Source organism: Paenibacillus sp. V4I3 (genome assembly GCF_030817215.1).
Taxonomy (GTDB): domain Bacteria; phylum Bacillota; class Bacilli; order Paenibacillales; family NBRC-103111; genus Paenibacillus_E.
Map to the genome: position 1 here is coordinate 260,172 of NZ_JAUSZA010000001.1, position 230,686 is coordinate 490,857.

The following is a 230,686-nucleotide window of genomic DNA, read 5'->3' on the forward strand; positions in this document are numbered from 1 at the left end:
TGATTAACCGTCCAAAATGGGGTATTTACCGTAAGGCAGATAAATCGAATCCGAACGTCAAGGATGCAAAAATTTACCTTGCAGATATGACACTTTATAAGTCAGCGGTAGGTGTTTCACCCGTTAACCTTGCTTATGGTAAAAAAGCTTACAATTCTGGCCCTATATCCGGCAATGCGTTCCAAACCGCTAACGCAAAGGCGGAGCGATTAACGGATGGCGTACAGAAAGACCCTGTTAAGTACACGAACTTGATCGTACCGCAGAACAATTTCTCTGCCCTTGGTGATTTGAGTTGGGTAGGTACGGAGAGTTCAAAAAAAGGTAGTGTCATTATCGATCTAGGGAAGGTAATGGATTTTAATCAAGTTAAGTTCTTTGCTAAAACGCTAAGATTGAAATATGTTAACCTCTCAGTCTCCGCGGAGTCTGCTTCGTATTCAGATGCTGCGGATTTAGACAAAATGGTATTTACACCTGTCGATCCTCTGTACAGTGATGGCGGTAAAAATTGGACATACTTTAATGCGGCTAACGGCGGAGGAGATGATGCAGCAGATAAAGAGTACCTCATAGATCTTGGGAAGACGTATTCATCCAGATATGTAAAGCTTTATTTTGAAAATGGTTCCGGTGCCAATACGACTACGGGTACTTCCACTTTTACAATGACGGGCCCGCCACGCCTATCTGAACTCGAGATTTATAACGCGCCTCAAACACCAAAAAATATTTCCATTAATTACTCTGGCGGTTCAGGAGCAACCATTTCCTGGGATAATGTTCCTGCTGATTATTTTGTTATTTATGATAACGGAAAGGTATTGGTAGATCATGCTGCTTCAAATACCTATAACCTAACGGATTTAGACCCTGGCGCCATTTACAATCTTTCATTGAGGACTGCATACACAGATCCCTATTCTTTCAAACCGATGCTTTCAGCAGAAAGTGCAGCTACGGTATTGCATACCGATGGAGATCCCATTATTCCAAATCCTCCCTCTTCAGTGACTGCGACAGCAGCATCAGATAAATCTATAAGCGTTAACTGGAACGCCGTACCTGATGCTCAGAGTTACAGGGTTGCATTGGTTACCGATGCTTTTGAAAGAATAGTCGCAGATGATTATAAGGATACATCCTATACGATCAAAGATCTTTCTCCTGGAACGTCCTATCGAGTAAAGGTCTACGCTATAAGAAGAGGTACTTTGTCTGCTGCTGCTGCAGAAGACCAAGTTCTAACTACAGGTGTAAAGAACGCTTCCGATAATCTTTTACATAATAAAGAAGTTCAGTATACAAGAGTTTGGAATGATGATACTAGCAGCTATGGCGCTAACAAGGCGCTTGACAATGATGCGGATGGTTCCAGATGGGTGGCTCTAAAAGGTTCCCAATCAGCGTGGATGATGGTTGATATCGGGGAAACAACGCCAGTAAGTACGCTTGAATACTATAGCTATCAGAATAAGTTGAAAAAAGTTTCTTTCTATTATGCAACGGATGGTGAAGCTTTTACGAATCCAAATAGTGATAAATGGATAAAGATACTTACCGACGACCGTGTGGCTCAGGGCAAATATGGAAATGCGAGTATTACTAAAATTGCAGAGAGGATTCCACTTGCTGCGCCTGTAAATGCAAGATTTATCAAATTTACGGTCGATGCAGTTGATGGTGATATTAACGTCAATGAAGTTAAGGCTTTTGGACCTATGTCCTTTGTTGGAAATTCTGCCTTAACCGCTAGTGATAAAACAGACAGCAGTATTGATCTTAGCTGGGCTGGTTCCAATACGACCCTACCGGGTTTCAAGCTATGATGTTTATAGTGGAAATACCAAACTTACAACCGTGGCAGCTAACGTCCATAACTATAAGGTTACAGGTCTTACGCCAAATACTGCGTATACCTTCAGAGTCAAGGCTGTTAGTGAGTCCTTAAACGATTCAGCCTACTCAACACTAGGTGGATTGATACTTAACGTAACAACTTTGGCGGATACGACACCTCCAACGGCAACCGTTGCATACAACACCGCTTCGCCGACAAATGGGAACGTGATTGCCACGATTACGCCGAGCGAGCCGGTCACAGTCACAAATAACGGTGGTTCGCTCAGCCACACGTTCAGCGACAATGGAAGCTTTACGTTCGAGTTCGTCGACGCAGCTGGCAACACAGGTACGGCAACGGCGACGGTCGCGAACATCGACAAGATCGCTCCGACGCTCACGCTATCGGTCGATAAGCCGGTGCTTAACCCTCCGAACCACAAAATGGTGACGGTCACCGCGAGCGTATATGCGGATGGGACCGGCTCCGATATCGCATCTATTGTGTTGACGTCGATCGTCTCGAACGAGCCGGATAACGAACTCGGCGACGGAAATACCGTTAACGACATCCAAGACGCGGCGATCGGAACCTACGACACATCGTTCAGCCTCCGCGCAGAACGTTCCGGTAAAGGATACGACCGTGTCTACACCATTACGTACACAATCACTGATACGGCTGGCAATATAGCAAATGCTTCGACTCAGGTGGTTGTCCCACATTAATGGCATTGATAAAACGGCGGTCCTCTAGATGAGGGCTGCCGTTTTGATAATATGTTTGCGGAAGCTCTGAATATCAAAGATATTCGGGCGATTATTGATCTTGTTGAGGATGATAATGAGGATGATGAGTCTAGTGGGAGCTATTACACCTACACCAAATCGCATGCCTCAGCAGGCATCCAGTGTGCATCCTTGCCGTCCCACTTGATGTTGCAGCCGATCGGATTCGTAAGTGGCACCGTAATCTCTTGGCCAGCCGTAAGCTCGGCTAATGCATTTTCCAGATCGTTCACTGTAACTCTACTGGCATCCCTGGGGCTGTCCACTACGCGTCCTGTATAAACCAGCTTCCGATTTTCATCGAATATATAGAAATGAGGCGTCCGTAAAGCGCCATAAGCGAGCGCAGTCTCTTGGGAATCATCTCTGAGGTATACCCATGGAAATTGATGCTCCTCCATATGCGTTACCATGTGGTCAAAGGAATCCTCCGGCTTCGTGTTCGCACTATTAGCGTTAATGCCAACGAATCGCACACCCTGCTCTTTGAACCGATTGGCCGTTTCCCGAGTGATTTCATTTGAACCAATGACATAAGGGCAATGATTACATGTAAAAAAGATGACAAGCGCCTTGGCGCCGCTAAAATCGTTCAGCGAATATACTCCCCCGTCCGTTGCCGGTAAAGAGAAGTCAGGCGCTTGATCCCCGAGCGATAAAGTAAAGGTAAAAGCCATGTCATGTACCCCTTTCATTATTGAAAAGTTACAACTGGTTTTCTCCTGTGCTATGGAAAAACTCGATAATTTCACCGTTCAACCCTTTGACAAATGCGATCCTAACTGGCGTCGGCGGATTGTTGCCTAAGATAACATCTTTGGGTTCTACCGTCACCACGGCTCCAGCTGCAACAGCCGCTTCAACGGCTGCATCCACATTGTTGCTACGAAAAGCAACGTGAAAATAGTAGCCTTCCGGTTTCGGTTCACCAGATCCACCTGCAAAAACCTCCATGTAATTACCATCGCCGGAATCCAGTAGGACAATTCGCTTATCGCCTTCGCCCCAGCCATGCTTTTCCTTGAAGCCTAATCCCTCCGTGTAAAACTTGACCGTCGCTTCAAAGTCGTTCGCTCTAAGCGCAACGTGATGAAAGCCACCGCCGCCTATTTTCTCATTGGTACCCACTTTCTTAGCCTCCTTTGATACTGCAATCACTACTACTCCAGTATAACTTACTTCCATGATTTAGAAAATTTATACGATGTAAAATTTATTTCAACACGATAAGAATCAACCTCTATAGAATTCCCGAATCCAGCGATGCGGCTTCAGCTTCTTCCCCAAACGCATGCATTTTTTGTTTCCAAATGAAGGAATTTGTCAAAATATGTAGAAATATTGAATGGCATTGTACTACTTGAAATCGAAAGGATGAACAACAAGTGAATCAAGCGCTCAAATCTTGGTTATCCCCAATTACTAGACTACACCTATCCGTCATGTTTGGTTGGTTAGTCGTCCTCTTTTATTTAGTGGTCCCTGCCCTTTCCGGCAACGAGGTCGATCTTTTAACGCCTATCATTCTCCTCTCTTTGCGATACAGCGTTTTTAAACCGATTGATATGATTGGCAGTGCTCTATCCGGCTGGCTTCTTTTCTCTTTTTGGGACTACATATTTAATAATGCCCGGAATAGGGATGCAACTGGGGGAGCTTTATTTGTTATTATTATATTCGGGTTATTTTTTGTTTTCATAAAAGGAGCAGTTCTTTCTGCTTATTTTCTCATAAGAGAGACTTATATGATTACAAAGTACTATAGGACGAGAAGCACACATACTCAGTCTGGACAAGTATTCTCACAAGTTGCCGCAACCACGGAAACTCCTGAAGTAACACCTGAAAGGAAAGTCTTGCTGCAATCCTCCGATTCAGACATCATCCAGCAACCCATATTGGACAATCCTATTGAAGGAGAGATCCCTCAGTCACACTTCGACCGTTATTTTGCCCACTTGGGTCATTCAAGTGTAGCAACCGCATATCACGACCCTACAGGAGATACGCATTTCTTATGGAATTTCTATCAGAAAGATGTAGATATTAGTAAGTCTGGTAATAGTCTTTTGCTTATTAGTGGAAAAGAAAAAGGACGGGATCTTTTTATAGACCAATTTTGCAAAACTCACTCCCAAGTCGATCCATATGCTGTTTATAAAATCGTCTTTGGAGACCCTTCGCCAGGAATTCAATCAAAGTGGCTGGGTGGTGCGATGAAAGATATCGATTTATCGTCTGACTCACAGTACGATGACATCATTGGTACAGATTTGGATGAATTTCGAAATATGACACTGGAAGCGAGAATTTTTTTTACAGAAACCTATTTTAAAATGTTAGCGGCGATGCGCAATGTTACTTTAAAAGACCTCTTTCCGAATGGAGTAGATTATGATCCCAATACGGAAAGTCCTCTTAAGGGATATGCTAATAAGATTGAAAATAGCCCTCACAAAGATTTCTTGGAGAGCTATACCCATAATTTCGGCATGAAATCCTGGCATGAAACAGAGAGCGGGTACTGTCGGTTTATACCAAGCTATTTAACACCTGCTGAGAAAGCTTTACTATTATTCGAGACGATCTGGGAAATGTACAGTATACCAGCCCTATTTAGTTTCCTAAACTCGCCACACTATCATATTCTCCATATCGAAATACCAAACGAGGTAATTCTCGAAGGTGAATATGGCGAATGGTTCCAGAAAGCAATGAAATATTTGCACTGGCGTACACAGTTTAAAAACTATGATATGACTTATATATTAGCAATTGATGAACCGAATCCTTTGATAACCCTGCCTATTAACCATCATGTACTTTTTGAAAAAAGGCATACAGAGCTATACAAGGCGAATTCCAACATCAGCATTCCCGCCGAACATACACAAGTTATTCAAAGTATTACAGAAGGCTGCTGCCTGTGGATCGATTATACATCCGATCAATTCCACTCGTTAAAACTTAAGACACAAGAAGAAATTTCTTTCATAAAAAAGCTTAACTAGACCGACATCTGATGATTAAGTTAGACCGCTGAGTATATCGGCGGTTTTTGTCTTTATACTGTTCAATATAGTTATCTCTTTAATCTGACAAAACCTCCAACCCAATCCCCAAAACCTTACTACCCAAATCCAAATGCTCCCGATCCAGCGTCACCTTTACCTTACCCACACGCCGTTTCTCTCGCCAATCCCGCAATTCCTCTTCCGTCTCCAAACGCAGTTCGGGAACTTCCTTTGCCCTATTAAGCATATAATCCGTCGTATACAAAATCCGATAAATCCCATGCCCCGCGGGAATTATCGCCGTCTCCCTTTTAACACACTCCTCCACCTCAAACACAACATAAAGCTCATCCGTCGCACCTCTACTAGAGGGAATGGCCGTTATCTCAGAGCGCGGAACAACCTTCCACTCTCTCACTCTTCCATACCACGAGATGCCCGCATCATCCGCACCAAACAAACGAATCGACTGATACAACGCGACGTATTCCAATCTAGTCAGCACCTTATGATCCGTAATATTCCGAAGTGGCGTATGGTAAAAGCCATGCTCAAGCGCAGCATCCAATTGCGGCTTCTTACTCAGTGCCCCAACCAATACATTTTTCCCAGACAATTTATTCCCGTAATACTCCTTCGTCCCGCGCGGCCTCGTCGTCCGCTCATAGGCTTTCTCCGGGCTATCCATGATAATCTCGTCCAGGAACTTCTCCATCAAGCTCGTCGAATTCGGCAAAAATGGAAAAGCCCCAATATTAATGAGCTCCACACTTTTATAGAACTTATGCTGCTGGAACCGCTCCTCATCATGATAGGGAAACAATACATACGCCCCAAACATGCTCCGCTCGTACTCTTTCCCCTGCCCCTCCGAATACACAATCGCATCCCGATAGCGGTGCATCGTATTAATATCATCCTCTTCCGGCCCCGGCATCCGGTACCTCTCGAAGTAAGGCGTCCCCTCATAAGCAGGATTAATGCGATATTTGGCATCAAAAATGTATTTGTACTCCGCCGCGGCGTCGTTCTTTTTCAAAGTCAGAACATTATCTGGCCGCTGGGACAGAGTTGGACTCCGATCCCCTTTGGGCAGCGCATTATAAAACAGCGTAAAAATCTCCCCGTTCAACGGGTTTTTATACACCATCTTCGCCTGCTGGGACTTATCCAATGTGACGAACAGTCCACTCCGATTGATTTTGATAATATCTTGTTTGAGCAGCTCATACTTTTTGCTTAAAAGATGGTGAATCTTCAAGAAACACCAGTATTCATAGAGCTGAGCCAAATCTTTCATCGATAGACGGAAAAAATCATTCTGAATCGACAAACCTTTTAACAACATTAAATAATAGCGGTATACCCCTCGGTAACCTGATGCCATTTGCAAAACCAGTGAAATAGACAGCTGCCTCATCTCGCCAACATCCAAAAAATCATGCTGCAACAGCCGCTGCACCTGACTCTGCATAAGATTAAGCTTCTTCGTAAGATTAGGATCTTCTACACGACTTTTTTGAGCTAAACGCGTTTTTACATCCTTAAGCTTCTGCCCAATGCGTACAAGCACCCATTTTACGGTAAAAGGATAAGTGGATATCCGCCTTCTTTTCAATAACCAGTTCATAGGCGGCCTGTGTTTCATAAAAAGTTGGCATACACATATCGCCAGAACTCCAACTCGTTATAGTCCATATTTTCAAAAGAGACCACCAATTAAGGCAGTCTCATATTTGTTACATATAACTGATTGATCTAGATGAATAAGCACATACATGCACCGTATGCGGGTCAAAAAACGAGTTTTATAGAGACTGTTATAGTCGGCTGGATCCTTGATTTTACTAGGTTTTTGACGTTCCCATTATGTTCACTTAGGCTCGTTTTGTTAGTTTAAGAGAGGTTTTTTCACCAAATTTACACCAATTTATCACCAGTTTTACACCAATTTTTTTACACCAATATTTATACCGGGATTTACACCATATTTAACACCAATAGTACCAAAAAAGGCTCAATACTGGACACATGTTCTCAGAGAAATATGTATGGGTTCATGTGAAGGAGACATGAATATCATTTAGGGTGCATGTAGGTTTACACCATGATTATACATGCACAAAGTGATACATGTGGTTAAAAACACGGAAATTCTAACCCTTAAAGGTGATTCGTGTTAATTTCGGAGGAAATTTCAAAAATTTTAACACCAATTATACAGGCATGCCCCCAAATTATTTATTTCTCTCAAAGCTGCTAATCGTTGATATGGCAAGGCTCGAACGAAGTATATCCCCCAGTTCAACACCAATTTGAATTGGTGATACATGGGTGCATGTTATTCCAAATCGACGGGAGCTCCTGTAGATTCGTTCCATGCAGATCGAAACGCTACCTATCCGAATCTTTTCATACTTTCACATCTTTATATGGAAGGATCTTATATACAACATCACATAAACGTAAATCAGACGCCATTACAGTAAAAAAGGAGTGGAGCGGGTCTATAATTAACCCGCTCCACTGGTTTAAATATGTTGTACCGCTTTTATTTGATCCAAAATATGCGGATCTTTGATCTTCGTATCTTGTGCAAGCATCACTATTTTGGACAAAATCTCCGAAGTTTTCGGGTCTTCGTCCATAAACGGCAGGAACAATTTGCCGCGATGTTGAGAGTGGACCGGTAGGATATTTTCAAAGAAGATAATGCCAGGAATGCTGCTTAATAATCCCACCTTTTTTGTACCAACCTGATGCACGTCTCCGAAACGTCAAGGCCGTCTTGTTCAAATATACTAACTACATTGAAGTATGAGCCAAGTCTTATCAAAATCGAAGTTCTTTAAATCTTGTTCTCTTATCCAAAAATATATTCTCCCAACGTTAGATGGTGTCTAACAAATGGGGTGCAGTTCACATAAACATTGTTATTTTGCTCGGACAAGGGCTCAGGAAATCGAACCGTGGCTAGGCAGAACCATCTCAATTGAAAAGGAATACTCTCCTTAAGAATCTAAAGAAATTAACGTCCTTAAAAGAATCCATTTGCTTGCTCAGATGGTGAAGCTCCCATTGTTTCCCTGCAAGGTGCTTATTTATTTCAGCTATCTCCTTATCGAATTGGTTGAGTTCGTTATTCAGGTTGATTCTGGCGGTATCTTCTTCCCTCTTTAAGAAATCATACTCCGGACTATAGGTTTGCCTTATGTTAGATATCATGTCCTGCGACCTGGTTTGATAAGTTTGTTCTAAGTTATTCAATATTGATTTCCTGTCCTTAAATTTTGATTTTATGGCTGTGATTTCACTACGAGGAACGGATTGGGGGATTTTAGTCCTATACTTGCGTTCTATCTTTTTTTTCCACTCTACCAGCGCTTTCGCTTGGGATGGACTCATTCCTACATGAACCGAGCCCCCGTTTTTTAATATCATATACACCTTTTCAATTTTTTTGCGGCCATAGGACTGAAAGATATTAATGTCCAAAAAATCAACCGGCGTACGAATTCCGCTCGATCTTAAACGCCGTTTGATTTCATCGTCTATATCCGGTATTTTTTCTTGGCTAATCCTATGCTTCATTAATTGATCTTCCAGCCAAGTTTTTTGGAAAGAGGCCAATGCGCCGGCAAGCTCGGTTTTTTCCTCCTGATCTATGGTTTGTCTTTCACCCACGATTTCGCTTATATGACTCCGGAGTTCCTTCTGCAATTTTTCCGTTTCATTCTTTTCTCGTTCCGATACTTCCCCTTGCCTTCGTAATATAACGTATATCTTGTCTTCCTCCATTTGTTGGAACTTATGCTTTATATCGTTGACTTCGTTCAATTCGCTTGTCAGATCGGAAACAACATATTCAAGCTCCTTTATTTTTTCAGACGTGGTTCTCTTTACTTTAACAGTGGGAAGTTTCACATAACACCAGCTTAAAAAGGCCATCTCCACACCTAATCCCAAAGTCGTGCAGGATACTAAAGCTGTAACCGGAGCGTTTCCATACATAACAGTTGCAGCCGATGCTGCGGTAGTTAATACCAATAATGAAATGGTTCTTTCCAACACGAACCTATCTTTTGACAGAGGCTTGCAAGGTATTGCTTCCGTTGTGAGATAATCCAGTACCCACGACGAACCAACAGGATACGATGTTTCTGGTTGTGATTGGACAGCGGCTGACCGCATCTTCCTAGCGAGCCATTCAGAGAAGGCTGCTAGATGAGTCATTAATTTCGTTGCAGAGGCGACTATAGGATGCACGGCATCAACCCGTGATTCGGGATCAGGGGGCCGAGGCACCTTCTGCATTTCTATTGCCGTAACATCACGAAAGGAGTTTACCAAAAAACGTAACGTTTCATCATCAACAAGTTCCAGAAATTCAAAAGCGCGAGATGCGTCTGGCGAGACAAAGTCTTTCTGTCGAAAGAGGAGACTTTCTTCACCCTCTCCCGCACCAAGCGAATTCCATAATGAAGCATCCATAGAAACGGCTGCTATTGAAATCAAAATGACCCACGCTGAAAAGTTATCGATATACGGCCCAAAATGTCCTTCGTTTCTTCCGGGGTGTTGATAATTTCTGTGACCGAGCTCGTTGCTTTTCATGCCGTTTAAGCCTGGTACATACATACCATCATAATCGATCAGAATTATTTCATCATTGTGAATCAATATGTTGCCATGCTGCAGGTCCCCATGCGCAATATTTGCCATGTGCAGCTCAGTGATCATTTTTAGCCATTTATTCGCTAGTCCTTTCAATAATTCAACGTTATGCAAATTTCTTTGGATATAATGAAGCAGCGATTCCCCCTCAACCCACTGCATTTTAACGACTGGAAACCAATTGCCGTTTATTTTTATGCCTTCAGAGAGGTACTCAAAAGGGACGATATAAGGGAGATTAACGGAGCTTAAATGCAAGCTGATGGCATCGTAACGGACCTTTTGATCCTTCACGTTATTGGTAAAGCACCTGACCGCCCATTCCGTCTTTCCGCACTTTATTTTGTAAACACTAGCGAAACCTCCCGAAATAGGACGAGGCAGTCCAAACTTATCCAATTCAGGGAGTCCGGATTGAAGCTCCGGGTCCTTGAAACAAATTTGCGGATTTTGTATCGCTTCCCTATAATCCTGTGGAGTGGGCCATAACATCACCTCACATCCCCTTACAATAGATTTACCCGTATTAATGTAACATCATCATTTCTTAGATAAAAGCCGCCGTCGCGGCAAATTAACTTCCTTTCGGACTGAACTAAATTTATGAAGTCATGTTCACCGGCTAACCCTTGTATTTTCTTTATTACGCTTGCGTCTTCCTCGTAACGAGTTAATGTCCAGCATGCCAGGGCATCGGTCATTAACAAAAAGGTGTCTCCCGTTTGGGCAGTACCGGTCCATTTTTTAACGAACATTTTAAGGTGAATGTTATTGACTGTGTTACTCGATATAAGAACCGGCCTATTATGAAAATCATCGATGGAGCTCAAAGGAAAAAAGGCGATAATTTTATCACCCCGAACTTGAAATATACAGCTGTCACCGATCGCTACTGCATCAAACCCCGCGGATGAAGCATCCGTCAAACGAAAAGTGATTCCGGCTAAAGTAGAGAACGCACCGCTTTTTAGCTTCTCCTCAGCGTACCAGGGAAGGTTTTTGGCATTTAGTTTTCTCTTCCAAGCCTTTGACAATTTGGAAACGGATTTATCGATATGTTTACTTTCAAATTTGCCATTGCAATAACCGCTTGCGAGCAAATTAGCCCATATATCGGAAAACGAAGATTCACTAGCCCCATCGGCTATGGCGAATCTATAATACGCAGTATCCTTATTAACAAAAATGCTGCTGCCAACGGCATCTTCATATTCATCTTTGCGGTTTCCCGCCTTTGGCAATGAAAAACATGTGTTTTCTATTTGCACCATATCCCCCCCTACCTAAGATTGGCGGGACGCGTTCCAATGTCAAGCGCCTGGATCACAAGGGTTAGATCGGCATTTAATACAAATCCCCTTGATCCATCCGAAAGATTCAATTCATGTTCCTGATTGGCCACCTTGATCATAAATGGTGTCAGCATGCTTGAGCCTTCGTAGAGCATCCTGGAATATTGGTCAGGCAGTCCATCCGAGGTTTCCGGAAAACGCAGCTCAACCGCACTCGGACTGCCCGATATATGCAAGTTGAACAGCAATACATTTCCATCGTCCGTAGCCAGTGCTCTTATTTGTTCCATTGCAGCAGTCGGATCACCGTCGGTGGATTCTCCGTCCGTAATATGAATGACCACCGGCGGAAAACAATGAGAGTATTCACTGATCCATTGACTCAAGATGAGATGGGCTGTATTCAACGCCTGGCACATTGGAGTACCGCCGTTCGCGACAGGATCAAACCAGAGAGGAAACTTAACAAGCTGATCTACAAGCCCGCCTGCCCCATCCGGAACCTTCTTCAGACGTTTTTCCAATCTTGACGGATTATCTGCTATTTCACTAATCGGCACTAATTCCTTTCCGGCTAATAAACCGCCGAATGCCGGCCCAACGCTGGCGCCATAGCCTATCACACCAACATGATAGTAGTCGCGTATACCTTCCGACTTTGCACACTTTATAATAAGATTTTGTAATAAACGATTTATTGCATCGGAAACACTTCCGGCTTTTGAGCTAGCCCCGAACGGGTCGGACATCGATCCGGACTGGTCAATAATAAACAGAAAACAAGACGGATCTGAACGGCTGATTTCTGCTGAATACATGATTTTTCCTCCTCAAAAATGTACATATTCCCATCATATTCCGGCAGGAACGGAGATTTGTACTTTTGAAGAAAAAAAATATTGGATGGTTCTTTAACCCGAGATTAACGGCAAGCAGTGCCCCATCTTCGACACAAAAAAATATCCCTACATCACTATTACGGTGATGTAGGGATACTATTTTTCAAAGTCTATTTCGTTGCGTCGATTTGTTTATGCATTAGAAATTAAGGAATTGTCCACGACTACTCTCATTGATTAAATATTTGATAATTCGTTTCACTACATAATTTGCAGCTTCTTCGATTGAAAACTTGGTTATATCGATTTCGATTTCCGGGTTCCCAGGTGTATCATTTGTGCTCGAGCTGCCTGCAAGCGGTCTGTTTACATAAACTTCAATATATTCTTTACCAATGATGTCTCGCGCGGTTTCTCGGTCGCTAACGTTCGGGGAATCACTCGATACCAATGCAATAAGTCCAGCATCGTTCATCAATTTTGCAACTTTTGCTAATCGCTGCAACGATTCTCCTTGGCCATTCCCCAGTAACATGGTATGGTGGCCTGTCGATACCAAACGTTTTTCGACTTCCTTCGCAAGGGCCGATTGATCTGAAAGCGAACCAGTGAACCAAAGGGTCAAAGGATTCTGACCTTTTTGCTGAGCACGAACATCTCTGGTGATTTCCGTATCTAGCCGTACAGAATTGTCGGAGCTTTGAAGGGTTTGCTCAATCACTCCGCAAGCAGATGTCATATTGGTGACACGATCGATCAGAATAAATCCGCCAATGCTTTTATTTTGTTCAAAAGAATCAATAACGATATTGTCAGATAAAGAAAACTCACATGTTGCCAATTCATTTTTTACAATATGATCAGTTGGAACCGTTTTTCCAGTATTAATTTCGATTTTATGTTTAATGGCCGTTACGGTACCTGGCAGGACTTTCGTTCCTACTTTGACCAGATAGTTTTTGCCTGGCGTCAGCACAGAATCATCCATCCAAAGAATCGTAGCTGAGAAACTATCCGCCTCTTGGATTTGACTATCCTTCGTGAATACACAGCCCCGCGAAACGTCGACTTCCCGATCCAATTGAATGGTTACGGGCTGTCCAGCATAGGCATAATCGCGATCTTGGTCAGTCACGAGGATCCGTTTGACTTTCGCCTTCTCATGACTAGGCAACGTTGTCAGCTCATCGCCAACCGCGATACGCCCAGCCTCAATTTGGCCTTGGAAACCACGGAATGTATGATCCGGACGGCTTACACGCTGAATCGGCATCATAAATGGCTTCGTACTATCGCTCTGATGAACGTCCACATTTTCCAAATATGGCAGCAAGGCAAGGCCTTCGTACCAAGGGGAATTTGGCGATTTTTTCGTAATGTTATCCCCTTCTGTGGCAGAAACAGGGATCACCTGAATGCTTTCAAAGTGAAACTCAGCGGTCAATTGCAAGAATTCTTGTTTGATCGCATCAAATATCTTAGGATCAAAACCCACTAAATCCATTTTATTCACGGCTAAAACAAGATGTTTAATGCCCATAAGTGCGCAAATTCGAGTGTGTCGCTTAGTTTGGGTAATAACCCCTTTCTTTGCGTCCACAAGAATGATAGCCAGATCCGCAAAAGATGCGCCTACGGCCATGTTACGGGTATATTCTTCGTGTCCAGGTGTGTCTGCTACGATGAACGAACGGTGGTCCGTCGTGAAATACCGATAAGCCACATCAATCGTAATCCCTTGTTCGCGCTCCGCCAGTAGCCCATCTAGAAGCAAGGAATAGTCAATTTTGCCGCCGCGGCTGCCCAGTCTGCTATCCAGCTCTAACGCTCTTTCCTGGTCGGCGAATAATAGCTTGGCCTCATAGAGCATATGTCCAATTAAGGTGGATTTTCCGTCGTCTACACTTCCGCAAGTAATAAATTTAAGCAGACTTTTCATTTTAGAAATAACCCTCCCGTTTACGTCTTTCCATACTTCCCGCCGCTTCTTGGTCAATTACCCGCGTTGTCCGTTCGGATGAGACCGCACCAAGCGTTTCTTCAATAATGGCATCTATCGTATCCGCCTCTGACTCAGCTCCCCCTGTAAGCGGATAGCAGCCTAATGTGCGAAAGCGCATCTTCTTCATTTCAATTTTCTCATGAGGCTCGAGCTTCATGCGATCATCGTCCACCATGATGAGATGTCCGTCGCGTTCGAGTACAGGTCTTTCTTTGGCAAAATAGAGAGGCACAATATCAATGTTTTCTCTGCGAATGTATTGCCAGATGTCTTTTTCCGTCCAGTTGGATATTGGGAAAACGCGGATGCTTTCTCCCTTATTGATTCTTGTGTTGAAAAGTTTCCACATTTCCGGCCGTTGGTTTTTCGGATCCCAGGCATGATTCTTATTCCGGAAAGAGAAAATCCGCTCCTTCGCACGCGACTTCTCCTCGTCACGTCTTCCGCCGCCGAACGCAGCCGTAAATCCGTATTTGTCCAATCCTTCTTTCAAAGCTTGGGTTTTCATAATATCCGTATACGCGGAACCATGATCGAACGGGTTGATCCCTTGATCAATCCCTTCCTGATTGGAGTGAACAATCATCTTGATTCCGAATTCTTTTACCTTACGATCGCGGAATTCAATCATTTCTTTAAACTTCCACGTTGTATCAATATGCATGAAAGGAAACGGCGGCTTCTCCGGATAGAAAGCTTTCAGCGCCAAATGCAGCATCACGGAACTATCCTTCCCGATAGAATACAGCATCACGGGATTTTCACATTCCGCCGCTACTTCTCGAATAATATAAATCGCTTCAGCCTCAAGTTGATCCAGATGCGTCATTTCATCTATAGAATCAAGCATCATTTTTTCCATGGAAAAGGTGCCTCCTTTTAATTCTTACTAAAACTATCGTCTTTCTTTATATCCTATCAGATTCTGGCTTTAATGCAAAGTGGAAGAAAGTGAAAAACTTAAGATTTCTGTCATTTCGGTCGAATTCTGTCGGACTTTTTCCGAGATTGTCACTTTTTTTGTCGCAATAATCACTCTGTGACATTAAAGTTCACTTTGTCTCGCCTGAACAGTGGGTTCTTTACGTTTGAAAAAGGATTGGGTCGATAAGGATTACTTTGAAGAGCTCGTAATGTAACAAAAGCATGGAGTCGAACCCCAGTTCATTTTTCCATGCGAACCTTAAACATTCTACTCGAAATAAATTAAAGTTTCTTTACAATAAAAACCCCTCTATTTGATAGAGACTGTTATAACTCGCAATACGACAGCTGATATAATAAGTAAGAAAAGGAGTGTGTAATAGATGAATCGAGTCATCGATCAATATATCCGTAGCGAGGAAGAGCGGGCTTGGGCGAGAAAAGCAGAGGAGCTGGCTGCCCATTTTGCAGGGAGGGCCACGCGGCACGACCAAGAGGGATCGTTTCCATTTGAGAATTTCGCAGACCTGCGCGAGGCCGGGTACTTAAAGCTAACCGTCCCTCAAGAATTCGGCGGGAATGGACTCTCGCTTTACGCCCTCGTCATGCTGCAGGAGAGGCTAGCTTATGGGGACGGATCGACCGCATTGGCCGTTGGCTGGCATGTCGGTCAGATCCTTCATCTCCGGACAACCCGGAAATGGCCGGAGGCTATTTTTGCCGATTTGTGCCGTTCCGTCGTGAGCGACGGGACAATGATCAACACCTTCGCTAGCGAAGCAGCATCCGGCAGTCCCAGCCGAGGCGGAAAGCCCGAAACGACCGCGGTCCCTACGGAAGGCGGATGGCGGATTACGGGACGCAAAACGTTTAGTACGCTTTCACCGATCCTCGATCGTTTTGTGGTATCGGCGTATATCCCGGATGAAGACTGTACGGCCGACTTCCTGATTCACCGGACGGACCGGGTGACCTTGGTGGAAAACTGGGATACACTCGGGATGCGCGCGACCGGAAGCCACGATGTGGTGCTGGATGGCGTTTTTGTGGACAAAGACATGAGGCTCTCCGGAAATGGCATGGATGACGGGGGCGGCTGGCTTCTGCATATTCCGGCATGTTACATGGGCATTGCCTTGGCGGCACGTGATTACGCTCTTGAATTTGCCCGCTCCTATCGACCCAACCATATGAACGAACCGATCGCCGCACTCCCTTCCGTCCAGCAGTCGATCGGAGAGATGGAAATCGAATTACGAACCGCACGCTCGCTCCTTTATGCGGCGGCGGATCGCTGGGATCGTGAGAAGGAAGACCGACCCGCTTTGAAACCTGAGCTCGGCTTGGCCAAGTATGTAGCCACCAACAACGCCATCAAAATCGTGGACTTGGCGATGAGAATTGTCGGTGCCGCGAGTTTGTCCCGCAATCGGCCTTTGGAACGGTATTACCGGGATGTTCGTGCAGGCCTGCATAATCCGCCAATGGATAGTACAGTGCTTCATACCTTGGCTAAAGCCGCTTTAGCCGAGACACCCTTGTGATCCGAGAGAGACGCTAAAACAAATCATTGAGAACCCGCGTCGGAGCCTCCCTATCCGCCTTCAAAAAGTATTCATATCTGCCGAATCTCGTCAGCGCCTCTTGGGTGGGCAGCCATACCCATTCGTCGATTTCGGTCTGGCAGCGGTGGGCCCGAAACGCGGCGAGCTTTGCTTCCAGATGAACATGCACGTCGACTTTGATGACATCCTTACGGGAATACCCGTACCGCTCCGGACGCTCCATTGCGTCACCGAACGTAATGAAATATAAAGCACCCCTATGTCCTGTTCGCCCAAAAGCGTTCGTCGTCGCTTTTCCAATTGCGCAATGATCTGGATGTCCACCCAGCGTTTCGTGAAACGTAAGCACAACATCTGGATCCACTTCGTTAATGAGAGCCGCAATCCGTGCTGTCAGGCTATCCTCATCGGCAAACTCAACTGTTTTGTCGCGGATATCCAAAAATAGGAGCTGCCGGATGCCCAGGCTTTCGCAGGCTTGCCGCAGTTCCATTTCGCGGGCAGCCGCCATCGATTCCCGGTTGAGATAAGGTGGATTGCCCATGCGTCGTCCCATTTCACCCCGCGTGGCGCTCACCAGCGTAATGTCCACCCCCTCACTGGCATATTTGGCGAGAGTACCTCCACAAATAAACGACTCGTCGTCAGGATGGGCAAACACCGCGAGCAGCTTTTTGGCTTTATCGATATTGTTCATTCTGGAAACGGCTCCTTTCCCAAGTGCAGAGCAACATTCATCCGACCTCTGTCATCATAGCCAGCCAGCAAAAGACGACCATTCCCATCTACCTCATAATGCGTCAGCGCCTCCATTCGCAGCCAGCCATGCCCATCAAATCGTAGAGCGGCACGAAAAGGGCCTTCCCCCGCTATAAAGACATGGGTAACCTTGACCTTGAAATTGCGAACGAAGGCAAATGAAGTCGCTTCGCTGTGGATATAAGCGTCAGTCCCGACGAAGGTCTGAAGCTCGGCTTCTACTTTCGACCTGATTATTTTGATCATCGCCATTAGCTCTCTTTTCTGAAAGGATTTAAATTGCTACATAATCGTAATCACAAAATAGCATCTTTTAGACCATTATTCAAACGAAACAACCCTATCCTAAAGACAGGGTCTAATCATATTCAATATTCATTTAAAACAAATCGACTGGGTAGTGGCTGCAAATTTCAGACCATTTCATATCACATCAACTTTACTTAAATGGTTTATAATCGTTAAATCTTTAGTCGGGTTTTCGTAAATACTCAGAATTTTTAAATCCGGCATATTTTTCAGCACACTTAAATCATTGAAATGCCGAATAGAAAATCTCAAAATAGATTAACTTAACCTATGTTTGCAGCCAAATAACCCCATCCTAAAATAAAGACAGGGTTAACAGAAGTTATTTTACAGCTCCAATATATCTTTGCAAACTTTCCTCTACACATCCGGCAATTAGTTCTATGAATGGTCCTAGATCTTTGTCTATACTTGCAGTTTCTAGAGTCTCATAATATTTCAGTCGTGCATCGTTTGCAGCTTTTACAATTGCAGGCGGAAATCCGTATGTCATTAAAATTAAATTCATTAATAGTCGTGCTGTACGCCCATTTCCATCTGAAAAAGGATGAATGTATACGAAGCGGAAGTGGAACTGCGCGGCTAGTTCAACTGGATGCATGTTGTCTTTATGTTCATCATACCACTTCATTAACTGCTCCATTTTTTCGAAGAGTACTGTAAAGTGTGGGGGAGTATGCTGTGAGCCTGATATCATAACATTAATCGTCCGATATCGCCCTGCGTTTTCATCGTCAATGTTTTTAAGAACGAGGTGATGAAGTGACTTTATTACATATTCTGTAAGTTCAGTTTTCCGAGTTACAACATCCTGAACGTAGCTGATAGCTTCCGAATGATTGATAACTTCGAAGTGTTCACGTAGCTTTTTGCCACCTATGGTTAGTCCTTCTTCTAAGACTAATTTGGTTTCTAGTAGAGTTAACGTATTACCCTCAATCGCATTTGAGTTGTATGTCCACTCAATGCGATAAACCTCATCTAAGTTCCTTACGGCAGCGGATGGTAAAGGTCTGAGATCATCCAGCTCTCTTTTTAAATGATCTATTTTAACAAAGTTCATTTTACCCCTCCCCATCTCGTTATTACCATTATATCACAGAGAATAGAAACCAATACGCGATAATATTGCTCTAAAACAACCTACAACCGAGGATCGATTTCCCTCTCCCCAGCAACCTCAAACAGCAAATTCGCAACAACTTCGATTCAACTCTTCACGATTAAATTATACAAGTGTCTGTTTGATCACTAGCTATTGTGTCCCTCTCAATGAGGCACCGTTACGAGAAAAGCCCATTCCGTTGTTAATCTTTTCCCATCTCAATCCCAAACATCCCTGCAACATCCGCATCTTCCAAAAATCGCTGATACAACTCCTCCTGAAATTGAAGGCAATTTCCATCGATCTTGTCATCCGTTGCTTGCCAATCCAGATCAAATGAACCCTTCGGTCGAATAATGACCATCAATTCTTTATGTGAAATTGGAATCACCAACCTTTTTTTCTTTATGTGAGTAAAGCTATCCTACGACTATGGCTGTTTCCTTGGTCAGCTCACTGCCGAATTCAAACTGATATAGCTGCTCTCTAGCGGGTTTCCCATTTAGTGACCAAAAAATCTCCCACAGCGTAGGGAGATCTAAGTAAGTGTCATTCTCAGTTTATCATAGAATGCCAAGAACGTATTTTCTATCCTGGCAACCTTTTATACTTACCCAATGAACGTTATCACAATGTATTTCATTTGGGAGAGGATTATAGCGGTATGCTGCTTTTCCTTAAAAGTGACAATACAGAGAATTGGGAGGTGCTTAAAATACAGGAACCTGAACTCGGCAAAGCTATGACAATGCTGGAATTCCTTAGCCAAGATGCAGAATCTCGTCGGCAACATGAAATGAGACAAAAGGCATTGCATGATGAGTCTTCATTAAGGGAAGGCGCAAGAGAAGAAGGCGAAATGAAAGGTGATACGATAACAGTAAACCATTTGTTGGTACATGAGATCTTTTAAAACTTCCAATAATTTGCAAAATAAAAAACCTCCGCCGCATGATTAGGGGAGGTTGCTAGTTGAAATTTTGCCATTCACTTCTTCCAATAGACGTTTTCACGCTTATGCTTAATTCCATCTATCCAAATGACAGATTTATCTTCATCTACCTCAAACACAAGAATGACTTGGTAGAGACCAAGTCTTGCCCAATAACCTTCCAATTTACCAAAACGTATTCGTTTGGCGGTAAGGGTTGGTGTAAGATAGTCGTTTAAAAGACTCTAAATAAATTCTTTCCTTCACTTCAGGAGGATAAGCCAGTATACCAGCTAGGTCATCAAGAGCTGTTTGCGACCAATATACATTATAAACTTTGTCCACGCTCAAATTCCTCCACCTTTACACGGAGATAATCGAGCCCTTCTTGTTGGCCATAAACGCGTCCAGAGTTTCTATCTTCGCGGCTTTTTTGAACCTGTCGTATAAGATCCGCATCTTCAGAAAGAGCCTCGATATCCAATTGCTGAGCAGCTTCACGTTCTCGCTTCATGTTCAAGTAACCAATAAAGTCAAGAACTTCAGCCGCATCTTGTTCAGGAATATGGTCGATCAAAAGTTTCAACTCTTCACGATTCACGCTCATGGACAACCCCGCCTTTCGATTACTATTACCATTATACTACAACGGCAATAGCATCTAATCATTCGCTTCCCATTCCTTTTTCGCATCGTGCTCCTTATTTATCTCAGTCTGAAGAGGCTACCCCAATCCCTAAAACCGCACTACCCAAATCCAAATGCTCCCGATCCAGCGTCACCTTCACCTTACCCACACGCCGCTTCTCACGCCAATCCCGCAATTCCTCTTCCGTCTCCAAACGCAGTTCGGAGATCTCCTTCGCCCTGCTAAGCATATAATCCGTCGTATACAAAATCCGATAAATCCCATGCCCCGCGGGAACTATCGCTTTCTCCCTTTTCACCCACTCCTCCACCTCAAACACAACATAAAGCTCATCCGTCGCGCCTCGACTAGAGGGGATGGCCGTTATCGCCGAGCGTGGAACAACCTTCCAATCTTTCACTCTTCCATACCACGAGATGCCCGCATCATCCGCACCAAACAAACGAATCGACTGATATAACGCGACGTATTCCAATCTAGTCAGCACCTTATGATCCGTAATATTCCGAAGAGGTGTATGGTAAAATCCATGCTCCAACGCAGCATCCAATTGAGGCTTCTTACTCAAAGCCCCCACCAAGACATTCTTCCCAGACAATTTATTCCCGTAATACTCCTTCGTCCCTCGCGGCCTCGTCGTCCGCTCATAGGCCTTCTCCGGACTATCCATGATAATCTCGTCCAAAAACTTCTCCATCAAGCTCGTCGAATTCGGCAAAAATGGAAAAGCCCCAATATTAATGAGCTCCACACTTTTGTAGAACTTATGCTGCTGGAACCGCTCCTCATCATGATAGGGAAACAACACATACGCCCCAAACATACTCCGCTCGTACTCTTTCCCCTGCCCCTCCGAATACACAATCGCATCCCGATAGCGGTGCATCGTATTAATATCATCCTCTTCCGGCCCCGGCATCCGGTACCTCTCGAAGTAAGGCGTGCCCTCATAAGCAGGATTAATGCGATATTTGGCATCGAAAATATATTTATACTCCGCCGCGGCGTCGTTCTTTTTCAAAGTTAGGACATTATCCGGCCGCTGAGACAGAGTTGGACTCCGATCCCCTTTGGGCAGCGCATTATAAAACAACGTAAAAATCTCCCCGTTCAACGGGTTTTTATACACCATCTTCGCCTGCTGGGACTTATCCAGTGTGACGAACAGTCCACTCCGATTGATTTTGATAATATCTTGTTTGAGCAGCTCATACTTTTTGCTTAAAAGATGGTGAATCTTCAAGAAACACCAGTATTCATAGAGTTGAGCCAAATCTTTCATCGATAATCGGAAAAGATCATTCTGAATCGACAAACCTTTTAACAACATTAAATAATAACGGTATACCTCTCGGTACCCCGATGCCATTTGCAAAACCAATGAAATAGACAGCTGCCTCATCTCGCCAACATCCAAAAAATCATGCTGTAACAGCCGCTGAACCTGACTCTGCATAAGATTAAGCTTCTTCGTAAGATTAGTATCTTCCACACGACTTTTTTGAGCTAAACGCGTTTTAACATCCTTAAGCTTCTGCCCAATGCGTACAAGCACCCATTTCACGAAGCGATTCTCAGCCGTATCATAATGAACATGGCGTCTAGTCTCAAGCAAATGAGTCGGCGTATATCGCTTGCCCACTACCTGAATGACCCCGTTCACCGGATCATTGGCTAATAGATGTGGGCGTTTGGCTAGGAAGGCAATGTTCTCTTTTCCGGCTCTTTTCACACGTGCAGCGTCTACAAGACGATTCTCGCTTTGAAGCTTAGAATGTGGCGATAGCTTGATTCTCTCAACTGCCTGCACAAGCTGCGTAAATACATGCTGCAAAATCGTAAAATACTCCGTCAAACTCTGATGATTCGTTTCTTTTAACCCAGTCAGGTTGTACGTTTTTCGTAGAAAATCGAAGGAAAGATTATAAATCTGTTCATTAACATCGTTAAGGATCATCTGATAGTCATTCTTATAATCTATTTTTGATGGAAAAATCTCTAACTGAAGACGAAATATAGCCTCACCATTCAATCGAAGCTCAAGTTCAGAGAGTCCCACTTCATTTTGAAAATTAAGAATCCCTGATAAAATCATCTTCCCCAGCGGCTTAATCGCCTGTCTCACATGGATATTGTCGTGGTGAAAGGTTAAGGGGATATCCGCCTTCTTTTCAATGACCAGTTCATAGCCCTGCGTTTCATAAAAAGTCGGCGTACACACATCGCCCGAACTCCAACTTGTCATCGCCATATGTTCATGAGAGAAAACAGAAATAGAATCTGTGACCAACGAATCCACCATCGCCGCAGCGTGAAAATGGGCATCTACCCACTCCTCATCCACATTACGATGGAGATTCAAAGTTTCAACCGTGCGATGGAACGGCTTGCCCTGAATATAGAGATTGAACAGATTCGTCTCGATTCGCAGTAATTCCGTACTTTGATTAAGAGAGCCAGTATGAGGTAAAGCCATCTTCTTCTAACCTCCGCAGCATGAAGGCGATTTTCCTTGCGCTTTGTGGATATTTGGACGCTGCTAACGCTTCCTGCGAGAGATAAAGCTTAGAGGCATCCTCCATATACTCCGTAATAGGTAAGCTACGATCCTGAGCCACCTGCATCAATTGAAGCAAAGCTTTTTTCACAGACGAATTACTCCCTTGAATACGAGGCAAAATCTTCTGCAACAACTGCATATCGAATGCCGCTTCCTTACTGAGCAAAGCAAACCGATCATTATAAATCATGTAAAAACAGACCGCATCCCGATCCGAAACCCTACGTGCGAATGAATCTGCTCCAAAATCCCATTGATCTTCACCAATAACTCAGCCGTCTCTTCCGTTAACTGCTTATAATCACGATACACATCAACCAATTGCAAATATTCGCTTCGCAATAATGAATTAGGAGGAACAGCAGCCGCTTCACTAGCCGGCATCCCTTCACCCGTTGGATATTGACCAAGATCAATGTAATTAAACTCGATCGTGTTGGCGCGGTCTAATACCTTTTTGCTAAAAGGATGCGTCGTCTCATCCATATTCACCGTTCCAACGATGTACACATTATCTGGCAGATGAAGGTTGCCGTACACTTGCTTATCTGACTCATTTTGCAAGGAGTCTCTATGTATGAGCGGCGTTGTTACAATCCGATGGTTATCCCACTCTTGCGTCTCAAGCACACTCAGTAAATCACTGAAAATAATGCTCAACCCTAGCCAAATTCATTTCATCCAAGCATATAAAATAGGGCTTATACTGATTGCTCGGCTTTGAAGCCTCAACCAACACCTCCGTTAACTTCCCCGGTCGAAAAACACCTGATAAATCTTTGTAACCCAATAGATCAGAAGGATCGCTCCAATCCGGGCGAACTGGAATTAATGAGAACTGGCCGTTACTCGCCGTTGCTCCTACTGCCTCAGCGAATAGCTTGACTAGCTTTGTTTTGCCTGTGCCTGAAACTCCTGCCAGAATGACGAAAGGCTTTGTTTTTAGGGATAAAAAGAAGTTCTCGATCCAATGGTCGGGATACATGAACCCTTTGCTAGCAATGAAATTCTTGATTGTGGCTACTCGCTCACTTACCGTTAGTGGATCCAAAAGAGGTGTCTCCTCCCACTCCGTATACGTATATTGCTGACCTGATTTGGAAACAAACTTCAATATCTCTAGCCAGTTGAGCATAAAAATAGACCGTTGTTTTCTGGTAACTTCTCCCCAAGTCTGGAGCATTCCTAAAGCATTGATAAACATTGACGCAAATTTATCTAAAGTGAAAGATCCTAGCTCCTTACAGATCTTGATAGCTTTATTAATGCTTCTAATAAGAGGGGTTTGACCTTCGGCGTTATTTAGCTGATCTCGAATTAGTTTGATTTGTGTATCGCTTAAGCCCCATTTATTTTCGTTAAAATGGTTTCCATACTCCTGACCTAGATCAGTTAATGAGAACTGGTTCTCATTTATAGATAATAAGCCTAAATCTTGCAGGGCTCGTCCCAGATGCCTGACTCTCTCCTTGGGATGCTTCACGTCGTCTCCAGAGAGAAGAATGGTACCTTGATTTGTGATCAATTCATCTAAAGGGCTAGAATCAGGTCCGTGATCATGTAGGTATTTTAAAATGCCTTGCCCAGCATACAAATGGCTGATCGTGTAGTTGAAACTGATGGACGGCTCGGGCTCATTATTAGGGTTGAGCACTTTTTTCACATATCCATTGTAGTTAGTAACTGCATTGTTTAAGTCAGCAATGAGCTGCTTGTCATCCGGAAGATGTTCCAGATCATAACGGTAATAGGCTACTGTAGACACCTGATAGTCTTGGCCTAAACCGCCAGATGTTAAGTAGATGGCATCGTCTTTGATCATTCCCTCAAGTGGGAGCAGGTCACGTATTTCTTGAACTTTTTGTTTGAAATATTGGTAGGCTGCTGCTCTGCCTTTTGTTTCGTTAGGGATAGTTACCCCTTGATTAAAGGTGAGGTAAACAGATTTCATATCTTCTGAGAAAAGGTATACCAGATACTCTCCTTGGCGTGTTGTCTCCGTGATTCGTTTATCCATGATGGCAATCCAAGGAATGGTTGCCCAATTCCCTTGTCCAACAGACCCTTGGATCTTTAATTCTGGGTGAATGAATGAAAGCTTCTTTAGCTCGGTGGGGATGACTTGACGCACAAGATTACCAAGCCTGTGTCCAGCAAAGGTTTCCCTTTTAGCTTGCAAGTATATGGATAGAATATCTGACAGTGCTTCTTTTAGGGAGAAGCCCTCCATGAAGTGCTGATTATAATAGTTTTCTAGCTCAGTTTGAGCGTAATTATACAAATCATTTAGTACATCTTCAGACAATTTCTCATCTAGTTCTTTTTTGAATCCTATAGTTTGCTGCTCGTTATTTTGAATTAAAATTGAGGAAAGTGCTGCTATTGGTGTAGCAATTACAGATTGTATATTGCTAACGGCCATGTCATTCCATTGTGTTCCCGCTTTACCCGGAGGCTGATCGACATTTAAGTCATTTGATTCTCTCTCTTGAAGCTGAACGAGGAAGCGTTGCTTTACATTCAGCAGGGATACTACTCTTTGCCCCGCATTCTGCATCTCATATAATAGTGCTAGTATAAGCAGCATTTTATATGACTTTTCTTTGTTGGAAAATATGTTGGATAGCTCTGAAGGTAGAGTCATATAGATCACCTGTTATATGTAATAGAATGTTAAATGATTAATAAAGAAACTATTAAAAATTTACGACAAAAACGGTAATAAGCCCCTTCTTTTCAAAGGGTTGTACAAGCGTTAACATGACTAAGAGACTACCTGATCAGGTAGCTTCTTAGTTAGAATATCTATTTTATCGTCAATTGAATCACACACTCCACATGCATTGTATGCGGGAACATATCCACCGGCGTCACCTCCGCGACGCCGTAGCCGCCATCGACGAGCACGCGCAAGTCGCGCGCCAGTGTCGATGCGCTGCACGACACGTAGACGACGCGCCGCGGCTGCAGCTCGAGGATCGTCGCGAGCAGCGCCGGATCGCAGCCCTTGCGGGGCGGGTCCACCACGATCACGTCGGGCCGAACGCCCTGACGTGTCCACTCGGGGAGGACCACTTCCGCTGGGCCTGCCTCGAAGTGCACGTTCGTCATGCCGTTTAACTCGGCATTCTTCCGTGCATCCGCGATCGCCTCCTCGACGATCTCAACCCCGTACACCTGTCCCGCCTTCTGGGCGAGGAACAGGGAGATCGTTCCGATGCCGCAGTAGGCATCGACCACAGTCTCGCCGCCAGTTAGCGCCGCGTACTCAAGTGCCTTCCCGTACAGCACTTCCGTTTGTACGGGGTTCACTTGATAAAACGATCGCGCGGAAATTGCAAATTTCACATCGCCGATATAGTCATAGATGACCTCGTTGCCCCACAGGACGCGAGTCTCATCCCCAAAAATAACATTCGTCTGTTTCACATTAATGTTATGGCAAATGCTCTTCACGCCAGGCAACGCGGCACGAATGCCAGCAACCCACTCGGCGACACGAGGAATCTCGGTGCCGTTGGTCACAAGCACGACCATGATCTCTCCCGTGCGGAAGCCGACTTTGACGACGACGTGGCGAAGCAGTCCGTCATTACGCTCTTCATTATAAGCGCGAATACCAAGACGCGCGCCGATCTCTTTCACACGAGCAACGACTTCGTCGTTCGACTCATGTTGAATCAAACACTCATCCATATTGATGATGCGATGGCTTCCTTGCGCATAGAATCCGCCGATGAGTCCGCCCTGCTCTTCCCCAAAAGGAACCTGCGCCTTGTTCCGATACCGCCACGGATCGGTCATCCCCCTTGTGGGATGGACAACAATTCCTTCCGCAGAAGAAGTTGGGGAAGAGTTTATTGTTGGCTCACCCGCAACCTGCAGCTTCCCAATCCGCTGCAAATTATCCACCACCTGCTGGCGCTTCACGCGAAGCTGCGCCTCATAGCTCAAATGCTGCAGCTGACAGCCGCCACATTCTTCATATATCCCACAATCCGGCTTAACCCGGTCCGGACTCACTTCCAGCACTTCCACAAGCGCAGCATACCCATATTGCTTCTTCAAATGCTCCACCCGCACAAGTGCACGCTCACCAGGCAGCGCACCAGCGACAAAAAGGGTAAAGCCGTTCACACGGCCTACCCCTTCGCCATCATGGCTGATCCCAATGATCTCAGCCTCATATTGCTGCCCAATCTGCACCGGCAGATCAGCCATCCAAGCCGGAGCCGCCTTCGTTACGGAATTCCCTATCTTTCCAGAATTCCCTGTCTTCCCAGTCCTTCCGGAATTCCCCGTCTTCGCTGTCTTCCCAAAATTCCCAGTTCCTCTATGTTTACCTGACACTGAGCCAGAACTACCTTTTGCTTTCATATGACCCTCACTTTACTAAATCCCTGTTTCTTAATCTATCTGGGCCGGGCGCAGCACGCAGGGTGTAACGTCTTATCCCTACTCTAGCTTCTCCTGCTCCTCATCCCCATGACCATGCCCATTCCCCTTCAAATGAAACGGCGTGGTCAACGTCTCTAAAAACGTCTTCTTATAAATCGACTGCCCCGACTCATCCACAATAATCTGCAAATGACTCTTCAGATTCGTCATCACACAAGGCAGTGTGCCCCCGAACTCCCCATCCAGATTCAACTGGACGTAGTCCGGCGAATTAATCTCAATGTGATTCGTTTGAAAATAGATCAGATTCGGATCGCTCAAATGCTCGCCGCGCAGTGCGAGCGTAACCACTCTTATGAACTCAGCAAGATTACACTTGCGCAGAATTAGCACATCGAACAAGCCATCATTCATACTCGCTTCCGGAGCCAGCTTCTCGAAGCCGCCGACGGAGTTGGAGTTGCCGACTAGGAACATCATGACTTCCTCATGAAATTCCAGTTCGCCTGCCTTAACGTACAGCTCAATCGGCTTCAGCCTAGGCAGTTTCTCCAGTCCCTTCATATAATAGGCCAACTGACCGATCATGGTCTTGAGCTTGCTTGGGACTTCGTACGTCAGCTCGGTCATCGAGCCGCCACCGGCGATATTAATGAAGTAGCGGTTGTTGATTTTGCCTACATCGATGTCGGTTGTGTACTGCTGCACAATCAGGTCGCAGGCGTACTCCAAATTCTTAGGAATGCCGAGCGCCCGGGCAAAATCGTTGGTCGTTCCCAGCGGCAAAATGCCAAGCGGGGGCCTGCCCTCTCTCTCGGCCATGCCGTTGACGACTTCGCACAGGGTGCCGTCTCCGCCTGCGGCGATAATCAAATCAAAGCCTCGGCTAACAGCATGTGCTGCTGCGAGTGTTGCGTCGCCTTCACCGATGGTAGCGTGAGTGGATGTTTCGAAACCACCGCGCTCCAGGCGCTGAAGTATCTCTGGCAAACGCTTTTTCATTTCTTCCCGGCCAGAAGTCGGATTATAGATCAGTCTTGCTCTTTTGACCATTGTGTCTCATCACCTGTTTCGCCTTCTGCGATTTCTGAAGCAATCTGCTTCTCGATCCATTTGGAAATTAGCGGACTAGGCAGCAGCGCCCGTCCATTATAACGATATTCGAACCCTTCCATGCGGGAAGGGATGACTTGCGTCGTGAAATAGCCTTCACTTAGAAAAAGTGGCGCAACGACGACTGCATGGTCAGGCTTCTTCTGAGCCCACCCTGTCATCTTCCGTTTCACTTGATCTGGCAAAAGCATAGCGACATCCGCCTCGTCGTAGCCGCCTAACGCTTTCAACCGCTCTGCGAGCAGCTCTAAGCCTTGGCGCCACTTGAGATGGAAGCCCTTCTCTTTACTTCCGTGACCGATGAGCATGACGATTTCCTGACTCGGCGATTCGGAAAGCTCTTTAATTTTCGCATAAATAATCTCAGCAATAACGGGGTCGTCATCAATTGGTGATGTGAAATGAATGCGCGCCTTGATATCAAAAGGTTCCATATCGGTCTCGAGCAGTGGCTGTTCAATCACACCTAGTGCGTAGCTGATTTCATCAATATGTGTACTCCCAGAGGACACGAACAGTGGAACGACGATAATATCCGTCACGCCTTGCGCCTCTAAACTGTAAATACCATCTTGAATTAATCGGCCCTCCACCAACTCTAAATAAGAAGCGAAGATCGGAACATTCTTCGGCATCCTGACCGCAAACACGGCATCATCGACCAGCTGAACCCAGCCCTCATCCCGAGATCCATGGCTTATGACTAGCACACCATACTCACTCATTATGTTTTCCCCACCCGTTCTAACCATGCCTATAAATCCTATGCTAACGAATGTGTTCACACATGTCAATTGACCTGCAAATAAACAGGAAAAATCCCGCATTACGCAAGGTAACGCAGGATTTGAATTCTTTTTGGAACAAACGACTTCATTAACGACCTAAACGATCCAGCGTCAGCACATAGCCGTCGTTTCCGTAGTTCAGGCATCTTTTGACACGAGAAATGGTTGCTGTTGACGCGCCCGTTTCGGCTTCGATCTGGTTATACGTACAGCCCTTGCGCAGCATGCGAGCAACCTCAAGGCGTTGGGAAAGCGATTGAATCTCGTTCACTGTGCATAAGTCATCAAAAAAGACATAGCACTCTTCAATATCTTTGAGCGTCAGCACGGCTTCAAAAAGCTGGTCTATTGCTTTATCATTTAATTTTTTTAATTGCATAGGTTGTCAACTCCCAGTAGAAAAGCATGTTAGCTTATAAGATCTGTTTAAGCTCCTGTGTATCATTCGACACGTCATGTATAAATCCTTCCTTTAGGATTGCGAAACGTTAAAATTTCTATGCGTTAATGAGGTGAATTGTGACATTTAACTAGACCCGTGACATTCGTCCATACCAACGGTAGGCAAGTGACATATCCTGTAGGAGACAAATCTGATATAAAGGATCGTGAATCCTAGTGAGCAACCAAAGACAAATCATTGGCAATGGCGGTAATCGTCCTGAGGTGCATACAAGAAGCTTCACTTTACCTACCCAACTCGGGGATGGCGGCTTCGGGCAATATCCGGGCTTAGGCGGCGGTGGCGGCAATCCGTTCGCACAAGGCGGTGGAGGATTTCCTACTCCTTTCGATGGAGGCGGTAATCTCTTCGGCGGCCCAAGCGGCGGTAATGCGGGTGGCGGATTTTTTGGTGGTGGTGGAAATCCTAGCGGCGCAGGTGGTGGTGGAGGCGGTAATTTCCTTAGCAACCTCTTAGGCGGTGGCGGTGGTGGAGCTGCAGGTGGTGCCTCGTCTAACCCACTGAGCGGCTTGAATTTGAAGCAAATCTCCGGCTTCGTTGAACGTATGGGTGGTATTGACGGCATCCTCGGCACAATGGGCAAGGTCCAGAAGTTCATGAGTACCTTTCAACAAATGGCACCTATGGTGAAAACCATTTTGAGTTCGATTGGCAAAGGAAAAGTGAATTCATCCGCTGACTTGGAAGAAATAATTAAACCCAAACGCAAACGCCGTAAGAAATCAAGCTCAGGCCCTAGAAGAAAAGGCGCTTCTAAAACCTCCTTAACCAAACGCAAACGCCGATAAGATTATCCTACACAGATCACTCTCAGGTCAACCTCTAGTCATACGCAGGTCAAAATAATTCCAAAAAAGCGCACGAGAAAAGCCGTCTCGTCTTGGTTCTAAACCCAAGCCGGGCGGCTTCTCTGCGCCTATCTATTGCTATTCCATTTTCACCGCTGTCCCCTCCGGTACGATCTGAACCCAGGTGTTGCCCGGCAGCAATGGCACTTCCTTGCCATCGTCCGCATAGGCGCGAAGCATGCCACTTTTACGTTCCCAAGTGATCTGCTGTGATTTGCCTTCTTGCAGAATGAGACCTTTACCAGGTCCAAAAACATCCACCGTCCGGCGCCCCTCTTTGTCCACAATCTTATGCTTGCTTTCGAGTACGAGCAGATTTTTGGTTTGCAGCTGTTTGCCGGTCTCCTTGTCGAGATGCGGCTTGCCCTCCATGCTGCGCTTGTACACACCTTCAGCCGCATTGTATTCATAGGAAGCGAAATATCCTTGAATATAAGGAATTTGAATATAATTCACGGCTGCGCCGGTAAGCTTACTTTGACCATCCTTGGCAAAAGTGAGCAGCGGCCCGTTCCATTCGGAGCGGAATTTGCGCGCCTCGGCGCCCTGCTTCATTTTATCCACAGAGGTATAAAGATTGTGCGGTGCTTTACGATCCGTCGCGCGCCAGTAGTAGGCGCCATCGCCGTACACCTCATCGAGATGGGACAGCTTACGGCCTGCCATCATATCCATCGCCTCCTGACTCCAGCCGGCATGGACGATAACCGCATCGAGCGCGTCGCCGATCTCTACGAAATAAGGGCGTATGCTGCGCACGGGACCAATGGTCTTCGCTGCTTGGCTCTGGAACACGGAGACGAATCTCGTAATCTCGCCCTCTGCGAGAATCTCATAGACGATGTCCGCTTGATCTAGGCCGGTTTGGGGCCTGGCTTGCGGGGCATTTTCGACCATGACCATGAAGGGTCGGCTCTTTACTTCTTTATCGGTAGGCAAACCCGTTAGCGGGAATTTGTAAGGCAGCTCCGTTTCCACAACTGTAGCAGCAGGTTTGGAAGGTGGTGATGCGGCGGCGGACGTGGCTTCAGCGACATTCGGGCTGGCGGGTGGTAAGGAGGCAGGCGTATCGCTGCAACCGACAATAGCTATGACAGAGCATCCCAGGACGAGCCAGGCGCTAAGGTTTTTTTTACGGAATAAAGGCAATGATTTCAACAGGACTGCACCTCTTCTCTTAATCGTTCTAGTAAATATATATGCTAGTGATGCGATAGGTAGAAGACTTTTTGTGCTAGTGGGTCAAAAGGTAGTTGGACCCGCGACTGTGATTAGGTATAGTAGGGAGAGATGGATTATGTGTTTGTTACTAGGTAAGTGTGGTACTGAATCGTGTTGTGAGGAGCCTAGACCGGCTAGCTTCTGTTTGTGTGATAGATATGTTTACCGGCTTTCTTCCGGTTTCTTGATTGGCTTATTTATTAGATTACTTCTTTATGCCTGATGGAATTGGTTACTGGAATGCTAATGGCCATTTTTGCTGCACTTTTTGCAGCTTCTACCTTTATAGACGGTCTGACCACCGGAATTACATGCACTTTTTGCATGATTATTTGAATGACTTAACAACCAGATCAAACCAAAGCATGATAAACACTAATTATCTTTTTTACTCGCCAAAAAGGAGGCTATTCCATGACCAAGCTCACCGATGACCAAGCCATCGTATTGTTCGACGGGGTCTGCAATCTATGCAATGGTGCTGTTCAGTTCATCCTGCGGAACGACCCGAAGGGGATTTTCCACTTTGCTTCCTTACAATCGGAAAGCGGCCAAAAGCTGCTCGAGCAGCACAACCTGCCTACGGATATCATCAGCACGATCGTCCTGATCGAGGGCCGCCGCTCCTATATCCGTTCGACCGCTGCGCTGCGCATTGCCCGCCGTTTGCGTGGCGCTTGGCCCTTAGCGTATGCGGCCATCATCATTCCGGCTCCGCTCAGGAATCTGGTCTATGCTTTCGTGGCGCGAAACCGCTATCGTTGGTTCGGTAAAGCCGAGCACTGCAAGCTGCCGAAGCCTGAGTTCAAAGCGCGATTCCTGGATTAGCGATCAGTATGATTTTTCGCAGTCCGACTACGACTTCCTCATCCCGCCAAACATCCAACAACACAAACTCAGCGTGCCCATCTGAAAGCTATGATGCAGCAGCTTCGCCCTGCGTGTAGTGTCTGCCGTACCTAGCGCAAGCAGCAAAGGTGCAAAATGATCCGGCGTCGGAACCGCCTCACGCGCGTTAGGCGCTCTTTCATCATATCGAACGAGCGCATCCAAATTCCAAGTCTCCAGCTGCTCCGCCAACCACTCATCGAACTCCACCGCCCACACCTGCGGCACAGGATTATTCCGATCCAGTCTGCGCAAGTTGTGAACCGTCCCTCCGCTGCCGAGGATGAGAACATCCTCTTCCCGCAAGGGGCCCAGTGCTGCACCAATGCGATAATGCTCCTCCGCCGTCAAACGCGGATTCACAGAGAGCGCCACCACCGGTATCTGCGCATCTGGATACATAATATGCAGCGGTGCCCATGCCCCGTGATCCAAGCCTCGCTCATCATCGAGCTCACAACGAATGCCTTCTTCCTGAAACAATCGCTGTATATGTAAGCTTAGCGTCAAATCCCCTTTAGCTGGGTACTTAATGTCATAAAGCTTTTCTGAAAAGCCCGAGAAATCATAGATCGTTTCTAGATGAATCGCCGAGCTAATCTTCTGCACGGGACCTTCCCAATGTGCGCTGAACAGTACAATGGCTTTGGGCGCAGGAATGCTCTTGGCTAGCTTCTGCAAAAACTCGGTGTAAGCATGCTGCTCGATCGCCAAACTCGGTGCTCCATGGGCAATGAAAAAAGATGGCAGCATGGCAGATCCCCCTTCTTCCTAAATGGTAACTTTTTACCAATATATTATACATTATACGCCGTTGGGCACAAATAAAACCTGGCCGATGGCCAGGGTCTTGTCTAAAGCCTACGTTCGAACATGGGGAACGAACTTCTCTTTGCTAGCACACGCTCGTTTAGATATCAATCCGCCATCTTCTCGTCTGTAAAGATGAAATATATGGTTACAGACACGATTCCACATCCCCTCGCATCTGTAACGATGAAAAATATCTTTGCAGCTCGTGCACTGGCTGTAGGTTATTGTTTATAAGGGCAGCTCATCGGCTTTTCAAAAACTGCTCAATCCCATCTGCGATACCTTGGGCCAGCTTCTTCTGATATTCCGCTTCGGACATCAGCTCATCTTCTTCCGGATTCGTCATGAAGCCAAGCTCGACCAGCACGACTGGCACTTTGGACCAGTTGAAGCCTGATAAGTCGCTGCGTGCTGATAGTCCTCTCCCAGCTGTGCCAGTAGCTGTCTTCAGATGCTCTAGAATAAAGCCAGCTGCTTCATGGCTTCCTGCTGCGATGGGCTTCACCGCCGCTGAGGAAGCCGACGGGTACAACACCGAAAACCCTTTGGTCTTCGGTGAACTATCGCCATCCGCATGAATGCGCACAGCCAGCGCTGCTCCTGCTTCGTTCGCCATATCCGCGCGCTGCTTGTTGCTGATATCGACCTCATGCGACTCGCGGGTCATCGCAACCTCTATGCCGCGGCGGACCAGCTCGTCTTTGATCAGCAGGGAAACTTCCAGATTGAGCACATATTCCGGTTTTTTCGTTCGTACGCCAACCGTGCCAGAGCTGACCTTTGGCTTGGTTTCCCGTGTATCCGGACCTACAGACTCAAGAGCATTATTACCATAACGCTGATGTCCGGGGTCCAGCATGACGAGCCTTCTTTGTTTAGACGTTGCAGCGGTTTTGGAAGCCGCGGGTTCTGCTGCAGCCTTTGTTGAAGGTTCTGGTATAGCCTCTGCTGCAGGCAACTGCAATGCTTTCTCAGCGGCGGAACTTTCCGCTTGCGGCTGCATCGTCGCGCTACTCGTGACCGCAGGCGTTTCCTTGCTTACTATAGGCGACTCCTGCGGTATAGCCGGTCTATCCAAAACTTGTGACGCACAACCAGCCACGACCAGTACAAAGACCATCCCTACGGCAACACTCATGAAAGCCATCCACGGCTTCCGGTTTTTTGCTGTATTCACATGCATGAAACCAACATCTCCTGCCAAAACTATCCTTAATATAAAAAAATTAGAGGAGGCACTCACATGAATACCCTCTGGAGCTACATTTCTCACCACTGGTTATCGATTGCTTTAATCGTTGGTGTACTCGTTGCCTTTTGGTATGTTTACAAAAACAAGGACAAGTATATCAGGGGAACCGATGACAAATAACTCCGGACTGTCTATACTTATTATACCTTAAATACTTTGACGACCTCTTGGAGCTCGTCAGCCATTTTAGACAACGATTGGGAAGCTGCGCTAACTTCTTCCATGGAAGCAAGCTGCTGTTCAGCAGCTGCGGCTATGCTGTGTGTGCTTTCTAGCGATTTACTGGAAATGGCACAAATTTGCTCGACAACCTCAACCATATGTTTCGAGTCGGATTGAATGAGGACAGCCGATTGAGACACTTCTTTCACATGTCCAAAAACATCCTCCACCGCTTGGAGAATAGCCAGAAATGCCGCCTTCGCACTTTCGCTCATTAAGGTTCCATCATTGACCGCCTGAGTTCCCTTATTCATGGAATCTACCGCACTGTTGATTTCAGATTGGATGTCACCGATCAAACTGCGAATACGGTCCGCTGCTGTTGCTGATTGTTCGGCCAGCTTGCGTACTTCGGTTGCAACAACGGCGAAGCCCTTACCGTGCTCGCCAGCTCGCGCTGCTTCAATCGAGGCATTGAGCGCTAACAAGTTCGTCTGACTGGATAACGATGTAATCAACGTGATCGTTTCCCCGATTTGCAGCGATTTCCCGCTGAGCTCATCTACAATCATGGACGATTGCTCCATATTGCGATGAATGAGCTTCATTTGCTCCGTTACCTCGCCTACGGCTCTGTTCCCTTTTTCAGCTGTCTCAGCCGTTTTTTCTGTTGAATCATTTACCTTCTTAACGCCATCCACAATCGATACAAGCCGCTTGGCGATATCGGTGACCGTCTTTTTCGACGTATCATTCATATGACTTTGTTCATCTGCGCTTGAAGCGACTTGCTGGATGGAATCTGCAATTTGCTCTGTCGCTCTCGAAGTTTCCTCTGCGCTAGCCGATAATTGCTCGGACATAGAGGCAACTGTGTGCGTGTGCATCGAAATAGATCCAAGCATCGTACGAAGCCTCTGAATCATTTCATTGAAGGAATGCCCCATTTGTCCTAGTTCGTCACTTGTTTTCACTTCCATATGCTGCGTTAAATCACCTTCCGCAATGCGACCCGCCATCACTTTAGCTCTTCGTATTTGGTTAATAAGGTATCGACTGAATAAAATAATCACAAGCACCATGATAACCAGCGCGATCAGACCTCCTATGCTCAAAGAAACGACAAGCTTCTTCATAGGCTCTAGCAGCTCTTTCTCTGGCATAACGAGCGCAATCGTCCAGCCGGTTTCCGGTATTTTTTGATAATAAATACGATTAATTCCCTTGTCATCTGTCATGGTGGACTGGCCATTTGGCTGGGAAAGCAGCGTTGGCGCCAGCGCACTTATCGACGGGTTCGGGTCCTTATCCATACTGACCTTCATCACCTTGGACTTATCCGGCAGATCTAGATAGTTCCCTTTGGCATCGACCATGAACGCCCAGCCTGTGCGGCCTACCTTCGTTTCTTCAACAAGCTTTTGCAAGCGAGCTAAGTTAAAATCGCCGGTGACAACAGCGAGAAACTGCTTTTTTTGATCATAGACTGGCACGCTCGCTGTCACCATGGTGACTTTCGTCGGTTCGTCATAGTAAGGATCAGAGTACGCAAACGACTGCTTGGTATCCTGAGCCACTTTGTACCAATCCCAGTGCGGATAATCGTAATCGGCTGCGTTATAGTCTTGGGTTAAGCTAATTTTGTCACCTTCGCGGAATGCGTAAGTCGAAAAATATTTCGTTTTGGCATTGTACTTGAACGGTTCAAAGAAAATTCCTAAACCAAATGTATCTTCACTCGTGGACAAATCACTACTTAGTATTTTATTATAGTTGTCCAAAGTCAACTGGTTAGGTGCAAACTCAACCGTCCTGGCAACCACTTCTCCCACTTTACGATGCGCAACAAGCTTTCCATTAATGCTGCTGGTCACACTTTCTAGCTGCTGCTGCATCTTGAGCCCAATCTCGTTATTAATCAACCCTTTGCTCTTAACGTATGCGAACGCGACGATGCCAAACAGAGTAACAACAATTAGAGGAACAAGCAGCAGCATAAATTTACTTTGAATACTTTTTAGCTTCATTATCTTCATCGCCCCCACTTATCTCTAGGATTATAGATTATCACTAGAAAATTCTGTGTTTTTTCGACAAAAACCTCTTATTTTCGACATTAAAAAACACAGCCTTTTAACATACAAAAGGTTGTGTTTCTGCTTCCAAACTATTTACTGTCAAAATAAATTGGATTCGTTAACGCAGCCATAAGCGTCATGTTGACCACATCGAAATGCCGCCACACTTCAACACGTACAAACGTTGTTCCCTGTGCGTCAAAATGGATGGTAAGCCCCCCGTCTAAGGACACTAGTACTTCCTTTTCCAATCTGATGTTGCTGAACAGTTTGATCTTATCTCCGGCCTTCAAATCCTCGGCTTGCAAACTAACTTCTCTGCTCCTCTCTCCTGCTGGAACAATGTCGCCAACCCGATAAGAGCCGCAGTTCAGCTCCACAAAAGGCCCGTTTGGCGCATAAGTAATCACCACATGCCCCAGCCCTATGGCGCTCAAAATGCCATCCACGGTTTTTTCAGAAGCGTACACCCATGTACATGGCATCGCATGCTTGACGTACGGATCCGGTCGATGGGTATCGCTGCCGCCAACAGCAACAAGCCTTCTGCCAGAGACGAGTTGACTGTGCCACCAATTCAACGTTCTAACATTCCGCTCCGTAAAGGGGCCATTCCATACTTCTACCCAGTCGTGATCTACACCCAAATCCCAGTCCCACGGGCAATACTCGCAGTGCGGATGATTGATCACGATTTTGGCTCCGTTAGCACGGGCTTCGGCAATCTTGGCGTTGACGTCTTCCTGACTCTTCACCCGAAAATCTCGGATCGGATCGGTAACGCCCAGGAAATTACTGTGTCCGAAATTCGTTGTAAACTCCATCCCCGGAATCATGACAACGTTTGTATGGCGCGGATAGGTCATATTTTGGCTGACTGTATTGTGATCCGTCATGGCGATGAAATCGCAGCCGAGTTCCTCCATCCTTGCTGCATTCTCTTCCAGTGTAAAAGTGCCGTCGCTGTTCACGCTGTGCGTATGTAGATCGCCTTTAAGCCAGCGAGGTGTCTTATAAAGAAATTCGATGGTAATGGTAACGGAACAACCTTTGCTCGGTACCTTGTAGGCGTTATGCAGAACCGCCCAGTTTCCCGGCGTTAAATCACCCGATAAATAGCCGGGAGTTGATTGTTCCTTTCCGAGTCGAAATGCTTTGCGCGCTCCTCCGCTCCAGCCTCTCACTCTGCCAGTGTCCCTCAGGCCCAAGTCGATCACAGCCTTCTGTTCACCATGTGATTCGATCACGTAGTTGACCACAATCTCCTCAACGTGCTCGGGCATTTCAAAAGGCACTTCGATATAGGTGCTTTGCTCCGAATGAGCAATTTTCTTCGTAATTGTCGTAACTGAACGTAATCTTTCCACATGTTTCATCTGTCGCTCTCCTTGATCTGCTATGTTTTAAGAAAAGCGCAAAGAAGCAACAATCGGATAATGATCCGACGGGTAGCCCCCTTCAATTTGCCTTCTATCGACTATCGTTTCCAGCAGTTCCACCTCGGGAGATACGAAAATATAATCAATTGGCGCCTCGTCTGCTCCACCTTTGAAGTCGTGCGCAGTTCGGCCCACATTTCCTTCCATAGCGGTATAAGCGTCTTTCAGCCAGCCGTTCGGACCTTCTCCACCAAATTCCCCTCTCAAATAACGGATAGGCGGATAGCTTGGATGGCTGTTCATGTCACCCATTAAAATAACGGGTAAAGAAAGCTCGGACTTGTGCGAACGAATATAATCCCAAATCACTTTAACGCCATTTTCTCTAGCTTCTTTACTGTGATGATCCAAATGGGTGTTGTACACGATAAATGCTTTCTGACTGTGTTTGTCCAGGAATCGAACCCACGTACACATTCTAGGGAACATGCTGTCCCAGCTTTTGGATGCCGTTTCTTCTGGTGTTTCCGAAAGCCAAAAATGACCTTCCTCCAGCACCTCAAGCTCATCCTTCTTATAAAAAATAGCGCAATGCTCATTATCGTGTTCGCCAAATCGGCCCATGCCGATCCAATTGTACGCTTCCAGCTCCCCATGAAGCTCTGTCAGCATGTCATAGTAGCCTTCCTGGGTGCCAACAAGAATCGGGTCGTGCTCTTGGATTATATGGGAAATGCGCCTCACACGATGCGGCCATGCGTTGTCCCCATCCTTCGGCTCATTGTATCGCAAATTGAAAGTCATGACCTTCCACTCCATCGTATATGCACCTCTTCTTTGACTATTCTTTTACAGAACCGAGCATGATGCCATGTATAAAATACTTTTGCAGAAACGGATAAACGATAAGAATCGGCACCATCGAAACTACGATTTTGGCAGCGTTGAGTGTCTTATCCGATACTTTCATTAGTAATTCAAGCTTCGTCGAATCAAGCTCCAACAACGCGTTCTGATTGACGACGAGCTGCTGAATATACGTTTGCAGCGGATAATTTTCCGCACTGCGCATAAAGATCATGCCGTCAAAGAACGAATTCCAGTGACCGACAATACTGAATAAAGTGACAGTAGCCATCGCTGGCAGCGAAAGCGGCAGATAGACTTTGATCATCATATACCAAGGTCCTGCACCGTCCATGTAACCCGCGTCGCTCAGCTCCTTCGGCAAGTTCCGGAAGAAGTTCATTAACAAAATAACGTTAAAAACCGGTACCGCCCCCGGCAGCACAAGAGCCCACATGGTGTTAAACATCCCTAATGCCTTGACGGTCAAATATAACGGAATAATTCCGCCACTGAACAGCATCGTAAACAGCATGAACCACATATACACGTTCCGGTATGGGAATTCCTTGCTGCTTCTCGACAACGGGTAAGCCATCATAACGGTCAATACAAAATTGATTCCCCCGCCCAGCAAAACCCGTTTGACGGAAACTAAAAACGCATTGAAAAAATGCGGTTCTTCCATAATTTTGCGATACGATTCCAAAGAAAAGCCAACTGGCCAAAACTTAACGAATCCCCCTGCCGCTGCCGCGTTGTCGCTAAAAGAGACAGAGAACACGTGCACAACAGGCGCAAGCGACATGGCTGAGATGACTAGCATCACCAAGATTAGAGCTGCTTCGGCTATACGAGCCGAAATTGTTTTATTGCGTACCACTGGCATTCACCTGCTTCATTAGAAAATTCTGTAATTCGCATACGTATAGGCAACTCTGTACGAAATAAAGATGAGAATGAAACCGATCGCTGATTTCAACAAACCGACGGCCGTGGCTAAACCATACTGAGCCTGCACAAGTCCTACCCGGTACACATACGTATCGATAATATCACCTGATTCGTAGACAAGAGGATTATACAAATTGAAAATTTGATCAAAACCTGCATTCAAAATATTGCCTATGCTCAGAGTAGCCAGCAAAACAACAGTAGGAACCAAGCTCGGCAGCGTAATATAATACAATTGTTTCAATCTAGCAGCTCCGTCCATTTCGGCCGCTTCATAGAGGGAAGGATTAATGCCAGCAAGTGCGGCTAAATAAATAATGGCAGCAAATCCGAATTCCTTCCAAATGTCCGTACTAACGACAATGCCAGGAAACAAGCTGTTTTTGGCCATAAACATAATCGGCTCAAAACCTAACGCTTTCAACATATTGTTGATAATACCGTCTAACGACAGCATATCCATCACAACACCAGCCAAGATAACCCATGAAATAAAATGAGGCAGGTATACAACCGTCTGCACCCATCTTTTGAATATCCTAAATCTAATTTCATTGAGCAAAATGGCAAATGTAAGCGGAATGATGAGATGCGCAATAATTTTACACACGGCAATAAATACCGTATTAAAGAAAATCACTTTACTATCTCTCAGTTGAAACATGTACGTAAAATTTTCGAAGCCGATCCATGGAGAGTCCCATATTCCCAATCCGATTTTGAAATCTTGGAACGCAATCGCGATTCCGAACATCGGCACGAGATGAAAAATAATGAGAAGCACGATACCCGGCAGGATCATCAAATGGTAGTGTTTATAGAACGATTTTATGTTCATGAACGATACACCTCTGTTCAAACTTATCCGTTTTTGATGGTAGAAAGAGCGCACCACCATTCGGTTAGGTGATGCGCTCTTTTCATTAACACGTTACTTTTTGGACTTGCTGATTTCATCCGTTACTTCTTTCGTGATTTCGTCGCCGCCTTGTGCTTTCCAATCGGTAACGAACTTATCAAACGAATCAAGGGGCTTCTCGCCCATTACGATGCCGAAGAAAGTTTCATTCTCCAATTTTTGTAGATTAACCCATTTTCTTTCCATCGTTTTCGTATTTGCTGTAAATTCGCTGTACACCTTATTCATGTTCATCTTCAGCAAATCTGCTGGAACGGTATACCCGAAATATCCTGACCAATCTTTCAGATCTGCTTTCGGATTGGCTTTATCGCGAGTTGCCTTTGCATGCAATTCTTTCATTTCAGGATTCAGCTCTTCAGGCTTGATTTGTCCGCTCATCGCCTTTTTCAATGTATCGGACTTTCTCTCCACAGCATCCGCATAATCGTAGGTGGAATTTCCGATCGGCCAGTACTCTGCGCTTACCGTGAAGTCTAATTTCAATGCGTCAGGATCTACTTTACGCTGAGCATTGATAAACGTGTTCGCGTAAATCATAGCCGCTTCAGGATTCTTCATCCCTTTCTTCACAACAATAAACTGTGTACTTACTGGCACCATCATCGTGTTCACAGTCCCTTTGGCATCAGGGATCAAATAAGGCACGAAATCAGCCTTCGGATTGAGCTTCATAGCATCAGCAGCCAACCCGCCGGACCACCAGGGTCCGAAGAACATACCCGCTTTGCCGGATACGATATTCTCGTTCGGATCTTTGCGCAAAGCAAATTCCTTATCAATTGCACCTGCTGCATACATGTCACGCAGCTTGCCGAGTGCTTGCTTCGTTTCAGGAAGTATCGAAGCATAAGCAATCTTGCCGGAGCTATCCTTGACCCAGTTGGAAGGATAAGCGCCGAACGCCTGGAAAATACCTTTAAAGTCACCTCGTTGCGCTTTACCGCTTACCGTTAAAGCTTTCTCGAAACCGGCGATTCCAATTGTATCCGCTTTGCCACTACCGTCTGGATCTTTCTCTACGAAAGCTTTGGCGATCGCAGCGACATCGTCAATCGACTTTGGCGGCTGAAGTCCCAATTTATCCATCCAGTCCTTGCGTACCCACGCCATACTTGCAGCATCCGCTTGCACGCTAATATTCGGAATACCCATCAATTTACCTTTATAAGTTGCTTTCTCAATCGCTTTGTTGTTCGTTGATGCATACAATTCCTTAGCTAATGGGGAAGCATATTTGTCATACACTTTGCTTAAGTCCTCAATCTGTCCGGCTTCGGCGAGGGCAAGGAAGATTTGCTCATTTACAAGCATAACATCCGGCAGATCGTTGCTCGCGATGGCCAGTTTCATCTTTTGATCATAGTCCTGTGAAGCTGCATACCATAAGATTTTAAAGTTGATATTTGTTTTTTCCGAGATATATTTCATGTACTGATTGCTTTCTACTGTATCGCCGGCAGGTAACTTTGCGCCTGGGCTCAAGCTTTTGAAGGTGGTCACTTCAATCTGATTCGGCATTTTAAACGGGTCCACCTTAACGCTCGGATCTGCAGCTTGCCCGCCGCCGTCCTTGCTGGTCCCTCCGCTGTTGCTTGAACATGCCGACATGAGAACAACCAATGCAATCATAGAAATTAGAGCTTTTTTCTTTTTCATATTGCCCCTCCTCATTAATTACCCTTCACTTACATCTTAAAGAAAATGAGAGGCATTCGGGTCAGTTAATGTCTTACGTTTAGGAGCAAATCGTCCCCTAATTGGCATCCTGGGAACGTTTAGGAGACGAAAGTGTACTTCATTGGAGACGATTTGTGTCACTGTCGTTTTGTAAAAGCCCGAATTTATCTCTGGCTCTTGCGAAACTCACCAGGCAGCATCCCCGTCAACTCCCGGAATACTTTGCCAAAATATTTTTCATTCGGATACCCAGCCTGCGTGGCGATCCAACCAATCGTTTTCCCTGTTTGACTAAGCAGTATTTTCGCGTGATTCACTCGCACTTCCCGGATATAATCGTTAAATGTTTTCCCGGCAATATCCCGAAAACAGCGGCTGAAATAGCTGCGACTCATATTCACCCTTTTTGCGATGTCTGGCAGAAGAAGCTCATTTTGAAATTCTTGATGAATAATGTCTACTGCCTTCCAAATACTTGCTTTCACTTCCTGAGAATACGGCCCATCATCCTCCTCGGCAAACGCAGGAGTGCCCTGGATCTCTACTTTCGTTTCCCTTGTTCGTACATGCTGCTCCTGCATTTTACCTACAATTCTTCTTAAAATTTCGTCCATCTGCTCATGTTCAAGCTCGACCTTGGTCATATAATCCAGCGCCCCTAGGCGAAGCGCTTCCTGAATCAGTTCAAAATCCTGATGAAACGTTAATACGACCATGCTAATATCCCGATACCGCTCTTTCACACACCTCATCAAATCTATACCTGACATAACAGGCATCGCTAAGTCGGTAATGAGCAAGTCCACTTGATTATTCTCCAGAAACTCCAACGCTTTTTTGCCGTTACCGGCTTCTCCTACAACCTCTAGATTATGCTCACGCCAAGGCATCATCGCGATGAAGCCTTTACGCACCAAGTGATCATCGTCCACAACCATAACTTTTATCATCCGAGTACACCTCCTATTGGAAGACGAAGTATGATCGTCGTCCCTGAGCCGATTGTGCTTTTAATATGAAAACTCGCGGCTTCTCCGAATTGGAACTTCACCATACGGTTTACATATTGCAGCCCGATTCCCATACCTACCTTCTTTTTCTCTAACGTGTTCTCGCTCATTAATTGAACGATTTCTTCCTCTGTCATCCCGTCTCCATTGTCTCTAACTTCAATAATGACATGCGAGTCACCGTCTTCTATGACACTGACCTCGATAATGCCTTTATCCTCCAAGCCGTGATACAACGCATTTTCAACAAGCGGCTGTAGAATGAACCTTGGAACTGGCAGCTCAAGCGCCTCAGAATCGGCATGGATTTTCACATCAAATTGAAAGTTATAACGGATGCCCTGCAGCTCAACATAATTTTTCAAAGCCTCAATCTCATCTTTAATTCGAGCAGGCCCGCCTTTACCGAGATTATAATAGAGCACTTTATTCAACGTAGAAACCAAGCGGTCAATATCCTTCTGCCCATTGGCACGAGCCAGCCAGCGAATAGTATCGAGCGTATTGTGAATGAAGTGTGGATTGATTTGCGTCATTAATTTCTCGACTTCGAGATATGCCTTGCTTTGCTCCTTCTGCTCCACCTCGCCGATTAATTCGAAGATTCGGCTTCTCATTTCTGCGAACTCTTTATAAATAACCGCAAACTCCAAGATCTGAGATTGTCTTCTCGGGAAAACCTCGTTGTTACTTTTTACATTGCGAATATCCGTACTCAGCAGCTTGAGCGGACGGTATACCGTTCGCCAAATCAACCAGGCAATGAAGAAACTTGCTATAAGCGTTAAGATGGCAAAAAAGGTGAACTGCTTTATCCACCTATTTACTTCGAGGTTGTATACCGATTTGGGGACAGCGGCCAACACCTTCCAAGATTGATTGCTGGTCTCCTCAAACATCATATATTTGCCCGAAATGTCTTTATTCGATTGGTTATTGGCATTATGCAGCATGCCCACAGGAAAATCAGTGGAATTCTCGCTATAAACAATTTGGCCAAGATTATCAACGATAAGATGTACCAAGTTGCCGCCGAATTGTTCGTTATCTTTGAGTATGCTTTCGGCCAATTTAAAGTTAGTTTCGATATAGACATATACATCGTCACGATCCGGCAGCTCGACTTTGCGCAGGATGGACAGCACTTCATTGCCGTCGATCGGGTTTAAAGAAAGATGCGGTCCCATATAAGTAAGTTTATCGAATTTAATAAGTACAGGTAGCTGCTTAAGGTCGTAATCGTCCCGAACGTTAAAATTCTCAAATAATAGCTGCTTGTCTTTCTCAAAGTAATAAAACATTAATCCAAGGGTCGGGTTCGTAAAATGAATCAAGCCTAACTCGCTTCTGATCTCGTCGTTCAATCTTTTCTTCTCATATAGATCAGCTGATAAATAGTTCTCTAGACTTTTGCCAACCCTCCCGTCAAAGGCGAGCTGCTGAGAAGTGTGATTTAACTGTCCGAGCGTATCTTCAAGCAATAGCCTTACTTGATGCAAATTACTTTGGACCCCGCCCTCTGCTTTATTTTGTAAAATCGCATACATAGAGAAATAAGAAATACTCCCAATAAGAATTAAGGGTGCGAGTGAGCTGATAAACAGGATCAGGATTAGACGATATTTCAACGAATGCGGCTTCGGATGTAAACCCCTAATTTTAAGTATTGTCATGATTCAGCCTCACTTTGCTAACTTCCTAACATTGCCTAGTATACCTAACATATAAAACGCTTACAACGGTCAATTAATTGAGAAAAATGAAAAAGCACAACCCTTTGATGAACAAAAGGCTGTGCTTTATAAGTTTAAGCTATTTCAAAGCTTTCATAGCGATATCCGTACGGTAATGCTTCCCGTCAAAATGAATCCGATCCGCATCCGCATATGCTTTCTGGCGAGCTTCAATGATATCTTTGCCAAGACCTGTGATTCCAAGAACGCGTCCGCCATTGGTGACAATTTGGCCGTTCTCGATGGCTGTCCCCGCGTGGAACACTAGCGAGTCTTGCACTTGATCAAGCCCAGTGATCGGCAACCCTTTCGGGTAAGGACCTGGGTAGCCTGGTGAAGCTACAATCACACAAACTGCCGCTTCCTCGCTCCACTCGATCGGCTGTTCAGCCAAAGTTCCGTTGTTGATAGCTAAGAAAATATCAAGAAGGTCAGTCTTGAGGCGAGGCAAAATAACCTGCGTCTCTGGATCACCGAAACGTGCGTTAAACTCAATGGTTTTCACGCCATTCGGGGTCAAAATCAAACCGGCATAAAGTACGCCCTTGAATGGACGGCCTTCTTTTACCATCGCATCAGCTGTAGGTTGAACGATGTTCACAAGCGCTTCCTGTACAATCGACTCTGGGATATGCGGCAGCGGGGAGTACGTACCCATTCCGCCAGTATTTGGCCCTTTATCGTTATCAAAAACAGGTTTATGATCCTGTGATGGCACCATGAGGCGAACCGTAGACCCATCAACAAAGGCTAACAGTGACATTTCTTGTCCTGTTAGGAACTCCTCAATGACCACACTCGCGCCGGATTTGCCAAACACTTGATCCACCATAATATCGCGAAGCGCGGCTTCCGCTTCCTCCATCGTTTGCGCGACAGTAACACCTTTGCCTGCGGCCAAGCCATCTGCTTTAATCACGATTGGCGCCGACTGACTGCGCAAGTAAGCAAGCGCTGGCTCATAAGCGTCGAAAGACTCGTAAGCTGCAGTAGGAATGCTATATTTCTTCAAAAGCTCCTTCATAAACACCTTGCTGCCCTCAATAATCGCCGCATTCGCGCGCGGACCGAAAGCCTCGATACCTTTGGACTCCAAATGATCAACCAAGCCAGCGGCAAGCGGATCATCAGGAGCTACCATCACCAGATCAATCGCCTGCTCCTTCGCAAAAGTACTGATCTCCTCGAATTGCAGTTCCGTAATCGGCACACATTCCGCTAAGCTGGCAATCCCGCCGTTCCCCGGTGCGCAGAACAATTTGCTGATCTTCGGGCTTTTGCTGAGTGCCCATACAATCGCGTGCTCACGCCCGCCTCGTCCAATAACTAATACACGCATCCTAGGTAACCCCTCTCATGGGGAATGCCCACGGTCCTGTTAATGATCGTGAGCATTCTCAATTGTTTTAGTGTTTAAAGTGACGAACGCCTGTCATGACCATCGCAATGCCATTTTCGTTCGCTACGCGGATGGATTCTTCGTCTTTAATGGAGCCGCCCGGTTGAATCACCGCTGTGATTCCCGCTTTTGCTGCCATTTCAAGCGTGTCACCCATTGGGAAGAACGCATCGGAAGAAAGGACGGAGCCTTTCGCCTTGTCGCCAGCTTGCTCAATGGCGATTTTGGCCGCGCCAACGCGGTTCATTTGACCAGCGCCCACGCCAACCGTCATATCGTCTGCAACGAGTACGATTGCGTTAGATTTAACGTGCTTAACTACTTTCCATGCGAAAAGTAATTGTTTCATCTCTTCAGCCGTCGGTTGACGTTCGGAAACGACTTTCAAGTCAGCTTCGGTTAGCTGGTAAGCATCGCTAGCTTGTACGAGCATGCCGCCTTCAACCGTTGTAATCACTGGCTCCGCTTTGCGACCAGCTACTGTATCTAAGCCGCTTACTTTGAGTAGGCGAATGTTTTTCTTTTTAGAAAGGATCTCGAGCGCTTCCGGTGTAAAATCAGGCGCAATGACGATTTCCAGGAAAATCTCATGCAGCAGCTGAGCTGTTGCTTCGTCAACCGCACGGTTCGCAGCAACGATTCCACCGAAGATGGAAGTCGGGTCTGCATTGTACGCTTTCGTGTAAGCCTCTAGTACGTTTGTACCGATACCTACGCCGCAAGGATTCATGTGCTTAACGGCTACAACCGCAGGCTCGCTGAATTCTTTGACAATCTGAAGCGCAGTATTAGCGTCGTTAATATTATTGTACGATAGTTCTTTACCGTGTAACTGTTCAGCTGTTGTAATGTTGCCAGCAGCCGCATTCGGCTTGCGATAGAAAGCCGCGCTTTGATGCGGGTTCTCTCCGTAGCGAAGCTCCTGCATTTTCTCATAAGTTACTGTATAGCGCTCTGGGTAAGGCTCGCCTTGCAGGCCAGTCAAGTAGTCACCAATCAACGCATCGTAAGCTCCAGTGTGACGGAACACTTTGGCAGCTAGACGTTTGCGCGTTTCCAGCGTTGTATCGCCAGTCTCTTGCACTTCTTCCAGCACCTTCGCATAGTCGGTTGTATCCACGATAACGGAGACAAAAGCATGATTCTTAGCTGCGGAACGAAGCATCGTCGGCCCACCGATATCGATGTTCTCAATCGCATCCTCGTAAGTCACATCAGGCTTCGCAATCGTTTCAGCAAAAGGATACAAATTCACGACAACCAGATCAATATACTCCAAACCGAGCTTCTTCATGCTCTCTTGGTGCTCCACGTTGTCACGAACTGCTAGTAGTCCGCCGTGAACATTCGGATGAAGCGTTTTGACGCGGCCATCCATGATCTCCGGAAACCCTGTAACCTCGGAAATACCGATCACCGGCACCCCTTTATCCTTCAACAAACTAAGCGTACCGCCCGTAGAAATGATCTCAACGCCCAGCTTCGACAGCTCGCTCGCGAATTCAACAATTCCCGTCTTATCGAAAACGCTGATTAGTGCTCTTTTGATTGCCACTATGCTTCCTCCCAGAAAATTGATTTTGTATGTTAGATGATTACTTTAAAAGCTAGTTGTTACCGCAGAAGCGCCAGCCCGCCGCGGCTGAAAGTGCGTTTTTGGTCGTCTCACGACCAAGTTGGTCCATTGCTGCTGCTGAGAAGGCCTTTTCGGACTTCTCGGCGAGATCGCAAAGCTGATCAGCCACTTTCCGTCGGCTGAGAAGGCTAATTTGTTTTAAAATCCTCGCGCACACAGATGAGTTATCCACAGGGGACCTTGATCAGGATTTACGTACCAACAGACATGGAGCAAGCTCCTATAGCAATTAGCAGATTCTACGGCCCCGTCTGTTTTCCCGTTTATCAAAACGCAGTCACAAAGCGGGTACCCAGATCCTACGACCGCACGCTAACCCTGCGGCCATCCAAGCTCAAGCGGTCCTCGCGCAGCCAGCGAATCACCTGCGGCAGCAGCACGTGCTCAGCCGCATGGATGCGCTCCGCCAGCGAGTCCGCAGTCTCGTGCTCGTGGATCTCCACGGCGCGCTGGGCGATAATCGGTCCGGAGTCCAGCCCGCCATCCACGAAGTGAACGGTCACGCCGGTTTGCTTCACGCCATACTCGACGGCTTGCTCGATCGCACGCACGCCGGGAAAAGACGGCAGCAGCGAAGGATGAATGTTGATCATGCGCCCGAAATACGGCTCAACAAGCACATTCGTAATAATCCGCATGTAGCCGGCCATTACGATCAGATCAACCTGACGATCTTGCAGTTCCTTAAGAATAAGAGCCTCATAAGCCTCACGACTCCCATATTCCTTCGGAACAAACGTGAAAACAGGCACCTTCGCCTCTACAGCACGCTCCACCACATACGCTTGCGGGCGGTCACAGACAAGAAGCTCGATGCTGACATCAAGCTTCCCCTTCTGTACCTGATCTACGATGGCCTGGAAATTCGAGCCGCTGCCCGAAGCAAAAACCGCAATACGGTAAGGCTGCATTAAACCTCAGCTCCTTGGAACGTCACTACACGCTCGCCTTCTGTAACAACACCAAGACGGTAGGCTTTCTCGCCTTGTGCTTCTGCTGCTGAAATAGCCTTCTCCGCGTCGTCTGCGCCCACGATAACAACCATCCCGATGCCCATGTTGAACGTGCGGAACATATCGTTGTTCGTAATGCCGCCCTCACGCTGCATCAACCCAAAAATCGGCAGAATCGGCCACGATCCATATTGGATTTCGACGTTCACACCATCAGGCAGAACGCGCGGAATATTCTCGATAAAGCCGCCGCCTGTAATGTGTGCCATCCCTTTGATTGCAACATCTTCAAGCATCGCAAGAACTGGCTTCACATAAAGCTTCGTTGGCTCAAGCAGCACATTACCAAGCTTATCGCCCAGTTCATCCACATGCCCTTGAAGCGTATAACCGCCATCTTCCAGCAAAAGCTTGCGCACAAGAGAGAACCCGTTACTGTGCACACCGCTCGATGCCAGACCTAGAACCACGTCTCCAGGACGGATCGTTGTACCATCGATGATCTTTTTCTTGTCGACGATTCCAACCGTAAACCCGGCAATGTCATACTCCCCTGACGCATACATGCCCGGCATTTCCGCCGTTTCGCCACCGATAAGTGAGCAGCCAGACTGCGCACAACCGTCAGCGATCCCTTTAACGATAGCTTCGATTTTCTCTGGAATTACTTTGTCACAAGCGAGATAGTCGAGGAAAAAAAGCGGCTCCGCGCCTTGAACGATAATATCATTCACGCACATCGCAACAGCATCGATCCCAATCGTATCATGCTTATCCATTGCAAAAGCGATCTTCAGCTTCGTGCCCACGCCGTCCGTACCAGATACGAGCACAGGCTCCTCGTACTTGTCTTTGTTCAAGCTGAACAGCCCGCCGAAGCCACCGAGGTCAGTTAACACTTCAGGACGGAATGTCCGTTTAACGTGCTTTTTCATCCGTTCTACTGCTTCGTTCCCCGCCGCGATATCGACTCCAGCCTTTTTGTAAGCATCCGACACTTAGCAATCACTCCTTAGTTTGTCTATGTATCGGGAGGTCCTAAGACCATCCCGTTATTTCAAATCATTTTAATCGCAAGCACAACCAACCTTTGTAACATCTACAATTTCCGTTGGATAGGTATTATCGAAGCAAGCCGTACAGTAGCCGCTTTCTGCCCCTGCCGAACCTTGGCCGATCGAATCTAACAATCCTTCTTTAGTCAGAAAATGCAAGGAATCCGCATTGATCGCTTTACGAATCTCTTCGATAGAATTCATCGCAGCGATCAGCTCTTTCCGATCCGGAGTATCAATTCCGTAGTAGCATGGGTTCATAAAAGGCGGCGAAGAGATTCGCACGTGCACTTCTGTTGCCCCAGCTTCTCTTAATAGATTGACGATTCTCAAAGACGTTGTCCCGCGAACGATGGAGTCATCAATCATGACAACACGCTTGCCTTCGACGACTTTGCGAACGGCGCTCAGCTTCATTTTAACACCTTGCTCACGAAGCTCTTGGCTTGGAATAATGAACGTCCTGCCTGTGTAGCGGTTCTTGATCAGACCCAGCTCATAAGGGATACCCGTTTGTTCCGCATAACCGATCGCAGCCGAAATACTCGAATCCGGCACCCCGGTCACAATATCAGCGTCAACGAAAGCTTCCATCGCCAGTTTCTTACCCATCCGCTTACGTGCGGAGTGAATATTCACCGTATCAATGTCACTATCTGGACGAGCAAAGTAGATATACTCCATCGCACAAATCGCACGTCGACCGCTTTCCGTGAACCGCTCCGAGCGGAAGCCGTCGCGGTCAATCACGATGATTTCCCCCGGCTGCACATCACGGAAATACGTAGCTCCCACCGCATCGAAGGCGCAGGACTCGGAAGCGAACAAGTATGCATCTCCCAGACGGCCGATCATGAAGGGACGAAGTCCGTTCGGATCGAGCGCAGCAATCATTTTATCTTTGGTAGTGATCAGGAAGGCAAAGCCGCCGATAACTTGATTCATCGCATCTTTAACCGCATCTACAATATCGTCGTGCTCCGAACGGGCAATCAAATGCGCCATAACCTCGGTGTCGCTCGTCGTTTGGAAGATCGAACCCTTCTTCTCAAGCTCGCGCTTGATAATGTTGGCATTATCGAGGTTACCGTTTGTCGCAATCGCAAGGTCGCCCTCCCGATATTTGAAAACTAGAGGCTGCGCGTTCGCCAGCTTGCTCTCGCCTGCTGTGGAATAACGCACATGCGCAATCGCTGTGGAACCTGTCAGAGGCGATAAATTCTCGTTAGTGAACACCTCTTTGGCAAGTCCCATCCCGCGATAGTAGTTAAACTTTTCATCTTCTACTGTACAGATACCAGCGCTTTCCTGTCCGCGGTGCTGCAGGGCATGCAGCCCGTAATAGCACAGAGAGGAAGCGTCGGGATGACCATACACCCCGAACACCCCGCACTCCTCATTCAGCTTATCAAACAATCCGCCTTGGCCGCCTACACCTTCGTTGAAATACTCTCCTGTCCAAAGCTCATGCTGCCCGTCGCCCACTTGGACAACAGGAGCAGCAGGAAGCTTTAGGGCCTCTGATTGTTTCACGCCATTAGACATGGAATCGCATCCTTCCAGACTTTCGCCAGCTCGTTTACCGGAGACTGGAGACGCTGTTCGTTATTGATTTTAACGGTCAGATCTGAACCTGTTACTGTTCCAATTTCTTGATAAGGTACGCCTTGTGAAGCAACCCAGTGTTTCAAAGCGTCCGCTTTATCAGGGGAAGCACTCAGCAAAATACGGGATTGTGATTCACTGAACAGCGTGAAGTCAGGACGAAGGTCAGACGCTACATTAACAGCTGCGCCTACTTTACCACCGATACAGCTTTCAGCCAAAGCAACGGCCAAGCCGCCTTCGGATAAGTCATGCGCAGAAGCTACAAGACCTTCTTGAATTGCTTTTAGTACAGCATTTTGCAGGCGTTTCTCTGTAGCCAAATCCAATTCAGGAGGACGGCCTTCAGTTACACCGTGAATCACATATTGGAATTCACTGCCGCCAAGCTCCGCTTTCGTCTCGCCTAGCAGGATGATGATGTCGCCTTCTTTTTTGAAGCTTTGCGTTGTGATGTGATCGATGTCATGAACAAGACCAACCATCCCGATGACCGGAGTTGGGTAGATCGCACCTTTGGCGTTCTCGTTGTAAAGCGAGACGTTACCGCCGATAACCGGCGTATCCAAGAAGCGGCAAGCTTCTGCCATACCGTCAGTGGATTTCTCCAGCTGCCAGAAAATTTCTGGCTTGTCTGGGCTGCCGAAGTTCAGGTTATCCGTAACCGCGAGCGGCTCAGCGCCGGAGCAGACAACGTTACGTGCTGCTTCAGAAACGGCGATCCGTCCGCCAACTTCCGGATCCAGGTACACATAGCGTCCGTTGCAGTCGGTTGTCATCGCGAGGCCCTTGCGGGTACCGCGAATGGTCACAACCGCTGCGTCCGAACCCGGACGCACTGCCGTATCTGTACGAACCATGTGGTCATACTGGTTGTAAACCCACTCTTTGCTTGCTACCGTCGGAGACGCGAGGACAGCCTTAAGCGCATCCGTCAATTTCGTTACCTCTGGGTAACGAGTCGTGTCGATCGATGCGCTAGCTTCGTAATAAGCCGGCACTTTGCTCGGCTTATTGTACACCGGGCACTCGTCGACGAGTGCGCCGACAGGCATGTTCCCCACGACTTCACCGTGGTGGATCAACTTCAGGTAACCGTCATCGGTTACCTTGCCGACTTTGGCGCAGTGGAGACCCCAGCGCTCAAAAATGCCCTTAGCTTGCGCCTCATGCTTCGGCTCAACAACGAAAAGCATACGCTCTTGAGACTCAGACAGCATCATTTCATAGGCGGTCATGCCTTCTTCGCGCTGCGGAACTTCATCAAGGTAAAGCTCCATGCCGTTACCTGCTTTACTAGCCATCTCTGCGCTGGAGCAAGTAAGCCCCGCAGCGCCCATATCTTGAATTCCGAGCACGATGCCGGAATTAATTAACTCTAAGCACGCTTCCAGCACGAGCTTCTCCATGAACGGATCGCCCACTTGTACCGCTGGGCGCTTCGCTTCGGACTCAGCCGTAAGCTCCTCGGATGCGAAAGTCGCACCGTGGATACCGTCGCGGCCAGTCGCTGGTCCAACGTAGAACACTGGGTTGCCAACACCTTTGGCAACACCGCGTTGAATCATGTTGTGGTCGATAAGACCCACGCACATCGCATTAACGAGCGGGTTCCCCTCGTAGCTCTCGTCGAACATCACTTCGCCGCCGACTGTCGGAATCCCGATACAGTTCCCGTATCCAGCGATTCCGGATACAACGTGCTCGAACAAGTACTTCACGCGGTCGTTTTCCAGCTTGCCGAAACGCAAGGAATTCAGAATCGCTACCGGGCGCGCGCCCATGGAGAAAATATCACGAATAATACCGCCCACACCTGTCGCCGCGCCTTGATAAGGCTCGATCGCTGAAGGGTGGTTATGACTTTCTATTTTGAAAACAACCGCTTGGTTGTCTCCGATATCTACAATCCCTGCGCCTTCGCCAGGTCCCATCAGGACGCGAGGTCCTGTAACTGGGAATTTGCGAAGAACAGGTTTGGAGTTTTTATAAGAACAATGCTCGGACCACATAACGCTGAATACACCGATTTCTACATAGTTCGGATTGCGTCCAAGGAAGCCGCAAATTTTGGCAAACTCTTCGTCCGTTACGCCCATTTGCTTGTAAATTTTCTGCTCCGCGATTTGCTCGGCTGTTGGTTCATTAACGGATAGCTGCTGCGTCATGTTTCTCCCTCCAAGCGCTTAGAATTGATGTAAACATTTTCTTACCATCTGCGGAGCCAAGAATCTCATGAACGGCACGCTCTGGATGAGGCATCATACCAACTACATTACCAGCTTTATTACTGATTCCAGCGATATCATCAAGTGATCCGTTCGGATTGTTCCCTGCTTCATAACGGAATACGATTTGATTGTTTTCTTGTAATTCTTTTAGCGTAGCTTCGTCACAATAGTAGTTACCTTCGCCGTGAGCGATTGGAATTTCAATCAGCTCACCTTCCGCGTAATCACGCGTGAAAGCCGTTGTGTTGTTCTCCACTTTGAGAATCGTTTGGTGGCAGCGGAATTTCATTCCGTTGTTGCGCAGCAAAGCGCCTGGCAGCAATCTTGCTTCCGTTAACACTTGGAATCCGTTACAAATACCTAGAATGTACTTGCCTTCTTCCGCCGCCTTAACCACAGCTTTCATGACGTTCGTAAATTGTGCAATCGCTCCACAACGCAGGTAATCCCCATAAGAGAATCCACCCGGCACGAGGATGCAGTCGTATTTGGACAAGTCGCCATCTGTATGCCAAACATACTCAACCGGCTGACCAATGGTATCTTCGATTGCTTTGTACATATCGATGTCGCAGTTCGATCCCGGAAATACAAGAACCGCAAAATTCATGACGTATTCCTCCTCTAGCGTTTTGCCTTGGCAAAACTTTTTTCGTAAAAATCTGGTATGTTACGCCAACTCGTAGCGGTAGTCTTCGATAACCGTGTTCGCAAGCAGCTTCTCGCACATTGCTTTTACGCGCGCTTCCGCTTCTGCTTTATCCGTTGTATCCAGTTCTAACTCCAAGTATTTCCCGATGCGCACTTTGCCAACTTCGTCAAAACCCATGGAATGAAGCGCTCCTTGCACCGCAGTTCCTTGAACATCCAGTACGTTCTGCTTGATCGTTACATAGACCGTTGCTTTCATTTCTAATCTCTCCTTAGAGTTAATTTAATCCACCAAACGGTGTAAAATTTCTTTATAACGGTTCGAAGTTTCTTCTACAACGGAAGCTGGAAGCTCATCCGGCTCACTATTTTTATCCCAACCCGATCCCGCTAAATAAGTGCGAACGGGCTCTTTGTCCATCGAATCAATCTCGATATCCAGGGCGTATTTATCTTCGGACCAGTAACGCGAGGAATCCGGCGTGAAAATTTCATCAATAATAATAAGTTCACCCGCATAAAAGCCGAATTCAAACTTCGTATCTGCTAAAATAATGCCCTTTTGCTCACAAATCGCATGAGCCAATGTGTAAAGCATAATGCTTCGCTCTTGCAGCTCATAAGTCAGCTTCTCGCCGACTAATTCAATCATTTGTTCCACGGAAATGTCTTCGTCATGACCGACATCATTTTTAGCTGCAGGTGTGAAAATAGGATCTTGCAAGCGCTCGTTTTTGCGCAGGCCTTCAGGCAGCTTACGACCGTTAATCTCGCCTGTTTTCTCGTACTGTCTCCAACCGTTGCCTGTGATATACCCGCGAACTACGCATTCAATGGAGATGCGCTCCGCTTTTTTCGCTACAATAATACGTTCCTTTAGAAGCTCTCTATCTTCCGCACTCGGAATAATCGCGTGGAGCTTTTCCACGTCCGTATGCACAATGTGATTGCTCATATAACCGCTCGTCACGCCGAACCAGTATTTACTTAGCGCGTTCAGTACGTACCCCTTATCAGGAATACCAGGCTTCAACATGTAATCAAAAGCTGAAATCCGATCCGTCACCACGATAAGGAAATGTTCGCCTAGATCATAAAGTTCACGTACTTTACCCTTATGAACCAGGGGAGCGTTAATCATTTCAGTGGCTGAATCCACGATAATGCTTGCCACGAACCACACATCCTTTCCTGCTAAAAATGTTGTTTTCTATTTCAAACCTAAGCGGTTAAAGATCGTATCAACATGTTTCAAATGCCAGCTTGGATCGAAGCAATTTGCAATTTCTTCTGGGCTTAATACTTCTGTAATCACGGAAGCATTCTCCACGATTTCGCGGAACGAACGCTGCTCTTCCCATGCCTGCATCGCTCTAGGCTGGACTGTATCGTAAGCTTGCTCACGAGCAAAGCCTTTATCGATCAGCTTCGTCATCACGCGGCCAGAGAAAGGAACGTCATAGGTGCTGCGCATGTTGCGTTTCATATTTTCAGGGAACACAGTCAAGTTCTTGATGATATTGCCTAGACGGTTCAGCATGTAGTTCAGCAATTGCGTCGCATCCGGCAGGATAATACGCTCAACGGAGGAGTGCGAGATGTCGCGCTCATGCCAAAGCGTTACGTTCTCATAAGCGGAAACCATGTGCCCGCGAATCACACGGGACAGACCGGAAATGCTCTCGCAACCAATCGGGTTACGCTTATGCGGCATTGCGGAGGAACCTTTTTGACCTTTAGCAAACGGCTCTTCAACCTCGCGGAACTCACTCTTCTGAAGGGCGCGAATTTCAGTCGCGAATTTATCAAGGGATGTTGCAACCAGCGCCAACGTCGCCATGTATTCAGCGTGACGATCACGCTGTAAGGTTTGTGTGGAGATCGGAGCCGCTTTCGTGCCCAGCTTGCCGCACACATACTCTTCAACAAAAGGATCGATGTTGGCGTAAGTACCTACTGCACCTGAGATTTTACCGAATTGTACGCCATCAGCGGCAAAGCGGAAACGCTCCAGGTTACGCTTCATTTCCTCGTACCAAAGCGCCATTTTCAAACCAAATGTCGTCGGCTCTGCATGCACACCATGCGTTCTGCCCATCATGGCAGTATCTTTATGTTCGATCGCTTTATTGCGAAGAATTTCAATGAAATTCTGAATGTCTTTGTCCAAAATCTCGTTTGCTTGTCTCAGCAAGTAACCTAGTGCCGTATCGACAACGTCTGTCGAAGTCAAACCGTAGTGAACCCATTTGCGCTCAGGTCCCAGCGTTTCGGATACTGCTCTAGTGAAGGCGATCACGTCATGACGCGTCTCTTGCTCGATTTCATAAATGCGGTCAATGTTGAAGCTTGCGTTCTCGCGCAGTACTTTCACATCTTCCTTAGGAATAACTCCGAGCTCTGACCATGCTTCGCAAGAAAGAATCTCGACTTCAAGCCAAGCTTGGAATTTATTTTCCTCTGTCCAAATGCGTGCCATCTCTGGCGCGTGTATAACGTTCAATCATCTCAGCCGCTCCTCCAATAAGTTCATTTACTTACTTTCCCCAAATGCTTGTCTGTTCTATCCAAGTCAGTGCTTTCGCTACATCGCTTGTAAGAAGATTGATGTGTCCCATCTTGCGTTTTTCTTTCGCTTCTTTCTTGCCATATAGATGAACCTTCGCGGAAACGCCTAATTCACTCTGTTCCAGGAAATCGGGTCGGTCGATCAGCTCTTGCAGCGGTTCGATATGCTCACCAAGCAAATTGACCATTACAACAGGTGATAGCAGCTCAGTAGAACCTAGCGGCAGGTTGCAAATCGCCCGAACATGCTGCTCGAACTGTGAAGTCCGGCAGGCTTCCATCGTATAATGACCTGAATTATGCGGGCGTGGCGCAAGCTCATTAACATATAGCTGGCCATCCTTCGTCAGGAATAACTCCACTGCGATCAAACCAATCACACCAAGCGATTCTGCGATGCGTACAGCAAGCTCTTCAGCTTCCTTTTGCACCTCTACAGGAATTCGCGCTGGGACGATCGATTGATGCAGGATGTTATGTACATGTATATTTTCAGCAGCGGGAAAAGCCTTTACCTCGCCGCGTGGACTTCTTGCCGCAATCACGGATAATTCTTTGTCAAAATGAATGAATTGTTCGAGAACCAGCTCTGTTTTGGCACGGCTGAGCGTTTCGTAAGCTTCCTCCACCTCGTCCAGCGAGCGAAGAACCCATTGCCCTTTGCCATCGTAGCCGCCAGTTGCTGTTTTGAGCACGCACGGCGTCCCGAAGCGTTCAGCCGCTTCACGCAAATCAGCTGTGCTGGTGATTTCAGCATATGGAGCCACAGGTACGCCCGCTGCTTCAATCGCTCTCTTTTCACGCAGTCGATGCTGGGTCGTGTATAAAAGCTCACTTCCTTGAGGAACATAGGATTCATTCATTAATATGCTGGTCACATGTGCATCGACATTCTCGAATTCATAGGTGATGACGTCCGACCGGGCTGCGAGCTTTCTTGCCGCTTCAACATCGTCAAAGTCCGCCTGAATTTGCTCATCTGCAACTTGACCGCAAGGCGCGTCATCCGTGGGGTCGAGCGTCACGAAGCGATACCCCATGTTGCGTCCGGCCAAGGCCAGCATTCGGCCTAGCTGCCCACCGCCCAAGATGCCGATGGTGCCGCCTGGCTTGATGACCTTGCCGCTTGAGTTTGAAGCTTCGCTCATAACAGGTCACTGCTTTCAATTACGGTCTGTGCGATTCGCTCGCGGCGTGCTCTGACCTTCGCTTGCAGTTCTGGCTCGAATGCGCCGAGAATTTGCGCTGCCAAGAGGCCTGCATTCGTTGCACCTGCATGTCCGATTGCCACCGTTGCGACGGGAATGCCGCCTGGCATTTGCACGATCGAAAGCAAGGAATCAAGTCCGTTCAGCGTGGATGTTTTGACTGGAACACCAATAACCGGAAGCTCCGTTTTGGCTGCTACCATCCCTGGTAGGTGCGCCGCTCCTCCTGCTCCGGCAATAATTACTTGAATGCCGCGGCCTGCCGCCGAAGCTGCATATTCGAACATAAGGTCCGGCGTTCTATGCGCAGAAACCACCTTTTTCTCATAAGGCACTCCCAGCTCTTCCAACATGTCGCATGCGTGCTTCATCGTTTCCCAATCCGACTGGCTTCCCATAATGACACCTACACGTACAGTCATCATAAACCTACTCTCATATTGTAATTTTAAAAATCAACTTTGATAACGAAGATTATGCGATGATGTATCTCGACATCGAATCTTGAACGAAACCTGGGAAGTCCGGTACTCACGTAGCCAGTACCACAGCGAATGCTTCCGAAGCCAGTTTTCCTACGGAAAACTCTTAGCTCCGTTCCTCCTTCTCCACCTTTCGTCCAACCCTTCTCGGTTCTGAAAGCTAACTTTTAAAACTTTCATTTTAAATAATTACTATCCTATCATGCCCTTAAACCCAAAAAACGCCCAGAGCTAGAATACATGATTCTATCCGCTGGACAGCAAAAGAACCGAATGCAAAAAGACCATCGTCTTCCTATGGTTTCCCTCATTCGCTTCCTCGTAGTCCAAAAATTCATGGTTTTTGGGTAGAAACTTTCAGGCCTTATCCCTGATTTTATACGAGTTGATTCGACATTTTCAATTAGTGCGGCTTCATTTCCCGCTTCCCTAGTTTACTACCAACTAACGTGCGATGTCAATTTCAAAAAACGAACAATTTTCGGACAATTCTTTTGAATAGTTCGCTTTTTGGCGTATTTTCTATCTTTTAAACGGTTTGCGACCTCAGATGAGATTCTCATCTTCCCTGAGACCCGATATGTCTGTCCTACAGCTGTTCTTTAGTGGCTTGCCTAACCCTAATATTTTTCGACAATTCCTTTATATATGATATAGCTCATTCATCCAATCTTTCTCTAGAATCCATATTAGCGGTTGAATGGTGTTGTAAAAAGTGCAACAATTTGGTCCTATACAGGCCAATTCGCAACAAATGGACTCGAAATGTTGTACAAACTACAACTTCAAGTTGCAAAATAGCCTTTTGGCGTGTGAATTGTTGCAGTAAATACAACATTGATAACCACTATAGCCCATCTGCCCTCACGAAAGCTGAATGATACCGGGAACATATAGTCATTTCTGCATGAAAAAAAGGGCATTCCACTGAATGGAATAGCCCTCTATGCCCCATTATTTTTTAAGCAGCTTTATCAGCCATCCTCAAAAATTCACTCTACAAAGCTGGTACTTCTTGTGCAGAAGATTGAAGAGACTCATCTTGATCTTTAACTTCAGGATTTGGATTAAACTGATTTTCACTCTTCGCAATGACAATGGTTGCTACGCTATTACCAATAATGTTCGTAATTGCTCTCGCTTCCGACATGAATCGGTCCACCCCAATAAGAAGCGCCATGCCTTCAATGGGAATGACATTGTTCGGGATTGCGGCTATGGTAGCCGCCAGTGTGACGAAGCCTGATCCGGTAATGCCAGCAGCACCTTTCGAAGTTAGCATCAGTACGCCCATGAAGGTCAGTACCTGAATCCAGCTTAGTTCTACACCATAGGCTTGTGCAATGAATAACCCTGCCATAGATAGGTAGATTGATGTACCGTCAAGGTTGAACGAATAACCAGTGGGAACGACGAGACCTACGACCGGCTTCGATGCGCCGAACTTCTCCAGCTTTTCCATAACACGCGGCAATGCGGATTCGGATGATGATGTTCCTAATACAAGCAGCAGCTCTTCTTTAATGAATCGTAAGAGCTTAATTAAGCTAAACCCATACATTCTACAAATGGATCCGAGCACAATAAAGATGAACAGTGCCATGGTTATATAGACGGACCCCATCATTTTACCGAGAGAAAACAATGAATGAACGCCGAATTTACCGATCGTATAAGACATTGCACCAAAAGCAGCAATTGGAGAGAATTTCATGATGATTCCTACAATGCGGAAGAAAATTTCATTCATTTTCTCCAGGAAATTCGTAACGGGTTTCGCGCTGTCCCCAAGACCAGCCATCGCGAGGCCAAACAAGATAGAGAAGAATAGAACCGGCAGCATATCACCTTTGGAGAAGGCAGCCATCACGTTATCCGGAACGATATTTGTAAGGAAATCGACAAAGCCGTGACTAGTTGCTGCCGCGTCTTTCGTATACTTCGCAACATCTGCGGCCTTCACACCAGCCGTGCTCATTCCTGCGCCAGGACGAATGATGTACATGACAGCCACCCCGATAACCATGGCAAAAGTAGTAATAAATTCAAAGTACAGCAGCGCCTTGCCGCCGATTCGACCTACTTTTTTCATATCCCCCATACCGGCGATCCCGATGACAATCGTAAAGAACACAATTGGAGCTATGACCATCTTGATCATTTTCACGAACACATCGGAAAGTACTTTTAAGCTCTCACCCTGATGAGGGAAAAACTGACCGACCACAATCCCGAGCACAATCGCTAACAGTACCTGCAGTGTTAAGTTTTTTCTAAGTTTCATCGTAAAATCCTCCTTTATTTCTGCTTGATTTAGGATTGGACTTTCTCTTTGCGTCTTCTGGCGACCCCGTCTTCATAAGCCGCTTCTATAACCGCATCTCTCACTCGTTCTGCGACCGATTGATTAAACACACTTGGAATAATGTAATACTCATTCAGCTCATCCTCTTGAACAACCGATGCAATCGCCTTGGCTGCGGCAAGCTTCATATTCTCTGTCACTCTGGTAGCCCTGCAATCCAGCAGTCCACGGAACAAGCCCGGGAAGCAAAGGACATTGTTGATTTGGTTCGGGTAGTCCGAACGCCCTGTAGCCATAACCCGCACATAAGGCTCTGCCTCTTCGGGGAGAATTTCCGGTGTTGGGTTTGCCATCGCAAAGACAATAGGATCTTTCGCCATTTTGGCAACGTCTTCCCTTTTAAGTACACCAGGTCCCGATACACCGATAAATATATCTGCTCCTCCAATAACTTCTGACAGCGATCCTTGAAACTGGTTCGGATTCGTATGTTCCGCATACCACTGCCAAAAAGGATTATCGTAAACCCCTTCACGCGTGATGGCACCCTGTCGATCGACACCGATAATGTTTCGAACACCTGCAGCCATCAGCATTTTCGTGCAAGCCGTTCCTGCCGCGCCAATGCCGCAAAGCACGACTTTACAATCCTCAAGCTTCTTGCCTACGAGTTTAACGGCATTAAGTAACCCCGCCAAAAGCACCACAGCTGTACCATGCTGATCATCATGAAATACGGGAATATCCAATTCCTCGATTAGCCGCTGCTCAATCTCAAAGCATCTAGGAGCAGATATATCTTCTAGATTAATTCCGCCGAATGTCGGAGATAGCGCTTTCACGATACTTACAATTTCATCTGTATCCTGTGTAGCCAGACATATTGGGAACGCATCGACGCCAGCTAACTGCTTAAACAACATCGCCTTTCCTTCCATGACGGGCATAGCTGCTTCAGGTCCAATATTACCTAGACCAAGTACGGCAGTTCCATCGGATATGACCGCAACCGTGTTGCGTTTGATGGTGAGCGTATGGGCAAGCGACGGCTTTTCGTGGATCGCCATGCACACCTTGGCAACACCCGGTGTATACACCCTGGAGAGGTCATCTCGATTCTTAATGGGATACTTGGGACTCATTTCAATTTTCCCGCCCAAATGAAGCAGAAACGTTTGATCCGAAACATGAACGATTTTCACTCCCGCTAATGTGCGGATGGCCGCGGCAATCAGTTCAGTATGCTTGTTATCGTATACATTGATCGTGATATCCCGAACCGTGATGTTTTTGTCCGTTCTAACGACGTCAATGGCTATAATATCTCCACCTGCATCACTAATGGCCGTGGCCACACTGCCGAACGACGCGGTATCCTTATCCAATTCTAGTCTTAAAATAATACTTGTATTAACTCCCGACGGGATTGACACGTTCTTCACCTCAAGCGATATCAGACTTTGTTTTCATCTATTTCTGTTTTCATGATATCGCTTTCAAAAGAAGGCGTGAAGAATTTGACCATATTGGTACTTATGGTCTTTTTGGTCTTCACTTTATTTATGATCTTTTGTTCTCTTTCATCCACACATACCTATTGATCGGACGCCCAATCCCGCCATACTCTAGGTCTAACTTCACCTGCTTATTCTTCTCGAGAAAATCCAGATACCTGCGTGCCGTAACCCTTGCCAATCCTACGCCTTCAGCTACTTCTTCCGCGGATAAAGATTTGTGCTGCTGCATCAGAAATAGCATAACTTGTTTCATCGTCAGTGCTTGCAGACCTTTGGGCAAATCCATTTGAACACTGAACTCAGGTGATTCAGGAATCGGTTCTCCCCCGTTGTTACCGTGTAATAATTGATCCAGTTCAACTTGTGATAATGTCGATTCTTTACCTAATCTTCTCTTCATCATCCGATAATTTTCCAGTGCCTCTTGCACCCGTTCAAACTTAAAAGGCTTCATGATATAGTCCACTGCGCCATGATGAAGCATCCGCTGGATCGTTGGAATATCGTTAGCGGCTGTAATCACAATGGCATCCGTATTTAGCTGTTCATTACGAATCTGCTGCAGCACATCTGTTCCGTTTTGACCTGGCATATAAATATCAAGAATCACGAGGTCAGGCTTCAAATGACGAATTTTCTCGATACCCTCTATGCCATTGGAAGATGTCCCTACAATTTCAAAGCCGGGAACCCTCTCAACAAATTGCCTGTTCACTTCAAGAACCATCGGATCGTCCTCAATCAGTACAACTCTATGCATGAGTTTCATCCTTTCGTGTATGCATGGGGAAAGTGAGAATAAAGCTTGTCCCCACGCCAACCGTGGACTCCACTTCCAGATGAGCCCCGCATTTATTCACAATATTATGGATTAAATACAAACCAATACCCCTGCTTTCGCCTGCATTCGTAGAGAAGCCTCGCTCAAACATGCGTTGTTTGGTTTCCTCACTCATACCTTTCCCATTATCCTCGACCAAAATCGATAATACTTCATCATCCTGCTCGATACTAATAAAGACCTCTTTATGGCCATCCTTCTCCTTCAGGGCATCAAAAGCATTCTCAATCAGATTCCCCAAGATGACCACAACGTCGTGCTGATCCAAATGTTCCGGAAATCGCACTAACCTGCTTGCCCGGTCCAAACGAACATCGACGCCCAACTCTCTGCCGCGGCTGATTTTACCCATGAGTAAACCTGCCGCGCTCTCATTCGCGATCTTGCTTGAGATAAAGCTGCTAATCTCGGATTGTGCTTCCACCGTTTGGAACAAATAGTCCAGTGCCTTCTGCTTATGATCAAGCTGGATCAAACCACCGATGGTGTGCAGCTTGTTCATATATTCATGATTCTGCACCCGAAGTGCGTCAACAAAAGCTCTTACGCCGGTCAACTCTTCAGCGATTTTCGTTACCTCTGAGCGATCTTGAAAAATAGCTACGGCGCCAACCGTATGATGCCCTACTTTAATAGGAACCCGATTACTCAAAATATGAGCAGGACCAACATGCAGCTCTTGGTTATAAATAGCATGATTCAGCTGCAAAATTTCCGGAAGTCTCGTATCCGGCAGCACTTCCCGAATATGGCGTCCCAGTACTTCTCCTTCGATTTGCAGCATTTTTTTGGCTTTATCGTTAAAAACCGTGATGTATTCCTGGCTGTCTATGGCAATAACGCCTTCATGCATCGCATTGAAGGTAGCCGTCCGCTCAACGAGAAGCTGTGCGATCTCAGCAGGCTCTAAACGAAACATTTGCTCCTTAATATGCCTGGAGAGCATCCACGAACCCCATATCCCAAACACCAACGATAAGAAAACCGTCGCATAAATTTGTCCCCGCATATCGAGAATGATCCCGGATAGTCCCGGCACCAGCTTCCCCACTAATACGACACCAATTTGTTCGTGCTCCTCATTCATGACAGGAACGAAGGCTCTAAGCACTGCCCCTTGTTCTCCTTTTGCCCTGGAAAGATACGTATGCTCCGCAAATGCCGCATGCTCATCCTCCCCCTGCGAATGCTCCCCGATCCGGGAGGATGAAGGATGAGACCACCGAATACCGTTCATATCCAAGACAACAATATAATCAACGTCATTAATAATTCGTAGACGTTCAGTGATCGGATTAATTTCCTGTCTTTTGCTCTGTTCGGTTAACCCGCTGATGATAGAAGGCAATTGGGTAACCGTGCGCGCAGTTACAAGCAGTCTCTGTCCAAGCTCTTGTTCCTGTAAATGAATCACACGGCCTATTAAAATGATACCGCCGATACATATCGCAAATAATACGATACCAAACGACAGGATCGTAATTTTCCAATTCATGCGAAGACCCTTGATCTTCAAAGCCGATCACTCACTTTCTAGCTTGCCGTTTATTTCTAAGATCCCCCTACATTATGTTACACTGAATTTACGATATAAAACAGCTGGGGGTCCGTATGAAAACGTTTTTCGGTATCATGATGTTTATTGTAATCGGTCTCCTGACAGCGGTGGGATTCGGTTTCTCCTGGCAATTTAATAACGGCCCGCTTGTGGGTGATGATGAGCAGATCGGACTCGGCCAACAAACGATCATTCGCTTCAGCTTTGTCGTGGCGGAGAATACACCCAAAGGATTAGCGGCTCAGAAGTTCGCCCAATTAGTCAAAGCAAAGACCAACGACACCATTAAGGTAGAATTATTCCCCAATGGTACTCTATACAATGAAACCGATGAAGTCGGAGCTTTACAGACGGGCAGCATTCAAATGATCGCGCCAAGTTTCTCTAATATATCCGAAGTTGTTCCCGATTGGATGGCCATGGATCTTCCCTTCGTTTTCCAAAACGATGAGGATGTAGCTAAAGCTTTTCAAGGCGAAATAGGAAACATTCTGCTGCGCAAATTAGAACCAAAGGGCATCGTGGGACTCGGTTTTTGGGCCAATGGTTTTCAGCAGATGACGTCAAATCGCGGCGTTCTTGCCCATCCCGAAGATTTTCGAGATTTGAAATTTCGGATTCTTCCAAGCAAGATCATCGAATCCCAATTTCGGCATCTGAATGCGAAGACGGTCCCCATTCCTTTTAATCAAGTATACCGCAGTATGGAATCCGGTCAGGTAGACGGTGGAGAGAACACGATTTCGAACATTTACTCTAAAAAGCTGTATCAGGTCCAAAAATATTTGACCATCAGCAATCATGCCTATCTTGGTTATGGCGTGCTAGTGAATAAAGTATTTTGGGAGAAATTATCCGCCGATCAGCAAAAGACGATTAATGAAGCCATGCAAGAAGCGACGGTTTGGGCTAATCAAAATGCGATCGAGATCAACCGTAAACAATGGAACGAGTTACAGAGAATTGGGCAGATGAACGTTCACCTTCTAACCAATGAGGAACGGGATGAATGGCAGCAGGTGCTTGAGCCAGTCTATGAAGAAGCTCAATCCTATCTTAGTAAAGAGCTCATGGATGCCGTGAACGAGCTTAGACAGGAATACTGAATATTACGAACCAGATCGGACATAATACCTTTCGACGGTGAAACAGCGAGGTGTAGTGTCAAAGATAATTCAATGATAAAACACCAGGGAAGTTGTTTTTGAATCGATATTGAAGCGAGGGGATGTGCCGTGGGCTCATTAATGTAGTCAAGTACTGCAATAATGTGATGAGGTAATGACCGAGCCAAGTAAGGTTCAAGGCAAAAGTACCATCAATCTATTCTCCGTCGAAGAGGACTCCGAAAGGGGTCTTTTTTTTAGTTTTGATGTAAACGTCAAAAACCCTTACCTTAGGAAAAATCAGTGATTTCGTGGCTTTAACGGGGACAATTTCATATCCGGATGCAATCCTTGATTATCGCGCTGCTGTTCTTCGATACGCTAGGCGTGCTCGGGAGAAATGTCATCTTTATTGGGCTTATAGAAGAAGCGGCGAAGGTATTGGCCATTTTGTTTTGCCTGCGTAATCGAAAATATCATTTTATCCTAAATGGGTTGTTAGTTGGAGCGGCTGTCGGCTCTGGGTTTGCCGCATTTGAGTAGGCCGGAAACGCACTGAATATCGGCATGCAGGGTATGACTTCTATGTTTGCAGCGTGTTTAAGAAGCGTTACTTGGTTGAGCGCGACACTCAGATGAATCCCCCTGGGTTCCACATTACATAAATGTATAACGCAGCGAAGCACAAAAAGGGCACGACCGGGAAACGGGTTGTGTCCTTTTTGCTGTTTGAGCCGACGACGGGAGTTCATGGGAGAGTAAGAAGCAAATCCATTTAACCGTCGTTGATATATACGATTTTTCGAACATAATTGGCGGGATTCATGCAAAAAGACAAATTATATACGATTTTTCACATAGATTTTTCACTTTAGCCAGCCCAGGGAATTTTCTATATGATTTTTCATATATAATTCCAAGCATCGAAACAGAAACAGTGCTCAAACCAAATCCGGACTTTGGATAGAGCCCACATATTCATAGTAGTTGACTCGCTGGGACACTCCTCTGGCCATCGCCCGAAATTTCCCTTTATCGACCAGTATGCGGCAGTACTTGATGACAGTCATAATATGCAGTTCCAACTCCCTTGCAGCCTCGGATGGGCGAATGGCACGATTATGGCGAATGGCCGCTCGCATCAAGTCTCGTTCGATTTTTGAATAGCGTTTCTCCACCATTCTTTTGGTTCCACTCTCAGCAGACAGATAAGGGAACAAGATGTTCCGCAATGTGGAGAGAATGAACGAGGGGTTCTCTTTTAACTCATCCAAAGAGATGTAGAAGACCGTACAGTCTTGAGCTTGAAGAAACAGTCCCCGGTTCAAATCCATCCGATACTTGGTTCGATCCGTGCCGTGTGAGCCAAAGTCCATGATCTCAAATACAATACGTATAGCACCAACAATCCACATGAAATCGACAAAGTAGGATCTCCCTCGCCAGTCCTTCACTTCATATTCAGGATGCAATCCATGGAAATGTCCGACAAGCTGCCACCAGATTTGCTTAACGAACAATCGATTTCCGAACTCATGGCCGCGTTTCAGAGCATCCAGACGTTCCCCTCTTCTTCGCCTAAGATGATCACCTATCCATTTATCGTGTTCGATCTCAAAACCCATTCCCTGATCACCCGCCTCTTCATATTCGTTTTAAAAAACACAAAACCCCGACTCCTTTCCGATTTAGAAAGGAAGCGGGGCATTCTTTGCCACTCGGTTAATGCGTGATATCCATAGTGTGCCACAATATTCTCAGAGAGCGCAATAGGAAAATGAATAACTACAAAATCCGGCTGAACGATCCGAAATCGGAAGGATTGCGGCCGGCCATCCGGTTCAGCTTTAGGTAACTGTACGCGTATTTATAATAATGGCCGTGTCTGCTGTCCGCGAATGCCTGCTCCCAGAATGGCTGTTCCAACGGACTGCTCATGGTTGTTGTAAATGGTGGATCATATTCCGTCGGATTTTTTTCCAGCCCGTTTGCGTAGACCAGAATGTCCATTCTTGTGAATAAGGAAGTCTCCGACTGATCAAGCCCTTGATCGTGAAATACTTGCTTCAGCTCTAAGATGGAGTGGCCATGAGTAAGGAGGTGTCCGAGCTGCATATCGCCTTTTTCCATTTGGTACGGCCTCTGAAAGTTATGAAAAAGATCAAGAACAACAGCGGGAGTCAGTGGAACCCTTGTTGTCGTTATGGGGATGCCTTCAGGATCAATGACGATGTCGTTTCCGTTTATCGTTACATAACCCGGACCGGACGCCGCAAATCCCTCCAGCAATTTTGTCATGGCATTGTACAATTCGACCGTTGCCGGAACTTCGGAGCAAGAGAGCGTAGCCAGCATGTAATACACATAGATCACATCATGACCCAATGCATGGCAAGATTGATCTTTTTTGACGAGCAAGCTCAAAATACCATTACGAAAGCCTGCGTATTCCTTGTGGGCCCGATATTGCTTATCGTTTGGGTGTTCCTCTACCGTTTTTTCGAGATTTTTGCGAATCGTGGCTTCCAGCGTTCCCGGTACCAGGTTTTCTTCCAAAACTCCAATCAAGGCTAAAACCGCGCACGCCCAATGGCCTTCCCAAATGTTCGTCTGCGACGACTCAATCATTTTTTGGCATGCCCATTTCTTGTGAAAATCGATGCCCAGAACGGATCCCCTCCTTTTACCGTCAGCAGTCAAAGTGCAAAAAATCCTTTTATTTCTTATCATAGCATTAGGTAAATTAATCGCACGGGTTTATTATCGGTTCTATAGATAGTGCATCGTTATCTCACTTCTGACTAGAAATCTTACATTAATACCCGTCTGTCCAATTCCCTTAGATATGTAGTAAGTCCCAAATCGATTTTTATGGAGACCCTTATAAATCCCCATCCTAGGCAACTTACCCGCATTTTTGATTCTAAAGAAAAATGGTACATTAAATTGTTTACCATGTAGATGCCCAGCCATTAAATAATCATATTGTTTATTTAAATGTAAGACTACGTTAGGATCGTGGGTAATAACGACTTTAGTTTTACTCTGATCAACATTTTGAAACGATCTTTCTATATTACTCTTACCTGAATCAAAATCATCAATTCCAATTAACTCAAATTGCTCTAAATGTACCGATTCATTAATTAATAAATGCAAACCGTATTTTCTTAGTAGATTGATTAAATCCTGTACATTTTCTTGCTGATAATCATGGTTTCCGAGAACACAATAAATGGGTACGTTACTTATAACCAAAGCTCTTAGATACTTTTCTAGTTTAGAGAGACTTGTTCGACGTTTGGTAAAATCACCTGTAACAAAAATATAATTTGGTTTCTCAAGATTAATAATCATTGTAATTTTAGATGGACTTATCCTTAATCGTTCTACATGCATATCACTAATTTGTAGGATTTTCAATTTTAAATCCAGAGGGTATTTAATTCGCTCAACTTTTAACCATTGTGTAGGTAAGATAAAATTTATATAAAATAAGAGTATTAGAATCAATATGGATAAATAAATCAATTTACTTCACCATCCTCCTCTTAGAAATTCATTTTGTAGAAGTTAACATATATTCTAGATATTTCGGATTATTCCTTTCAGTGAAAAAAATCTTAATTATTAAAAAAGGCGCTGCAGTGGCGCGAAGAAGCAAACTCTTCCCAACCTGCAGCGCCTTACTATGTTTTTTACGAGCAAATTGCCGCCTCATATCGCAAGGAGGCACCGATAACAGCCAATTCATTAACCAACCCTAGCTGCTTAAAGACATGCAAGCTGCTGTTAACCGTCATCGCATTGATATGAGGATACCTAACGCTCAACGCTTCACATATGTCTTTGACCGTTGTGAAACTCCCCTGCGCATAAAGAAATTCCAATAATGCATGCCGTTGTGGCGTTAATGTAATATTCTTGGCTCTCATCTTCTGCAGTGCTAAATTCAAATCATGTTGTACCATCATGGAAACCTCCTCTACGAATGACTTGAATTTTTACGAAGACCCTTAGCGATTTAAGTGTTGTAAATAACCTGAAATATCTACGTTCAAACCTGCCGCTAGACTTTCCCCCAGCTTCGCATCCGCTCTATAAAAATTACAGATCGCTAACAGCTTCGATTTCTCGTGAACAGACGACAGATCGCCTACCAGATTCGAAATAAAGTTGGCTTGCTCCTGCTCGCTGAAGCTGCGGAATGTGTCTCCGGCTTGTGTGAAATCGTTGGTTTTATCGATTTTTTGTCTACCAACAGTTCCATTGATGAGTGCACTGCTGTCGCGGAATTCAGGCGCTTCTTTCGGTGCATCGGCATGACGAGTCGGCTCATAATTCACACTGCCAGGCTGCTGCTTCATTTGCATAGCGCCATCGCGCTGGTTATTTTGCACGGTTGCATAAGGGCAGTTCACCGGGATTTGCAGGTAGTTGGCGCCAAGACGGTGTCTTTGTGTATCTGGGTAGGAGAAAAGCCGTCCTTGCAGCAGCTTATCTTCCGAAGGCTCGATCCCTGATACCAACACACTTGGCGCAAAAGCTGCTTGCTCCACATCAGCAAAAAAGTTCTGAGCGTTGCGGTTTAACGTCATTGTCCCTACTTTTTGCAACGGAACAAGGTCTTCTGGCCACACTTTTGTTGGATCCAGTGGATCAAAATCGTATGCATCCAAATCCTCAGGCGGCAGCAGCTGCACATGCAGGTCCCATTTCGGGAATTCGCCGCGATCGATGTGGTCGTACAAATCTCTTGTTGCATGACTGAAATCCTCGCCCTGAATGGCTGAAGCTTCGGCTTTGCTCAAATTACGAACGCCTTGGTGCGGTTTCCAGTGATATTTCACATACACATAATTCCCTACGGAATTGATCCATTTAAACGCATGAACACCGAAACCATTCATTTCACGGTAATTCGCTGGTGTGCCGTAGTCCGAGAATACCCAAGTCAGCATATGCGTCGACTCCGGTGTCAGTGACATGAAATCCCAATAGCGGTCAGGCGTCTGAACATTCGTGTCAGGCGCCGGCTTCAAGGAGTGAACCATATCAGGGAATTTCATCGCGTCGCGGATAAAGAAAACAGGAAGATTATTGCCGACTAGATCGTAATTGCCTTCTTCTGTATAAAATTTAACTGCGAATCCGCGCGGATCACGCGCTGTTTCAGGTGACCCTTGCCCATGGATAACCGTGGAAAAGCGTACGAATACCGGCGTTTCTCTGCCAGCTTCGCTTAGGAAGCCTGCTTTCGTGTAACGTTTCATCGAATTTTCAACGATAAAAGTTCCAAAAGCTCCCGCTCCACGCGCATGAACCACACGCTCCGGAATACGCTCCCGATCGAAATGCGCAATCTTCTCTAATAAATGGTAATCCTCCAATAGTGTCGGACCATTCTGGCCTGCTGTCCGTGAGTTCTGGTTATCGCCTACAGGCGCACCCTGGTTCGTTGTTAAGTGGTTATGGGACATCTGCATTCTCCTTCATAGGTATAATTGTGATAAAATAGCACATTTTATTTAGAATAATTATTATATAATATCTATTTTATTTTAATTGAGAAGAGTTGTCAATAACCCTTTCTACGCTTGTTAAACCTGAATTGGCTGCAATTTCTAGCACATTTTCACAAAATAGCGGCCCGTCGTTCCTCATGACTTCATATTCCTCCAACTCCATTCGAGAAGTTGAAAAAAGGCCATCAAGTCCCACCGCACTTGCGCAGGAACTTAACAGCCTTCAAAATTATTTAAGCCAAGGTACCACTTGTCCACTCTACTCCCCATCTGTATATACATGAATGCTCACGTTTGCCCCACCTAGTCCGCATCCAGAAAAACCTCGTACGTCATTTCCTTAAACCTTTCTTTCCAAGGAGAGATAGCTTGCAAATTCTCATAAATCTCTTCCGCCTTTTGAATGCAAACAGATTGGACAATTCGGGCATATTCCATACATCCGGAATCATGAATCATTTGCAAAAAATCCTCTTTCTCTTTCAAAAGGAATTCTACGGTAATTTCACCCTCATAATATGCTTTCAATTGACTGAATGCCGGATCTTCAATGGATAGTAAATACAACACAGGAAGCGTTCGTTTCTTTCCAATCAAATCGTTTTTCACATCAAACCGAATAAGATCTCTCATATCATTTTGAATTTGATGAATAAGGCCAATACAGTCAGCTAATTGATGCATTTGTTCCATTGTTTCTTCCGAGCACTCTAAAGAGGAATAGCCCATGAAACAGGCAAGCCGGTATAAGGAACCTGATTTCTCTTGCGTCATCATCAGATAGTCATCTACAGTTGATATCATATTGGTTACATCTTTTTGTTGGCCATTAATCGATCTCGAAATGATTTTGCTTACCTCGACTAGCATCTTATCTTTGACCTGCAAGTGCCCCAATTCACCTAACAATCCCATGAACAGCGCCATAACAGCATTCAACGTAATGGCTTGTGGACATTGCATCCATGGCTTACTCCCTTGATCTTGATCCTGCAAATCATCCATAATATCCAAAGTGAGAATGACCAGTTCCGTCACCGCAGCAAGTCGATGAATGTGAGGCGAATCTCCTCCTAACATCTTGTGCGTACAAATCGTGATCTTAGACCATGTACAGTTTTCCTTTTCTTTGTCATCTATAAAAGATTTAAGCAGAGTATTTAAATCTTCTACATAAATATAGTCATCAATAACACGATGCATATGCTGCTGGATGTCCTGCATCATTTCCTCCCTTAAGCCTTCGTGTAATATTTGCTTTTAATAAACTTTTCTAGTGCTTCCGTTCTCGATTTGGCGCCCCATTTGTCGTAAATCTTGCGTAAATAATTATCGACAGTTCGCTTGCTCATAAAGATGCGTTCCGCAATTTGATCGTGAGTCGCTCCCTTGACCAACATGTTCATCATGAGTACTTCTTCATCTAGTAACACACAGTCATCCTTGGTATAATCTCCACTTAATTGCATCTGGTGAAAGTATGATAACGGCAGCATCGTATGACCATCCAACATACAATTCACCATATTTTTAATCGTTCTTTCGCTCGACTCCTTCGATAGAACGCCGCTTACTTTGATTTCGATTAATTTATTTAAGATGCCCGTCACATCGATTCCCGTAAAAATAACAATATGCATATTCGGATAAATGTCCTTTAACTGAGCAGCGACTTCTGTGCCGGATAGATCAGGAAGTTGATAATCTAGAAATACGAGACCAGGCTGATGCAGCTCTACTTGTTCCAAGCATTGTTTGGCATTAGAGACAACGCCGATAACTTCAATACCATCGATCTCTTCTAATAAAGATTTGGTCGCACGTGCAAACAAAGGATGATCGTCGACAACCAATGTCTTAACGACTTCAATCATGCAGAAATCACCTCCTCGATGGGTATCGTAATGATAAACTTCGTTCCGTTTCCTTTTTGTGTATTGAGCTCAAAGTGTCCACCCACGTGCAAGACTCTGCTTCTCATTTGTTCGATCCCCATGCCTGATGCGCCAATCTCCGGGTGAACTTCGTCTCTATCATGAAATCCAACTCCGTCATCCTCATAAATTAACCTGAAACAAAAATCTTTTTCCATGATATGGAACTTAACTTTAGAAGCCTGCGAATGTTTTTTTGCATTATTTAGCAGCTCTTGGACGATTCGGAATATATGCCGTTTCGTAAGCAAATCTTTAGTTTCGATGACAGCAGCATGTCCTGCTTGAAATTCAAGCTCAAATGACGTTGTATATGACTCCTTTTCCAAGTACATCTTCAGCGTTTGAATCAGACCTACCTCTTTTAACAAATGGGGATTTAACTCAAAGCAGCTTTGGCGCAGGCTGGCATTGATCATATCCACAAAATTATTCATACTTTTCAACTGCACCTGATCTTCTTGATGCATCGTTGACTTATCGGCAAGAGTGGATATTCTTCTTTTGAGAAAGAAAAGATCCTGCATCGTCGTATCATGAAGATCGCTAGCAATCCGAATTCGTTCCTCTTCCTGAAGTTCAAACATCACCTTACGAAACCATTGAATATCCTGCGCTGCGTTTTCATGAGGAAGCTGGGAAGCAAATTGATGCAACCTGGCTGTTAACTTGCGGATCAAGTGGACATTTTCCAAGCTAACTTCCAAATAGGTTGTAATCAGCTGCAGCCACTGCCTCTCTTCCTTCGCAAGCATCGTGTTCGTCTTTTTCCGTGTCATAATCAAATAACTCGAATACTCTTCATGGCTATTCATCTCCATGCATGTATAAAGCGGATGATCGAGCAAGGATGACGAGTTAACAAGCTGCTGAACTTCTGAAGTATCTATTTCCCCTTCGTAAATGATCTCGGTATCGTTCTTATACTGGAACACAATGGCTCCACCCATCACCTGAAGGGTACCAACAATATCCACGAGTATGATCTCTTTCAACTCACGGAAACTGGAAATGGTCCCAAGGTTTTTAGATATTTTCTTCAAAGCAAATTGCAGGGCGTATTTTCTTGGGAACAAAAACGGCTCAAGCCGCGTTGTCCAATATTCGGCAACATACAGAACCGACGAAACAAGAATAATGGAACCAATGAATAGGAATAAAATTTGTTTATCATCTACTTCTTGACCAAATAAGAAAACGTAGGCCCCTGTAAACAGGCTGACGGGAATGATCGCCATTAAACCAGCGAACATAAAACGCCGGATAACAAGCCCGATATCATACAACTGATTGGAGGCAATCAAATAGGCAAATGAAATGGGGAAAACCAATATAAGCCCGCTTGTATACCTTGCATTTAAAATTTGTTGTCCTGTAATTAATTGAGGAAGTAAGGAGAAGCAGATGACTGGTAAAAAAGAGATCAACAATGACAACCATACCGCTCTTAATAATGCTCGACACGTAGGATTGTTGTTTTCGAACTTTAGCATACAGAAATGTCAAAACACTCATATTGAAAATAAAGCCAATAATGAAAAAGACTAAGGTTACGGAGCCATCATAACGATACACCTTGGCCATCGGAGGATAAAAGTATAGGCTTCTTATAGCGAATGCTATGATTACGATTGCATACAAATATTTTAAAATTCGAGTTGGCAATTCCATATTGCCTTTTTCCTTGAAAAAGATAACCAAGAAATGCAAAAAGATAATCGGCAAAGCCATCATAAAGCTGGCAATCAACAGCTTTCCAATAACATCTCCCCTTACGGAAGCACCCAGACTCATATAAATCATAGCCATGGTCAGAAAAACAGCAGCGAGCAGCTTGGCCGATGGAGAACGGCGCATTTTCATGAAAAGCAAAACAGCCATGAACAGACATGCGCCTTCCTCTACTAACGGAACCATATCGTAGAAGGTAGTGCTATTCCTGTTTACCTTTATTTCATACTCATAACCGTCTCTTGAAATCAGTAACAAGTGAGCTTTCTCTATCGCTTTCCATTTTTGAATGGTCCGGGATTCATCAGGAAGCTTGCCATCCACCTGCTTGACGATATCCCCAACCTTGAGGTTTAGCTTTGCACTGGCGCTTTCCGGAGTCATCTCCTTGATCACCCATTGTTGTTGTGGAGTCAATTCAACATAAATCCCGATATAAGGGAAATGAAAGGTAATGAACGAGCACCAAATCTGCAATACAATGAAAATTGTCACACAAAACCCTATTGCATATTTATTTCTCATCCACCAACATCCTCCATTTATTTGCTATAATACATTTGTAGTCCAATCGTATAAGAAAGAAGTGATCCTATGCCGATCATCCAGTTAACCCCGAAATTGCAGCATGCCGTTCACATGTTGAAACGTAACGAGTTGCGCGAAGATGCAAGCCCTTTCTTAACTGAGCTATCATTATCTAAAGTAGAATCTGCCGCAGCGGTTAGAACCTTTAATCGTCCTGCAATTGCTAGGCAGAAAGATCTAGTAAAACTCGCAGGTGATTGGTGGTAAACTCTAGTATTATTTTACCAAATTAAAAAAGGATTGTATAATTAGCCTCCCGCTAATCATGCAATCCTTTTTATCGTCTTCATGCAATTGTTTTTGCATGTTTTACACAAGTACGAAAAATAGGTTGAAATCAGTGAAATGATTTATGTGATGCCCTTGAAACAAGTTAACTTTATGATAATAAGTATATATATGGAAAAACACACTTGGTTCTTAATATGGATGAGAAGAAAGGAGTTCAAGGTATGAAAGATAAAACAATGAGCCGATGGAGTACCTATGACCCCTTCTATATCGAACTAGCTGATAAAAAGATCGCCGATATTGTCATCACCCATCATGCCCATAGTCGATGGATCACTCGTGTGGAAGGTGAACAAACAAAGCTTGAGGATATATGTACGTATTTGTGGGATAAGCTTAAGAGCGGCAAAATAGCGTCCTACTACCGCAACGAAGAAGAAGTATACGTTATCGATGATGATTTACTAATGGTTGTGCAATTTACTGAGGTTGAGAAAGAAACCGATCTAATCGGCAGGCCCTTACATAGAATGATTGTCATCACCTTCCTCGGATTTATGTCTAAAACCATGGAATTGCGTGACTTACGAGCCTACTATTCTTGGCTGCGCCATTCCAGGAGAATGACGCTGATTAAGAATAACAGGAAAAAAAGATAACGAGGAAAACATAATGAAATCACTACGTTCAAAAAAACGCTGCGGCACACAAGAGAAGAACCATTCCGGTTATTCTCCTATGCACCGCAGCACTCATTCTAACCCCTAAGCCGTCCCGAAGGTGACGCCCAGTTCCCGAAGCAGCTTACGGTACGCGATGCTCAAGCGATCTGTATTCAGATGCAGCTCCGCTTGAAGATCGAGCGGAAGCAGCTCAGGCTTCTGGTTTTCAACCATTTCTCGATCCTGCTCAATGAGCAGATCCTGAAATTGAACGAAAACCTCGTCAGGTTCCTCATAAGCATAGTTCCTCTGCTTCAACATGAACGCTTTGCTCATTTGCTCCGTTTCCGGCAGCACCATCAAGAACAACCGGAAGATATGATCCGTATCGCGATCTCTTTTGGTAAAAGCGACACAGAGCGGACCGAACACTTCGTAAACGTATCGGCTATGTACGCCGCGCCCCGTTCCATCCGGATCAGGTTGATAGACGATAATTTCCTCTGAAGTAAGGACACCGTCCTCCTCGTAAACCTGATAATCCCCAATTTCAGCAAATTCACTATCACCTAGCAAACCCTCATGAACAAACATTAGATGGGATACGTCGAGGAAGTTCTCAATGATACGAGGTCCTGCAGCTTGCAGGGTGTAAGGTCCCATGATGACTTCTTTGAAGCCGTCAGGGATAAACGCACTCACTTTTGGCAGAGAATGAACCGGTGTGCCTAAGCTCACCCAGATGAAACCGTGTGCCTCTACACATGCGTAGACGAACGCTTTCGCCTTGGAGGGAATCGCTCGATCAGCGGGCAGAGACGGAATTCGCGTACAAGTACCGCAGCCGTTGTATGACCAACCGTGGTAAGCACAGACGAGTTCATCCCCCTTCACTTTACCCAGTGATAATGGTACTCCCCGATGAATACATAAGTCCTTGAAGGCGTGGACGCCTTGCGAAGTACGGAATACAGCCACTTTTTCGCCTAACACGATGACAGGTATAGGCTTTTCTAGCAGATCTGACGACAACAACACCGGATGCCACTCGTCAATCAAAGCAATATCTTGTATCGTCATCGCCCTAACGTCCTCTCACACTTATTTCGGAATGACACCTTTAATGCCCTTAACAAACCAGGTTGTGCCCAATATCTCTTCGTCTGTCATCTTTTTACCCTGTTCAAAACGCGTCTTGCCATCTTGATCCACGATAGGTCCTTGGAATACTTCGAAGGTACCGTTCAAGATATCTTGCTTCTTCTTCTCAACAAGAGCTTTAACGTCGGCTGGCACATTTTTACCTAGAGGAGCTATATCTGTAATGCCTTCTTTCATGCTTCCGAAATACGCGCCGGATTTCCAAGTCCCATCCATGACACTTTTAACGGTCTGCACATAGTAAGGTCCCCAGTTCCATTTCGGGTTAGAAATATATGTCTCAGGCGCAAATCGGCCCATATCCGAGTCGTTTCCGATCCCCCACACTTTGCGTTCCGCTGCCGCTTGAATACTTGCAGGTGAATCTTGGTACGCAGCCAAAATGTCAACGCCTTTATCCAGTAAAGAAATCGCAGCTTGCTTCTCTGTCGCCGGATCGAACCAAGTATTGCTCCAAACCACAGACACATCAATATCCGGATTAACGCTTTGTGCGCCAAGGGTGAAAGCATTAATGGTATAAATAACTTCTGGGATTGGGAATGCACCGACATAACCCATGTGATTGTTCTTGGTTATTTTACCGGCCGCCATACCTACGAGATACGCACTTTGGTATTCGCGCCCCATGTATGTCCCTAGGTTAGGCAGTGTTTTATAGCCAGTTGCGTGTAGAAATGTGACCTTCGGGTGCTTTTGAGCTACATTGTACATCGGGTCCATATATCCAAAGGACGTTCCGAAAATAATATCGTTCTTCTGTGCCAACTCTTCAAAAACACGCTCTGCATCAGGACCTTCAGGAATATTTTCAACCGTTGTCGCTTTGATGCCTAGCTCTTTTTCCAACATTAAACGGCCTTGATCGTGCTCGTAAGTCCAGCCTCCATCACCTGGAACACCGATATAGACAAAGGCGACTCTAGGCAGCTTTTTCTCCGCCTGTGGCGCTGTACTGCCAGCTGGGGTTGAAGCAGGGGACGCATTAGGTGCGGTCGTGATGCTAGTCGTTGTTGATTGTCCAGAGCAAGCAGTTAGGATCATAAGTAAGATAGCTGTTAAGGAAAACATCCATTTTTTTGTCATAATGGCTTCTACCCCTCTCTTTTTATCGACAAACCACATCTTTCTACAGCTCTGAAAATGCCTTCATAGCCCGTGCATCGGCATAAATTGCCACACAGTGCCTCTTCGGCCTCCGCCCTAGTCGGGGTAGGATTCTTTTCCCATAAAGCCGTAAGCGTAACGACCATACCAGCGGTACAATAACCGCACTGGAGCCCTCCTTCCTCTAACATAGCTTGCTGAACGGGATGCAGCTCTCCCCCCGCCGATATCCCCTCAATGGTCGTCACTTCCTTACCCGCCGCTTGATAAGCCATAAGCAGGCAAGAATTAACGGGTTTACCATCAAGCAGTACCATGCAGGCCCCGCATCGTCCTATCTCACAAGAAACTTTGGTTCCTGTTAAAAGCAAGTCATCGCGCAGGATATCCGACATCCGTTTGGAAGCAGGGACCGGTACCGCGACAGCCTTACCGTTAATGGAACATTCAAGCACATAAGTTGTATTAATCAATGGCCTCCACCCCTTCTAACCAGTCGATGGACTGCACGATGTTTTCCGGTGAAATCGGAAGTCGATTTACCCAAATACCCGTTGCTTGCCGGACCGCTGCGGTAATGGCCGGGGCCAAACCGACGGAGCCGATTTCGCCAACCCCACGCGGGCCAAATGTATCATCCTCGGGCAAATCTTCAATCGCTTCTACCCGAATGGTATGAGGGCTGTCCTTGAAGGTTGGAACTAGGTACGTGTCCAAATTATGCCGGACGTAATTGCTTTCCTTCATGACGGCATCCTCAGTCAATGTGTATCCCAACGCCATTACGCTGCCGCCCTCAATCTGTCCGAGGAACCCCATCGGATTAATAACAGGACCTGCTGCAATGACGTGATCGGTTTGCAGCACCTTCACTCGCCCCGTCAGCATGTTCACTTCCACTTCCACGATGACGGATGCGTAGGAGTATAAATAATGAGCGCCGACCAGCCCTTCCGGCGTCGTCGGGTAGTCGAACTCCGTATGCGCGATGATCGGCTGGGCTGCTGCCTCAGCAGCCTCCGCCAACTCCGCATACGTCACAACCGGCTTGCCCGATTCATCGCCCTTGCGATGAATCCCGCCTGCGCCGGTTGCCAGTTCTTCGGCTGCGAGGCCGGCGAGTGCAGACGCCTGCTGAAGCAGCGCCTGCACGAACGGCGGCTTCAGACGCTGCAGTGCGCGCCACATCATCGTGGTGGCGCGCGAAGCGGTGCTGGATCCGCTGCTCGGCACGCGATCCGTATCGCCGATGACGATGCGGATGTCTTCGGCGGTGCAGCCGAAGAAGTCTTGCAGCATCAACGTGAGCGCTGCATAGAGCCCTTGCCCGAACTCCTCGAAGCCGAAGGAGGCTTGGATCTTGCCCTCCGGCGTAAGCTCGATGCGTCCGCCGGAGTGATCCGGGATGCCTAGGCCGAGCCCGGCGCCGTGCATCACCATCGCTGCGCCGACGCCCCGGCAGATCCACGGGGCTTGATCTTCGCCCTTGTCATTCCGCTCGTCACCCTGCAGCCTCTCCGCTTGATCCTGCTGCTTCTCGCCCATGCCTTGCTGTACCTTTCCATCGCCTTCCCGCTTCAGCTTCCCGCGCTTCGCCCAGAGCGGCGACTCCATCACCTTACTCCACACTTGGCTCGCGCCCTCGGTTTGCACAATCTTCTGCCCCATTGGCCCCGGGTCGCCCGGAGCGCGCAAGTTCTGCTTACGCAGCTCCCAGGAGTCCATACCGAGCTTCTCTGCTAACCGCTCGATTTGGCTCTCAACGGCAAAAATCACCTGATTGCCGCCGAAGCCCCGAAACTCACCGGACACGCCGTTATTCGTATATACACTCGTCCCCTGAACATCTACATTCGGGATGTTATAAGGTCCTATCGCATGTTCCGTAGCAAAATTCAAGACCTCACAACCCAAGGTTGCATAGGCGCCTGTATCAGCAAGAATGCTGACTTGATGTGCGATGAGACGCCCCTCTTTATCCGCGCCGGTCTTCATCTTAATCCGCATCGGATGCCGTTTGATGCCAGATATGACGGATTCACGTCGCGAATTGTGCATTTTGATCGGTGATCCCGTCTTCAGTGCCATAAGGGCACCGAAGGGCTGCACATTGAGTTCATCCTTACCGCCGAACGACCCGCCGATCGGACTGGATACTACCCGAATCTGCTCCTCAGCCATCCCTAGAATCCTTGATAGCTGCATCCGATCCTTGTAACCATGCTGCGTCGGCGAGTAAACCGTCAATCGGCCATCATCCTCTGGGATAAACAAGCCGCCCTCCGTTTCCATATAGGTGTGCATTTGACGAGGCGTAAAATACGTCTCCTCAACAATATGTGCACATCCCTCGAACGCCGTTTCTGCCTCCCCATGCTTCAAGCTCGTTCGGTGCAGCAGATTGCCATCGGGATGCAGCCTAATCGCACCCGCGTCTAGCGCCGTTTCTGGATCATCTACAACAGGCAATGGCTCATAAACAACCTCAATCAGGCTAAGCGCATATTCAGCGATCTCTTCCGTATCCGCAGCTACCGCCGCCAAAGCGTCCCCAATGTAACGAACGCGATCATGACAGAACACAGGCTGATGCGGGAAAGCAATGCCGAATAAATTCATACCAGGCACATCCTCTGCCGTTACCACGACGCGCACACCCGGAGTCATTATCGCCTTGCTTGTATCGATGGAAAGAATCCATGCATGGGGGTAACGACTTCGAAGCACTTTCCCATGCAGCATGCCGGGTGCTGTTAAATCCGTGAGATATCGGAGCTTTCCGGTTACCTTTTCTTCACCGTCAGGTCGGATAATCCACTTATTCGCATACGTATCACGACTTAGGAGCATCCGCTCCGCCCCCTTTTTGCCACGCTTTATAGCACTCAGAAACGATGAGATTGGCCGCTGTCTGCTTGCGATAAGTAACACCGGCATAATCATCAGCCACAGCATCGAATTCCGTGAGCAAACCCTTATGCAGATACTTCAGAAGCTCCTTGGATAAAGGCTGACCCATGGCAGCGGCCTCCAGATCCTTAAACCTTGCTGGAACAGCGCTTCCTCCGCCCGCAGCTAATGCAATGCTTGTGAGGGCTCCATCCTTTCCTAGAGACAGCCTTCCAGCTACTGTTACAACCGATGGGGTGAACGCTTCTCTTCGTCCCACCTTAAGATAAAACTCATACTTATTCTCCTCTTCAACACCTAACGGAGCCGCCGTTGGCACCACGATCCCTGTCATTACCTCGTTCTGGGACGAAATCGGACTTTCCAGCCACTCCGTCAGCGCCAGTGAACGTTCATTCTGCCCATCCGAGCAAATGATTTGGGCATCCATTACAAGCAACACAGGAATGAGGTCCCCCGTTCGTGACATTACGTTGCCTCCGATAGTGGCTAAATTTCGTACAGAGGGCGCTGCGATCTCAGAGCAGGCTTGCACTAGGAGCCCGCATCGTTGCCTAACCAGCTCATTTTTCATCAAATCTGCTAAACAAAGAGCTGGCCCTATATGAATGTGTCCAAGAGAATCGACCGTTAATCCCGATAGCAATGAGATATTACCAAGGCTAATCAGATGCTGTGGGAGCGGTGAAAGACCGTTTTCCCAGCGCGTACGGAGCCAGGTGCCCCCAGCAATGAGTACCGAGTCATCTCCCCATTTATGCTTCATACGCATGGCTTCCGCTACGCTCGTAGGCTGCCATACTGAAGGCTGCTGCTCTGGCAGCTGATACAAAGGAACTGACATGAACAACCCTCCTTAAATCACAATAGATACGATTGGTTCGTTATTGTCTTGCTTCAAGCCACTTCTAATGGATAATCTCAATAGAAGTTGTAATCATTTAGCGGTGTCTTAAATCGGGATTCAATCGTCATATATGCTGGGTTGAGGTTGCCCGATGAATGAATCCCTATTCGCGGTTAAATGATGTTGTAAAAAGTGCAACAATTACTGCCTAAATCTCGCCTCTCTCCCTTTATTGTTGCATCATGTACAACAATTGGGTCCTATAAATGCCATTTCGCAACAAATGGGCTCGAAATGTTGTACAAAAAAGTGCAACTTCAAGTTGCAAAATAACCTTTAGGCGTGTGAATTGTTGTATAAAATACAACATGGGTAACTCTATAGCCCCTCTACCCTCACGAAAGATGAATGTCTCTAAATTGAATTTTTTCCAATACTCCGTTTTTCAAAAGCCATCCGCATATAAATTAGATATACTATAAACAATATTCAAAAACTACGTCAACTTACTTAACACGTTTTTGTGTTTTTGTATAAAAAAATAGCGCATTATTAGTAATAATGCACTCGATCCTTCTTTTATGTTATTTAAGTTCACATATATTGGTGCGAAAATATTTTTTTAGCCTGTTCATAACGATCCAATGTATCAACATCCATAAACTTCAACTGGTTTTCCTCTTCCACAATTTGACCGCGGTACGCTGGCAAGTGAAACAAGGATCGCGCTCCGGTATCCCCTTCCAAAGCAGCAGCAGCCGACCACATCCCTCGCCCCAAAATAACAGGAGGCTTCGGCATCCCCTTATCCCCGCTGGCGATATAATCGTAGCCCGCTTCCTTATTAAACGCATTCGTAAGGCGAAATAGCATCTGACCATCTACGAAAGGCTGATCCGCCAACAGGACTAAGATGCCATCTGCACTCATCTCTTCCGCCACCAGGATCCCCGTGCGCAGCGAGTGCGCCATCCCGCGTTCAGCATCCGCACATATCTCAATCAGGCACCTGCCCAATAATATGTGCATGTGAGCTTCTTCTGGCAACCAATCCAAGGAATCACATTCACGAACGACAACAACCACACTATGCAGTTCGGAATGAAGAGCTTGCAGCAAAGCAACCCCGCCAAGCCGTACGCCTTCAGCCATTTCTAACGACTGCTTCGCTGTCCCCATCCGTCTGCTGCTGCCTGCCGCCAAATATACACCAACGACCTTCCTCTTCACAGCGCTCACCAAGGGCGGCAGCTTTGGGTATCTCGCCCCATGGCTACAGAGGAGGTCCACTCTCCAGTCGTGCGAACACCACGCTTCATACGTATCAATTCAGCTACTATGCTGACTGCATTTTCAACAGGGCCTTCTGAGCCAATGTTTAAACCAACGGGATAATGCAGCCACTCCGGCCGCTCTAGTCCTTCAAGCATCTTCTCCGTTCGATCCCTCGAACCCATGATACCGAGGTAACGCAGACTTGATTCCATAACTCCTCGTACGAATGCTGTATCCTTCTCAAACTGGTGACTCATGACAATGACATAATCCTGCGCATTCAGCTTTAGTTGTTCCCCCAATTGCTCAGGAAAAGCCACGACCGTCTCCGACTCCGGAAAACGCTCCGCATTGCAGTAAGCTTCCCGCCAGTCTGCTACGACCACGCGAAACCCAACACTTACCGCCATTTGGGCTAGCGGAATCGCATCTGGATTCGCCCCAAACACAATAACCCTCGGCTTCGGCGTAAACAACGAGACGTACACAGAGTGTCGGTCTGAAGGTACTCCCCCATCGAGATCACACAACGTATAGGTTATATTCGAATACCCATCCGAGAATGTACGCAGCAGCTGCATGGCCTCCCCGCGATCCAAGCTAGCTTTCACCACCAGTAAGTTAACAAGCAGCTCCCCGGAAACAGGCTCCAGCAGGATACGAATCAACCCGCCGCAGCCAATCGTTTCACCCCAGCCGAAATCGTCTGCCGGTCTCATGTCGTACTCCACCATTTGCGGTTTTTGCGACTCCCATACAGCAGGTACGTATGCCGATAGATCCGCTTCCAAGCAGCCTGGAGAAATGCTACCTAGCGAGCTTTCATCCGCCATCAGCAGCATAACTGCCCCTTGCTTGCGATAAGCATGACCTTCCACATGAATAACCGTCGCTAATACACGCGCATGCGCATTACTCTCCACCGCTTGCAAAATGTCATAAGCCTCCATCACTCATCGCACCTCGCTTTATGGATTTATCGTCCTACCAACCGATCGCTAAACCGTCACCCCGAGGATCCGCAGCACCGCTCATGAAACCTTTCTCATCAATAACAATGCCCTGCGCTTGCCCCATAATCCCATCCCAAGGGTTCACGGGTTCAACACGATGTCCCCATTTTTTCAAACGCGCATACACATCGCCGTCCAGACGGTGCTCGAGCTTCAGCGCATCGCCATCTTCCCCCCATGTACGGCCGTAAACCCAACGCGGTAGCGATATGGCTTCTTGAATGGATAAACCATAATCCAGCACGCCTGTCAGAATGGAAAGCTGTGTTTGCGGCTGACCTTCTCCACCTTGTGTACCGAAAAGCATATAAGGTTTCCCCTCTTTGCTCACCATCGCAGGCATTAACGTATGAAATGACCTTTTGTTAGGCTCTAGAACGTTTGCGCATGCGGGATCCAGCGAGAAATAAGAACCTCGATTTTGCATAATAATGCCTGTATCTCCAGGTACATAAGCAGCGCCGAAGTCGAAATATAAGCTTTGTATAAACGAAACCGAATTCCCTTCATCATCAACAACAGCCGCATAGGCCGTATCCTGCCCGATCGCTGGTGACAGGTGCTCACTCACCTTGAGCGGCTCCGCTTGAATCTCATTCCAGAGCTCCGCCGCATAGGCTTTAGAAAGCAGACGCTCCAGCGGAATTTCCCGAAAACGGGGATCCGTCAAGTAAAGATCACGGTCTTTGAACGCCTTTTTGATCACTTCGGACATTATATGATAAAAATTCGCGGAGGCCCGCGGAACCGCACTAACTTCTATATTTTCCAGCATATTCATCATCATTAGCGCTGTGAATCCTTGTGAATTCGGCGGCATTTGATAAATGTCATACCCACGGTAGGTTGTCGAAAGCAATTCCACCCATTCACCCGAATAAATACGGAAATCATCTTCCTGCAGCAATCCACCATCCCGCTGAATGCTGTCAACAACCGTTTGCATCAAAGAACCCTTATAAAAGGCTTCTCTGCCTTCACGTTGTACCTGACGTAACGTATGGGCCATGTCTTTCTGGACAAGACGATCCCCTTCTTTCAAAAGCTCGCCGTTCGCCATATACAAAGCACTCAACTGCTCAGAAGCCCGAATGAAAGCCTCGTCCTTGCGCATCCAAAAAAGCAAATTTCGCGAGATAGGAAAACCATTTTCCGCATAAGCAATAGCTGGATCGAGCAGCTTCTCCCACGACAGCTTCCCGTACTTCTCCCATACTTGCCACCAGGCATCCACCATTCCCGGAACGGTTATCGCGCTTAGAATTCCTCTTTGGGGAATCGCATGTAACCCTTTATCCTTGTAAAAATCAGGCGTCGCCTGCGCAGCTGACTTCCCGCTTCCATTAAATCCTGTAAATGTACCCGTCGCAGCATCGTGCATGAGGAAAAAGGCATCCCCGCCAAGCCCAGTCATATGCGGGTAGACGACTCCAAGTGTCGCACTGATCGCAATCGCGCTATCAAACGCATTGCCTCCCTGCTGTAAAATAGCACTCCCCACACTGCTAGCCAAATAATGAGGCGTAGCAATCATAGCTCGCTCAGCTCGCGGCATGATGTTTAACATGGCAGCTCCTCCTCTTTACGAGCATATAACGTTAACGCTGCTTGCAAAGCCTTGCCGATTGTAATATCGGCGCCGTGCCAGAGGAGAACTGCTTCCAGTGCTCCAAGCACGTGGAGCACATTCTTTTGATTACAGCTAAAGCCCATCGTGCCGATTCGCCAAATTTGACCCTTCAGAGGTCCGAAAGAACTGGCGATTTCAATACCGAAACTGTTTAACAGCATCGAACGTACAGATTCACCAGCGATTCCATCTGGAATACGGATGCAGGTCACAACCGTCAGCTTACAGTCCGGATTCCCATATAGCGATAAGCCCATTGCTTGAAGGCCTGCAACTAACGCAGCCTCATGACGCTGATGACGACGGTATCGCTCCTCTAGGCCTTCCTGCAGGACAAGACGCAAGCCCTCGCGCAAAGCGTACAGCATCGAAGTTGCCTCCGTATGATGATTGAGCCGTTTCGGACTCCAATAGTCCTGGAGCTGGCCGAGGTCGAAATAATTGCTTGCGACTGGCTTCCCAGCTGACACCGCCGAACCTTTCTCACGCAGTCCCCGCTCAATCGTTTTGCGTCGCATTACCTTGGCTTCAACACGTTCGTTATACGTGATTGGCGACATGCCGGAAGGGACGGATAAACACTTTTGCGTTCCGCCGATAACAGCATCCAGCTGCCATTCGTCTGTCTTAACTGGGACTCCGCCAATCGTAGCGACTGCATCCACAACAAGCAGGGCATCCACTTCACGGCAGGCTGCTCCGATGCCATCAAACGGTTGGATACAACCCGTGGAAGTTTCGCCATGAACGATCGCTACAATGCTCGGCTTTTCCCGGTGTATGGCTTCGATGATTTCCTCAGGCTCGAACACCGTGCCCCACTCTCTCTCTAGCAGGACAACCTCTGCACCGCAGCGCTCCGAGATTTCGACAAGCAGATTGCCGAAGCGGCCATAGATAGGAACAAGCACCTTGTCCCCCGGTTCAATCACACTCACTAGAACAGCCTCAATACCCGAACGCGAGGTGCCATCTATTGGAAAAGCCCATTGATTTTTTGTTTGAAATACATCGCGAAGCATTTCCATCGTCTCATTCATCAGTTCAGTGAATTCAGGATCGAACTGTCCCAGAATCGGATATGACATCGCCCGCAGTACCCGCGGGTCGACCTCCACAGGTCCAGGGGTCATTATCGTTCGCAGCGAGGGCGACAAGTCTTTATAAGATTTCATCTACTTTCCCCCCATAGCCATATTGGTATAACACATGCACCAGTGCTTGGAACCCAGCGACCAGTTCGGCCGGTTCCGTAAACTCTTCAGGACTGTGGCTAATGCCAGCGCGACTTGGAACAAAGATCATCGCTGTCGGACATATCGGTCCAAACAACTGAGCATCATGCCCTGCCCCGCTAGGCAGCCGCATACTCTCGAACCCTTGGGTATCACAGGCAGCTTCAATTTCTGCTGAAATCCCTTCATGCATAGCCACAGGCGAAGCATGTAAATTAAAGGTCGTATCTATTTGAAGATCTCTTCGCTTCGCGATTACTTCAAACTCAGCTAGCAATCTCACACGAAAAGCATCCATCTTCCACTCGTCAGTATGCCGAATATCCAGCGTAAATTCAACTTCCCCCGGTACCACGTTCGAGGTTCCCCGCTTTACTTCCAAACGACCAACGGTAGCTACAAGCGGTTCCCACTCCTCCAGCGCCATCCGCTCGGTCAGAGCCACCATTTCCGCAGCTCCTGCAAGAGCATCTTTTCGCATCGTCATCGGTGTTGTTCCGGCATGATTCGAGGTGCCCGTTACTACTACTGTCAACCTTATTTGACCTACGATCGCTGTAACAACGCCAATTTGCTTCTGATTATACTCCAGGACTGAGCCTTGTTCGATATGAATCTCAATATATGCTCCTATATCTTCGCGCTTCGCAGGGTTTTCACCTACACTTGCAGTGTCGAATCCAGCTTGCTTCATCGCCCCAAGCAGCGTCACACCTTCAAGATCAGCAATTCCCGAGACTCCAGTCAGCGACCTCACACCAGTTACATGTCCAGAGCCCCAATAAGCCAACGGGAAGCGACTTCCCTCTTCCTCACAGAACGAAACGACTTCTAGTGTCCTCTTGGGCGTCCCATAAACCGCCTGCAAATAACCAAGTGCCATCATGGAGGCAACTACGCCGTATGCCCCATCGTATTTACCGCCGTTTTTCACCGTGTCTACATGTGAACCTGTGAGTATTGGCTTCAAAGCAAGGTTATTCCCTTGCAGTTTTCCGAAAACATTACCAACGGCATCGAAGCCTGCTTCCAGCCCCAACTCGTGCATCTTCTGGGTAAGAGCCTGCTGCGCCTGCAGCCATGGCTTCGTATATAGCAAACGGGTGACTCCCCCATCTGGGTCGGCGCCATACGAGGAAAGCCACTCAAGTACTTCGAGCATCTGCTCGGCGTATTGTGACAGCAAATCCAGCGAGTTCGGTGTCATTTTAGCCACCATCCTCACCTCCGTTCACTGCCGAGTGGCGCATCCAAATCCCGTCTGCTTTCTCCACTACCCCTTCACCAAGCTCATACACTTTACTACCTCGTAAGAAGGTCGCCTTCACCCGACATCCGAACTCTTTCCCTACATAAGGGCTATGTTTATGGCGGTAAAGCAGATCACTCTCTTGAAGCGAATAACTTAGCTTCATATCCACTAGAGCTAGATCAGCGTCCGCACCTAAAGCGATTTCACCTTTGCGGGGATGCAGCCCAAAACGCTTAGCCGGCTCAAGGGACAGCATCCGCGACAACATAGGAAGCGGCACCTCTCTGCGTAGGTAGCCTTCATCCAGCATAAGCTCCAGCGAGCTTTGCGCGCCGGATATACCGCCCCACGCCTCGAAGAAATCCCCTTCCTTCATATGAGTTGGGCAAGGCGAATGATCCGAGGCGAGGATGTCTAGCCGTCCATCTACTAGCGCTGCCCACAGATGAGCTTGATCCTCCGATGTGCGCAGCGGAGGCGCACATTTGGCAACCGATCCTAGCCGCTCCAAATCGGCGCTAGTAAGCACTAAATAATGCGGACACGTTTCCACTGTGACGTCCAGCCCTTTGGCCTTCGCCTCCGTGATGGTCTGCACAGCTTCCGCGCTGCTGATATGCACGAAGTGCAGCTTGCAGCCCGTCTCCTCGGCGAAGAGCAGAGCGCGGTTCACCGCTTCCAGCTCCGCTGCAATTGGTCTCGTCGCGACGAAGTCCAGCGCCCCGAGTCTGCCTTCCGCAAGTGCCTGCGCAGCCAGCTTGGATACGATCTCCTCGCTCTCGGCATGAAGTGCGAGCACTAGTCCCAAACGGGCAATTTCTTTCATCCCTTCATAGAGGGTCAGGTCGTCCACCTCAGCGAAGATATCTTCCCCTTCTCCGCCAGGACAGGACATGAACGCCTTAAATCCAATAACGCCTGCTTCAGCCAGCTCTTGTAGATTGCCCACATTGCCAGGAACAAGTCCACCCCAGAGGGCATAATCAACAACAGATATACCTTCAGCTGCTGCAAGCTTCCGTTCAAGTGCACTTAGCCGAACAGTAGGAGGCACGCCATTCAGCGGCATGTCGATATAGGTCGTGCATCCGCCAGCCGCTAACGCTGATGATCCGGTAGCAAACCCTTCCCAGTGACCGAGTGCTGGTTCATTGAAATGAACATGCACATCAACCATCCCCGGCATAATGTGCAAATGCTCCGCATCATAGACAGGTGTATCCTCCGAGTATACGAGGTTTTCGCCTAGCGCAGCAATTTTGCCACCTTGAATACCGATGTCTAACTGGCATACTTCATCTCTCAGGACTACAGTACCCTTCCGAATTACGAGGTCAAATTGGTTAGTCATACGAATCCCTCCCTCGGAGTCTTTCATGCCGCAGCCATCCTGCCAGCGTTAACTTCCTCGATATGTGTTATAACCCCATGGCGCGATGAGAAGCGGCACATGATAATGAGCATCTTTGGCCGATATGCCAAACCGAACCGGTACTTGATCCAGGAATGCAGGCTCTGCAAGCTCAGTGCCAATTCCTCTGAAATAATCTCCTATATGAAAGACTAGCTCGTAAATTCCTGTTGTAAAATCATCCCCGCAAAGCATCGGCCCCTGAAGGCGGCCATCCGCATTCGTCACTTCCGAGTGAAGAATATCTGAGCGCCCGTCTTGAAGACGAAACAAATCAATCCGCACTCCACTAGCCGGTCGTCCACTACTAATATCCAGTACGTGCGATGTTAAACCAGCGCTCATAGGCCCTCCAGATCACTCTTTGTCATGGAAAAACCTTGGAAACCATACGGCGGTCTAGGCTCTGTAAACACCTTACCCTCACCAACGGAAGCTTGCTCCAAAATCGTTTCCCACGTGCGATTGTTAGATTCAAAACGAATTTCTTTTAATTGAGGAAAACGAGTGAGCGAGCGCTGCCCGATTCGATAAATAAGATTTTGAATCGACGGTGAATGCTGCTCATGGAATACGGTATGCGCAATATCACGAATTTGCTCAGCAGCCACATAGCGTCCAAGGTCAGAGTCTAGTGCATCCGCCACTTCTTCATAACTCCAAGCCATATCTAAGAAAATAAATAAAGGACGGTCAAAAGATTCCGGAAGCGTCGTATACTCATCTCGAACGAAGCCCGCAAAGGAACTTCCTTTTACTTTAATCAGCTTCAAGTCGGCGATGCCGCCTGCATGTTCCACGACAGCAATCCCCTCATCCGTGCGCACGACTTCAACCAGCGCAGTCGGATGTTCATTTTGCGAATAACGATATACCAGATCACTACCGTCAAATCCTTTTGCACCAGGAACTGGCAGCACTTCAAAAGATACTTGATCAGCTGTCATTTTCACACCTGTCATCTGTGGGTACGTCTCTAGAAAGTCGCGGCCGGCGAACTCCAGAAACCCTTCGGCAGTAGCACCTTCATACTCTCCTGCTTTGCGCAGGATGAAATTTTTCATCGAGTCCGTGGCAACAACCACCCGGTTGTCCCCCTCCGTGAAAGAAGTAAAAAACTTCTCTCCGCTAACCGCCACCTTGATATTCATCCCAAACAGCACATTGTCACGTCCGGTAAAGCCCGATTCCGGTATTAACGTCAGATTCGTCAGAGGCTTCGCATATGAACGATACACCCATACATCACCTTTGCCATAATACATGATTCTCTCTGATCCGTTCGCTTGCTTCATCGCTTTCGCCTCCGCTTCATTGACTAACACAGCCTCTAGGCGAAACCGCCCGATTTTACAAACCTCCTGCAAAGCTTTCCCCAGCTCTTCTTCCTTATCTCGATGTATCCGAGTGCGAATTGCATCTCGAATCGTCTCTTTGGTCTGGCCTTTGACGGCCATTATAAAAGGAAACTGAAAGGTATCCGTATACTTCTTGTTGTAGGCTAGAAATTGTTCATATTCTTCAGCTGTTAATTGGTTCAAACCGGCCCCGGACTGCTCCTGCACAGAATGATCCGTCATCCGCACTCGCGTCCCTAAGTCTGGATGCGCTCTAAGCAGCGCAAGCTGGTCCACCCGACCAGCAAGCCAAACCTCACGTTCAAAAGCACTTATCAATTCCTTCTCCGTCGCAAAAGGCTGCGAGCTCCATGCCCGCTCTGCCACCCAAGGTGAGTGCTCAAATAGAGGGCCGAACATATCGATGAAATCTTCCTGATTCAATTCATTCACTTTATGCAGTGTTAGCTTCACTACCCGTCACCTCTATTTCTATGAAAATCCAACCATTCTTTATCAAGATTTGTTTCATTGTAAATGCGCTGTGTATCATGGTCAATTTATATGAATAAAGTTTGTAAACTTTCATAACATCAGTAACTTTTTTTGTGAGCTTGCACCTTTTCGCATCAAGGTTGATGCGAAGCTAAAGTATACTACTTATATTTTAGCTTCGATCAACTGACATGCAAAAAAATACACCTCGGCTCTTTGGTTCATAGGACAGCTTGACGCTTCCATATGACCATTTTCAGCTAAGGTGTATGTTTGTTATCTTTGCTTGGCAATTATGACTGCATGGTTCCTTCTTTGCGGTACTGATTTGGCGCTATGCCTACTACTTTTTTAAAGGCTGTACTGAAATAATGTTGAGAGTCATAGCCCACTTTTTCAGAAATCTCAATAATCGTCATATCCGTTGTACTCAAGTAATGAATCGCGTGTTTAATACGTGTATGAGTAAGCATATTCACAAAAGGTATACCTAATTCTTGTTTAAATATTCTTCCCAAATAAACAGGGGATACCTTCATTTCATTGGCGATCATTTCCAACGTTATCTCAGGGTCGCTATATCTGTGTGCAATGAAATCCTTTGCCAGACGTACAAAAGGAGACAGATGGACTTCTTTATATAAGGAAGTTCTTGCTTGCTGATACACGTTAGAAACACCCGTTACGCCTTCAATGCCCGTCATGAATTGAGAAGCTATGGATATTTTCAAATAGGTTTGCACAGCTGCATCAATTTTCGCGATATGATCTTCCGACACTGGTTCCCATACGAGTACAACCAGCATCCCCAAATGGTCTCGAAATTTGACCATCGTGTAGGGAGATAACAGCTCTTCAACGATATTTTCAATGGCAAACAAGTATAGTTGACGGTCTCTTTCCGATAATAGTTCCTTACCTCTTGAATTCCCAGACCATTGAATAACGCCTAGCGTGCTCGGCGCTCGATCGGGCATTTTGAGAAACGCAAGCTGCTCTCTGATCTCAACCTCACTAAGTACCCCATCCATCCATTCCAAGCAGAAGCGTTCTCTTAATAGCGAGAAGTTCCTTTCAATCTGTTTGGAAGCCATTTGCAAATGCTCTTCTTTCTCTAAGGAAGAAGCCATCAGCCTCGTTATTTTCGTTAAAACATCAGCAAGCTGCGCAGGATTTACCGGTTTGAGGATATAATCATCCACATTCAGGCGAATAGCTGCTTGTGCATAGGTAAACTCGTCATGTCCGGTTATGATGATAATCTTGCAATCCGGCAGCTCCTCACGAATATGCTTGATCAAGGACATACCGTTCATTATGGGCATATTGAGATCAACAAGCAGGATATGAACATTATGCTTACGTGCAAGCTCTAGGGCCTCTTCACCGTCTTCAGCCTCTGCCACAACCTCCAAGCCAAGCTGCTGCCAATTCAATGAACCTAGTATACCTTCACGAATGATCGATTCATCATCTGCAATCAATACTCTCCAGGGCGGACTTACGATCATACGGACACCTCTCTTTTTAACACAGGATGTGTAATCGTTACGGTTGTTCCCTCTCCCCTTTTGCTTTCAATAGATACCCCATAAGCTTCTCCGAAGCTGATCACAATTCGTTCATGTACATTCGTTAAGCCATACCCCTCACCAGATTGAGGATTTGTTACTATAAATGACGATTCCTGCAAGCTTAATGGCGGCGAATCCTGCTTATATTCACTTACAGCCGGATTCGATTTAGAAGCGGCTGCTTCCAAGGTTCGTCTTAAACGTTCCAGCTTTTCCTCGGACATTCCAGCTCCGTTATCGCTAATCGTGATGACCACTTTTTCATTCTCATTCCGAGCGTGTATGTCGATATTACCAGGTCCACGGCGCTCTTTAATCCCATGATAGATGGCATTCTCGACAATCGGTTGAAGAATCAACTTGAGCACATAAAGCGAATGAAGCGAAGGGTCAATGACAATGGAATAATTCAATTTTTCCTTATACCTTGTTTTTTGAATGATGAGATAGCTCTTCACGTGCTCAAATTCTTCCATAAGCGTAATGACTTCATTCCCCTTGCTAAGACCAATGCGAAAAAGCCTTGATAGGGAATCGACCACTTCTGTCACTTCATGCGCCCCGCTTTTACGAGCTAACCATAGAATTGTATCGAGTGTGTTGTATAAAAAATGCGGTTTAATTTGCGCTTGCAGACTTCGCAGTTCCGCTTCCCTCTTTTGCCTCTGCTCCTTTTCGACCAAACCGATCAGCTTCGTAATTTGCATCAGCATATTGTTAAAGCTTCGCCCCAGCATGCCGACTTCATCCGTTCTTGAATCCTTGAAGCGTATAGACAGATTACCATCCTCTGCTCTCCTCATGAATGACGTTAGCTGCCAAATAGGGAAAGAGATGGTATAAGATAAATAATAAGAAGCCGCAATACCGAGCAAGCATACAACGAAAACAAACATGATCAAATAAAGGCGGATTTCTCGGACCTCACGGACCGTCTCTTGCGTTGAAAATACACCCACCGTCGTCCAATTCGTAAAGGCCGATTTCCGATAAATGAACTGCATGTAGGTGCCATCAATTGTTTTAGAAAAAGTACCCGCGGGATTCTCGTCAATCCAACTTCGCTGAAACTTGCTCACAAGGGGATGCTCCGGTGTGTAGATACTTTCGCCTTTATCATCGATGACCATTAAGTAGCCCGATTTTCCCAAACTTACGTCCTGCACGGTTTCTGCGATGACTCTAAGCTTTAAATCAATTAAGATGACACCTTTAACCGCTTGGGTTTCGGGATCCAGAATCGCTCTGACCACAGAGACAATATCCTCATCCTTGTAGTCAACATGCGTGGTGACATTTCTTCCCGAGGGATGACCTACGATACTGAAGATCCCCTTTTGATCAACAGCTTCCTTATACCAACCTTCTTCGGTTAGGCTCCGAGTTGTTCGGGCATACATTTCGTTACTGATATAATCCCCTTTCGCATTTACCACCAAGATACCCGCCACTTCCGAGTAAAGGGTTGTAAATCCTTGAAGAAATATCCGCATATCGTAGGCTTCCGCTGCCTGGATGGTTGGCTCTCCGCTTAGAAACCGCCTCACTTGTGGGTTAAAGGAAGTGAAATAGGTAATATTCTGCAAATTCCCCGCGTACGCTTCAAGCGATTTATTCACATTTCCGATTAATTGAGACGTATGCTCATTAACCTGTTTTTCGATAATGCGATCGGTCGCTAGCGCAATCAGAATACCCAGACAAATCGCAGGCAAAATGCTAATTAGTAAGAAGTGCATGATTAACTTATAACGGATTGGCCAGTTATTCAGTGTAATCCATTTGAACATCTTCATGCGCTTCACCTCATCATTCGCCTCTACGCTGTCATTTGGCATAATAGATATCGACATTTTCTTTCGTCACGATTGTAATTCCTGTATCCACGTAAGTAGGAACAAGCGGCTCCTTGGCATTCTGCAGCGGTAAATGCGATTTCTGGGCTTCCTTTTGAAGATGGAGTAAATGCATAAGCGACCAATACCCCATATTCCAGGTACCTTGCGCAAGCGTTGCCGAAATCGTTTCGTTCTTCACCATATCGAGCGTCCCTTTATCGGTATCAAAACCAATAATTTTCACTTGAGAAAGCCGATTCAAGCTTTTCACTGCATTACCTACGCCCACACCGCCATTGGCCTCCGTAGCAAATATACCGTTCAAATCCGGATGATCCTTGAGAACTTTAACCGCAATCCGTTCGGATGCCAATTGATCCCCCTTACCATCTTCTATCGCTATAATTTGTAGATTTGGGTAGCTGCTTCGGATCGTATCCTGAAATCCGGCCATCCGATCCTGATGATTCAGTTGATTCGGCAGCGTAATAATCGCAAGCTTACCATTGGTCCCGGTCAACTCAGCCATTTTGTGAGCTGCGCTTACGCCAGCATTATAATTATTCGTTCCCAGAAAAGAGTAGGCTTTACTCTTAGGTGCGCCAGAATCGAATAATACGACAGGTATACCCGCTTCTACAGCTTTATTAATGGTCACAACGAGTGCGTTCGGATTGATCGCCGAGACCGCAATTCCTGCCGGCTTCTTGGCGATTACTTGTTCCAAAACCGTTATCTCTTCGTACACATCGTACTGTGTAGCACCACGGTACTCCACGGAAACATTCAATGTCTTCGCGGCATCCTCGAAGCCCTTTAGACAACTTTTCCAATAATCGATGCCGGACTGAAAGTTGACCATCACATACTTCTCTTCGATTTTACCTTGGAGACCGCGATTCATTTGCTTAAGCGATTGATCCGTAGGCTCGTTGTATTGATAAAAATAAAGGAAAAGCAAAAAAGTTGCGATCAGTATCGCATACACCATCAACAGCTTTTTCATACTTGTTCCTCCTATGACCCTTTGAACGCAGATGAGCTCTATATGTCATTCGATCTTAATTGAAATTTACCGATTAATTCATCTAGTTCTTCCGCCATCCCGCTTAAAACGTTGGCAGAAGACACGATTTCTTCCATGCTCGCGAATTGCTCTTCCATGTTTATGGACACATCTCTCGTTCCCGAAGCCGTATGCTTGGCCACTCCTTCTATTGAACGAAGAACTTCTAGAGCTGTTTGCGATTTCTTAGAAATGTCTGAGGATTGCAGGGATACCTGACTTATTTGCGCGCTAACCTCTTCGATTTCTATTTTTATTCGTTCAAACGCCACGTTCGCTTCATTTACAACTGAAATCCCTGTGCTCACTTCTTGTGAACCTGCCTCACAGGAATGTACGACTTCGCTCATTTCTTCTTGAATCGCACTCACCAATCTCGTCACTTCATCTGCAGCCTCTGTGGTTTGCTTAGATAAATGACGAACTTCTTGAGCAACAACCGCGAAGCCCTTGCCAGCTTCACCTGCTCTAGCTGCTTCAATCGAAGCGTTAAGCGCAAGCAAATTAGTTTGTCTGGAAATATTGGCAATTAGACCGTTTGCTGCTAGGACATGCGTGACGTGCGTTCCTAAGCGCTCGACGGACTCCGAAAGCACTTTCATTTTATAATAAATGGCGTTCATTTGGCTAATGGATAATTCGATAGAATCCGTCCCCCTACTAACAGCTGCCAATGCGTTAGACGACGTTTCATTCGTTAATTCCGTAATCCTGGCAATTTGCTGTACGGAATGATCCATTTGAGCAAGGAAAGTAACTCCCGTCATCATATGCTGTACCTGAGATTCGGAACCTGCGGAAATCTCTTGCACAACTGTCGTAATTTGCTCCGACGCTTGGCTCAAATGCTCGGTGTTGCCGCTGAGCTCTTCTGCCGCTGCAGATACATGCTTCGCATGATCGTCAACCTGGCTAATGATTTTAAACAAATTGCCCTTCATTTGATTGAAAGCCTCCGCCAAGTCATGAAGCTCATCGCGGCTGCGGACTCTAATATCTCGGCCCGTTAAATCACAAGAAGCTATATCTCTCGCCGCTTTAACAATCGTCCTGAGAGGGGCGATAATCATTCTGGATACCATCCATCCTATGGCTAACGCGATCACTAAAGCCGTGATGCTTACCCATATGAGCTTTTGAATGGTTTGATCCGTCATATTTCCATTTTCCACTTTCTTCAATTCCATGATGTTCTTTTGCTTTTTCTGAATCTTCTCAGCAAGCTTGGTTAAATTTTGAGTGAGGGGTACGGTCCTTTGAAAACTGGATTTCGTCTTCTCAAGATCATGTACCAATCCGGCAATCGTCTCGATAGACTCACCCATTACCTTATAGTAAGTTTGATCTTCCGCATTCTCGTCGATCCCCTTGATGTCTTGCACCAAAGCAGAAAGCTTCTGATTGCTTTCGAGAATAGCTTGAACTTTCTCCGGAGAAGGTTCAATGACATAGCTGGACATAAGGCTATACTGCAATTGTGTTTGGTATTGGATATCCGAAGCAAGCTGCAGAATCATGGCATTATGATTTAACAAATTCACATAGGATAAATTGATTTTTTTCAGAAAATAGTAGGATAATCCGCTCGTCACTACGACCAATAAAGCGATAACCACAAAGGCAATCATCAGTTTTGAACGCAAAGAAAGAGAGAGTACCTTGAAGGGATTACTTCTTAGCCATGTCATACGTTTACTCATCATTTATCCCCCACTCCGTAGGTTTAAGCCGCAAATAAGACCCTCCTCTTCAGGAAAAGTCTTATTTGATCCCCTATTGCCTAGATATCATCTGACTAAGCAGTTTTGGATTTGTTGTAAATATCAAAACCTACCGCAAATAACAGCACCAATCCCTTGATACCCTGCTGCCAGTCAATACCTAGACCAACTAAGGACATCCCATTGTTCATGACACCCATTACAAGTCCGCCGATGATTGCACCGATAACCGTACCAATTCCACCAGTCGCGGAAGCACCGCCAATGAAGCACGCAGCGATGGCATCCAGCTCAAAGTTTACACCTGCTTTAGGTGTAGCCGCATTTAATCTTGCCGCAAATACGAGACCGGATAGCGCTGCCATTACCCCCATATTTACGAACACCCAGAAGGTCACATGCTTCGTTTTGATTCCTGATAATTTAGCCGCTTTTTCACTTCCTCCAAGCGCATAAATATGGCGTCCCATGACCGTTTTATTCATAACGAAGGAGTAAATAACTACGAGCACAAACAAAAGAACCAGAATGTTGGGAATACCCTCATAGGTAGCCAGCACATACGTGAATACGTTAATGATCAGGACCATGACGGCAATTTTGGCAATCAACAATCCCATTGGCATCACATCGAATTTATACTTGACTTGATTCTTTCTTTTTCTAAGTTCACTCCAAACCAAAATAAGGGATAACACAACTCCGATGATCAGTGTAGTGTTATGCATTGTGCTTCCATTTAATACATCAGGGATAAAGCCAGAGCTGATTTTCTGAAAAGTCTTCGGAAATGGCGCAATTGACATCCCGTTCAGAACGATCATCGTTAGCCCCCGGAAGAGGAGCATCCCCGCCAGCGTAACGATAAAAGATGGTATTCTCACATAAGCGACCCAAAAACCCTGCCATGCCCCTACCAATGCTCCAATGACCAAAGAAATGATAACGGCTAAAACAAAAGGAATTTTCATATCGACCATCAGAACGGCTGACACAGCCCCTACAAAAGCGGCAACAGATCCTACAGATAGATCGATATTTCCGGTGATAATGACCAATAACATACCTATAGCCAGCACCAAAATGTAACTATTTTGCAAAATCAAATTCGTTACATTCAGAGATTTTAACAGAACCCCATCCGTCATGATTTGAAAAAATACCGTAATTAAGACTAGTGCAATAATCATGCCGTATTGACGGATGTTGCTTTTAAACATTTTAGTCAGTGTTTCCATGCATGTGTCCCCCTGCTCTCGTAATGCACTTCATGATTTCTTCCTGTGAAGCTTCCTCTTTACTTAATTCACCAACCATTTTCCCCTCATTCATCACGTAAACACGGTCACACATACCCAGAATTTCGGGAAGCTCCGAGGAAATAAGCAGGATTCCTTTGCCCTCCATCGCTAATTGATTGATGATCGTATAAATCTCATATTTAGCCCCCACATCGATACCCCGTGTTGGCTCATCAAGAATGAGAATATCCGGCTCTGAAAAAATCCATTTGCTTAAAACGACCTTCTGTTGATTGCCGCCGCTTAAATTCCCTGTTTTCTGTAAAATGCTCGGTGTTTTAATATTCATCTTTTGGCGAAAGCTCTCCGCATGGACAATTTCTTCATTCTCATTGACGACCTTATTTTTCGAAATCTTATCCAGTCTGGCCATCGTTATGTTTCTTTTAATATCGTCAATCAAGATTAATCCATAGTTCTTGCGATCTTCCGTCACATAAGCAACACCATGATGAATGGCCTTATTAATCGTTGGCAGGTGAATTTCCTTGCCATCTTTATATAAATGACCGCTGATTTTCTTCCCATAGGATTTGCCGAAAATACTCATCGCCAGTTCCGTTCTACCTGCTCCCATTAACCCGGCAATGCCGACAATTTCACCTTTACGAATGTTCAAATTAACTTGATCGATGACTTTACGATTGTCTTGCAGTGGGTGATAGACATTCCAGTCCTTTACTTCAAACAACGTCTCGCCGATTTGCGGCTCCCTGATTGGATACCGATGTGTTAAATCCCGGCCTACCATGCCTTTAATAATGCGGTCTTCGGTAATTTGGTCTTTTCTCATATCCAACGTTTCTATGGTTTGACCATCCCTAAGAATGGTAATGGAATCCGCCACCTTAGAAATTTCATTTAATTTGTGGGAAATCAGAATAGAAGAGATTCCTTGTTTCTTAAATTCCAGTAATAAATTCAGCAGATTATCGCTATCCTCTTCGTTCAGAGCAGCTGTAGGTTCATCCAAGATCAGCAGTTTCACCTTTTTAGATAGCGCTTTTGCGATTTCCACCAATTGCTGCTTGCCAACACCAATATTGATTGTCAATGTCGTGGGCTGCTCACTTAATCCAACCTTTTGCAGTAGTTCCCTTGTCTTCACAATGGTATCGTTCCAATTGATAATCCCTCGTGAAGCTTGTTCATTTCCCAAAAAGATATTCTCTGCAATCGATAAATAGGGAATAAGCGCTAATTCTTGATGAATAATGACGATCCCCAGATTTTCACTTTGTTTGATATCCTTGAACTCACATACTTGACCCTTGAACAGAATGTCGCCATCATAGGATCCGTGTGGATATACGCCGCTTAAAACTTTCATAAGCGTGGACTTGCCTGCACCATTCTCACCAAGCAGGGCGTGAATCTCGCCTTCTTGAACACGTAAATTCACATTACTGAGCGCTTTCACACCCGGAAATGTTTTCGTAATATTTTTCATTTCCAATATGGCATCCGACATGCGATCACCAAGCCTTCCATGTAATAAATGATCTAGCGATAGTCATACTCGGCTATCACTAGATCATTTAGGTAGTTCCTAGGTTGAAAACTTATTTTTTACCTAATTTATCTTTTGTGTAATAACCGCTTGTTACCAAGATGGATTCATAGTTGGATGCATCTACGGATACAGGCTCAAGCAGGTAGGCAGGAACAACTTTAACACCATTGTTATACGTTTTCGTATCGTTCACTTCGGGTTTGGTTCCTTTTAGGACACTGTCTGCAATCGCAACCGCTTTTTTAGCTAACTCACGAGTATCCTTAAATACCGTTTGTGTTTGTTCCCCAGAAATGATCGATTTAACGGACGCTAGCTCTGCATCTTGCCCCGTAATAACCGGCAGCGCCTTGCTTGCTGTCCCATAGCCAACACCTTTTAAGGAAGATAGGATTCCGATACTGATGCCATCATAAGGAGACAACACAGCATCCACTTTCTCAGATGCATAGTTTTTGCTTAGCAGGTTATCCATTCTGGATTGGGCAACCGAGCCGTCCCATCTTAGTGTAGCCACTTGTTCAAACGCTGTTTGCTTGCTCTTCACCACTAATTTACCGGAATCCAGGTAAGGCTTCAGTACGGAAATGGCTCCATCAAAGAAGAAATTTGCATTGTTATCATCAGGTGATCCAGCGAAAAGCTCAACATTGAATGGACCTTTACCCTCTTTCAAGCCTAGCTTTTTCTCGATATAGGAGGCTTGCAGTACGCCTACCTTGAAATTATCGAAAGTAGCGTAGTAGCTGACAAACTCACTCTTTTTGATTAAACGATCGTATGCGATAACCTCAACTTTGGCATCATGCGCTTTCTTCAGAACGTCTGTCAAAGATTCTCCGTCAATCGGTGCGATAACGAGGATATTAACGCCTTTGGTAATCATATTTTCAATTTGAGCTACTTGGTTCTCAATAACGTCTTCCGCATATTGCAGGTCAGTTTTATAACCAAGCTTTTCGAATTCCTTCACCATGTTAGCTCCGTCGCTCACCCATCTTTCAGATGATTTCGTCGGCATCGAGATACCTACTTTACCTCCGGCTTTCGCATCCGTTTTGGCTGCTGCTGTTGGCGCCGCTGTGCTTGCCGCATCTTTCTGTTCTGTCGTTGCGGTTTTAGCCCCGCAAGCTGAAATCACTAAAATCAAAGATAATAAAGCAAATACGGAAAACATTTTTTTCATCTGAACTACCCCTCTCGTTTATCTCAGGTTCTTGTTTCATAACCTAAGTATAGGGCTGAAGGCATTCAGCGTCTTTTCAAAAAAACAACTCGTTTTTATAAATATTAAACTTATTAAAACGCTTTCATGTGTGCACATGGTGCCCCAAACCAGATGTGGGGTTAAAGTACCTTCTTGGCTAGAAGGTCTACACATTGAATTTTCCCACTTCGAATTAGCCATCCTTGCCCCTCACAGCGCATTACGAAATAATGAAATTCGTATAGTGTTTGGCTACTTTCAGGGTGTACTTACGCAGCAAGCTGCGCGGGGAATTGGCCTCAATGTAATTAAAGTGAAAATATCCTGCTAATTGCTCCGCTTGTCCCTTTACAACAAAAATAACTGGATAACCTCCCGTTAATTCAATCAGATTCGGTCAATTTTTCAACCAATCGCCGATTTAGATGGAGGTTTTCCAGTTAGTTGCATTTCTCAGGATGCCGGAGTCTAATTAGCTGGAGGATTCACCTCTAATTGTGGCTCAACGGCGGGAGGTGGAGTGCGGGACAGCGCGCGAGGTGGCGGTCCGTGGGAATGGAGTGGTGCAGTGACAGGTGGGGGAAGCAGGGTCTCGTTGAAGCTGGAACAATCCTTCCCCATATGACTCAGGTGTCGCAGAGATGATCTATCCTGATTGAATGCGATAAAAAGAAGAGGCTATCCCTAAATCTGTTAAGATTTTTGGGACAGCCCTTTCTACTACACGTTTAAGACCAATATCCAGCATGCGCTGCTACAGCTTCCTCTTCTACCTCAGGGAAAGGACCGAGCACTTGAATAGCCTTATTCCCCCTGGCAAATACCTGACGACACGGTAAATCGAGCGTAGGATTCTGCTCATCATCACCCGTCAATGAAGCTAGCCTTTTTTCCGATATTCCGAAGACTACACGCCCAACGTTCCCCCAATAAATCGATCCAGCACACATCGCGCATGGTTCTGCAGACGTATATAAGGTGCACTCCCACAATTCTTTCTTGCTATACCGATTAGAGGCCGCCTCCATCAAGGTTGTCTCCGCATGTCCGGTGCAGTTCAACTCCGTGATCTCGATATTCCCCTGCTCCAGCAATATTTCTCCATTCGGTCCAACCAATAGCGCACCAAACGGGGTATTCCCCGATTCTCTGGCTAGAACAGACAGCTCTACACATCTTTTCAAAAATAGAATATGCCTATCATGGTCCATTACCATGTACCCCCACCCCTTCCGCTCAACATTAAAATCTTTGCTCCCGAATATAGGGAACACCTAGTGCTTCCGGTGCACCTGAAGGCTTATTGCGATTACGCCAACCGAGGAACATCAGAACCAGAATGGTCACGATGTACGGAATCATTTTCAAAAAATAAGAAGGGATATGACTGCCAATAAGCTGTACACGGAACCCCAGCGTATCCAACACACCGAAAAAATAAGCGCATACCAAAGCACGAACCGGATTCCATCTCGCGAAAATAATGAGTGCCACCGCAATCCAACCGCGTCCTGAGGTCATTCCTTCATTCCATGTCGGCGTGTATACGAGCAGCAAATCAGCACCCCCAATACCGATCAACATGGAACCAATAATGATACAGCCGTAGCGAATGGCAATCACAGGAATACCCATAACGTCAGCTGTTGCCGGATTATCCCCCACCGCTCTAAGATGCAGCCCCCATGATGTACGATGGATGAAAAGATGCATGACAATAACCAGCACAAAGCTAAACCAGGTAAAAAGATCCAAGTGCGCAAAAATCTTCCCCATAAACGGGACATTCTCCAGCCATGGCAAATCTAGCCTTGGTACCGCTCCGGGTAATGGAATGCCGCTAACACGCTTTCCAAGATAAGCGCTAAGACCTGCGCCGAATATCGTCATGGCCAGACCACTAACGACCTGATTAGCGTGCAGGGTTACACAAAGAAATCCATGAAGTATACCCAGAACACCGCCCACTGCAAGTACACAGAGAAGAGTCAGCGCTAAGCTCCCAGTTTGAATGAAGACAAGACAAGAAGTTACTGCCCCCATCAACATAAGTCCTTCCGCACCCAATTGTGTAATGCCTGATCTTTCGATAAGAATTCCACCCAATACAGCTAACAGCAGCGGCGTACCGGAAGAGATCGCGGAAACAATTAATTGTGTGACGATATCCATGACATTTCCTCCCCTTTCAGCATGATTTCAATCCAAGCTCACCCATCAGCTCACCTATCACCGATTGCGGCGAATGCGGATTTTCCCAGACATACCGCCCGCAATGAGGAAAAATAGGATAGCCCCTTGAATCATAGAAGAAGTCGATGAAGGAAGACCGATCGTCTGCACACTGTATCCTCCTACAATGAGCCCTCCGAACAGCACCGATGATATCACCAGCCCTACCGGATTCAGTTTCGCAAGCCAAGCCACAATAATGGCTGTGTACCCATATCCCGGCGAAATACCATACATGAGTCGGTGCGCCACACCGGAAACTTCGCTCATTCCCGCTAACCCAGCCACCCCGCCGCTAATGATCATAACTACAAGAACATGTCTGGAAATTCGAATTCCTGCGTTCCGCGCAGCTTCCGCATTCGCACCAATGAGACGCAGCTCATAACCCCAACGCGTATATCGGATCATAAACGCATAGAGCAGCACGGCAACAATAGCAAAAACGATCCCGAAATGGAGTCGGGTAGCTCCAAAAGTAGGTAATGACTGCGCCGCGGTGAACATCGGGGATCCTGGGAAGTTAAAGCCTTTCGGATCTTTCCATGGACCGAATACCGCATAATTTAAGGCAAGAAGAGCTACATAATTCAACATTAAAGATGTAATTAGTTCGTTAACTTGAAAATATGTCCTTGGAATCGCCGTCAGCAATCCCCAGACCCCACCGGCTACGATGCTCGCCACCACCATAGCTGGAATCGAAATGTATATTGGCAGCTGTGGAAAATAAACCGTAACCGCGGTAGCCGCCATCGCCCCAGCCAAAAACTGCCCCTCGGCACCAATATTCCATACCGAAATCCGGTACGCGATCGAGACGCCAAGACCGCAAAGCAGCAGCGGAATTGCCTTCACAAGAGTTTCTGTAATGCCAAAGGAAGAACCAAAGGCACCTTTCAGCATTTTGGCATAGACCATAATCGGATTCATGCCATTCAAGGCTATAAAAATACCACAGGCCACAAGCGCCAAGACGATAGATATAATCGTCACCCACCACGGACTGGCTGGACCTGCAGGATCCATCTCAAAACGGTAAGGCATACGAAAACTAGCTTCTCGCTTAGGCACCTTTTTTTCTATTGGAATGGTTCCCGCCGTTTGTTGTTCGCTCACCCTGCATCCTCCTCAGACCCCGCCATCAACATACCGATATATTCACGGCTCGCTTCCTCTCGCGGAATATTGCCCACGATGCGTCCATCGTACATGACAAGTATTCGGTCAGCTAGCTGCAGCACCTCATCCAAATCCTCTGATATTAGGAGAACAGAACTCCCCTTGCTGCGCAATTCCTCTAGCAATAGGTGCACACCCCCAGTGGCACCTACATCAAGCCCCTGCGTTGGATGCACGGCTACCATCAGCTTCGGAGCTTGATCAATTTCCCGGGCAAAAAGCAGCTTCTGCTGATTACCCCCCGACATATACTGAACAGGTGCATCAATCCCCGATGTCCTCACATCGAATAGCTCAACAAGCTTCTGCGACCAACTTCGATTGCTCCCAGTACGAAGTAGACCGAATCGAGATCGTTCCGGAGAACGATACGTCTTGAAGAGCAGGTTATCTACGGAGCCCAAGCTGCCCGCTAGACCGCTCTTCATGCGGTTTTCCGGCACATGGGCAATGCCTAACTCAATGGCTGCGCGCACCGAACCGTTACGCAATGCCTTTCCGTCAAATTGGACATCACCTTGTTTCCATACGCGAAGTCCCGTTAACACCTCCGCAAGCTCCTTCTGCCCGTTTCCAGACACTCCGGCAACACCAACAATCTCGCCTTTACTCACTTGAAAATGAAGTCCATCCAGCACCTTACGTCCATGATCCGCATACACATTCAAACCATCGACCACAAGCATCGGCTCTCCTTGCGGTTTCTCTCTAACAATCGTGCGGCTTTCTAGGCTCTCCTTGCCGACCATCAGCTGCGCCAGATCCCTCTCGTTCGTTTCTGACTTCGCCATCGTTGCGATCATCTCGCCTTTACGCATAACCGATATGCGATCCGAAGCAAACATGACCTCCTTGAGTTTATGTGTCGTCATAATGACCGTCTTGCCTTCTTTTTTCATACGATTCAGTGTCTCAAACAACTGATCTACCTCACCTGGCGTCAACACCGAGGTAGGTTCATCCAAAATAATTAAATCCGCTCCCCGATAGAGCGTCTTCACAATTTCAACACGCTGCTGTTCCCCGACCGACAGCTGCCAAATGGGCCGGTCTACCGGAAACGGTAGACCAAAGTGCTTGGATATCGCCTCGATCTCCTCGGACTTTCTAGCGAGCCATCGTGGACCGCGCCAGAACGAAGATGACTCCCCAAGAACAATATTCTCCGCCGCAGTTAACGTTTGAACAAGTCGAAAATTCTGAAAGACCATGCCAACCCCTAGATTCATCGCATCCTTCGGCGATCGAATTCGCACCTTCTCACCGTGGATGAGAATCTCTCCGCTTGTTGGGCGATATACACCTGAGAGCATGCACATCACTGTGCTTTTACCGGCACCGTTCTCGCCTAACAACGCATGAATCTCTCCAGCTTTTGCCCGGAAATCAACATGATCATTAGCTACAACAGAACCAAACTGCTTGACGATCTGGTTCATCTCAACTGAATAACCCTCCGTTTTCATCAAGGGAGCCCCCTCCTTCTATATCCTTATTACTACATCCCTATATACTCAAAACAGCATCTCCCTACCCAGGATCTGCTGTTTCTGAAACAAGACTATTCGAATAAGAACACAGAATTATATCTATTTTCCTCACTATACTGTTCAGGTGAATTACACGTCAATTAACATCACATCATATTAGGGGATCTAACGAAAAATGACAAAACTTTTGTGCCTCACGCCAAAATTGATGTTAAATTAAGTCACGCATTAAATAAAAAGAGCACTCTTATTATAAAGAGCGCTCTAAAAGCTATTCTATGCCAATAAATTACGAAAGAAATATACCGCCATAAACGAAACCAGCCACAATCACAAACGCAGGGTGAATCTTCCTCTTTTGAATGAGATAGAAAGCAACTGCGGCAATGCCAATAAACTGCAAGTATCCTATCGTTTTCGTAGATTCCACCATACTGCTCCACGTGACCAACACCATCATGATCGCAATAACAGGCTGAACAAGCAGCGTCATTCCTTTGATTACCAGAGATTGCTTATATTTCTGCAGGATATTCAGCAAAATGATGAGTGCAATAATGGAAGGAACAACCGTTGCAGCCACGGCAATTAGAACACCGACCCAACCACCGATTTGAAAGCCAACATAGGCGGCAATTTTCGTAGCAATCGGTCCAGGCAGCGCATTCCCAAGCGCTAACATGTTCGAGAATCCACTGCTGGTCATCCAAGCATGATTCGGAACAATCTCTTGATACATGAGCGGGATCGACGAGGGCCCGCCTCCGTATCCGAACACATTGGCTAAAAAGAAACTAACAAGTAAATGCCACCACTCACTCATACGCCCTCACCTTTGCCAAGCTGCTTCTTGTTCTTGTTCCACTTGTCCTTTAGCTTATGATGGAAAGCCCCATATAGTAAAAACATAAAAATAACGATAGCCGGGTGCACAGAGAAAATCTGCAGCAACAAGAATGAAATAACAAAAAATGTGAGACCTGCCGCCCAACCCAAGCCTTTAACCGCCTTCTCCCCGAACTCATACGCCATCACGCCTAACATCACCGCGACAATAGGCACTACCGCCGCTATCATTCCTTTAATCACTTGTGAAGTACTAAAGAAATTAATGAACGAATACAACCCCACCATTGCTGCACAGGTAGGAACAATGTGAGCTAAAACACCAATCGCTGCTCCCCATCCCCCTTTGAGCCGATATCCAAGATACCCTGCTAGTTTCGTTGCTATCGGTCCCGGAAGTGTATTAGCTATCGCCAGCACTTCCATGAATTCCTCATCCTTCATCCATTGAAATCGCGTAACCGCCTCGTACCGTATCAACGGCACAATCGACGGCCCGCCGCCATATCCCAATATCCCCGTCCGGAACATTGCCATACCTATCTGAACATAGGCATTCCCCACTATGTATCACTCCTGTCTCTGTAACACCATTAAGCTTTATTGTAATATAAGTTAAAAGGATTCACTCGATTCTTTTCTTATCTTTGTAAAAATGACAAAGATTCTTCAGATTCTTGGGACTTGGCTTGAAATTGAATAAAAGCCGCTCGGATAAATAAAAAAACCTTACGAGGATTTCTCCTTGTAAGGTTTTTTCGTGTGCTTGGCAACGTTCTACTCTCCCAGAACCCTGCGGTTCAAGTACCATCGACGCTGGAGGGCTTAACGGTCGTGTTCGAGATGGGAACGCGTGGGTCCCCTCCGCCATCATCACCAAACAGTCAAAGCGTGGTTTGCGCCTTGAAAACTAGATACGAAACTTACGTAAAGTGAACATTTCAGGGTTTTGGTTAAGCCCTCGACCGATTAGTATTCGTCAGCTGCATGCATTGCTGCACTTCCACCTCGAACCTATCAACCTCGTCGTCTACAAGGGGTCTTACATACTGGGAAATCTCATCTTGAGGGGGGCTTCGCGCTTAGATGCTTTCAGCGCTTATCCCCTCCGTACATAGCTACCCAGCGATGCCTCTGGCGAGACAACTGGTACACCAGCGGTACGTCCATCCCGGTCCTCTCGTACTAAGGACAGCTCCTCTCAAATTTCCTACGCCCGCGACAGATAGGGACCGAACTGTCTCACGACGTTCTGAACCCAGCTCGCGTACCGCTTTAATGGGCGAACAGCCCAACCCTTGGGACCTACTTCAGCCCCAGGATGCGATGAGCCGACATCGAGGTGCCAAACCTCCCCGTCGATGTGGACTCTTGGGGGAGATAAGCCTGTTATCCCCAGGGTAGCTTTTATCCGTTGAGCGATGGCCCTTCCATTCGGTACCACCGGATCACTAAGTCCGACTTTCGTCCCTGCTCGACTTGTAGGTCTCGCAGTCAAGCTCCCTTATGCCTTTGCACTCTGCGAATGATTTCCAACCATTCTGAGGGAACCTTTAAACGCCTCCGTTACATTTTAGGAGGCGACCGCCCCAGTCAAACTGCCCACCTGACACTGTCCCCATACCGGATCACGGTACTAGGTTAGAACTCCGATACGATCAGGGTGGTATCCCAACGATGCCTCCACCCAAGCTGGCGCTCAGGCTTCAAAGGCTCCCACCTATCCTGTACAGATCGTACCAAAGTCCAATATCAAGCTGCAGTAAAGCTCCATGGGGTCTTTCCGTCTTGTCGCGGGTAACCTGCATCTTCACAGGTATTAAAATTTCACCGGATCTCTCGTTGAGACAGCGCCCAAGTCGTTACGCCATTCGTGCGGGTCAGAATTTACCTGACAAGGAATTTCGCTACCTTAGGACCGTTATAGTTACGGCCGCCGTTTACTGGGGCTTCAATTCATAGCTTCGGAACCGAGGTCCCTAACCACTCCTCTTAACCTTCCAGCACCGGGCAGGCGTCAGCCCGTATACTTCGCCTTGCGGCTTCGCACAGACCTGTGTTTTTGCTAAACAGTCGCTTGGGCCTTTTCACTGCGGCCCCCTCGGGCTATTCACCCTACCGAGGCACCCCTTCTCCCGAAGTTACGGGGTCATTTTGCCGAGTTCCTTAACGAGAGTTCTTCCGCGCGCCTTAGAATTCTCTTCTCACCCACCTGTGTCGGTTTGCGGTACGGGCACCTTCGCCTGGCTAGAAGCTTTTCTTGGCAGTGTGAACTCATGACCTTCGGTACTTAAATTTCCCTCCCCATCACAGCCCAGCCTTACGATGTGCGGATTTGCCTACACATCAGCCTCACTGCTTGGACGAGCATCCATCAGCTCGCGTCACTATCCTTCTGCGTCACTCCATTGCTCATAACGGCTACGGTGGTACAGGAATTTCCACCTGTTGTCCATCGACTACGCCTTTCGGCCTCGCCTTAGGTCCCGACTTACCCTGAGCGGACGAGCCTTCCTCAGGAACCCTTAGGTTTTCGGCGGATCAGATTCTCACTGATCTTTTCGTTACTTATACCGGCATTCTCACTTGTATGCGCTCCACCTGTCCTTACGGTCAGAATTCAACGTACATACAACGCTCCCCTACCCATGCACTAAAGTGCAAGCCATAGCTTCGGTGGCGTGTTTAGCCCCGTTACATTTTCGGCGCAGAGTCACTCGACCAGTGAGCTATTACGCACTCTTTCAATGGTGGCTGCTTCTAAGCCAACATCCTGGTTGTCTGTGCAACTCCACATCCTTTCCCACTTAACACACACTTGGGGACCTTAGCTGATGGTCTGGGCTGTTTCCCTTTTGACAATGGATCTTAGCACTCACTGTCTGACTCCCGGATTTAAGTTTGTGGCATTCAGAGTTTGACTGGACTTGGTAACCCTTGGCGGGCCCCGCACCCAATCAGTGCTTTACCTCCACAACTCAACATCCGAGGCTAGCCCTAAAGCTATTTCGGGGAGAACCAGCTATCTCCGAGTTCGATTGGAATTTCTCCGCTACCCCCACCTCATCCCCGCATTTTTCAACATGCGTGGGTTCGGGCCTCCAGTGAGTGTTACCTCACCTTCACCCTGGACAGGGGTAGATCACACGGTTTCGGGTCTACGTCCACGTACTAAAGCGCCCTATTCAGACTCGCTTTCGCTGCGGCTCCGCCTTTTCAACTTAACCTCGCACGGGAACGTAACTCGCCGGTTCATTCTACAAAAGGCACGCCATCACCCATATAGAGGGCTCTGACTTTTTGTAAGCACACGGTTTCAGGTTCTTTTTCACTCCGCTTCCGCGGTGCTTTTCACCTTTCCCTCACGGTACTGCTTCACTATCGGTCACTAGGGAGTATTTAGCCTTGGCAGATGGTCCTGCCGGATTCCGACGGGGTTTCACGTGACCCGCCGTACTCAGGATACCTCTAGGGGTTTCGTTCGATTTTGGCTACAGGGCTTTTACCTTCTATGCCGGACCTTTCCAGATCGCTTCGCCTACCGAACTAACCCCACAACGAGGTCCTACAACCCCAAGGAGCAAGCTCCTTGGTTTGGGCTATTCCGCTTTCGCTCGCCGCTACTGACGGAATCACTTTTGTTTTCTTTTCCTCCAGGTACTTAGATGTTTCAGTTCCCTGGGTATGCCTCTACTATTGCTATGTATTCACAATAGAGTAACTGCGCATTACCACAGCTGGGTTCCCCCATTCGGACATCCCCGGATCAAAGCCTGCTTACGGCTCCCCGAGGCATTTCGTCGTTCGCCACGTCCTTCTTCGGCTCCTAGTGCCTAGGCATCCTCCGTGTGCTCTTTCTAGCTTAACCTAGAAAAAACTTTAAAGATTTTTGCATGATCCAAAAGAATCACACAACCTAAGTTCTTACTTTACGTTTTGTTTCGTTATCTAGTTTTCAAGGAACAATGTTGCAACCATTACATTCGCAAAGCGATGTTGGTTGTCAACTTGCGTTTGAAAGATTGCTCTTTCAAAACTGAACACGAGTGAGTAAACGTTTTGTATCCGAAGATACTTGACTGGATCTATCAGATCCGAGTCTCCATAGAAAGGAGGTGATCCAGCCGCACCTTCCGATACGGCTACCTTGTTACGACTTCACCCCAATCATCTACCCCACCTTCGGCGGCTGGCTCCCTTGCGGGTTACCCCACCGACTTCGGGTGTTGTAAACTCTCGTGGTGTGACGGGCGGTGTGTACAAGACCCGGGAACGTATTCACCGCGGCATGCTGATCCGCGATTACTAGCAATTCCGACTTCATGCAGGCGAGTTGCAGCCTGCAATCCGAACTGAGATCGGCTTTTAAGGATTGGCTCCACCTCGCGGCTTCGCTTCCCGTTGTACCGACCATTGTAGTACGTGTGTAGCCCAGGTCATAAGGGGCATGATGATTTGACGTCATCCCCACCTTCCTCCGGTTTGTCACCGGCAGTCATCTTAGAGTGCCCACCCGAAGTGCTGGCAACTAAGATCAAGGGTTGCGCTCGTTGCGGGACTTAACCCAACATCTCACGACACGAGCTGACGACAACCATGCACCACCTGTCTCCTCTGTCCCGAAGGCCTACGATATCTCTACCGTATTCAGAGGGATGTCAAGACCTGGTAAGGTTCTTCGCGTTGCTTCGAATTAAACCACATACTCCACTGCTTGTGCGGGTCCCCGTCAATTCCTTTGAGTTTCACTCTTGCGAGCGTACTCCCCAGGCGGCATACTTACTGTGTTAACTTCGGCACCGAGGAATCGAATCCCCGACACCTAGTATGCATCGTTTACGGCGTGGACTACCAGGGTATCTAATCCTGTTTGCTCCCCACGCTTTCGCGCCTCAGCGTCAGTTATAGGCCAGAAAGTCGCCTTCGCCACTGGTGTTCCTCCACATCTCTACGCATTTCACCGCTACACGTGGAATTCCACTTTCCTCTCCTACACTCAAGTCAACCAGTTTTGGATGCGAACCGGGGTTGAGCCCCGGGCTTAAACACCCAACTTAATTGACCGCCTGCGCGCGCTTTACGCCCAATAATTCCGGACAACGCTTGCCCCCTACGTATTACCGCGGCTGCTGGCACGTAGTTAGCCGGGGCTTTCTTCTCCTATACCGTCACACAAAGAGCAGTTACTCTCCTTGCTGTTCGTCTAGGGCAACAGAGCTTTACGATCCGAAAACCTTCATCACTCACGCGGCGTTGCTCCGTCAGACTTGCGTCCATTGCGGAAGATTCCCTACTGCTGCCTCCCGTAGGAGTCTGGGCCGTGTCTCAGTCCCAGTGTGGCCGTTCACCCTCTCAGGTCGGCTACGCATCGTCGCCTTGGTAGGCCGTTACCCTACCAACTAGCTAATGCGCCGCAGGCCCATCTATAAGCCACAGATTGCTCCGTGTTTCATAATTCTCTCATGCGAGAAAACCAGTTATCCGGTCTTAGCTATCGTTTCCGATAGTTATCCCAGTCTTATAGGCAGGTTACCTACGTGTTACTCACCCGTCCGCCGCTAACTTATCCCGAAGGATAAATCCGCTCGACTTGCATGTATTAGGCACGCCGCCAGCGTTCGTCCTGAGCCAGGATCAAACTCTCCATAATAGTAAAACTATTTGAAAGCTTAATTGCTCATTTGCGTTGCTAGCGAGATTTTGCAATCTCTTTTTTGAACGATTTCTCGTTCGTGCTTACTCACTCGTTGTTCAGTTTTCAAAGATCAATTTCTTTCGTTTTAATCCTTCGCCCCTCAAAGGCGACTTGATCAATATACCACATCGACCTATTCGATTGCAAGAACTTTTTTTGATTTCTTCGGTTCTTTCGTTCGACCGCCGAAGCGACAAGGAGTAATATAACAAATCCACAAACCGATTGCAAGCTTTTTATACATAGGAAAATATGGAAATGTTAATAACAAAAAAGCTCCAGTGCGTTATGCACCAGAGCTTGAACCTTTTTAACCTTGGCTTCCTATAAAGATGTATCGAGCTAGGATTAGAATCGCCAGTACCCACATTAACCAGTGAATCGGATAACGCGTCTGACTTTTGCCACCTAAATTAGATGCTGCTGCCAGAACTACATACGTAACGATACCGAAGGAGATACCATTCGCAATATTGTAAGTGAAAGGCATCAATACAATTGTAAGGAAAGCTGGGATCGCCAGAACGAAGTCTTGAAAGTCGATCTCACGAATGGATTGAACCATCAGAACACCAACTACAATCAACGCTGCCGCTGTCGCAGAACCAGGAACCAACATGGCAATCGGAGCTAAGAACAGGGCAAGCAAGAAACATACGCCTGTCGTTACTGCCGTTAAACCTGTACGTCCGCCTTCTGCTACACCCGCTGCGCTTTCTACGAAAGCAGTAACGGTACTTGTCCCAACTAACGCACCGCCACTAACACCAATCGCATCTACGAACATGGCTTTACCTACACGCTTATTGCCTTCTTCTTTATTCTTCATAATACCAGCGCGATTCGCTGTTCCAACCATAGTACCGAATGTATCAAAAAGCTCAACAAACGTAAACGTAGCAATAACCGAAACGATTCCCGTTGTCATAATGCCTGCAAAATCAAAATCAGCGAAACGAAGCTTTGTTAAATCAGGAACCCATGTCGTGTCAGCACTAGTCAATGTACCGAGATTAACCATACCCATGAAATATCCAATGATTGTCGTAGCCAAGATACCAATCAAGATTGCGCCGCGCAGTCGAAGCACCATAAAGATAGAAATCAACAAGACTCCAACGATTGTTAAAATAACGCCTTTATCTTCTAATGAACCCATGTGGAATACAGTTTCAAATGAAAGTACATCTGTAAATTGATGAGCCTTAATATCTTTGCCGCTTTCAACCGCAACCGTTAAAATGCCGCTATTCTTGAAACCAATCATTGCTATAAACAAGCCAATGCCCACAGTAATCGCATGCTTCAGGCTGTCTGGAACGGCCACAAGGAGCATTTGACGGACTCTGGTAATGGTAAGAATGATGAAAATAATCCCCGAAATGAATACGGCTGCTAAAGCCATTGAAAACGTGAATTTACCTTGTGATGTTAAAATGATAGTCGCGAAGTAAGCATTCAAGCCCATCCCAGGAGCTAGCGCAACTGGAAAGTTAACGAATAACCCCATTGCAATTGTCATTACACCTGCAGCAATCGCTGTAGCCAAGAAAATCGAAGTCCAGTCACCGCCGGTAGCCCCCGATTTAAAAGCACTCAGAATGTCTGGATTTACCGCTAGGATGTAAGCCATCGTCATGAAAGTGGTGATCCCCGCCATGATTTCTGTTCTTACTGTCGTGCCGTTTTGTTTCAATTTAAAAAAGCGATCCATTTTCCTACTCCTCCTAAAACGAATGTGGGGAACAGCAAAAAACCCGGAATCATAATGCCTGATTCCGGGTACGAAAAAGGAGCTATCCATATGAGAGCTGCCTTAGATGTCTAAAGGTGCACGTAGAAACTCATACGGATTCCGTTCCTTTTTTTCGTAGCCAGATCATTTGCGGTGATCTCGTAGAAACTCTCAGGCCAATTCCCGAGATTATACGAAAAACTGTTATCCATAACACATTTTAGTTGTGAAATAACCAGATGTCAATAAAAAAGACGAACGATACAGGGGTATTTTTTCCCAGAACGTTCGTCTTTTTACTAGTGATTTATATTATTCCCACTCAATGGTAGCAGGCGGCTTAGACGTGATGTCATAAACGATACGATTCACGTTCTCAACTTCATTAACGATACGAACCGAAATCTTCTCAAGCACATCCCAAGGGATACGCGCCCAGTCAGCTGTCATTCCATCAATCGATGTAACAGCACGAATACCTACGGTATAAGAGTAAGTTCTTGCATCACCCATAACTCCCACGCTTTTCATGCCCGGAAGTGCTGTGAAATATTGCCAGATCTCGCGATCTAAGCCAGCTTTGGCGATTTCGTCGCGTAGAATGGCGTCGGATTCACGAACTATTTTCAGCTTATCTTCCGTTACTTCACCTAGAACACGAATAGCTAGACCTGGACCTGGGAAAGGCTGTCTCCAAACGATTGCTGATGGAAGGCCGCATTCCTCGCCTACTTTACGCACTTCGTCTTTGAAAAGTGTTTTTAAAGGCTCGATTAACTTGAACTTCATATCCTTCGGCAGTCCGCCAACATTATGATGTGATTTAATCGTTTGAGCAGTAGCCGTACCGCTTTCCACGATATCTGTGTATAAAGTACCTTGGGCTAGGAAAGTAAAGTCATCGAACTGACTGGATTCCTCTTCGAAAACACGAATGAATTCGGTACCGATAATTTTACGTTTTTGCTCTGGATCGTCTACGCCGGCCAACTTACCGAGGAAACGGTCACGCGCATCAATTTTGACCACTTTCATATCGAATTTACCGACAAAAGTGTCCATAACGCTCTCCGCTTCACCTTGACGCAGCAAACCATGATCAATAAACATACATGTCAATTGAGCACCAATTGCTTTATGAAGCAGGATAGCAACAACCGATGAATCCACACCGCCACTAAGGGCGCATAGTACTTTCTTGTCGCCAACTTCTTGACGAAGCTCTTTAATCATATCTTCAACAAAAGAGGACATCGTCCAATCGCCTTCGCAACCGCAGACGCCATATATAAAGTTATTAATCATTTCGTTCCCTTGGACAGAGTGACGAACCTCTGGATGGAACTGTACCGCATGAATGTTACGCTCACGGTTACTCATTGCAGCAATCGGAAGAGAATCCGTGCTTGCTTCTATGACGAAGCCTTCAGGCAGGACGGAAACGTGATCGCCGTGACTCATCCACACGGTTTGTTTGGACTCTAACCCTTTCACGAGCGGGCTTTCATTCGTAAATGCAAGATCTGCCTTGCCATATTCACGCGTATGCGCGCGTTCAACTTTACCGTTCAGTTGGTGAGCAATCAACTGCATGCCATAGCAAATACCCAAAATCGGAATGCCCAGATCAAAGATTCCTGCATCAACAGCGGGAGCTCCTTCACCGTATACGCTCGACGGACCGCCCGAGAACACAATCCCCTTAGGGTTAAGCTCACGAATTTTATCAACAGTTGTATTGAACGGCAGCAGCTCGCTGTAAACGCCCAAATCACGAATTCGTCTAGCAATCAATTGATTATACTGGCCTCCAAAATCTAATACGACAATCATTTCACTCGGTTTACTCATTATCCGACCTCCTAGATTCATAGCGATTGAGGTTTAAGGGGCTCCCCTTGTCCACTTATCACTATTTATAGGTACTAATTTTAAACATTAGGTACCTAGGATGTAAAGGGGTTTAATGTGTCTTTTGAATGGCTTTCCAAATCGTGGTGATTTCCCTCTTCGTATAGGTCAATGAATTGGCCGTATCATAACGGACACTTTCGTAAATCAAGGTAAATTCGAGCAGCGCTTGTTTCTGCCGTTGATCTTTGAAATTTAGAGTTGTGACGTACTCTCGTACCGTCTGGCTAGCAGATTTTGTGCCGTATTTGCGAAATAGCTGCATCCATAAACGATCCATATAAGGTGTCATGGGGTGTGAGTTGCCCTGCTCGGCTTTGTAAATTGGAAAATACAGCCGCGTATTCAATAGGAGACCTTTTCGCCTAAGCAAAACGAAAATACTCACAAGAAGGAGACAACATCCGATTAGAACAATGAAAGCTTCCCTATAAGCCTTTGCAAAATTGACGATTCTATCCTTCGTTGCATGAAGCCACTCGCTTGGATTGGTTGCAAACTTAGTTGATGTGGGAATGTTCATGAGTGAAGCAGTCATCGCCGCTTGCTCCATGGCAGCTGTCGTCAAGGTTTCTCTCGGATGGTCGGACGAAATACCCGAGAAACCCGGCGTAGGTTCAAACGGTACCCAGCCCATAGAAGGAAAATAAACCTCTACCCATGAATGCGCATCTTGATTGCGAACCATAACTTCCTTGAGCCCATCGCCGTCGGTGGATGTTTGAAGTGTCCCTGGAGCGAAACCTTTTACCCAGCGGGCAGGTACACCGACAGAACGAAGCAATACGACCATCGAGGTTGAAAAATGATCACAGTACCCTGTTTGGTCTACGAACAGAAAATGACTGACAAAATCCTCGTTGCGGCTTGGATGCGTTGGATTTTCGAGACTATAGGTATAGGTATTGCTTAAATACTGCTCAATTGCAACCGCTTTGGCATACGGCGTCAAACGATTCGCTGTCACTTGCTCGGCAATGCTGCGAACAGACCGCGGCATTGCAGCCGGAAGCTGGAGATAATCCTCTACAATGTCAGAGGGATAGCTGCCCGTATCTGTATTGAGTACTGTTGGATCTTCCTGCACGGGTTGGACGGTTATTTTGTAATAAGACAATGGATCCACAATCTCAGGCAGAGTTACTTTACCATTAGATTTAGATGTAAGGAGGCTGCTCGGTGTTAGCGGTTTCCCCTTCTCGCTCAAAAGCATATCAACGCCTAGTAACTTCCCACCCACAAATAATTGGTGATTAGGCGACTTCGTGTTCCACAGAATTTCCTGCACCACGGATCGACCTGTGAATAGTTGATAAGAAGTAACGTAAGGCTCCAGCTTTTGATTGGGCTCAGTCCAGCCTTTGCCGTCGTAGAAGCTTTTGGACTCTCCGCGCCAGTAGGTTAATTCGGATGTTCTCGCTGTGAATACCGGGGTCGTGTCCACCTGGAGTGGACCACCTAAGGAGGAATCATCTTGACCATATCCAGACCTAGCAAAAACACCGTTAGCCCCCGTATCTTCCTTGTAAAGTTCAAATATGCGATCGTATAAATACGCCCAACTAACTGGTTTCATGAGAGAAGCAGGCTCCGCCTGCCTTGCCGAGTACCACCCTACACTAGCTAGTGCACTTACTACGACCAAACTGACTACAATCCATTGAAAAACGCCGCTCGAACGCACCGAAGAGATGCTATAGGTTTGTTCAATTCTAGAAAGATTGAGCAGCGATAACAGAAGTAGTCCATATCCTATTGTGCGCATAATACCTTGAACGGTATCCGCGCCAAGTACCAACTGTAAGAAGACAAGATAGATGAGCGTGGCCGCAACAAACCAGAGACTATGCTGCCTCTGCAGCATGAGAGCCTGCACAACGGAGATCAGGAGCGACCAACCTAACAGAAAGAGCAGCGTTCGCATTTGACCACTGATAAGGTCGAAATGAGCTCGAACGATGTAAACCACATCCTGAGAAATGATCCTCACCAAATCGATAATCCATGCTCCGGTTAGAAAGCCTTCACGGTCAAACATAAAGCCGATGAAGAGCAGGATAATGACGCTTTTGGCTGTCCATCCCCAAACATAAGGGACCTTGAAGCAGTCTATGGCGATGCAGATCGCAAACACAACGAGAATGGGACCGATTTGAATAGAGGCGTCTGCCATCCAGGCTAGAGGACGGAGCCATTCTGAGAGCAGTAGGAAGAGCAGCAGTGAGATTAGACTGTCTCGGAAAAAGGTGTTGGTGATTGGCGTTGATGACTGTGCGTTAGAGATGGCGCTTGAATGGAAGATTGGGCTTGATGGGATAGTAGTATGAGCGCCCGCATGTGATGACGAAGTCCGGGAGAGCGCGCTCGGTGAGTCTGCGCTGGTATGTGAAGAGCTAGTGCCTAAAGAGCGAGACTTCAAGCGCGACGAGTCTGCGCTTGTGCGTAAAGGGCGTGAAAGAGCGCGCGGCGCGCTGTGGGGTTCAAGCGGTTGCATCCGCGACACCTCCTTGCTTTGGCCACTGGCGCACGGGGTGCGGCACTTCCGTGAAGCTGCAGCCTACGGCCTGTAGCTGAGAAGCTCCCTCTCGCTCGGCGACCGAGAGGGAGGGCCGCGCGTGCACGTAGATCACGTGCACGGATCGGCGCTTGGTGCGCGCATCAGCGATCGCGCGCACCAAGGCCAGGTCCAGCGTCGATGTGATGCACAGCATCGACGCATCCAGCGGCAAGGCCGCCGCCTCTTTCCTGACGAGGTCAGGAAAGGAAAGGGCGGGCTTGCCGCCCACGCTCGCGAGTACTTCGTACGCGAGCGTTAGATCAGGGCGAATCGTCGGCGCGATTCGCCTGCTGCCTGAGCTGCTGGCGAAGCCGCAGCTCTCGCGCCCGCCAGCGGCGGCTTCGAAGAAGCCAGCCGCGAGGGCGACGCCCTTCTCCAGCAGCGGCTGCGCCGCCTCAGCTGGACCTGCCGCAGGCGCCGCGTCGAGCAGCAGCATCCGCTTCGCGGAGGATGCTTGCTCGGGGTCTTTGGTCATCAGCCGGCTCAGCCTGGCTGTGGATTTCCAATGGATGCGGCGGTAGGGATCACCGCTGACATAATCACGAACGCCGCTAATTAGCGGAGTATCGGTTTTAGGGCCACGGACGGTAGGCACATCACCATCCTCCGATAGAAATGTCATGCCGGATCCGGTCAAAGAATCTGGTCTCGGATAAACGACACACCGATGAAGATCATCGCGGTATGCTTTTCGAACAGCAAAGCCAAATAAATCACCCGTCACCGCCTCAAATCCTGCGAACCGATAAACACCTCGCATAAGACCCGTCATTTTATAATGGAGGATGAAGGCTGATCGAAACCATGGGAAAAGCAGCTTGCTGTAGCACAGCTTCACCCCGCTTCCTTCATGAATCCAAGTATCCTTAATAATCATCCAAGGCAGCGGCAATAAAGTACGATGCCCAACTTGTAAAGTGATGGTCACGTCTTCACCGGACACGAAGACTTCGCCAGACAACTGCCGGCTAACGGTTAGTCCTTTTAATGCGAACACATAAAATAATCCAGCCTGAATCCAGATTAATGTCAAACAAATCCCTATATACCAAGCGGCAAATCCACCTTGCCAATAGGCCAAAACAATGGACAGCACACATCCCACAACCAATAGCGACGTTTTACCCCAGCTTCTCATAGTAGGCCCTACTTCCCCGAGACGTAACGAAGAACAGGAGTTTGTAAGGAGGTTAGTAAGCCTGTCAAAATCGTATCCGCAGACTTACCAGTCATTCGTGCTTCGGAAGTCAGAATAAGCCGATGTGTCCAGATCGGCAGCACCAAATCCTTGATGTCATCAGGTACCACGAAACTTCTGCCCTTCATATAAGCAGATGTTTGCGCAGCGCGCATCAAGGCGTAGGATGCTCTTGGACTTGCACCCAAGTACAAATCAGCATGCTCCCTAGTTGCCAAAGCCAGACGGACAATGAAATCTTTTAACGTATTATCGACATGAATCATGGTTGCTTCTCTTTGTAATTGTACAAACTCATCCTGTACGATAACGGGCTTCAAATGATTCAGCGGCTGACGGTCCTGCAGACGATCCAGCATCAGAATTTCTTGCTCAGGCGTTGGATATCCAAGTGACAACTTCATCATAAAACGATCCATTTGCGCTTCCGGCAGCGCATAAGTACCTTCATAGTCCACAGGATTTTGCGTAGCTAATAAGACGAAGGGTTTAGGCAATTCATAACTCACTCCGTCAATAGTAACCCGCTTCTCTTCCATCGCCTCTAAGAAAGCAGATTGTGTCTTCGGTGAGGTACGGTTGACTTCGTCTGCCAACACGATGGGTGTCATTAAAGGTCCAGGGCGAAACTCAAAATCATTCGTCTTCACATTATATACAGATACACCGGTTACATCTGACGGCAATAAATCAGGAGTGCACTGAATTCTCTTAAACTCACAACCAATCGTCCTTGCCAAGGCACGTACAAGCATCGTCTTCCCAACACCGGGTACATCTTCTAGCAAAAGATGGCCGCCGCTCAGCATAGCAACGAACGCTTTCTCTATCGTCTCTCTCTTTCCAACTATCACTTTCTCTACGTTCATGATCATCCGTTCCACGAGAGGCTGCGGCTGATCGAATATTCGGGTTTTCGACTGCATAGACAAGAAGCCTCCTTTATAAGGGTATGCTTCTAGTTTTTCCAGCCCTCTACTATTTTAGACATTACCCTCCCATGGCAAATAGAGAGTTTTTCAGAAGACTATCATTCTCTTTAAATATATAAAAAGGCCGTAATGCCACAGACACCTCTCGCTTATTAGATTCTATGACAGTATCCGTAATTCGCCCGCCTAGTAAATCTATGGTTTTCCGTAAAGGAACGATGATCTTACCGTCTTTGAAATCCATATCCGCTAATGAATAGGTAGCTACGCTATTACCTAGGGTATACAGCCTGATACTTCTAGCGGACAAATCATATTCCAAATCATAAACACCAAAATGTGCATTCGCTGTCTTCTTTTCAGCCAGCCATTCTACTTGCCCGCCCATTTTCTCAATAAGAAAGCGCAGCGGCAGTTCAATCCGATTTGTACGCAACTGATACTCTATAGGTTCAATTGTAAAGTTGCTGCCTCCGGCCACATGAATTTGCAGCGGTAACGCCGCCTGCGCGGAGAGAATTTGTGCCGTTTCTTCTCTGGCTACTGCGGTTTGCTGGGCGAGATGCTGTTCAGCATCCTTCTGATCTTGATCCGTCTGAACATGTGCTAAAGCATATTGCTGTGTTTCTTTCATTAGCTCTTGGAAATGGGCCAAACTCATATTTCTCGACCACTTCGGCTTACCCACGGGGAACTGTTTGGGCTTAACCTGAGTCGTAAGGGGAGCGAAGGCGTAACCTAATTTTTTGTAATAGCTGATGACTTGGGGCAATACCTCTACCGTTGACTCATGCCCGCTGCCATCATGAAACAGGATGTTGATCTCGTGTTCGAGCGGTGATCCCTTAATTGTTTGCCAAATTTCATTCACGGGTACATGTAATCTTTTGGAATCACCACTGTCAACATTCCAATCTGTAACGATATAACCCGCCTGATCCATCAAATAATAGTAGTACGCATCGAAATTCGTATATGTACCTCCCGGGGCGCGCACCAATTGCGGTCTGGTACCAGCCAAACTGGCAAATACGTCCTCACTACGCTGGATTTGGTCCCAAAAAGTTTGGAAATCGCTATACAGCTCTTTATATACATGATTATAGGAATGATTGCCTAATGTATGTCCGTCTTGCACGATTCTTTTGACCAATGCAGGGTGTGCCTGAGCTTGTTCGCCAAGTGCGAAAAACGTAGCTTTCACATTCTCTTTATCTAAAATATCCAGCACCTGACTCGTCAGCTTGCTAGGACCGTCGTCAAAGGTCAAGTAAACGGTAGGCTGTTCCGGTGTTTCATACGTCCTCTCGCTCTGCGGGCGCTTACCTGTTTTGAGCTTTTGATAAAGGTCTTGCCCTTCTTGTGCGGAGTATCCATCGTTCTCTGTCGCATTTGCCGAAATCGTAGAGAAAAATAGAGAAACTAGTAAAAGGATTGCCATTAAAAGTTGAACTCGTTTCTGCCTGTTGATTGTACGTTGTGGACGAAAGCGCATCCGATGATCCCTCCGCTTGTTCTATCATTTTGCTAGCTGATAGATTATATGGGAGAACGATCAAGAGTATGTCACTAAAACAAAAACTACCCCTCTCAGAGTGAGAAGGATAGTTTCTAGTGAAAGGACCTGAGCTGCTTTATTCAATTTATTGCTATATTTCTTGTGGTACAGCCTCATTTTTCGTTTGAGTTGCCACGTTAAACAAGGGCTTGCTGCTAATAAGACCTATGAAACTAACGACTAATAAGACTCCGAGCAAAAGAATGGCCATCCTAGCGCCTTGAAAAGAAACAATTTGTGTACAGACACCAATGAGTAGAACTCGCATACCCATCCCTACCGTATTGAAAAAACTGTTCACACGACCGATCAAATGATTTGGCACCATTTCCATCAAAATCGTATTACGCGCTACGCGACTCCCCGCATTCCCCCATCCGTTCAACGTTTTGAATAGGAGAAAAATAGAGACAAAAGGGAACGCGTAAAAGAAAACAATCGACAGACTGAAAATGACAAACGAAAGAATCGTTGTATAATAGGAACCCAAACGCTGCATGAGCAGCGGGACCGTTAAACCTGCCACGACAGCTCCGATGGCAAAAATCATATCGGCTGCCCCGAGAACATTAGCCCCACCATGGAGGACACTTGTGATATACACGGGGTAAAGATAATTACCGACCATAACACAAAGAAACGGCATCAGTGCGCAAAGGAAAAACATAACTAATAGCGGTCTCGTTTTCAAATAAGCGAAGCCTTCTCTGATATTCGACCACATAGAGACGGCACCGTTTGCCGTGACAGACCTGTTTTTGATATAAGGAATAAGCAAAAATAGACCAAAACCCAAAAAGTAAGTCATCGCGTCCGCTAATAGAATCCATGCAAAATCGATATGATCAATCAGTAGACTCGCCAAACCGCCAGCAATCATTGATGTGGATTGATTTTGGACCTCGAGGATGGAATTTAACGTTTTGTACTGCTCCTTCGAGAAGATCTCCTGTGTAAAAGCGAACTGGGTTGGAAAGTGAACGTTGTAGTACAGAGAACCGCTAAAATAAATGACGATCAACTGCCAAGTTTCAAAATGCCCCGCACTTAATCCCCATAGCGCAAATAGCAGCGTGACTGATCCGCCGACAACTTCACTGCCCAGCAGCATTTTCTTTCGGGAAATACGGTCAATATACACGCCGATATGCGGCGATAGGAAGAAAAGTATTATGGTTGATGCTAGCGTCGCATAACCAAATATCTCACTCCCCCCGGCTCGATTCACTAATAGCCACGGCACGCCGATCATGGTTATTCCTGAGCCGATCGAGGATAAGATGTTGGCTATCATGAGAAACATCATTCTTCGGTCTTTGAGCATCATCCACATGTGAAAAAAGTCCTTTCATTTCTGTTTACCCTATAGGAGCTTCAATCTCCCCAAGGACCATGATTTTACCTGTTCTGGCATCAATATACACAACCATTTTGTTTCCTGCTGGATAGACCGCTTCTACGACCCATCCGTCATAGATTAACCTGTTCGTGTTGTAATGGAGCACCAGCCCCTTCTTGAAGGTTACTTTCCATTCGGCTTCAGAATCGGGGTCCGTTTCTTTGGCTATTTGTAATGCGGTCTTCTCATCAATTAGCAAAGGGGTATCGTTCAAAGCCTCCCTTAAGCTTGCACGGATAGCAAGAGCAGCCGCCTCAGCATAGGTTAGGTAACCGTGGACGCCGAAGCTTTGACCGTTCCGCCCCTCCAAAAGGCCATCTCCGTAAGCAACAGCGATTTTATCGGAGTCAAAAGCAGCGCCATAATCTGCAAACGCTTCTTCAGCTTTCATTTTTTCCTCCGCAGTTGCGCTTCTTGGATTTTCTCCAAGCTTAGTTACTCCGACTACCGCTCTGTCCCGAAGTATTCCTCCATCCTTATCATAAGCGAGCGTATACATAAATGCTTTATCCTTTATATAGGCAGGTACCGGCAGTCCTGAAACGAGCATTTCGTGCCACAAAGCAACAGGAATATTGCGTTCGGCGTTCATCGGATCTTGAAAAGCACGGCGTAGCACCTTAAGCATCTGCTTTGGAAGCTTGCTGCTTTGGTAGGCAGACTCCAGTTCTTCGCTGAGCCAATGGTTTGCCGGCAGATCTGGCTTATCATACGCCAATTCACCCATTACCCGAAACATCATAGAAATTGCTTCAGCATTCGTAAGCTTATCGTTCGGCCTAAACTTTTCTTTCACCGAATCATCCAAAATTCCCTGGACATACGCAATCTCAACCAGACCTCGCTGCTTATCGCTGATATCCTGGTGATCCAGCAGCGCTTTTGCCGGCTTTACTTCTTCCGCAGACCAGCTCCCCTTGAGGTAAGAACCGATCAACAGCTTTACCATCCCTCCGACTGCATTTTCGCGGGTAATCTCCGTCCCTTGCCCCAGCCCGTGAACATACATGCTGATCCAGGCATCACGGTCTTTTCCCGGCAAATCCGCCGCCATTTTAAGAGCCGTCGCCCAATCATCGAGTAGTATGGGTTTATTCAGATTGCTCCCGTCCAGTACATTTCTCTGGAATGAATCCCACTCTTTCTGCGTGATCGTACCTTGTGTCGAAGCATTGTCCCTATAAGGCACGATGTACTGCTTGTAATCCTTGAGCTCCTTCATCACCCAATGGGTTTCCTCCACAGCCCCGTACGCTGTACTTCCGTATGCCACGAAAATAGACAACATCGAAACAATCAGCTTCTTTTTCATCGCTTTCCCCTCTTCACAAATATTCTCCCTTGCAATTGAATTAGACGAGTAATTTGTAAAAAAGTTCCATCATTCTTTGTGGCGTATTAGCTACTTGCATTCAATGCCATTACAGCGTCTAAAACCGATTGCACGTGATTCTTAATCCTCACTTTACTCCATTCCTTGACGATATATCCCTCTTCATCTATGAGGAAAGTAGACCGAACAATCCCCATATACTCGCGGCCATATAGCTTCTTCCATGCCCATACACCAAACTTCTCAGCTACCTGATGGTCAGGGTCAGAGAGCAGTAGGAACGGCAGCTCATATTTCGCAATGAACTTATCGTGAGCTTTCAGCTCATCAGGGCTAATTCCGATCACTTCTACGCCTAGCTGTGCAAACTTACCATTATAGTCACGAAAATCACACGATTGTTGGGTACAGGTTGGCGTGTTGTCTTGTAGGTAAAAGTAAATGACAAGTTTCTTCCCTTTAAAATCCTGTAAGGATACGTTTTTCCCGTTGGATGCAGGAAGTGTAAATAAGGGCGCCCGTCGCTTGGCTGTCTCTGTTTCAATCTGTATCTTTTTACTCATCTATGTTCGCTCCTCTAATTATCCGGCTATTGTCTTTATTCATTATGCGACATTCTATGGGAGAACATCAAACGAATCTTATCCAACTAGCTTTTACAAAGAAAAATATGGTAGTTTAAAAAGGAGAGGAAGTGTTCTTAATGAAAGCAAACATAGCCGCAATTACTATTCTATCGAATGACGTGCCTCTTTTAGCTCAGTTTTATCGTGATGCACTAGGTTTTAAAATAATTGTTGATTCTGAAGAATATGTTGAATTCGAGAATATTGGAGTCCGTTTTTCTATTTGCTCAAAAAGACTAATGGCTATTAACACCGATGGACATAGCTCCTTTTTAGAAGAACGTAAAGGTCAATCGTTCGAGCTCTGTTTCCCCTGTGATTCACCGGAATTAGTCCAAAAAACTTATAGGGACATCCTTACCAAAGGTGCTATTGCAATTAAGGAACCAACTATTATGCCGTGGGGGCAGACAACAGCCTTTTTCGCTGATCCCGAAGGAAACATTCATTCCATTTATGCAGACGAAGAAACTTCTGATTCGTAACAATAGCAAAAAAGCTGCCACGAGTCGTGATGACTTCGTGAGCAGCTTTTTTTATCTTTGTATGCCAGGTAATAAATTCGGAATGCTGGCTCTTCCAAGCGCTACGATATAGTCGTTTAGTTCGGTTGTAACTGAATTTTGCTTATATTTAATGTTATCAAACCTTAGATTGGTACCATACAGAAACTTGTTATCCCCAATGGTTAATTCCATCCCGTACAGAAACCCATAAAAGGTTCTTTTATCATTGGCTCGGACAAGCTCAATTCTTTTCAATTTTGATGATATCTCCTCAAGAGACTTTGTATCTGTAATGGCCAGCTTTTTACCGTCGCCGAATCTGACATCGATTTGTTTAATGCCATTAAAATCTGTCTTCATTAAAGCTGAAAGTGCAATTGGCGTCTCATCCTGAGGCTCCACCACCTCAATATCAAGCGCTGTGAATTGCGGAGGAGAGCTTTGCAATACGGCTTGTGTAGTCCATACATGGAGCAAATCTCCTAGTTTTAGATCCTCAAACTTATTTGAACCGTCACTGTTATTCGTTACGATTACGGCATCGTCTTCGAGACTCACCCAAAACTTCTCTATTTCCTTGCATTCTTTATCTAAACAGGCCTCAGGATTAACAAGGAGAATCTTTTGCTCCTCCCTATCTATTTCGGATATATACCCAACCAACTCCTCCTCTTTCGGTATAACCAAAGTTGTAATATCAAGTGAGAAACGTGCCCCTGTGGCCTTATAGATGGCTTCTTTAATCTGGCTTTTCTCCTGTAAGCTCAATTCCTCACGATGATTACCTAGCTTAAGAAGCTGAAGATGAAAGGCACCATTGGGGTATTCACTCTCAGACTTAGAAATACTCATTGGCTTAACAGATAATTGTTTATACACATTTTCAAGATGAAATATTCGATCCTGCAAGTTTTCAGGCAGTGGAGCTGTAGGATTCGGGGATGGTAGCTCATAGACACTTTCCACCTCAGTTGGGGGAACGGCGACGTCACCTTGGTTCCCGATACTAGACAAACCACATGCAAATAATAGCAATAAGAGTATGGACTTCATTGGTCTACTGCACCTCAAATCTCTAGATTCTTTACTAGTTAGACGCAAAGAATTTCCAATTGTTTCATAAAAAACCTTTTTTCCAGAAGTCAACTCTAGAGGTATGAGAGCACACTTTCTGGACTTAATGTATTTAATACAGTTAATTATCGCCGAAACGACCTATTAGAGAGATTTAGCTGCATTTTGCGCAGGTAATGTTACGCGAAAGGGTCAAAACCATTATTTCAGGCACAATTAGATGTAGGAAATGCAGCAACTACGTTCAAAAACGCAGATGGCGCGAAATTTGATGTATTTTTTGCAGCTAACGTTATGAAGCCATTTGAGGAGTGCACAAAAAAAACCTCCTCCGCACAATCCCTAAGAGATCATGCGTAAGAAGGTTGAGCAGGAGCTAATTTATATATGCCTCAATTTGTCAGGATTAATTACGAGATAGATAGTAGCTATCTGGCCATCAACAACATGAAAGGAAATTACATTGTACGGAAGGCCATCATTGTAAGCCACAATACCCATTTGACCATTCACAGTCGTTAATGAATAACTGAAGCCAGGCGGCACTTTGGAAAGAAGCCCGGAAAAGAACATGGCGATACGTTCCGCCCCCAAAATAGGCCGAATAGCCGCTTTAACCTTACCTCCACCGTCAGAGTAAAGGATGGCATCCGTTTTGACGATGTTCAACAACTGACCGACATTGCCAGATACTAAAGCCTGCACGAATTGTTCCACGACAGCTGAAGTTTGTTCCAATACAGGCTGCTTGAGCTGATCTTTAGGATCATCTTCGCGATCCGGAAAGCTGCTAATCGCGCTTTTGGCTCTGCGAAAAATTTGCCGGCAATTGGTGCTGCTTTTCCCAACAATCTCCGCAATTTCGCCATACTCGTATTGGAGTACCTCTCTCAGTAAGAATACCGCCCTCTCTACCCAAGACAGCTGCTGCAGCAGCAATAGGTACGCGGTCGAAAGGGACTCTTTTTGCGAATAACAGCGATCAGGTTCTGTCTGGTTGTCAGCACTCATTATAAGTGGTTCCGGCAGCCACGGACCTACGTAGACCTCGCGCTTTTTGCTGGCGGAACGCAGCTTATCTATACACCGATTGGTAACAATTTTGCATAAATACGCTTTAGGATTGTGGACATGCGCCGGATTCATCTCATTCACATATAGAAATGCCTCCTGCACGACATCCTCAGCATCCATGACACTCCCAAGCATCCGATAGGCAAGTGAGAACAAAAACGGTTTATACGATGTATACACCTGCTCGGAAGATCCGGCTAACTCCATATCGCACAGCTCCTCACTCTATTTAGATGATATGGCAATTCTACGATAAATGGCTTTCTTTTAAAATAGCCTCTGCCGCTCGATTGGCGCTTGCCGCCGATGCGTCTGCGAGCATTTCACCATGACTGACCCAGTCCCCAGCCACATAAAGGCCACGTATACCCTGAACAGATGGACCTGTAAATCTATCCGATTTACCTATATGCATAAAGTCATGGACAACCGTTATATTGGGTAGGAACTGTCTTGCGACAACTTCTTGCTCCCAGCCAGGATGAAGTGTATTCATGGTAGCGGTGAGCATTTGTTCGTCCGCCTTAGGATCGCTTTCACCAGAACCGTTATACTTCACCATATGCACAACCAATGTACCATTATCGCTTAGCTTGGCATGGACGGTATGATGGGAGAAAAAAATAGGTTGGTCCAGAGCGATGGCAAAATCTCGTCCGCGGGCGGGCAGCTTCTTCAATCCTAAATCAAGGCATGCCGCTTTCGATGGACGGGCCTCATCCTTCCACAGTTTCAGTATGGTGTGATCAGCATTGCGAACAAGCTTGTAGGTCTCGTAAGGGGAAGCCGTACTGATTACGTTTGAGATTTCTATATATTCCTCATCGGCAAGCTTAAGCTTCTGAACCTTGCCCGCCTGATGCACGATCTCTTTCACATCTTTGCCGCTGACGATATGCACACCCGCTTGAACCGCTTTCTCATGCAGCTGATCCACGATCGTTTGCCAGCCACCATGGAGGTACAGGACTCCCTTAAGTGAACGCTGTACTTGTGCCAGTACGGGACCCGCCAGCTGATAATCTGGATCGTGCGTATATGTGGCGGTTCTGCACAGCGCATAGTAAATATGACGCACCATCGGATCAGGAATCTCACCTTCAGCCCAATCCCTCAAAGTTGAATTTCTTAAAGTGGTTGAGTCTATTTTGTTTAACTTCATTACCAATCGCAGGAGAGTCATTTTGCCAGACCATGATAGAAGCTTAGATGATAACATACTGATCGGACTCGCTGGCATTGGCAGAATTTGATTGTTCCAGATGGCGTTCATTTTGGATGAAGGCGCCCCCCCATCTATGCGAACTCCAAGCTCTTGTAAAATCGAGTACGCTTTCCCAGCGCGGTATAACGCATGCCCGCCTAAGTTAAAGAAAACACCATTTTTCTTATTCGTAATGGCCCTGCCGCCCAAGCGTCCCGATTTCTCCAAAATAACCACTTTATTTCCACCCTTAGCTAATTCGATGGCCGCAATTAATCCAGCTAAACCTCCGCCAATAATCGCTGTGTCGTATTTTTTCATGTTCATCACTCTCCGTTTTCGCTTTTCATATTTAAGGCGAAATAGGGAGGTGTTTTGTGACAGATACGGTTTCAAAATCAAACTTTCTTTGTGGATATCTTTATCTGTGGATATGTTGACATTGTGCATGAAAGTTATACACAACGGGACTTTTTACCCTGTGGAATTGTGGATAATTATGTGGATAAAATTGATCAAAAATATAAAATGAACGGTTTACGCTGTGGGGCTTGGGCGAAATCACATGTCAAAAAAAGCACTGCTCCACCAGAGCCAGCGCTTCTTCTTGTCACCATTTTTCAAACAGATCGACTGCTCTCTAGCCTTACACCCTTATCGAGCTTCAACGCTTCCTCCCAATAGTACCCGGCTAAAGCAATATCGAAGACACCTAAACCCATCGGATTGAAGTAAATGGACTCCTCCGCGGCAACAGCTGCTAATCGATTACGCAGCACAATATCTGCTAACGTTAGAACACCTGATTCCTGTAAATCATTCAGCAGATGCAGTTGTTCGATATCCGTATTTTCACGACACACCTCTCGCCAATCATCTACGATAATAGCCTTCACCTTGGCCACGCTTTCCGGTTTATAATCCCTTAGCGATATATTGAGCAGCAGTGCCCCTTTTGGCGGGGCCTCATCGATATACCTTTTTGCAGCTACGGTACATGTGGCAATTACGTTAGCGTTTCGATAACCGGACCGCCAATCGTTTGTGACTTCAGTAATCCCTTGAACAGCAGCCGGAATCGTGCTTGGATCGACACCCTTCAGATCGCACACAGTCACCCGTTTAATCTTTTCTCCGAATAACGCGATACACATATCTAGATGCAACCGACCAATCGGTCCCCATCCTATTATACTGAGACGCAAATCAGCAGACTGCCTGGCTGCCATATAATGACTTAGCATGACACCGCTAACCGCTGCTGTCCGCAAGCCATTCAGTAAGCCGCTGTGGATAAATGCCAGAGGCTCACCAGTAGTAGGCCTATTTAGAATAATGGTATTATGCGCTCTGGGAAGACCGAGGCGGCTATTGTTTGGAAAGCTTGCAATCCATTTAATTCCCGAGATCTCAATATTTCCTCCTACGAACGCAGGCATCGCTATAATCCGATTTGCCTGATCACGGAATCGTAAGTACGGCTTTAAGGGGTGTACACAGTCACCATTGTCTTTAATGGCAACGACATCCTTGATGATGTCGGTTAACTTCGTCCAATCGATACCGATATCTCGGATATGGTCATCGTGTAAATAAATCATACTCCAGTCTCCCATGCCAGGTACTCGGATTAAAGCCTATCTCTTTCAGCACCCATTCGTCGTTGTATACGGTGTTCAAGTAGCGCTCGCCTCGATCTGGCAAAATGGCGGCACAAACCGCTCCTTCAGGGATACTCCCGCTCATTTTGCGTATTGCAGAAATAACGCCTCCAGAAGAGGCCCCAGCCAAAATAGCTTCACTCTGTACCAAAGCACGGCAGCCTTCCACGCAATCCAAGTCTGAAACGTACATGACAAGGTCCGCTACATCATGCCTGTATAGACCTGGTGTCATTCCAGCGCCGAGCCCTGGGAACCTTCTCGAACCTTTTTCCCCGCCAAAAATGACACTGCCTACCGCATCCACTGCAACAATTTGTGTGGACCACCCACGACTTCGGATATATTCCATACACCCTCGAATCGTTCCGCACGAACTTACACCGCAAAATAAATAGTCGATCAGTCCCAATTGCTCCCCGATTTCTGACATGGTCGTCTCCATATGTGCCTTGGCATTGTCAGGGCTTGCATACTGATTGGTCCAATACGCATTCGGTATTTGTCTAACTAGCTCACTTACTCTCCGAATCCGTGCGGGCAAGAATTCACCGGTCACCGTATCCGGTTCCGTAACTAGATCGATTTCTCCATGAAAGCTGCGGATAATCTGCTTATGCTGCTCGGTTGTGCGGGGATCCACCACACAGATGAATCGCAGTCCCAGATAACAGCACAGCTGCGCAAGACTAATAGCCAAATTACCTGAACTCGATTCCACAATGACGCTGTCGCTGGTAACTTCACCACGCCGTATCGCTTCTCGAAGCATATAGAGTGCTGGCCTATCCTTCGCGCTGCCCCCTGGATTCATCCACTCCATCTTCCCGTAGACTTCGAATGGCTGATCTTTGAACAACCGTCCAAGTCGAATGAGCGGCGTGCCTCCGATCGCTTCCACAATACCCCCTTCAAGCTGCATACGCATTCCCTCCTTCACGTATAAAAGATTTTTTTATTCTTCACGGAGGCGCGGCTTAGCGAATCTTCAAAGGTACCTCCGATAACCTGAATTCCTGCTAATATCCGGGCTCTAATCATCATGCCGATTTCTGGAATGCGATTTTCCACATCAAAGCGAATACTTTCCAGAACCGCTGTTGTTGCATTCGTACTGAACACATATACACGTAATGAATTTCCCGCCACATTCACACGAACACTGGCATTTCCTAAATGACGATAAACGACATCTTCAATGTCGTAGATGCTTATCTTCTCTCCGTGCTTCAGATCAGGCCCTATTCGCTTCACTATACTTTGAAAACTTTGTCTAGGAACACCATCCACCATAATAGGACGCAAATCACGAACAACATCGTAAGTAACGTAACGCAATGCAGGAAACGAGTCTCTTACCGTTGACGTCAGTATTAGCACCTGCTCTTGCTCATCCGTTAGAGGCTCCAAGTCCTCTCCGAGCGACTCCGCGCTGACCCCCTCAGCCAAGAGTCCATCCGCAAACAGATACCTCCTATGTTCGTGTGAAAAGTAAGCAATAGTCCCGATCTCAATAGAACCATACGTATCTGTTATTTGTTCCTCAGCGATGCTGAGCCTTTCAGCTACCCGCTTGATCCAGCCTGGCGCAGCAATTTCCCCAACCAAAATAACATGGCAAATCCCATACGCAGCAGGGTCAACAGAGGCCAGAAGAATGCGATCTAGAATGGACGGCATTGTATACAGCACTTCCGGCCTAAAGCTTGCCAGTCTTTCAATATGCTGCTCAACAGGAAGCTGGAAGGATAATGTTTCAACCTCCATACCCAGTTCGCGGAACACCTCTACAGCCGTCGCCTCCGCGTGTCCAGTACCCATATCCGCCATCGCGGCCCGATACTTGTGTCCATCAAGAATCCTACGGAAAATATCCAGCTTAATGCGCAGGTAAGCCTCTTCATCCGATTTTGAGTAAAAAATCGTTTTTCGCCGTTTGGAACTCGTACCCGATGTCTGATACCGATTCAAATCAGCCCGCTGATGAAAAGGATTATTTTCCGTATAGTAAAACGTCTCTAGAGTAGCTGCTGACATAAGCGGCAGCGCAGTCAACGCCCCACTTTCCTCATCCGACCGCTCTAGATCATGCCCTAGTGGATACCAAGAAAATTGCCGTTTCATCCCATGTATCGTTTCCATAATGCGCATGGAAGGATGGTTCCTCCTCTCCGTTTTCCCCTCATAAACAACCGATAATCCAGACACTGCTAACTACATATCCTATGCGTTTTGTCCTGCCTTAGTTCTTTATTCATAACTTAGTTGTCACAAAACTTGGTCTGGTATTTACACCTATATGCCATTCAATTCATATGTTAAAGGAAATCTATTTTCTCAATAGTGAAGAGGATCCTATCCATGAACAAAACCCGCAAGATCATTGCAAGTAAGCTGATAAAGACTCGAATTGTACTTAGAAATAAGAATTTGCAAAAACATATGCCACCTACTCACCCTTTTAACCAAAAACGGCTATCAGCTATGCTGGCGAGGTACGGAATGATCTATGTCAAACCTGATGCCGGCTCCCTAGGTATAGGCGTGATGCGAGTCGATAAAAAGGGCGGGATTTACCGCTATCAAAGCGGAGTACGAATATTCACCTTTCCAACATTTGAGAAGCTGTTCCAATCCATACAGAGTCGCTGCGGCAGCAAACGTTATCTCATTCAGAAAGGCATTCACGTCTTGAAGCACGAAGGAAACCCTTTCGATTTCCGCGTCATGATTCAAAAAAAACCATCCGGTGGATGGGAATGTACTGGAACAGCTGGGCGTGTTGCTCATCCACGTAAAGCCGTTACCAACGGCAGCCAAGGCGGTACCATTTACAAAGCCGCTGATCTCATTGAACCCAAGCACGGAAGCGAAGCCACGAGCTTGCTTTTGCAAAAGATGGAGCAAATAGCACAGCTAACAGCTGCGCAATTCAGCCGCTCCTATCCTGCCATGAATGAACTCGGAATCGATATCGCTGTCGACCGCAAACTGAAACCATGGATCTTGGAAGTTAATACACGACCTGACCCTTGTCCTTTCACCAAGCTCGAAGATAAAGCGATCATCCGTAAAATCATCACTTATGCCAAAGTCTATGGCAGGCGATACTGTTTGACCTGTTCCAAGGCGAAGAAAGCACCTAAGGGAAACAAATAGTCATACTCAAAAAAGCCCAGTTCCTGCTTTTTAGCAAGAATTGGGCTTTTCAGTCTACTATTAAGATCCCGCGCCGCGGTACCGTTTCACGCCAATATTCCAAACCGTAATACCCAAGATGCTGAAAACAATACCAACAACCGGTGTCAGCAAGGCAAACCACTTCCAATTCTCTGGATCAATGAAATAAGCGGCCGGATAGAAGCCGACGAACGCAAAAGGCAGAATCCACGTCAAGATCGTTCGGAGCAGCTTATTATAAATCGTAGCCGGATATCGTCCATAGTTTTGGATGTTCCAAATCAACGGCAGAATACCTGTCGGCGCATCAGAGAAAAAGGCCAGCGACGTCAGCGAGATGTATACTCCTGCATAAATGAGAATCGATCCAATCACCAGTACAATAAAGACGAGCGGATCATGCCAGTGAAACGGAATCTCGAGCTGAACCCACGAGTAGATCATGACAATCAGACCTGCTAATGCGCTAAATAGTGAAGATGGACTCATGTTTTCGAGCATCAATTGCCATAGATTGTAGGCGGGACGCGTCAGGATACGGTCCATCTCCCCTTTGACAATATAACGTTCACTGAAGCCCCATAAGTTAAAAAAAGTGATGAATATGCCGTATGGAATCATAAAATAACCGTAAATGAACAAAATTTGTTCTTGATTCCAGCCGCCAAGCGATTGTGTTTGCAAAAATACGACGAGAATGAAGAATAGATTTAAACCATTGAACATCAAGTCGGAAAAAACCTCAATCCAGAAATCGGATCGGTAGGTGAGACGCGTTTTCATGTAATTTTTCAAATATTCAACAACTAGGGAGATATAGAACTTCATATGCTAACCCCCCTGTACGAAAAGACGCGTTTTGGATTTAACCCACAGGACATAGATCGGAATAATTAAAAGCAGGAACCACAGCACTTGGACGCCAAGGCTTTGGAATATCGCAGTACCTGTGATTTTTCCTGTGAAAACAGCGCTCGGCAAGTAAGTAATCGCTTGAAAAGGCAGCCACTCTAAGACCGATTTGGACCATCCTGGGAAAAAGGAGATCGGAATAATTAAACCGGAGAACAAGTCGACGGCAACGCGCTTCATGCGCATCAGACCTTCGTTGTTTTCCAAGAAAAAAGCGAATAATCCCGTAATGATATTAAGCTGCGTGTTAATCAGAAAGCTGAAAAACAGCATCACGAAGTAGATAACCCACAGACTTGGATCGGTTGGGAACTCAATCGGCAAGAGAAGCCATATGAAGAACATTCCCGGTGTCGTGAAGAGAAGCAGACGGAATACGCCTTCTCCCAATCCTTGCATCATTTTTACAAAAACGTAGTTATAAGGACGAATAAATTGGATGGCTACACTGCCGTCACGAATTTCACTAGCAATTTCACGATCTAAGTTATTGAAGTAAAAAGCGCGCCCCATCCAGGAAATGGCCACATAAGTCGTCATCTGACCTAACGTCAGGCCGCCAATTATAGCTTGCTCACCATAAATTGCTTTATATACAAAATAATAAGAACCAATATTGAGTGCATAGATCAAAATGCCGCTGTAGTAATTAACACGGTAAGCAAGCATCATGAGAAATCGCATGCGGATAACTTCTAAATAAGCACTAAGCATGGGACGCGACTCCCTCTGGCTGCGGCACTTCTTCTTGACGTTTCACATCGGCTGAGCCGGCTTTATAAATTTCACGGACGATATCATCCGTATTCGTTTCATTGATTTTGATATCTTGAATTTGCAAAACGCCGACTACGCGGCTAAGCACCTCAGAAACATTGGCGCGTTCGTGCGGTATGAACACTTTGGCGGACAGCTCATTTTCAAGCTGCCAAGCAACATCTAGGCCTCGCGTAAGCTCTTGAAGACGAGCTAATGTGGTCGGATGCTCAAATTGCAGCACGACTTCTTTGCCTTTGCCCCATTTCACCTTCAGCTCTTCGAGTCCGCCATCATAAATAATACGGCCATCATCGAGCATGATAACACGGGAACACAATGCTTCAATATCCTGCAAGTCATGCGTTGTAAGCAAAATCGTCGTTTCGTAACGCTGATTAAGCGATTTGAGAAATTCGCGAATTTCTGTTTTCACTACGATATCTAGACCAATAGTCGGTTCATCGAGGAACAGAATCGCTGGGTTATGAATAAGGGAAGCGGCTAACTCACAGCGCATCCGTTGACCTAGACTTAGCTTACGAACGGGACGTGATAACAAATCCGATAATTGTAGACGATCGACGAGCTCGTCGAGACGCTTTTTGTAATCGGCTTCTGATACCCGATACACCTTTTTCAATAGTTGAAACGATTCAACGACACCGATATCCCACCAGAGCTGACTGCGTTGACCGAAAACAACACCGATTCCGGCTACGAATTTCTCACGCTCTTTAAATGGAACGAAACCATTGACCTTGATATGTCCTGATGTAGGTACTAGAATACCCGTCAGCATTTTGATGGTAGTAGACTTGCCAGCTCCATTTTCACCTATATATCCACAAATTTCGCCCTTAGGAATTTGAAAGCTGATGTCTTTCACAGCTGTAATTTGTTTATATTCCCTCTGAAATAAATCTTGGAATGCGCCTTTTAAACCCCCGCGGCTCTGCTGAACTTGAAATTCCTTGCGCAGATCTTGAACATCAATCGCTAACATGAATTTACCCCCTGTCTGTGTAGACTCGGCTACATATAACGGCAAAAATCGCCGTAACTTGCTATCGAAGTTTCATAACCTCTATAATATGGATCATAAAGATGAATTGTACAACACACTCATGATACATGAATTCTGTAAGAAAAAAAAGTACAGATTACCTCTACCTACGAAAGGAGCGCAGAACCTTTGAGAATCATAAAACGAACCTTGCTCCTGATCGGCTTGCTGCTTATGGTGGTAGCTGGTTATTATTCTTATTCTTTCTATAATTTCGCGAACAATATCTCCCATAAATCGGACAATCCACAAGGCAGCGGCACCATGATTGCCCAGAATATTAAAGATAAAGGGGATAAATTCATCCCACCAAAATGGGAAGACAAACAGCGAGTCAACATTTTGCTTCTAGGCGGAGATTCGCGTGGGATGACGAAGAATGAGCTGCCCCGTTCGGACAGTATAATGCTAGCATCGATTGATCCCGTGACCAAGAAGGCTCATCTTTTCTCTATCCTTCGAGATACCTATGTGAAGATCCCAGGCGAAGGTGAAGATCGCATCAACACAGCCATTACATCAGGCGGTCCGAATTTAGCGATGAAAACGGTCAGTGATTTGCTCGGCATCCCTATTCAGTACTATGTTTATACCGACTTTAAAGGATTCATTGCACTCATTGATGCCGTTGGCGGAATTGATATTGACGTCGAGAAAGATATGAAATATTCGGACTCGGAAGATGATCATGTGTATGATATTAATTTAAAAAAAGGGCTTCAGCATCTCGATGGCAAAACGGCTTTGCAGTATGTACGCTTTCGACACGATGCTTTGTCCGACTTCTCGCGTACGGAACGTCAGAGGAAGTTCCTAACTGCGGTCGCGCAAAAAATGCAAACAACCTCTTCCTTAATTAAGCTGCCAAGAATTCTAAATGCCATCGATCCTTATATCGATACGAACCTCAGTGTGACGGATATGCTCAAGCTTGGCGGCCTTGGTTATGAGGCGAAAGCTGACGGAATCGTCAGCTCCCAATTACCGCCAACCGAGCTCCTGATCGAGAAAAACGTCCGCGGCGCCGCTGTCATTACGGCGAACAAAGAGAAGCTGCAGCTATATGTGAAGGACCTTTTTGCAGGGAAGGCTGAGGCTGACGCTGGTCCTACGAAGCCATCACCTTCACCTACACCGAAGTCTGCGGTGAAGACGACGAAGTGATGAGGCGTTGCAGGACGCTCTGGCATAGTGCGAACGGCTGGCTTTACGGATGAGAAACATCCTTATGGTGACTGGACGAAGACTAAGCTAGTTGGTTAGAATTACGAAGTTAATTAATCAATTGAGATTTTATGCCTCTACTTGGCTAGAGGGCTTAGCGCCCTTCGAGTAGGGGCTTTTTGTAAGACCATAAACGACTACATAGCGTAAAGGAATGATTCTTCTCATGGAACGCAAACAATCCGAGCAGTTATATCAAGAAGCACTGAAACATATCGTCGGCGGGGTCAACAGCCCTTCCCGCTCATTTAAAGCTGTTGGCGGCGGCGCGCCCGTCTTCATGAAGCGTGGGCAAGGCGCACACTTCTGGGATGTAGACGGGAATCGCTTCATTGACTACCTTGCCGCCTATGGCCCTATCATTACCGGTCACGCGCATCCGCACGTGACCGAGGCGATTTGCCGCGCCGCACAGAACGGCACGCTGTACGGCACCCCGACCGAACTCGAGATCGAGTTCGCCAAGATGCTGAAGTCGGCGATTCCTTCGCTCGACAAAGTGCGCTTCGTCAACTCCGGCACAGAGGCCGTGATGACGACGATTCGTGTGGCGCGCGCCTTCACGAAGCGCACCAAGATCATTAAGTTTGCCGGGTGCTACCACGGCCACTCGGATCTCGTGCTTGTGGCGGCCGGCTCCGGGCCGTCCACGTTAGGCACGCCGGACAGCGCGGGCGTGCCTGCGAGCATCGCGCAAGAGGTCATTACAGTGCCGTTCAACGACATTCCGGCACTCGAGGCCGCGCTTGCGCGTTGGGGTGAAGAGATTGCCGCGGTGATGGTGGAACCCATCGTCGGGAACTTCGGCATGGTCATGCCCCATGCCGGCTACCTCGAGCAGCTCTGCGCAGCTGCTCACAAGTACAGTGCCCTCGTCATCTACGACGAGGTCATCACGGCGTTCCGCTTCCATTACGGAGCGGCACAGACCTACCCCGGCCTCCCACTTGTGGAGGGCGGCACTTCCGAGGCGGCGGCGCGCTTCGCCGCTGTGGAGCCGGACCTTACAGCCCTCGGCAAAGTGATCGGCGGCGGGCTGCCGATCGGTGCCTATGGGGGCCGCAAGGCCGTGATGGAGCAGGTTGCTCCGCTCGGACCTGCTTATCAAGCCGGCACGATGGCGGGGAACCCCGCCTCCATCTCTGCCGGCATCGCCTGCTTGGAGGTGCTCCAGCAGGCTGGCGTCTACGCCAAGCTCGAGCAGCTTGGGGAAACACTTTCGGTCGGCATCGCCGAATCCGCCGCAAGGCATGGCATCGCATTGACGCTTAATCGCATCGGCGGCGCCTTCTCCACCCACTTCTGTGACCATCCCGTCACGAACTTTGACGAAGCACAGGATACCGACGGCGAACGCTTCGCTGATTTCTTCCGACTTATGCTGGAGCAAGGCATTAACCTCGCTCCGTCCAAATACGAGGCGTGGTTCATGACCATCGCCCATACGGATGACGATATCGCGCAAACGCTCGATGCTGTTGACCAAGCTTTCAAAACCATGAAAACTCGCTAAAATGGCTTCTCATGTGTTATCTGTTACGGGTTTTGTATTGCATGAACCCACCCCGACTTCCATTGGAGGAAATACAATTGAGAGCGCCAAAAAGGGCTCTCAACTCGCTTTATCGCTCCTCAAACGCACAAAAACTCCAAACCTACAGCTTTAAGCGACGTTTCCGCGCTCTCAGCTTTAAAACAATGGAAATATCCAATGAAATCTGAGATTTCACACTTTTTAGGGCACCTCCATTGGATTTCTCCAATAGAACCATTTTAACCCCATGACTAACAGAGGCTCTTGTAGTTGTTGTTGTTGTAGTTGTTGTTGTTGTAGTTGTTGTTGTAGTTGTTGTTGTTGTTGTTGTTTTGGTTTTGGTTTTGGTTTTGGTTTTGGTTTTGGTTTTGGTTGTGGTTCTTTCTCTGTTCTTGCTCTGGCTCTTGATCTAACTCTAGCCTCCATCATTCTCACAATCTCAACGACTTTCACAAGCTTATACAGCTCCAACTTCTACCACTACACGTCCCAGAAACGAACTATGATCCTATATGGATTGTAGTTCGTTCGTATTTTAAGAGTACCCCAAGCCATGAGAAATATGGTTTTATTCACCAGTATGCAAAAAAGGTAACGCTTACATTTGTGATTTCGATCTGCAACTATTGTCGGATGAACTTTTTCATGCTATTCTAAGAGTACTTTTACCCTTTTCGCGAAATGTCTTGTTTTCATAGTATTTTCCTAGAAAGTTAGGGCATGATTTACAAATTCTTTGCCGATTTTTGTGTGTAATGCCTTACTTTAATACAGGTCGATTAGAGCCTCATTTCGGGGAGATTATCTCCTTAAAATTGGTATGCCATTCAATTATATTGCATTTTTATTCATAATCTTGCATATTTCGGTTTTGACTCCTTTGTGGGTAATTCCTTGAAAATGCTAGGGTTGCGGGCTCATCAATGCCAGAATGCAAGAAGCGTAGTGCAAGAGGAGTTTAAATTTGTATGGGAGGTGACGGTCAGGCGACTGACCTGAGCAATGAATGAAATTATGCGTAATGAAGGCCGTTTTCAAGATCTACTAGGCACCGAACACGACAGCTGCGGTATTATTTGTATTATTGAAAAGAATGGTCACCCTTCCCATGATAACATCCAAAAAACGATTGATGCCCTCGTAAAAATGGAACATCGTTCGGGTTTTATCCACGGTGAAGGCGACGGTTGCGGTATTTTAACGGATATTCCACGTGCTCTTTGGGAAAAGAAATTAACAGATGCGGGTCAAGACGGCAAACTTGCCTACGACAACCGTTTTTCTATTGGACATATCTTTGTTCCCCGCAAGCTTGACCTGACCGTTGCTCAGATTCAAGACGGTATCCGCGAGCTCTTTGCTTCCCATGATGTATCCATCATTTTGGAGCAAGAGAATGAAGTGCACAGCAGCGTCCTTGGACCTAACGGCCTAAACGATGAGCCTACTTTCTGGCAAATCGCAGCGATTAGCAACAAAACAGAAGGCCAGGTAGCTGATCACCTTTATGAACTGCATATCGCAATCGAAGATAAATACAACGTTCACGTAGCAACTCTAAGTAATGTAACATCTGCTTACAAAGTGCTTGGAGCGGCAAGTATCCTTCCTAAATACTTCAAAGATACGTGTGATGCTTTATTTGCTTCCCAAGTTACAATCGGTCACAACCGTTATTCCACAAACACCTTGTCCAGCTTCTTCCGTGTACAACCGTTCTCGCTGCTCGGGCACAATGGTGAAATCAACACGATTAAGAAACTTCGTATCGAAGCAGACATGGTTGGTGTTCCGCTCGTAAGCGGCGGTTCTGACTCCCAAGATATGAACAGAACGATTGAAACGTTCATTCATCGCTTTGGCTTGTCTCTTTTTGAAGCGATGGAAATGGTATTTCCTCCTATTATTAATGAAATGAAACAGTTCCGTCCGGAACTTCAAGATCTTTATGTGTACTACCGTCAAGTATGGGGTCATTTTGCCCAAGGTCCTGCGGGTATCGTTTCTCGTTATGGCAACGAATGTATTTTCAGCGTGGATGCGCTTGGTCTTCGTCCGGTATGGATGGTTGAGAGCGATACTTCCTTATACTTCTCCTCGGAGCAGGGTGTTATTACGGTTGGCGAAATGGTCGCTGATCCGAAACCAATTGCACCAGGTGAAAAAGTGGGCGTTGTGCTTACACCAGGTGAACACGTTCAAGTTATTCCTTACCATGAAGTACAAACTTTAGTGTACGAGCGCGCTAGCAAACGTCTGAATATTGGCGGACTTCACAAATATCTGAACCATGTTAAAACAGATACTCAAGCTAAACTTAATGAGAACATTGTAGCGACAGACCAATTGTATAGTGCATTTGGTTGGGATCGTGACGGTATTCAACATATCGAAACGATGTCTGAAACAGGTGCTGAACCTATCCGCTCCCTGGGTCACGATTCACCTCATGCTGCTCTTGCTTGGGAACGCCAGAACGTGCCTGACTTTATTAAAGAAAGCGTAGCTGTTGTTACGAATCCTGCGATTGACCGTGACCGTGAGATGGAGCATTTCTCCACCCGCATCATTGCCGGCACTCGGACTCCTGTTTATGCACAAGTAGATAACAACCTGCGTCTTGAGCTTCTGGCACCACTTGTACTCGAAGGTACGAATGGCGTAGATAGCGAAGAGCACCTGTCACAACCTTCTTATGAGCAATTGTTGGCCCTGTTCCGTGCACAAGGAGATAACGCTGTAGCCGTGCTTTCCAGTACTTTCGCTCGTGGAACTTCTCTGAGTGATGGCTTGGATGCTCTAGCTGCTGCTGCGATCGCTGCTGCCCGCAATGGTGCTGCACTGATAGTTCTTGACGATGCAGAAGCTCATCAAAATGACCGTTTGTGGCTGGAACCGCATCTTGCCATTTCCAAAATCGATATCGCACTTCGTGCGGAAAAACTCGGTTTCGGCGACAACTTGCGCCGCCATGTTACTTTAATCCTGCGTTCCGCTGCGATTCGCAGCTTGCATGATATCGCTGTAGCTTGCGGTCTTGGCGCAGACGTAATCTCACCATACCTGTTGTTCTCAACGGCATCTGATAAAGAAGGCCATGCTGCAGCAGCACGTAAAGTGTATGCAGCACTGACTAAAGGTCTAGAGAAAGTTATTTCCACGATCGGTACTCATGAGCTTCGCGGTTACACACGTTTCTTCTCCTCCATCGGCTTCCATCCGGAAGTTGCTGAAGTATTAGATATCGTGAACTACCTCGGTAGCGAAAAAGCGGGAACTGGCTTTGCCCAGCTCGAAGCTGATGCCGAATTACGTTATACAGACTATACAAATCCAAAAGCAAAAGCAGCGAAAAACTTCCGTTTCTTCCAACGTATGTGGAAAGCACTAGGCGACGCCGCTTCAGGCGCTGCTCCTTATAGCGACTACCGCGACAAGCTGCGTGAAGAAGAGAAGAAGAACCCAATTTCCATTCGTCACATTGCTGGATTCAACATTGACAAAGCACTAAGCGAAGGCCGTAAGGCACTCGATCCGTCACAAGTTGATATCTCCATTGGCGGTCATTCCTTGCCGATGCTGATTTCTTCGATGTCATTTGGTTCACAAAATGAAACAGCTTTCCGTGCCTACGCTGAAGCCGGCGAACGCCTGAACATGGTTACCATGAACGGCGAGGGCGGAGAGATTAAAGATATGCTCGGCCGTTACAAAAAAACGCGCGGTGCGCAAGTCGCATCCGGACGTTTCGGTGTTAACGTAGAATTAGCTAACGCGGTCGCTTTCCTTGAGATCAAAATCGGTCAAGGGGCTAAACCGGGCGAAGGCGGTCACTTGCCAGGATCCAAAGTAACAGCGAAAATCGCTGCTGCTCGTAATGCAACGATTGGTTCTGACCTGATCTCCCCTTCTAACAACCATGACATCTACTCGATCGAGGATTTGGCGCAAATCATTTCCGAGCTTAAAGAGGGTAGCGGTCGTAAAGCGAAAATTATCGTTAAAATCCCGGTTGTACCAGGTATCGGTACGATTGCGGTTGGTGTAGCGAAAGCAGGCGCTGACGTTATCACGCTTTCCGGTTTTGACGGCGGTACAGGTGCGGCTCGTATTCACTCCTTGACACACGTTGGTCTTCCAACAGAGATCGGTACGAAGCTTGCTCACGTTGCTTTGATTGAAGCTGGTCTTCGTCACCGCGTTGAGCTGTGGTCCGATGGCGGTCTGAAATCAGGCTCTGACGTTGTTAAAATGGTTATGCTCGGTGCGAACCGTGCAGGTTTCGGTAGTATCGCGATGCAATCGATCGGCTGTACAACTTGCCGCGGCTGTCATTTAGATACTTGTCACGTTGGTATTGCTACACAAATCGATTCCATGGAAGAAGCGGAAGAAAAAGGTCTTCGCCGTTTCGTACCTCGTCAATTCGATGTAGCTGTAGACAGCTTGGTTCGTTTGTTTGGTGGTATTGGTGAAGAAGTACGTGAAGTCGTTGCTTCCCTTGGTTTCAAAAGCTTACAAGAACTCGTTGGCCGTTCCGATCTATTGGAACAAATCAGCCACGTAGATCGTATTGATTTATCCGATATCCTTCGTCCAGCTCCGCTGCAGTTCATCTCTGCTGCTGAAAGAGCTATCGATGAAGCAGCTGTATCATCCGATATCCGTATCGCGGCTGGTGCTGAAGGTCAAGAATTCTTCCCGGATTCCTTGGCTCTGGATGCTCCAATCGTACGTAACTGGTCCAAAGTGGATGCCGAGTCCCGTATTCTAGGAGCTCGTTACTCCAGCCATCGCGTAAGAGATCGCTTCGACGGAAGCTACGATGCATTACCGACAGTTACATTGAACTTCATTGATGGTTCCGTACCAGGAAACGGTTTGGCTGCCTTCAATGCTCGCGGCGTAGATATTACCGTTCATGGCGGCGCTGAAGACGGTCTTGGTAAAATGGCCTTCGGTGGTAAAGTCGCTATCGTTAAAGCACTTGGCAAAAACAATACCTTCATCAACGGCAGCGTTGGTAAATCGTTCGGTTACGGCGCGCAAAAAGGTTTGTTCTTAATCCAAGGCAGCGCAGATACTCGTGCATGTATCCGTTTCTCCGGTGCTGACGTTGTATTCGGCGGCGAAATTACGACACCACTTCAAGATGAACTAGGCGGACTTGCCGCTCGTGCAAACCTTAAAGGCTTCGCATTTGAGTACATGACAAACGGCCGTGCCGTTGTTATGGGCGATCCAGGTCCATGGATCTGTGCAGGGATGACAGGTGGCGTAATCTACCAACGTCTTGTACCAGAAATGGGTCTAGATCAAGCAGCAATCGAACGGCGTATCGCGAAAGGCGCCAAAGTGAAACTTGAAGCCATTGGCGTACAAAGCAAAAAAGATCTTACCGAATTGCTTACAGCTTACCACGCTGAGCTTGCTAACTCCGGCCAAACCGAAGCAGCAGCTAAAATCGAAGGTTTGCTCAGCAATCTTGAAGCTAACTTCATCCGGATCTCCCCGGTCAACATGCAAGCTGACCAATCCGTTGCTACGGAATAGATCATTCAAAAAGCTCTACAGGACCTTCGCTGGTCTTGTGGAGCTTTTTTCATGGAAAGAGTTTGCATCGGGTGAATAAAATATGCTCAACCATCGCATTTTATTAAGTAGCAGCACCCATCCGCATACCATAGGAGGTTTTTAGCTATGAGCCACTCGAAACGCCGCGACGAAGCAGCATGGAAAAGCCGCAAACAAGCTCAGCATCCACATGGTAAGGTGAAGGCTCTGGAGGAATTCGCCAGTGAGTACGACGCGGAACATAAGAAGTAAGTAACTCCCCCTCCCACGTTGAAGAGGGACCAACACAAAGAGCCCGGTCATCTCGTTTCTAATGAAACGGTTATCGGGCTCTTTGGTATTAACTCACTAGGAAGGCCTAGCTTGGCATTTAATGTAACAAACGGATGAGTACGGTTTTAATCTCGAACGGCGTAAAGGAAAGCAGGTAGTGGCCGTCATCGCCTTTCAGCGGCTCCAATGGGTTTTCCATCAAATCCGCTAGCAACGCCTCTCGGTGAGGAAGATGAACCGAAAACTTGATATCGCCATTCGCTCCCGATGTTTCGTAAAGGCGAACCACGAGAGCGTCTTCGTCCTCCGCTTTTTTCACCGCTTCAATCATGACCTTGGCACCTTCAATCTCGAAACCGGAATACTTCTTCGGCAGTCCGCCTTCTTCGGCACTCGCCAAGACCGCGGATATCGGAGCATTTAATTCATAGCCTTGCTTGAAGACTTCGGCTTGGATGAAATCCCCTTCATGCGGCAATATGGCGTATACGAATTGATGGCGCGCCCTGTCGCAAGTCGGATCCGGATACGATGGACTGCGAAGTAAGTTAATATCCAAAACGTTGCCGTTAACACTATAGCCATACTTGCAATCGTTCAAGAGAGCGACACCGAAGTCCGCTTGGGAAAGGTCGATCCATTGATGGGCGCATATTTCGTCCTTAGCGTAATCCCACAGCGTATTCCGATGGGTCTGTCGTTTGAGATGACCGAATTGAATTTCGCAATTCACTAGATCGGTATACACGTTGACTGGGAAAGACGCACGCAGCATTTTGCTGTCTTCCTGCCAATCGACATCCGTTTCAAAATCTATTCGTTTGCTGCCCACCATCAGACTGATTTTCTGCGTGAGCACCGATTTACCGTAGTGATACTCCTGCTCAACCACTGCTTTTGGTCCGCTAACGTAAGTCTTCGATTGCATGAGCTTCATCTGCGCAGGTTTCGTTCCCGCATAATCCTCAGGGAAATCCCAAGCGTCGCCGTCATCATAATAAATGGATAACGCGTTCCCTGCTTCGCCGGCAGCGATAACTTCTCTATCCAACTCTTTATCGAAGATCGATAGAATGCTTCCATCCGGTCCGAACGCTACCTTGATCAACTCGTTCTCAAGTGTATCGCTCACAGCTGTTACTTCGAATGAGGAGACTGGAGCTAGCGCTGCCGAGTCTATAACCTGATAGCCCATAGCAGGAGTCGTGACCTGTATCCATTGATTATCTAGCTGCATCCATTCGCTGCGCTCCCATGGAAGGGAGTTGAAGATGACCATCGGACGTTCTGTTCCCTGCGTCCATATGGAGGATGCAAAACCGCGGTACATTTGATCGGTTAGCTCCGTTACTCTAGCTAGTAAAATTTCGTATCGTGCAAGGGATTCGTCGAATACACGCTTAATAGAAGAACCAGGCAAAATATCGTGGAATTGGTACAACAGCACTTCCTTCCAGATCGCTTCAAGCTCCTCGGACGGATATTCGCTACCGTACGCGAAATGGAGCGAAGCAGCGAATTCCAGCTCCCTCAACGACTTCTCAATCTTCCGGTTATATCGTTTATTGCGGGCTTGGCTGGTGAATGTCCCTTGGTGCTTCTCTAGGTAGAGTTCACCTTTCCATGTCTTATATTTCTCTTTATTCATAGCCAGCTTCTCGAAAAAGTTCAGGGCAGGCTCCTGTTTCACCGGAATAAGCCCTTGGAGATTCTGCTCACGCTGAAGGCGCTCCAGGTGCTCTTCTCCTGGCCCGCCGCCGCCGTCTCCGATTCCGAACACGACAAGGCAATGGTCGGATACGTTTTTATCCAAGTAATCTCTTTCAGCTTTAAGAATCGACCTTGGCAACGCAGGGCCATTGTAAGTATCTTCTGGCGGCAAATGCGTCAACACGCGGCTTCCGTCCAGCCCTTCCCAGAAAAACGTATGATGCGGATGATCATTATGGACGTTCCACGACAGCTTCTGCGTCATCACATACTCGACCCCGGACTTCTGCAGAAGCTGCGGCAAGCTGGCCGAATAACCAAAAATGTCTGGAACCCACAGCATCTTCATATCTTGACCGAATTCCTGCTGAAAAAAACGTTTCCCGTAGAGGATTTGCCTTACAAGCGCTTCTCCTCCCGCAAGATTGGAATCCGGTTCCACCCACATGGCTCCTTGTACTTCCCAGCGCCCTTCTGCAATGCGCTGCTTGACCTCAGCATATAATTTGGGATGCTGCTGCTTGATCCACTCATATAATTGAGGCTGACTGGCTCCGAATACATAATCGGGATACTGCTCCATCATCCGCAGTGCGGTGGCAAAAGTCCGCGCCCCTTTGCGGTAAGTCTCACGAATAGGCCACAGCCACGCCAGATCGATATGCGCGTGTCCAATCGCTGTAGCCGTCAGTGTTGGATCCCCTCCTTGCTTGCTTAATTGCGGACTCAGAATACGTCTAGCCTGCGCCACGTTCTCATCCGACATATCCCTGAGCAGTAGATGAACATCATAAAGGGCCTGAAGGATACGCGCTCTTCTTGCAGATTGGTCCTCTAGATGCTTGGCCAGATCGAGCAGCACCTCATAATCGTAAAATAGCCGTCTCGTTTCCTCACGGCAGATGGCTATTTGAGCCTCCTTCAGCGTTCCGCTCCGGTAACGCCCAAACAAATCGTTATTGCCAGCGTCAGCCCAGAGATCGATAATTTCTTCCCCCGATGCGCTGGAAGCGATCTGTACGACGCGTTTGCCTGGCAAGCCAAGCGTTAAGTCAAACTCCGAATTCACGTTTGTGAGCCCTTGCGTCGGTGTTCCTTCCTCATCGACAAGGCATAGCTCTCCGTTGACATCAAGCAGCAGCACGACCTTGCTTCCCGCAGCCGATCGCGGCACTTGACCCTGGAAATGAAACCAAGCGCAATCCCACAGCTCCCCCCACTTTTCTCCTGGGCGAACTTCAAGACGTTGTCCCGACATTCTTCGCTCGAAAGATACGGGCTCCTTCGTTACGTATGCGATGGCCGACAAGGGAGCTACCTGCATGTAGATATGATTTTCGATTCGATTTAGCGTGTGCTTAAGGATTTCCACCTTTATTGGCGTGTATGGCATGTAGAGCTGCACCGTCCTTTGATCATTATGTATAAAGATAATGTTTAATGTTATACGCCTTTTATTGCTTAAACACATATGTCAATAATTAATATATCATATATATCAATTATTTTAATGTTTTGAGCAGAAAAATACAAGCAAAAAAACTGACCTCGGCAGCAAGCCATAGATCAGTCTCTTTCGTCCTCTTATAGATAAGCCCGATCTTCGGACGTACCCCGCGATTCGTAGTCGGTGATTGAACTGGAACGCTCTTCGATCTGGGAATATAAGTCTCCGGAATGCCCTTAACAAAAGTCCCTCGGCTCGGAATACGGTAAATCCAACCTTCCCGACTCATATCAAATATAGCATATAGCACTAAGTACCTTCCAAACCATTTCCGCCAGACCTCCTTTGAGCAAATTCACACCGATAACGGGACCAGCGCCCAGAAGTGGATGCTGATCCAGCAGTAATTATAGTGCCCATTTGTTGCGAAATGGCCTGTATAGGACAAAATTGTTGTATATTAAACAACGAAGGGAGAACGGCTAGATTTAGGCAGCAATTGTTGCACTTTTTACAACATCATTCAACCGCGAATATGGATTTTGGAATCTCCCCCCTTTCATAATTCCAAAGAGGTAAGGCTGCAAAATCACATTAAACCCACTCATACGTATCCGTTAGATGTTCCCCTACAAACGCAGTTAACTCGCCCAGTGTGAATATACATAACTCGTGCATAGCCCGGGTGCAAGCGGTATAGAACAGCTTGCGTTCGTTTTCATATCCGTACTGATGATGGGAACCATCATAGATGAGTACGGCATCGAACTCTACCCCCTTCGCCAGATACGAAGGGATGACTAGCACGCCCGACTCGAAGGTCGGGCTATGTTTGGTGATGAGCCCCAGAGGCACTTGCAGCTGTGGCTCAAGGGCTTGGTGCGCGAGCTCGCTCTCGCTCGCGGTCTTGGCGATAATCGCGATGGAGGCATAGCCTTCGCCTAGCAGCCGATCAATCTCGGCTGCCAGCAGGCTATGCAGCGATCCGCGATCGCTGACCTTGATCACCCGCGGCTTTGCGCCGCTGCGGGTGAAGGGCTCTATGGCATCGCCGCCAGGCACGATGCCGCGAGTGAACTCCACGAGCTCGCGCGTGGAGCGGTAACTGCGGTGCAAACGGATAACCTCCGTTTGCTCCGGCCCATACAGAGCGGCGATCGGATCGATTTCGCTGTACGCGGAAGCGTGCGAATAGATCGCCTGGTTCAGATCTCCGAGCGCTGTCATCCGGCAGCGCGGGAAGAGCCGTTTCAGGTAAGCCAGCTGAAACGGGGAATAATCCTGCGCCTCGTCGATGATGACGTGGCGCACGGAGCCGTTCGTCTGGAAGCCGCAGACCGCTTCCATCATGTATAAGAACGGCGTCGCGTCCTCATACGGCAGCCTGGCCTGCGCCAGTTCCTTCAGCGTCCGCTCGCAGATAGCCGACCAATAGGGCGGCTTATTCCCTATAGGACTCCACTGATTCTCTATCAGACTCCACTGATTCTCTATAGGTCTCCACTGATTCTCAATCGGACTCCCCTGATCAGCTTTCACTTCATGATCGGTTTCCTCTTCACGAATCTCTTCACAAAACAATTGCCCATACAATCCTCTCAGATCTACAAACTTAAGCCGCTTCACAGCGTTCCGCACTGGTTTCAAATGCTCCTTGATAACGTCACGTGCAAGCAGCACCCTCTCCTGATCAAAATCATCAAATGTGACTCCCTCCCCCCGCTCCATTTTACGCAGCCGCAAATAGGCAAGGTGGTACTCTTCACTACTGAGAAGTTCAATCTCCTCCTCAACCCAAGCTTCTTCCAGCTCAAGCTCTGCAAAGAGCTCTAGCTGTTCCAGAATCCAGCCCCGCATCAATTCCAATCGGTTCGGCAGCCGAATGGACGGATCATAGCTGTAAAACCGCTCCACCAATCGAGCAGCGCTCAGGACTTCCTTTTCACGAAACTTAATAGAGTTAAATAGCATATCTGTATGCATCAACCGCTCCTGATAAGCATGAATGACAGCTAGGAACTGGGGCGATGACTTATAATGAATTCCACTTAAACGAGCATTGTAAGCACATTCCTCATCCCCCTGTGGAATTTGCTCCTGGGCCCTCTCCCCATTTTCAGATGAACGTTCCCGCGCTAACACATACTCCAATTGCGTGAATGAGTCCTCCACATCAAACTCTTCACCCAATCGATGCTCCAAATAGGCCTGATAGGTCGTTTGCTGCATGTTTTCTTCGCCTAATTCCGGCAATACCGTGGATACATAGTGATTGAAAAGCGGATTTGGTGAAAATAGCACCATCTGGTCTGAACTCAGCTGATCTCGGTGCTTATATAGTAAGTAGGCGACTCTTTGCAGAGCAGCCGAAGTTTTCCCACTGCCAGCTACCCCCTGCACGATGAGCATGCGTGCTTTGTCGTTCCGAATAATGCGGTTTTGTTCTTTTTGAATCGTCGCCACGATTGTCTTCATTTGCGCATCAGAACTTCGACTGAGCACTTGCTTCAACAATTCGTCTCCGATCGTCACTCCAGTATCAAACATCAGCTGAATTCGGCTGTCGCGAATAACAAATTGGCGTTTCAACAGCATTTGTCCCTCTACAATGCCGTTCGGTGTCGTAAAGGCTACTTCACCAGGCGCATAATCGTAATAAAGACTGGATATGGGCGCTCGCCAATCATAAACCAGATAGTGATCCTCCTGCTCATCCAAAAAGGCAGCAATCCCAAGATAAATGGCTTCTCCTTGTCTCTCATCTCGTTCGGTGAAATCGATTCGGCCAAAATAAGGGGAATACACAAGTCTTTTTAACTTGCCTAAAGCTATTGTTGCCTGTCGATGCGTACGTTCTCTCTCAGATAGCACCTCCGCTTGCTGCCGCATACTTGCAATCGATTCTGCCGCGTCTTCCGACGTACTTAGATCCATGGTGACTTCATCCCAATAATGCTTGCGAATCTCAACAACATCCGATTGAACCTTGCCGACCTGATCCTCTAACCCTGTAATTCTTATGCAGATCTTTGCTGTAACTTCTTGAACTCTTTGTTCCTCTGCTGCCCAATCCTGCTCAGTTAGATTCATTGCAACACCTCTTTTCAGACATGTAAAACGCAAATTTGACACGAAGGCTGTCTTGATGCTATAATTATATTAGGATAATAATGTTATTTAATACATTTTTTCCTAATCACTCTTTATCATATCAATTCGCTTGCCTAAAATCAACAAATAAACCCAAGAGCTTGTGCGCTTGGGTTTTTCTGCGTTTTTATAGAAATGCCATAGCTGTAATTAATAGCCATGAAGTTCACGAATTCGCTCCACAGCCCGTACATGGTGCCTAGCATGTCCTGACATCATTTTGAGCAATCTAGCAACCGACTCTTCGCGATTATTTGTAGTTATAACTGTCCGCTCAAGCGCACCAGGCAGATGTTCACATAATCCAAGGATATGCTGTCTCAAACTACGAAACAGCTGCACTTCGTATGCAATCGGCCTCGTGGCATAATGAAGACTAATACTCCAATCATCCTGTGAAAAATGATTCCCTTGGTAGGTACGCCCCGGCTCTGCTAAGGCAAATTTCACTTTGTGGATCGTGACTAATTCCAAATCAATCAGGTGCAGCACTTGTTCACGAATCGACCATTTACCCGGCGCTTCCGTTAAACTGAGCTGTTCATCAGACAGGCCATCTACGGCACATTCCAACTCAACTATCCCATCAGCGAACATCTTCATAATTTCATCATCCGAAGCAAATAGTTCCTCCCAGAAAACGAAGGTATACCCATCATCGGCGGGAACAAAAACCTTCCGAATATGTCCCGTTTCTTCTTCTTTTCTCAGCTCATTCCATCCGTTTTCTTGCAAGCTTTTTTCCACTTCGTTAACGGAGCTAACCCCAATATAAATGAGATCTCCCGCTTGCGGGCTTGTGGGCTTAGGCTGCAACCAACGAGTTAGGTAAGCCTCTTGTCGCTCATGCTCCTGCTTGGTTAGCTGACCTCTCTGTTTCAATACAACTTCATCGTTCAACCAAATGCGAAGCAATGCTGCATGGCTCTCAGGAGCCGACTCCACCAATTCCCAACCAAGCTGTCTTGTATAGAAAGACACCGACTTCTGAAGATTATCGACCTGCAGCAGCAGCTTCGCTTTGCCATGATTCATCGTCTCTTTCCTTTCATCAATCAAAACTACCTTCGAGGGGAAGCAAGTAATTGTCATAGATATGATTTACCAACATTCATGTTTCAAAAAAATACGCTCCGTCATCATTTCGACGGAGCGTGCGCATTTCCTACTTCTTGGCCGCTTGGTAGGCCTCGATGTATTGAGCCGCCTTCTTGGCGACAAGGCTGTAATTACCAGTTTTAACGGCTTCGCTAGTCAAATCGGAACCGATACCGACAGCAACAGCGCCGGCCTGGATCCACTCGCCGAGGTTGCTCAGCGAGACGCCGCCAGTCGGCATGATGTTCGCTTGCGGCAGCGGACCTTTAATGGCCTTAATCATCGCGGGCGAGTAGAGATTGCCCGGGAAGAGCTTGACGATATCGACGCCGAGCTCAAGCGCCGTCTGAATCTCTTGAATCGTCATGCATCCTGGCATGACGGGCACTCTGTAACGGTTGCAGAGCTCAACCGTTTTCGGGTTAAGCGATGGGCCGACGACGAACTCGGCCCCACTGAGGATCGCGGCACGCGCCGTCTCGGGGTCAAGGGCTGTGCCCACCCCGATGATCGCGTACTTGGCCGCGTCCTGCGCTGTGCTCGAGTAGCGCTTCGCGAGCTCCTCGATAGCGCGCAGCGCGAAAGGCACGGTCATTGTGACCTCGATGACCTTAATACCGCCGGCAATGGCTTGATCGGCCATTTCCACGACTTCTTCTGGCGTATCGCCACGTAGAACGGCAACGACACCTTCACTTGATATTTGTTGGATAAGTTTAATTTTTTTCATTAGAATCTACACCCTTCTTTTTCAAGCATTTAACGTTCTATATGTTTAACATCGTTAAGTACGGCATCCACTTGTTCCCAAGTCGGAGCGCCTTCCCAGTCCCCTTCGGTCTGAACGATCAAGGAACCCACGAGATTACCGATGCGCACAGCTTCCGCATATTCATACTCTTTTAACAAGCCAACCAAAAAGCCCGCACAGAAACCATCACCCGCTCCAACGGTATCCACCACATGCTCCGCTTTGAAATATGGAACTGCTGTAACGCTATCTGAGTTTACGACGTACGTCTCATTCTCTCCGCCTTTGACAATCGATATCGCTGATAATTCACGCAGCTTGCTCACGATAACATCCCAGTCCTCTGTCTGGTAGAGCAGCTTCAATTCATCTAAACCAGGTAAGAAAATATCAGACAGCTTAGCCAGTTCTAACAGCACAGGACGCGCATCTTCAATACTCCAAAGCTTCAAACGCAAATTAGGATCAAAGCTGACCTTGACGCCATGTTTACGAGCCATCCGAATAGCTTCGAAAGCCGCCTCTTTACAAGATTCGCTTAAGGCAGGAGTGATGCCTGTGATATGCAGGATTTTGGCCCCAGCGATATAAACCTCGTCCAAATGCTTCGCACTCATCTGACTCGCTGCTGAATTTTTGCGATAGTAGTAGACAGACGTTTTGCCCATAAGTACTTCACGCATCATCAGCCCCGTAGGAGCTTCTGCTGTCAACTCAGCACGTGAAACATCGACGCCTTCACCACGGATTTTTTTGAAAATCATGCGACCTAATGGATCTTTACCTAACCGTCCGAACCAGCCGACCTTGCCTCCAAGCCGTGATATACCAATAGCTACATTACTTTCGGCACCACCAAACAAGCTGTGAAGCTCAGATGAATATTCCAACCCCTTGCCACCGGAGGGCATGAGCAGTGCCATCGTTTCCCCAAATGTGATGATATCCGGGCCAGATCCTGAATGTGATTGTGTATTTGACGTCATAAAAGCTCTCCATCCATTTTCCCGATCACGCCTGTGCGTGTCCAGTTAATTGAAACGTTTAAATAAACGATATATCTCATATTATAGTGCATGTTAGGCGTTTATACCAGACTTGACTTACCGTGCACAGAGCATCTCAACAAACTTACTCCTTCTCTCCCCTCCTGATCATATCGCAGAAAAAAGAGAGCCACATTGTGACTCTCTTCTTCATGCTTGCATCTATTCGATTAGACCAATTACTCTTTTTTCTGCTTGTATCCCATTCAACAAGAAAATCTTGTAAGCTGCTCAAGCTTTACAAACCTGTCGCTCCCGCTCCAGCCAACTCCTGCTGAAGTTCTTCATGAATTTGACCATTGGTAGCAAGCACATTTCTTACGGCAAGCCGGTATGGATTCCCAGCCGTATCGCTTACTTTACCGCCGGATTCTTGAATCAACAACGAGCCTGCAGCAATATCCCATGCGTTGAGACCAATCTCCCAGAACCCGCTTAATCGTCCTGCTGCGACGTAAGCCATATGCAGCGCTGCTGATCCACCCGAGCGAAGATTCCTTACCTTCGGGGCCAAAGCCAGCGTCCCTTTGAGATTGATCGGGAGCGCGCCGTCACGGTCCGCAGGAAAGCCGGTTGCCACCAAGCTCTCGGATAGCTTGTTATCGAGCGAAACCTTCGTCTTATTGCCGTGCATATAGGCGCCTTTCCCTTTTTCAGCGACGAACAGCTCGTCACGTGAAGGGTCATAGACGACACCTACAATAATTTCACCCTTATGTGCCAGCGCAATCGAAACGGAGTAGAACGGAAAGCCGTGAACAAAGTTCGTCGTCCCATCAATTGGATCCACGATCCAGAGATACTCCTCATCACTCATCGCCTGAAGTGCTTTGGCCGAAGCCTCTGGTCCAGGCTCCACGCCTTCCTCACCAAGAATGGAATGATCTGGGAAATGAGTCATAATCAAATTACGAATTAGCTTCTCCGAACCTTTATCCACCTCAGTGACCAAATCTTGAGAGGAGAACTTCGTATCCACGCGATTAATGTCCCCCAGCTTGCTCTTAATCCATTGCCCAGCCTTAGCTGCCGTATTAATGGCCACCGCTGTAAAGCTCTTACTGCCCACCACGAAAGGCTCCACCTTACTTTCAACCATTTATATCAACTCTTTCTTTTCATTAATTTAATTGGTAACTCCAGTATAGTAAATTATACGTTTTAAATACTAGTGCGTTTCATCCCAAAATATTCGTATTATTTTACATTTCAACTAGAATCAGCCTGTCTTTTGCGTAAAAAAAACCGTATTACCCATAAGGCAATACGGAATTTCTTAGTATGGGGGTTTAAATGCCAACGATATGATATCCACCGTCCACATAGATAACTTCACCCGTGATACCGCGGGAAAGGTTACTCATCAAGAACATCGCTGTGTCGCCTACTTCGGCTGTATCCGTTGTTTTGCGCAGCGGCGCTTTCTCTTCCACTTGGCGCAGGATGGAGTTGAAGTCTTTGATGCCTTTGGCTGCTAAGGTACGAATCGGGCCAGCGGAGATACCGTTGACGCGAATGCCGAATTGACCGAGGTCATTCGCCAGGTAACGCACGCTAGCTTCCAGCGCTGCTTTGGCAACGCCCATGACGTTGTAGTTCTTCATCGCGCGCTCAGCGCCGAGGTAGGTCATCGTCATGATGCTGCCGCCCTCTGTCATCAGCGGGTAAATCCGTTTCGATACAGCTACAAGGGAGTAAGCGCTGATGTCATGTGCTAATGCGAAACCATCACGCGATGTGTCAACGAATAGCCCGTCCAGCTCTTCGGTTTTAGCAAAAGCAATACTATGTACGAGACCGTGAAGCACACCGAATTTCTCTTTGAGTGTAGATGCAAGTGTTTCGATCTCAGCATCCGCAGTTACGTTGCAAGGCATCAAGGTTGAGCCTGGAATCGTGTCTGCGAGCTTGCGAACGCGTTCCTCAACACGCTCATTTTCAAACGTAAAAACAAGATTGGCTCCTTGTGCCGCTAAGGATTGAGCAATAGCCCAAGCGATGCTGCGGTCATTGGCAACACCCATTACAAGTATATTTTTTCCGGTTAACAATTGACTCATGGTATTAAGAGGCCCCTCTCACAATGGATTGTGCGTCGTTCATTCCCACTCTCCAAAGTACCCCATTTTGTCTAACAATTCAAGAATTAAATCTGAATGGCTATAGCTGGATGGAGGCTTGATCGATAACCGAAACTCCCTCTTGCATTTTGAGGTCTTCCATGAGGCGAAATAACGCACCATCTTTCATCTTCGCTTCAATCATGATATCGAGATTTGGCGTGGTTGGCGCAATCGCACGCAGGAATGCGAAAAGAGGACCTACCTCCACGTAATCAGCATGACTTCTTAGATCCGTTTCACTTTTTGGACTTGAAACATGAATTTTCGGCGGGAGTACGTTTGCTGCCTGTTCCGACTGCTCACTCTCCTGTCTCGACCACGTTTGTCTGATCCGCGGCCAGAGATCTATCGCATCTTCCCCGTTGTTATTGACCGCATGATGATGAATATCCAGCACCATAGGCGCTCCCACCTTTTCTGCAATATCGAGTGTCTCTTGCGCAGTAAAGGTTTTATCATCATTCTCAAGTGTAATCCGCCTCTGAATGTCAGGGCGCAGCGCGGAAAAATTCTGAATAAATCGCTTAGCCGCTTTCTCTTTATCGCCGTAGGAACCACCTACATGAATATTGCACATGGCTTCCATACCCAGCCCCATCGCGTTAAGCATAGCAGAATGCCGCTCTAGATCTTCTACCGATTTCTGCAGTACATCTTCCTTTGGCGTACTCAGCACGGTGAAATGATCCGGATGAAAGCTTACACGCATGCCAGACTGCTTAGCGTAACTGCCAAGCTCTTGGAATTCCGCAGAAAGCGTGGTAATGGGGTCCCAGTCACCTAACATTTCATGTCCAATGAGAGGGATCAGCCTGGAGGAAAAGCGAAACACCATAATGTCATGCGCTCGGTTATGCCTAAGCAATCTAAGCGTATTATGCAGATTTTCGGCGCCAAGTCGCTCTAGCTTCCGAATGGCCGCATCTCGATCCAGAAGCTTGCTGAAGTTCGTGACTGTCATCGTTTTGGAAGGGGACGCGTTCTTGACTACCGTCGACATAGCCACATACCCAAGGCGAATAATCATGCAAGGTTAACCTCCAAGAAGAGTATGCAAAGATAAACGGCTTACATCGTCCTGTTGGACGAATGCATTTGTAAGGTTTCTGCAAAAATTCCCTTCATAGGGTACCCTCTGGAGCAGCCGCACATACACACAACTCACCTAATTTAAGATGAGATGGATGTTAAGATTTTGAAGCTGATAAAAGACGAAATCGCCAGTGGCAGCAGGCTTAACGCTAGCATACCGAACTTGGTGCCTCGATCTTCTTTTCGTAAACACATATAATTTCCGATAAACCAAACCAACAAGTATACGCAAAGTACCCCCGCAGCCATATACCGATCTTGCATCGATGGAGGCGACATAAAGCCATAAAACCCAAAGATCAGATAAATAAGTACATATGGAGTTGGTATACCTAAGCCAATATTGAAAAGCCAATAGGCAATAAACTTTCTGTCCGTCAATAACGTTTGTCTCATTCTTTTCACGCTCCAATCTGAATATCTAATACGTACATTGTAGTTCTTAGAGCTAAATAGAATAAGTACTAAGTTCTTGTAGTACCTATGGTGAGAGCGACTTTTTGCATGGAGGTACTTTTCCACCTCGCGCATTGTTTAGTGATGAAAATCATCCTTACGGAGCGCAAAACGGACTATATCGGCAACTCAGCCGAGCCTCGCACTCACAAACATGAGATAAGCCTCTAGTATAAGGTATTCAAAAAAGACACCGTCCATATCGGACGATGTCTTCTAATTTCACGCTATGCCGCTAAGCTTGCTCACCAAAAAACATCTCAAAAGCAAGTGAGGTCTGAATCCGTGACTCTTCTTCCGTCAGACGGCGAATGAGCTCCATTTCCACTTGCGTTACTTCATCTCCTTGGAAATTGATTTCCGCGATGGAGGCAACGATCCGAACAATGGCAATCGCCTGATTCTCAGGCGTGTAAGCTATGACTTTCTGACCGGTTGGGAAGACGCGGAAGCCGCTTTTCACCATTTTTCCGCGGCCGTACTCTAGAAGCTCATAGAGCTCCTGCGCGGACTTAAACTTGCAGACTGAATTAAACTCCGTTTGAAATCCCATTTGCATCTACTCCACATCAAAAGAATATTGGATATTCTGCTTCGCTGTATGCCGTTCGATAGCCAGACGTATAAGATCATCCAGCAGCTCTGTGTATGGTTTACCGGTTTCTTGCCATAGCAGCGGGTACATACTGAATGGTGTAAAGCCCGGCATCGTATTGATTTCATTGATGTAGATCTTCTGATCGATTTTGCCTAAGAAAAAATCAACACGCGATAAACCACTGCCATCAACAGCCAGGAATGCTTGAAGCGCCAGCTGTCTAATCCGCTCGGACGTTTCTTCGGGGATGTCTGCAGGAATAACCATCGCTGATTTGCCGTCCATATATTTCGCTTTGTAATCGTAAAATTCGTTCGAGGATACGATTTCACCAGCAACAGAAGCAATAGGTTCATCATTGCCCAAAACGGCTACTTCGATCTCGCGGGCATCGATGTTCTCTTCAATAATGACTTTGCGATCATATTGGAAAGCGAAATTGACCGCTTCAATTAATTCTTCTTGATTTCTTGCTTTGGAAATACCGACACTGGAGCCCAGATTAGCCGGCTTCACGAAGCACGGATATCCGATAGCCGTTTCGAGCTCGACCAGATGATACGCACGGTTCTTTTCCCACTCGGTACGAGTGAAATGGCGGAAAATACACTGTGGAAGCCCTTCTTGTGCGAAAACCTTCTTCATCATGACTTTATCCATCCCGACGGCTGATGCAAGCACGCCTGCACCTACGTATGGAATGTTTGCCATTTCAAGTAATCCTTGAATGGTCCCATCTTCACCAAATGTACCATGTAAAAGCGGAAAAATAACGTCTAAGCCTGTGTCCTTCATGGCAGCTGTATTCGTTGCAGTAATAGCCACATCGCCTTTTGTCTGAATGGCCCCGAATATGGGTGCCAAAGCATTGGAAGCAGGTGCGGCTGCAGCGGTTTCTCCACTGCTAAAAGTCAATACTTCCTTGGATTCAGCCGGACCTAACAGGGGTGCACCGCTTCTCCATTCGCCCTTTTTGGATATATAAAACGGTGTGATCTCATATTTATTGAAGTCCACAGCTTTCATAACCGCCAATGCTGTTTGCAGGGACACGTCATGCTCTCCGGATTTCCCCCCATAAATTAATCCAATTCGTATTTTGCGGCTCATTACGTACCTCCGTTTAGTATTTGCGTTTACGCTTCGTATTACATTTCATCAGCAACCCGAACGAAAACGTACTTCGTCCTCTCTGTCCAAGCAGGTGAATCCTTATAAGCCCAATAACGATTACGGCTATTATATGTATGCGCATTGACCAGCGGCATCCCGTTGGCATCTTTGCCTATCACAATCGTATTGTGCTGATAGCGGCCATCGCCATCCCAGTCGTAGCTAATTGTATCCCCCGGTTGAAGCTCCCTCGGATCATTTACCGCATGCCCTTGCAGACCTCTGCGGCTATGTGAGAGGAAATTTTGCAGGCTATTGGCAACAGCCCAACTAAAGCTCCAAAGCTCTTGATTGCCTTTTTTGCCAGCATACCACCAGCCCAAATCCCTTTTCCCAGTATAGTCCATTGGAGCCCCGCCTGCAAAGAGGCATTGCGATACAAAATTCGTACAGTCGACTTCAAATTCCTCGTATTTCGGATTCGGGGTTTGCCACCAAGTTTCTGCATAATGGGCCGCTTTGGCGCGATTATAAATGATTTTGCGAGGAGCTGATTCCTGAGCACCACTGTTGAGTATACTATGATTGATATAAGGAAGTGAGGGCGCTCTGCGAAGCCCATCCACAAAACCTTCATGATCAGGCAAAAAGACGCCTCGCTGCTTGCTCGGAAGCGACTTTTCTTCATGGAGAGGTTCTGTGTACCGGACCTGCCAGCGGTTCGCCGTGCTATCTATGAACACACGTTCAGGTTCAATACGTTCCTCCAGATGTTCGATGGACCCAATCCGATAATTTAGAAATCGATGTAATTGGATATCCGCGATTATCGCTTGGGGCGATTCTTTGACACCAGTAAGACGCAGCTTTGTTTCTCCACGCAGCAATTTAGCATCACGGTCGCGGTAACTGTTCAGGAGCCTACGTACCTTGACATCCTGTTTCCGTACATAAGCGCTATCTGAGACATAAGCTTCCAAAGGTGCAGCAGAGCCATCGATCTCTGCCTGGTTCTTAGCGTGAACGTAGTTATAGAGCGCTGTTTTCCAGGACATCTTGGTATCCTCCTTAGGACGAGCCCGAATTGCTTTGAATTGATTCAATATATGACATTTTGACGGTAAAAATGATTGAAATTAATCTTTACTCATACAAAGCAAAACGCTATACTTGAAGTAGAGGGATTAATGAAATTGAGTTTCACTAGATGAAACCAATGGATGATCATATTATTGAGGAGGAATTACCCATGTCCAATAAGGACTCTTTTTCTGTGCGTAAGCAGTTAACTGTGGGAACGAAATCGTTCCAGTATTACAGTCTTCCTGACTTTGAAAATCAAGGCCACGGAACTGTTAGCAATCTGCCTGTCTCCATTCGCGTTTTGCTCGAAGCCGCTATTCGTCAATTCGACGGCCGTGCCATTACAAGTGAACATGTTAAACAAATCGCTGGTTGGGCTGAAGGCCGCGATGAAAACAAAGAAATTCCTTTCATTCCTGCTCGTATCGTTCTTCAGGATTTCACAGGCGTACCCGTCGTTGTTGACCTTGCGGCAATGCGTGCGACGATGGCACGTGAAGGCGGAGATCCAAAACGGATCAACCCACTCGTTCCTGTAGACCTTGTTATTGACCACTCTGTTATGGTCGATGCTTTCGGATCCCCGGATGCACTTGACTACAACATTAACCTAGAGTTCGAAAGAAACGAAGAGCGTTACCGTTTCCTACGTTGGGCACAAACGGCATTCGACAACTTCCGTGCTGTTCCACCTTCAACAGGTATCGTTCACCAAGTTAACTTGGAGTACCTGGCTTCCGTAGCAGCTACGAAAACGATCGATGGCGAAACTGTTGTTTACCCAGACTCCCTCGTAGGTACAGATTCCCACACAACAATGATCAACGGACTTGGTGTTGTAGGTTGGGGCGTAGGCGGTATTGAAGCTGAGGCTGGTATGCTTGGACAACCGCTTTACTTCGTAGCTCCGGACGTTGTTGGTTTCAAATTGACAGGCCACCTGGCAGAAGGCGCTACAGCAACTGACTTGGCTCTGACTGTTACACAAATTTTGCGTAAAAAAGGCGTTGTTGGTAAATTCGTTGAGTTCTTCGGTCCTGGTCTGAGCAACATTTCCTTGGCTGACCGTGCAACGGTAGCGAACATGGCTCCTGAGTACGGCGCAACAATCGGTTTCTTCCCAGTCGACAACGAAACGTTGAACTACCTGAGAAGTACAGGTCGTGACGCAGATCAAATCGCACTCGTAGAAGCCTACTACAAAGCACAAGGTATGTTCCGTACAGACAGCACACCAGATCCTCAGTTTACAGATGTAATTGAACTTGATCTTGGCTCTGTAGTACCGAGCTTAGCTGGTCCTAAACGTCCGCAAGACCGTGTAGAGCTTACTAACATGAAGGAGTCTTTCAACTCCATCATCCGTACACCTATCGATAAAGGCGGCTATGGCCTTACCGATGAGAAAATCGACGAAGTCGTTGATGTTGTTTATCCAAACGGCGAAACTGTCAAAATGAGTACAGGCGCAGTTGTCATCGCGGCAATCACTTCTTGTACAAACACATCGAACCCAAGCGTTATGCTAGGTGCTGGACTTGTAGCGAAAAAGGCGGTGGCTCGCGGTTTGAGAAAACCAGCTTTCGTTAAGAGCTCCTTGACACCTGGTTCCCTGGTTGTTACCGAGTACTTGATTAAAGCAGGCTTGCTTGAGCCTCTAGAAGCACTAGGCTTCCACGTTGCAGGCTATGGCTGCGCAACTTGTATCGGTAACTCCGGTCCGCTTCCAGAAGAAGTAAGCAAAGCCATCATCGACAACGATATGACTGTGGCTGCCGTTATTTCCGGTAACCGTAACTTCGAAGGCCGCGTACATGCTCAAGTGAAAGCGAACTACCTGGGATCACCTCCGCTTGTTGTTGCCTATGCACTTGCAGGAACAGTGAACATTGATTTGGCTAACGATCCAATCGGCTACGACCAAAGCAATCAACCTGTCTACCTCAAAGACATTTGGCCTACAAACCAAGAGATTCAAGAAGCTCTTGGAATTGCAATGAGTGCTGACATGTTCCGTGATAAATACAGCAACGTATTCCGTGCAAATGAGCGTTTCAACCAAATCGCAATTCCGGAAGGCGATCTATACGAGTTCGACAACAATTCCACATACATTCAAGAGCCTCCGTTCTTCACAGATCTGGGCACGGTTCTGGATGATATCGCAGATATTCGGAATGCCAAAACATTAGCACTCTTGGAAGATTCCGTTACAACGGACCATATCTCCCCTGCCGGTAACATCAAAGTTGACAGCCCTGGAGGCCAATACTTGATTAACCATGGTGTGAAAAAAGAAGACTTCAACTCCTACGGTTCCCGTCGTGGTAACCACGAAGTGATGATGCGCGGTACGTTCGCGAACATCCGTATTCGTAACCAAGTGGCACCAGGAACAGAAGGCGGCGTAACGACTTACCTGCCAACTGGCGAAGTTGAATCCATCTACGATGCTTCCATGAAGTATCAAGCTGAAGGCCAAAACCTCGTAGTTATCGCTGGTAAAGAGTATGGAACTGGAAGCTCCCGTGACTGGGCGGCAAAAGGTACATTCCTACTTGGCGTCAAAGCCGTTATCGCGGAAAGCTTCGAGCGTATTCACCGCAGTAACCTTGTTGGTATGGGCGTTCTTCCACTTCAATTCCTTGAAGGAAATGGTTGGAAAACACTAGGTATCACAGGTCGTGAAACATTCGATATCACTGGTTTGAGCAACGACGTACAGCCGGGTTCCACTGTAAAAGTAACTGCTACTCGTGAAGATGGCACAAGCTTCGAATTCACCGCACTTGTACGTTTGGATAGCTTGGTGGACGTAGACTATTACCGCAATGGTGGTATTCTGCAAACCGTTCTTCGTTCCATCCTTGCTGAGAAAAACTAATACAGCAAAACACACAACAGCATTACACACAGCAAAAGTCCGGGATTGCCTTATTGGCGGTCTCGGGCTTTTTATTTAAAAAAAAGACCAAATCAGCAATTGTAAAGACATTTTTACAACCTAAATTCCCTTACAGCGCCAAGCGTTTGGGCTGAATTTCCAATAACTGCGGGTTGAGCCTCCCCTCCTCGGCACCTATACTGATAGAACGAAAGGGGAGATGAAGATGAAGTTGATAAAAAAACTCGTCCTTGTCGTGCTGTTAGCTTCAATGGGTCTAGGTTTTAGCGTAAGTGAATGGAGCCTGCCGGCTTCTGCAGCAACTACATTGAAGCAAGGCAGTCAAAACGGTGATGTCTGGGACGCTCAGTTCCGACTCGAGACTTTAGGCTACTATCAGCAATCTGTGGATGGCAAATATGGTCCGATCACGGCCGCTGCTGTTCGCAATTTTCAATATAATTATGGTCTAACCGTTGACGGCATGATTGGAGCAAAAACCTGGGAGGCTTTACGTAACTATTCGGTGAATCAAGCTGAATTGGATATGTTGGCGAAGGTGATTTACAGCGAGGCTCGCGGTGAATCCTATGAAGGACAAGTGGCCGTTGGGGCCGTTGTCATGAATCGTCTACAATCGAGTAAGTTCCCGAGTTCCATCCAAGGCATTATATTTGAGCCTGGGGCTTTTACAGCCGTTAGTGACGGCCAATACTGGCTGAAGCCGGATAAGACGGCCTACATGGCAGCGCAGGATGCTGTTCAGGGCTGGGACCCTACTAGGGGTTCCATCTATTATTTTAATCCTGATACAGCGACGAGCGCTTGGATCTGGTCACGTCCGCAGACTGTGCGGATTGGGAGTCATATTTTTGCGAAGTAATTAAAGAAAAAAAGATGTATGAGAAGCAAACAAAAACACCTCTACCGAAGCCGCTCCATGGTGAGCGACCTCGTGTAGAGGTGTTTTTACATAGAATGCGAATTGGTGGCTCAGGAGGTTAGATCAAGAGTTAAGATCAGCTGCCATCTGATTTAGTAGACTCCTCATACCAAGGATTCAAATGAACCAGCACCTCATCCACATCACTATGCTCTTCTTTGATTTTTTTCTTAATAAGGCGACTAATGTCATGGCCTTCTTGAATGGTCAATTTGCCCGAAACAGCAAGTCTGGCGTCAACTAGTATGTAATGACCGTGCTCGCGGGCGCGTAAGCGGTCGATCCGTTTGACCTCCGGGACAGATCGGATCAATGCCGCGTATTGTTCAATGTACGCCGTACTCACACTGCGCTCCATGAGAATGTCGAAAGATTCGCTTCCCATTTCGTACGCCAATTTCAGCACTAAAAACGAGACAATGATACCAGCTACTGGGTCGCCATAAGCCAATATGCTATAGCCGTAGTGATCCCCGATTAAGGCCAAACCAATACCGACCGAAGCCGCAATCGAAGCATATACATCGGCCAAATGATCATACGCTGTGGCTATTAATCCTTTGCTGTTGACCCTATGGCCTATACGTTTCGTGTAGACATAAAGAATTTGCTTCCAAACTAGCGAGATGATCGCCGCGATAAATGCAATCATATGCGCCTCTCCCGCTGGCTCAAGTAACGCATGAATAGAGTGGTAGCCCATGTAAATGGCTGCTCCACCTAGGATGATAGCGACTATAAAGGCTCCGAGTACCTCGGCTTTGCCATGCCCGTAAGGATGATCAACATCCGCTGGTTTGGAGGAAACGCGCATCGAGCTATAAGCAGTTGCGGTCGCAATGACATCTCCCGCGTTATGGATGCCGTCGGCGATAAGCACTTGGCTTTTGAAATTGAGGCCGACGATGATTTTGATGGCGGTCAGCACGATATTACTGGCAAGACTGATCCAGATCGCCAGCATCGAGGCTGTCTTATTCATCACTTGCCACTCCCTTTCCCTCTTCTAGTATGACCTCCTAGAAGCAAAGCATCCTCATCCTGACGACGGATGACGGGTAGGGCTGCGGCTTCGCGCCAGCACGAAGCCGCATAACAGGACGATGCGCTAGCACAGCATCGTTCCCATACGACGCGCCGCCTCCACAATGAGCGGCGCCTGCTCTTGCATCAGCTCCAGCGTAAGCCGGTTCGCTGGACCAGAGACCGCAAGGGCGGCGACAAGCCGGCCCCCGCGATCCAGAACTGGTGCAGACACAGCCGCCGCACCGGGTTCGCGCTCTTCGACGCTCGTGGCGAAGCCCGCGCGTCGGGTGTCGCTGAGCTGCTGCAGGAACGCAGTCTGATCTAGCCCGGTCGGCCAATCGGCCGAGGCTAGCAGCTGCTCCTGCAGCGCTGGCTCAGCGAAGGCGACGAGCACCTTGCTCGAGGCGCCGACGTACAAGGGCATTCGCGCCCCCACTGGGGCAACGCGGCGAATGGCGTGGTTGCTCTGTACGGCTTGGACGCGTACGCGTTCTAGGCCGTCCTGCACGTACAGCGAGATCGTCTCGCCGAGTTGATCTCGCAGCCGTTCCATTTCCGGCAGCAGAATGACGCCAGGGTCTCCCTCTTTGGAGAGGTTAGCGGACAACTCCCATAGCCGATAACCGAGTCTGTATTTATCTGTCGAGCCATCCCGCATGATGAAGCCTTTGCCTTCTAGGGATGCCAGAAGTCGGTGCACCGTGCTTTTGTGAAGCTGGGCACGACTTGCTATTTCGGTCAGCGTCAATTCCGACGCCCCTGTGAAACAAAGCATAATATCTAAAGCGCGCTCTACAGCACGCACCGTCAGCTTGCCATCTTCCATCGCTTTACACCACTTCCATCCGTGTGAAAAAGTTTCACTATATGAAACTCAGTTATCTTCAGTATAACGAAACTCCTTTAACCCGTAAAGAAGAGACTTTGGTCAAGACCAAAGATCCCTATAGAGGAAAGACTTTGGTCTTGACCAAAGATCCCTATATATAGTCAAACATCTGTTTTCTCATTGTTACAGGACGATTACAAAGGGCTTACAATTAGCGCAACCTCATTGACTTGAAAGCGCATTCAGAATAATATTAAGTTAATAGAATACTTATCTGAATATTTAAATAATTTATTCTCCCTTAAACCTCTAACCCGCAGAAGCATAATCTCACTAATTTATATGGAGGGAGGGTACTACGATGTCAACAACATCTCTATCCCCTGGAACTGGTTCACTACAACCCACACTGGAGCAAGTGGTCACCCGACCGCTTTTGCGCAAAAAAAGGCTGGTTTTCACCATCCTCATTTCATTCCTAATCCTATGCACTTCTTTACTTCTTGGTTTTCACGCCTATATTGCTTGGACACTGGCTCGGCCGCATATTGACCCGCTTCATTCGGATCCGATGAGGGCCGTTGGTCTACCTTACAACAGTGTGACCTTCCCAAGTCTGAATGGCACGTCAAACCTAGACGGTTGGTTCATACCTGGCAAATCCGACAAGACCGTCATCTTCTCCCATGGTTACGGCGGCAATCGTGAAGAACTTTGGGTTCCCATTTACAACTTAGCCCGCGAACTTCATTTGCAAAACTACAATGTACTCATGTTCGACTATGGCTATGTGCACCCTAACAGTAAACGAATTATGACCGGCGGCATTCAAGAATCGCAAGAATTGCTTGGCGCCATCCATTATATCAAGCAGATATCCACCGGTCCTATCTATATTTGGGGCTTCTCTATGGGAGCAGGAACAGCACTACAGACTGCTCTTCAAAGTGGCAACGATATTTCGGGGATGATTCTGGACAGCACTTTTTTGCTCAATCCAGACACACTCTATCATAATATGAAGCAAGTCGTTAACGTGCCTAAATTTCCATCTCTACCGCTTGTACGCTTATTCTTCCCTCTGCTCAATGGAGTAAGCTTGCAAGAAGTGCCTTACAACAAAGTAACCTCAACCGCTTATCCGATGCCGATTTTCTTCATCCATGGTACGGAAGATTACAAAGCACCTTATGGCATGGTAGAGGATATGTTCAAGCAGCAAAAAGACTCCGAATCCAAGCTGTGGATTATCCCTAAAGCGCAGCATGAGCTGCTGTACCGAGCAGAGCCGAAAACGTATATGCGCCGAACGATGAATTTCCTCAACAGTATTACGACTACTCCTATGCAAGCTAACCTTGGTATTCCCTCCTCCCTATAAAATCGGCCCCTCGTGGGCCGATATTTTTTTGCCTATACCGCTTGTTCCTGCCGAAAGTTTCCAACCCTCCTGCGACACTCCGCTTTAACGATCTAAATCATCACCATTTTGTCCATTTACCCTCTTCTTGCGTTGACACTCACATTTTAACTTTATCGCATCATCAAAAAAAGAAGCCCTATTTATTGGACCTCTTTCCGCTTCTTCGTTTTGACTCCAAACACCTCCAATAGTACCGGACTAGCTACTCAAGCATCTAAAGCACCAAGAAGTCCTTTTCGGACTTCTCAGCAATACCTTGCTACTTTTTCGGCGATGAGAAGTCCATTTCGGCTCTCTCAGCATTCATTTGTCGGTTAACAAGCATCCTTCACGCACCAAGAAGTCCTTTTCGGACTTCTCAGCAACACTTTGCTACTTATCGGCGATGAGAAGTCCATTTCGGCTCTCTCAGCATTCATTTGTCGGTTAACCAGCATCCTTCACGACCGAGAAGTCCTTTTCGTACTTCTCAGCAACACTTGGCTACTTTTTCGGCGATGAGAAGTCCATTTCGGCTCTCTCAGCATTCATTTGTCGGTTAACCAGCATCCTTCACGCACCAAGAAGTCCTTTTCGTACTTCTCAGCAACACTTGGCTACTTTTTCGGCGATGAGAAGTCCATTTCGGCTCTCTCAGCATTCTTCTGTGGTTAATCAGTCACTTTTTACAACAACTTGGGGTCTGCATCGTTATACCGACTAATCCATCTCGTAAATCGAGCCGGATTTGCTAGCGAACAATTCGGCGTAGACTTTCTCCGCGTAGGCGTCAGTCATACCGGAAATGTAATCCGCAACGAAACGCGGCCAGCTCCAGGTGGCATTACGACGCTCGTAGCTATCGATCCAGTCGGGAGGCATAATCCATTGCCCCTTTTCCTTGTCGATGAAGCTGTCCCACAGGCGCTCGACGATGATTTCGCTGCGTTTTTGCAGGCGCAGAACGCGGAAGTCTTTGATCAGCGTGACCCATGCCAGTTTCTTGAGAATTTCCATCGTGCGCAGCAGATTCATATCCTCAGCTCCGTCTTTTACGAGCGCAACCTTTTTCCAGCCTCGGTCAGGGTCATCCAGAATGTCCAGACTACTCGCGAAAGAGCTCACCCAGCGGGCTTTCATCTCTCTGCGCGTACGTGATTCCTCCCCATTGCACTCTGAGAAAATTTGCTCCCACTGCTCCAGGTAGTCCGACAGAACTTGCCTGACCATTTGCTCGATATTGACTTGCTCCCAGCCGAATTTATGCTTATTGGGATCATTTAATATTTCCATGACCACATGGCGAATCAGTCTTTGATCTTCAAAAAAGGTTGCGTTCATTTGAATTTTGCCAGCACGAATACCATCTTCTATATCATGGGTGGAGTACGCGATATCGTCGCATAAATCCATCATTTGTGCTTCCAAGGTCGAACAGCCTTCCGGCATGTTCCATTGCGATCGAAGATCATGAATGATTTCCCACTCCGAGGCATAAACACCCTTAAGTCGGCCTTCCTCCTCGATCAAAAATGGATACTTATTTATACCAAGAAGTACCGCGGCTGTAAGATCCAGGCCGCTTTCACTGCCTGCTCTTTTTTCGAGAAACATCAGGATACGAAAATTTTGGGCGTTGCCCTCATATTTTAAGCCATAATCCCTCATCAGAATATGATTCAGAACCTCTTCCCCTTTATGCCCAAAAGGCGGGTGACCGAAGTCGTGAGCAATCGACGCACACTCGACGACAGTAGGATCAATAATCAAGCCAGGATGCTCTCTTTTACTCAAAAAAGGATTTGTCCGTTCTAACCGCTTCGCCACTTCTCTGGCGATTTGGGCAACTTCGAGCGAATGGGTTAGACGTGTTCGATAGTAATCACCTGATCCTGCGCCGAACACCTGCGACTTGCCCTGCAGCCGACGAAAGGTCGGAGATTGGATTAACCTCGCATAATCCCGCTCAAATTCATCCCGTTCTTCACTCAATTTAGAGGAACCGGCCTCACCTGGCCGATATTTTCGTATGTTGTTCATAAGCTTGCCTCCTCTATTGCTGTTGCCGGACGCCCGGTATAGTTCTTAGTCTCTTTGTGTCAATTAGCCACTCCGTATACCTCTTCATGTTTCCTATCAGTTTATGCTAAAGCATGTACGATAGCCACTTGAGGATATTTTATTATGTGAGAAAACCTCTCTCGAGGCCGAAAATCTTAAACTTTCTTATGTGGTAAAATAATACTATATCGTCTACCTCGCAACAAGTCATGACGCGCTTCCTGAACAAAAAAAAGGGATGCTGCACAAGACTATTGTCTCCATGCACATCCCTCGTACGCACTACTTATTTTAATAAAGACAGAAATTCGGCACGAAGTGTCGAGTCCGAGCGGAAAGAACCGCGAACTGCTGAGGTAATCGTTTGACTTCCGTATTTCTTCACGCCTCTGGAGCACATGCACATATGTTCTCCCTCAACAACAACCATGACGCCGTGCGGCTTCAGCACATCATCCAGAATGTCGGCGATTTCTGAAGTAATCCGTTCCTGCACCTGCAGCTTACGAGTTACCACATCAACCAGACGAGCAAATTTGCTAAGTCCAGCCACTTTTCCGCTAGGTAAGTAACCTACATGTACTTTCCCGAAAAAGGGCGCCATATGATGCTCACATTGACTGTAATAAATAATATCTTTAATAATAACCAGCTCTTCGTGCTGTTCATCAAAAGTTACACCCATCACATCGCGTGGATTCGCCTCATAGCCCGAAAATATTTCTTCATACATACGAGTTACACGAGCAGGTGTGTCTAATAAGCCTTCCCGATCTACATCTTCACCAATCAGCCGTAAAATCTCTCGGACATGCTGTTCAATCAGCTCCCGATTCTCAGCAACTCTTGTATTTTTGTAGTCAATAGACGCCATCTTTTTATCACTCCTCTTCCTTATCCTCTACCCCATACAAACGGTCAAAACCTTGATACTGTCGCGCAGCGCTCTGCTGTCTTTGTGCGTTTTGGTGAGCAGCATTCCACCCTGCAGAAGAGATACTATCGGGGTCGCCAGCTCCACTGGAGTTAACCCCTGCAGCAGCAGCTCGCCTCGTCTCTTACCTTCCTGTAAACAGGATTCCACCTCAGCCTCCAACTCACTGAAAAAGCGGCTTAACGGCTTACGCAGCTCCTCAGAGCTATCACTCAGCTCCAAGGCCAGATTACCGAAGAAGCAGCCTCTGCGGCATTCATGCGCCTCACAAAAGGCCAGCATGCGTTCAAACAAGGCCAGCAACACTGCTTCGGCGTTAATTGCGCATTACCCAAACTAGGCTCCATCACAGATTGCCGCATCTCCTGGACCTTGCGCTCAATAACTTTCAAACCTAGTTCATCTTCACTCTTAAAATGGTAGTAAAAATTGCTCTTGCATACTCCGCTGCTCGTCAATATATCTTCCAGACCCGTTCCTTGAAAACCATGATCGTGAAATAAATCCATGGCTGCTTCCATGATGCGGTCTTTGTTGCTAGCCATCGCTTGAGCCACCTCTGAATAGTACTGGTATGTCCTACTTTGAGCTACACTCACATTAGGAGAGACTTTGAGCTGCACTCAAAGGTCCCTATATTAGGTCCCTACATTATAAATTAGGAAGGGCTCGTGCTGTCCACCGTTCGTACGGTTAAACAGCAAAGCCCTTTTGGGGGGTTATTCTAACCCTACGTCTTATTTCCACTTTTGGTTTTTCATCATTTGCTGTGCTTTATTTAGCTGCTGCTTATTCATGTTGTAGCCCATTTGCTTGGCCATTTTTTGCAGCATTTCCGGATTGTTCTGCATGGATTCCAGCTGTCTTTTTAAATAGAATACGCCGATGAAGAACCCACCGACCAAGCCAACAATTAACGTGAGAATGGGAATCAGATAACTCCACATATTTATGCCCCCTGCATGTACAAATTGGTATCGATTGCTTGCTTTATCATATCATTTCTGTTCATCTTTTTACAAATGACTACCCCTTTATGACAGAACCTGTTCGATGAAAATGGTCGTATGCTTGGCCAGATCAATTTCTTTGATATCCAGCGCCTTGTCCATCGCATCCTGCTTCACGATTCTAACAATTGGACGGCTTGGTAGTCCTCTATGCTGTCCGACCACGACACCCGTTTCCCGATTGGACAAACGAACGGAAGCCCCCGTTGGATAGATCGAGACGATTTTCAGAAACTGGATCAAAACATCGCGATCAAGCTTGGTTTCCGCTAGCGCCATCATATGCTCGCAAGCCTCATGCGGCAGCATACGACGCCCTAAAGAGACATCAAAGAGCAGATTATCGTACATATTCGCAACGGCTGTAATTTTCGCATAAATATGAATATCTTCACTTATAAGTCCTCTTGGAACCCCTTGGCCGTTAAGCGTTTCATGATGCTGGAAGGCCACATGGGCAATGAGCAGGCTGAATTCACGCTTGTTCTTCAGAAGCTCGAAGCCGCGCCAAGTATGATGCTTCTTCATGTCGAGCGATTCATCATCGCAAACAAGCTCCACCTTACCCACATCATGCAGAAGCGCACCAATGGCGAGCTCCTTCAATTGGGTTCCATTGAATCCCATGTTAATCCCAATGAGCACGGCCATCATACAGACATTCGTTGCATGGACATACATCTCGTTATCCTGCGTACGAATATCCGTCAACTGCACGAGCACATCACGATTTTTCATGATCTCATCCAGCAGCGTGTTAATCGAAATACTCATAGCGCGCGAGTTAAATTCCTTACCCGACTTGATAGCAGCGAACGTTTGGCCCATTTGCTGCATAACGATACGTTTGGTTTCATCCGAAAGGATTTCCGGGATTTCTACATCCTCTAGGTTCGGGTCTTTGATGTAAATCATTGTGACTCCGATTCGGTTAAGCGTGTTAATCATAAACACCGTTAATTGCACATCTTCTGAGAGCAAAATAGCTCCATTGCTGGCAAATATCGTTCGGCCCAAAAATTGACCCGGCTCAACGGAATCCAAATGCACATATTTCATAGGATTCACTCCATGTTTTATTTATTAGTTATAACCGTATTCGGCTTCGTTCCAAATCGAGCAAGAGTACTTTAATTGGAAGACCTCCGCCGTAGCCAACAAGATTGCCACTAGCGCCAATGATGCGATGACAGGGGATAATGACTGGAATTGGATTTTTATTGTTAGCTCCACCAACCGCTCTAACGGCTTTCGGTGAACCTATGGCTTCTGCAATATGTTTATAGGAAACTATTTCTCCATATGGAATAGAAAGCAGTGCTGTCCAGACTTGTTTCTGAAATTCAGTTCCCTGTAAATCCAGTTCACCCTCAAAGCTTAAACGTTCTCTTCTAAAATACTGCTCCAACTGCTGCACAACCGGTTCGAGCCGTGAGGCATTGGAGAATTAACCTCCGTATAGGAAAGGACGGTCGCAGCTTGTGTCTGTTGCTGTGTCATATCTGCTCTTTCTCCCCCTTATCAGCTGTAGAATGGCTTATAACGTCGAATGCCTTCTCGATATCCTGCAGAGCAGCGGGTTCCTGCTCGGCTGCTCTGGCTTTATCGAGAGCAGCCGCCGCGTCTTCGCCGCCAATCCGCCCTAGCGCCCACGCTGCCGCAGCCCTGATCTCAGGGCGCGGATCGGTCAGCAGCAGCTCTCTTAGGACGGGTACAGCTGTCCTGTCCTTGAAATTCCCGAGGGCGATAATCGCATTGCGCTGGATCGGCTTCTTGCCTCTCCAAGACGCTGCGATGCGCCCGTACTGTTCTTTGAAATCCTTGTTCGACATGGTCAGCAAGGGGATTAATAACGGCTTGACCTTTTCAGGGTCAGGCTCTAGCTCGGGATGATGCGTCCAGTTCATCCCCTTGTTCATCGGACAGACGATCTGGCAGGTGTCACAGCCGTAGAGGCGGTTGCCGATTTTGAGCTTAAACTCATCATCGACATAGCCTTTGGTCTGCGTGATGAAGGAGATGCAGCGGCTTGAATTCAGCTGCCCTGGTCCGACCAGCGCTCCCGTAGGACAAGCATCGATACAGATCGTGCAGTCCCCGCACTGATCCATAATAGATGTATCGGATGTAAACGGTATATTCGTGATCATTTCGCCCAAATAAACCCATGATCCCCACTCGGGGGTGATGACGGCGCAATTTTTGCCAGTCCATCCGATCCCAGCCCGCTCGGCTACGGCCCGGTCGACCAGCGCACCGGTGTCGACCATGCTTTGTAGTCTTGCGTCAGGCACGCGCTGCGCGATGAAAGCCTCCAGCTTCGCGAGCCTATCGCGAAGCACATCGTGGTAATCGCTCCCCCACGAGGAGCGTGAGATAATTCCCCGATAAGCTCCTGGCTCGGATCGGGGAGGGTTTGGAAGTTTCGACGGGTACGCAACAGCGATGGAAATGATCGACTGCGGCGTGTCGAAGCTTAAGCTTGGATGTACCCGCTTCTCGATATCCGGCTCTTCGAAGCCGGATTCAAACCCCTTCTCCCTATGTCGGAGAAGGATCTCTTTCAGTTCCATGAACGGTTCAGCTGACGTGAAGCCGATCTTATCAATACCGAGGGACGACGCGGCTTCCACGATCTCTTGTTGTAGCCTGCGCCAATCCGCATCTGTTCCTGCTGCTATGGAAACCGCCAACCCTCTCACCTCTCTCTTCTTTCGCTTCCGTTACCTTTAAAGCTTCTTGGCCATCGCGAATGGCCACAGCACATATTCGGCCCTTCCTTCGATCAGGCCGATAGGAACAGCCCCGAACCTGCGGCTGTCGCCACTTGCCGCCGCATGGCGGTTATCGCCCATCACGAAGACGTGGCCTTGCCCGACGCGTGTCGGTCCAAAGTTTCCGTCCTCGATGAGCGTGTCTGTATATGGCTCCTCAATCTTGTCGCCGTTTATATAAAGAAAACCGGCTCGGCCCTGCACCTCGTCGCCTGCAATCGCGACAATCCTTTTAACCAAAAAAGGATGCGTCACAGTAACAAACTCCTCAGACTCTTTGAGAATGACAATCTCTCCGCGTTTGGGTGCTTTCAAATACGTAATAGCTTTGTTCACGAACAACCAATCCCCCTCTTGCAAGGTGGGCTGCATCGAGTGACCTCGAACCGTGGAGAGATTGAATCCGAATTGGTGTACAAGGATCACGACAAGAAGAGCTACAAGAATGGATTTCGTCCAATCCCATAGCTCATGGGTTAGGCTTCTAGCCTCATTATAGTTCTTAGGCTGAGAAGCTGCCTTATTCGATTCACTGCGTCCTACAAAGAAGCTCATTTATGCTCCTCCGTTCTTATACTTTTCCCACTGCTCGTAATAATTCATAACCATATCATCTTGAAACGGCGGCTTGTCCGCGTTCACCAGCGCGAGTAAAGCTGCAAGACCTTCCTTCACCTTCGTTTCCACAAGAGAAGAATAGTGATAATTCAGTTTATGGCGTTCATATTCATCTTGATCCACGATATGCACGGAACGATCCGGCATCCGAATAACATCAAGGTCGTAGTCAATATAAGTCAGTACTTGCTGGGTCACATACAGTGGAGATGCAACATTGCAGTAGTATCTAACACCTGTTTCTTCTATAAGCGCAACAATATTAAACCACATTTTAGGAATAAAAAAAGATACCCCTGGAATGCGGCTAACCCACTCCTTGCCGTCAGCTTCCTGAATCTTGGTCTGGCTGTTAATAAACACCATCATTTCTTGCTGCTGATGATCGGCATGAAGGATGTGATGCGGTACTCGCCAATTCGTCAGCCACATCCGGTGAAGATGTCCATCATGTTTGAAGCTTTTTATCACATACGGCGCGAAGTTATCCATGTCCAAAGCTCCTCTATTCATAGCTGCCGAAAAGTTCCCCTATTATATAGAAAAGCATATCTGACCCCCAATTGCAATGGCGGCACAGATATGCTTCCCTCGTTCCAAATCTATTCATTTCATGGACATCCGAACGATCAGTTAAACACTGACTTTCTTCACAATGCTGAGACGATGTGCGGTACGGGAAAAGTCCGATGTGCTGTAACCAGCAGACTCGTACACAGGCAGCACCATTTCATTATGGACATCCACCGTTACCATAATCTTCTTCACGTTCCGATGAAGGAACCTTTGCTTCATTGCTTCGATCAAAGCTTTACCGATACCTTTGCGTTGATACTCTGTTGCAACTGCGATCCGATAATAGTAGCCATTGTTGTTATCAATCGTACCGATAATCATGCCTACAACTTGCTCTTCTTCTTGAGCGATTAAAACAAGCTCTGTATCCCATGATAGTTGACGTGCAAAAGCTTCAATCGTTTCCTCATAGCAGGTTTCCGATAAAACATCCTGCAGAAGTGTCTTCACCGAAGAGGTATCACCAAGCTGAAATGAACGAACGTGCATACGGTTCTCTCCCAATTCCACTTTTATTTGTTAGGAATAATTTTTTGGTAAAGTAGTAAATACGACAAAAAAGTGCGGAATCCTGCTAAAAATGTGTCAAAATTCACAAAAAACTTAGTTTTTTTCGGTTTTCCTCTTGAAAGCGCTTAAATGCAAGCGTTTTCATCAAATTGTTTCAATTATTTTGCTTTTATTTTGTTCCAACATATATCACCTCATGTATAAAAATCGGGATAACGTCGGATTTTAAAGAAGGATGTGCAAAGAATGGGAGGTGAATCCATGTCAAACAAAGATGATTCCGCGGCGTCATACCCACGAAATATACGTGATTTCCAGGAGTTAAGCTCTATGAAGCCTAGTGAATGGACGGAGATCGAACTCCAATATAATCACAGAGCAATGAGTGATTTATCCCCTTGGCTCAATGAACAAGGAACCCATATCCACAGTCAAATCATCCAGGAAATTGAACGTCGCGGCGTCTGACTTAGTAAACATACATGTTGCTTTATTATCGAAATTCCTTCATAATGAAGTTGAAACTACATAATTTTAGGAGGTATTTATACAATGGCACATCAATTACCAGCTCTTCCGTACGCGAACAACGCACTTGAGCCACACATCGATGCCAAAACGATGGAAATTCACCACGATCGTCACCATAACGCCTATGTAACCAACCTGAATGCAGCTCTGGACAAACACCCTGCTCTGCATGACAAATCCTTAAACGACCTGATCGCTGACCTGAACAGCCTTCCTGAAGATATCCGTACTGCTGTTCGCAACAATGGTGGCGGACACGCGAACCACTCCCTGTTCTGGGAAACAATCGGACCAGAAGCTGGCGGAGCACCTACTGGCGCATTAGCAGCAGCTATCGAGAGCGAGCTTGGCGGCTTTGACAAGTTCAAAGCAGACTTCGCAGCAGCAGCTACAACACGTTTTGGCTCCGGCTGGGCTTTCCTAGCTGTTGACAAAGCTGGCAAATTGAAAGTGTACAGCTTGCCTAACCAAGACAGCCCGATCATGGAAGGCGAAACGCCGGTTCTTGGTCTTGATGTGTGGGAGCATGCTTACTACCTGAACTACCAAAACAAACGCCCTGATTACATCGCGGCTTTCTGGAACGTTGTGAACTGGAACGAAGTTGGCAAACGTTACGACGCTGCGAAGTAATCTCTGTGCATAGTGAAAGCGACCCCGCGGGGTCGCTTTTTTTGCATGATACGGAACACTATTAGCATAGAGTGGCCGTCATGAGTTATGGAGTTCATAGAACAAACTGGATCTCATAAGCTGTGTGGTATCTGAATTTCATTGGATAAAATCCAATGAAACACCTATTCAGACTTTAAATATCCTACTTTCATTAGCAAAAGAGGTTTATTGAGGAGCCTTGGTTTGAAGCAGCTTTAATCCCATTCCAATAAAAATAATGCCCGTTATTTTGTTTAAAACCGTGCCAATCTTTGCGCATCCTCTTACTTTTTTGGTGATGTGCGAAGAAAAATAGGCAATAAAGAGACACCATAGCAATCCAGTGAACGTAAATGTAAGCCCTAGAATGATAAATGGGATAGGACCAGAAGCCTTTTTGTCAATAAATTGCGGGAGAAAGGCAATGAAAAATAAAGAAACTTTTGGATTTGTTAGACTGGTCAAAAGCCCTTGTGTAAATATTTTGCGTATACTTTGTTTATTAGATTCAGAAGCAGCACTAAAGTTTACATTTGATTTATCAAGTAACATTCGAATTCCAAGATAAACTAAATAGATGACTCCAACTATTTTTATGATATTGAATAGGAGAAGTGACTTTGTCAGTATGATTGACAAACCAAAAGCAACTAGTAAGGTATGGATTAAAGAGCCACTAATAATGCCATAAACCGAATAAATACCCGCATTTCTCCCCTGGGAAATACTTCTTCCCACAATATACATGGTGTCTGCACCAGGCATAAGATTCAGCAGAATTCCAGTTAGCAAAAATACCTCATAATTAATGATTCCATACATAGAGACACCCCCCATTTTTTTACGATTTTATCACATTAAAGCAAGTTATATATAGAAAGATTATTTTTTCATACCACTATGGACGATTTTATTGAATCCTTTATACAAAAGACCATCCCCGCACATCACGCGCTGGAAGTTCTTTACGCAAACACTGGAAAGCTGTACGATATAGACATGGTCAAGCTGTGGCGAACAGCTGGTCGTTTAATATGGCCGAAATGAGATGAATGCCCGGTGAAAACAATCGTTTCTTTACTCCAAAATGTCCCCTTATTTCAAGAACTTTCGGAAGAAGATTTACAGGCAATTGCCCCTTTATTCACAGAAAAAAAAGCAAAAAAGGGCGGAATTCTTTTTCTCGAGGGTGATACAGGAGAAGAATTATTTCTTATTAAATCAGGTGTCGTGAAAATATATCGCTTGGATGAAGCCAAGGAAATTATTTTAGCTTTGTTTCGTGATGGGGATTTCTTTGGAGAAATGTCCTTGATAGGCAGCGGTCATACTCGGTCAGCAACCGCCGAAACGATGGAGACTTGTACTCTTTATATTCTTAAACGTACGGTATTCGCTCAGTTCATGGAGAAGAGCCCTAAGCTATGCTTAAAGCTCCTAGAAACCACGATGGGACGACTGCGTCGGGCTAATGATCAAATTTACGATCTTACGTTCTTAGGGGTTCGCTCCCGTATCATGAAGACCATTATCCGTTTATCCGAGCAGCATGGTGTACCTACACCGGAAGGTCTTCTGATTAATGTAAAACTTACACATCAGCAGCTAGCTAATATGGTTGGCACTGTGCGAGAGTCTGTAACCAAGGTGCTGCAGGAGCTCCTCGATGATGAACTTATACAGATTGATAAAAAGTTAATCACATTAAGAAATGTGGATGCCATTAAGGGTGAAATTCGATAAAAAAAGAGAAAACGGAGGAAGTTACTCCTCGTTTCTCTCCTGCCACTCTTTCATAATCCGTATAAAAACGTTTGGAAAAGCGTATTGATCGAGCTCTTCTGGGCCTACCCAGCGATAATGAAAAGGGATCCATTCTCCCCCATGACTTGGGCGGTTCGCGTTACTTAGCTTGGCACGGTATACTTTCATTTTCCAAACGATATGACTGAAAATATGTTCTGTATCCATGAACCACTCGTTCGGTTGAATACCGATTTGTTCCTGATCTACAAGGGCTTGACGGAGCTCACTCCTATTATCCTCATCCGAATTCCATCCCTCAGACTTCCAGGCCACATGCGGCAGTTCCCACATACGCGCGAGCAATCCTTCTTGCGGACGCTGCCTGATCAACCATTTCCCTTCGTTCTCACCCGTACCCTCTATCAAAGCCACTGCACGCAGTTCTGGACGCGGGGGTTTGGCTTTCTTTTTGATGGGCAGGACTTCTTCCATGCCAGCTTCACGCGCGGAGCAATGTGCCATAACAGGGCAAGTCAAACAGTGCGGCGAACGAGGCGTACATACCATAGCCCCAAGTTCCATCAATGCTTGATTGAAGTCACTTGCGGTACCTTCTAGGATGAGTTCGCGTGCCAGCTTCTCCATTTTGGTCCGTGTTGCAGGCTTCATAATATCTTCTTCAATTAGAAAATAGCGCGACAGGACTCGCATAACATTGCCATCCACGGCTGGCTCGGGCTTATTGTAGGCGATGCTGAGGATTGCTCCTGAGGTGTATGGGCCGACGCCTTTGAGCGAGGAAATCTCCTCTTTATTTTGCGGGACGATACCGTTATAACGTTCGTGAACTTCTCTGACTGCCGTTTGGAGGTTTCTTGCGCGCGAGTAATAGCCGAGCCCTTCCCAAGCTTTGAGCACGTTCTCCTCAGGCGCCGTAGCCAACGCTTCAACCGTTGGGAATTGATCGACGAAGCGATGGAAATACGGAATCACCGTATCCACCCGGGTTTGCTGCAGCATGACTTCGGAAATCCATATATAATAAGGGTTTTTGCTTCTTCGCCATGGTAAATCCCGTTTATGCGTTTGGTACCAATCCAATAGATTTCGGGAAAAATAAACCTTCTGTTCTTCGCTGTACATGAGCTCTCCTTCTCTATGGGACACGTTCCAGTTATAATGAATGAATGGACATGTTTCCATTATACGAGAAGTGTGGAACATAAAACTAGAGGTGAATGTATGCAAAACTCAAAACAAACAGATTTGGCAAATACGAATCAGCAGGACTTCGAGAATAACAAACGGCAAGACTTGGAGAATAAAAGAAAAGCCTGGATCGGTCAAGCTAACGCATTAATCCCGCTTCTGTTCATTTGGGGTGCGGAATGGATATTCAGCGCGCTTGTCGATTTTGCGATCTATTGGCGCGACTTGGATTGGTTGAAGCAAGCGGCTTTTATCACAGCGGTTGTGGCCAGCTTGGTTCAGATATGGAGCCTGCGTAAGGAATTTAGGGCTGACTCTGCTGAAGGCGCGCGTGAAAGATCAGCTGGCTCGGGTGGGCATGCAGGTGCAAGTGCTGGTGGTGAGCGCAACGGCTGGGGACATCCAGCGCTTCTAGTGCTGCCTGGAGCGATGCTCATTGCAGCCGTTGCGCTGCTCGAGGCCATTGGCGCTGTTAGCCCGCTCTTCGCACCTGTGCTGCGAGCGTTCATTCTCGCCATCGGGTTCGTGCAGGTCGGACTCCTGCTAGGTAGACCACTTGTTTACCTTGGCTTTTGGCTGTTCGCCCTGTCTGCGCTTATGGGCGTTTGGTATTTGGGTTACTCCGGTGTTGTGTTAGAAGGAATGGGTGGCATTAGCCTTATTCTAAGCGGGTATATGCTGCGTGTTTGGGGACGGTAAGTGGAATGAGGATGAGTAAGTAAGTAATGTAAGTAAGTAAGTAAGTAAGTAAGTAAGTAAGTTCATAAGTACGTACTAACATAATTTCATTGGTGGATAAGATTAGCTCGCATAGGGTACATACCTGAAACACGAAATGAGCCGGAAAGAGCAGATATGCAGAATTGCAAATAGGCAGATTTGATGTAAATAGTGCATCTACTTCTGGCAATACCTCCCGTTTCAAGAGAGATCATGCATAAAGTGCATCTAATTCGGTGGATAGCTCTCATTATCAGCTAAAACGCAGGAATTTGATGCATAAAATGCATGATAACTCCTTCAAATTAGCAAATAATCGATTATTTGCTGCACTTTTTGCATCTTTCTGGAACTCTACCGCTTGCACGCTCCGCCCCCCTCTGCCAAAACTTGCTGCTACCCAAATGGGGCTAGTGAGGGACGAGCGAAGTTCGTTTGAATTAACCCCAGCATAGGAGGAAGCTCGATATGGAACAAAGCAAAAAGGCTTGCGATCGCGCAAGCCTGAACGGACATCAGATGCCGGAGGATAAGCAATCCGGCATAACATCTAATCCGCCGCTGCACGCAGTACGGCGGTATAGACGCATGGTCGGCGCGCTCGTCATCGCGTCGATGGTTCTAGCCCTGGCCGCTTGCGGCGGTGGTGCTTCGGGTGGCAGCGCCGCCACGAAGACACCGGCAGCAACCGCGGCAGCCGAGAGCAACCCTGCGGTCGTGAAGGCGCAGGAGCTCTTCACAACGAACAAGTGCATCAGCTGCCACGGCGTTGATCTTGCTGGCAAAGTCGGCCCTAAGACGAATTTGCAAAAGGTCGGCAGCAGACTGAGCAGCGAGCAAATCGCGAACAAGATCAAGAATGGCGGAGGCGGCATGCCTGTCTATAAAACCACGATTTCCGAAGAGGAAATCGGACTTCTATCCGACTGGCTCAATTCGAAGAAGTAGTCACCGCTTTAGAGCCTCTCCACGATTGCATAGGCGGCAGCCATCGATTCCGTATGTGTAATGCTAATATGGATGCGATGGCTGCCTATTAAGCCTGCCCGCAGCAGCGCAGCCTCGTTCACAAGGCATACCGGTTTGCCAAGTTCATCTGGCAGCACCTCGACGTCTTGAAAGCCAATTTGCTTGCCAATGCCGCAGCCAATTGCTTTGACAATGGCCTCCTTAGCAGCAAAACGGCCTGAAGCAAACTCAGCAAGTCGGCCTCGCCGTCTCTGCGCCAACTCTCTCTCCTGGGGCGTCAAAATCCGCTCAAGAAACCTTTCGCCCGTAGAACCCTCTAACATTTTGCGAAGCCGTGCAATTTCAACTAAATCCGTTCCGACCCCAATAATCATAGACACCTGAGCCCCACTTTTCTTGCAACGTTGTGCGTACAATTTACATGATTCCTTGCTTGCGGTCAAGGGGGAAGGATTGGCTTGTCTATACTTGACACTTCCCCCTACGCTTACTTCAAGGTAAGTAAGTTACACTATTTTCAGTTCTTCTGCCGAGCCTCGACTAGGGTTATACTGGGAATAGATTTAAAAGCTGGGAGGCCAACATAATGAGAATCATGCCACTTGAGAAACGTGGAATATCGAACAGCAGAATCGTTTTTGGATGTATGGGAATTGGCGGGGAATGGAATTCGACTCCTTATACAAAGGAAGATTACATCATCGCAGAGAAAGCTGTAGAAGCTGCATTGTCGATAGGCATTACAATGTTCGATCATGCTGATATTTATAAAAGAGGTAAATCCGAGTCTATTTTCGGAGAAATCCTCAAAAAAAGACCCGACCTGCGCGACCAAATCATTCTTCAATCCAAATGTGGGATTCGCTTTCAGGACGATGTAAATCCACAGCGTTTTGACTTTAGCAAAGGCCACATCCTGAGTTCGGTTGATGGCATTCTTCAGCGCCTAGGCGTGGAACATTTGGACGTCCTCCTGCTTCATCGTCCAGATCCGCTCATGGAACCGGAAGAGATCGCAGAAGCGTTCAACCAATTGAGATCAGCGGGAAAAGTGCGTCATTTCGGCGTATCCAACATGACTTCCGCTCAAATGCGTTTCATTCAAAATTCACTTCCAGAGCCGCTTGTAGTTAACCAACTGGAGATGAGCTTAGCACGCTTAGACTGGGTCGAGCAAGGCATCTTGGTCAACCAAAAGGCTGGCGTAGGCATCAATTTCGCCGATGGTATTCTCGAGCATTGCCAAATGGCAGACATCCAAATTCAAGCTTGGGGACCTCTTGCTCAAGGTAAATTCTCCGGTAGAGTTGTGGAGGATGCACCTGATACGATCAAAAATACAGCTGCACTTGTACAGAAAATGGCCAATGAGAAAGAATCGACGCCAGAATCCATCGTACTGGGCTGGTTAATGAAACACCCTGCTCGTATTCAGCCGGTTATCGGCACATCTTCCGCAGAGCGCGTTCTAGCTTGTCAAGATGCTGTGCGAATTTCGGAAACTATGACTCGCGAAGAGTGGTACACTCTCCTCGAGAGCTCCCGCGGGGCGCGCATGCCATAGGTTTACTTATACTCGATAACAACCCCCGACCTCTTTGGTCGGGGGTTGTTTTATGTCTTTGCGGAGCCTTACACACCCGGAATCGGGATTCGTTTATGCTCCGTTTTCAAATATTGCTTCTCCAGCTTCTCCTGCACAGCAGCATCAATTTGCTTGCCTTCGAGGTAGTCACTGTTATCTCCGTATGTAATACCCAGCTCCTTCTCGTCCGTTTGACCGTCCCAAAGTCCGGCTGTAGGAGCTTTATCCAGCACGCTTTGCGGTACGCCAAGCTTCGAGGCAAGTGAACGCACTTGACGCTTGTTCAGCGTGCTCAGCGGCGTAATATCTACCGCACCGTCGCCATATTTAGTGAAGAAGCCTGTGATTGCTTCAGATGCATGGTCTGTCCCTACAACAATAAGGCCAAGTTCAAAAGCAAGTGCATACTGCATAACCATACGTGTCCGCGCTTTGATGTTGCCTTTGCCGCCGCGGCTTACATGCTGGTGGACGCCGATATGCTTAAGACCATACTCGACTTCAATGGCCATTTCGTCGACGGCTTCTTCAATATTATTCTCGATTTGATATTTCAAATCGAAGGCTTTGGCCACCGCGTAGCTATCTTCGATATCCACCTGCTGACCGTATGGCTGAAACACACCGACGGTTTTGTACTCTTTGCCCTTTTCGGCCGTCAGCTCGTCCGTCGCTTGCTTGCATAAACCCGTAGCTACAGCACTGTCGATGCCGCCGCTGATGGCAATCAGCAGGCCGTTTGCATTCGCACCCAGCACATAGTTTTTCAGAAAGTCCACACGTTTGCGGATTTCTTCATCCACATCAATCTCCGGCTTAACGCCGAGCTTCGCGATAATTTCCGTTTGCAAACTCATGCATCTCTCCACCTTTTCTATAGTTTGAAACCATTCATTCTTTAAGATTTAGTATAGACTTTCATTCCTGAAATTTCAAAGACAAATCCATCGGACTTGAGTCCAAAAAACAAAAGGCCACCATTGCAGCTACTGCAAGGCGGACCTTTAAACTAATACTTTATGCTATTTATTATTTGCAGAATTCATTAAAGGCTTTAATTAAGTCGCCAGCAATCATATCTGCGGAGCGGTCTTCGATTTGGTGACGTTGAATGAAGTGTGCGAGTTCACCATTCTTGAATAATGCGATGGAAGGGGATGATGGCGGGTATGGCGCCAAGAATTCACGCGCTTTCGCTGTTGCATCCTTCTCTTGTCCAGCGAACACGGTGTATGTGTACGTTGGCAGTGTATCGTTTTGAAGTGCTTTGGCTACACCTGGACGACATTGGCCGGCTGCGCAACCACAAACGGAATTGACGACTAACAGCATCGTGCCATCCTTCGATTTTTCAATCGCTTCTTCTACTTGCTCTGGTGTAAGAAGCTCTGTAATACCCAGACGAGTCAAATCTTCTCTCATCGGTTTAACCATATCTTTCATATAAGAATCAAAAGACATTGCCATATGTGCCACCCCTTAGGATTTATTAGTTACTCTCAAAACGTAATCGTTACCACTTATATTATACATCCGATAGCCGTGAAAGCAAAGTCCAATGTCCTAAATAGAAATAAAGCGAAAGCTTTTACGCTTCCGCTTCATCTTCCTTCTGCTTTATCTTTTCCTTGTACGGATCGTAGGAAACATCTTTATCCGGATGCATGAAGATACCGCTTTGCGGTACGATGCCTTTTTCAAAATATTCTCGGTTCTCGGCACTTTGGAACCCTATATCTTTAAAAGGATGAACCCACTCGTCTCCAGCCATGACCTCAGGGTCGGTCTCAGCCGTCCACTGCTCTAGCGGGGAGTTGTCCGATTCATAATCATGATCGCCGATAACGACGCCATGCTCATTCACAAAAGCTTCTCGCGGACCGCGCCCCTGCTCGAATTGAGGGAGAAATTCAATCTCGAACGGATCGAGATCGCTTTGGTTCTGGTTGCTCTGGTCCTGAGCTGATTTGGCCACCTTATTCTTGTCTGGACTCATGTGGAAGGTCGGTTTGGACCATCCAGTTTCTTATCAACAAAGCCCTCTTTCCCTGCTGGTGTTGCGGTCTTCTCGCGCTCTTGGTTTTGCTGTTCTTGCTGGATTTGCGTCTTGGAATCGTTTTGACTCATTGCACTCAGCTCCTTTCTGCTAGTATTATGTGTCAAAACGGGGAAAAGCATTCCAATGATGAGCATGAATAGAAACAATAGCTGCGCTAAGCTAAGATACAGCAGTGTCGGTTTAGCAGCATCAAAAAAGCTGGCCAGCATCCCTGCCACGCCCCCGTAAAACAGCGAATATTTGAGCAGTACGCCTTGTCCCAGCGTCCTCTTGCGCAGTTCAATAACATGCTGCCAAATAAGCAATGGCACAAGAAGCAGCGAAATATAAGCGTGATAAGGATGGAAACGAGATACCGTTCCTTCGACCCCAATGCCCCAAGGTACCGTTGTAGGCAGTCCATATGCGGGAATCAGTGCACTGAATAGGAAAACAGAAGCCGTTATTCCAATTGCGATAACATCCAGTACAAGTAAGAGTGGCGTTCGATTTTTATCAATTTGGTAGTACATGTAGATACAAGCTATCAGCACACCTAATACAATCTCCGTGCCCGAGCCAGACACCATGAGCAGCTTTAATGGATTGTTCCACAATAGGGATGGCTGCGTCACAATGACCCCTAACTTCCAGGTCAACAAAACGATAATAGCACTGTTAAAAATAAGATCCTCAATAGGCTTGGCAATCACGATTTGGGTGTCATTCAACAAACGCTGCGATACCCTCCTGATTAGCCATAATCCCAAAGCACATGCCAGCAGCAGTGCCAGTAATCTTCCTTGCAGTTGAAACGGTCCAATCTGTAACACATCAGGCATAGTTAACGCCAGCCTCTCTCTTTCGACTATCTTTATCGTAGTCAAACTAAGAGGCATCTGCAACTGTTAAGATTCCAAGAATTGAAACGTGAACGAGGATTCTTTGTTTTCGACATTAAACCCAATATTTCCCGGGAAATTTGTAGAAGTGCTGTTTTCTTCGTCTAAATAACACGAAAAAGCTCCCCACAAGGAGGAGCTTCTTAATAAAACGACACACACCTACTATTTCTCAACGAATGGAAACAGCAGCTTTTGATTTTCTCTGGTGTACATATTTTCTTTCGTGATAACCTCAGAGCCTGTATCTATGGAGGCTTTAACATTTTCCCCATCATAAACCTGAAGTGCTGTTTTCACCGCTAAATATCCCATGTTAAAAGGTTTTTGCACAACGGTTGCTTGCAGGGTCCCCGCTTCCAGGAAAGCAATTTCATTCATCGAACTGTCGAAGCCGACCAGCTTAATGTTATGCTCAGGATCAAGCTCTTTCAACGCCCTCGCAGCCCCTACCGTAGAAACTTCATTCAATCCGAAAATGCCGCGAATATCCGAATGTTCGGCAAGGAGCTGTTTCGTTTGCTCATACGCTTTGTCTTCAGAACCATTACTATATAACGTGTCTAAAATCTGTATGGAAGAATCATTCTTCAAATGGTCTCTCACCCCATTCTCCCTATCCAGCTGGGTCGTGGAAGTTTTAACAAAGCTGACGATCGCATACTTAGCTGGTCCCTGGACATAGCGTCTCATCGTTTCCACTGCTTTGCGCCCTGCTGCATAATTATCCGTTGCAATGAAACTGGTCGAAATGCCGCCTTCGAGGCCGGAGTCCACAGTAATTAGCGTAATGCCGGAGCTGATTATTCTTTGAGCAACAGGTACCAACCGGTTATAATCCGTTGCCGCCAAAAGGATGGCTTTCGGCTTCAATGCGATCGCCTCTTCCACCAACTTTATCTGCTCGTCAATGTCTGATTCGGAAGGCGTACCCATCACTTTCACCTCAGTATTGTACTCTTTGGCCGCCGCAGTCACTCCTTGGTTTAAAACCCGCCAAAATTCAACATGAGGGTCGATCGTCTTGGGAATGAGGATAAGCGGCCTATCCTTCGCCTCCATGCCCCTTGACACGATGAGATACGTAGTCGTCATGAGCAGGACCAGTATGACCGCAATCGCTACGAAGCTTGCTCTAATTTTCAACTTCACACCTCAATTCTCACTATCGTTATGGATTGGGGGTATTGCAGGAATACGTACGGTTACCGTCGTGCCCTCTTCCAGCTCACTCTCAAATTGCAATCCGTACAGCTCCCCGAAATAAAGCTGGATGCGATGATTCACGTTGTGCAAGCCGAAGCCTTTGCCTGACTCTGTTTGACGTGTTTTGAGCATCAACGTTTTCAATTTCTCTTCACTCATCCCAACACCGTTATCTATTACCTTGAGCTCAATAACCTCTTCGATCCTGCGTCCCGTGATGCGTATATGACCGCGTTCCGGCAGATGCTTCATTCCATGGTAGATGGCATTTTCAACCAAGGGCTGCAAAATAATTTTCAATATTCGACAGCTGAGAATGCCCGATTCTACTTCGACTGTGTACGTAAATTTATTCCGATAACGGATGTTCTGAATCGTCAAATAGTTCTGAATATGCTCCAATTCAACCGCAATTGGAATGAGTTCTTCCCCTTTGCTAATGCTCGAACGGAGGAGTTTGGACAAGGCCGAAGTCATCGTAACCACTTCATCCACTTTGCCCATTTCAGCCATCCAAATGATTGAATCCAGTGTATTGTACAGAAAATGGGGCTGAATCTGCGCCTGTAACGCTTTCAGCTCACTGATTCGTTTGACTTCCTGATCTTTCAAAGTTTGGTTCATGAGCTCTTTAATTTTGCTGATCATTAAATTAAAGGTTCGTGAAAGTTTACTGATCTCATTCGCACCTTCTATATTGACGCGAATGTCGAAGTTACCTTTTTCCACCTGCTTCATATGGACTTCCAGTTCTTTAATCGGCTTGGTTAGGGTGACCGACAGCAAAATGGAAATCGCTAAGGCAATGATTAACGAGATGCCGCCCCACATCGCTGATGTCAGCTGCATGTCCTTCTTATTTCCACTTAGATCCCCAGCGTAGGTAACTCCAACAATTTTCCAGCCAAATTTCGTTGTCCGGACGGTGTAGATTTTGCTTTCCTCTTTTTCTTGCGTATGGAAAGTGCTGTCCTTGGCCTGCAAAAGTGTAGGAATATCCTCCGATTTCAGCCCTGAGTAGATAAGCTGCTGCTGAGGATGATAAATTAAATCACCTGCTTGGTCGAGTATGAACACGTACCCTCTTTGCCCCAGCTGAATTTGGTTGCATAGATCATTAATGACGTTATAGTTCAGATCGACCAATAGAACACCGCTTGCCGCTCCAGGCAACGGATTTGGCATTTGCTTGCTAATCGACACGACCCATTTGTACTCATCCTTATATAGGTGCTGAACGTGTGAGGGAGAAATGGCCACGTCGCCATTGTCTCTATTAGCCTTGCTGTACCACTCTTGCATAATTAATTCGGCATATGATTTGAAATTTGCATCTATGCGTTCCGATACGATGGCGCCATTGGAGCCCGCAAATACGATGGAAGCGATATCATTCCGAGAAGCAACAATGGCATGAAAATAACTGCTGATCTGACTCGCTAGCTGCTCTCCCTCTGTTCCCTTCGGGTTTTTCAAAGCCAAGTATCGTTTCAGATCGGTGTTGCTCAGCGAAAGAGCAGATATACTTTCCATGTTACCGATGTAGGTTTGAATGTTTTTATTTACTTGCTCGATAAGCTGCTTGGTATATTCCAATGAAGTATCCGTAACGGCCACCGTAGAGAGGCGGTAAGCGCTGTAGCTTAGGATGATGGTTGTACAAAGAATTAAGCATGAAAACGCCAGTGCTATCTTCGTATGAATGCTTTTGAATTGAATAGGACGCCGCCAGGTTCTCATAGGCTCTGCTGACCTTTGTGCGCTGACCTGAATTCTTTGGGGGTCATGCCTGTATTTCTTTTGAAAATAACGCTAAAATATTGCGGATCACTGTAGCCAACCTTCGCGGCCAACTCATAGGTTTTCAACTGCGAAGCAGCGAGCATTTCTTTGGCTTTATCCAGACGGTATCGGGTCACGTACTCGACAAAAGTCTCACCGGTATGCGGTTTGAACAAAGCGCTGAAGTAGCTCATGCTCATATAAATATGATTGCACACCTGCTGAAGCGAGAGCTGTTCATCCGCATAATTCGCATGAATGTAATCGACCGCGGCTTCCATCTGGGCTTGAGACACTTTGGTTCGTTTCTCAGCCAGCAAGTCTACGAGCGCAAGACAAATTTCCTCTAGCCAGAGCTGCACATCATCTAAGGTTTTCCTCGCATATAACTGCATAAAAGAATGATCGCCTAGCACTTCAGCTTCTTCAAAACCGGTCTCCACCAATACATTCATTAAGGCGACGAGCAGTTTATTCAATTTGCCGTAGCATTTATCCATCGAGCAGTTGCCCTTCTTCATTTCATTGATCCAATCCTGCAGCGTAAGCGTTACGATCATCTTTTCTCCTGTTTTAATGGCGGAAATCAACCTCTTCTCCATATGGATGTAACTAAGATTGTCCGGGCTGCTTCCAAATTCCATATCTCCAATCGAAATGATCCGGTTCTTTCCGAGCAAAAAACGGTAATCCAGCGCAGAAAGAGCTTCCTGAAATGATTTTGGCAAGTCTCGCAGATCGCTGTAAGTACGCCCAATTCCCATCGTTACCGTCATGTTCAAATATTTCTCGATGCTGTACCTCACATGTTCGGCAAGTGTTTGACAGGTCAATTCGATCCTTTCCGAATCGCCAGAGAGCAGTGCGACAAGCTTATCATCACGCGTTCGAAATACGATGCCGCCTTGCTCTTTCTCCATGATTTCATGAAAAATGTTGTAGGCTGCAAAGCGTAACAACTCCTCCTCAGCTGCTGGGTCATTGTAGAACTCACGGTGAAAGTCATCAATATCAAGAGCAAGCACCGTAATACTAGGACCGCTCAAAGAGAGTCCGAACATCTGGAACTTGCGTTCAATTTCATCTTTTTTCATGCAGGAAGTAACTAACCGTTCAAGAAATCGTTCTCTAAGAAGCGGCATGCTCTCGTGAAACTGATGACGGAGAAAGGTGACATCTTCCCGCTGTTTGCGCTCCTCATCCAGCTCTAGCCTTAACTTATGAAGAAATTCGGTAAACTCTGCGGCGTTGATCGGTTTCAGTAAATAATCTTTGACCTTGAGTTTGATCGCTTGCTTCGCATAATCAAAATCCTCGTAACCGGTTACAATAATTACTTTAACATCCCTGTAATTCGCGGCAATTAGTTCTGTCAGTTGAAGACCGTCCATGAACGGCATGCAAATATCTGTAATAACAGCATCAGGCTGCAGACTCTCCAGCGCTTCATAGGCATCTCTGCCATTATCGAAATCACCAACCAGTTGGAAGCCGCAAGCCTCCCAATTCGTCTTCCTCTTGATGCCTTCTCTGACTTCATCTTCATCGTCAATCATGATGATTTTGTACATTACGGGTCACCTCTGGCGAAATCGAATTATGCTCTATGTGTATTGTACACAGCTGCTTCAATAAATAACAATAGAGGCTGCCCATAATGATATGCTCCCCTTTAAGTAGACAGGTTAAATAAACAAACCGCTACTTGAAGGGGAGTTTTCTTTGTCCAAAAAGAATCAATATAACGCTATAGAGAAATTAGCGGTTATTAAAGAATGGGAAGAAGGCACTGGTAATCGGGCGGAAGTTGCCCAGAGGTACAACATCAGTATCAATACCTTAGTGAAATGGCGACATCGGTATGAATTGTACGGGATGGAAGGATTAGAAATCCGAAGTGGTAAAAGTAGCTATTCCGTGGAACTTAAGCTTCGAGCTGTTCACGATTATTTCTCAGGTCAATATTCTCAATACGAAATCATCGATAAGTACAAAATTGCTAGTCGTACCCAACTCAAACGTTGGATTGACAAGTATAATGGTCATAGCAGCTTTAAACCAGATAACAAGGGAGCAAGAGCTATGACAAAAGGTCGATCTACAACATGGCAGGAACGAATCGATATTGTACTCTACTGTCTTACACATCAGCATGACTACCGGAAAGCCGCGGAGCAGTATCAGGTCTCCTACCATCAAGTGTTCCAGTGGGTAAAAAAGTACGAAGATGGTGGACAGGATTCATTAAAAGACGGTCGGGGACGGAAAAAGGCAACGACGGAAACGTTAAACGAAGCGGATCACCAGAAGCTCGCAATGAAGAAGCTGGAGTATGAAAATGAACGACTTAGAGCGGAGAATGCATTCTTAAAAAAGTTACAGGAATTGCAAAGGAGGCGACGTTAAGCGGGCACCGACAGGAACATGTTTACCTGGCTATCCAGTCCATCCAGCAGGAAGATACGTTTAGTCTACAGCTGCTGTGTGAGATTGCCGAGGTCCCACGGTCAAGCTATTACAAATGGCTCAACCACAAACCTAGTTTGCGTGAACAAGAAAATGAGGGGCTTATAGAGGCTTTGCTTTTCCTGCATGAGAAAGTTGGTGGCATTTACGGATACCGGCGACTAACCCTTCATTTGCGTCGACAAACCAAGCAGCGGATTAACCACAAACGTGTGTATCGCCTTATGAAGCTGGCAAGAATCCAATCGGTTATTCGCAGAAAGAGAAAGAAACATACACATTCCACGCCTCAACATATTGCCCAGAATCTGTTAAAACGTGAGTTCCACGCAGAGTCCCCAAACGAAAAGTGGTTGACAGATGTAACGGAGTTGAAATACGGCAATGGCCAGAAGGCCTATCTCAGCGCCATTCTAGATCTCCATGATAACACTGTAGTCTCCTATGTTTTGGGACACTCCAACAACAATAGTCTTGTATTCCAAACCGTCAAATTGGCCTTACGAGCGACACCAGGAAGCAAACCGATGCTTCATAGTGATCGGGGCTTTCAGTACACCTCTTTAAAATTTAAGAGGTTATTTGGCGAGAAACTCACCCAGAGCATGTCCCGGGTTGGCAGGTGCATTGATAATGGTCCCATGGAAGCATTCTGGGGAATTCTTAAATGTGAGAGGTATTATTTGCGTTCATACACTACCTTTGAGGATCTGAAGAAAGACATTGATACCTACATCTATTTTTACAATAATGAACGATTACAGGCGAAATTAAACGGCCTTAGTCCAATGGAATTTAGGACCAAGACCGCTTAGAATTTTTAATTTTTTGTACTGTCTACTTGACGGGGTGCAGTTCATAATGGCGCAGCCTCTTTATTCTTATTCGTAGAGCAGCGGCTTGATGTCAGCGGCATCAATGTTCGTTTTGTCGTACCAGTGGAAACCTGTATCGATTGATTTAGGAACAGTCTCACCTTTAATCGATTGGACGGCTGCTTTCACTGACCAGTAACCAATGCCGATCGGATCCTGTGTGATGGCACCGGCCATCTTACCGCTGCGGATCGCATCCATTTGCTGCTTGCCGGAGTCGTATCCGACGACGATGATTTTGCCGTCTTTTTTCAGCTCTGTTACAGCGTTGATAACCCCGATCGCGGATCCCTCGTTCGCACCGAAGAAGCCTTTAACACTCGGATGAGCTTGAATAATTGCTTTGGCCAAATCGGTGGACTTAAGTTGATCTCCTCCGCCGTACTGCGTATCAACAATTTTGATATTCGGATATTTCTCTTTGATCCGATTCGTGAAGCCATCCCGGCGATCAATGCCCGTGCGGCTCGTTTGGTCATGTACGACAAGGGCGATCTCTCCCTCGTTGCCGATGAGCGATGCCATTTTGTCCGCTGCCAACGCTGCGGCAGCTTTGTTATCGGTGGCGGCCGTCGTCACCGGAATGTCGCTGTCCACACCGGAGTCAAAGCCGATGATGGGGATTTTGCTTGCTTTTGCCTTTTCCAGCAGCGGCGTAGCTGCTTTGCTGTCCAGAGCAGCGAAAGCGATGGCTGCTGGTTTTTTGCCCAATGCTGCCTGCAGCATTTCAATTTGCTTATCCACTTGTGTCTCTGTTTCCGGACCTTCGAACGTAATTTCCACATTAAATTCTTTGGCGGCTTTCTCAGCCCCCTGTTTGACGGCTTGCCAGAATTGATGTTGGAAGCCTTTTGAGATGACCGGAATATAAATTTTATCCGATTTTGCCGCAGCAGGCGCTGCAGTTGATGCTGCCGGCGTAGCCGTTGTCGCCGCTGTTTTCGTATCTGTCGTTTTGGCACCGCATGCCCCAAGTACTATCGTCGTTAATAATAATAGCGATGATGCTACCGCAAATTTCTTTGTCCGTTTATGCAATCTCAATCTCCCCTTACGTATAATTTGTTGTATGTGACTCCGATTTGGAGTGAATACCGAAGTTTATTTCTTGCGGCGTCGCATCATATCAGCGTAGACCGCCAGTACAACGACAATTCCTACAATAACCGTCTGCCATTCTTGTTTAACAGATAAGATACGCAGCCCGTTCGTGAGTACGCTCATGATAAGGGCACCGATGACGGTTCCAAGTATGGAACCTTTGCCGCCGCTTAAGGAAGTACCGCCTATAACCACAGCTGCGATCGCCTCCAGTTCATAACCAGAGCCAAGCGCGGGTTGAGCCGAATTAAGGCGGGAGGCCATCATAATGCCGGCGATACCGCTGAACACGCCAGTCAGCGAGTAGATGACGATTTTCCAATAGTCTACATTAACGCCGGAAAGCCTCGTGGATTCTTCATTGCTTCCTAGGGCAAAGTTATAGCGTCCAATAATCGTCCTCGATAAAATAATGCTGGCAATGATAGCAGCACCGAAGAAGACGAGAATCGCATTCGGAATTTCGAAGCCAGGAATGATTGAATTAAGAATGGACCCCATCGAAATCTGCGAGAATGCCGGCGTATCATTAAAATAGATCGGCTTCGTCCCAGAGATAACGAGAGAAAGTCCTTTGGTCACCATCATCATAGCTAGTGTTGCAATGAAGGGCGGAATTTTCATCTTCGCAACGAGAAGCCCGCTGATGAGACCGCAAATGGCTCCGGTAGCAATGCCCCCGATAATGCCAAGCGGCATTGGTAAATGCCACGTTGTGATGATGACTCCCGCCATCACCGACGAGAAGGTCATCACGGTTCCGACGGCCAGATCAATACCGGAAGTGATGATGACGAACGTTGAACCTAGAGCAAGTACGCCGATAACGGCCGTTGAGAGCATAATGGCTACAATGTTATTGAATTGAAAAAAATTGCTGGAAGATACCGAGAAGATAATAACCAGCATAATCAAGCTGGCGAATGCTAGTAGTTTCTGTGCCGCGCCAGTTTGACTCGACATCGTGGGCACTATTTTTTTACGTACAAGCCATGTTGACATCATGATTCCTCCTAAGACATCCGCTAACTGATTCGCATCGTGGCGTATTTCATAATCGCTTCCTGGGTGGCGTCCTGTTGACGAAGCTCACCGGTAATTCGCCCTTCGCACATGACCATGATGCGATGGCTCATGCGCAATATTTCGGGCAGCTCGGAAGAAATCATAATGATCGATTTCCCCTGTGCGGCTAGCTCATCCAGCAGCTTATAAATCTCCGTCTTCGCGCCAACATCGATACCTCGTGTAGGCTCATCGAAGATAAGAATGTCGCAGTCCCGAAGCAGCCATTTACCGATAACAACCTTCTGCTGATTGCCGCCTGACAGAAATTTGACTTGCTGATGAATGCTTGGCGTCTTGATTTGAAGCGCTTCCACAAAGTGTGAGGCTGACTGATCAATTTTGCCGTCGTGCATCCAGCCGAACAGACGTCTCGCTTTGCGATAAGAGGCTATGGCGATATTCGTCTTCACATCCATATCCACCATGAGCCCATAGCGTTTACGATCCTCGGATAAGTAACCGATCCCATGCTTAACGGCATCATGCGGGGCTTTGAGCTGAACCTTGTGCCCGTGAATGCGTATGTCGCCCGAGTCAATCGCATCTGCGCCGAAAATGGCCCTCGCCACTTCGGTACGACCAGCTCCCATAAGACCCGCGAAGCCAAGAATCTCACCTTTTGCCAAATGAAAGGAGACGTCTTTCACCGCAGAACCGCGGTTCAGATTCGTAACCTCGAGGACTCTTATCTCTGAAGCTTCGACGGTAGTCTGCTGCGTGCTGACATAGAGTTCGCGACCAACCATCATCGCAATGATCTGATCGATGGACGTATCTTTCGTCTGTACGGTATCGATATAACGTCCGTCGCGCATGACCGTGATACGATCGGTAATTCGCTTTAACTCTTCCATCCGGTGAGAAATATAGACGATGCCTACCCCACGCCCGCGCAGCTGTTCGATGATTCGAAACAGCTCCTCGATTTCCGCATTGGTGAGTGCCGCCGTCGGCTCATCCATGATGAGCACCTCGGATTGAAATGACAATGCCTTGGCGATTTCCACCATTTGCTGCTTGGCGACTGTCAGCTCCGACACCTTCGTGCGCGGATCGAGCTGGAGATTCATTTCATTCAGCAGTTGCTGTGCCTGATCGTTCAGCTTCCGATCATCGACGAACAGCTTGATTCCCTTCCTCGGCTCTCGCCCAATAAATATATTTTGGGCAATCGTCAAATCTGGCATTAAATTCAACTCTTGATGAATCATCGAGATGCCAAGCTGCTGAGCCGCTCTCGTATTGGGGATGTTCACTTCCTTGCCTTTCAGAATGATTCTGCCTTCATCTTTCTGATAGACGCCCGTAGCGATTTTCATTAACGTGGACTTCCCGGCGCCGTTCTCGCCAACAAGCGCATGCACTTCACCGGCTGCCAATTCCAGACGACATTGATGGAGGGCATGCACACCAGGAAAATGCTTCTCAATTCCTTCCATCCGGACCAGGGCTTCACTCATGACCTCACCTCGTGTTTCGTTTTAACATTTCTTTGGTGCTCATGTGCTTATTCTATCTGCAATCTGCTAGAAAAAGAGTGGATAAATCTCTTCAAAAAAGTTGAAAATCTTATGATTTTGAAAACCATAAACAAACCTCAGCAAAAAAACACTTGTTCCAAATAGTGTTGTATTTTGTGCAACATTATGCAGCCAAATCCGCGTGATCCCCGCAATTGTTGTAAAAAATACAACAATTGCAGCCAAAAGTAGCTTTATTGGATGAAAACAGGATAAATTGTTGTACACCATACAACATCTATAGTTTGGTGAGAAGAAACCGACGAAATTGTTGTACGTTATACAACATACCATCAAATAAATCGAGGAAAAATAGAACAAACTCCACAGCTCAGCGCAAACGAAAAAAGCCCCTCGCAAGGAGGGGCTTCTCGATCAAACACAGTTCATTACTCGGCTTCTTTACCGTTTAATTTCTCTTTCAGCAGATTCAACTGCTCATCAACTTTAGCTTGCTTTGCAACATCTACAGGTGTGTAGCTGCCTACTGAGCCTGCTGGTACATAAGGCTTGCGAGCGATTTCCGCTTCAACTTCCAGTTGGATAATTTTCTCTTCCATACGTTGGAAGCCGCGGGATGCGTTGCCGCTCTCGATGACACCATTGTAGGATACTTGTGCCATTTGTTTTTTGGCTTTAGCCAGCTGAGCGCGGGATACAAGCTCGTTGCGTTTGTTACGCAGTTTGTAGAACTCGTCTTTCATTTCATGCAGCTGCTGTGTTAGCTCATCAGCATGTGCTTTGGAAGCGGCATATAGATCTGTGTACTCAACAATTTTATCTTCGTGATACAATTTTTCTTCAACAGCTTGGCGAGCAATAGCCTCTTGGCCATTTTTGATCGCTGCGGAAGCTTTAGCTTCGCGGTCAGCCACGAGACGAACAGACTCTTCCAGGCGCTGCTTCAGCTTGCGCTCATTCGCGATTTGTCTAGCAACAGTAACTTCAGCTTGCGCGATTTCTTGCTCCATATCTCGCAAATATTGATTCAACATAACGATCGGATCCTCAATTTTATCCAATACCTCGTGAATTGATGCTTTAGTCATATCTTTCATTCTTGTAAATACTCCCATGGTTTACACGTCTCCTTTTTTAATATCAATTGGTTGTTGTTCGAAGCGAGCAACTTTGGCTCTCAATTCTTCTACTTCTCTTTGCAGAGCTTTCTTTTCAATGTCTTTCATCATCTCGTCGATGTTGTTGGTTTTCCCTGCGTCGTACGGAGCATTGTAGCCCGTATGTTGTGGCGCATGGTTAGGGTGCGGCTTGTGAGCGTTCCAAGCCCCGCCATTATAGCCTTGACGGCCATATGAGCCAGCATAAGGATCAAATGGAGGCTGATCGTACCCAGGTTCCTTCGGAATGACAAGCGCAGCTACAAGGTAGATGAATATGACTGTTCCTCCAGTAAAGATGGTGGTGATCACCACCAATAAACGTAGTAGCGTTGCATCTACATTCATGGCCTCGGCGAGTCCGCCGCATAGACCAGTAACTTTCTTATCTCTTCGTGAGCGGTATAGTTTGCTCATGATTACTTGGCTCCCTCCTGCTGCAGTCTACTTCTCAGAGCTTCCATTTCAGCATCTACAGCTGGGTTACCCCCGCTATAGTAGCTTTCACGCCCCATTCGTCTTACATCGCGGAGCGTTCTGGCATGCAGCTCCATATCGGAAACGCGCTCTTCCAAGCGACCGAACATCCGTGGTGTCGCATCCTGCGCCACACTGCTGCGAGCATGCAATCTTTGCTGCAACCGAGCGGACTCCATTCGCGCTAAGTAGTAACTGCGTTTATCTGCCACTTCTTTGTAATCGGCTTTGAGCTGCTGCAGCTCTTCATCCAAATCGAGGATGGACTGCTTCGCTTGTTCGTACAATTCATGATACTGCTCGCTTTTCTCTTCGGCTTGCAGCTTCTCTTGAAGCACGATCCTTGCCATATGTTCTTCGCCGGCCTTTAGAGCCAGCAGCGCTTGATGCTCGCGCTTCTCTTTGGTTTCCAGCGCCGTCAGATATTGCTGCCGGAGGGACGCTGCATGGCTGACGCATTGCTGATACAGTCTCTCGGACTGTTGAAGCTGTTCACGCTGCGCTGCTAAGTACTGGTCAATCAAGCGGACCGGGTCTTCCGATCGCTCCAGATGTTCATTCAGTGTTGCTACGGTAATGTCTCTCATTCGCCTAAATAGGCTCATCTCTCATACCACCTTTTTCACTCTCTGTATTCGTTTCATTCCATTACACAGTTCTTCTTGTTAACATCGAAACTCCGTAACCTATCAACCCAATCGCCAGTAGAATGATGATCCAACCAGCTAATTTACCAATCAGGATGATACCGCCAAGCCCTGCAATAATCCAACCGAATTTGCTGCCATTCTGAATTCCCACATAACCAAGGCCGACCATTCCTATTGGAATCAAGTATCCCATCACCGAGCCAATAAAGGGTCCCATGTGAATGCCTAGCTTATTTAACAGAATCAGTGCACCGAATGCGATTAGCAGAGCGGCTAAGCCCGTATTTCTTTTCATCGTTTCGTCACCGCCTTTCGTTGTTTGCTGTGTTGTTTGCTGTGCTCTTGTTCATGTCTTTATTTTAGGTAAAAACGAAGCTTTCCAAAACGGACTAACGACGGTATTTGTTCCTAGACCTTAGTCGGGGCGCATCTAAGACCTGTGTGAAGACTAGGTAATCGCATGAAAAAAGAAACCCACTAGCGAAGATAGTGGGTTTGGGTTAGGTTATCTTTTTATTTCACTAGCATTGCATTAATTTTCTCTGAATGTTCATTATCTTTTGGCCGATGTCGGGACACTGCAAAAGCGAATGGAGAACGTCTATGTCTCATTCACACCGTGGATTCCGAAGGAAATCCAGTCGCCATTTTAACCAACCGACTTGATCTGAGTGCGGATGAAATCGGTTTGCCTGCTCGTACTCTTCAAGATAGAAACGGGCACCAAACAAAGTCTACTAGAGCTTTACCGTTCCTCATTTAACTGGTACGTTTTCTTTAAATTGACCCTGAAATTCAATATTTCCGTTTTTGTCATATAAGATGCCTTGACCATTCGGGACATCGTGAGCTAGCTCTCCTACATACTTTGTACCGTCTGTATAGTAATACGTCCCCTTAACGAAATAGTTGTTTTTAAATTGACCTTCTTTCTTCAGCATTCCGTTTACGGAGTAAATCTTCCCCTGTCCTTCCCAAATATTATTCACAAACTCCCCCTCGTATAGCTTCGTGCCGGAAGAGTAATACCAAATACCTTTTCCGTTCATGACTCCTTGTTTAAACTCTCCTTCCCGATTTCCGGCTTTATTATATTCTTTGCCGTAACCATTCGGAGTATTGACTGCAAAATCCCCTTCATAAAAAAGTTTACCATTAATGTAGTATTTTCCACGACCATCGTACATGTTGTCCTTAAATTCGCCTTCATAGATCAACTGGTTTGCCACATAGTATTTACCTTGGCCACTATATAAGCCCTTTATCACTTTTCCCTCATAGAACACATATCCACTGTCGTCAACGTATCTTACATTACCTTCGGGAATACCTTCTACGAATTGACCGATAGACATTTCCCCCGTGCGATCGCGACCGCGGCTAAAACCTTGGAAGTAGATAGTCCCCAAGCCGACGACCTCATCATTTTTGAACTCCGCGTCGTACCAAAGCGTCCCGTCCTCTCGGTACAACTTGCCTTTTCCGTTCATATGACCATCCTCCAGCTGTCCTTCGTACATAAGGGCACCACCGTTGTAATATAGCTTTCCTTCCGTTGCCAGATCATAGAGGTATACTGTTTTAAGGTTGGCATCCCACATCACTTTTCTACCGGTCGCTTCTCCTACGAAACGGAGCGGTACGAACGTATAGTCCTTGTATAAAAAGGGGGCAACCGGAATGTTCATCTTTAGATCGTTAAACTCCGCTTCCTTCTTACCCAAGGGCAACCGGAGGGATTTCCCCTCTTTTTGCCCGGTTACTGTTTTAGTTGCATCGTCCCAATTCACTTTAAGTCCCAATTTCTCAAAAATAGGCCTGAATTCCACGGTAGTGGAGCCTTCTTGCAGGATTGGTGCCTCATGAAACTGAATTTCTTCTCCGTCAAGGAAAACACGTATCGGATCGTTATCGGTCATCTGGGTAATACGTTTATTAATCCAATAGTCCCTTACATACGGGTTTGAAACATTATAATACAGTATGATGTACGTTCCAGGCTTAATAATTGGAGTATAAATTTGGTTCGTCTCTTGTTCGAGCAATCCACCCACATACTCCCATGATCCACCTTCCAACCGATAAATGCCGAGCTTATTTATTTGCTCCTTCGGCACTCTACTCGCTATGTAGGACATGGAAAGAATGAGCGCATCTTTAGCATCCGGCATCGAGACGTTCCATGGCAGACTCACCATTTTCTGTCCAGGCAACAGCGCCTTAGTCAACTGTAAGTCGCGATCCGGGTTAGGCTCCATGTTGACGTCGCCATCACCTTGGAACAACCATTCTTTCATTTTCAACATAATGCTTTTATCCTGCGATGTGATAGCTCTGTCTTTGCTAAAGAAAAGCATTGACTGGTTTACTGGTTCAGCCCATTTCTCGACATAAGGTACCGCAGAAGCAATAGGGGCCGTCGGTGCTACAGACTGACCGCTCACGTTCACTTCTCGGAGAAATATATTACCGTCGTCACCTCTGAGCACAACCTGATTATTGTAAATACCGACGAGTGAGTTTACGGAAGCCTTGTCTACTAAGATGTGCGCTTCGCTATAGGCAAGATCTGCTACGGCAATCTCATCATTGTCATTCACCGTTTGATGCCAAGCCGAGATATGATCACCAATAGCAATGGGAGCTTGGCTTTTCGGCGCTGCATCGGATCTAGCTAAGAGCTGGGGAAGTGCGTCATCATGATCGGTTTGCTGTGATCTGGTCTCATAACCACCGGCATTCATTTTCTGCAGCCAAACCGCGGTCTTTCCGTTAAAAGCTGGACCGTAAAATGTATCTACATAACCGTCAGTCGGTTTCGTTAGCTTGCGGGTTTTCTCGGTAGCGATATCGTAAAGCTGAAGATCTTTGGAGGGTAATTGGACATACAATATTTCCCCCTCCGCAACCACAGCATTTATGCCCTGACCAACCCTTTTGTTGGTCTTACTCGCTATATCATAAACATAAATAAAATTGTCGCTCTTATTGGGGACAGCTACATAATGACCGTCCGTCGTTGGGGATTCGTACGTACCGGGGGTAGATGCTATGTTCAAAGATTCACCGCTACGAATATTGAGCAATATGAGATCCTTCTGACGATGAACATAAGTAACATAATCCCCTCCGACATCTGGTACCGACTTGACACCACTCGTGTCCGTCAGCTGCTTGGCTTCGCCAGTTACTAGATTACGGTAATAAAGCTGATCTTTTCCCGAGTTGTCCTGGGCTTTCCAGACCATGTCGCTGCCAGAAATGTTAACGAAACGATCAGGTGCCTTATACATGGTTGGGGTATCTTTCGTACTATACATCAAAGTAGCCTGTGCTGAGTTTCCCCCTCCGTAATAAGTGATAAATCCAATCAGCACGCATATGGCTACAAGTCGTTTCAAATGTAGTCTCATCATAGCTCACCCCGATTTCCTTCATTTTGGAATATAAAAAAACAACCATCTCGAGCGACCCGGCTATCATTTCCCAAGTGGATTGACCGCTGATTCTCGCTTTTTCGTATGAGCACATAGGTGATTTCCAAAAATGACCAAAATGCTAATTCCAACTAATATGTATTCAAAAGAGTAATTGAAACTAGAAGCTAATAAAAATTTTAAGAAGCAAAGAAAGTTTTGTCCGGAAAACCATCTCCCTCTGCATAACATCTTGCAATAGCTGAAGCAGCCTTCATGAACATATGGTCTTTAGTTGTTCCCGGGACTCTCTCTAGCTGCCGAAATTCTTCATTAAGTAGATTAAATTCAATTTCACCCAAACTTTCTTCCGTTGGACCAAATTTGTATATGACCTTTTCGGCATCGTCGAATACTTTAATCAGCATAAGATATGTTGCCATTTTGGGACCCTCCTTTCTTTTTGGCAATAAAAAAACAAGCCCCTAAAGAGTATCCCGGCTATCATCCCATGACATGTGACTCATGGCTTAGACCCGTGGCTTTGCGTCTCCACCTTTCGATGGATTTGCCTTTGTTCATTATTGCTTGATATTAGGTGTGTTTCACTCATTTTAGCTAGTCGTAAAGAACTACTATTTCCCATGGTATTCCATAAAATAATATAATTCAACATATTTCTACAGGAAAGAGGCAACCCCTACGCAAAGTGTGTGATTTCTCACAAAAAAGGCCAACCAGAGTACTGGTTGACCTAGGAGATCCCATAAAACAGTCAGTTTAGTTGAATAAACAGATGAACTGGAATTTCACAATTACTCGACTGAACAGATACACGCACGGGTTATTATTATTTTACTTCTGTATAGACAATAACGCACCATTTACGTAATAATACAGCATTCCGTTCTGATCAAAGAAGACTTCCGTTGCTGTCCCCAGCGCCAAAGTATCAACCTTCTGATATGTCGCCGCACTGTATATCCCATTTTTACCAACCAGCAGCTCTCCGGTAGCATTCGCAGCATAAATCGGTTCTGGCAATGTACTGATTACCTGCGTAACATCATTGAGATTAAGGACCTTATTCTTTACGACTAGTTTCCCTTGACGTTCCAACAATAGAACCGGAGTATCCAAGGGATCTCTCAAGAAGTTCGGGTAACTTAGGTTGGATTGGCCTGACTTGGTTACGCTATTACCACTAACGGAATATGCGAATACGTTTGAACCGGCACTTCCCGCATTCCAGCCATACTGATACCATGTAAAGAATCTGCTCTTATCGCTAGAGAAAGCCAGATCGCCAACCCCTTTGATCACAGTTCCGTAGTTTACGGCTGCAAAGGTAGTCGAATTGAACGCAAGCAGCGTCGGCTCCCAATCACCCATCACAACATATAGAATCCCGGATTTATGGTAGATATGTCTATGAGCGATGTCACCGGAATCAACAGTTGACGTGTATGCCAAGTGCCTTACAATTTGTAAATCAGATAGGCGCACTTCCGTTATGAGCTTATTTAGATCATCATTCACGATAAAGAGACTTGAACCGTCTTCCGATAATGTAAGACCGGACGGACGATATGGAAGCTTGACCGTGTTTACAATCGTCTGTGTTTGAAGATCAACCACATATAGATTGCGGAACGCTTCGTCGATTGCATAAGCTTTTTTGTTTACGGAATTGTAAGCAATGTCAACAACTCTGCCGTCCAACTGGACACCAGAAACCGCAACAGGGGCAATCGCTTCGATTGAATTCTTTTCTACGATTTCGACGATATTCTTTCCGTCTAGCGTAGATACAGCAGTCAATCGATCGGTATCATTAAATACATTCTTGGCTGTACCGTCCAAGTGATAGAGGCCATTTTTCTTAAAATTGCTGTAATCATAGACTTGTACCTCGTTGTTCTTCGTTGTGTAAAACTTGTTATTGTTATTTGACAGATCAAAAGCAATACCGTCATATGCTTGTCCAAGTCCGTATACATATTTCATATCGTCGTACTTATTGCTTGTTGCCATAAATACGTTGCCGGAACCGTTAAAGATGTAGGCACCGTCCGGAGAAATGGTAAAGTTCGTCGACATCGCATAATCGCCATGGTACGGCGAATCGTAACCACCTGGATAGGATGGCTCGACGTATTGTCCGTTCATTACATTATACGCACTAAGATCTCTCGGTGACGTATCCGTTGTGATCGTATAGAGCTTATTCCCTAATGGAAGCGTTTGGATATAACTCGCTTGCCGAATATCGCTTGAACCCACCTCAGCAAAAGTTTTCAAATCATATGACTTGATCTTCGTCCACTGACCTGATCCGGATGACACGTAGAGATAACCGGAAACGACTGCGACATCAAAGGGGTCAATCGCAATTTCATGAGTACTTTCAAGCGTGAAGGTAGCCGCATTCACAACCGCAATTGCGCCTTGTTGCTGTGAAATATCCGTATAGGAAGAATGTGCCGCTTTTAGCAAAGAAACGTAGATTTTACCGTCTGCATATGTGAGACTCTCCGGTGCAAGGTTAAACGCTATGGAGGATTTATCACCTGTTTCGTAATTGACGCGATAAAGCTTCTTGTCCGTTTTATCTGTGATATAAAGGATTGGATCCGATGGATGCTGCCACGTATCTGTGATCTCAAAATCCAGAGCTATGTGTGCATTATAATAAGTTGTAGCAAAAGCAACGCCGCTTGGTCCGGATTCCACGCCAATTTCATCTATTGCTGATGTAACGACATAATATCTTGTCGTATGTGGAAGATTCGTGCTATCGACATAGGTCGTTCCGGTTACCGTAATCGGTTGACCGTTTTGATCCTTCAAGGGGACAAACTTGCCAGCAGCAGTTGCGCTGTAATAAATATGGTAATGGTCCGCATTCGCAACTGGATTCCATTGCAAAGCGATCTCCTTATTCGATACTGTAGATGCCTTTAGACCAGTTGGCGACTCTAGTCGATCATTTATCCCATCAAGTTCCCAGTCGCTTCCGTTCCATGTTGCAAAAACAAGATACTGACTTCCGTAAACGAGCGTAAGGTTATCCCCTGTTGTGAGCGGCACCGCTTGTTCCGGCAGCTGATTACCTAGATCATGGACCTCGTAACGGTTATTGATTTGATAAGAAATCATCTCGTTGCCGCCATAATAAACCTGAGCATACACGCTACCGCTAACCGAAATGCTCGATAACAGAACCCCGGAATAATGCTGTTTTGAATTCCGATTGGTTACGTCATACGGCGCTGGAGAAAACGATCCGCCTATAATGCTGTAGATTCCTACATCTTCTAACGTCCCAGTATATTCGGTCTGGTATGTATCGTGTGTGACTGTGTTCGAAACGTCCCATTGAAACGTCGAGTAATCTGCGATGGATGGGTACAGAGTGTATACCTTGTCATGAATGATAAAGGCAGCATTAATATCCTCTACATTACCCGGTTCAGTAGCCGGTTCCCCGCCTGTCGGCTGCCCAGCATTCGGAACAGGATCCGGGGATGTGTTCGTTGATCCAGGTGTAGTACCTGGCATAACCGGAGAGTTTCCTGTTACTTCCTTCCCGCCAATTACGACGAGCTTCACTAGATCGCCAAGTGTATATTTCTTTACAATTTGTTCAAAGCTTACGCCTTCCACATTAATCACTGCAATAAGGATCGATCCTTCTCCCGTCACCTTCGCGGCTGCTTGCAAAATGATCTGCTCCAATATGGCATTGCCCAGCAGCTTGATTCCTGAGCCTTCCGAACCTGCTTGCGTTTCAAGCAAGGTGACAACGGATTGACTGGAAATCTCGAGGGTTACCGTCGACTTCAGGTCAACTTTCACAAATGTCCCTACTAGCTGAACGACATCATTCACAGTCGTTCCTTGGATGGAAATGGATTGGAAGCCCTCGTTTCCTTGCTCTTGTTCTAATTTCGCACCCGAATTGATAATGGTATCGCTTATTCTCGTAGAACCTTTAGCAAAAACTCTGACTCTGCCGAAGTCCTTCTGAACCATCATCTGATTGAGGGTTGAATCTTGAATTTCAATACTGTTTTCTCCGCCCCCATTCACAATCGTTCTTCCTTTTACTGTCACGTGATCAAGGAACACTTCCCCTTCCCCTATCCCCGCTGCCAAGATGAGGTCGCCTTTAATCACAGCATTTTTTATAGTGACACCGCCGCTGTTGACCGTCATATTCCCTTCAACATCAGCTTTTGGAGTATAAGTTCCAGGCTCATGGATCAGTTGCCCTACGGCATTATCTAGCATCACTACGGCTTCTGCTCTTGTAATGGATTTCTGAGGACGGAAGCTCTGATCAGGATATCCGTTAAGATAACCCTCCGAGGCGACTGCTTTTATGTAAGGCTTGCTCCAGTCAGACATTTGCTGCTCATCGTGAAACGTTCGCGTATCGCTCTTTGGTAACACGTCTTTTAATTGCATAAGTTGATAGATGATTTTGGCAGCCTGTTCTCTGCTAATCGGTTGATCTGGACGAAAGGTGCCGTCATCGAACCCAGAAATATAGCCGGCATATTTTGCTTTGGCTACATCGTTATAGAACCATTTTTCCTGAGAAACATCTTTGAAGGTTTGGTCATCCTTATGGGGATACCCTAACGCCTTGTTGACAAGCGATATGAATTCCGCCCTGGTAATGACTTTATCAGGTTGAAAGGTTTGATCGGCATAGCCCGAAATCAATCCATTACCGATCCATTCGTTTATGGCATCCTCTGCCCAATACCCGTTTATGTCACGTAAAGATGGTTGATTTTCTGCTTGCACTAAACCTGAAAAAGATACGATTTGAACGGTCAAAAACATAACGATAAATACAATTTTCCCTAATAACCTCGCCAACATATAATCTTCCTCTCTTTTACTTTGATATAAAGGCAATAAAAAAGCCACTCCAAAAGGAATGTAGGCAGCCCGGCTGTCGTACAAGGAAGTGCCCTTGCTTAGACCCGTGGCTTTGCGTCTCCGCCTTTCGGACGGATTTGCCGTTTCTTATTCTATGGAATGACTCTAGGACCTATCGAATAGTTCTAATTGCCTAGCAACAATTATATACTTAATTAATCTAATAGAAAAGAAATATCTTCCATTTTCGACAAATTATTTTTAAATTCTTCTTTGAAATACTTACGACTGAATCCCAATTCAGCGCTTGCCTCTGCTCCTCATCGTGTTATTTTCTCTAATAAAAGGGTCGTCACACAAGCAGAAAGACGATTTCCAAGCACTTATTTAGCATCTCATTCTCCCGTTTCAGCTGTTGAATGTATCGATTTTGATCAAAGTACTCCTGTCGTCTCCCCGCTGGTCTAGCAGTCCGAATTCACTTTTACCAAGGGATTTTTCCAAGCGAAGTATGTCGTATATTGTAGAATTAACGCAAATGCCTTATAGTGGTTAAAAATACCATAAATGCTTAAGCCAATATAATACGATTAAAGGCACATTCGCGCGAAAGCCGGAGTCGCAAAGCCACGGGTCTACGTCCCCTTCGGGATATGATAGCCGGGCCGCTCTATAGATTGGCTTTTTTGCATGCATGAAATTTATTGAGATTTTAATAAAAGGGGTGTATTTCAACATGAAGTTTAAAAAGATTGCGTTAGGGGCAGTTGCGCTCATGCTTGCGCTTGGCTCGTTGTCCTTCTTGCCGGAAGCGCATATAAGCGCTGCTACATTCGTCAAAGAGGATAACTTAATGGACTATACGGTACCTAGGTTCCCGATCATTACCGATTCCAAGATGGTTTGGATGGGAGATGACGAGAACAAATTCTATCAAGTGTTCTCCCGGGATTTGTCTAGTGGCGAATTAAAACAGCTAACCGAAACCCAGACCTACAAAGATAAATTATCGGCAGCGAATAATTATGCTATTTATCGGGATAGTCAAAAATTTATCATGATGGTTAATCTTCAAACCGGCGAATCTATCCAAACAGATGTCAAGCCGGGCTATTATGAAGATCTTCAAACGGACGGCGAATACATAGTCTACAAAGATGTATCTACAAGCACTCTTAATGTGTACAATATGACAACAAAGGAAACAAATATCATTGGAAAAGGACAAGACGCTACTTTGGCGAACAGCCAAGTCGCCTATTATGGTATTACGGAGAATAGGCTTAAGCTTTACGACATTGCAAGCAATACTTCACGAGTTCTGTGGGATAAAAAGGATGGCAGTTTATATAACAGTCATCCAGTCGCATTCAACGGAAAATACATCGTATGGATACAACAGCCATACAATCAACTAAAATATCAATTAAGAATGATCGACGTTACGCAACCGGATTCACTACCTAGTGTACTTAGCCTATTTGACAAGGTAGCTATCCCTGTCGTTACTTTCGTAAGTAAGGAAATTGCGGCATGGACCATTGAGAAAGATGGACATGAAGTGGTGATGGCAGCAAACTTGCAAAACAAGCAAGCTGATGCAGCAGCCGATCAAGGGGAGAAACTATTGGGTGTTACCGGAAGCACAATTATTTTGAAGAACGTCGATAACAATCTGATTCTTCGAACCCTTCAATCTACAGGTGAAGGTAACGCTATTCAGGATACACTTGTTTCAGCTATCCCTTATGCAGCTAACATACCTGAACAAGTGACAGGCTTCTTCGGAGGAAACAGTCCGAGCAGCGTGCACGAGTTGGCAACTTCCGATCGCGCGGTTATTTTGTCCTCTCCGTTCGAGAATCCGTTTTCCTATAAGGGGAGCGATTATACAAGCATTTGGTATAGAGACGATTCGAAACTTGAACTGACCAAAGCTCTTCATCCGGATCAGAAAATGGTGAGCCTCCCATGGTCGGTCGACGTACGAGAAGCATTCGATTACCATGTCCTAAAAATGGTCTATATGCCATCTCGTGTCCCTTCCGGTCAGCTTAGCAAGCTGGGGATTTATAAACTCGTTGAGGGCGAATGGATCTATGCAGGGGGGATTATCGAGGAAAAAAATCAACTTCTACGTACCCACATTCATAGCGGTGGGGTTTACGCAGTGCTTTATCAAGATATGAATGCAGCGTCCCTCCGGGACTATTGGATACGGAAAACCATTACGCAAGTGAACGCAGACAAACCTATCCGTGTCTTTCTTGACGGAGAGGAAGTAATCTTCCATGAACAGCCTCAACTTAAGGACAGCTCTACAACGGTTGAGTTTCGACCTATTTTCGAAAAGCTGGGTTTGCAAGTTAATTGGAACGAAGCATCCCAAACGGTTACAGGCAGCAAAGAGGGATCGTCGATTAGTCTCACATTAGGAAAGTCGCAAGCAACCGTTAATGAAGAGACATCCGAACTACCAACAGCCCCTTACCTTCAAAAAGGGTATACGTTCGTCCCTCTTAGATTGGTTGGTGAAGCTTCCGGCCGAAAAGTGGTATGGGATGCGAACCTCAAAGCCGTGTATCTCTATGACCCTGCAACGGAAGGCAAGCTGTACAACAAAGCGGGCAACTTGCTTTATGAAGGTCAGCTTAAAGACGGACAAATGCACGGAAAAGGGAAGCTCTTTCATGAAGATGGCACTGTCTGGTACGATGCCACGTTCGTTAATGATAATGTAGTGGGCTGGGGAACCATTTATTTTAATGGAGAAATTTTTGGTAGAGACCGAACTGGTGACGTTCTGATTGGACAATTCAAGAACGGGATTCCTGACGGATATGTGACAAGTATTAATGATAACGGCAAACTAATTTATGAGGGTTACGAAGTTCAAGGAAGATTCAATGGCAGGGGAAAGTATTATGAAGATGGCAAACTCGATTATGAAGGCGAGTTTAAAGATGGTCAGCCTGTACACTCAAATTAATGATTAGGAAGTACGACGAAGCCGTTGGATTTATTGGGAAATGGCTGATAAATTTTCATACAAAATAATACCTGCTAACATTATGGTAAAAACGCCCTTTCAGCACCTTTGCTGGGGGCGTTTTTGAGCTGTAACTGTTATTTTAAATGAACCTTGCCTCTTCGGATGTCCCGATTGACCCTTAGCCTAGTAAATTGCTATCGCTTTAAACATTCTCTCTATCTAGCAAATAGACTTTCACATTCTTCTTCACGCCGAATTCCTGAGCTTCACTCAAATCATTCATGAATACATCAATTCTCGAACCGCGAATAGCCGAACCTATATCCTCCGCCTTGCGAATGCCGATGCCGTCAATGAACACTGTAGATCCCAAAGGGATTACTGCAGGATCCACGGCGATCGTGCGTCCTTCTTTGGCTTTAAGACCACTAAATGTGATGCCATACATGGGATGGGAAGCCTTTTTACCTGTTGATTCAAAGCCCGCCGTATAAGCTGTAAGGGTTGTGTTCAACACTTTTTTAATTATTTTCTTTTGACCATTTGGTAAACCAATCTCATCTCCACCCATCGGAATCGTTAAACTTTGACCAATCGTTAGCTGGTTCGGATTTGGAATATTGTTTGAGTTGATAATGTCATCTACGGATACGCCAAAATCCCGAGCAATTTTGTACAGCGTATCTCCTCGGTCCACTTGATACTGCGTCCGAGGCTGAACAAGCTCAGCTTGAGGGGCCTCTTCCACAGGACCTGCGTTTCTTGCCATACTATACGTAGGAGGCAATTCCCCCCCATCTTCACTTTCAGGGTACGAATAGGCTGGTTGCACCTGCCACAAACAAAGCAGCAACGGAAACGTCAAAGTAACATAAAGAATTTTACGAAACATAGTATTTCCTCCTCTTAAAAAATAATAGAGTTATAGCTACTAGATTCGTCCAATTCTATGATTTATATACGTCTTACATTAATTTTTTTGCTGAGGGCGGAGGATAGTTTAATGAAATGTGAGCACGAACGCAAACAAGGCGGAGAGAGTATCAAATAATAAGCATGAAAAAATAGGTGAAGAAATAAGAAAGCTTAGTAGCATACAAAACGAATCTTGGCTTAAACTAACAAACGTGAACGAAGAAAAGGCTGCCGGTGTGGCAGTCTTTTTGCTTTTCAACAAATAGCGGTTACATCATTAAATATTCCTTGACAGGAATATTCCATTCGGAGTATATTATGTTTATGAATAAGACTTTCAGTGCTCTTGCCGAGCCAAACCGCTTGCATATTGTCGAGCTCTTGCGTGACGGCCCTCTTACCGTCGGGGAAATAGCGGATCGGCTTGAGCTCCAGCAGCCGCAAGTATCCAAGCATCTCCGCGTGCTTAGTGATGCAGAACTAGTCGAGGTACAACCGTCTGCGAATAAAAGAATCTATAAACTGCAGTTTCAGTCGCTCAAAGAACTGGATGGCTGGCTAGACTCTTTCCGCCGCATGTGGGAAGAGAGATTCGATCGTTTGGACGATTATTTGCAGCAAATGTTAGAGAAGGAAAAGAAAAAACAATTTGATTTGGAGGATTAGACATGACTCAAGAAAAATCAGGGAATAACTTCGATGTAACCTTAGAGGGAGGCGAGCTGGTTCTTACTCGCACCTTCAATGCCCCTCGTGAACTCGTCTTCAAAGCGTGGACTGAGGCTGAACATTTAGCGCACTGGTGGGGACCAACAAGCTTTGAATTAAGCGTACACACCTTAGATCTTCGCCCAGGAGGTAGCTTCCACTACTGCATGAAATCGGCTGAAGGCTTTGAAATGTGGGGTAAGTTTGTCTACCATGAAATTAATTCCCCGGAGAAACTCGTCTACGTGAATTCCTTTTCCGATGCAGAAGCTAACATTATCCGAGCACCATTCAGCGAAAACTTTCCGCTGGAAATAATGAATAAGTTATCTTTTACTGAAAATGAAGGAAAAACCACACTGATCATGCGTGGAGGCCCTATCAATGCAACTGAGGAAGAACATAAGTTCTTTGAGGGTATGTATGATTCCATGAAACAAGGCTTCGGCGGAACGTTCGATCAGCTCGATGCCTACTTAGCCAAAGTGGTATAAGAGTTTTTCCCGGTTTAAAAGATGTTTCTTGCGCCACTCTAGCTGCACTTGCCGATCCAGGCATGCCGCTAGGGTGGCGTTTTTTCTTTTTTGGGGATGTGAGCTCACGCCGGTAATTAGCAATGACGCCTTCGCGATAGGTCTTAATCGAGCAAATTCAACAATCGGCACAGTCGATATAAATAGGACATGCCGCGCAGCTGCTCTTTGTTGATTTTGACTAAATAGTTTAAGGAATCGAGGGCAATCTTCTTGGCATGTTCCACATCATGAACATCCATCCCCGCAATGGCTTGCTTAAGATCAACAAGATCTAATGAATAAACGGCTGGCCGCAAAGCGCGAAGCAGCAAAATTTTACGCATTTGAGATCGACTAAATAGGCGGTAGCCATTTTCCGGATCTCGTGATAAGGTAATGAGCCCCACCTTTTCCCAATGTCGGATGGTTGAGCTTGGGATGGATGTCTCCGCAGAAACCTCTCCGATGGTCATCCATTCTTTCTTTGCGCTTGAATCGAGGCTGGTATTAGGTTCCTGAGTCTCTAGAATTTGAATGTTCCTCCCTGCCAGCGTTTTATCGCGATGGAGATCGGCTTGTCTGTCGTTGACCAACCAAAGGGCTGCATCTACTTCTTTTAATTGAATTTTCCGAAGAACCTCGGATGTTACATCCATACCAAACCCCGGTGCCATGGCTTGAATACACTCGAAATAAGCAATATGTTCTTCGGTGTATATCCGATAGCCGCTGGATGAACGTTGCGTAGGAGGAACAAGTCCACTCGTTTCATAATTCCTTAAGGCACTTGTACTTAGCTTAAGTTTTCTGGCTATATCGATTGGCCGCAAGTTCATGTATTCACCTCAGATCGATTTTCACGGTCACCTTTTCCCAAAGATTAAAGCTTACTTATAAGGTTAACTAAACGAATTCCCTATATTTAAGGCCAATCCTTCCGAATGTTTACCATTTGCATGAATGTTGTAAAATGATTTTATCAAAAGAAAGGGTTGTTGGACAAAGAAGGAAGGAGTTGAATCGCTTGTTAATCGATGAGTTCAACCGGCAAGTCGAAAACCTAGTGGATAAAGGCTACCCTTACATTGCCGGGGTAACCAAAGAAGCATTCAAACAGCATCTCGAACCGCTCAGAGATAGAATCAAGGAGCTCGAACAGCTAAAAAAAGAACCGCGAGCAGGATATGTTCCGTTCGTCATCGTCGTTCAGAGCGACTGGATAAATGGTGAAAAAGCGATGCAGCTTGTGAAGCGGAATGACAAAATGGGTTTTAGCGTCATGGATGTAGCTGATATCAAGAGTTTTATACCTATAGAGGGTATTGAGCTTCCTAAAGGTATCGCCTATCTGGCGGTGGATATCGATACAGGCAAAAAAACACTTAATATCACCCCAAATGAAGCGTTCAAAACCATCACGAATGAAAATCGCACCCCCCTCACCCTCGAGGAAGGCATTGCCTTGATTACTCATTTTCCGGATATTTTACAGAAAAACAACGGCTTCTCTCTGCTCGGTTCTCGCTGCGGCGACCGCAGAGTGACCGCTTTATGGATTAGCGCCGGCAAGCCGAAGCTAGGCTGGTGCTGGGCAGGAAACCCGCATACGTGGCTTGGTTCCGCCTCTTGCGGATCTCGATCAGGAAACTAACAAAATAAGTCTACTGCAGCTGCAGTAGACTTATTCTTAGTTCTAAACAGTTGCTCGACGAAGCAATCCATAAGCTGCCACTAAGTACACGACAACCAAAGGAACCATCCACCAGAATATATCCATATAACTGTGAATGATCCAATCCAAGAGACCGCCCCACAGTCCAAAGTGCGTAAAAATATAGAAACCTATTGTACCAATCAAAAGCAGGGATGTAAAAAAAATATACATCGAAGCACTGCCGAAACGACGGTGCAAACTGGATATGGCAAACCCGAGGAAATACATATGAAGGAGTATAATCAGATAAATACCCCATGTGCCTAGCAGCGAAAGATCGTTTAGAAATTGGATTTTAAAAAGGTGCAATCTCACCCACCAACCATTTGTCGCTTCTTCAATCACAGACAGGATGGCAAGTGCTAGGGCTGAGCTAACATTAACAATAATAGCTGTCACAGCCGTTCCAAAGAAATAATCCTTCCTACGAATACTCAGTCCCAAGGCAAATGGGAAGGTTTCTTTAATAGTGATCGTTCCTGCTACAAAGGTGTAGATGCAAATCGAAGCGATAGCCCCTGTATTTATAGATTCACCTATCTCCAGCGACAGCGCTATGATCAAATTGATAAAAAAGTTTGCCCCAATAATGATCCACGGGATAGCCCACGATGCCATTTTGTTCCTCATGTGGAGTTTTACTACTTGATTCATCATTCCTCAGTCCCCTTTCCCGCGATTAATGGTGTGCGTGTCAGATGAACGATAAGCTGCTGCATAGATACCGGTGTGAATTCAAGTCCCAACGCCCCCGCTTCCTTCCGATCCCGCTCAGTTAGAATACCTAGAATTGTAGCCGATGCAGCCGCACCAATCGCCGTGCGTTCAAGCAGCTCTTTGCCCCGTGTGAACAAATCCACAGCAGTCGCTAGACCAGAAACTGTGCAAGCACGACCGCGAAGATCATCCGCATCTTCATTCATAATCAATTTGCCGTTATCTATAACCAGCACGTGCTCGAGCAAGCGGCTAACTTCGTCGATGAGATGCGTGGAGAGAATAACCGTCCGCGGAAACTCGGCATAGTCTTCAAGCAAGCGATCATAAAATAGGATTCTTGCCACAGCATCCAGACCCAAATAAGGCTCATCGAAGATGGTCAAAGGTGCTCGACTAGCCAGACCAGCCACAATACCAACGGAAGAAAGCATTCCTCTGGATAGCTTTTTTATTTTTCTTTTCAGAGGCAGACGGAAATCTTCAATCAAAGCGTGCGCATAAGCATGATCCCAGTTCGGGAAAAGCGATCTCGCAACCTCAATTACATCTATGACACGGAAGCTATCTGGGTACTTCTGGCTTTCTTTAATGAAGCAAATTTGATTGAGCACACGACTATTCTCGTAAGGTTCTTCCCCAAACACCTTCAACTCGCCGCTTGTAGCGAACTGTTGAGACGAGATCATATGCATGATCGTTGTTTTGCCTGCACCGTTTCTGCCTAGCAAGCCATAGATTTTGTTCGCTTCAATCGTGAAACTAACATGATCCACTGCCGTCACTTGGCCATAGGACTTGGTTAGTCCTTTCACTTCCACAATGTTGGTCATCACGCTTTCTCCCCTCTGCGTACCATTTCCGTCAATTGCTCTACGGTAATCCCGAGCTTCTCGGCTTCTTTCACCATCGTCACCACATATTGCTCATAAAATAGTTCTTTCCGCTTCTCCATCAGCTTCGTTCGCGCTCCCTCCGCTACAAACATGCCAATCCCTCGTTTCTTGTACAAAATCCCTTGGTCTACCAACAAATTAACACCCTTCGCTGCTGTCGCCGGATTAATTTGATAAAAGGATGCAAACTGATTCGTAGAAGGCACTTGCGATTCCTCCGGCATTCTTGCTTCTATAATGTCGTCTTCAATACGTTCTGCGATTTGCACAAAAATCGGGCGGCTATCGTCCATCATTAGTCCCATTTCTCTCACCACCACATTAGTTAGTTACTCATGTAATTAACCATATAACCAACTGACTTGAAAGTCAACACCTAAAGTGATATTTGGGCTGGGCGGCAAAATAAATAAATTCCCTTGGAACTGGGAATACCACTAGGGTGCGTGTTAAGCGAAGATGCGCATATTTGTGAATCAACCAGAGATGGTTTCTGTTCTGAGTAACCCTAACTTGCTGCCACAGATAGCAAAGTTGTACTTTGTACAACTTTGAGTGGGCGAATCCGCGATTTCTCGACAAATGTTGTAAAAAATACAACAATTTAGTCCAAAAATAGCTGAAAAAAAGCTATTTTGTTGTACAAACTACAACAATTACTTGGTGAGAAAAAATGGACAAAAATGTTGTACACCCGTACAACTTCCCCTCCTAAAAGTCGGGAAAAGCCGGGGAAAGACAGGGAAAGACAGGTACCCTGACTTCGGTTTCTATTCGTTCACTCCTAAACAGAAAACAAAACCAGAAACCCATTACCAGAAAGAAAATCACACTAAGTGAGCTTGAATGTTTCCACAATCTCAACCAGCACAATCTATCACTAAGCAAGCTAAATAAGGACAACCGACAAGTCTAATTGGAAGGTGCAATGGAAATGAAATCTTTAAATCTGCGAATACTTATTCTTAGTTTTCTTCTACTGTTGACCCCAGTGCGAGGCACAACCTTTGCTAGCGACAAGGTGGAACAGCCGCTGGCTGCACCTTTGTTTTCGTTCTCCGTGATGAGTGATGTTCACATCACTTCTTACGACCAAGTCGCTCAGCTGAGGCTGAGTCAAGCGCTGGCCGATCATCACGCGCTGCGCCCAGACAGCAAGCTGCTCGTCTTGAACGGCGACCTCACGAATGGGAGTGAGGCCGACTATCGCAGCTTGCTGGGGCTGCTCGGCCGCCAGCACCATGCCCCTGTGCATGCGACCATGGGCAACCACGATTACTACGGCGTATGGCGCACGCCGGAGGGCGGGTTGGATACATCGAAGATGAATCCAACATGGTCAAGTAAGCAAGCGGTCGCGTTATTCGACCGCATGATGGGTTACGATAAGCCGTATCACGAGCTTATCGTGGAGGGCTACCGCTTCCTTTTCCTTAGCGGGGAAGCGTACAGGGATGTGAACGCATCCTACGGTGAGGATGCGTTCCTCTCGCCCGAGCAGCTCAGCTGGCTGCGCGAGCGGCTAACGGCCGCGGGCTCGGCGGACGCCGGTAAGCCCGTGTTCGTGTTCCTCCACCAGCCGCTGCCGCAGACGCTGGATGGCACGGATCTGGAGCTGGGCGTCGTCCAGCACGAGGAGCTGCGGGCGCTGCTCGATGCGCACCCGAACGTCATTCTGTTCAGTGGTCACACCCACTGGAACCTGGAAACGACCAGACAAGTGAAGCAGCTAAAGTTCCTTGCCGCTTCCAGCGCCTCCATCCGGGAGGTATGGAACGCGCAAAACGTACCCGAGACACAGGCAATAAGCCAGAGTCTCGTCGTGGACGTCTACAAGGACCGCGTGGTGATCATGCGTCGCGAACACTTCAAAAAGCGATGGATTGAGCCATCCATCGCCAAAGGATACGACGTGAAATAGGCATCTGCCGTCTCCGCAGCTGCCTCTATAAAAAAAACCGAAAAGACTGCCGACGAGGCTAGAAATAGCCAAATGTCTGACAGTCTTTTTGGTTTAATCCTTTTCATATCTATTCTCTTTATATCATTCCTATTTAAATTGCTTAATAAGGCGCTTAGCCGTCCCATTCGGTGTCTCAATTACTTCGTACATATTGACGACAACGCCAGAATCAACCTGCTCATTTTTCAAACCGGTGACGACGACTTTTTGCTTGCCGCTGGTTAATTTCCCGGTACCCGTCAGTGTTGCTGTTTGAGTGCCAACAATGCGGCCAAGGGAATCGACCATATCGAATTCAATTTTTGAGAAGTTCGAATCGATAATCACCTGATCTTCATGGGCAATGTCCAAATCCAGATTAAGCTGGTAAGAGTAAGTCCCGCTGTTATAAAGCCAGCTTATCGAGCTGTCATTCACTTTGAGTGAGAAAGGATACAAGGCAAGCGTATCGCTTTCCGTCTCCTTCTGCAGCGCTACCCGATAGGTTCCGACAGAAACATATCCCTCGGATACAGACTTATCGTCATAAACGTTCAATGCGAATGTCTCATCATCTGATTGTGATTTATTTGGAAGCAGGTAGGAATAGCTCACCACATAAGAACTTCCCGGTGTAATTTGAGTCGCAACTGCGCTTTGGCGAGAGCCCGTGTAGGTATTGCCATTGCTGTCGATCAGCTCGTTTTGAAGCTCGGGAAGGGCAATCGTACTTGTTCCATTGTTCGTAATTTTGTATTTGGCTACGGCTGTTTTGTATCCTAGATCATCGTTCTCGTGAGCATGCAGCTCCACTAAGGAGACATCCAGATTTTTGTTGACAACAGAGCTATTGTTGAAAATCAGTTTGCTGCCAAGTTCATAGTTCACAGCTGTTGTAAAGCCGCTTTGCGCTTCACTTGCCCCCTTAAGCAGGAAGACGGCAACAGGCATTTGACCGGTCGCTGCTGCTCCACTGCTGCCAGACGTTGAGCTAGCAGAGGACCCCGCCCCTGAGCCTGTCGATGTTGTTCCAGAAGCTGCACCTCCGCTCGATGTACTTGCTGACGAGCCAGATGCCGAGCTGCCCGAGCTGCTCGCCGTAGCCGTCTGCCACAGCACCAGCTGAGCCGCATTCGGATCAACCCCCGTTGGCAGAGTAGCGTTGAAGTAGTACGAAGCCGTCTCCTTTGGAGCCAAGTATCCGCTGCGGGCGGTGTTATCTGTCGATGTCACGGACGTGCCGGCGTCGCCGAATTGATAAGAAGCAGAGAAGGATGGCACGGAGGCGATCGCCTCGCCGTCATTGCTGAGCGTGACAACGGTCTGCACATGTACACCGTCTGCTTGAATCGAATACGTCGACGTATTCGCCTTCACGGTGACCTGCTCCCCCTCCTGCTGCCCAGCATACACTTGTTTGGTGCCAAGCGCTGCTGTTTGAAGCGAAGCGTTCAGACTTAGCGTGCCAAGCGAGACATCCTCGCTTTGATTCAAGTAATAATATTCCAGCGAGAGGCCGCTGGTCGTCATTTGCCGGGAAACGAGTGTTTTGAACGTCATCGTATCCGATTGATTCGGCAGGAACGTTGTATCGGAACCGCTAGCAACCGCCGCTGTGTATTTCAGTCCGTTAGCATCCACAAGTCTAACTTGTAGACCGGAAGGCAGCTTAACACTGCTCGAGCCTAAGTTTTTTGCTGAAACTTGCGTGTACATGTACCATTTTCCATTCTCCGTTACGCGAACGCTTTGGCCCAATTGAAAAGCAACGGAGGCGTCATTTGAGAGCGTACTGTCGAGTGCATGCAAATTAATAATTTGCTCAGGCACCTTTATCTGTCCCTCCTGCACGACCGAGGAAACAGGAAGATCGCCTAGATGTTTCATGAAATCGGCTTTGCCGAAATCCCAGCGGAACACATCAACCTTTAGTTGATCTGCTGTTTCACCTGCTGGCAGGTTAGCGTAGAAGCGGAAGCTTTGATCCTGCCCAGGGAGGACACTCGCACTCTTTTTCTCACTTAATTTAGCCGTGTAGCTATGTCCTGCTTGATCCGTAACCCGTACCCCATATTGGTTAAAATCTATCGATTGGCTTTCCCCGTTATGTAAAAGAACGGAAAACTGAAGAGAAGAGGACGAAAGCGCCGCTTGGTTTAACGTAAAATAGGAGGAGTTCGAGATATATATCCCCTCCGATGCCGCATGAGCAGCGGGAGCCATCCACGATGCAGCTGCAAAGCTGCCAGTTAACAGCAGGGCGAGACTTGTATGTTTGAGTGAAATTGATGATAATTTGCGAATCATGTTTTCATACCTCCTGTGGACCTAATCAAAACGCAGTGCGTCGATAGGTTTTAATTTCGATGCTTTGTTTGCTGGATATAATCCGAAAATAACACCAACCAAGGCCGAGAATAAGAATGCGTAAAGCCCTATATTTATAGACAAACTTGTTTGTTGACTAGGGTTGATATAAGGCCACGCTAGAGATAAGCCGATACCCAGAATCAATCCGATCAACCCACCCATTCCGCTAATCAGCGTAGCTTCAACCAGGAATTGCAGCAAAATGTTTCTCCGCTTCGCGCCAATCGATTTACGAATCCCAATTTCCCGGGTGCGCTCACTCACGGTTACGAGCATGATGTTCATGATGCCGATCCCGCCTACCAGGAGGGAGATCGCCGCTACCGCGACTAGCTGATTGGTCAGTGTGCTGGATGCCGTCTGTCTGGCGCTAATTAATTCGGATGAATTCAAAATGTTATAACCCGTTGTACTTTTAAATTTATTAAATAAATACATTTCTAACGTTGTTTGTACCCGGGTCACATCATTGCCAGAAGCCGCTTCGACGTAAGCGGTCCGAATGTTACCCAGTTTAAAATCCCTGCTCATGGTAGGGAGAGGCACAAAAACCGAGCTATCGAGCGACGTTCCGCTTGTATTGGAGCCTTTCGTTTTGAGCACACCGATAATCGTGTACATATATCCGTTCACATTAATTTCTTCGTCAATCGGGTCATCCGTACCGAAAAACTGCTTGGCCACATCACTGCCTATGACCGCAACGTGATTGCGGAAGTCCAGATCGGCTTGAGCCAAGAAGCGGCCGCTAGCGACCGTCCCCTTTTGCAAACTGAGATATCGATCATTAGTCCCAATGACATTGTAGGTCTCTGTTGTCCGGTCGTATTTGATACTGGTACTATTTCTAGTCATCGTTGGCGCAATTGCACTGATTCCCGATGTATTCTCAAGCTGCATAACCTCATCATAATTCAGCTGCGTGGCGCGTCCGTTCCCCATCAGGTTAACCGTCAGCAGGTTCGTTCCCAGCCCTTCGTACTGCTTTTCAATCGCCTTGGACGTGCCTTGACCTATCGAAACTAGCGTAATAACTGAGCTAACGCCAATGATAACGCCAAGCATGGTCAGCACCGTACGAAGCGGATTCGAACGCACTGTGGCCAGCGCCATTTGAAAAAGCTCCCAAATTCTCATGAAACCGCCCCCTCTAACTTACGTGCAGGTGTTGGCAGCATTTCGTTTCTTTGATCGCTAATAATTTCTCCGTCACGTAGTGTCACGACGCGTTTGGCATTGTCCGCAATGTGATGATCATGGGTGATCAAAACAATCGTGTTGCCTTGCCGATTCAGCTCCTTAATCAATTCCAGCACCTCAATGCCGGTCTTCGAATCCAGTGCGCCAGTCGGCTCATCTGCTAGAATTAATGACGGTGATATGGCCAAAGCTCTGGCAATGGCTACCCGCTGCTGCTGCCCGCCAGACAATTCACTGGGCTTGTGATGTCCTCGTTCACCCATCCCCAGCTTCTCCAGCATCCGCTGCGCTTGTTCTCTCCGTTGTTTAGCTGGAATGCCTGCATAAATCATCGGCAGCTCTACGTTCTCCGTCGCAGTAAGCCTGGGCAGCAGGTTGAACTGTTGGAAAATAAAGCCGATTTTCCTATTGCGCAGCTCAGCAAGTCCATTGTCTGACATCTTCTCGGTCGCAACGCCGTCTAACGTAATAGGAGCCAGAGGTAGGACTATCCAACAGCCCAATTGTATTCATTAACGTTGACTTTCCCGATCCACTGGGACCAATGATGGCAACAAAATCTCCTTCCGCAATATGCAGGGTAATGCCGCGCAAAATTTGCAATTCTTCTGCACCCCGAGCATAACTCTTCGTTACCTCGTTTAGTTCAATGATATTCATCGAATCACTCCTCTCCGTAGGGGCTAGCTCACGGCTAGCGGGCCGTGCCTCCACCATTTTGCGTTCCGCCACCGCCTGTGCCACCAGCTCCACCAGGGAAGTTGCCTCCTGCGCCACCCGGAAAACCACCTGCACCCCCAGGGAAACCTTGCTGTTGTTGATTCGTCGTTGTCGCTCTGCGCACCGGCATCACGACCTCGTCGCCTGCGTTCAAACCGCTTAACACCTCAACCTGCGTCTTGCTGCGAATACCCACTTTGATCTCGTGCTGCTCTTCGACGGTGCCGTCTGCTTTCTTCAACGAAACGGTAGACTTTCCTCTGGTTGTTGTCACCACTTGGATCGGAAGAACGAGAATATCTTTCTTATCTTGTATAAAAATTTCAGCCGTCGCCGTCATCGCATATTTCAAATCAATCTGATCGGTATTCGGAATCGATACAACAGCATCATACGTTGTGACCCCATTCGTCGTTGTTCCTACATTGGAAACGGAAGTCACTTCACCTTGGAACGTCTTGCCGGAGATAGCATCAACCTTCACGGTCACTTTCTGCCCCACTTTCACGCTTGTTAAATCGAGCTCATCTACGGCAATAGCCAGCTGCATCGTGCTTAGGCTTGCTACGGCTCCTAACGTTGTGTTGGCATTAATTTGCGCACCTACCGGATAATTGCGAAGTACATTGCTTTTACTATTGGCAAAATCAGCCGAGAACACGCCATCGAACGGCGCTTTGATCGTCAATTGATTTACTTTCTGCTCCGCATCGTTCACACGGATTTTCTGGCTTTCGATGGCAGATTGCTTGCTAATGATATTGTTTTGAAGATCGTCATTGAACAAGGTAGCGACCAAATCGCCCTGTTTCACCGCTTCACCATCTTTAAATTTCATGCTTTTAATCGTACCACTTGCCTCGGCGAAAATAGGAGATGTGCGCACATACTCAAGTGCCACCTGCTCGGACGAGTCGATTTTACCATCGCCGCTGCCGATGCTGCCCTTTACCTTAAGGCCCGCCGAAAGCGTTCCATCATTGCTAACCAGAACCTCCACCGTAACCACTTTGTTCCCGTTAGCGTCCGCTTTAATTTCACGGCCTATCGTATCCACGGCTCCGACTTTGGATAGTAAATAGCCATCAACACTAAGCTCTACAGGGTCACCTTTTTTCAGCTGCACAGCTTCTTGCAGGGAGAATGGCAGCTTCACTTTAAACTGCGATGTATCTGAAATCGTGCCGATCTTCGTTGTTTTATTGACTTGACTGCCTACATCAAGATTGGCTGCTAATGTAATCTTGCCAGACATTAAAGCTGTAACACTCATATGATTTTGTTGGTCCTGCAGCTCTGCAAGCTCCTTCTCAAGCTGCTGCAAGCTCACCTGGGCTTCCTTGAGAGTCGTTTCCGTTGAAGGCACCGACAGCTCGACTAGCACATCGCCTTTCTTGACCGCCTGATTTTGCGTCAAATTCATCGTTTTAATGATACCATCAACCGGGATCACGATATTTTGCTTGTCCTTTGCATCCAGCTGAGAAGTTCCTGTTACCGTCGATGATATTGCTCCTTTGGTCACTTTCATTGTTGTTTGCTGTGTTGCTGCAGACGCTGGTTGCGCCTTGTTATGTACATAATAGTAAGTTCCCGCTCCACATAGAATGGCAGCTAGGGCCACAATGACCCATCTCTTCTTCCAGCCTAATTTCATCCTTTATGCCCCTCTCCCAGTTACCCAGACTACCCACTGCCTAGGTCATAACAATCTCTACTAGACTTAGTGTAAATGGGATGGCTGAAACCTGTCTGAGCGTAGGCTGAATGTAAGTTGAACATAAGCTGAGCGTTTGCTGAAAAAGATTAGGTCGCGCAAGTCGTTGACTGACGGCTGGGCGGTGTGAGCTCAAGTAGTATCTAGCGGCCAACTTACTCATCGTTTAAGCACGTTTTACATCGCTAAAGAAAAGTTCAAAAGTTCTTCCACCACCTGCACACTTTAGCAATGCAAAATCATCACTACAGCGCGAAATTCGGACACATTGGTACCTCACTGGGACGGCAAAAAAGCCGCCCGCATAGCGAGCAGCTTCCTCAAATTCATTTTCAGTTCGTTGCAGCCGGAGCTGGTGTTGGTGCTGTTGTATTGGCAGACGGTGTGCCTGCTGGGCGCTTACGATCAGTGCCTTTTTGCTCAACATGCTTCTTAATGGAATCCGTCATTCCGTCTTTGATTTTGCTAACGAGATCATCTTCACTGATGCCTTTAGCTGTAGCAATATCCAAGATCGATTTGCCCGCTTCCAGTTCCGTTCTCAGCTCATCTTGCGTGATGCCCAGAATTTGTGTCAATACCTCAGGGTTTCCGAATTGACCGCCACCTGGGCCGCCATGACCGCCGCCTCTACCTTCCCGACCACCTTCAGGACGCGTGCTTTGCACTTGTTTCGTCAATCGGTCAGATAAGCCCGACAACATTTGGTCTGCTTGCGCTTGCGTAATCTTCCCAGCTGTAACCTCAGCGTTGATAGCTGTTGTTTCTGCGGCAACTAACTTAACTACATAGTCTGCTTCCGTTAAACCTTTTTCCACTGCAAAAGCCGATAATGTTTTACCAGCTTTCAAAGCATCCTGCACAACACTTTGCTCTACGCTTAGAATCGTTGCTGTTTGCTCTACCAGATTACCTCCGTGACCTTTGCCCATGCCACCGCGACCGCCCTCTCCGCCAAGGAATCCGCCTTTGAACCCATTCGCTTCAATACGCTTCGTCAACTGATCAGTTAGACCTTTGAGAACATTATCAGCTTGCAATTGCGTTATTTTGCCTGCTGTTACATCAGCTGTAATCGAAGCGGTCTCTGCTGCGACTAGCTTTTGCAAAAAGTCTGCTTTCGCAAGTCCTTTTTCCTCAGCAAATGCAGCCAATGTTTTGTCCGCTTTCAACGCGTCTTGTACGACGCTTTCCTCAACGCCCAGGATTGTCGCTGTTTCTTTTACCACGTTTGCGCCCTTGAAGCCACCGCGATCTCCGAAATCTCCACGACCTTTGCCTCCTGGTCCTGCATTTTGAGTTGATGCGCTCGTTGACGTGCCTGTCACCGTATCTGCAAATGCTTGATTATGTAAGGCTCCAACAAAACCAACTCCGAGTACAAAAGAAGCTACCAATGAACCTGTAAGAATTTTTCTACCGATGTTTTTCATAATTTGTTTCCACCTTTTTCTTTATTTTTTTTGTTTCTTCCTTACAAAACCAAGTATAGACGCCTAACCTGAATCTCATCTGAGTGTAAACTGAAGGTTGGTTGAGAGATTTCTGAGGATTGGCTGAAGAGGAAAACGCCTATAAGGTGGCTCGCAGATGTAATTTGGCTTGTTATCATCGACCAGCTACCATCACTTACCCCGAAACCAAATAAGAGTCTCTGGAGACTCTTATTCCCCACCTTTAGCCACCTTTTTGCGAAATAGAAGCTTCTGGAGGCCCTTATTTTCGCGGAATAATCCACACACGCCGTGTTCAGCACCAAATAAGAGCCTCTGGAGACTCTTATTCCCCACCATTAGCCTCATTTTGTAGAAATAGAAGCTTCTGGGGGCTCTTATTTGCGCGGAATAATCCACATACACCGTATTAAGCACCAAATAAGAGTCTCTGGAGACTCTTATTCCCCACCATTAGCCACCTTTTAGCGAAATAGAAGCTTCTGGGGGCTCTTATTTGCGCAGAATAATCCACACACACCGTGTTCAGCACCAAATAAGAGCCTATGGAGACTCTTATTCCCCACCATTAACCACCTTTTTGCGAAATAGAAGCTTCTTGGAGCTCTTATTTTACATTCTTATAAAATAAAAAAAGCCCTACCCCGACATCACGTCGAGATAAGACTCCTCACATTCTATGGAAGCAGCAGCACTTTAAATGTACTGCCTTCACCTACTCTGCTATGAACCTCAATCGTTCCGCCATGCAGCTCCACAATGGAACGGGTAATGGATAATCCCAATCCTGCACCGCCACTCCTTCGTGCCCTAGAAGAATCAATTCGGTAGAACCGATCAAACAAATGAGGGAGATGTTCAGGTGCAATACCTGGCCCATTATCATGAACAGCAATTTCGACACCTGCGTCAGTCTTTGCTAATGAAAGCCCTAATTCACCGGTCAAAGGATGCGTATGCTGAACTGCGTTGTGAAACAAGTTGAGAATGACCTGCTTGATTTTATCCGGATCATACAGACAACGGACCTGGGGCTCCAGCGTAAAAGTAAATTTTCTGTCTCCTGCCAGTAGACGAAGCTGGGGCTCCATCTCATGCAGCATCTCATCGAGCAGACCTTCCGACTTCTGAAAAGATGGCGTACGATCTAGCCGAGCAAGCAGCAGCAGGTCTTCAACTAGCTTATTAATGCGTACAGATTCGCCGTGCATGCTCTTCAGCGCTTTCAGCAGTTGTTCCGGTTGTTGATACGCTCCACGAAGCAGCACTTCCAGAAAACCATGAATGGAGGTCAGCGGTGTACGAAGCTCATGCGAGGCATCCGCAGCAAAGCGGCGCATTTGTTCTTTTGCCTCTTTTTCCGCCTCAAAAGAAAACTCCAGTCTCTCTAACATACTATTGAAAGAAGTCGATAACCGGTCAATCTCCACTTGCCCCTGATGCGCAGGGAACCGCTCGCCCAGATTACCTGAATCGATCTGTTTCACTGTATCCACCATATTAGAAAGTGGCACCAACGTCCGCCTTAACACGGGCAGAAATCCAAGCAGCCCTACAACCAATGCTGTCATGGACAATAGTAGAAAGGTGAACAACTGACGAAGCAGCAAATCTTTAATCGGTCCTGTACTTGTATTCGCTTGAACAAGTCCTTGTACGCCTTGGGATCTCTCTCGAACTTGATGAAAGACAATCAACTGCTCATTGCCATCCTTATCCTTCAAGATTCGGTAGTTCAGCTTCTCTTTCGATTTCAATAATTCCTGGTAATCCTCCTTCGTAAGCTGCAAAGGGGAGGATCCACTTTCTGAAGACAACTGCTTGTAAGTCCCTTCACTATCGATCAAAGCAATGGATAAATCAGGAACAAAAATCCGGGAAAACTCTCCTCCCGTATTGTCCGAATGGTTACCACCGCTAGTTTCTCGTCTTGGCATAAAAGGATTCTGGCCTCGATCTGGAAAGTCCCCTGCTCGCTGCCACGTATTGGGAGGTAACGTCGCAAGCTGGTTGCGAATCGTTTCCGCCTTGTTCTTATACAGAAATTGCTGCATGAAAATATATTGGAATACACCAATCAGCAGCAATAGCACGGACATCACCAACAAAGACCGCGAGAGTAACTGGAATTTCAGCGAACCGGTAACAAAATGCTCGGCAAACCGGCCCCGCCTTTTCATGTTAAATCCATCCGATAACCGGCACCGCGAATCGTGCGGATCAGCTTATGTTCTTTATCGCCAAGCTTATCGCGCAAGGAGCGAATGTACACCTCAACGATGTTCTCTTCGCCACCGAAGTCATAACCCCATACTTTATCGAGAATCATCGATTTGCTTAATACAAGTCCGTGGTTAATCGACATAAATTTAAGCAGCTCATATTCCGTAGGAGATAGCTCCAGCACGTTATCATGCAGGCTAATTTCCTTGCGCCGGTCATCCATGCGAAGCGGT

General features: G+C 46.6%; 195 protein-coding genes, 3 rRNA genes, 3 pseudogenes and 5 riboswitches (2 of these 206 only partly in view). Of the genes and pseudogenes, 34 read left to right on the forward strand and 167 right to left on the reverse strand.

Features of this window, described 5'->3' with window-relative positions; all coding sequences use genetic code 11:
- Both QFZ77_RS01340 and QFZ77_RS01345 read left to right on the forward strand, forming a co-directional pair.
- Window positions 1–1,829 carry the 3' portion of a fibronectin type III domain-containing protein gene (locus QFZ77_RS01340; protein ID WP_307434929.1) on the forward strand. Its footprint begins 976 nt before the window's first position, so the window shows 1,829 of its 2,805 coding nt (coding positions 977–2,805); its start codon lies off the left edge, out of view; its stop codon occupies window positions 1,827–1,829.
- On the forward strand, window positions 1,777–2,571 hold the full coding sequence (locus QFZ77_RS01345; RefSeq protein WP_307434932.1) for a fibronectin type III domain-containing protein: 795 nt from the start codon (window positions 1,777–1,779) through the stop codon (window positions 2,569–2,571). Before QFZ77_RS01340 ends, QFZ77_RS01345 begins: the two co-directional genes overlap by 53 nt.
- A 149-nt stretch (window positions 2,572–2,720) precedes the next feature.
- On the opposite strand, the gene QFZ77_RS01350 is transcribed toward QFZ77_RS01345, so the two are convergent.
- The gene (locus tag QFZ77_RS01350; RefSeq protein ID WP_307434935.1) at window positions 2,721–3,308 is read right to left on the reverse strand and encodes a thioredoxin family protein; all 588 of its coding nucleotides are present in this window, start codon (window positions 3,306–3,308) and stop codon (window positions 2,721–2,723) included.
- Between the two features lie 28 nt (window positions 3,309–3,336).
- The gene (locus QFZ77_RS01355; protein WP_307434939.1) at window positions 3,337–3,759 is read right to left on the reverse strand and encodes a VOC family protein; all 423 of its coding nucleotides are present in this window, start codon (window positions 3,757–3,759) and stop codon (window positions 3,337–3,339) included.
- 257 nt (window positions 3,760–4,016) lie between these two features.
- On the opposite strand from QFZ77_RS01355, the gene QFZ77_RS01360 reads away from it, so the two are divergent.
- Window positions 4,017–5,642 (forward strand): hypothetical protein, encoded by a 1,626-nt coding sequence (locus QFZ77_RS01360; protein ID WP_307434942.1) that lies wholly within the window; start codon window positions 4,017–4,019, stop codon window positions 5,640–5,642.
- Between the two features lie 79 nt (window positions 5,643–5,721).
- Here QFZ77_RS01360 and QFZ77_RS01365 read toward each other — a convergent pair whose 3' ends face one another.
- The 8 genes and pseudogenes from QFZ77_RS01365 to cysD form a co-directional block, all read right to left on the reverse strand.
- A complete protein-coding gene (locus QFZ77_RS01365) occupies window positions 5,722–7,275 on the reverse strand; it encodes a DUF2357 domain-containing protein (RefSeq protein WP_307434945.1) in 1,554 nt (517 codons plus the stop codon).
- 901 nt (window positions 7,276–8,176) lie between these two features.
- Window positions 8,177–8,344: pseudogene (locus QFZ77_RS01370) on the reverse strand (DUF7737 domain-containing protein); the annotation flags it as partial.
- A gap of 102 nt (window positions 8,345–8,446) precedes the next feature.
- A complete protein-coding gene (locus QFZ77_RS37700) occupies window positions 8,447–8,524 on the reverse strand; it encodes a DUF1963 domain-containing protein (RefSeq protein ID WP_373462717.1) in 78 nt (25 codons plus the stop codon).
- Window positions 8,525–8,633: 109 nt separating this feature from the next.
- The gene (locus QFZ77_RS01375; RefSeq protein ID WP_307434951.1) at window positions 8,634–10,367 is read right to left on the reverse strand and encodes a hypothetical protein; all 1,734 of its coding nucleotides are present in this window, start codon (window positions 10,365–10,367) and stop codon (window positions 8,634–8,636) included.
- A 458-nt stretch (window positions 10,368–10,825) separates the two neighbouring features.
- Window positions 10,826–11,590: a protein phosphatase 2C domain-containing protein gene (locus QFZ77_RS01380; RefSeq protein WP_307434954.1), complete on the reverse strand. Its 765-nt coding sequence runs from the start codon at window positions 11,588–11,590 to the stop codon at window positions 10,826–10,828.
- 8 nt (window positions 11,591–11,598) lie between these two features.
- The gene (locus QFZ77_RS01385; RefSeq protein WP_307434957.1) at window positions 11,599–12,429 is read right to left on the reverse strand and encodes a vWA domain-containing protein; all 831 of its coding nucleotides are present in this window, start codon (window positions 12,427–12,429) and stop codon (window positions 11,599–11,601) included.
- Window positions 12,430–12,649: 220 nt separating this feature from the next.
- Window positions 12,650–14,389, reverse strand: coding sequence for a GTP-binding protein (locus QFZ77_RS01390; RefSeq protein ID WP_307434960.1), 1,740 nt, complete (start codon window positions 14,387–14,389; stop codon window positions 12,650–12,652).
- Between the two features lies 1 nt (window position 14,390).
- Window positions 14,391–15,314: a sulfate adenylyltransferase subunit CysD gene (gene cysD / locus QFZ77_RS01395; protein ID WP_483874768.1), complete on the reverse strand. Its 924-nt coding sequence runs from the start codon at window positions 15,312–15,314 to the stop codon at window positions 14,391–14,393.
- A 445-nt stretch (window positions 15,315–15,759) separates the two neighbouring features.
- Here cysD and QFZ77_RS01400 point away from each other — a divergent pair, with 445 nt between their 5' ends.
- Window positions 15,760–16,920: an acyl-CoA dehydrogenase family protein gene (locus QFZ77_RS01400; protein ID WP_307434963.1), complete on the forward strand. Its 1,161-nt coding sequence runs from the start codon at window positions 15,760–15,762 to the stop codon at window positions 16,918–16,920.
- A 13-nt stretch (window positions 16,921–16,933) separates the two neighbouring features.
- On the opposite strand, the gene QFZ77_RS01405 is transcribed toward QFZ77_RS01400, so the two are convergent.
- The 4 genes from QFZ77_RS01405 to QFZ77_RS01420 form a co-directional block, all read right to left on the reverse strand.
- Entirely contained in the window at window positions 16,934–17,638 is a 705-nt protein-coding gene (locus QFZ77_RS01405; RefSeq protein WP_307434966.1) for a PIG-L family deacetylase, read from the reverse strand.
- A complete protein-coding gene (locus tag QFZ77_RS01410; RefSeq protein ID WP_307434969.1) occupies window positions 17,635–17,946 on the reverse strand; it encodes a DUF1806 family protein in 312 nt (103 codons plus the stop codon). The genes QFZ77_RS01405 and QFZ77_RS01410 overlap by 4 nt, the downstream gene beginning before the upstream one ends.
- 385 nt (window positions 17,947–18,331) lie before the next feature.
- The gene (locus QFZ77_RS01415; RefSeq protein WP_307434972.1) at window positions 18,332–19,072 is read right to left on the reverse strand and encodes a Fic family protein; all 741 of its coding nucleotides are present in this window, start codon (window positions 19,070–19,072) and stop codon (window positions 18,332–18,334) included.
- Between the two features lie 244 nt (window positions 19,073–19,316).
- Complete coding sequence (locus QFZ77_RS01420; protein WP_307434975.1) at window positions 19,317–19,505, reverse strand: hypothetical protein; 189 nt, start codon at window positions 19,503–19,505, stop codon at window positions 19,317–19,319.
- A gap of 273 nt (window positions 19,506–19,778) precedes the next feature.
- Between QFZ77_RS01420 and QFZ77_RS01425 the strand changes: the two genes are divergently transcribed.
- Window positions 19,779–20,027, forward strand: coding sequence for a hypothetical protein (locus tag QFZ77_RS01425; RefSeq protein ID WP_373462552.1), 249 nt, complete (start codon window positions 19,779–19,781; stop codon window positions 20,025–20,027).
- Between the two features lie 204 nt (window positions 20,028–20,231).
- Here the strand turns inward: QFZ77_RS01425 and QFZ77_RS01430 are convergent, their stop codons facing one another.
- The 10 genes from QFZ77_RS01430 to QFZ77_RS01475 all read right to left on the reverse strand — a co-directional run bounded on the left by QFZ77_RS01430 (window position 20,232) and on the right by QFZ77_RS01475 (window position 29,932).
- Window positions 20,232–20,390 (reverse strand): hypothetical protein, encoded by a 159-nt coding sequence (locus tag QFZ77_RS01430; protein WP_307434980.1) that lies wholly within the window; start codon window positions 20,388–20,390, stop codon window positions 20,232–20,234.
- Window positions 20,374–20,652, reverse strand: a complete 279-nt coding sequence (locus tag QFZ77_RS01435) for a hypothetical protein (RefSeq protein ID WP_307434983.1) — start codon at window positions 20,650–20,652, stop codon at window positions 20,374–20,376. The genes QFZ77_RS01430 and QFZ77_RS01435 overlap by 17 nt, the downstream gene beginning before the upstream one ends.
- A 103-nt stretch (window positions 20,653–20,755) precedes the next feature.
- The gene (locus QFZ77_RS01440; RefSeq protein WP_307434986.1) at window positions 20,756–23,170 is read right to left on the reverse strand and encodes a restriction endonuclease-like protein; all 2,415 of its coding nucleotides are present in this window, start codon (window positions 23,168–23,170) and stop codon (window positions 20,756–20,758) included.
- The gene (locus tag QFZ77_RS01445) at window positions 23,142–23,444 is read right to left on the reverse strand and encodes a hypothetical protein (protein WP_307434989.1); all 303 of its coding nucleotides are present in this window, start codon (window positions 23,442–23,444) and stop codon (window positions 23,142–23,144) included. The genes QFZ77_RS01440 and QFZ77_RS01445 overlap by 29 nt, the downstream gene beginning before the upstream one ends.
- A complete protein-coding gene (locus QFZ77_RS01450) occupies window positions 23,441–23,914 on the reverse strand; it encodes a hypothetical protein (RefSeq protein ID WP_307434992.1) in 474 nt (157 codons plus the stop codon). The genes QFZ77_RS01445 and QFZ77_RS01450 overlap by 4 nt, the downstream gene beginning before the upstream one ends.
- On the reverse strand, window positions 23,895–25,898 hold the full coding sequence (locus tag QFZ77_RS01455; RefSeq protein ID WP_307434994.1) for an MrcB family domain-containing protein: 2,004 nt from the start codon (window positions 25,896–25,898) through the stop codon (window positions 23,895–23,897). Before QFZ77_RS01455 ends, QFZ77_RS01450 begins: the two co-directional genes overlap by 20 nt.
- Window positions 25,899–26,059: 161 nt before the next feature.
- The gene (rlmD, locus tag QFZ77_RS01460) at window positions 26,060–27,475 is read right to left on the reverse strand and encodes a 23S rRNA (uracil(1939)-C(5))-methyltransferase RlmD (RefSeq protein WP_307434997.1); all 1,416 of its coding nucleotides are present in this window, start codon (window positions 27,473–27,475) and stop codon (window positions 26,060–26,062) included.
- Between the two features lie 234 nt (window positions 27,476–27,709).
- Window positions 27,710–28,705 (reverse strand): diacylglycerol kinase, encoded by a 996-nt coding sequence (locus QFZ77_RS01465; protein ID WP_307435000.1) that lies wholly within the window; start codon window positions 28,703–28,705, stop codon window positions 27,710–27,712.
- Window positions 28,684–29,490 (reverse strand): sirohydrochlorin chelatase, encoded by an 807-nt coding sequence (locus QFZ77_RS01470; protein ID WP_307435003.1) that lies wholly within the window; start codon window positions 29,488–29,490, stop codon window positions 28,684–28,686. The genes QFZ77_RS01465 and QFZ77_RS01470 overlap by 22 nt, the downstream gene beginning before the upstream one ends.
- A 151-nt stretch (window positions 29,491–29,641) precedes the next feature.
- On the reverse strand, window positions 29,642–29,932 hold the full coding sequence (locus QFZ77_RS01475; protein ID WP_029198698.1) for a YerC/YecD family TrpR-related protein: 291 nt from the start codon (window positions 29,930–29,932) through the stop codon (window positions 29,642–29,644).
- A gap of 239 nt (window positions 29,933–30,171) precedes the next feature.
- Here QFZ77_RS01475 and QFZ77_RS01480 point away from each other — a divergent pair, with 239 nt between their 5' ends.
- Window positions 30,172–30,804, forward strand: coding sequence for an aminotransferase (locus tag QFZ77_RS01480; protein ID WP_307435013.1), 633 nt, complete (start codon window positions 30,172–30,174; stop codon window positions 30,802–30,804).
- Window positions 30,805–30,942: 138 nt separating this feature from the next.
- Here QFZ77_RS01480 and QFZ77_RS01485 read toward each other — a convergent pair whose 3' ends face one another.
- Window positions 30,943–31,842 carry a DUF3048 domain-containing protein gene (locus QFZ77_RS01485; RefSeq protein ID WP_307435016.1) on the reverse strand — a complete coding sequence of 300 codons (900 nt, stop codon included), beginning with the start codon at window positions 31,840–31,842 and terminating at the stop codon, window positions 30,943–30,945.
- A 657-nt stretch (window positions 31,843–32,499) separates the two neighbouring features.
- Between QFZ77_RS01485 and QFZ77_RS01490 the strand changes: the two genes are divergently transcribed.
- Window positions 32,500–32,913: a thiol-disulfide oxidoreductase DCC family protein gene (locus QFZ77_RS01490; RefSeq protein ID WP_307435020.1), complete on the forward strand. Its 414-nt coding sequence runs from the start codon at window positions 32,500–32,502 to the stop codon at window positions 32,911–32,913.
- A gap of 27 nt (window positions 32,914–32,940) precedes the next feature.
- Here the strand turns inward: QFZ77_RS01490 and QFZ77_RS01495 are convergent, their stop codons facing one another.
- Together QFZ77_RS01495 and QFZ77_RS01500 are read right to left on the reverse strand one after the other, a co-directional pair.
- Window positions 32,941–33,726 carry a DODA-type extradiol aromatic ring-opening family dioxygenase gene (locus QFZ77_RS01495; protein ID WP_307435023.1) on the reverse strand — a complete coding sequence of 262 codons (786 nt, stop codon included), beginning with the start codon at window positions 33,724–33,726 and terminating at the stop codon, window positions 32,941–32,943.
- Between the two features lie 301 nt (window positions 33,727–34,027).
- Window positions 34,028–34,969, reverse strand: coding sequence for an N-acetylmuramoyl-L-alanine amidase family protein (locus QFZ77_RS01500; RefSeq protein ID WP_307435028.1), 942 nt, complete (start codon window positions 34,967–34,969; stop codon window positions 34,028–34,030).
- 60 nt (window positions 34,970–35,029) lie between these two features.
- Between QFZ77_RS01500 and QFZ77_RS01505 the strand changes: the two genes are divergently transcribed.
- Entirely contained in the window at window positions 35,030–35,158 is a 129-nt protein-coding gene (locus QFZ77_RS01505) for a hypothetical protein (protein ID WP_307435032.1), read from the forward strand.
- A gap of 20 nt (window positions 35,159–35,178) precedes the next feature.
- On the opposite strand, the gene QFZ77_RS01510 is transcribed toward QFZ77_RS01505, so the two are convergent.
- The 24 genes and pseudogenes from QFZ77_RS01510 to QFZ77_RS01625 all read right to left on the reverse strand — a co-directional run bounded on the left by QFZ77_RS01510 (window position 35,179) and on the right by QFZ77_RS01625 (window position 65,745).
- Window positions 35,179–37,227 (reverse strand): methyl-accepting chemotaxis protein, encoded by a 2,049-nt coding sequence (locus QFZ77_RS01510; protein WP_307435037.1) that lies wholly within the window; start codon window positions 37,225–37,227, stop codon window positions 35,179–35,181.
- Window positions 37,228–37,367: 140 nt separating this feature from the next.
- On the reverse strand, window positions 37,368–38,654 hold the full coding sequence (locus tag QFZ77_RS01515) for a CehA/McbA family metallohydrolase (protein WP_307435039.1): 1,287 nt from the start codon (window positions 38,652–38,654) through the stop codon (window positions 37,368–37,370).
- Between the two features lie 27 nt (window positions 38,655–38,681).
- A complete protein-coding gene (locus QFZ77_RS01520) occupies window positions 38,682–39,461 on the reverse strand; it encodes an endonuclease/exonuclease/phosphatase family protein (protein WP_307435047.1) in 780 nt (259 codons plus the stop codon).
- A 37-nt stretch (window positions 39,462–39,498) separates the two neighbouring features.
- A complete protein-coding gene (locus QFZ77_RS01525) occupies window positions 39,499–40,386 on the reverse strand; it encodes a carbohydrate ABC transporter permease (RefSeq protein WP_307435049.1) in 888 nt (295 codons plus the stop codon).
- 18 nt (window positions 40,387–40,404) lie between these two features.
- Entirely contained in the window at window positions 40,405–41,295 is an 891-nt protein-coding gene (locus QFZ77_RS01530) for an ABC transporter permease (protein WP_307435051.1), read from the reverse strand.
- Window positions 41,296–41,388: 93 nt separating this feature from the next.
- Window positions 41,389–43,035 (reverse strand): extracellular solute-binding protein, encoded by a 1,647-nt coding sequence (locus tag QFZ77_RS01535; protein WP_307435052.1) that lies wholly within the window; start codon window positions 43,033–43,035, stop codon window positions 41,389–41,391.
- A 185-nt stretch (window positions 43,036–43,220) separates the two neighbouring features.
- Complete coding sequence (locus tag QFZ77_RS01540; protein ID WP_307435053.1) at window positions 43,221–44,006, reverse strand: response regulator transcription factor; 786 nt, start codon at window positions 44,004–44,006, stop codon at window positions 43,221–43,223.
- The gene (locus QFZ77_RS01545; protein WP_307435054.1) at window positions 44,003–45,739 is read right to left on the reverse strand and encodes a sensor histidine kinase; all 1,737 of its coding nucleotides are present in this window, start codon (window positions 45,737–45,739) and stop codon (window positions 44,003–44,005) included. The genes QFZ77_RS01540 and QFZ77_RS01545 overlap by 4 nt, the downstream gene beginning before the upstream one ends.
- 139 nt (window positions 45,740–45,878) lie before the next feature.
- A complete protein-coding gene (gene purD, locus QFZ77_RS01550) occupies window positions 45,879–47,138 on the reverse strand; it encodes a phosphoribosylamine--glycine ligase (RefSeq protein ID WP_307435055.1) in 1,260 nt (419 codons plus the stop codon).
- A gap of 67 nt (window positions 47,139–47,205) precedes the next feature.
- Window positions 47,206–48,753, reverse strand: a complete 1,548-nt coding sequence (gene purH, locus QFZ77_RS01555) for a bifunctional phosphoribosylaminoimidazolecarboxamide formyltransferase/IMP cyclohydrolase (RefSeq protein WP_307435056.1) — start codon at window positions 48,751–48,753, stop codon at window positions 47,206–47,208.
- A 380-nt stretch (window positions 48,754–49,133) separates the two neighbouring features.
- Window positions 49,134–49,745 carry a phosphoribosylglycinamide formyltransferase gene (gene purN / locus QFZ77_RS01560; RefSeq protein WP_307435058.1) on the reverse strand — a complete coding sequence of 204 codons (612 nt, stop codon included), beginning with the start codon at window positions 49,743–49,745 and terminating at the stop codon, window positions 49,134–49,136.
- On the reverse strand, window positions 49,745–50,785 hold the full coding sequence (gene purM, locus QFZ77_RS01565) for a phosphoribosylformylglycinamidine cyclo-ligase (RefSeq protein WP_307435060.1): 1,041 nt from the start codon (window positions 50,783–50,785) through the stop codon (window positions 49,745–49,747). The genes purN and purM overlap by 1 nt, the downstream gene beginning before the upstream one ends.
- 69 nt (window positions 50,786–50,854) lie before the next feature.
- Complete coding sequence (purF, locus tag QFZ77_RS01570; RefSeq protein WP_307435062.1) at window positions 50,855–52,387, reverse strand: amidophosphoribosyltransferase; 1,533 nt, start codon at window positions 52,385–52,387, stop codon at window positions 50,855–50,857.
- The gene (gene purL / locus QFZ77_RS01575) at window positions 52,372–54,615 is read right to left on the reverse strand and encodes a phosphoribosylformylglycinamidine synthase subunit PurL (RefSeq protein WP_307435064.1); all 2,244 of its coding nucleotides are present in this window, start codon (window positions 54,613–54,615) and stop codon (window positions 52,372–52,374) included. The genes purF and purL overlap by 16 nt, the downstream gene beginning before the upstream one ends.
- A complete protein-coding gene (purQ, locus tag QFZ77_RS01580; RefSeq protein WP_047676351.1) occupies window positions 54,593–55,288 on the reverse strand; it encodes a phosphoribosylformylglycinamidine synthase subunit PurQ in 696 nt (231 codons plus the stop codon). Before purQ ends, purL begins: the two co-directional genes overlap by 23 nt.
- 60 nt (window positions 55,289–55,348) lie before the next feature.
- Window positions 55,349–55,588, reverse strand: a complete 240-nt coding sequence (gene purS / locus QFZ77_RS01585; RefSeq protein ID WP_029198287.1) for a phosphoribosylformylglycinamidine synthase subunit PurS — start codon at window positions 55,586–55,588, stop codon at window positions 55,349–55,351.
- 24 nt (window positions 55,589–55,612) lie between these two features.
- A complete protein-coding gene (locus QFZ77_RS01590; RefSeq protein ID WP_373462719.1) occupies window positions 55,613–56,470 on the reverse strand; it encodes a phosphoribosylaminoimidazolesuccinocarboxamide synthase in 858 nt (285 codons plus the stop codon).
- A gap of 69 nt (window positions 56,471–56,539) precedes the next feature.
- Window positions 56,540–57,836, reverse strand: a pseudogene (gene purB, locus QFZ77_RS01595) (adenylosuccinate lyase).
- A gap of 30 nt (window positions 57,837–57,866) precedes the next feature.
- Complete coding sequence (gene purK / locus QFZ77_RS01600; protein WP_307435189.1) at window positions 57,867–59,045, reverse strand: 5-(carboxyamino)imidazole ribonucleotide synthase; 1,179 nt, start codon at window positions 59,043–59,045, stop codon at window positions 57,867–57,869.
- Window positions 59,042–59,527, reverse strand: a complete 486-nt coding sequence (gene purE / locus QFZ77_RS01605; protein ID WP_029198283.1) for a 5-(carboxyamino)imidazole ribonucleotide mutase — start codon at window positions 59,525–59,527, stop codon at window positions 59,042–59,044. The genes purK and purE overlap by 4 nt, the downstream gene beginning before the upstream one ends.
- Before the next feature lie 362 nt (window positions 59,528–59,889).
- Window positions 59,890–59,991, reverse strand: a riboswitch (purine riboswitch).
- Window positions 59,992–60,584: 593 nt separating this feature from the next.
- Window positions 60,585–61,871: a dicarboxylate/amino acid:cation symporter gene (locus tag QFZ77_RS01610; protein WP_307435192.1), complete on the reverse strand. Its 1,287-nt coding sequence runs from the start codon at window positions 61,869–61,871 to the stop codon at window positions 60,585–60,587.
- Window positions 61,872–61,900: 29 nt separating this feature from the next.
- Window positions 61,901–63,325, reverse strand: coding sequence for an NAD-dependent malic enzyme (locus QFZ77_RS01615; RefSeq protein ID WP_307435194.1), 1,425 nt, complete (start codon window positions 63,323–63,325; stop codon window positions 61,901–61,903).
- Between the two features lie 127 nt (window positions 63,326–63,452).
- On the reverse strand, window positions 63,453–64,169 hold the full coding sequence (locus tag QFZ77_RS01620) for a response regulator (RefSeq protein WP_307435197.1): 717 nt from the start codon (window positions 64,167–64,169) through the stop codon (window positions 63,453–63,455).
- On the reverse strand, window positions 64,162–65,745 hold the full coding sequence (locus QFZ77_RS01625; RefSeq protein ID WP_307435200.1) for an ATP-binding protein: 1,584 nt from the start codon (window positions 65,743–65,745) through the stop codon (window positions 64,162–64,164). Before QFZ77_RS01625 ends, QFZ77_RS01620 begins: the two co-directional genes overlap by 8 nt.
- 116 nt (window positions 65,746–65,861) lie before the next feature.
- Here QFZ77_RS01625 and QFZ77_RS01630 point away from each other — a divergent pair, with 116 nt between their 5' ends.
- The gene (locus tag QFZ77_RS01630) at window positions 65,862–66,914 is read left to right on the forward strand and encodes a DctP family TRAP transporter solute-binding subunit (protein ID WP_307435203.1); all 1,053 of its coding nucleotides are present in this window, start codon (window positions 65,862–65,864) and stop codon (window positions 66,912–66,914) included.
- A 351-nt stretch (window positions 66,915–67,265) separates the two neighbouring features.
- Window positions 67,266–67,457, forward strand: a complete 192-nt coding sequence (locus tag QFZ77_RS01635; RefSeq protein WP_307435206.1) for a PrsW family glutamic-type intramembrane protease — start codon at window positions 67,266–67,268, stop codon at window positions 67,455–67,457.
- Window positions 67,458–67,855: 398 nt separating this feature from the next.
- On the opposite strand, the gene QFZ77_RS01640 is transcribed toward QFZ77_RS01635, so the two are convergent.
- From QFZ77_RS01640 to QFZ77_RS01680, 9 genes are all read right to left on the reverse strand, one after another.
- Window positions 67,856–68,539, reverse strand: coding sequence for a hypothetical protein (locus QFZ77_RS01640; RefSeq protein ID WP_307435210.1), 684 nt, complete (start codon window positions 68,537–68,539; stop codon window positions 67,856–67,858).
- Between the two features lie 160 nt (window positions 68,540–68,699).
- The gene (locus tag QFZ77_RS01645) at window positions 68,700–69,614 is read right to left on the reverse strand and encodes a hypothetical protein (RefSeq protein WP_307435213.1); all 915 of its coding nucleotides are present in this window, start codon (window positions 69,612–69,614) and stop codon (window positions 68,700–68,702) included.
- 69 nt (window positions 69,615–69,683) lie between these two features.
- Window positions 69,684–70,445, reverse strand: a complete 762-nt coding sequence (locus QFZ77_RS01650; RefSeq protein WP_307435218.1) for a metallophosphoesterase — start codon at window positions 70,443–70,445, stop codon at window positions 69,684–69,686.
- 167 nt (window positions 70,446–70,612) lie between these two features.
- The gene (locus tag QFZ77_RS01655; RefSeq protein ID WP_307435221.1) at window positions 70,613–70,888 is read right to left on the reverse strand and encodes a Fur family transcriptional regulator; all 276 of its coding nucleotides are present in this window, start codon (window positions 70,886–70,888) and stop codon (window positions 70,613–70,615) included.
- Between the two features lie 42 nt (window positions 70,889–70,930).
- Window positions 70,931–72,394 (reverse strand): catalase, encoded by a 1,464-nt coding sequence (locus QFZ77_RS01660; protein ID WP_307435225.1) that lies wholly within the window; start codon window positions 72,392–72,394, stop codon window positions 70,931–70,933.
- 348 nt (window positions 72,395–72,742) lie between these two features.
- Window positions 72,743–73,666 (reverse strand): polyprenyl synthetase family protein, encoded by a 924-nt coding sequence (locus QFZ77_RS01665; RefSeq protein ID WP_307435228.1) that lies wholly within the window; start codon window positions 73,664–73,666, stop codon window positions 72,743–72,745.
- Between the two features lie 8 nt (window positions 73,667–73,674).
- Window positions 73,675–74,313: a response regulator transcription factor gene (locus QFZ77_RS01670; protein ID WP_307435231.1), complete on the reverse strand. Its 639-nt coding sequence runs from the start codon at window positions 74,311–74,313 to the stop codon at window positions 73,675–73,677.
- On the reverse strand, window positions 74,310–75,704 hold the full coding sequence (locus QFZ77_RS01675) for a sensor histidine kinase (protein ID WP_307435233.1): 1,395 nt from the start codon (window positions 75,702–75,704) through the stop codon (window positions 74,310–74,312). Before QFZ77_RS01675 ends, QFZ77_RS01670 begins: the two co-directional genes overlap by 4 nt.
- A complete protein-coding gene (locus QFZ77_RS01680) occupies window positions 75,652–76,629 on the reverse strand; it encodes a PDZ domain-containing protein (protein ID WP_307435237.1) in 978 nt (325 codons plus the stop codon). Before QFZ77_RS01680 ends, QFZ77_RS01675 begins: the two co-directional genes overlap by 53 nt.
- A 69-nt stretch (window positions 76,630–76,698) precedes the next feature.
- Here QFZ77_RS01680 and QFZ77_RS01685 point away from each other — a divergent pair, with 69 nt between their 5' ends.
- A complete protein-coding gene (locus tag QFZ77_RS01685) occupies window positions 76,699–76,899 on the forward strand; it encodes a hypothetical protein (protein WP_307435240.1) in 201 nt (66 codons plus the stop codon).
- A gap of 245 nt (window positions 76,900–77,144) precedes the next feature.
- Window positions 77,145–77,582, forward strand: coding sequence for a hypothetical protein (locus QFZ77_RS01690; protein ID WP_307435242.1), 438 nt, complete (start codon window positions 77,145–77,147; stop codon window positions 77,580–77,582).
- Window positions 77,583–77,687: 105 nt separating this feature from the next.
- Here QFZ77_RS01690 and QFZ77_RS01695 read toward each other — a convergent pair whose 3' ends face one another.
- The 38 genes from QFZ77_RS01695 to bcp all read right to left on the reverse strand — a co-directional run bounded on the left by QFZ77_RS01695 (window position 77,688) and on the right by bcp (window position 128,109).
- Window positions 77,688–78,665: an aromatic ring-hydroxylating dioxygenase subunit alpha gene (locus tag QFZ77_RS01695; RefSeq protein WP_307435245.1), complete on the reverse strand. Its 978-nt coding sequence runs from the start codon at window positions 78,663–78,665 to the stop codon at window positions 77,688–77,690.
- Window positions 78,666–78,686: 21 nt separating this feature from the next.
- A complete protein-coding gene (locus tag QFZ77_RS01700; protein ID WP_307435248.1) occupies window positions 78,687–79,832 on the reverse strand; it encodes a BMP family ABC transporter substrate-binding protein in 1,146 nt (381 codons plus the stop codon).
- Between the two features lie 8 nt (window positions 79,833–79,840).
- Complete coding sequence (locus QFZ77_RS01705; RefSeq protein ID WP_307435251.1) at window positions 79,841–80,326, reverse strand: (2Fe-2S)-binding protein; 486 nt, start codon at window positions 80,324–80,326, stop codon at window positions 79,841–79,843.
- A complete protein-coding gene (pucD, locus tag QFZ77_RS01710) occupies window positions 80,319–82,703 on the reverse strand; it encodes a xanthine dehydrogenase subunit D (protein ID WP_307435255.1) in 2,385 nt (794 codons plus the stop codon). The genes QFZ77_RS01705 and pucD overlap by 8 nt, the downstream gene beginning before the upstream one ends.
- Window positions 82,687–83,607, reverse strand: a complete 921-nt coding sequence (locus tag QFZ77_RS01715) for an FAD binding domain-containing protein (protein ID WP_307435257.1) — start codon at window positions 83,605–83,607, stop codon at window positions 82,687–82,689. Before QFZ77_RS01715 ends, pucD begins: the two co-directional genes overlap by 17 nt.
- 597 nt (window positions 83,608–84,204) lie before the next feature.
- Entirely contained in the window at window positions 84,205–84,840 is a 636-nt protein-coding gene (locus QFZ77_RS01720) for a nucleotidyltransferase family protein (protein WP_307435260.1), read from the reverse strand.
- Between the two features lie 5 nt (window positions 84,841–84,845).
- Window positions 84,846–85,835, reverse strand: a complete 990-nt coding sequence (locus QFZ77_RS01725; protein WP_307435263.1) for an XdhC family protein — start codon at window positions 85,833–85,835, stop codon at window positions 84,846–84,848.
- Between the two features lie 34 nt (window positions 85,836–85,869).
- Entirely contained in the window at window positions 85,870–87,465 is a 1,596-nt protein-coding gene (ggt, locus tag QFZ77_RS01730) for a gamma-glutamyltransferase (protein ID WP_307435266.1), read from the reverse strand.
- Complete coding sequence (locus QFZ77_RS01735; protein ID WP_307435270.1) at window positions 87,459–88,703, reverse strand: pyridoxal-phosphate-dependent aminotransferase family protein; 1,245 nt, start codon at window positions 88,701–88,703, stop codon at window positions 87,459–87,461. The genes ggt and QFZ77_RS01735 overlap by 7 nt, the downstream gene beginning before the upstream one ends.
- Entirely contained in the window at window positions 88,690–89,970 is a 1,281-nt protein-coding gene (locus QFZ77_RS01740; protein WP_307435273.1) for a Zn-dependent hydrolase, read from the reverse strand. The genes QFZ77_RS01735 and QFZ77_RS01740 overlap by 14 nt, the downstream gene beginning before the upstream one ends.
- Before the next feature lies 1 nt (window position 89,971).
- Window positions 89,972–91,366 carry an allantoinase gene (locus QFZ77_RS01745; RefSeq protein WP_307435276.1) on the reverse strand — a complete coding sequence of 465 codons (1,395 nt, stop codon included), beginning with the start codon at window positions 91,364–91,366 and terminating at the stop codon, window positions 89,972–89,974.
- Window positions 91,367–91,414: 48 nt separating this feature from the next.
- A complete protein-coding gene (gene uraH, locus QFZ77_RS01750) occupies window positions 91,415–91,771 on the reverse strand; it encodes a hydroxyisourate hydrolase (protein WP_307435279.1) in 357 nt (118 codons plus the stop codon).
- Window positions 91,768–93,237 (reverse strand): factor-independent urate hydroxylase, encoded by a 1,470-nt coding sequence (pucL, locus tag QFZ77_RS01755; protein ID WP_307435282.1) that lies wholly within the window; start codon window positions 93,235–93,237, stop codon window positions 91,768–91,770. Before pucL ends, uraH begins: the two co-directional genes overlap by 4 nt.
- Before the next feature lie 314 nt (window positions 93,238–93,551).
- A complete protein-coding gene (locus QFZ77_RS01760; protein WP_307435286.1) occupies window positions 93,552–94,769 on the reverse strand; it encodes a response regulator transcription factor in 1,218 nt (405 codons plus the stop codon).
- A complete protein-coding gene (locus QFZ77_RS01765; RefSeq protein ID WP_307435288.1) occupies window positions 94,766–96,628 on the reverse strand; it encodes a cache domain-containing sensor histidine kinase in 1,863 nt (620 codons plus the stop codon). Before QFZ77_RS01765 ends, QFZ77_RS01760 begins: the two co-directional genes overlap by 4 nt.
- 31 nt (window positions 96,629–96,659) lie before the next feature.
- On the reverse strand, window positions 96,660–97,676 hold the full coding sequence (locus QFZ77_RS01770; RefSeq protein ID WP_307435291.1) for a substrate-binding domain-containing protein: 1,017 nt from the start codon (window positions 97,674–97,676) through the stop codon (window positions 96,660–96,662).
- A gap of 38 nt (window positions 97,677–97,714) precedes the next feature.
- A complete protein-coding gene (locus QFZ77_RS01775; protein ID WP_307435296.1) occupies window positions 97,715–99,439 on the reverse strand; it encodes a methyl-accepting chemotaxis protein in 1,725 nt (574 codons plus the stop codon).
- Between the two features lie 92 nt (window positions 99,440–99,531).
- On the reverse strand, window positions 99,532–100,695 hold the full coding sequence (gene mmsB, locus QFZ77_RS01780; RefSeq protein WP_307435299.1) for a multiple monosaccharide ABC transporter permease: 1,164 nt from the start codon (window positions 100,693–100,695) through the stop codon (window positions 99,532–99,534).
- Window positions 100,679–102,229, reverse strand: a complete 1,551-nt coding sequence (mmsA, locus tag QFZ77_RS01785; protein ID WP_307435301.1) for a multiple monosaccharide ABC transporter ATP-binding protein — start codon at window positions 102,227–102,229, stop codon at window positions 100,679–100,681. Before mmsA ends, mmsB begins: the two co-directional genes overlap by 17 nt.
- A 91-nt stretch (window positions 102,230–102,320) precedes the next feature.
- Window positions 102,321–103,457, reverse strand: a complete 1,137-nt coding sequence (gene chvE, locus QFZ77_RS01790; RefSeq protein ID WP_307435304.1) for a multiple monosaccharide ABC transporter substrate-binding protein — start codon at window positions 103,455–103,457, stop codon at window positions 102,321–102,323.
- Between the two features lie 749 nt (window positions 103,458–104,206).
- Window positions 104,207–104,689: a nucleoside deaminase gene (locus tag QFZ77_RS01795; protein ID WP_307435307.1), complete on the reverse strand. Its 483-nt coding sequence runs from the start codon at window positions 104,687–104,689 to the stop codon at window positions 104,207–104,209.
- A 31-nt stretch (window positions 104,690–104,720) separates the two neighbouring features.
- A complete protein-coding gene (locus QFZ77_RS01800; RefSeq protein WP_307435309.1) occupies window positions 104,721–105,650 on the reverse strand; it encodes an ABC transporter permease in 930 nt (309 codons plus the stop codon).
- A 57-nt stretch (window positions 105,651–105,707) separates the two neighbouring features.
- Window positions 105,708–106,757, reverse strand: a complete 1,050-nt coding sequence (locus tag QFZ77_RS01805) for an ABC transporter permease (protein ID WP_373462720.1) — start codon at window positions 106,755–106,757, stop codon at window positions 105,708–105,710.
- A 68-nt stretch (window positions 106,758–106,825) separates the two neighbouring features.
- Window positions 106,826–108,358: an ABC transporter ATP-binding protein gene (locus QFZ77_RS01810; protein WP_307449172.1), complete on the reverse strand. Its 1,533-nt coding sequence runs from the start codon at window positions 108,356–108,358 to the stop codon at window positions 106,826–106,828.
- Window positions 108,359–108,671: 313 nt separating this feature from the next.
- Window positions 108,672–109,205 carry a chromate efflux transporter ChrA gene (gene chrA / locus QFZ77_RS01815; RefSeq protein ID WP_307435314.1) on the reverse strand — a complete coding sequence of 178 codons (534 nt, stop codon included), beginning with the start codon at window positions 109,203–109,205 and terminating at the stop codon, window positions 108,672–108,674.
- On the reverse strand, window positions 109,202–109,795 hold the full coding sequence (chrB, locus tag QFZ77_RS01820; RefSeq protein ID WP_483874674.1) for a chromate efflux transporter ChrB: 594 nt from the start codon (window positions 109,793–109,795) through the stop codon (window positions 109,202–109,204). The genes chrA and chrB overlap by 4 nt, the downstream gene beginning before the upstream one ends.
- A gap of 197 nt (window positions 109,796–109,992) precedes the next feature.
- Window positions 109,993–110,109, reverse strand: a 5S ribosomal RNA gene (gene rrf, locus QFZ77_RS01825).
- Between the two features lie 68 nt (window positions 110,110–110,177).
- A 23S ribosomal RNA gene (locus QFZ77_RS01830) occupies window positions 110,178–113,096 on the reverse strand.
- Between the two features lie 240 nt (window positions 113,097–113,336).
- A 16S ribosomal RNA gene (locus QFZ77_RS01835) occupies window positions 113,337–114,878 on the reverse strand.
- Together the 16S, 23S and 5S rRNA genes form the textbook arrangement of a ribosomal RNA operon.
- Before the next feature lie 355 nt (window positions 114,879–115,233).
- Window positions 115,234–116,637 carry an NCS2 family permease gene (locus tag QFZ77_RS01840; protein WP_307435317.1) on the reverse strand — a complete coding sequence of 468 codons (1,404 nt, stop codon included), beginning with the start codon at window positions 116,635–116,637 and terminating at the stop codon, window positions 115,234–115,236.
- A 137-nt stretch (window positions 116,638–116,774) separates the two neighbouring features.
- Window positions 116,775–116,875, reverse strand: a riboswitch (purine riboswitch).
- 95 nt (window positions 116,876–116,970) lie between these two features.
- Window positions 116,971–118,509, reverse strand: a complete 1,539-nt coding sequence (gene guaA / locus QFZ77_RS01845) for a glutamine-hydrolyzing GMP synthase (RefSeq protein WP_307435320.1) — start codon at window positions 118,507–118,509, stop codon at window positions 116,971–116,973.
- 112 nt (window positions 118,510–118,621) lie between these two features.
- Window positions 118,622–121,063, reverse strand: a complete 2,442-nt coding sequence (locus QFZ77_RS01850) for a transglutaminase-like domain-containing protein (RefSeq protein WP_307435322.1) — start codon at window positions 121,061–121,063, stop codon at window positions 118,622–118,624.
- On the reverse strand, window positions 121,050–122,264 hold the full coding sequence (locus QFZ77_RS01855; RefSeq protein ID WP_307435325.1) for a DUF58 domain-containing protein: 1,215 nt from the start codon (window positions 122,262–122,264) through the stop codon (window positions 121,050–121,052). The genes QFZ77_RS01850 and QFZ77_RS01855 overlap by 14 nt, the downstream gene beginning before the upstream one ends.
- A gap of 8 nt (window positions 122,265–122,272) precedes the next feature.
- Complete coding sequence (locus QFZ77_RS01860) at window positions 122,273–123,250, reverse strand: AAA family ATPase (protein WP_307435328.1); 978 nt, start codon at window positions 123,248–123,250, stop codon at window positions 122,273–122,275.
- Window positions 123,251–123,314: 64 nt separating this feature from the next.
- Window positions 123,315–124,751, reverse strand: a complete 1,437-nt coding sequence (locus QFZ77_RS01865) for a polysaccharide deacetylase family protein (RefSeq protein ID WP_307435331.1) — start codon at window positions 124,749–124,751, stop codon at window positions 123,315–123,317.
- A gap of 154 nt (window positions 124,752–124,905) precedes the next feature.
- On the reverse strand, window positions 124,906–126,147 hold the full coding sequence (locus QFZ77_RS01870) for an MFS transporter (protein WP_307435334.1): 1,242 nt from the start codon (window positions 126,145–126,147) through the stop codon (window positions 124,906–124,908).
- A gap of 25 nt (window positions 126,148–126,172) precedes the next feature.
- Window positions 126,173–127,525: a PepSY domain-containing protein gene (locus tag QFZ77_RS01875; RefSeq protein ID WP_307435336.1), complete on the reverse strand. Its 1,353-nt coding sequence runs from the start codon at window positions 127,523–127,525 to the stop codon at window positions 126,173–126,175.
- Window positions 127,526–127,611: 86 nt separating this feature from the next.
- Entirely contained in the window at window positions 127,612–128,109 is a 498-nt protein-coding gene (bcp, locus tag QFZ77_RS01880; protein ID WP_307435339.1) for a thioredoxin-dependent thiol peroxidase, read from the reverse strand.
- 140 nt (window positions 128,110–128,249) lie between these two features.
- Between bcp and QFZ77_RS01885 the strand changes: the two genes are divergently transcribed.
- On the forward strand, window positions 128,250–128,657 hold the full coding sequence (locus QFZ77_RS01885; RefSeq protein WP_307435341.1) for a VOC family protein: 408 nt from the start codon (window positions 128,250–128,252) through the stop codon (window positions 128,655–128,657).
- A 51-nt stretch (window positions 128,658–128,708) separates the two neighbouring features.
- Here QFZ77_RS01885 and QFZ77_RS01890 read toward each other — a convergent pair whose 3' ends face one another.
- The 6 genes from QFZ77_RS01890 to QFZ77_RS01915 all read right to left on the reverse strand — a co-directional run bounded on the left by QFZ77_RS01890 (window position 128,709) and on the right by QFZ77_RS01915 (window position 135,842).
- Window positions 128,709–129,731: a DUF3221 domain-containing protein gene (locus tag QFZ77_RS01890; RefSeq protein WP_307435344.1), complete on the reverse strand. Its 1,023-nt coding sequence runs from the start codon at window positions 129,729–129,731 to the stop codon at window positions 128,709–128,711.
- Window positions 129,732–130,133: 402 nt separating this feature from the next.
- Window positions 130,134–131,033 (reverse strand): RNA polymerase sigma-70 factor, encoded by a 900-nt coding sequence (locus QFZ77_RS01895; protein ID WP_307435346.1) that lies wholly within the window; start codon window positions 131,031–131,033, stop codon window positions 130,134–130,136.
- Window positions 131,034–131,073: 40 nt separating this feature from the next.
- Window positions 131,074–132,351: a phytoene desaturase family protein gene (locus QFZ77_RS01900; RefSeq protein ID WP_307435349.1), complete on the reverse strand. Its 1,278-nt coding sequence runs from the start codon at window positions 132,349–132,351 to the stop codon at window positions 131,074–131,076.
- A 299-nt stretch (window positions 132,352–132,650) separates the two neighbouring features.
- Window positions 132,651–133,631: a 2,3-diaminopropionate biosynthesis protein SbnB gene (locus QFZ77_RS01905; protein ID WP_307435352.1), complete on the reverse strand. Its 981-nt coding sequence runs from the start codon at window positions 133,629–133,631 to the stop codon at window positions 132,651–132,653.
- Complete coding sequence (gene sbnA / locus QFZ77_RS01910) at window positions 133,612–134,613, reverse strand: 2,3-diaminopropionate biosynthesis protein SbnA (RefSeq protein ID WP_307435354.1); 1,002 nt, start codon at window positions 134,611–134,613, stop codon at window positions 133,612–133,614. The genes QFZ77_RS01905 and sbnA overlap by 20 nt, the downstream gene beginning before the upstream one ends.
- Window positions 134,614–134,627: 14 nt before the next feature.
- Complete coding sequence (locus QFZ77_RS01915) at window positions 134,628–135,842, reverse strand: phenylacetate--CoA ligase family protein (RefSeq protein WP_307435358.1); 1,215 nt, start codon at window positions 135,840–135,842, stop codon at window positions 134,628–134,630.
- Between the two features lie 210 nt (window positions 135,843–136,052).
- On the opposite strand from QFZ77_RS01915, the gene QFZ77_RS01920 reads away from it, so the two are divergent.
- Window positions 136,053–136,850 carry a YheC/YheD family protein gene (locus QFZ77_RS01920; protein WP_307435362.1) on the forward strand — a complete coding sequence of 266 codons (798 nt, stop codon included), beginning with the start codon at window positions 136,053–136,055 and terminating at the stop codon, window positions 136,848–136,850.
- Between the two features lie 60 nt (window positions 136,851–136,910).
- Here the strand turns inward: QFZ77_RS01920 and QFZ77_RS01925 are convergent, their stop codons facing one another.
- Genes QFZ77_RS01925 through QFZ77_RS01935 form a run of 3 tightly spaced genes read right to left on the reverse strand, consistent with a single transcriptional unit; the run spans window position 136,911 to window position 139,545 of the window.
- Window positions 136,911–137,699, reverse strand: coding sequence for an ABC transporter permease (locus QFZ77_RS01925; protein ID WP_307435366.1), 789 nt, complete (start codon window positions 137,697–137,699; stop codon window positions 136,911–136,913).
- A 3-nt stretch (window positions 137,700–137,702) separates the two neighbouring features.
- Complete coding sequence (locus tag QFZ77_RS01930) at window positions 137,703–138,497, reverse strand: ABC transporter permease (protein ID WP_307435369.1); 795 nt, start codon at window positions 138,495–138,497, stop codon at window positions 137,703–137,705.
- Window positions 138,490–139,545: an ABC transporter ATP-binding protein gene (locus QFZ77_RS01935; RefSeq protein ID WP_171641283.1), complete on the reverse strand. Its 1,056-nt coding sequence runs from the start codon at window positions 139,543–139,545 to the stop codon at window positions 138,490–138,492. The genes QFZ77_RS01930 and QFZ77_RS01935 overlap by 8 nt, the downstream gene beginning before the upstream one ends.
- 234 nt (window positions 139,546–139,779) lie before the next feature.
- Here QFZ77_RS01935 and QFZ77_RS01940 point away from each other — a divergent pair, with 234 nt between their 5' ends.
- Together QFZ77_RS01940 and QFZ77_RS01945 are read left to right on the forward strand one after the other, a co-directional pair.
- Window positions 139,780–140,769 (forward strand): LCP family protein, encoded by a 990-nt coding sequence (locus tag QFZ77_RS01940; RefSeq protein ID WP_307449178.1) that lies wholly within the window; start codon window positions 139,780–139,782, stop codon window positions 140,767–140,769.
- 226 nt (window positions 140,770–140,995) lie between these two features.
- Window positions 140,996–142,342 (forward strand): glutamate-1-semialdehyde 2,1-aminomutase, encoded by a 1,347-nt coding sequence (locus QFZ77_RS01945; protein ID WP_307435374.1) that lies wholly within the window; start codon window positions 140,996–140,998, stop codon window positions 142,340–142,342.
- Between the two features lie 222 nt (window positions 142,343–142,564).
- Here QFZ77_RS01945 and QFZ77_RS01950 read toward each other — a convergent pair whose 3' ends face one another.
- Window positions 142,565–142,816: a hypothetical protein gene (locus QFZ77_RS01950; protein ID WP_307435376.1), complete on the reverse strand. Its 252-nt coding sequence runs from the start codon at window positions 142,814–142,816 to the stop codon at window positions 142,565–142,567.
- A 549-nt stretch (window positions 142,817–143,365) separates the two neighbouring features.
- Between QFZ77_RS01950 and QFZ77_RS01955 the strand changes: the two genes are divergently transcribed.
- Both QFZ77_RS01955 and QFZ77_RS01960 read left to right on the forward strand, forming a co-directional pair.
- Window positions 143,366–147,916 carry a glutamate synthase-related protein gene (locus QFZ77_RS01955; protein WP_307435381.1) on the forward strand — a complete coding sequence of 1,517 codons (4,551 nt, stop codon included), beginning with the start codon at window positions 143,366–143,368 and terminating at the stop codon, window positions 147,914–147,916.
- 147 nt (window positions 147,917–148,063) lie between these two features.
- A complete protein-coding gene (locus QFZ77_RS01960) occupies window positions 148,064–148,189 on the forward strand; it encodes a DUF6254 family protein (protein ID WP_307435385.1) in 126 nt (41 codons plus the stop codon).
- A 118-nt stretch (window positions 148,190–148,307) separates the two neighbouring features.
- On the opposite strand, the gene QFZ77_RS01965 is transcribed toward QFZ77_RS01960, so the two are convergent.
- The 13 genes from QFZ77_RS01965 to QFZ77_RS02025 all read right to left on the reverse strand — a co-directional run bounded on the left by QFZ77_RS01965 (window position 148,308) and on the right by QFZ77_RS02025 (window position 163,849).
- Window positions 148,308–151,313: an alpha-mannosidase gene (locus QFZ77_RS01965; RefSeq protein WP_307435390.1), complete on the reverse strand. Its 3,006-nt coding sequence runs from the start codon at window positions 151,311–151,313 to the stop codon at window positions 148,308–148,310.
- Window positions 151,314–151,422: 109 nt separating this feature from the next.
- Window positions 151,423–151,677 carry a hypothetical protein gene (locus QFZ77_RS01970; RefSeq protein WP_307435393.1) on the reverse strand — a complete coding sequence of 85 codons (255 nt, stop codon included), beginning with the start codon at window positions 151,675–151,677 and terminating at the stop codon, window positions 151,423–151,425.
- A gap of 284 nt (window positions 151,678–151,961) precedes the next feature.
- Complete coding sequence (helD, locus tag QFZ77_RS01975; RefSeq protein WP_307435395.1) at window positions 151,962–154,457, reverse strand: RNA polymerase recycling motor HelD; 2,496 nt, start codon at window positions 154,455–154,457, stop codon at window positions 151,962–151,964.
- A 210-nt stretch (window positions 154,458–154,667) separates the two neighbouring features.
- Window positions 154,668–155,552 (reverse strand): VOC family protein, encoded by an 885-nt coding sequence (locus QFZ77_RS01980; RefSeq protein WP_307435398.1) that lies wholly within the window; start codon window positions 155,550–155,552, stop codon window positions 154,668–154,670.
- Between the two features lie 130 nt (window positions 155,553–155,682).
- A complete protein-coding gene (locus QFZ77_RS01985) occupies window positions 155,683–156,345 on the reverse strand; it encodes a bifunctional 2-keto-4-hydroxyglutarate aldolase/2-keto-3-deoxy-6-phosphogluconate aldolase (protein ID WP_307435401.1) in 663 nt (220 codons plus the stop codon).
- A 29-nt stretch (window positions 156,346–156,374) separates the two neighbouring features.
- Window positions 156,375–157,352 carry a sugar kinase gene (locus QFZ77_RS01990; RefSeq protein WP_307435404.1) on the reverse strand — a complete coding sequence of 326 codons (978 nt, stop codon included), beginning with the start codon at window positions 157,350–157,352 and terminating at the stop codon, window positions 156,375–156,377.
- A 298-nt stretch (window positions 157,353–157,650) separates the two neighbouring features.
- Window positions 157,651–158,511 carry an inositol monophosphatase family protein gene (locus tag QFZ77_RS01995; protein ID WP_307435407.1) on the reverse strand — a complete coding sequence of 287 codons (861 nt, stop codon included), beginning with the start codon at window positions 158,509–158,511 and terminating at the stop codon, window positions 157,651–157,653.
- Window positions 158,512–158,701: 190 nt separating this feature from the next.
- A complete protein-coding gene (fabI, locus tag QFZ77_RS02000; protein WP_307435410.1) occupies window positions 158,702–159,472 on the reverse strand; it encodes an enoyl-ACP reductase FabI in 771 nt (256 codons plus the stop codon).
- A 100-nt stretch (window positions 159,473–159,572) separates the two neighbouring features.
- Window positions 159,573–160,562, reverse strand: coding sequence for a UV DNA damage repair endonuclease UvsE (uvsE, locus tag QFZ77_RS02005; protein ID WP_307435413.1), 990 nt, complete (start codon window positions 160,560–160,562; stop codon window positions 159,573–159,575).
- 143 nt (window positions 160,563–160,705) lie between these two features.
- On the reverse strand, window positions 160,706–161,023 hold the full coding sequence (locus QFZ77_RS02010) for a hypothetical protein (RefSeq protein WP_307435416.1): 318 nt from the start codon (window positions 161,021–161,023) through the stop codon (window positions 160,706–160,708).
- A 295-nt stretch (window positions 161,024–161,318) separates the two neighbouring features.
- Entirely contained in the window at window positions 161,319–161,636 is a 318-nt protein-coding gene (locus QFZ77_RS02015) for a hypothetical protein (protein WP_029194487.1), read from the reverse strand.
- 6 nt (window positions 161,637–161,642) lie between these two features.
- Window positions 161,643–162,791: a D-alanine--D-alanine ligase gene (locus QFZ77_RS02020; protein WP_307435425.1), complete on the reverse strand. Its 1,149-nt coding sequence runs from the start codon at window positions 162,789–162,791 to the stop codon at window positions 161,643–161,645.
- Between the two features lie 38 nt (window positions 162,792–162,829).
- Window positions 162,830–163,849: an amidase domain-containing protein gene (locus tag QFZ77_RS02025; protein ID WP_307435427.1), complete on the reverse strand. Its 1,020-nt coding sequence runs from the start codon at window positions 163,847–163,849 to the stop codon at window positions 162,830–162,832.
- Between the two features lie 194 nt (window positions 163,850–164,043).
- On the opposite strand from QFZ77_RS02025, the gene acnA reads away from it, so the two are divergent.
- Both acnA and sleB read left to right on the forward strand, forming a co-directional pair.
- Window positions 164,044–166,761: an aconitate hydratase AcnA gene (gene acnA / locus QFZ77_RS02030; RefSeq protein ID WP_307435430.1), complete on the forward strand. Its 2,718-nt coding sequence runs from the start codon at window positions 164,044–164,046 to the stop codon at window positions 166,759–166,761.
- 226 nt (window positions 166,762–166,987) lie between these two features.
- Window positions 166,988–167,644: a spore cortex-lytic enzyme gene (gene sleB / locus QFZ77_RS02035; protein ID WP_307435432.1), complete on the forward strand. Its 657-nt coding sequence runs from the start codon at window positions 166,988–166,990 to the stop codon at window positions 167,642–167,644.
- A 136-nt stretch (window positions 167,645–167,780) separates the two neighbouring features.
- Here sleB and QFZ77_RS02040 read toward each other — a convergent pair whose 3' ends face one another.
- Both QFZ77_RS02040 and QFZ77_RS02045 read right to left on the reverse strand, forming a co-directional pair.
- Complete coding sequence (locus QFZ77_RS02040; RefSeq protein WP_307435436.1) at window positions 167,781–168,686, reverse strand: cation diffusion facilitator family transporter; 906 nt, start codon at window positions 168,684–168,686, stop codon at window positions 167,781–167,783.
- Between the two features lie 126 nt (window positions 168,687–168,812).
- Window positions 168,813–169,556: an IclR family transcriptional regulator gene (locus tag QFZ77_RS02045; RefSeq protein ID WP_307435439.1), complete on the reverse strand. Its 744-nt coding sequence runs from the start codon at window positions 169,554–169,556 to the stop codon at window positions 168,813–168,815.
- Between the two features lie 364 nt (window positions 169,557–169,920).
- On the opposite strand from QFZ77_RS02045, the gene QFZ77_RS02050 reads away from it, so the two are divergent.
- Window positions 169,921–170,940, forward strand: a complete 1,020-nt coding sequence (locus QFZ77_RS02050) for an alpha/beta hydrolase (RefSeq protein ID WP_307435443.1) — start codon at window positions 169,921–169,923, stop codon at window positions 170,938–170,940.
- A 741-nt stretch (window positions 170,941–171,681) separates the two neighbouring features.
- Here the strand turns inward: QFZ77_RS02050 and QFZ77_RS02055 are convergent.
- The 12 genes from QFZ77_RS02055 to QFZ77_RS02110 all read right to left on the reverse strand — a co-directional run bounded on the left by QFZ77_RS02055 (window position 171,682) and on the right by QFZ77_RS02110 (window position 179,423).
- The gene (locus QFZ77_RS02055; protein ID WP_307435446.1) at window positions 171,682–173,001 is read right to left on the reverse strand and encodes a deoxyguanosinetriphosphate triphosphohydrolase family protein; all 1,320 of its coding nucleotides are present in this window, start codon (window positions 172,999–173,001) and stop codon (window positions 171,682–171,684) included.
- Window positions 173,002–173,308: 307 nt separating this feature from the next.
- Window positions 173,309–173,896, reverse strand: a complete 588-nt coding sequence (gene folE / locus QFZ77_RS02060) for a GTP cyclohydrolase I FolE (RefSeq protein WP_171694148.1) — start codon at window positions 173,894–173,896, stop codon at window positions 173,309–173,311.
- 27 nt (window positions 173,897–173,923) lie between these two features.
- Entirely contained in the window at window positions 173,924–174,238 is a 315-nt protein-coding gene (locus tag QFZ77_RS02065; RefSeq protein WP_307449181.1) for a TetR family transcriptional regulator C-terminal domain-containing protein, read from the reverse strand.
- A complete protein-coding gene (locus QFZ77_RS02070) occupies window positions 174,169–174,501 on the reverse strand; it encodes a TetR/AcrR family transcriptional regulator (RefSeq protein ID WP_307435463.1) in 333 nt (110 codons plus the stop codon). Before QFZ77_RS02070 ends, QFZ77_RS02065 begins: the two co-directional genes overlap by 70 nt.
- Before the next feature lie 192 nt (window positions 174,502–174,693).
- The gene (locus QFZ77_RS02075) at window positions 174,694–174,903 is read right to left on the reverse strand and encodes a YneF family protein (protein ID WP_036632513.1); all 210 of its coding nucleotides are present in this window, start codon (window positions 174,901–174,903) and stop codon (window positions 174,694–174,696) included.
- A gap of 87 nt (window positions 174,904–174,990) precedes the next feature.
- Complete coding sequence (locus tag QFZ77_RS02080) at window positions 174,991–176,025, reverse strand: HD-GYP domain-containing protein (protein WP_307435468.1); 1,035 nt, start codon at window positions 176,023–176,025, stop codon at window positions 174,991–174,993.
- Between the two features lie 28 nt (window positions 176,026–176,053).
- Window positions 176,054–176,374, reverse strand: coding sequence for a methylated-DNA--[protein]-cysteine S-methyltransferase (locus tag QFZ77_RS02085; RefSeq protein ID WP_307435472.1), 321 nt, complete (start codon window positions 176,372–176,374; stop codon window positions 176,054–176,056).
- Entirely contained in the window at window positions 176,344–176,466 is a 123-nt protein-coding gene (locus tag QFZ77_RS02090) for a hypothetical protein (protein WP_307435475.1), read from the reverse strand. The genes QFZ77_RS02085 and QFZ77_RS02090 overlap by 31 nt, the downstream gene beginning before the upstream one ends.
- Complete coding sequence (gene queG, locus QFZ77_RS02095) at window positions 176,463–177,659, reverse strand: tRNA epoxyqueuosine(34) reductase QueG (RefSeq protein ID WP_307435477.1); 1,197 nt, start codon at window positions 177,657–177,659, stop codon at window positions 176,463–176,465. Before queG ends, QFZ77_RS02090 begins: the two co-directional genes overlap by 4 nt.
- Window positions 177,660–177,695: 36 nt before the next feature.
- Complete coding sequence (gene lepB, locus QFZ77_RS02100; RefSeq protein ID WP_307435479.1) at window positions 177,696–178,295, reverse strand: signal peptidase I; 600 nt, start codon at window positions 178,293–178,295, stop codon at window positions 177,696–177,698.
- On the reverse strand, window positions 178,296–178,850 hold the full coding sequence (locus QFZ77_RS02105; RefSeq protein ID WP_307435482.1) for a DUF402 domain-containing protein: 555 nt from the start codon (window positions 178,848–178,850) through the stop codon (window positions 178,296–178,298). It lies immediately after the preceding gene.
- Between the two features lie 141 nt (window positions 178,851–178,991).
- A complete protein-coding gene (locus QFZ77_RS02110; protein ID WP_057303466.1) occupies window positions 178,992–179,423 on the reverse strand; it encodes a GNAT family N-acetyltransferase in 432 nt (143 codons plus the stop codon).
- Between the two features lie 282 nt (window positions 179,424–179,705).
- Between QFZ77_RS02110 and QFZ77_RS02115 the strand changes: the two genes are divergently transcribed.
- Together QFZ77_RS02115 and QFZ77_RS02120 are read left to right on the forward strand one after the other, a co-directional pair.
- Entirely contained in the window at window positions 179,706–179,912 is a 207-nt protein-coding gene (locus QFZ77_RS02115) for a hypothetical protein (protein WP_047687546.1), read from the forward strand.
- A gap of 84 nt (window positions 179,913–179,996) precedes the next feature.
- A complete protein-coding gene (locus QFZ77_RS02120) occupies window positions 179,997–180,608 on the forward strand; it encodes a superoxide dismutase (RefSeq protein WP_029194504.1) in 612 nt (203 codons plus the stop codon).
- 207 nt (window positions 180,609–180,815) lie between these two features.
- Here the strand turns inward: QFZ77_RS02120 and QFZ77_RS02125 are convergent, their stop codons facing one another.
- Window positions 180,816–181,451: a LysE family translocator gene (locus QFZ77_RS02125; RefSeq protein ID WP_307435490.1), complete on the reverse strand. Its 636-nt coding sequence runs from the start codon at window positions 181,449–181,451 to the stop codon at window positions 180,816–180,818.
- A gap of 237 nt (window positions 181,452–181,688) precedes the next feature.
- Between QFZ77_RS02125 and QFZ77_RS02130 the strand changes: the two genes are divergently transcribed.
- Window positions 181,689–182,372 (forward strand): Crp/Fnr family transcriptional regulator, encoded by a 684-nt coding sequence (locus tag QFZ77_RS02130; RefSeq protein ID WP_307435493.1) that lies wholly within the window; start codon window positions 181,689–181,691, stop codon window positions 182,370–182,372.
- A gap of 21 nt (window positions 182,373–182,393) precedes the next feature.
- Here QFZ77_RS02130 and mutY read toward each other — a convergent pair whose 3' ends face one another.
- Window positions 182,394–183,518, reverse strand: a complete 1,125-nt coding sequence (gene mutY, locus QFZ77_RS02135; protein WP_307435496.1) for an A/G-specific adenine glycosylase — start codon at window positions 183,516–183,518, stop codon at window positions 182,394–182,396.
- 99 nt (window positions 183,519–183,617) lie between these two features.
- Between mutY and QFZ77_RS02140 the strand changes: the two genes are divergently transcribed.
- Together QFZ77_RS02140 and QFZ77_RS02145 are read left to right on the forward strand one after the other, a co-directional pair.
- On the forward strand, window positions 183,618–184,283 hold the full coding sequence (locus QFZ77_RS02140) for a hypothetical protein (RefSeq protein WP_307435499.1): 666 nt from the start codon (window positions 183,618–183,620) through the stop codon (window positions 184,281–184,283).
- A 489-nt stretch (window positions 184,284–184,772) separates the two neighbouring features.
- Window positions 184,773–185,252, forward strand: a complete 480-nt coding sequence (locus QFZ77_RS02145; protein WP_307435502.1) for a c-type cytochrome — start codon at window positions 184,773–184,775, stop codon at window positions 185,250–185,252.
- Between the two features lie 8 nt (window positions 185,253–185,260).
- Here the strand turns inward: QFZ77_RS02145 and acpS are convergent, their stop codons facing one another.
- Window positions 185,261–185,647 carry a holo-ACP synthase gene (acpS, locus tag QFZ77_RS02150; protein ID WP_307449184.1) on the reverse strand — a complete coding sequence of 129 codons (387 nt, stop codon included), beginning with the start codon at window positions 185,645–185,647 and terminating at the stop codon, window positions 185,261–185,263.
- A 212-nt stretch (window positions 185,648–185,859) separates the two neighbouring features.
- Between acpS and QFZ77_RS02155 the strand changes: the two genes are divergently transcribed.
- A complete protein-coding gene (locus QFZ77_RS02155; RefSeq protein ID WP_307435504.1) occupies window positions 185,860–186,837 on the forward strand; it encodes an aldo/keto reductase in 978 nt (325 codons plus the stop codon).
- Window positions 186,838–186,905: 68 nt separating this feature from the next.
- Here QFZ77_RS02155 and nadE read toward each other — a convergent pair whose 3' ends face one another.
- The 7 genes from nadE to QFZ77_RS02190 form a co-directional block, all read right to left on the reverse strand.
- The gene (gene nadE / locus QFZ77_RS02160) at window positions 186,906–187,715 is read right to left on the reverse strand and encodes an ammonia-dependent NAD(+) synthetase (RefSeq protein WP_307435508.1); all 810 of its coding nucleotides are present in this window, start codon (window positions 187,713–187,715) and stop codon (window positions 186,906–186,908) included.
- A 172-nt stretch (window positions 187,716–187,887) separates the two neighbouring features.
- Window positions 187,888–188,325, reverse strand: coding sequence for a BrxA/BrxB family bacilliredoxin (locus QFZ77_RS02165; protein ID WP_307435511.1), 438 nt, complete (start codon window positions 188,323–188,325; stop codon window positions 187,888–187,890).
- 121 nt (window positions 188,326–188,446) lie between these two features.
- The gene (locus tag QFZ77_RS02170) at window positions 188,447–188,854 is read right to left on the reverse strand and encodes a DUF3905 domain-containing protein (protein WP_307435514.1); all 408 of its coding nucleotides are present in this window, start codon (window positions 188,852–188,854) and stop codon (window positions 188,447–188,449) included.
- On the reverse strand, window positions 188,851–189,738 hold the full coding sequence (locus tag QFZ77_RS02175; protein WP_307435517.1) for a prolipoprotein diacylglyceryl transferase family protein: 888 nt from the start codon (window positions 189,736–189,738) through the stop codon (window positions 188,851–188,853). Before QFZ77_RS02175 ends, QFZ77_RS02170 begins: the two co-directional genes overlap by 4 nt.
- Before the next feature lie 225 nt (window positions 189,739–189,963).
- A complete protein-coding gene (locus tag QFZ77_RS02180) occupies window positions 189,964–190,944 on the reverse strand; it encodes a substrate-binding domain-containing protein (RefSeq protein ID WP_373462553.1) in 981 nt (326 codons plus the stop codon).
- Window positions 190,945–190,953: 9 nt separating this feature from the next.
- Window positions 190,954–192,744, reverse strand: coding sequence for a cache domain-containing sensor histidine kinase (locus tag QFZ77_RS02185; protein WP_307435522.1), 1,791 nt, complete (start codon window positions 192,742–192,744; stop codon window positions 190,954–190,956).
- A complete protein-coding gene (locus QFZ77_RS02190; protein ID WP_307435525.1) occupies window positions 192,741–194,357 on the reverse strand; it encodes a response regulator in 1,617 nt (538 codons plus the stop codon). Before QFZ77_RS02190 ends, QFZ77_RS02185 begins: the two co-directional genes overlap by 4 nt.
- A gap of 151 nt (window positions 194,358–194,508) precedes the next feature.
- On the opposite strand from QFZ77_RS02190, the gene QFZ77_RS02195 reads away from it, so the two are divergent.
- Complete coding sequence (locus QFZ77_RS02195) at window positions 194,509–195,192, forward strand: helix-turn-helix domain-containing protein (protein ID WP_307435529.1); 684 nt, start codon at window positions 194,509–194,511, stop codon at window positions 195,190–195,192.
- On the forward strand, window positions 195,171–196,067 hold the full coding sequence (locus QFZ77_RS02200; protein ID WP_307449187.1) for an IS3 family transposase: 897 nt from the start codon (window positions 195,171–195,173) through the stop codon (window positions 196,065–196,067). Before QFZ77_RS02195 ends, QFZ77_RS02200 begins: the two co-directional genes overlap by 22 nt.
- Before the next feature lie 66 nt (window positions 196,068–196,133).
- On the opposite strand, the gene QFZ77_RS02205 is transcribed toward QFZ77_RS02200, so the two are convergent.
- The 10 genes from QFZ77_RS02205 to QFZ77_RS02250 all read right to left on the reverse strand — a co-directional run bounded on the left by QFZ77_RS02205 (window position 196,134) and on the right by QFZ77_RS02250 (window position 210,370).
- Window positions 196,134–197,165, reverse strand: coding sequence for an ABC transporter substrate-binding protein (locus tag QFZ77_RS02205; RefSeq protein ID WP_307435532.1), 1,032 nt, complete (start codon window positions 197,163–197,165; stop codon window positions 196,134–196,136).
- A gap of 63 nt (window positions 197,166–197,228) precedes the next feature.
- Window positions 197,229–198,233, reverse strand: a complete 1,005-nt coding sequence (locus QFZ77_RS02210) for an ABC transporter permease (protein ID WP_373462554.1) — start codon at window positions 198,231–198,233, stop codon at window positions 197,229–197,231.
- A 20-nt stretch (window positions 198,234–198,253) separates the two neighbouring features.
- Window positions 198,254–199,756 carry a sugar ABC transporter ATP-binding protein gene (locus QFZ77_RS02215; RefSeq protein ID WP_307435535.1) on the reverse strand — a complete coding sequence of 501 codons (1,503 nt, stop codon included), beginning with the start codon at window positions 199,754–199,756 and terminating at the stop codon, window positions 198,254–198,256.
- Between the two features lie 449 nt (window positions 199,757–200,205).
- Window positions 200,206–200,892: a PspA/IM30 family protein gene (locus tag QFZ77_RS02220; RefSeq protein WP_171643108.1), complete on the reverse strand. Its 687-nt coding sequence runs from the start codon at window positions 200,890–200,892 to the stop codon at window positions 200,206–200,208.
- A 3-nt stretch (window positions 200,893–200,895) separates the two neighbouring features.
- Window positions 200,896–201,351, reverse strand: a complete 456-nt coding sequence (locus QFZ77_RS02225; RefSeq protein ID WP_307435541.1) for a PspC domain-containing protein — start codon at window positions 201,349–201,351, stop codon at window positions 200,896–200,898.
- Between the two features lie 2 nt (window positions 201,352–201,353).
- Entirely contained in the window at window positions 201,354–202,016 is a 663-nt protein-coding gene (locus QFZ77_RS02230) for a PspA/IM30 family protein (protein ID WP_307435544.1), read from the reverse strand.
- Between the two features lie 43 nt (window positions 202,017–202,059).
- The gene (locus tag QFZ77_RS02235) at window positions 202,060–202,356 is read right to left on the reverse strand and encodes a LiaF transmembrane domain-containing protein (RefSeq protein WP_307435547.1); all 297 of its coding nucleotides are present in this window, start codon (window positions 202,354–202,356) and stop codon (window positions 202,060–202,062) included.
- A 460-nt stretch (window positions 202,357–202,816) separates the two neighbouring features.
- Complete coding sequence (locus QFZ77_RS02240) at window positions 202,817–205,477, reverse strand: stalk domain-containing protein (protein WP_307435550.1); 2,661 nt, start codon at window positions 205,475–205,477, stop codon at window positions 202,817–202,819.
- Window positions 205,478–205,677: 200 nt separating this feature from the next.
- On the reverse strand, window positions 205,678–205,920 hold the full coding sequence (locus QFZ77_RS02245) for a hypothetical protein (protein WP_307435553.1): 243 nt from the start codon (window positions 205,918–205,920) through the stop codon (window positions 205,678–205,680).
- A gap of 45 nt (window positions 205,921–205,965) precedes the next feature.
- A riboswitch (cyclic di-GMP riboswitch) is annotated at window positions 205,966–206,060 on the reverse strand.
- 272 nt (window positions 206,061–206,332) lie between these two features.
- Window positions 206,333–210,370 carry an S-layer homology domain-containing protein gene (locus QFZ77_RS02250; RefSeq protein ID WP_307435556.1) on the reverse strand — a complete coding sequence of 1,346 codons (4,038 nt, stop codon included), beginning with the start codon at window positions 210,368–210,370 and terminating at the stop codon, window positions 206,333–206,335.
- A gap of 60 nt (window positions 210,371–210,430) precedes the next feature.
- Window positions 210,431–210,522, reverse strand: a riboswitch (cyclic di-GMP riboswitch).
- 433 nt (window positions 210,523–210,955) lie between these two features.
- Window positions 210,956–211,043, forward strand: a riboswitch (cyclic di-GMP riboswitch).
- 63 nt (window positions 211,044–211,106) lie between these two features.
- Here QFZ77_RS02250 and QFZ77_RS02255 point away from each other — a divergent pair.
- A complete protein-coding gene (locus tag QFZ77_RS02255) occupies window positions 211,107–213,359 on the forward strand; it encodes a stalk domain-containing protein (protein WP_307435558.1) in 2,253 nt (750 codons plus the stop codon).
- Window positions 213,360–213,564: 205 nt separating this feature from the next.
- On the opposite strand, the gene QFZ77_RS02260 is transcribed toward QFZ77_RS02255, so the two are convergent.
- Window positions 213,565–214,254 carry a 3D domain-containing protein gene (locus QFZ77_RS02260; RefSeq protein WP_307435561.1) on the reverse strand — a complete coding sequence of 230 codons (690 nt, stop codon included), beginning with the start codon at window positions 214,252–214,254 and terminating at the stop codon, window positions 213,565–213,567.
- Window positions 214,255–214,601: 347 nt separating this feature from the next.
- Between QFZ77_RS02260 and QFZ77_RS02265 the strand changes: the two genes are divergently transcribed.
- On the forward strand, window positions 214,602–214,943 hold the full coding sequence (locus QFZ77_RS02265) for an ArsR/SmtB family transcription factor (protein ID WP_156396625.1): 342 nt from the start codon (window positions 214,602–214,604) through the stop codon (window positions 214,941–214,943).
- A gap of 2 nt (window positions 214,944–214,945) precedes the next feature.
- Entirely contained in the window at window positions 214,946–215,479 is a 534-nt protein-coding gene (locus QFZ77_RS02270; RefSeq protein ID WP_307435566.1) for an SRPBCC family protein, read from the forward strand.
- A 143-nt stretch (window positions 215,480–215,622) separates the two neighbouring features.
- On the opposite strand, the gene QFZ77_RS02275 is transcribed toward QFZ77_RS02270, so the two are convergent.
- Entirely contained in the window at window positions 215,623–216,336 is a 714-nt protein-coding gene (locus tag QFZ77_RS02275; protein WP_307435570.1) for a MerR family DNA-binding transcriptional regulator, read from the reverse strand.
- A 179-nt stretch (window positions 216,337–216,515) separates the two neighbouring features.
- On the opposite strand from QFZ77_RS02275, the gene QFZ77_RS02280 reads away from it, so the two are divergent.
- The gene (locus tag QFZ77_RS02280; protein ID WP_307435573.1) at window positions 216,516–217,151 is read left to right on the forward strand and encodes a DUF5701 family protein; all 636 of its coding nucleotides are present in this window, start codon (window positions 216,516–216,518) and stop codon (window positions 217,149–217,151) included.
- A 42-nt stretch (window positions 217,152–217,193) separates the two neighbouring features.
- On the opposite strand, the gene QFZ77_RS02285 is transcribed toward QFZ77_RS02280, so the two are convergent.
- Genes QFZ77_RS02285 through QFZ77_RS02295 form a run of 3 tightly spaced genes read right to left on the reverse strand, consistent with a single transcriptional unit; the run spans window position 217,194 to window position 219,132 of the window.
- Window positions 217,194–217,871: a hypothetical protein gene (locus tag QFZ77_RS02285; protein WP_307435576.1), complete on the reverse strand. Its 678-nt coding sequence runs from the start codon at window positions 217,869–217,871 to the stop codon at window positions 217,194–217,196.
- Window positions 217,868–218,764: an ABC transporter ATP-binding protein gene (locus QFZ77_RS02290; RefSeq protein WP_307435578.1), complete on the reverse strand. Its 897-nt coding sequence runs from the start codon at window positions 218,762–218,764 to the stop codon at window positions 217,868–217,870. The genes QFZ77_RS02285 and QFZ77_RS02290 overlap by 4 nt, the downstream gene beginning before the upstream one ends.
- The gene (locus QFZ77_RS02295) at window positions 218,764–219,132 is read right to left on the reverse strand and encodes a GntR family transcriptional regulator (RefSeq protein WP_307435581.1); all 369 of its coding nucleotides are present in this window, start codon (window positions 219,130–219,132) and stop codon (window positions 218,764–218,766) included. The genes QFZ77_RS02290 and QFZ77_RS02295 overlap by 1 nt, the downstream gene beginning before the upstream one ends.
- A gap of 629 nt (window positions 219,133–219,761) precedes the next feature.
- On the opposite strand from QFZ77_RS02295, the gene QFZ77_RS02300 reads away from it, so the two are divergent.
- Window positions 219,762–220,748 (forward strand): metallophosphoesterase family protein, encoded by a 987-nt coding sequence (locus QFZ77_RS02300; RefSeq protein WP_307435584.1) that lies wholly within the window; start codon window positions 219,762–219,764, stop codon window positions 220,746–220,748.
- A gap of 129 nt (window positions 220,749–220,877) precedes the next feature.
- Here the strand turns inward: QFZ77_RS02300 and QFZ77_RS02305 are convergent, their stop codons facing one another.
- From QFZ77_RS02305 to QFZ77_RS02335, 7 genes and pseudogenes are all read right to left on the reverse strand, one after another.
- Complete coding sequence (locus QFZ77_RS02305; protein ID WP_307435587.1) at window positions 220,878–223,076, reverse strand: hypothetical protein; 2,199 nt, start codon at window positions 223,074–223,076, stop codon at window positions 220,878–220,880.
- A 21-nt stretch (window positions 223,077–223,097) separates the two neighbouring features.
- Window positions 223,098–224,276, reverse strand: a complete 1,179-nt coding sequence (locus tag QFZ77_RS02310; protein WP_307435590.1) for an ABC transporter permease — start codon at window positions 224,274–224,276, stop codon at window positions 223,098–223,100.
- Window positions 224,273–224,999 (reverse strand): annotated as a pseudogene (locus QFZ77_RS02315) (ABC transporter ATP-binding protein). The gene QFZ77_RS02310 and the pseudogene QFZ77_RS02315 overlap by 4 nt, the downstream one beginning before the upstream one ends.
- Before the next feature lie 34 nt (window positions 225,000–225,033).
- On the reverse strand, window positions 225,034–226,716 hold the full coding sequence (locus tag QFZ77_RS02320; protein ID WP_307435593.1) for a permuted SH3 domain-containing protein: 1,683 nt from the start codon (window positions 226,714–226,716) through the stop codon (window positions 225,034–225,036).
- Between the two features lie 392 nt (window positions 226,717–227,108).
- Window positions 227,109–228,209 (reverse strand): hypothetical protein, encoded by a 1,101-nt coding sequence (locus QFZ77_RS02325; RefSeq protein ID WP_307435596.1) that lies wholly within the window; start codon window positions 228,207–228,209, stop codon window positions 227,109–227,111.
- 698 nt (window positions 228,210–228,907) lie between these two features.
- Window positions 228,908–230,410, reverse strand: coding sequence for a sensor histidine kinase (locus QFZ77_RS02330; protein ID WP_307435600.1), 1,503 nt, complete (start codon window positions 230,408–230,410; stop codon window positions 228,908–228,910).
- Window positions 230,407–230,686, reverse strand: partial view of a response regulator transcription factor gene (locus QFZ77_RS02335; RefSeq protein WP_047678898.1) — the 3' end only. Its footprint extends 404 nt past the window's final position; the window shows 280 of its 684 coding nt (coding positions 405–684); its start codon lies beyond the right edge, outside the window; it ends in the stop codon at window positions 230,407–230,409. The genes QFZ77_RS02330 and QFZ77_RS02335 overlap by 4 nt, the downstream gene beginning before the upstream one ends.

Excerpts from the sequence above, each read along its gene's own strand:
- cysD (WP_483874768.1), bottom strand. The coding sequence starts at position 15,314 with ATGGAAAAAATGATGCTTGATTCTATAGATGAAATGACGCATCTGGAT.
- QFZ77_RS01445 (WP_307434989.1), bottom strand. The coding sequence starts at position 23,444 with ATGATTTATAATGATCGGTTTGCTTTGCTCAGTAAGGAAGCGGCATTC.
- QFZ77_RS01500 (WP_307435028.1), bottom strand. The coding sequence starts at position 34,969 with ATGCATGTGAATACAGCAAAAAACCGGAAGCCGTGGATGGCTTTCATG.
- purD (WP_307435055.1), bottom strand. The coding sequence starts at position 47,138 with ATGCGTGTATTAGTTATTGGACGAGGCGGGCGTGAGCACGCGATTGTA.
- purN (WP_307435058.1), bottom strand. The coding sequence starts at position 49,745 with ATGCAGCCTTACCGTATTGCGGTTTTTGCTTCGGGCAGCGGCTCGAAT.
- QFZ77_RS01625 (WP_307435200.1), bottom strand. The coding sequence starts at position 65,745 with ATGAATTGGAAAATTACGATCCTGTCGTTTGGTATCGTATTATTTGCG.
- QFZ77_RS02170 (WP_307435514.1), bottom strand. The coding sequence starts at position 188,854 with ATGAGTCCAGACAAGAATAAGGTGGCCAAATCAGCTCAGGACCAGAGC.
- QFZ77_RS02330 (WP_307435600.1), bottom strand. The coding sequence starts at position 230,410 with ATGAAAAGGCGGGGCCGGTTTGCCGAGCATTTTGTTACCGGTTCGCTG.
- QFZ77_RS01655 (WP_307435221.1), bottom strand. The coding sequence starts at position 70,888 with ATGATGGTACAACATGATTTGAATTTAGCACTGCAGAAGATGAGAGCC.
- QFZ77_RS02165 (WP_307435511.1), bottom strand. The coding sequence starts at position 188,325 with ATGGCAATGTCTTTTGATTCTTATATGAAAGATATGGTTAAACCGATG.
- QFZ77_RS02295 (WP_307435581.1), bottom strand. The coding sequence starts at position 219,132 with ATGGGACTAATGATGGACGATAGCCGCCCGATTTTTGTGCAAATCGCA.
- QFZ77_RS01945 (WP_307435374.1), top strand. The coding sequence starts at position 140,996 with ATGGAACGCAAACAATCCGAGCAGTTATATCAAGAAGCACTGAAACAT.
- QFZ77_RS02255 (WP_307435558.1), top strand. The coding sequence starts at position 211,107 with ATGAAGTTTAAAAAGATTGCGTTAGGGGCAGTTGCGCTCATGCTTGCG.
- helD (WP_307435395.1), bottom strand. The coding sequence starts at position 154,457 with ATGAATCTAACTGAGCAGGATTGGGCAGCAGAGGAACAAAGAGTTCAA.
- uvsE (WP_307435413.1), bottom strand. The coding sequence starts at position 160,562 with ATGATTATTCGCCTTGGGTATGTGGCTATGTCGACGGTAGTCAAGAAC.
- QFZ77_RS01385 (WP_307434957.1), bottom strand. The coding sequence starts at position 12,429 with ATGTATTCAGCAGAAATCAGCCGTTCAGATCCGTCTTGTTTTCTGTTT.
- QFZ77_RS02305 (WP_307435587.1), bottom strand. The coding sequence starts at position 223,076 with ATGATTCGCAAATTATCATCAATTTCACTCAAACATACAAGTCTCGCC.
- QFZ77_RS02325 (WP_307435596.1), bottom strand. The coding sequence starts at position 228,209 with ATGAAAAACATCGGTAGAAAAATTCTTACAGGTTCATTGGTAGCTTCT.
- QFZ77_RS02050 (WP_307435443.1), top strand. The coding sequence starts at position 169,921 with ATGTCAACAACATCTCTATCCCCTGGAACTGGTTCACTACAACCCACA.
- folE (WP_171694148.1), bottom strand. The coding sequence starts at position 173,896 with ATGGCGTCTATTGACTACAAAAATACAAGAGTTGCTGAGAATCGGGAG.
- QFZ77_RS02020 (WP_307435425.1), bottom strand. The coding sequence starts at position 162,791 with ATGAGCCGCAAAATACGAATTGGATTAATTTATGGGGGGAAATCCGGA.
- QFZ77_RS02115 (WP_047687546.1), top strand. The coding sequence starts at position 179,706 with ATGTCAAACAAAGATGATTCCGCGGCGTCATACCCACGAAATATACGT.
- QFZ77_RS01475 (WP_029198698.1), bottom strand. The coding sequence starts at position 29,932 with ATGCAATTAAAAAAATTAAATGATAAAGCAATAGACCAGCTTTTTGAA.
- QFZ77_RS01515 (WP_307435039.1), bottom strand. The coding sequence starts at position 38,654 with ATGAAACATGTGGAAAGATTACGTTCAGTTACGACAATTACGAAGAAA.
- QFZ77_RS01735 (WP_307435270.1), bottom strand. The coding sequence starts at position 88,703 with ATGAAATCTTATAAAGACTTGTCGCCCTCGCTGCGAACGATAATGACC.
- QFZ77_RS01860 (WP_307435328.1), bottom strand. The coding sequence starts at position 123,250 with ATGCAGTCGAAAACCCGAATATTCGATCAGCCGCAGCCTCTCGTGGAA.
- QFZ77_RS01620 (WP_307435197.1), bottom strand. The coding sequence starts at position 64,169 with ATGCATAGAGTTGTACTGATTGAGGACGATCCGATGGTTCTTGAAGTG.
- QFZ77_RS02010 (WP_307435416.1), bottom strand. The coding sequence starts at position 161,023 with ATGAGACAAACGTTATTGACGGACAGAAAGTTTATTGCCTATTGGCTT.
- QFZ77_RS01740 (WP_307435273.1), bottom strand. The coding sequence starts at position 89,970 with ATGACACCGAACTCGCTGGATTTGCTGTCACAATACGCCGAGCAGATG.
- QFZ77_RS02320 (WP_307435593.1), bottom strand. The coding sequence starts at position 226,716 with ATGAAATTAGGCTGGAAGAAGAGATGGGTCATTGTGGCCCTAGCTGCC.
- QFZ77_RS02110 (WP_057303466.1), bottom strand. The coding sequence starts at position 179,423 with ATGCACGTTCGTTCATTTCAGCTTGGTGATACCTCTTCGGTGAAGACA.
- QFZ77_RS02215 (WP_307435535.1), bottom strand. The coding sequence starts at position 199,756 with ATGAGTGAAGCCCTGGTCCGGATGGAAGGAATTGAGAAGCATTTTCCT.
- QFZ77_RS01925 (WP_307435366.1), bottom strand. The coding sequence starts at position 137,699 with ATGAAGTTCTATATCTCCCTAGTTGTTGAATATTTGAAAAATTACATG.
- guaA (WP_307435320.1), bottom strand. The coding sequence starts at position 118,509 with ATGAGTAAACCGAGTGAAATGATTGTCGTATTAGATTTTGGAGGCCAG.
- QFZ77_RS02105 (WP_307435482.1), bottom strand. The coding sequence starts at position 178,850 with ATGGATAACTTCGCGCCGTATGTGATAAAAAGCTTCAAACATGATGGA.
- QFZ77_RS01685 (WP_307435240.1), top strand. The coding sequence starts at position 76,699 with ATGCCGATCATCCAGTTAACCCCGAAATTGCAGCATGCCGTTCACATG.
- QFZ77_RS01775 (WP_307435296.1), bottom strand. The coding sequence starts at position 99,439 with ATGATGAGTAAACGTATGACATGGCTAAGAAGTAATCCCTTCAAGGTA.
- QFZ77_RS01610 (WP_307435192.1), bottom strand. The coding sequence starts at position 61,871 with ATGAAACTTAGAAAAAACTTAACACTGCAGGTACTGTTAGCGATTGTG.
- ggt (WP_307435266.1), bottom strand. The coding sequence starts at position 87,465 with ATGTTAAACATCATGCCGCGAGCTGAGCGAGCTATGATTGCTACGCCT.
- acpS (WP_307449184.1), bottom strand. The coding sequence starts at position 185,647 with ATGATTATTGGGGTCGGAACGGATTTAGTTGAAATTGCACGGCTTCGC.
- lepB (WP_307435479.1), bottom strand. The coding sequence starts at position 178,295 with ATGAGCTTCTTTGTAGGACGCAGTGAATCGAATAAGGCAGCTTCTCAG.
- QFZ77_RS02045 (WP_307435439.1), bottom strand. The coding sequence starts at position 169,556 with ATGGAAGATGGCAAGCTGACGGTGCGTGCTGTAGAGCGCGCTTTAGAT.
- QFZ77_RS01960 (WP_307435385.1), top strand. The coding sequence starts at position 148,064 with ATGAGCCACTCGAAACGCCGCGACGAAGCAGCATGGAAAAGCCGCAAA.
- QFZ77_RS02190 (WP_307435525.1), bottom strand. The coding sequence starts at position 194,357 with ATGTACAAAATCATCATGATTGACGATGAAGATGAAGTCAGAGAAGGC.
- QFZ77_RS01995 (WP_307435407.1), bottom strand. The coding sequence starts at position 158,511 with ATGGTTGAAAGTAAGGTGGAGCCTTTCGTGGTGGGCAGTAAGAGCTTT.
- QFZ77_RS01540 (WP_307435053.1), bottom strand. The coding sequence starts at position 44,006 with ATGATAAAAGTTATGGTTGTGGACGATGATCACTTGGTGCGTAAAGGC.
- QFZ77_RS02300 (WP_307435584.1), top strand. The coding sequence starts at position 219,762 with ATGAAATCTTTAAATCTGCGAATACTTATTCTTAGTTTTCTTCTACTG.
- sleB (WP_307435432.1), top strand. The coding sequence starts at position 166,988 with ATGAAGTTGATAAAAAAACTCGTCCTTGTCGTGCTGTTAGCTTCAATG.
- sbnA (WP_307435354.1), bottom strand. The coding sequence starts at position 134,613 with ATGCAGCTTGAAGGGGGTATTGTGGAAGCGATCGGAGGCACGCCGCTC.
- QFZ77_RS01865 (WP_307435331.1), bottom strand. The coding sequence starts at position 124,751 with ATGCGCTTTCGTCCACAACGTACAATCAACAGGCAGAAACGAGTTCAA.
- QFZ77_RS01680 (WP_307435237.1), bottom strand. The coding sequence starts at position 76,629 with ATGAGAAATAAATATGCAATAGGGTTTTGTGTGACAATTTTCATTGTA.
- QFZ77_RS01760 (WP_307435286.1), bottom strand. The coding sequence starts at position 94,769 with ATGATCGTAAGTCCGCCCTGGAGAGTATTGATTGCAGATGATGAATCG.
- QFZ77_RS01985 (WP_307435401.1), bottom strand. The coding sequence starts at position 156,345 with ATGAAAAAAATTAAACTTATCCAACAAATATCAAGTGAAGGTGTCGTT.
- QFZ77_RS01955 (WP_307435381.1), top strand. The coding sequence starts at position 143,366 with ATGAATGAAATTATGCGTAATGAAGGCCGTTTTCAAGATCTACTAGGC.
- QFZ77_RS01465 (WP_307435000.1), bottom strand. The coding sequence starts at position 28,705 with ATGGTCAAAAGAGCAAGACTGATCTATAATCCGACTTCTGGCCGGGAA.
- QFZ77_RS01895 (WP_307435346.1), bottom strand. The coding sequence starts at position 131,033 with ATGGAGTTAGCCGGATCTTCCGAGCAGGTGTATACATCGTATAAACCG.
- QFZ77_RS01935 (WP_171641283.1), bottom strand. The coding sequence starts at position 139,545 with ATGTTAGCGATTGATGTTCAAGATCTGCGCAAGGAATTTCAAGTTCAG.
- QFZ77_RS01495 (WP_307435023.1), bottom strand. The coding sequence starts at position 33,726 with ATGCTGCCATCTTTTTTCATTGCCCATGGAGCACCGAGTTTGGCGATC.
- bcp (WP_307435339.1), bottom strand. The coding sequence starts at position 128,109 with ATGAGTAAAAAGATACAGATTGAAACAGAGACAGCCAAGCGACGGGCG.
- QFZ77_RS01810 (WP_307449172.1), bottom strand. The coding sequence starts at position 108,358 with ATGAAAACGGAGGGTTATTCAGTTGAGATGAACCAGATCGTCAAGCAG.
- QFZ77_RS02155 (WP_307435504.1), top strand. The coding sequence starts at position 185,860 with ATGAGAATCATGCCACTTGAGAAACGTGGAATATCGAACAGCAGAATC.
- QFZ77_RS01965 (WP_307435390.1), bottom strand. The coding sequence starts at position 151,313 with ATGCCATACACGCCAATAAAGGTGGAAATCCTTAAGCACACGCTAAAT.
- rlmD (WP_307434997.1), bottom strand. The coding sequence starts at position 27,475 with ATGGCTGATCTGCCGGTGCAGATTGGGCAGCAATATGAGGCTGAGATC.
- purQ (WP_047676351.1), bottom strand. The coding sequence starts at position 55,288 with ATGAATTTTGCGGTTCTTGTATTTCCGGGATCGAACTGCGACATCGAT.
- QFZ77_RS01510 (WP_307435037.1), bottom strand. The coding sequence starts at position 37,227 with ATGAAGCTAAAAAGTATTCAAAGTAAATTTATGCTGCTGCTTGTTCCT.
- QFZ77_RS02125 (WP_307435490.1), bottom strand. The coding sequence starts at position 181,451 with ATGTATGGAATCATTAATTATGAGGTATTTTTGCTAACTGGAATTCTG.
- QFZ77_RS01980 (WP_307435398.1), bottom strand. The coding sequence starts at position 155,552 with ATGAATCATGGCAAAGCGAAGCTGCTGCTGCAGGTCGATAATCTTCAG.
- purK (WP_307435189.1), bottom strand. The coding sequence starts at position 59,045 with ATGAGCGAAGCTTCAAACTCAAGCGGCAAGGTCATCAAGCCAGGCGGC.
- QFZ77_RS01350 (WP_307434935.1), bottom strand. The coding sequence starts at position 3,308 with ATGGCTTTTACCTTTACTTTATCGCTCGGGGATCAAGCGCCTGACTTC.
- QFZ77_RS01415 (WP_307434972.1), bottom strand. The coding sequence starts at position 19,072 with ATGAACTTTGTTAAAATAGATCATTTAAAAAGAGAGCTGGATGATCTC.
- mmsB (WP_307435299.1), bottom strand. The coding sequence starts at position 100,695 with ATGGAAACACTGACTAAAATGTTTAAAAGCAACATCCGTCAATACGGC.
- QFZ77_RS01875 (WP_307435336.1), bottom strand. The coding sequence starts at position 127,525 with ATGAAAAAGAAGCTGATTGTTTCGATGTTGTCTATTTTCGTGGCATAC.
- QFZ77_RS01690 (WP_307435242.1), top strand. The coding sequence starts at position 77,145 with ATGAAAGATAAAACAATGAGCCGATGGAGTACCTATGACCCCTTCTAT.
- QFZ77_RS01665 (WP_307435228.1), bottom strand. The coding sequence starts at position 73,666 with ATGATGCAGGACATCCAGCAGCATATGCATCGTGTTATTGATGACTAT.
- QFZ77_RS01890 (WP_307435344.1), bottom strand. The coding sequence starts at position 129,731 with ATGAAGTCCATACTCTTATTGCTATTATTTGCATGTGGTTTGTCTAGT.
- QFZ77_RS01660 (WP_307435225.1), bottom strand. The coding sequence starts at position 72,394 with ATGTCCCATAACCACTTAACAACGAACCAGGGTGCGCCTGTAGGCGAT.
- QFZ77_RS01640 (WP_307435210.1), bottom strand. The coding sequence starts at position 68,539 with ATGGGTTTTGAGATCGAACACGATAAATGGATAGGTGATCATCTTAGG.
- QFZ77_RS02210 (WP_373462554.1), bottom strand. The coding sequence starts at position 198,233 with ATGATGTCAACATGGCTTGTACGTAAAAAAATAGTGCCCACGATGTCG.
- QFZ77_RS02275 (WP_307435570.1), bottom strand. The coding sequence starts at position 216,336 with ATGAACTTGCGGCCAATCGATATAGCCAGAAAACTTAAGCTAAGTACA.
- QFZ77_RS01725 (WP_307435263.1), bottom strand. The coding sequence starts at position 85,835 with ATGGAGGCTTATGACATTTTGCAAGCGGTGGAGAGTAATGCGCATGCG.
- QFZ77_RS01695 (WP_307435245.1), bottom strand. The coding sequence starts at position 78,665 with ATGACGATACAAGATATTGCTTTGATTGACGAGTGGCATCCGGTGTTG.
- QFZ77_RS01765 (WP_307435288.1), bottom strand. The coding sequence starts at position 96,628 with ATGAAGATGTTCAAATGGATTACACTGAATAACTGGCCAATCCGTTAT.
- pucD (WP_307435255.1), bottom strand. The coding sequence starts at position 82,703 with ATGCTCCTAAGTCGTGATACGTATGCGAATAAGTGGATTATCCGACCT.
- QFZ77_RS02230 (WP_307435544.1), bottom strand. The coding sequence starts at position 202,016 with ATGAGCCTATTTAGGCGAATGAGAGACATTACCGTAGCAACACTGAAT.
- QFZ77_RS01745 (WP_307435276.1), bottom strand. The coding sequence starts at position 91,366 with ATGACTAACCAATTTGACCTCGTAATTCGGAAGGGTACTGTAGTCCTG.
- QFZ77_RS01795 (WP_307435307.1), bottom strand. The coding sequence starts at position 104,689 with ATGGACCATGATAGGCATATTCTATTTTTGAAAAGATGTGTAGAGCTG.
- QFZ77_RS01700 (WP_307435248.1), bottom strand. The coding sequence starts at position 79,832 with ATGACAAAAAAATGGATGTTTTCCTTAACAGCTATCTTACTTATGATC.
- purL (WP_307435064.1), bottom strand. The coding sequence starts at position 54,615 with ATGACGCAGCAGCTATCCGTTAATGAACCAACAGCCGAGCAAATCGCG.
- QFZ77_RS01850 (WP_307435322.1), bottom strand. The coding sequence starts at position 121,063 with ATGCAACCGCTTGAACCCCACAGCGCGCCGCGCGCTCTTTCACGCCCT.
- QFZ77_RS01365 (WP_307434945.1), bottom strand. The coding sequence starts at position 7,275 with ATGAACTGGTTATTGAAAAGAAGGCGGATATCCACTTATCCTTTTACC.
- uraH (WP_307435279.1), bottom strand. The coding sequence starts at position 91,771 with ATGAGCGCTGGTTTAACATCGCACGTACTGGATATTAGTAGTGGACGA.
- QFZ77_RS02040 (WP_307435436.1), bottom strand. The coding sequence starts at position 168,686 with ATGAATAAGACAGCCTCGATGCTGGCGATCTGGATCAGTCTTGCCAGT.
- QFZ77_RS01840 (WP_307435317.1), bottom strand. The coding sequence starts at position 116,637 with ATGGATCGCTTTTTTAAATTGAAACAAAACGGCACGACAGTAAGAACA.
- QFZ77_RS01440 (WP_307434986.1), bottom strand. The coding sequence starts at position 23,170 with ATGGCTTTACCTCATACTGGCTCTCTTAATCAAAGTACGGAATTACTG.
- QFZ77_RS02240 (WP_307435550.1), bottom strand. The coding sequence starts at position 205,477 with ATGATGAGACTACATTTGAAACGACTTGTAGCCATATGCGTGCTGATT.
- QFZ77_RS01520 (WP_307435047.1), bottom strand. The coding sequence starts at position 39,461 with ATGACTTTCAATTTGCGATACAATGAGCCGAAGGATGGGGACAACGCA.
- QFZ77_RS02235 (WP_307435547.1), bottom strand. The coding sequence starts at position 202,356 with ATGAAAAGAAATACGGGCTTAGCCGCTCTGCTAATCGCATTCGGTGCA.
- QFZ77_RS01380 (WP_307434954.1), bottom strand. The coding sequence starts at position 11,590 with ATGGTGCAAATAGAAAACACATGTTTTTCATTGCCAAAGGCGGGAAAC.
- QFZ77_RS01670 (WP_307435231.1), bottom strand. The coding sequence starts at position 74,313 with ATGATTGAAGTCGTTAAGACATTGGTTGTCGACGATCATCCTTTGTTT.
- QFZ77_RS02120 (WP_029194504.1), top strand. The coding sequence starts at position 179,997 with ATGGCACATCAATTACCAGCTCTTCCGTACGCGAACAACGCACTTGAG.
- QFZ77_RS02140 (WP_307435499.1), top strand. The coding sequence starts at position 183,618 with ATGCAAAACTCAAAACAAACAGATTTGGCAAATACGAATCAGCAGGAC.
- QFZ77_RS01405 (WP_307434966.1), bottom strand. The coding sequence starts at position 17,638 with ATGAACAATATCGATAAAGCCAAAAAGCTGCTCGCGGTGTTTGCCCAT.
- QFZ77_RS02265 (WP_156396625.1), top strand. The coding sequence starts at position 214,602 with ATGAATAAGACTTTCAGTGCTCTTGCCGAGCCAAACCGCTTGCATATT.
- purF (WP_307435062.1), bottom strand. The coding sequence starts at position 52,387 with ATGTCTAATGGCGTGAAACAATCAGAGGCCCTAAAGCTTCCTGCTGCT.
- QFZ77_RS01410 (WP_307434969.1), bottom strand. The coding sequence starts at position 17,946 with ATGATCAAAATAATCAGGTCGAAAGTAGAAGCCGAGCTTCAGACCTTC.
- QFZ77_RS01435 (WP_307434983.1), bottom strand. The coding sequence starts at position 20,652 with ATGAGCGTGAATCGTGAAGAGTTGAAACTTTTGATCGACCATATTCCT.
- QFZ77_RS02175 (WP_307435517.1), bottom strand. The coding sequence starts at position 189,738 with ATGCCTGATGTGTTACAGATTGGACCGTTTCAACTGCAAGGAAGATTA.
- QFZ77_RS01800 (WP_307435309.1), bottom strand. The coding sequence starts at position 105,650 with ATGGATATCGTCACACAATTAATTGTTTCCGCGATCTCTTCCGGTACG.
- QFZ77_RS02260 (WP_307435561.1), bottom strand. The coding sequence starts at position 214,254 with ATGTTTCGTAAAATTCTTTATGTTACTTTGACGTTTCCGTTGCTGCTT.
- QFZ77_RS01425 (WP_373462552.1), top strand. The coding sequence starts at position 19,779 with ATGCTGCTTTTCCTTAAAAGTGACAATACAGAGAATTGGGAGGTGCTT.
- QFZ77_RS02090 (WP_307435475.1), bottom strand. The coding sequence starts at position 176,466 with ATGACACAGCAACAGACACAAGCTGCGACCGTCCTTTCCTATACGGAG.
- acnA (WP_307435430.1), top strand. The coding sequence starts at position 164,044 with ATGTCCAATAAGGACTCTTTTTCTGTGCGTAAGCAGTTAACTGTGGGA.
- purS (WP_029198287.1), bottom strand. The coding sequence starts at position 55,588 with ATGAAAGCAACGGTCTATGTAACGATCAAGCAGAACGTACTGGATGTT.
- QFZ77_RS01545 (WP_307435054.1), bottom strand. The coding sequence starts at position 45,739 with ATGACAATACTTAAAATTAGGGGTTTACATCCGAAGCCGCATTCGTTG.
- QFZ77_RS01805 (WP_373462720.1), bottom strand. The coding sequence starts at position 106,757 with ATGCCTTACCGTTTTGAGATGGATCCTGCAGGTCCAGCCAGTCCGTGG.
- QFZ77_RS01920 (WP_307435362.1), top strand. The coding sequence starts at position 136,053 with ATGAACAAAACCCGCAAGATCATTGCAAGTAAGCTGATAAAGACTCGA.
- QFZ77_RS02310 (WP_307435590.1), bottom strand. The coding sequence starts at position 224,276 with ATGAGAATTTGGGAGCTTTTTCAAATGGCGCTGGCCACAGTGCGTTCG.
- QFZ77_RS02250 (WP_307435556.1), bottom strand. The coding sequence starts at position 210,370 with ATGTTGGCGAGGTTATTAGGGAAAATTGTATTTATCGTTATGTTTTTG.
- QFZ77_RS01930 (WP_307435369.1), bottom strand. The coding sequence starts at position 138,497 with ATGCTTAGTGCTTATTTAGAAGTTATCCGCATGCGATTTCTCATGATG.
- QFZ77_RS01940 (WP_307449178.1), top strand. The coding sequence starts at position 139,780 with ATGGTGGTAGCTGGTTATTATTCTTATTCTTTCTATAATTTCGCGAAC.
- QFZ77_RS02025 (WP_307435427.1), bottom strand. The coding sequence starts at position 163,849 with ATGTCCTGGAAAACAGCGCTCTATAACTACGTTCACGCTAAGAACCAG.
- QFZ77_RS01590 (WP_373462719.1), bottom strand. The coding sequence starts at position 56,470 with ATGATTAACGCTCCCCTGGTTCATAAGGGTAAAGTACGTGAACTTTAT.
- QFZ77_RS02015 (WP_029194487.1), bottom strand. The coding sequence starts at position 161,636 with ATGGGATTTCAAACGGAGTTTAATTCAGTCTGCAAGTTTAAGTCCGCG.
- QFZ77_RS02225 (WP_307435541.1), bottom strand. The coding sequence starts at position 201,351 with ATGAGCAAACTATACCGCTCACGAAGAGATAAGAAAGTTACTGGTCTA.
- QFZ77_RS01375 (WP_307434951.1), bottom strand. The coding sequence starts at position 10,367 with ATGGCAAATATTGCGCATGGGGACCTGCAGCATGGCAACATATTGATT.
- QFZ77_RS01900 (WP_307435349.1), bottom strand. The coding sequence starts at position 132,351 with ATGAAAAAATACGACACAGCGATTATTGGCGGAGGTTTAGCTGGATTA.
- QFZ77_RS02055 (WP_307435446.1), bottom strand. The coding sequence starts at position 173,001 with ATGAACAACATACGAAAATATCGGCCAGGTGAGGCCGGTTCCTCTAAA.
- QFZ77_RS02270 (WP_307435566.1), top strand. The coding sequence starts at position 214,946 with ATGACTCAAGAAAAATCAGGGAATAACTTCGATGTAACCTTAGAGGGA.
- chrA (WP_307435314.1), bottom strand. The coding sequence starts at position 109,205 with ATGAGTGAGTGGTGGCATTTACTTGTTAGTTTCTTTTTAGCCAATGTG.
- QFZ77_RS01770 (WP_307435291.1), bottom strand. The coding sequence starts at position 97,676 with ATGAAAAAGCTGTTGATGGTGTATGCGATACTGATCGCAACTTTTTTG.
- QFZ77_RS02245 (WP_307435553.1), bottom strand. The coding sequence starts at position 205,920 with ATGGCAACATATCTTATGCTGATTAAAGTATTCGACGATGCCGAAAAG.
- mutY (WP_307435496.1), bottom strand. The coding sequence starts at position 183,518 with ATGTACAGCGAAGAACAGAAGGTTTATTTTTCCCGAAATCTATTGGAT.
- QFZ77_RS01990 (WP_307435404.1), bottom strand. The coding sequence starts at position 157,352 with ATGACGTCAAATACACAATCACATTCAGGATCTGGCCCGGATATCATC.
- chvE (WP_307435304.1), bottom strand. The coding sequence starts at position 103,457 with ATGAAAAAAATGTTTTCCGTATTTGCTTTATTATCTTTGATTTTAGTG.
- QFZ77_RS02285 (WP_307435576.1), bottom strand. The coding sequence starts at position 217,871 with ATGATGAATCAAGTAGTAAAACTCCACATGAGGAACAAAATGGCATCG.
- nadE (WP_307435508.1), bottom strand. The coding sequence starts at position 187,715 with ATGAGTTTGCAAACGGAAATTATCGCGAAGCTCGGCGTTAAGCCGGAG.
- QFZ77_RS01915 (WP_307435358.1), bottom strand. The coding sequence starts at position 135,842 with ATGCGCATTATGGAAACGATACATGGGATGAAACGGCAATTTTCTTGG.
- QFZ77_RS01400 (WP_307434963.1), top strand. The coding sequence starts at position 15,760 with ATGAATCGAGTCATCGATCAATATATCCGTAGCGAGGAAGAGCGGGCT.
- QFZ77_RS01530 (WP_307435051.1), bottom strand. The coding sequence starts at position 41,295 with ATGAACATAAAATCGTTCTATAAACACTACCATTTGATGATCCTGCCG.
- QFZ77_RS02145 (WP_307435502.1), top strand. The coding sequence starts at position 184,773 with ATGGAACAAAGCAAAAAGGCTTGCGATCGCGCAAGCCTGAACGGACAT.
- QFZ77_RS01470 (WP_307435003.1), bottom strand. The coding sequence starts at position 29,490 with ATGAGTGAGTATGGTGTGCTAGTCATAAGCCATGGATCTCGGGATGAG.
- QFZ77_RS02185 (WP_307435522.1), bottom strand. The coding sequence starts at position 192,744 with ATGAGAACCTGGCGGCGTCCTATTCAATTCAAAAGCATTCATACGAAG.
- QFZ77_RS01455 (WP_307434994.1), bottom strand. The coding sequence starts at position 25,898 with ATGACTCTACCTTCAGAGCTATCCAACATATTTTCCAACAAAGAAAAG.
- QFZ77_RS02080 (WP_307435468.1), bottom strand. The coding sequence starts at position 176,025 with ATGAAATATGTGCATTTGGATTCCGTTGAGCCGGGTCAATTTTTGGGC.
- QFZ77_RS01715 (WP_307435257.1), bottom strand. The coding sequence starts at position 83,607 with ATGTCAGTTCCTTTGTATCAGCTGCCAGAGCAGCAGCCTTCAGTATGG.
- QFZ77_RS01390 (WP_307434960.1), bottom strand. The coding sequence starts at position 14,389 with ATGAAAAGTCTGCTTAAATTTATTACTTGCGGAAGTGTAGACGACGGA.
- QFZ77_RS01870 (WP_307435334.1), bottom strand. The coding sequence starts at position 126,147 with ATGTGGATGATGCTCAAAGACCGAAGAATGATGTTTCTCATGATAGCC.
- QFZ77_RS02070 (WP_307435463.1), bottom strand. The coding sequence starts at position 174,501 with ATGGCTAGCAACAAAGACCGCATCATGGAAGCAGCCATGGATTTATTT.
- mmsA (WP_307435301.1), bottom strand. The coding sequence starts at position 102,229 with ATGTCGGATGCCATATTGGAAATGAAAAATATTACGAAAACATTTCCG.
- purE (WP_029198283.1), bottom strand. The coding sequence starts at position 59,527 with ATGACTGTACGTGTAGGTGTCATTATGGGAAGCCAGTCGGATTGGGAA.
- QFZ77_RS02290 (WP_307435578.1), bottom strand. The coding sequence starts at position 218,764 with ATGACCAACATTGTGGAAGTGAAAGGACTAACCAAGTCCTATGGCCAA.
- QFZ77_RS02075 (WP_036632513.1), bottom strand. The coding sequence starts at position 174,903 with ATGTGGAGTTATCTGATTCCCATTCTCACGTTAATTGTTGGCTTGGTC.
- QFZ77_RS01490 (WP_307435020.1), top strand. The coding sequence starts at position 32,500 with ATGACCAAGCTCACCGATGACCAAGCCATCGTATTGTTCGACGGGGTC.
- fabI (WP_307435410.1), bottom strand. The coding sequence starts at position 159,472 with ATGAGTCAATTGTTAACCGGAAAAAATATACTTGTAATGGGTGTTGCC.
- QFZ77_RS01630 (WP_307435203.1), top strand. The coding sequence starts at position 65,862 with ATGAAAACGTTTTTCGGTATCATGATGTTTATTGTAATCGGTCTCCTG.
- QFZ77_RS01505 (WP_307435032.1), top strand. The coding sequence starts at position 35,030 with ATGAATACCCTCTGGAGCTACATTTCTCACCACTGGTTATCGATTGCT.
- QFZ77_RS02220 (WP_171643108.1), bottom strand. The coding sequence starts at position 200,892 with ATGGGAGTATTTACAAGAATGAAAGATATGACTAAAGCATCAATTCAC.
- QFZ77_RS01855 (WP_307435325.1), bottom strand. The coding sequence starts at position 122,264 with ATGAGAAGCTGGGGTAAAACGTCGCTATTGGTTGTGGGATGTGTGCTG.
- QFZ77_RS01905 (WP_307435352.1), bottom strand. The coding sequence starts at position 133,631 with ATGATTTATTTACACGATGACCATATCCGAGATATCGGTATCGATTGG.
- QFZ77_RS01885 (WP_307435341.1), top strand. The coding sequence starts at position 128,250 with ATGAAAGCAAACATAGCCGCAATTACTATTCTATCGAATGACGTGCCT.
- QFZ77_RS01535 (WP_307435052.1), bottom strand. The coding sequence starts at position 43,035 with ATGAAAAAGAAAAAAGCTCTAATTTCTATGATTGCATTGGTTGTTCTC.
- QFZ77_RS02065 (WP_307449181.1), bottom strand. The coding sequence starts at position 174,238 with ATGCTGGCCTTTTGTGAGGCGCATGAATGCCGCAGAGGCTGCTTCTTC.